Source organism: Achromobacter sp. KK8 (genome assembly GCF_054188005.1).
Genome location: NZ_CM135178.1, coordinates 4,658,127 through 4,883,607, shown reverse-complemented (window position 1 = coordinate 4,883,607; position 225,481 = coordinate 4,658,127). Strand labels below are relative to the sequence as shown.

At 68.8% G+C, this 225,481-nt stretch carries 195 protein-coding genes and 3 pseudogenes (2 of these 198 only partly in view); 98 read left to right on the top strand and 100 right to left on the bottom strand.

Going from position 1 to position 225,481, the window contains the following annotated elements; genetic code table 11:
* The 6 genes from ACVN9Z_RS22620 to ACVN9Z_RS22595 form a co-directional block, all read left to right on the top strand.
* A protein-coding gene (locus ACVN9Z_RS22620) for an ABC transporter permease (RefSeq protein ID WP_458212659.1) crosses the window boundary here: on the top strand, nt 1-666 show its 3' portion. 237 nt of this gene lie to the left of the window's left edge; only the last 666 of its 903 coding nucleotides appear in the window; its start codon lies off the left edge, out of view; it ends in the stop codon at nt 664-666.
* Nucleotides 666-2,297, top strand: a complete 1,632-nt coding sequence (locus ACVN9Z_RS22615; RefSeq protein ID WP_054517772.1) for a dipeptide ABC transporter ATP-binding protein — start codon at nt 666-668, stop codon at nt 2,295-2,297. The genes ACVN9Z_RS22620 and ACVN9Z_RS22615 overlap by 1 nt, the downstream gene beginning before the upstream one ends.
* Nucleotides 2,290-3,966, top strand: coding sequence for an amidohydrolase (locus tag ACVN9Z_RS22610; RefSeq protein ID WP_458212658.1), 1,677 nt, complete (start codon nt 2,290-2,292; stop codon nt 3,964-3,966). The genes ACVN9Z_RS22615 and ACVN9Z_RS22610 overlap by 8 nt, the downstream gene beginning before the upstream one ends.
* Nucleotide 3,967: 1 nt before the next feature.
* The gene (locus ACVN9Z_RS22605) at nt 3,968-4,960 is read left to right on the top strand and encodes a CobW family GTP-binding protein (protein ID WP_458212657.1); all 993 of its coding nucleotides are present in this window, start codon (nt 3,968-3,970) and stop codon (nt 4,958-4,960) included.
* 148 nt (nt 4,961-5,108) lie between these two features.
* Nucleotides 5,109-5,501 (top strand): nuclear transport factor 2 family protein, encoded by a 393-nt coding sequence (locus ACVN9Z_RS22600; protein WP_150100489.1) that lies wholly within the window; start codon nt 5,109-5,111, stop codon nt 5,499-5,501.
* A 90-nt stretch (nt 5,502-5,591) separates the two neighbouring features.
* Complete coding sequence (locus tag ACVN9Z_RS22595; protein WP_035182932.1) at nt 5,592-6,983, top strand: NAD(P)/FAD-dependent oxidoreductase; 1,392 nt, start codon at nt 5,592-5,594, stop codon at nt 6,981-6,983.
* A gap of 63 nt (nt 6,984-7,046) precedes the next feature.
* On the opposite strand, the gene ACVN9Z_RS22590 is transcribed toward ACVN9Z_RS22595, so the two are convergent.
* The 4 genes from ACVN9Z_RS22590 to pdxR form a co-directional block, all read right to left on the bottom strand.
* The gene (locus tag ACVN9Z_RS22590) at nt 7,047-7,766 is read right to left on the bottom strand and encodes a class II aldolase/adducin family protein (protein ID WP_082387804.1); all 720 of its coding nucleotides are present in this window, start codon (nt 7,764-7,766) and stop codon (nt 7,047-7,049) included.
* Between the two features lie 28 nt (nt 7,767-7,794).
* Nucleotides 7,795-8,790 (bottom strand): tripartite tricarboxylate transporter substrate binding protein, encoded by a 996-nt coding sequence (locus tag ACVN9Z_RS22585; RefSeq protein ID WP_458212656.1) that lies wholly within the window; start codon nt 8,788-8,790, stop codon nt 7,795-7,797.
* Nucleotides 8,791-8,959: 169 nt separating this feature from the next.
* On the bottom strand, nt 8,960-14,344 hold the full coding sequence (locus ACVN9Z_RS22580) for a S6 family peptidase (RefSeq protein ID WP_458212655.1): 5,385 nt from the start codon (nt 14,342-14,344) through the stop codon (nt 8,960-8,962).
* A 233-nt stretch (nt 14,345-14,577) separates the two neighbouring features.
* The gene (gene pdxR, locus ACVN9Z_RS22575; RefSeq protein WP_409142364.1) at nt 14,578-16,101 is read right to left on the bottom strand and encodes a MocR-like pyridoxine biosynthesis transcription factor PdxR; all 1,524 of its coding nucleotides are present in this window, start codon (nt 16,099-16,101) and stop codon (nt 14,578-14,580) included.
* Between the two features lie 572 nt (nt 16,102-16,673).
* Here pdxR and ACVN9Z_RS22570 point away from each other — a divergent pair.
* The 3 genes from ACVN9Z_RS22570 to ACVN9Z_RS22560 all read left to right on the top strand — a co-directional run bounded on the left by ACVN9Z_RS22570 (nt 16,674) and on the right by ACVN9Z_RS22560 (nt 18,500).
* Nucleotides 16,674-17,222, top strand: a complete 549-nt coding sequence (locus tag ACVN9Z_RS22570) for a hypothetical protein (RefSeq protein WP_458212654.1) — start codon at nt 16,674-16,676, stop codon at nt 17,220-17,222.
* A gap of 74 nt (nt 17,223-17,296) precedes the next feature.
* Nucleotides 17,297-17,902 carry a hypothetical protein gene (locus tag ACVN9Z_RS22565; RefSeq protein WP_458212653.1) on the top strand — a complete coding sequence of 202 codons (606 nt, stop codon included), beginning with the start codon at nt 17,297-17,299 and terminating at the stop codon, nt 17,900-17,902.
* A gap of 49 nt (nt 17,903-17,951) precedes the next feature.
* Entirely contained in the window at nt 17,952-18,500 is a 549-nt protein-coding gene (locus ACVN9Z_RS22560; protein WP_458212652.1) for a hypothetical protein, read from the top strand.
* Nucleotides 18,501-18,507: 7 nt separating this feature from the next.
* Here the strand turns inward: ACVN9Z_RS22560 and ACVN9Z_RS22555 are convergent, their stop codons facing one another.
* From ACVN9Z_RS22555 to ACVN9Z_RS22540, 4 genes are all read right to left on the bottom strand, one after another.
* The gene (locus ACVN9Z_RS22555) at nt 18,508-19,335 is read right to left on the bottom strand and encodes an ABC transporter permease subunit (protein ID WP_020927893.1); all 828 of its coding nucleotides are present in this window, start codon (nt 19,333-19,335) and stop codon (nt 18,508-18,510) included.
* Nucleotides 19,328-20,164, bottom strand: coding sequence for a taurine ABC transporter ATP-binding protein (locus ACVN9Z_RS22550; RefSeq protein ID WP_020927892.1), 837 nt, complete (start codon nt 20,162-20,164; stop codon nt 19,328-19,330). Before ACVN9Z_RS22550 ends, ACVN9Z_RS22555 begins: the two co-directional genes overlap by 8 nt.
* 94 nt (nt 20,165-20,258) lie before the next feature.
* Complete coding sequence (gene tauA / locus ACVN9Z_RS22545) at nt 20,259-21,287, bottom strand: taurine ABC transporter substrate-binding protein (protein ID WP_006387208.1); 1,029 nt, start codon at nt 21,285-21,287, stop codon at nt 20,259-20,261.
* Between the two features lie 259 nt (nt 21,288-21,546).
* On the bottom strand, nt 21,547-22,398 hold the full coding sequence (locus ACVN9Z_RS22540) for a LysR family transcriptional regulator (protein ID WP_026383763.1): 852 nt from the start codon (nt 22,396-22,398) through the stop codon (nt 21,547-21,549).
* A 90-nt stretch (nt 22,399-22,488) separates the two neighbouring features.
* Here ACVN9Z_RS22540 and ACVN9Z_RS22535 point away from each other — a divergent pair, with 90 nt between their 5' ends.
* Nucleotides 22,489-23,436 carry a DMT family transporter gene (locus ACVN9Z_RS22535; RefSeq protein ID WP_232254227.1) on the top strand — a complete coding sequence of 316 codons (948 nt, stop codon included), beginning with the start codon at nt 22,489-22,491 and terminating at the stop codon, nt 23,434-23,436.
* Nucleotides 23,437-23,509: 73 nt separating this feature from the next.
* On the opposite strand, the gene folE is transcribed toward ACVN9Z_RS22535, so the two are convergent.
* The 3 genes from folE to ACVN9Z_RS22520 all read right to left on the bottom strand — a co-directional run bounded on the left by folE (nt 23,510) and on the right by ACVN9Z_RS22520 (nt 26,226).
* The gene (folE, locus tag ACVN9Z_RS22530; protein WP_026383761.1) at nt 23,510-24,055 is read right to left on the bottom strand and encodes a GTP cyclohydrolase I FolE; all 546 of its coding nucleotides are present in this window, start codon (nt 24,053-24,055) and stop codon (nt 23,510-23,512) included.
* A gap of 99 nt (nt 24,056-24,154) precedes the next feature.
* Nucleotides 24,155-24,811 (bottom strand): response regulator, encoded by a 657-nt coding sequence (locus tag ACVN9Z_RS22525; RefSeq protein ID WP_006387204.1) that lies wholly within the window; start codon nt 24,809-24,811, stop codon nt 24,155-24,157.
* The gene (locus ACVN9Z_RS22520) at nt 24,808-26,226 is read right to left on the bottom strand and encodes a cache domain-containing protein (protein WP_024069007.1); all 1,419 of its coding nucleotides are present in this window, start codon (nt 26,224-26,226) and stop codon (nt 24,808-24,810) included. The genes ACVN9Z_RS22525 and ACVN9Z_RS22520 overlap by 4 nt, the downstream gene beginning before the upstream one ends.
* Before the next feature lie 316 nt (nt 26,227-26,542).
* On the opposite strand from ACVN9Z_RS22520, the gene ACVN9Z_RS22515 reads away from it, so the two are divergent.
* Together ACVN9Z_RS22515 and ACVN9Z_RS22510 are read left to right on the top strand one after the other, a co-directional pair.
* Entirely contained in the window at nt 26,543-28,630 is a 2,088-nt protein-coding gene (locus ACVN9Z_RS22515; protein ID WP_020927887.1) for a carbon starvation CstA family protein, read from the top strand.
* Nucleotides 28,631-28,647: 17 nt separating this feature from the next.
* Complete coding sequence (locus ACVN9Z_RS22510; protein WP_006387201.1) at nt 28,648-28,860, top strand: YbdD/YjiX family protein; 213 nt, start codon at nt 28,648-28,650, stop codon at nt 28,858-28,860.
* 185 nt (nt 28,861-29,045) lie between these two features.
* Here ACVN9Z_RS22510 and ACVN9Z_RS22505 read toward each other — a convergent pair whose 3' ends face one another.
* Nucleotides 29,046-29,909: a DMT family transporter gene (locus tag ACVN9Z_RS22505; RefSeq protein ID WP_006387200.1), complete on the bottom strand. Its 864-nt coding sequence runs from the start codon at nt 29,907-29,909 to the stop codon at nt 29,046-29,048.
* A 118-nt stretch (nt 29,910-30,027) separates the two neighbouring features.
* Here ACVN9Z_RS22505 and ACVN9Z_RS22500 point away from each other — a divergent pair, with 118 nt between their 5' ends.
* Nucleotides 30,028-31,422 (top strand): aminotransferase-like domain-containing protein, encoded by a 1,395-nt coding sequence (locus tag ACVN9Z_RS22500; RefSeq protein WP_006387199.1) that lies wholly within the window; start codon nt 30,028-30,030, stop codon nt 31,420-31,422.
* Nucleotides 31,423-31,470: 48 nt separating this feature from the next.
* Here ACVN9Z_RS22500 and ACVN9Z_RS22495 read toward each other — a convergent pair whose 3' ends face one another.
* Both ACVN9Z_RS22495 and ACVN9Z_RS22490 read right to left on the bottom strand, forming a co-directional pair.
* Nucleotides 31,471-32,643 (bottom strand): MFS transporter, encoded by a 1,173-nt coding sequence (locus tag ACVN9Z_RS22495; protein WP_054484055.1) that lies wholly within the window; start codon nt 32,641-32,643, stop codon nt 31,471-31,473.
* 105 nt (nt 32,644-32,748) lie between these two features.
* Nucleotides 32,749-33,450, bottom strand: coding sequence for a DAPG hydrolase family protein (locus ACVN9Z_RS22490; protein WP_024069005.1), 702 nt, complete (start codon nt 33,448-33,450; stop codon nt 32,749-32,751).
* A gap of 114 nt (nt 33,451-33,564) precedes the next feature.
* On the opposite strand from ACVN9Z_RS22490, the gene ACVN9Z_RS22485 reads away from it, so the two are divergent.
* Complete coding sequence (locus ACVN9Z_RS22485; RefSeq protein ID WP_020927882.1) at nt 33,565-34,233, top strand: TetR/AcrR family transcriptional regulator; 669 nt, start codon at nt 33,565-33,567, stop codon at nt 34,231-34,233.
* Here the strand turns inward: ACVN9Z_RS22485 and ACVN9Z_RS22480 are convergent.
* Nucleotides 34,230-34,877, bottom strand: a complete 648-nt coding sequence (locus tag ACVN9Z_RS22480; protein WP_006387195.1) for a CerR family C-terminal domain-containing protein — start codon at nt 34,875-34,877, stop codon at nt 34,230-34,232. The two genes, ACVN9Z_RS22485 and ACVN9Z_RS22480, sit on opposite strands and share 4 nt — an antisense overlap.
* A gap of 111 nt (nt 34,878-34,988) precedes the next feature.
* Nucleotides 34,989-36,245 (bottom strand): M24 family metallopeptidase, encoded by a 1,257-nt coding sequence (locus ACVN9Z_RS22475; RefSeq protein ID WP_458212651.1) that lies wholly within the window; start codon nt 36,243-36,245, stop codon nt 34,989-34,991.
* 208 nt (nt 36,246-36,453) lie between these two features.
* On the opposite strand from ACVN9Z_RS22475, the gene ACVN9Z_RS22470 reads away from it, so the two are divergent.
* Nucleotides 36,454-37,005 (top strand): Dps family protein, encoded by a 552-nt coding sequence (locus ACVN9Z_RS22470; RefSeq protein ID WP_006387193.1) that lies wholly within the window; start codon nt 36,454-36,456, stop codon nt 37,003-37,005.
* 66 nt (nt 37,006-37,071) lie between these two features.
* On the opposite strand, the gene ACVN9Z_RS22465 is transcribed toward ACVN9Z_RS22470, so the two are convergent.
* Both ACVN9Z_RS22465 and ACVN9Z_RS22460 read right to left on the bottom strand, forming a co-directional pair.
* A complete protein-coding gene (locus ACVN9Z_RS22465) occupies nt 37,072-37,572 on the bottom strand; it encodes a hypothetical protein (RefSeq protein ID WP_006387192.1) in 501 nt (166 codons plus the stop codon).
* Nucleotides 37,573-37,735: 163 nt separating this feature from the next.
* The gene (locus tag ACVN9Z_RS22460; RefSeq protein ID WP_458212650.1) at nt 37,736-40,540 is read right to left on the bottom strand and encodes an autotransporter domain-containing protein; all 2,805 of its coding nucleotides are present in this window, start codon (nt 40,538-40,540) and stop codon (nt 37,736-37,738) included.
* Between the two features lie 195 nt (nt 40,541-40,735).
* On the opposite strand from ACVN9Z_RS22460, the gene ACVN9Z_RS22455 reads away from it, so the two are divergent.
* The gene (locus tag ACVN9Z_RS22455; protein ID WP_257791609.1) at nt 40,736-40,858 is read left to right on the top strand and encodes a hypothetical protein; all 123 of its coding nucleotides are present in this window, start codon (nt 40,736-40,738) and stop codon (nt 40,856-40,858) included.
* A gap of 149 nt (nt 40,859-41,007) precedes the next feature.
* Here ACVN9Z_RS22455 and msrA read toward each other — a convergent pair whose 3' ends face one another.
* Nucleotides 41,008-41,694, bottom strand: coding sequence for a peptide-methionine (S)-S-oxide reductase MsrA (msrA, locus tag ACVN9Z_RS22450; protein ID WP_020927877.1), 687 nt, complete (start codon nt 41,692-41,694; stop codon nt 41,008-41,010).
* Nucleotides 41,695-41,727: 33 nt separating this feature from the next.
* Nucleotides 41,728-42,225: a peptide-methionine (R)-S-oxide reductase MsrB gene (gene msrB, locus ACVN9Z_RS22445; RefSeq protein WP_038503644.1), complete on the bottom strand. Its 498-nt coding sequence runs from the start codon at nt 42,223-42,225 to the stop codon at nt 41,728-41,730.
* Here msrB and ACVN9Z_RS22440 point away from each other — a divergent pair.
* A pseudogene (locus ACVN9Z_RS22440) lies at nt 42,224-42,523 on the top strand (hypothetical protein); the annotation flags it as partial. The gene msrB and the pseudogene ACVN9Z_RS22440 overlap by 2 nt on opposite strands.
* Here the strand turns inward: ACVN9Z_RS22440 and ACVN9Z_RS22435 are convergent.
* The 3 genes and pseudogenes from ACVN9Z_RS22435 to ACVN9Z_RS22425 all read right to left on the bottom strand — a co-directional run.
* Nucleotides 42,497-42,664 (bottom strand): annotated as a pseudogene (locus ACVN9Z_RS22435) (pentapeptide MXKDX repeat protein); the annotation flags it as partial. The pseudogenes ACVN9Z_RS22440 and ACVN9Z_RS22435 overlap by 27 nt on opposite strands.
* Before the next feature lie 42 nt (nt 42,665-42,706).
* The gene (locus tag ACVN9Z_RS22430; protein WP_006387187.1) at nt 42,707-43,498 is read right to left on the bottom strand and encodes a molybdopterin-dependent oxidoreductase; all 792 of its coding nucleotides are present in this window, start codon (nt 43,496-43,498) and stop codon (nt 42,707-42,709) included.
* A 10-nt stretch (nt 43,499-43,508) separates the two neighbouring features.
* On the bottom strand, nt 43,509-44,147 hold the full coding sequence (locus ACVN9Z_RS22425; RefSeq protein ID WP_006387186.1) for a cytochrome b/b6 domain-containing protein: 639 nt from the start codon (nt 44,145-44,147) through the stop codon (nt 43,509-43,511).
* A 196-nt stretch (nt 44,148-44,343) separates the two neighbouring features.
* Here ACVN9Z_RS22425 and ACVN9Z_RS22420 point away from each other — a divergent pair, with 196 nt between their 5' ends.
* Nucleotides 44,344-45,075 (top strand): response regulator transcription factor, encoded by a 732-nt coding sequence (locus ACVN9Z_RS22420; protein WP_006387185.1) that lies wholly within the window; start codon nt 44,344-44,346, stop codon nt 45,073-45,075.
* Nucleotides 45,072-46,544 carry a sensor histidine kinase gene (locus ACVN9Z_RS22415; protein WP_112957620.1) on the top strand — a complete coding sequence of 491 codons (1,473 nt, stop codon included), beginning with the start codon at nt 45,072-45,074 and terminating at the stop codon, nt 46,542-46,544. The genes ACVN9Z_RS22420 and ACVN9Z_RS22415 overlap by 4 nt, the downstream gene beginning before the upstream one ends.
* A 27-nt stretch (nt 46,545-46,571) precedes the next feature.
* Here the strand turns inward: ACVN9Z_RS22415 and ACVN9Z_RS22410 are convergent, their stop codons facing one another.
* The 6 genes from ACVN9Z_RS22410 to ACVN9Z_RS22385 form a co-directional block, all read right to left on the bottom strand.
* Nucleotides 46,572-49,169, bottom strand: coding sequence for a PEP/pyruvate-binding domain-containing protein (locus ACVN9Z_RS22410; RefSeq protein WP_458212649.1), 2,598 nt, complete (start codon nt 49,167-49,169; stop codon nt 46,572-46,574).
* Nucleotides 49,166-49,807: a TetR/AcrR family transcriptional regulator gene (locus ACVN9Z_RS22405; RefSeq protein WP_020927871.1), complete on the bottom strand. Its 642-nt coding sequence runs from the start codon at nt 49,805-49,807 to the stop codon at nt 49,166-49,168. The genes ACVN9Z_RS22410 and ACVN9Z_RS22405 overlap by 4 nt, the downstream gene beginning before the upstream one ends.
* A 92-nt stretch (nt 49,808-49,899) precedes the next feature.
* The gene (locus ACVN9Z_RS22400) at nt 49,900-51,057 is read right to left on the bottom strand and encodes an NAD(P)H-dependent flavin oxidoreductase (RefSeq protein ID WP_054496974.1); all 1,158 of its coding nucleotides are present in this window, start codon (nt 51,055-51,057) and stop codon (nt 49,900-49,902) included.
* 183 nt (nt 51,058-51,240) lie between these two features.
* Nucleotides 51,241-52,629 (bottom strand): tripartite tricarboxylate transporter permease, encoded by a 1,389-nt coding sequence (locus ACVN9Z_RS22395; protein WP_020927869.1) that lies wholly within the window; start codon nt 52,627-52,629, stop codon nt 51,241-51,243.
* Nucleotides 52,626-53,099 (bottom strand): hypothetical protein, encoded by a 474-nt coding sequence (locus ACVN9Z_RS22390; RefSeq protein WP_047990889.1) that lies wholly within the window; start codon nt 53,097-53,099, stop codon nt 52,626-52,628. Before ACVN9Z_RS22390 ends, ACVN9Z_RS22395 begins: the two co-directional genes overlap by 4 nt.
* 94 nt (nt 53,100-53,193) lie before the next feature.
* On the bottom strand, nt 53,194-54,483 hold the full coding sequence (locus ACVN9Z_RS22385; RefSeq protein ID WP_458212648.1) for a hydroxymethylglutaryl-CoA reductase, degradative: 1,290 nt from the start codon (nt 54,481-54,483) through the stop codon (nt 53,194-53,196).
* Nucleotides 54,484-54,623: 140 nt separating this feature from the next.
* On the opposite strand from ACVN9Z_RS22385, the gene ACVN9Z_RS22380 reads away from it, so the two are divergent.
* Nucleotides 54,624-56,054 carry an aminotransferase-like domain-containing protein gene (locus ACVN9Z_RS22380; protein WP_006384247.1) on the top strand — a complete coding sequence of 477 codons (1,431 nt, stop codon included), beginning with the start codon at nt 54,624-54,626 and terminating at the stop codon, nt 56,052-56,054.
* On the opposite strand, the gene ACVN9Z_RS22375 is transcribed toward ACVN9Z_RS22380, so the two are convergent.
* The 7 genes from ACVN9Z_RS22375 to ACVN9Z_RS22345 all read right to left on the bottom strand — a co-directional run bounded on the left by ACVN9Z_RS22375 (nt 56,045) and on the right by ACVN9Z_RS22345 (nt 63,758).
* Nucleotides 56,045-56,836 (bottom strand): anaerobic ribonucleoside-triphosphate reductase activating protein, encoded by a 792-nt coding sequence (locus ACVN9Z_RS22375; RefSeq protein ID WP_020927865.1) that lies wholly within the window; start codon nt 56,834-56,836, stop codon nt 56,045-56,047. The genes ACVN9Z_RS22380 and ACVN9Z_RS22375 overlap by 10 nt on opposite strands.
* Complete coding sequence (nrdD, locus tag ACVN9Z_RS22370) at nt 56,802-56,984, bottom strand: anaerobic ribonucleoside-triphosphate reductase (RefSeq protein ID WP_006395259.1); 183 nt, start codon at nt 56,982-56,984, stop codon at nt 56,802-56,804. Before nrdD ends, ACVN9Z_RS22375 begins: the two co-directional genes overlap by 35 nt.
* Before the next feature lie 64 nt (nt 56,985-57,048).
* Nucleotides 57,049-59,049, bottom strand: a complete 2,001-nt coding sequence (locus ACVN9Z_RS22365; protein WP_026384258.1) for a ribonucleoside triphosphate reductase — start codon at nt 59,047-59,049, stop codon at nt 57,049-57,051.
* Nucleotides 59,050-59,188: 139 nt separating this feature from the next.
* Nucleotides 59,189-59,539: a DUF3325 domain-containing protein gene (locus tag ACVN9Z_RS22360; RefSeq protein WP_020927863.1), complete on the bottom strand. Its 351-nt coding sequence runs from the start codon at nt 59,537-59,539 to the stop codon at nt 59,189-59,191.
* A complete protein-coding gene (locus ACVN9Z_RS22355) occupies nt 59,536-61,146 on the bottom strand; it encodes a PepSY-associated TM helix domain-containing protein (protein WP_458212647.1) in 1,611 nt (536 codons plus the stop codon). Before ACVN9Z_RS22355 ends, ACVN9Z_RS22360 begins: the two co-directional genes overlap by 4 nt.
* Nucleotides 61,147-61,331: 185 nt before the next feature.
* Nucleotides 61,332-62,324, bottom strand: a complete 993-nt coding sequence (locus ACVN9Z_RS22350) for a Bug family tripartite tricarboxylate transporter substrate binding protein (protein WP_458212646.1) — start codon at nt 62,322-62,324, stop codon at nt 61,332-61,334.
* Nucleotides 62,325-62,336: 12 nt separating this feature from the next.
* Complete coding sequence (locus tag ACVN9Z_RS22345; protein WP_458212645.1) at nt 62,337-63,758, bottom strand: M20 family metallopeptidase; 1,422 nt, start codon at nt 63,756-63,758, stop codon at nt 62,337-62,339.
* Nucleotides 63,759-63,872: 114 nt separating this feature from the next.
* On the opposite strand from ACVN9Z_RS22345, the gene ACVN9Z_RS22340 reads away from it, so the two are divergent.
* Complete coding sequence (locus ACVN9Z_RS22340) at nt 63,873-64,778, top strand: LysR family transcriptional regulator (RefSeq protein ID WP_054507455.1); 906 nt, start codon at nt 63,873-63,875, stop codon at nt 64,776-64,778.
* A gap of 57 nt (nt 64,779-64,835) precedes the next feature.
* Here ACVN9Z_RS22340 and ACVN9Z_RS22335 read toward each other — a convergent pair whose 3' ends face one another.
* The 5 genes from ACVN9Z_RS22335 to ACVN9Z_RS22315 all read right to left on the bottom strand — a co-directional run bounded on the left by ACVN9Z_RS22335 (nt 64,836) and on the right by ACVN9Z_RS22315 (nt 74,149).
* Nucleotides 64,836-65,621, bottom strand: coding sequence for an 8-oxoguanine DNA glycosylase OGG fold protein (locus tag ACVN9Z_RS22335; protein WP_458212644.1), 786 nt, complete (start codon nt 65,619-65,621; stop codon nt 64,836-64,838).
* Nucleotides 65,622-65,802: 181 nt separating this feature from the next.
* Nucleotides 65,803-68,871: an efflux RND transporter permease subunit gene (locus ACVN9Z_RS22330; RefSeq protein ID WP_458212643.1), complete on the bottom strand. Its 3,069-nt coding sequence runs from the start codon at nt 68,869-68,871 to the stop codon at nt 65,803-65,805.
* The gene (locus ACVN9Z_RS22325) at nt 68,868-71,945 is read right to left on the bottom strand and encodes a multidrug efflux RND transporter permease subunit (RefSeq protein ID WP_458212642.1); all 3,078 of its coding nucleotides are present in this window, start codon (nt 71,943-71,945) and stop codon (nt 68,868-68,870) included. The genes ACVN9Z_RS22330 and ACVN9Z_RS22325 overlap by 4 nt, the downstream gene beginning before the upstream one ends.
* On the bottom strand, nt 71,942-73,114 hold the full coding sequence (locus ACVN9Z_RS22320) for an efflux RND transporter periplasmic adaptor subunit (RefSeq protein ID WP_054504676.1): 1,173 nt from the start codon (nt 73,112-73,114) through the stop codon (nt 71,942-71,944). Before ACVN9Z_RS22320 ends, ACVN9Z_RS22325 begins: the two co-directional genes overlap by 4 nt.
* A 90-nt stretch (nt 73,115-73,204) precedes the next feature.
* A complete protein-coding gene (locus ACVN9Z_RS22315; RefSeq protein WP_458212641.1) occupies nt 73,205-74,149 on the bottom strand; it encodes a LysR family transcriptional regulator in 945 nt (314 codons plus the stop codon).
* Between the two features lie 126 nt (nt 74,150-74,275).
* Between ACVN9Z_RS22315 and ACVN9Z_RS22310 the strand changes: the two genes are divergently transcribed.
* On the top strand, nt 74,276-75,457 hold the full coding sequence (locus ACVN9Z_RS22310; RefSeq protein ID WP_054443325.1) for an FAD-dependent oxidoreductase: 1,182 nt from the start codon (nt 74,276-74,278) through the stop codon (nt 75,455-75,457).
* A 61-nt stretch (nt 75,458-75,518) separates the two neighbouring features.
* Nucleotides 75,519-76,373: a hypothetical protein gene (locus ACVN9Z_RS22305; RefSeq protein WP_045953163.1), complete on the top strand. Its 855-nt coding sequence runs from the start codon at nt 75,519-75,521 to the stop codon at nt 76,371-76,373.
* Nucleotides 76,374-76,392: 19 nt separating this feature from the next.
* On the opposite strand, the gene ACVN9Z_RS22300 is transcribed toward ACVN9Z_RS22305, so the two are convergent.
* A complete protein-coding gene (locus ACVN9Z_RS22300) occupies nt 76,393-77,643 on the bottom strand; it encodes an NnrS family protein (RefSeq protein ID WP_054443530.1) in 1,251 nt (416 codons plus the stop codon).
* A gap of 241 nt (nt 77,644-77,884) precedes the next feature.
* Between ACVN9Z_RS22300 and ACVN9Z_RS22295 the strand changes: the two genes are divergently transcribed.
* The 15 genes from ACVN9Z_RS22295 to ubiT all read left to right on the top strand — a co-directional run bounded on the left by ACVN9Z_RS22295 (nt 77,885) and on the right by ubiT (nt 95,505).
* On the top strand, nt 77,885-79,144 hold the full coding sequence (locus tag ACVN9Z_RS22295) for an MFS transporter (protein ID WP_020927849.1): 1,260 nt from the start codon (nt 77,885-77,887) through the stop codon (nt 79,142-79,144).
* A 19-nt stretch (nt 79,145-79,163) separates the two neighbouring features.
* Entirely contained in the window at nt 79,164-80,549 is a 1,386-nt protein-coding gene (locus ACVN9Z_RS22290; RefSeq protein WP_020927848.1) for a NarK family nitrate/nitrite MFS transporter, read from the top strand.
* A gap of 149 nt (nt 80,550-80,698) precedes the next feature.
* Complete coding sequence (locus ACVN9Z_RS22285; protein ID WP_458212640.1) at nt 80,699-84,454, top strand: nitrate reductase subunit alpha; 3,756 nt, start codon at nt 80,699-80,701, stop codon at nt 84,452-84,454.
* Nucleotides 84,451-86,013 (top strand): nitrate reductase subunit beta, encoded by a 1,563-nt coding sequence (gene narH / locus ACVN9Z_RS22280; RefSeq protein ID WP_458212639.1) that lies wholly within the window; start codon nt 84,451-84,453, stop codon nt 86,011-86,013. Before ACVN9Z_RS22285 ends, narH begins: the two co-directional genes overlap by 4 nt.
* A gap of 14 nt (nt 86,014-86,027) precedes the next feature.
* A complete protein-coding gene (gene narJ / locus ACVN9Z_RS22275; RefSeq protein ID WP_054481492.1) occupies nt 86,028-86,675 on the top strand; it encodes a nitrate reductase molybdenum cofactor assembly chaperone in 648 nt (215 codons plus the stop codon).
* 17 nt (nt 86,676-86,692) lie between these two features.
* Nucleotides 86,693-87,376 carry a respiratory nitrate reductase subunit gamma gene (gene narI, locus ACVN9Z_RS22270; RefSeq protein ID WP_020927843.1) on the top strand — a complete coding sequence of 228 codons (684 nt, stop codon included), beginning with the start codon at nt 86,693-86,695 and terminating at the stop codon, nt 87,374-87,376.
* A gap of 17 nt (nt 87,377-87,393) precedes the next feature.
* Nucleotides 87,394-88,164, top strand: a complete 771-nt coding sequence (locus ACVN9Z_RS22265) for a peptidylprolyl isomerase (RefSeq protein ID WP_458212638.1) — start codon at nt 87,394-87,396, stop codon at nt 88,162-88,164.
* Nucleotides 88,161-89,207, top strand: a complete 1,047-nt coding sequence (gene moaA, locus ACVN9Z_RS22260; protein WP_458212637.1) for a GTP 3',8-cyclase MoaA — start codon at nt 88,161-88,163, stop codon at nt 89,205-89,207. The genes ACVN9Z_RS22265 and moaA overlap by 4 nt, the downstream gene beginning before the upstream one ends.
* A 3-nt stretch (nt 89,208-89,210) precedes the next feature.
* Nucleotides 89,211-89,870, top strand: coding sequence for a carbonic anhydrase (locus ACVN9Z_RS22255; RefSeq protein ID WP_020927840.1), 660 nt, complete (start codon nt 89,211-89,213; stop codon nt 89,868-89,870).
* On the top strand, nt 89,867-90,364 hold the full coding sequence (gene mobB / locus ACVN9Z_RS22250) for a molybdopterin-guanine dinucleotide biosynthesis protein B (RefSeq protein WP_026384272.1): 498 nt from the start codon (nt 89,867-89,869) through the stop codon (nt 90,362-90,364). The genes ACVN9Z_RS22255 and mobB overlap by 4 nt, the downstream gene beginning before the upstream one ends.
* A 100-nt stretch (nt 90,365-90,464) precedes the next feature.
* The gene (locus tag ACVN9Z_RS22245) at nt 90,465-92,402 is read left to right on the top strand and encodes a type IV pili methyl-accepting chemotaxis transducer N-terminal domain-containing protein (protein ID WP_070781574.1); all 1,938 of its coding nucleotides are present in this window, start codon (nt 90,465-90,467) and stop codon (nt 92,400-92,402) included.
* A gap of 13 nt (nt 92,403-92,415) precedes the next feature.
* The gene (locus ACVN9Z_RS22240) at nt 92,416-93,087 is read left to right on the top strand and encodes a response regulator (RefSeq protein ID WP_006386087.1); all 672 of its coding nucleotides are present in this window, start codon (nt 92,416-92,418) and stop codon (nt 93,085-93,087) included.
* 83 nt (nt 93,088-93,170) lie between these two features.
* Nucleotides 93,171-94,187, top strand: coding sequence for a ubiquinone anaerobic biosynthesis protein UbiU (gene ubiU / locus ACVN9Z_RS22235; RefSeq protein ID WP_024068969.1), 1,017 nt, complete (start codon nt 93,171-93,173; stop codon nt 94,185-94,187).
* The gene (locus tag ACVN9Z_RS22230; RefSeq protein WP_054438285.1) at nt 94,184-95,074 is read left to right on the top strand and encodes a U32 family peptidase; all 891 of its coding nucleotides are present in this window, start codon (nt 94,184-94,186) and stop codon (nt 95,072-95,074) included. Before ubiU ends, ACVN9Z_RS22230 begins: the two co-directional genes overlap by 4 nt.
* On the top strand, nt 95,071-95,505 hold the full coding sequence (ubiT, locus tag ACVN9Z_RS22225; RefSeq protein ID WP_053499256.1) for a ubiquinone anaerobic biosynthesis accessory factor UbiT: 435 nt from the start codon (nt 95,071-95,073) through the stop codon (nt 95,503-95,505). Before ACVN9Z_RS22230 ends, ubiT begins: the two co-directional genes overlap by 4 nt.
* A 41-nt stretch (nt 95,506-95,546) precedes the next feature.
* Here ubiT and ACVN9Z_RS22220 read toward each other — a convergent pair whose 3' ends face one another.
* Both ACVN9Z_RS22220 and ACVN9Z_RS22215 read right to left on the bottom strand, forming a co-directional pair.
* A complete protein-coding gene (locus ACVN9Z_RS22220; RefSeq protein WP_458212636.1) occupies nt 95,547-97,700 on the bottom strand; it encodes an ABC transporter permease subunit in 2,154 nt (717 codons plus the stop codon).
* Between the two features lie 95 nt (nt 97,701-97,795).
* Complete coding sequence (locus tag ACVN9Z_RS22215) at nt 97,796-98,821, bottom strand: amino acid ABC transporter substrate-binding protein (RefSeq protein WP_006386082.1); 1,026 nt, start codon at nt 98,819-98,821, stop codon at nt 97,796-97,798.
* Nucleotides 98,822-98,990: 169 nt separating this feature from the next.
* On the opposite strand from ACVN9Z_RS22215, the gene ACVN9Z_RS22210 reads away from it, so the two are divergent.
* Genes ACVN9Z_RS22210 through ACVN9Z_RS22200 form a run of 3 tightly spaced genes read left to right on the top strand, consistent with a single transcriptional unit; the run spans nt 98,991 to nt 102,321 of the window.
* Nucleotides 98,991-100,130, top strand: coding sequence for an aminotransferase class V-fold PLP-dependent enzyme (locus ACVN9Z_RS22210; protein WP_241116132.1), 1,140 nt, complete (start codon nt 98,991-98,993; stop codon nt 100,128-100,130).
* Nucleotides 100,131-100,165: 35 nt separating this feature from the next.
* Nucleotides 100,166-101,461 (top strand): O-acetylhomoserine aminocarboxypropyltransferase/cysteine synthase family protein, encoded by a 1,296-nt coding sequence (locus ACVN9Z_RS22205; RefSeq protein WP_049051112.1) that lies wholly within the window; start codon nt 100,166-100,168, stop codon nt 101,459-101,461.
* 5 nt (nt 101,462-101,466) lie between these two features.
* A complete protein-coding gene (locus ACVN9Z_RS22200; RefSeq protein WP_020927832.1) occupies nt 101,467-102,321 on the top strand; it encodes an alpha/beta fold hydrolase in 855 nt (284 codons plus the stop codon).
* 51 nt (nt 102,322-102,372) lie between these two features.
* On the opposite strand, the gene ACVN9Z_RS22195 is transcribed toward ACVN9Z_RS22200, so the two are convergent.
* Nucleotides 102,373-103,314, bottom strand: coding sequence for an AraC family transcriptional regulator (locus ACVN9Z_RS22195; protein WP_054438015.1), 942 nt, complete (start codon nt 103,312-103,314; stop codon nt 102,373-102,375).
* Nucleotides 103,315-103,517: 203 nt separating this feature from the next.
* Between ACVN9Z_RS22195 and ACVN9Z_RS22190 the strand changes: the two genes are divergently transcribed.
* From ACVN9Z_RS22190 to ACVN9Z_RS22170, 5 genes are read left to right on the top strand one after another with little or no spacing between them, the layout of a single operon-like run.
* Nucleotides 103,518-104,075: a carboxymuconolactone decarboxylase family protein gene (locus tag ACVN9Z_RS22190; protein WP_110135020.1), complete on the top strand. Its 558-nt coding sequence runs from the start codon at nt 103,518-103,520 to the stop codon at nt 104,073-104,075.
* Entirely contained in the window at nt 104,072-105,184 is a 1,113-nt protein-coding gene (locus ACVN9Z_RS22185) for an acyl-CoA dehydrogenase family protein (protein ID WP_020927829.1), read from the top strand. Before ACVN9Z_RS22190 ends, ACVN9Z_RS22185 begins: the two co-directional genes overlap by 4 nt.
* Complete coding sequence (locus ACVN9Z_RS22180) at nt 105,181-105,993, top strand: ABC transporter ATP-binding protein (protein WP_006385334.1); 813 nt, start codon at nt 105,181-105,183, stop codon at nt 105,991-105,993. Before ACVN9Z_RS22185 ends, ACVN9Z_RS22180 begins: the two co-directional genes overlap by 4 nt.
* Nucleotides 105,983-107,173: an ABC transporter substrate-binding protein gene (locus ACVN9Z_RS22175; RefSeq protein WP_006385335.1), complete on the top strand. Its 1,191-nt coding sequence runs from the start codon at nt 105,983-105,985 to the stop codon at nt 107,171-107,173. Before ACVN9Z_RS22180 ends, ACVN9Z_RS22175 begins: the two co-directional genes overlap by 11 nt.
* Nucleotides 107,170-107,994: an ABC transporter permease gene (locus ACVN9Z_RS22170; protein ID WP_081398483.1), complete on the top strand. Its 825-nt coding sequence runs from the start codon at nt 107,170-107,172 to the stop codon at nt 107,992-107,994. Before ACVN9Z_RS22175 ends, ACVN9Z_RS22170 begins: the two co-directional genes overlap by 4 nt.
* A 77-nt stretch (nt 107,995-108,071) precedes the next feature.
* Here ACVN9Z_RS22170 and ACVN9Z_RS22165 read toward each other — a convergent pair whose 3' ends face one another.
* Entirely contained in the window at nt 108,072-108,659 is a 588-nt protein-coding gene (locus ACVN9Z_RS22165; protein ID WP_024068959.1) for a surface-adhesin E family protein, read from the bottom strand.
* 168 nt (nt 108,660-108,827) lie between these two features.
* Between ACVN9Z_RS22165 and ACVN9Z_RS22160 the strand changes: the two genes are divergently transcribed.
* Complete coding sequence (locus tag ACVN9Z_RS22160) at nt 108,828-110,201, top strand: hypothetical protein (RefSeq protein WP_024068958.1); 1,374 nt, start codon at nt 108,828-108,830, stop codon at nt 110,199-110,201.
* Here ACVN9Z_RS22160 and ACVN9Z_RS22155 read toward each other — a convergent pair.
* Complete coding sequence (locus ACVN9Z_RS22155; RefSeq protein WP_006385337.1) at nt 110,186-110,887, bottom strand: GntR family transcriptional regulator; 702 nt, start codon at nt 110,885-110,887, stop codon at nt 110,186-110,188. The genes ACVN9Z_RS22160 and ACVN9Z_RS22155 overlap by 16 nt on opposite strands.
* A 194-nt stretch (nt 110,888-111,081) precedes the next feature.
* On the opposite strand from ACVN9Z_RS22155, the gene araD reads away from it, so the two are divergent.
* The 3 genes from araD to ACVN9Z_RS22140 all read left to right on the top strand — a co-directional run bounded on the left by araD (nt 111,082) and on the right by ACVN9Z_RS22140 (nt 114,624).
* A complete protein-coding gene (araD, locus tag ACVN9Z_RS22150; protein WP_006385339.1) occupies nt 111,082-112,812 on the top strand; it encodes an L-arabinonate dehydratase in 1,731 nt (576 codons plus the stop codon).
* 47 nt (nt 112,813-112,859) lie between these two features.
* Entirely contained in the window at nt 112,860-113,570 is a 711-nt protein-coding gene (locus ACVN9Z_RS22145; protein WP_054472352.1) for a ribonuclease activity regulator RraA, read from the top strand.
* 64 nt (nt 113,571-113,634) lie between these two features.
* Nucleotides 113,635-114,624, top strand: a complete 990-nt coding sequence (locus ACVN9Z_RS22140; protein WP_024068956.1) for a Bug family tripartite tricarboxylate transporter substrate binding protein — start codon at nt 113,635-113,637, stop codon at nt 114,622-114,624.
* Nucleotides 114,625-114,725: 101 nt separating this feature from the next.
* On the opposite strand, the gene ACVN9Z_RS22135 is transcribed toward ACVN9Z_RS22140, so the two are convergent.
* Entirely contained in the window at nt 114,726-115,700 is a 975-nt protein-coding gene (locus ACVN9Z_RS22135; protein WP_024068955.1) for a tripartite tricarboxylate transporter substrate binding protein, read from the bottom strand.
* Nucleotides 115,701-115,713: 13 nt separating this feature from the next.
* Nucleotides 115,714-116,616 (bottom strand): dihydrodipicolinate synthase family protein, encoded by a 903-nt coding sequence (locus tag ACVN9Z_RS22130; RefSeq protein WP_006385344.1) that lies wholly within the window; start codon nt 116,614-116,616, stop codon nt 115,714-115,716.
* 278 nt (nt 116,617-116,894) lie between these two features.
* On the opposite strand from ACVN9Z_RS22130, the gene ACVN9Z_RS22125 reads away from it, so the two are divergent.
* On the top strand, nt 116,895-117,617 hold the full coding sequence (locus ACVN9Z_RS22125; protein WP_006385345.1) for a GntR family transcriptional regulator: 723 nt from the start codon (nt 116,895-116,897) through the stop codon (nt 117,615-117,617).
* A 93-nt stretch (nt 117,618-117,710) separates the two neighbouring features.
* Here the strand turns inward: ACVN9Z_RS22125 and ACVN9Z_RS22120 are convergent, their stop codons facing one another.
* Both ACVN9Z_RS22120 and ACVN9Z_RS22115 read right to left on the bottom strand, forming a co-directional pair.
* Entirely contained in the window at nt 117,711-118,697 is a 987-nt protein-coding gene (locus tag ACVN9Z_RS22120) for a Bug family tripartite tricarboxylate transporter substrate binding protein (protein ID WP_054505884.1), read from the bottom strand.
* Between the two features lie 83 nt (nt 118,698-118,780).
* A complete protein-coding gene (locus ACVN9Z_RS22115; RefSeq protein ID WP_054438002.1) occupies nt 118,781-119,905 on the bottom strand; it encodes a muconate/chloromuconate family cycloisomerase in 1,125 nt (374 codons plus the stop codon).
* A 106-nt stretch (nt 119,906-120,011) separates the two neighbouring features.
* On the opposite strand from ACVN9Z_RS22115, the gene ACVN9Z_RS22110 reads away from it, so the two are divergent.
* Together ACVN9Z_RS22110 and ACVN9Z_RS22105 are read left to right on the top strand one after the other, a co-directional pair.
* Entirely contained in the window at nt 120,012-120,896 is an 885-nt protein-coding gene (locus ACVN9Z_RS22110) for a LysR family transcriptional regulator (protein ID WP_006385348.1), read from the top strand.
* 99 nt (nt 120,897-120,995) lie between these two features.
* The gene (locus tag ACVN9Z_RS22105) at nt 120,996-121,493 is read left to right on the top strand and encodes a hypothetical protein (RefSeq protein WP_458212635.1); all 498 of its coding nucleotides are present in this window, start codon (nt 120,996-120,998) and stop codon (nt 121,491-121,493) included.
* A 19-nt stretch (nt 121,494-121,512) separates the two neighbouring features.
* On the opposite strand, the gene ACVN9Z_RS22100 is transcribed toward ACVN9Z_RS22105, so the two are convergent.
* A complete protein-coding gene (locus ACVN9Z_RS22100) occupies nt 121,513-122,181 on the bottom strand; it encodes a class I SAM-dependent methyltransferase (RefSeq protein WP_458212634.1) in 669 nt (222 codons plus the stop codon).
* Between the two features lie 101 nt (nt 122,182-122,282).
* Nucleotides 122,283-123,440: a hypothetical protein gene (locus ACVN9Z_RS22095; protein WP_458212633.1), complete on the bottom strand. Its 1,158-nt coding sequence runs from the start codon at nt 123,438-123,440 to the stop codon at nt 122,283-122,285.
* 302 nt (nt 123,441-123,742) lie between these two features.
* Here ACVN9Z_RS22095 and ACVN9Z_RS22090 point away from each other — a divergent pair, with 302 nt between their 5' ends.
* The gene (locus ACVN9Z_RS22090; protein ID WP_458212632.1) at nt 123,743-124,351 is read left to right on the top strand and encodes a class I SAM-dependent DNA methyltransferase; all 609 of its coding nucleotides are present in this window, start codon (nt 123,743-123,745) and stop codon (nt 124,349-124,351) included.
* A 26-nt stretch (nt 124,352-124,377) separates the two neighbouring features.
* Here the strand turns inward: ACVN9Z_RS22090 and ACVN9Z_RS22085 are convergent, their stop codons facing one another.
* Entirely contained in the window at nt 124,378-124,953 is a 576-nt protein-coding gene (locus tag ACVN9Z_RS22085) for a hypothetical protein (RefSeq protein ID WP_024068950.1), read from the bottom strand.
* Nucleotides 124,954-125,202: 249 nt separating this feature from the next.
* On the opposite strand from ACVN9Z_RS22085, the gene ACVN9Z_RS22080 reads away from it, so the two are divergent.
* Nucleotides 125,203-125,847 carry a hypothetical protein gene (locus ACVN9Z_RS22080; RefSeq protein WP_241122781.1) on the top strand — a complete coding sequence of 215 codons (645 nt, stop codon included), beginning with the start codon at nt 125,203-125,205 and terminating at the stop codon, nt 125,845-125,847.
* A gap of 29 nt (nt 125,848-125,876) precedes the next feature.
* On the opposite strand, the gene ACVN9Z_RS22075 is transcribed toward ACVN9Z_RS22080, so the two are convergent.
* Nucleotides 125,877-126,815: a LysR substrate-binding domain-containing protein gene (locus ACVN9Z_RS22075; RefSeq protein WP_458212631.1), complete on the bottom strand. Its 939-nt coding sequence runs from the start codon at nt 126,813-126,815 to the stop codon at nt 125,877-125,879.
* 139 nt (nt 126,816-126,954) lie between these two features.
* Here ACVN9Z_RS22075 and ACVN9Z_RS22070 point away from each other — a divergent pair, with 139 nt between their 5' ends.
* A complete protein-coding gene (locus ACVN9Z_RS22070) occupies nt 126,955-127,353 on the top strand; it encodes a RidA family protein (protein ID WP_026383106.1) in 399 nt (132 codons plus the stop codon).
* Nucleotides 127,354-127,434: 81 nt separating this feature from the next.
* Here ACVN9Z_RS22070 and ACVN9Z_RS22065 read toward each other — a convergent pair whose 3' ends face one another.
* Both ACVN9Z_RS22065 and ACVN9Z_RS22060 read right to left on the bottom strand, forming a co-directional pair.
* On the bottom strand, nt 127,435-128,976 hold the full coding sequence (locus ACVN9Z_RS22065) for a hypothetical protein (RefSeq protein WP_054443343.1): 1,542 nt from the start codon (nt 128,974-128,976) through the stop codon (nt 127,435-127,437).
* Between the two features lie 249 nt (nt 128,977-129,225).
* Nucleotides 129,226-129,792, bottom strand: coding sequence for a hypothetical protein (locus tag ACVN9Z_RS22060; RefSeq protein ID WP_395500522.1), 567 nt, complete (start codon nt 129,790-129,792; stop codon nt 129,226-129,228).
* A 304-nt stretch (nt 129,793-130,096) separates the two neighbouring features.
* Between ACVN9Z_RS22060 and ACVN9Z_RS22055 the strand changes: the two genes are divergently transcribed.
* Nucleotides 130,097-130,930 carry a DUF4189 domain-containing protein gene (locus tag ACVN9Z_RS22055; RefSeq protein ID WP_054447524.1) on the top strand — a complete coding sequence of 278 codons (834 nt, stop codon included), beginning with the start codon at nt 130,097-130,099 and terminating at the stop codon, nt 130,928-130,930.
* 82 nt (nt 130,931-131,012) lie between these two features.
* Here ACVN9Z_RS22055 and ACVN9Z_RS22050 read toward each other — a convergent pair whose 3' ends face one another.
* Nucleotides 131,013-131,939 (bottom strand): LysR family transcriptional regulator, encoded by a 927-nt coding sequence (locus tag ACVN9Z_RS22050; protein ID WP_054447525.1) that lies wholly within the window; start codon nt 131,937-131,939, stop codon nt 131,013-131,015.
* Nucleotides 131,940-132,032: 93 nt separating this feature from the next.
* Between ACVN9Z_RS22050 and pcp the strand changes: the two genes are divergently transcribed.
* The 14 genes from pcp to ACVN9Z_RS21980 all read left to right on the top strand — a co-directional run bounded on the left by pcp (nt 132,033) and on the right by ACVN9Z_RS21980 (nt 145,923).
* Nucleotides 132,033-132,680: a pyroglutamyl-peptidase I gene (gene pcp, locus ACVN9Z_RS22045; protein WP_024068945.1), complete on the top strand. Its 648-nt coding sequence runs from the start codon at nt 132,033-132,035 to the stop codon at nt 132,678-132,680.
* A 13-nt stretch (nt 132,681-132,693) separates the two neighbouring features.
* The gene (locus tag ACVN9Z_RS22040; RefSeq protein ID WP_458212630.1) at nt 132,694-133,581 is read left to right on the top strand and encodes an alpha/beta fold hydrolase; all 888 of its coding nucleotides are present in this window, start codon (nt 132,694-132,696) and stop codon (nt 133,579-133,581) included.
* 150 nt (nt 133,582-133,731) lie between these two features.
* Nucleotides 133,732-134,757 carry a Bug family tripartite tricarboxylate transporter substrate binding protein gene (locus tag ACVN9Z_RS22035; RefSeq protein WP_006385362.1) on the top strand — a complete coding sequence of 342 codons (1,026 nt, stop codon included), beginning with the start codon at nt 133,732-133,734 and terminating at the stop codon, nt 134,755-134,757.
* A 105-nt stretch (nt 134,758-134,862) separates the two neighbouring features.
* On the top strand, nt 134,863-135,702 hold the full coding sequence (locus ACVN9Z_RS22030) for a transporter substrate-binding domain-containing protein (RefSeq protein WP_458212629.1): 840 nt from the start codon (nt 134,863-134,865) through the stop codon (nt 135,700-135,702).
* 31 nt (nt 135,703-135,733) lie between these two features.
* A complete protein-coding gene (locus ACVN9Z_RS22025; RefSeq protein ID WP_006385364.1) occupies nt 135,734-136,594 on the top strand; it encodes a transporter substrate-binding domain-containing protein in 861 nt (286 codons plus the stop codon).
* Between the two features lie 61 nt (nt 136,595-136,655).
* Nucleotides 136,656-137,900 (top strand): aminotransferase class I/II-fold pyridoxal phosphate-dependent enzyme, encoded by a 1,245-nt coding sequence (locus tag ACVN9Z_RS22020; RefSeq protein WP_150100455.1) that lies wholly within the window; start codon nt 136,656-136,658, stop codon nt 137,898-137,900.
* Entirely contained in the window at nt 137,897-138,634 is a 738-nt protein-coding gene (locus ACVN9Z_RS22015) for an amino acid ABC transporter permease (protein WP_053499380.1), read from the top strand. The genes ACVN9Z_RS22020 and ACVN9Z_RS22015 overlap by 4 nt, the downstream gene beginning before the upstream one ends.
* Nucleotides 138,624-139,442, top strand: a complete 819-nt coding sequence (locus ACVN9Z_RS22010; RefSeq protein WP_006385367.1) for an amino acid ABC transporter permease — start codon at nt 138,624-138,626, stop codon at nt 139,440-139,442. Before ACVN9Z_RS22015 ends, ACVN9Z_RS22010 begins: the two co-directional genes overlap by 11 nt.
* On the top strand, nt 139,429-140,277 hold the full coding sequence (locus ACVN9Z_RS22005; RefSeq protein WP_054517814.1) for an amino acid ABC transporter ATP-binding protein: 849 nt from the start codon (nt 139,429-139,431) through the stop codon (nt 140,275-140,277). The genes ACVN9Z_RS22010 and ACVN9Z_RS22005 overlap by 14 nt, the downstream gene beginning before the upstream one ends.
* A gap of 26 nt (nt 140,278-140,303) precedes the next feature.
* The gene (locus ACVN9Z_RS22000) at nt 140,304-140,930 is read left to right on the top strand and encodes a cysteine dioxygenase (protein ID WP_458212628.1); all 627 of its coding nucleotides are present in this window, start codon (nt 140,304-140,306) and stop codon (nt 140,928-140,930) included.
* A complete protein-coding gene (gene metC / locus ACVN9Z_RS21995) occupies nt 140,927-142,132 on the top strand; it encodes a cystathionine beta-lyase (protein WP_458212627.1) in 1,206 nt (401 codons plus the stop codon). Before ACVN9Z_RS22000 ends, metC begins: the two co-directional genes overlap by 4 nt.
* A 122-nt stretch (nt 142,133-142,254) precedes the next feature.
* Nucleotides 142,255-142,602, top strand: a complete 348-nt coding sequence (locus ACVN9Z_RS21990; protein ID WP_006385371.1) for a VOC family protein — start codon at nt 142,255-142,257, stop codon at nt 142,600-142,602.
* Between the two features lie 13 nt (nt 142,603-142,615).
* Nucleotides 142,616-143,545: a CysB family HTH-type transcriptional regulator gene (locus tag ACVN9Z_RS21985; protein ID WP_006385372.1), complete on the top strand. Its 930-nt coding sequence runs from the start codon at nt 142,616-142,618 to the stop codon at nt 143,543-143,545.
* 170 nt (nt 143,546-143,715) lie between these two features.
* Entirely contained in the window at nt 143,716-145,923 is a 2,208-nt protein-coding gene (locus ACVN9Z_RS21980) for a rhodanese-like domain-containing protein (RefSeq protein WP_458212626.1), read from the top strand.
* Nucleotides 145,924-146,144: 221 nt separating this feature from the next.
* Here ACVN9Z_RS21980 and ACVN9Z_RS21975 read toward each other — a convergent pair whose 3' ends face one another.
* Both ACVN9Z_RS21975 and ACVN9Z_RS21970 read right to left on the bottom strand, forming a co-directional pair.
* Nucleotides 146,145-147,299 carry a hypothetical protein gene (locus ACVN9Z_RS21975; RefSeq protein WP_437263177.1) on the bottom strand — a complete coding sequence of 385 codons (1,155 nt, stop codon included), beginning with the start codon at nt 147,297-147,299 and terminating at the stop codon, nt 146,145-146,147.
* A 25-nt stretch (nt 147,300-147,324) separates the two neighbouring features.
* Nucleotides 147,325-148,515, bottom strand: a complete 1,191-nt coding sequence (locus ACVN9Z_RS21970) for a hypothetical protein (protein WP_458212625.1) — start codon at nt 148,513-148,515, stop codon at nt 147,325-147,327.
* Between the two features lie 179 nt (nt 148,516-148,694).
* Here ACVN9Z_RS21970 and ACVN9Z_RS21965 point away from each other — a divergent pair, with 179 nt between their 5' ends.
* From ACVN9Z_RS21965 to ACVN9Z_RS21955, 3 genes are all read left to right on the top strand, one after another.
* Entirely contained in the window at nt 148,695-149,969 is a 1,275-nt protein-coding gene (locus ACVN9Z_RS21965; protein ID WP_458212624.1) for a hypothetical protein, read from the top strand.
* Nucleotides 149,970-149,985: 16 nt separating this feature from the next.
* Nucleotides 149,986-151,170 carry a TolB-like translocation protein gene (locus ACVN9Z_RS21960; RefSeq protein WP_155865946.1) on the top strand — a complete coding sequence of 395 codons (1,185 nt, stop codon included), beginning with the start codon at nt 149,986-149,988 and terminating at the stop codon, nt 151,168-151,170.
* Nucleotides 151,171-151,418: 248 nt separating this feature from the next.
* Nucleotides 151,419-152,663 carry a hypothetical protein gene (locus tag ACVN9Z_RS21955; protein ID WP_458212623.1) on the top strand — a complete coding sequence of 415 codons (1,245 nt, stop codon included), beginning with the start codon at nt 151,419-151,421 and terminating at the stop codon, nt 152,661-152,663.
* Nucleotides 152,664-152,682: 19 nt separating this feature from the next.
* Here ACVN9Z_RS21955 and ACVN9Z_RS21950 read toward each other — a convergent pair whose 3' ends face one another.
* The 5 genes from ACVN9Z_RS21950 to ACVN9Z_RS21930 all read right to left on the bottom strand — a co-directional run bounded on the left by ACVN9Z_RS21950 (nt 152,683) and on the right by ACVN9Z_RS21930 (nt 157,138).
* A complete protein-coding gene (locus ACVN9Z_RS21950) occupies nt 152,683-153,171 on the bottom strand; it encodes a GlcG/HbpS family heme-binding protein (RefSeq protein WP_458212622.1) in 489 nt (162 codons plus the stop codon).
* Nucleotides 153,172-153,293: 122 nt separating this feature from the next.
* Entirely contained in the window at nt 153,294-153,908 is a 615-nt protein-coding gene (locus ACVN9Z_RS21945; protein ID WP_020927790.1) for a response regulator transcription factor, read from the bottom strand.
* Entirely contained in the window at nt 153,905-155,344 is a 1,440-nt protein-coding gene (locus tag ACVN9Z_RS21940; protein ID WP_458212621.1) for a sensor histidine kinase, read from the bottom strand. The genes ACVN9Z_RS21945 and ACVN9Z_RS21940 overlap by 4 nt, the downstream gene beginning before the upstream one ends.
* 68 nt (nt 155,345-155,412) lie before the next feature.
* A complete protein-coding gene (locus ACVN9Z_RS21935; protein ID WP_020927788.1) occupies nt 155,413-156,579 on the bottom strand; it encodes an HPP family protein in 1,167 nt (388 codons plus the stop codon).
* A 106-nt stretch (nt 156,580-156,685) separates the two neighbouring features.
* Nucleotides 156,686-157,138, bottom strand: coding sequence for a MarR family winged helix-turn-helix transcriptional regulator (locus ACVN9Z_RS21930; protein ID WP_006385383.1), 453 nt, complete (start codon nt 157,136-157,138; stop codon nt 156,686-156,688).
* A gap of 97 nt (nt 157,139-157,235) precedes the next feature.
* Between ACVN9Z_RS21930 and ACVN9Z_RS21925 the strand changes: the two genes are divergently transcribed.
* A complete protein-coding gene (locus ACVN9Z_RS21925) occupies nt 157,236-159,020 on the top strand; it encodes a chloride channel protein (RefSeq protein WP_458212620.1) in 1,785 nt (594 codons plus the stop codon).
* Between the two features lie 73 nt (nt 159,021-159,093).
* On the opposite strand, the gene ACVN9Z_RS21920 is transcribed toward ACVN9Z_RS21925, so the two are convergent.
* Nucleotides 159,094-159,990 carry a LysR family transcriptional regulator gene (locus ACVN9Z_RS21920; protein ID WP_020927786.1) on the bottom strand — a complete coding sequence of 299 codons (897 nt, stop codon included), beginning with the start codon at nt 159,988-159,990 and terminating at the stop codon, nt 159,094-159,096.
* 133 nt (nt 159,991-160,123) lie between these two features.
* On the opposite strand from ACVN9Z_RS21920, the gene argC reads away from it, so the two are divergent.
* Nucleotides 160,124-161,068 carry an N-acetyl-gamma-glutamyl-phosphate reductase gene (gene argC, locus ACVN9Z_RS21915; protein WP_054497178.1) on the top strand — a complete coding sequence of 315 codons (945 nt, stop codon included), beginning with the start codon at nt 160,124-160,126 and terminating at the stop codon, nt 161,066-161,068.
* A 75-nt stretch (nt 161,069-161,143) separates the two neighbouring features.
* Here argC and ACVN9Z_RS21910 read toward each other — a convergent pair whose 3' ends face one another.
* Together ACVN9Z_RS21910 and ACVN9Z_RS21905 are read right to left on the bottom strand one after the other, a co-directional pair.
* Nucleotides 161,144-162,025 (bottom strand): MBL fold metallo-hydrolase, encoded by an 882-nt coding sequence (locus tag ACVN9Z_RS21910; protein WP_458212619.1) that lies wholly within the window; start codon nt 162,023-162,025, stop codon nt 161,144-161,146.
* 96 nt (nt 162,026-162,121) lie between these two features.
* Nucleotides 162,122-163,045, bottom strand: coding sequence for a LysR family transcriptional regulator (locus tag ACVN9Z_RS21905; RefSeq protein ID WP_054484347.1), 924 nt, complete (start codon nt 163,043-163,045; stop codon nt 162,122-162,124).
* Between the two features lie 138 nt (nt 163,046-163,183).
* On the opposite strand from ACVN9Z_RS21905, the gene ACVN9Z_RS21900 reads away from it, so the two are divergent.
* The 4 genes from ACVN9Z_RS21900 to ACVN9Z_RS21885 are packed head-to-tail and all read left to right on the top strand — an operon-like array spanning nt 163,184 to nt 167,591.
* Complete coding sequence (locus ACVN9Z_RS21900) at nt 163,184-164,767, top strand: ATP-dependent acyl-CoA ligase (protein ID WP_458212618.1); 1,584 nt, start codon at nt 163,184-163,186, stop codon at nt 164,765-164,767.
* A gap of 33 nt (nt 164,768-164,800) precedes the next feature.
* Nucleotides 164,801-166,114 (top strand): MFS transporter, encoded by a 1,314-nt coding sequence (locus ACVN9Z_RS21895; protein WP_458212617.1) that lies wholly within the window; start codon nt 164,801-164,803, stop codon nt 166,112-166,114.
* Nucleotides 166,111-167,253 carry a thiolase family protein gene (locus ACVN9Z_RS21890; protein WP_024068927.1) on the top strand — a complete coding sequence of 381 codons (1,143 nt, stop codon included), beginning with the start codon at nt 166,111-166,113 and terminating at the stop codon, nt 167,251-167,253. The genes ACVN9Z_RS21895 and ACVN9Z_RS21890 overlap by 4 nt, the downstream gene beginning before the upstream one ends.
* Entirely contained in the window at nt 167,250-167,591 is a 342-nt protein-coding gene (locus ACVN9Z_RS21885; RefSeq protein WP_458212616.1) for a hypothetical protein, read from the top strand. The genes ACVN9Z_RS21890 and ACVN9Z_RS21885 overlap by 4 nt, the downstream gene beginning before the upstream one ends.
* Before the next feature lie 51 nt (nt 167,592-167,642).
* On the opposite strand, the gene ACVN9Z_RS21880 is transcribed toward ACVN9Z_RS21885, so the two are convergent.
* Nucleotides 167,643-168,467: a TlpA family protein disulfide reductase gene (locus tag ACVN9Z_RS21880; RefSeq protein WP_458212615.1), complete on the bottom strand. Its 825-nt coding sequence runs from the start codon at nt 168,465-168,467 to the stop codon at nt 167,643-167,645.
* Nucleotides 168,468-168,609: 142 nt separating this feature from the next.
* On the opposite strand from ACVN9Z_RS21880, the gene ACVN9Z_RS21875 reads away from it, so the two are divergent.
* From ACVN9Z_RS21875 to ACVN9Z_RS21860, 4 genes are all read left to right on the top strand, one after another.
* The gene (locus ACVN9Z_RS21875) at nt 168,610-169,683 is read left to right on the top strand and encodes an NAD(P)H-dependent flavin oxidoreductase (protein WP_458212614.1); all 1,074 of its coding nucleotides are present in this window, start codon (nt 168,610-168,612) and stop codon (nt 169,681-169,683) included.
* 383 nt (nt 169,684-170,066) lie between these two features.
* Nucleotides 170,067-170,858 carry an amino acid ABC transporter substrate-binding protein gene (locus tag ACVN9Z_RS21870; RefSeq protein ID WP_006384525.1) on the top strand — a complete coding sequence of 264 codons (792 nt, stop codon included), beginning with the start codon at nt 170,067-170,069 and terminating at the stop codon, nt 170,856-170,858.
* Between the two features lie 116 nt (nt 170,859-170,974).
* Nucleotides 170,975-171,628 (top strand): amino acid ABC transporter permease, encoded by a 654-nt coding sequence (locus ACVN9Z_RS21865; protein ID WP_006384524.1) that lies wholly within the window; start codon nt 170,975-170,977, stop codon nt 171,626-171,628.
* A 25-nt stretch (nt 171,629-171,653) separates the two neighbouring features.
* Nucleotides 171,654-172,406: an amino acid ABC transporter ATP-binding protein gene (locus tag ACVN9Z_RS21860; RefSeq protein ID WP_457956817.1), complete on the top strand. Its 753-nt coding sequence runs from the start codon at nt 171,654-171,656 to the stop codon at nt 172,404-172,406.
* Nucleotides 172,407-172,485: 79 nt separating this feature from the next.
* On the opposite strand, the gene ACVN9Z_RS21855 is transcribed toward ACVN9Z_RS21860, so the two are convergent.
* From ACVN9Z_RS21855 to ACVN9Z_RS21800, 12 genes are all read right to left on the bottom strand, one after another.
* Complete coding sequence (locus tag ACVN9Z_RS21855) at nt 172,486-173,304, bottom strand: ABC transporter ATP-binding protein (RefSeq protein ID WP_458212613.1); 819 nt, start codon at nt 173,302-173,304, stop codon at nt 172,486-172,488.
* Nucleotides 173,283-174,338, bottom strand: coding sequence for a FecCD family ABC transporter permease (locus ACVN9Z_RS21850; protein ID WP_052102877.1), 1,056 nt, complete (start codon nt 174,336-174,338; stop codon nt 173,283-173,285). Before ACVN9Z_RS21850 ends, ACVN9Z_RS21855 begins: the two co-directional genes overlap by 22 nt.
* Complete coding sequence (locus ACVN9Z_RS21845; protein WP_054470310.1) at nt 174,335-175,375, bottom strand: FecCD family ABC transporter permease; 1,041 nt, start codon at nt 175,373-175,375, stop codon at nt 174,335-174,337. Before ACVN9Z_RS21845 ends, ACVN9Z_RS21850 begins: the two co-directional genes overlap by 4 nt.
* On the bottom strand, nt 175,375-176,499 hold the full coding sequence (locus ACVN9Z_RS21840; protein WP_458212612.1) for an iron-siderophore ABC transporter substrate-binding protein: 1,125 nt from the start codon (nt 176,497-176,499) through the stop codon (nt 175,375-175,377). Before ACVN9Z_RS21840 ends, ACVN9Z_RS21845 begins: the two co-directional genes overlap by 1 nt.
* Before the next feature lie 43 nt (nt 176,500-176,542).
* Nucleotides 176,543-178,747, bottom strand: a complete 2,205-nt coding sequence (fauA, locus tag ACVN9Z_RS21835) for a TonB-dependent alcaligin siderophore receptor FauA (RefSeq protein ID WP_054438273.1) — start codon at nt 178,745-178,747, stop codon at nt 176,543-176,545.
* A gap of 167 nt (nt 178,748-178,914) precedes the next feature.
* A complete protein-coding gene (locus ACVN9Z_RS21830; protein WP_325100428.1) occupies nt 178,915-180,144 on the bottom strand; it encodes a multidrug effflux MFS transporter in 1,230 nt (409 codons plus the stop codon).
* A gap of 130 nt (nt 180,145-180,274) precedes the next feature.
* Complete coding sequence (locus tag ACVN9Z_RS21825) at nt 180,275-181,189, bottom strand: helix-turn-helix transcriptional regulator (protein ID WP_020927768.1); 915 nt, start codon at nt 181,187-181,189, stop codon at nt 180,275-180,277.
* A gap of 203 nt (nt 181,190-181,392) precedes the next feature.
* The gene (locus ACVN9Z_RS21820; RefSeq protein WP_006384176.1) at nt 181,393-182,559 is read right to left on the bottom strand and encodes an aromatic ring-hydroxylating oxygenase subunit alpha; all 1,167 of its coding nucleotides are present in this window, start codon (nt 182,557-182,559) and stop codon (nt 181,393-181,395) included.
* A 39-nt stretch (nt 182,560-182,598) separates the two neighbouring features.
* Nucleotides 182,599-183,348: a siderophore ferric iron reductase gene (locus ACVN9Z_RS21815; RefSeq protein WP_006384177.1), complete on the bottom strand. Its 750-nt coding sequence runs from the start codon at nt 183,346-183,348 to the stop codon at nt 182,599-182,601.
* A complete protein-coding gene (locus ACVN9Z_RS21810; RefSeq protein WP_054497021.1) occupies nt 183,345-185,192 on the bottom strand; it encodes an IucA/IucC family protein in 1,848 nt (615 codons plus the stop codon). The genes ACVN9Z_RS21815 and ACVN9Z_RS21810 overlap by 4 nt, the downstream gene beginning before the upstream one ends.
* Nucleotides 185,189-185,794, bottom strand: coding sequence for a GNAT family N-acetyltransferase (locus ACVN9Z_RS21805; protein WP_024068913.1), 606 nt, complete (start codon nt 185,792-185,794; stop codon nt 185,189-185,191). Before ACVN9Z_RS21805 ends, ACVN9Z_RS21810 begins: the two co-directional genes overlap by 4 nt.
* Nucleotides 185,795-185,811: 17 nt before the next feature.
* On the bottom strand, nt 185,812-187,209 hold the full coding sequence (locus ACVN9Z_RS21800) for a lysine N(6)-hydroxylase/L-ornithine N(5)-oxygenase family protein (RefSeq protein WP_054472373.1): 1,398 nt from the start codon (nt 187,207-187,209) through the stop codon (nt 185,812-185,814).
* A gap of 392 nt (nt 187,210-187,601) precedes the next feature.
* On the opposite strand from ACVN9Z_RS21800, the gene ACVN9Z_RS21795 reads away from it, so the two are divergent.
* The 3 genes from ACVN9Z_RS21795 to ACVN9Z_RS21785 all read left to right on the top strand — a co-directional run bounded on the left by ACVN9Z_RS21795 (nt 187,602) and on the right by ACVN9Z_RS21785 (nt 189,794).
* Nucleotides 187,602-188,216, top strand: coding sequence for an ABC transporter ATP-binding protein (locus tag ACVN9Z_RS21795; protein ID WP_223821407.1), 615 nt, complete (start codon nt 187,602-187,604; stop codon nt 188,214-188,216).
* Nucleotides 188,207-189,007, top strand: a complete 801-nt coding sequence (locus ACVN9Z_RS21790; protein ID WP_006384182.1) for an ABC transporter permease — start codon at nt 188,207-188,209, stop codon at nt 189,005-189,007. Before ACVN9Z_RS21795 ends, ACVN9Z_RS21790 begins: the two co-directional genes overlap by 10 nt.
* Nucleotides 189,008-189,152: 145 nt before the next feature.
* Nucleotides 189,153-189,794 (top strand): VTT domain-containing protein, encoded by a 642-nt coding sequence (locus tag ACVN9Z_RS21785; protein ID WP_054497025.1) that lies wholly within the window; start codon nt 189,153-189,155, stop codon nt 189,792-189,794.
* Nucleotides 189,795-189,946: 152 nt separating this feature from the next.
* Here ACVN9Z_RS21785 and ACVN9Z_RS21780 read toward each other — a convergent pair whose 3' ends face one another.
* Nucleotides 189,947-192,175 carry an NADP-dependent isocitrate dehydrogenase gene (locus ACVN9Z_RS21780; RefSeq protein WP_020927763.1) on the bottom strand — a complete coding sequence of 743 codons (2,229 nt, stop codon included), beginning with the start codon at nt 192,173-192,175 and terminating at the stop codon, nt 189,947-189,949.
* 445 nt (nt 192,176-192,620) lie between these two features.
* On the opposite strand from ACVN9Z_RS21780, the gene ACVN9Z_RS21775 reads away from it, so the two are divergent.
* Both ACVN9Z_RS21775 and ilvA read left to right on the top strand, forming a co-directional pair.
* Nucleotides 192,621-194,162, top strand: a complete 1,542-nt coding sequence (locus tag ACVN9Z_RS21775) for a winged helix-turn-helix domain-containing protein (protein ID WP_054497026.1) — start codon at nt 192,621-192,623, stop codon at nt 194,160-194,162.
* A 195-nt stretch (nt 194,163-194,357) separates the two neighbouring features.
* Nucleotides 194,358-195,935: a threonine ammonia-lyase, biosynthetic gene (gene ilvA, locus ACVN9Z_RS21770; RefSeq protein WP_020927761.1), complete on the top strand. Its 1,578-nt coding sequence runs from the start codon at nt 194,358-194,360 to the stop codon at nt 195,933-195,935.
* Here ilvA and ACVN9Z_RS21765 read toward each other — a convergent pair.
* Genes ACVN9Z_RS21765 through ACVN9Z_RS21750 form a run of 4 tightly spaced genes read right to left on the bottom strand, consistent with a single transcriptional unit; the run spans nt 195,932 to nt 199,461 of the window.
* Nucleotides 195,932-196,759: an ABC transporter ATP-binding protein gene (locus ACVN9Z_RS21765; protein WP_053498097.1), complete on the bottom strand. Its 828-nt coding sequence runs from the start codon at nt 196,757-196,759 to the stop codon at nt 195,932-195,934. The genes ilvA and ACVN9Z_RS21765 overlap by 4 nt on opposite strands.
* 4 nt (nt 196,760-196,763) lie before the next feature.
* Nucleotides 196,764-197,222 carry an azurin gene (azu, locus tag ACVN9Z_RS21760; protein ID WP_458212611.1) on the bottom strand — a complete coding sequence of 153 codons (459 nt, stop codon included), beginning with the start codon at nt 197,220-197,222 and terminating at the stop codon, nt 196,764-196,766.
* Between the two features lie 28 nt (nt 197,223-197,250).
* Nucleotides 197,251-198,327 (bottom strand): FecCD family ABC transporter permease, encoded by a 1,077-nt coding sequence (locus ACVN9Z_RS21755; protein ID WP_458212610.1) that lies wholly within the window; start codon nt 198,325-198,327, stop codon nt 197,251-197,253.
* A gap of 12 nt (nt 198,328-198,339) precedes the next feature.
* Nucleotides 198,340-199,461 carry an ABC transporter substrate-binding protein gene (locus tag ACVN9Z_RS21750; RefSeq protein WP_458212609.1) on the bottom strand — a complete coding sequence of 374 codons (1,122 nt, stop codon included), beginning with the start codon at nt 199,459-199,461 and terminating at the stop codon, nt 198,340-198,342.
* A 193-nt stretch (nt 199,462-199,654) separates the two neighbouring features.
* On the opposite strand from ACVN9Z_RS21750, the gene ACVN9Z_RS21745 reads away from it, so the two are divergent.
* Together ACVN9Z_RS21745 and ACVN9Z_RS21740 are read left to right on the top strand one after the other, a co-directional pair.
* On the top strand, nt 199,655-200,338 hold the full coding sequence (locus tag ACVN9Z_RS21745; protein WP_458212608.1) for a response regulator transcription factor: 684 nt from the start codon (nt 199,655-199,657) through the stop codon (nt 200,336-200,338).
* Nucleotides 200,331-201,701 (top strand): sensor histidine kinase, encoded by a 1,371-nt coding sequence (locus ACVN9Z_RS21740; RefSeq protein WP_458212607.1) that lies wholly within the window; start codon nt 200,331-200,333, stop codon nt 201,699-201,701. The genes ACVN9Z_RS21745 and ACVN9Z_RS21740 overlap by 8 nt, the downstream gene beginning before the upstream one ends.
* A 60-nt stretch (nt 201,702-201,761) precedes the next feature.
* Here ACVN9Z_RS21740 and ACVN9Z_RS21735 read toward each other — a convergent pair whose 3' ends face one another.
* Both ACVN9Z_RS21735 and kdgD read right to left on the bottom strand, forming a co-directional pair.
* Nucleotides 201,762-203,342, bottom strand: a complete 1,581-nt coding sequence (locus ACVN9Z_RS21735; protein ID WP_173011026.1) for an aldehyde dehydrogenase (NADP(+)) — start codon at nt 203,340-203,342, stop codon at nt 201,762-201,764.
* Between the two features lie 59 nt (nt 203,343-203,401).
* Nucleotides 203,402-204,316 carry a 5-dehydro-4-deoxyglucarate dehydratase gene (gene kdgD, locus ACVN9Z_RS21730; protein ID WP_054439881.1) on the bottom strand — a complete coding sequence of 305 codons (915 nt, stop codon included), beginning with the start codon at nt 204,314-204,316 and terminating at the stop codon, nt 203,402-203,404.
* 250 nt (nt 204,317-204,566) lie between these two features.
* Here kdgD and garD point away from each other — a divergent pair, with 250 nt between their 5' ends.
* From garD to ACVN9Z_RS21715, 3 genes are read left to right on the top strand one after another with little or no spacing between them, the layout of a single operon-like run.
* A complete protein-coding gene (garD, locus tag ACVN9Z_RS21725) occupies nt 204,567-206,141 on the top strand; it encodes a galactarate dehydratase (RefSeq protein ID WP_458212606.1) in 1,575 nt (524 codons plus the stop codon).
* Nucleotides 206,142-206,199: 58 nt separating this feature from the next.
* On the top strand, nt 206,200-207,246 hold the full coding sequence (locus tag ACVN9Z_RS21720; RefSeq protein WP_353631223.1) for an SMP-30/gluconolactonase/LRE family protein: 1,047 nt from the start codon (nt 206,200-206,202) through the stop codon (nt 207,244-207,246).
* A gap of 24 nt (nt 207,247-207,270) precedes the next feature.
* Nucleotides 207,271-208,248 carry a Bug family tripartite tricarboxylate transporter substrate binding protein gene (locus ACVN9Z_RS21715; RefSeq protein WP_006384885.1) on the top strand — a complete coding sequence of 326 codons (978 nt, stop codon included), beginning with the start codon at nt 207,271-207,273 and terminating at the stop codon, nt 208,246-208,248.
* Between the two features lie 89 nt (nt 208,249-208,337).
* On the opposite strand, the gene ACVN9Z_RS21710 is transcribed toward ACVN9Z_RS21715, so the two are convergent.
* Nucleotides 208,338-209,039 carry a ProQ/FinO family protein gene (locus ACVN9Z_RS21710; RefSeq protein ID WP_172965915.1) on the bottom strand — a complete coding sequence of 234 codons (702 nt, stop codon included), beginning with the start codon at nt 209,037-209,039 and terminating at the stop codon, nt 208,338-208,340.
* Nucleotides 209,040-209,148: 109 nt separating this feature from the next.
* On the opposite strand from ACVN9Z_RS21710, the gene ACVN9Z_RS21705 reads away from it, so the two are divergent.
* The 3 genes from ACVN9Z_RS21705 (at nt 209,149) to copD (ending at nt 211,019) form a co-directional block, all read left to right on the top strand.
* Nucleotides 209,149-209,607, top strand: a complete 459-nt coding sequence (locus tag ACVN9Z_RS21705) for a DUF2946 family protein (protein ID WP_173011024.1) — start codon at nt 209,149-209,151, stop codon at nt 209,605-209,607.
* Between the two features lie 166 nt (nt 209,608-209,773).
* Nucleotides 209,774-210,130: a copper homeostasis periplasmic binding protein CopC gene (gene copC, locus ACVN9Z_RS21700; RefSeq protein ID WP_024068896.1), complete on the top strand. Its 357-nt coding sequence runs from the start codon at nt 209,774-209,776 to the stop codon at nt 210,128-210,130.
* 1 nt (nt 210,131) lies between these two features.
* Complete coding sequence (copD, locus tag ACVN9Z_RS21695) at nt 210,132-211,019, top strand: copper homeostasis membrane protein CopD (RefSeq protein WP_458212605.1); 888 nt, start codon at nt 210,132-210,134, stop codon at nt 211,017-211,019.
* A gap of 57 nt (nt 211,020-211,076) precedes the next feature.
* Here the strand turns inward: copD and ACVN9Z_RS21690 are convergent, their stop codons facing one another.
* From ACVN9Z_RS21690 to ACVN9Z_RS21640, 11 genes and pseudogenes are all read right to left on the bottom strand, one after another.
* Nucleotides 211,077-212,552, bottom strand: coding sequence for a hypothetical protein (locus tag ACVN9Z_RS21690; protein ID WP_458212604.1), 1,476 nt, complete (start codon nt 212,550-212,552; stop codon nt 211,077-211,079).
* A 68-nt stretch (nt 212,553-212,620) separates the two neighbouring features.
* Nucleotides 212,621-213,304: a glutamine amidotransferase gene (locus ACVN9Z_RS21685; protein WP_232066874.1), complete on the bottom strand. Its 684-nt coding sequence runs from the start codon at nt 213,302-213,304 to the stop codon at nt 212,621-212,623.
* 215 nt (nt 213,305-213,519) lie between these two features.
* Nucleotides 213,520-214,895 (bottom strand): annotated as a pseudogene (locus ACVN9Z_RS21680) (LLM class flavin-dependent oxidoreductase).
* Nucleotides 214,896-214,953: 58 nt separating this feature from the next.
* Complete coding sequence (locus tag ACVN9Z_RS21675; protein ID WP_458212603.1) at nt 214,954-215,820, bottom strand: ABC transporter ATP-binding protein; 867 nt, start codon at nt 215,818-215,820, stop codon at nt 214,954-214,956.
* A gap of 18 nt (nt 215,821-215,838) precedes the next feature.
* On the bottom strand, nt 215,839-216,663 hold the full coding sequence (locus ACVN9Z_RS21670; protein WP_458212602.1) for an ABC transporter permease: 825 nt from the start codon (nt 216,661-216,663) through the stop codon (nt 215,839-215,841).
* Nucleotides 216,660-217,490 (bottom strand): ABC transporter permease, encoded by an 831-nt coding sequence (locus ACVN9Z_RS21665; RefSeq protein WP_020927740.1) that lies wholly within the window; start codon nt 217,488-217,490, stop codon nt 216,660-216,662. The genes ACVN9Z_RS21670 and ACVN9Z_RS21665 overlap by 4 nt, the downstream gene beginning before the upstream one ends.
* A 13-nt stretch (nt 217,491-217,503) precedes the next feature.
* Nucleotides 217,504-218,598 carry an ABC transporter substrate-binding protein gene (locus ACVN9Z_RS21660; RefSeq protein WP_020927739.1) on the bottom strand — a complete coding sequence of 365 codons (1,095 nt, stop codon included), beginning with the start codon at nt 218,596-218,598 and terminating at the stop codon, nt 217,504-217,506.
* Nucleotides 218,599-218,679: 81 nt separating this feature from the next.
* A complete protein-coding gene (locus tag ACVN9Z_RS21655) occupies nt 218,680-220,200 on the bottom strand; it encodes an amidohydrolase family protein (RefSeq protein WP_020927738.1) in 1,521 nt (506 codons plus the stop codon).
* Nucleotides 220,201-220,342: 142 nt separating this feature from the next.
* On the bottom strand, nt 220,343-222,484 hold the full coding sequence (locus ACVN9Z_RS21650; protein ID WP_458212601.1) for a LamG-like jellyroll fold domain-containing protein: 2,142 nt from the start codon (nt 222,482-222,484) through the stop codon (nt 220,343-220,345).
* Nucleotides 222,485-222,604: 120 nt separating this feature from the next.
* The gene (locus ACVN9Z_RS21645; protein WP_006384344.1) at nt 222,605-223,285 is read right to left on the bottom strand and encodes a hydrolase; all 681 of its coding nucleotides are present in this window, start codon (nt 223,283-223,285) and stop codon (nt 222,605-222,607) included.
* A gap of 130 nt (nt 223,286-223,415) precedes the next feature.
* Nucleotides 223,416-224,360: a LysR family transcriptional regulator gene (locus ACVN9Z_RS21640; protein ID WP_006384343.1), complete on the bottom strand. Its 945-nt coding sequence runs from the start codon at nt 224,358-224,360 to the stop codon at nt 223,416-223,418.
* Between the two features lie 181 nt (nt 224,361-224,541).
* On the opposite strand from ACVN9Z_RS21640, the gene ACVN9Z_RS21635 reads away from it, so the two are divergent.
* Nucleotides 224,542-225,481, top strand: the 5' portion of a protein-coding gene (locus tag ACVN9Z_RS21635; protein WP_006384342.1) for an aminotransferase class V-fold PLP-dependent enzyme. Its footprint extends 266 nt past the window's final position; the window shows 940 of its 1,206 coding nt (coding positions 1-940); its start codon is at nt 224,542-224,544; its stop codon lies off the right edge, out of view.

The following is a 225,481-nucleotide window of genomic DNA, read 5'->3' as shown; positions in this document are numbered from 1 at the left end:
TCGGACTACCTGGGCCGCGACGTGCTGACCGGCATGATCTATGGCGGCCGCGCCACCTTGCTGGTCGGCGTGGTGGCGGCGGTGCTGTCGATGGCCATCGGCATCACCGTGGGCGCGCTGGCCGGCTACTACGGCGGCTGGGTCGATGAAACGCTGATGCGCATCACCGAGTTCTTCCAGGTGCTGCCGGCGCTGTTGTTCGCGATGGTGCTGGTGACGCTGTTTTCGCCGTCGCTCGGCACCATCGCCGTGGCCATCGGCGTGGTCAGCTGGACCGCCACCGCGCGCCTGGCGCGCGGGGAATTCCTGAGCCTGAAGCGGCGCGAATACGTGCTGGCCGAAAGGGTGATCGGCTCCAGCAACGCGCGCATCATCTGGCGCGTGATCCTGCCCAACGCGCTGGCGCCGCTGATCGTCTCGGCCACGCTGGCCATCGGCACCGCCATCCTGTTCGAGGCCGGCCTGTCGTTCCTGGGGCTGGGCGATCCCAACGTGATGAGCTGGGGCCTGATGATCGGCAGCAACCGGCCCTACATCCTGACCGCCTGGTGGGCGGTGACCTTGCCGGGCGCGGCCATTTTCCTGACGGTGCTGGCGGTCAGCCTGATCGGCGACGGCCTGAACGATGCCCTCAATCCCAAGCTGGCCAGCAAACGGAGAAGCTGATGAGCGCCTTGCTTGAAGTCCGCGATCTCGGCGTGTCCGCCGCCCACGGCGGCCCGGCGGTGGTGCGGGGCGTGTCCTACACCGTCAACCGCAACGAAATCCTGTGCGTGGTGGGGGAATCGGGATCGGGCAAGTCGGTCACCGCGCAGGCCATCATGGGCCTGCTGCCGCCGGATCAGTTGCGCGTGACCCAGGGCCGTATCCTGTACGACGGGCGTGACCTGGTGGGCCTGTCGGCGGCCGAATGGCAGGGGCTGCGCGGCCGCAAGTTCGGCATGGTGTTCCAGGAGCCCATGACGGCGCTCAATCCCGTCATGCGCGTGGGCCGGCAGGTGGAGGAGGTGCTGGCCTGGCACACGGACATGGACGCCGACGCGCGCAGGCAGCGGGTGCTGGAGCTGTTCGGTCAGGTGCTGCTGCCCGATCCCCGGGCCATGTACGCGGCCTTTCCGTTCCAGTTGTCCGGCGGCCAGCGCCAGCGCGTGGTGATCGCGATGGCGCTGGCGCTGGAGCCGGACGTGTTGATCGCCGATGAGCCCACCACCGCGCTGGACGTCACCACGCAAGCGCAGATCCTGGCGCTGATCAAGGACATCCAGCGGCGCATGGGGATCGGCGTCATTTTCATTACCCATGATTTCGGCGTGGTGGCCGACATTGCCGACCGCATCGTGGTGATGCGCCACGGCGCGGTGGTGGAGGCGGGCGCGGCCGCCGAGATCCTGAACCGGCCGCAACATCCCTACACCCGTCAATTGATCGCGGCGGTGCCGCACAAGCCCGAGGGCAAGGACGAGGCCGCCGCCACGCCGCCGCTGATGACGGTGGCCAAGCTGTGCAAGACCTACGTCACCGGCGGCCGCCGGGTCGAGGCATTGCGGGATATTTCGCTGGAGATCCGCCAGGGCGAAACCCTGGGACTGGTCGGCGAATCGGGCTCGGGCAAGTCCACGCTGGGCAGCGCGCTGATCGGCCTGGTGGCGCCCGATAGCGGCAGCGTGCGCCTGGACGGCCGCGAACTGGTCGGCATGGCGCCAAGGGATTTCCGGCCCTACCGGCGTCAGATCCAGATGGTGTTCCAGGACCCTTACGCTTCGCTCAACCCGCGCCAGCGCGTGGTCGATTCGGTCGCGCAGGGCCCCATCGGCTTTGGCGAGAGCCGCCAGACCGCGCTGCGCGAGGCCCGCGAACTGCTGGCCCTGGTGGGACTGGGTGGCGACGCGGGCGAGCGCTATCCGCACCAGTTTTCGGGCGGGCAGCGCCAGCGGGTCGGCATCGCCCGCGCGCTGGCGCTCAAGCCGCGGCTGCTGGTGGCCGACGAGGCCGTTTCGGCGCTGGATGTGTCGATCCAGGCGCAGGTGCTGGATCTGCTCAAGACCATCAGCGGCCAGTTCGACCTGTCGGTGCTATTCATCACGCACGACCTGCGCGTCGCGGCGCAGATCTGCGACCGCATCGCCGTGATGCGGCACGGGCAACTGGTGGAGCTGGACCGCGCCGCCACGATTTTCTACCACCCGCGACACGAATACACGCGCCGTCTGATCGATTCGGTGCCGGGCAAGGCCTGGGACAAGCCCGACCTTCAGGCGCTGTCGGACATCACGACCAGGAGCAAGCAGCATGCATGACACCCCGCATCCGGCACAGGCGCAAGCCGCCGGCACCACCATTTTTGCCGCCCGCGCCATCCTGACGATGAACCCGGCCCAGCCGCGCGCCACGCACGTGGCGGTGCGCGATGGCCGCATCCTGGGCGTGGGCAGCCGCGAAGACCTGGCCGGCTGGGGACCGGCCGAACTGGACGAGCGCTACGCCGACCACATCCTGATGCCGGGGCTGGTGGAGGGCCACTGCCATCTGCCGGAAGGCGGCATGTGGCAGTTCGCCTACGTCGGCTACTACGACCGGCGTGGGCCCGACGGCCGTATGTGGCCGGGCCTGCAAAGCTTCGAGGCGGTGGCGGCGCGCCTGCGTGAATTCGCCGCCGGCCTGGCGCCGGGGCAGACGCTGATCGGCTGGGGCTTCGATCCCATCTTCTTCGGCGGCCAGCGCATGAGCGTGCGCGACCTGGACGCGGTGTCGGCCGACCGGCCGGTGGTGGTGATGCACGCCAGCATGCACCTCATGAATGTGAACACGCCGATGCTGGCCCGCGCCGGCATCGACCGCGATACGGATATCGAAGGCATCAGCCGTTTCGCCGACGGCCAGCCCAGCGGCGAGCTGTGCGAGTTCGCCGCCATGTTTCCGGTGATGCGGTTGATCGGCAATCCGTTCCGCACCGTGGGCCTGTCGGAAAGCGGCCTGCGCATGTTCGGCAATGTGGCGCAGTGGGCCGGCGTCACCACCGCCACGGATCTCGTCAACGAGCTGGGCGACGAGGGCCTGGCGACGCTGGCGCGGGTCACGGCCGAGCCCGACTATCCGGTGCGCATCGTGCCGGCGGCGTCGGCGCTGACCTACGCCGGCGACCCGGCCGCCTGCCTGGCGAAGCTGCGCGAGGCGGGCCGGCTCAATCATGACAAGCTGCGCCTGGGCATGGTCAAGCTGGTGGTGGACGGCTCCATCCAGGGCTTCACCGCCAGGGTGCGCTGGCCGGGCTATTACAACGGGGCGCCCAACGGCATCTGGGTCATCGCGCCGGGCGAGCTGGACGCCATGGTGCAGGCCTATCACGACGCGGGCGCGCAGCTGCATATCCACACCAATGGCGACGAGGCCACCGAACTGGCCCTCGACGCCATCGACCGCGCGCTGCGCCGCAGCCCGCGACGCGATCACCGCCACACCCTGCAGCATTGCCAGATGGCGGACGCGGCGCAGTTTCGCCGCATGGCCAGCCTGGGCATGTGCGTGAACCTGTTCGCCAACCACATTTTCTACTGGGGCGACGCCCATTACGCGCTGACCATGGGACCGGATCGCGCCAACCGCATGGATGCCTGCGCCTCGGCCGCGCGCGCGGGCGTGCCGTTCGCCATTCACTCGGATGCGCCCATCACGCCGCTGGGGCCGCTGTTCACCGCCTGGTGCGCGGTCAACCGCCAGACCGCCTCCGGCCGCGTGCTGGGCGAGTCCGAGCGCATCAGCGTCGAAGCAGCGTTGCATGCCATCACCCTGGGGGCCGCCTACACGCTCCACATGGACCATCTGGTCGGCTCGATCGAGGTCGGCAAGCACGCCGATTTCTGCGTGCTGCGCGACGATCCGCTGGACGTGCCGCCGTCACGGCTCAAGGACATCGAGGTGCTGGGCACCGTCATCGGCGGCCGACCGCTGGCGCCCCAAGCAGCCTGACATGGCGCGCATTCCGCTGACCGTGGTGGGCGGCTTCCTGGGCGCGGGCAAGACCACCTTGCTGAACCACGTGCTGGCGCACGGCGCCCGCCGCGCCGCGGTTCTGGTCAACGATTTCGGGCCGGTCGATATCGACGCCGGCCTGCTGGCCGAGCGCGCCGACAACGTGATCCGGCTGGCCAACGGTTGCGTCTGTTGTTCGATGGCGGGCGGCCTGGACGACGCGCTGGCGCGGGTGCTGGCGCTGGATCCGGCGCCCGAATGGATCGTGATCGAGGCCAGCGGCGTTTCCGACCCCGGGCGCATCGCGCAGGTGGGCCTGTCGGATCCGCTGCTGCAACTGGAGGCGGTGGTGGTGCTGGTGGACGCGGGCGCCATCCGCGAGACGCTTGCCGATCCGCTGCTGGCCGACACGGCGCAACGCCAATTGCGCGCCGCCAACCTGCTGGTGCTGAACAAGACGGACCTGTTGCCCGCCGCCGCGTTGCCGGCGCTGCGCGACTGGCTGCGGACGCAGGCGGGCGGGGCGCCGGTCGTAACGACGCGCGAGGCGCGGGTGGACCTGGGCGCCTTGCTCGGCGCGGGCGATCGCGGCCATGAAACCTGCGCGGCGCATTGCTGCGATCCGGCGCGCCGCCACGCGGCGGCCGGACCGGCGCACGCCATGGACGCCGACGAGCCGCAACATCCGTTCCAGAGCTGGCTCTGGCCCGCGCCCGCCATGCTGCATGCCGACCGCCTGGCCGATGCGCTGCGGCAGTTGCCGCGCCATTGGCTGCGGGCCAAGGGCTGGGTGCGCACCGAACGCCATGGCTGGGTGTTGGTGCAGCTGGCCGGACGCCGGGTGCGCTTCGATACGCGGGCGGCGCGCCCCGCCGGGGTGCGTTCGCCGTCGCTGGTCTTCATCGGCATGCGCGGCACGGCGCAAGGCGATGAATTGGGCGCGCGGCTGGCGCCCGCCGCCGAGTCAGGCGCCACGTCAGGCGCTACGTGAGGCGTCGTGAAGGCAGGCGCCGCGCCGGCGGGGCCGTTCTGGTGCAAGCGATTTGCCGCGTCTGGTTCTAGACCCTGCCCAGGCCCCCGCGTACCTTGGGCATGGAGCCTGGGCGCACGTCGCGCCCGGCGATCGAGGAGGGTAGGCAATGCAAAAGACCGTCACCGTGGACATGCTGGCCGAGTTCGCGGCCGCCTGGAACCGCCACGATATCGACGCCCTGATGTCTTTCATGAGCGAGGACTGCGTCTTCGAAACGGTGGGCGGCCCCGAGCGCTGGGGCGCCCGGCACAGCGGCCGCGAGGCGGTCCGCGCCGCCTTCGAGGCGGCCTGGAAGAACTTCCCGGATGCGCAGTGGAACAACGGCCGCCACTGGGTGGCGGGCGAGCGCGGCGTGTCGGAAAGCACCTTTACCGGCACGGCCGCGGACGGCTCGCGGGTCGAGGCCGACATGGTCGACGTCTTCACGTTCCAGGACGGCAAGATCCACGTCAAGAACGCCTTCCGCAAGCAACGCCCGGCCTTGCCGGCCCGCGCCTGAGCCGACGCCGCCACCGGACACCGCCCCATGGATGCCGCTATGTCTTCCGATCCGTCGAATACCGCCGGTACCCTCATCGACCCCGCCGGCATGCCGGCCGCGCCGGCGGCCGCCAGCCCGGCCGTCAGCGCCTACGACCCGCTCTACGATCCGCTGGTGTCGGCGCCGGGACGCGGGCAGGAGTACGCGCCGACCTACTGGGTCGCCACGGCCGGGCCGCCGCCCGCGGACGACGGACCGATCCAGGGCGACATCGAGGCCGACGTGGTCATCGTCGGCTCGGGGTTCACGGGCCTGTCGGCGGCGTTGGCGCTGGCGCGCGACTACGGCGTGCGCGCGGTGGTGCTGGAGGCCAACCGCGCCGTATGGGGCTGCACCAGCCGCAATGGCGGGCAAGGGCAGAACGCGTCGGGACGCCTGTACCGCTCGCAATGGATCGAACGTTGGGGGCTGGACACCGCGCGGCGCCTGGATGCCGAGATCCACGAAGGCTTCGACTACTGGAAGAGCCTGGTGGCGCAGATCGACTGCGACGCGCAACCCGGCGGCCATCTGTACACCGCGCATCGCGAGAAGAAGATGGCGTTCCTGCGCAACGAAGCGCGGGTCATGCGCGAGCTGTTCGGCTACGACACACGCATGCTGACCAAGGAGGAACTGCGCGAGCGCTACGTCGATGACCACGAGGCGGTCGGCGCCCTGCACGAGCCGGACGGCATCGGCGTGCATCCCTTGAAGCTCGCCTACGGCTACATGCGCCAGGCCCGGGCGCTGGGCGCGCGCCTGCATCCGGGCAGCCCGGTGCTGGGCTGGACCGAGGAGGGCGGTGGCTATCGCCTGCAAACGCCCGGCGGCACGGTGCGCGCCAAGCGGGTTGGCTTTGCCACCGGCGGTTATACCGCGCAGGGTGTGAACCGATTGCTGGACAACCGCATCATGCCGATCCTGTCCAATTCCATGGTGACGCGCGTGTTGACGCCGGACGAACGCGCCCGCGCCGGCATCAAGAGCACGGTATTCATCACCGACACGCGCACCCTTAGGTTCTACTACCGGCTGCTGCCGGATGGCCGCATGCAGATCGGCAGCCGCAGCGCCTTGCGCGGCGCCGACGCGCAGCACCCGCGCCACCTGGCGCTGTTGCGCGAAGGCCTGGCGCGCAAGTTCCCGTCGCTGCGCGGCATCGAGCTGGACTATGCATGGACGGGCTGGGTCGACGTCAGCCACGACATGATGCCGCGCATCACCCAGCCGGACCCGGCGCGGCAGGTGTACTACGCCTTCGGCTATGGCGGCAATGGCGTGTCGTTCTCGGCCCATGCCGGCCGCCGCCTGGCGCAGCGCATGATGGGCCAGGACGGCCTGTCGTGGAACCTGCCGATCTACGACTCGCCGCTGCCCGGCCATCTGTTCGCGCCATTCCGCCGGCTGGGACAGGCGCTGCTGTATCGCTGGTACTACCTGCGCGACGAAGTGCTGTAGCGGTGGCGGCGAAGGGCCGGCGCGCGGGCTCCGCGCCGCCGGCGAGCCCGTCGCCAGGGGCGATCACGCCTGCGCGGATACCTGCTTCTTCCACAGCTCCCAGGGACGGTTCATGACGCCCGCCATCATGTCGTCGGCCATGGCGGCTTCCTCGTCCGACAGATATGTGACTTCGCCGTTCAGGCCGATGGCTTTCTGCTGGAGCGCGGCGTTCATCTCCGTGTAGATGGCGCGGTAGACCGCGACCGGAATATCGCCGCCGACCGCGACAAAACCATGTCCGCGCATCAGCGAGACCTTGCTCTGCCCCAGCGTTTGCGCCAGTTCGCGGCCATGGTCGCGGTTCCTGACGAGCATGTCGGTGTGGCCGAAGCAGCAACGGATGTCGAACACCGGCGCGCCGGCGCCAAGGAATCCGGCCATGTGGTAGATCGGGCGCAGCCGCACATTCGATCCGGCATAGGGGATGACCGACGGCGAATGGCTGTGGACGATCGCCTGCACGTCGGGGCGCGCGCGGTAGATCTCGCCGTGGATGTAGCGTTCCAGATAGGGCTTGCGCGCGTCCGCGTTGGCGGGTTCGGAGGATTCGTCGAATTCCATGATGTCCTGCGCGGTCACCAGTTCCGGCGCGAGCGAGCGCGACAGCAGGAAGTGCGCGGGATTGCCCGGGTGGCGGACGCTGACATGGCCGAAGCCGTCGAGAACGCCGAAACGCGCCAGGATGCGGTTGGCGGTGACCAGGTCGTCGATGACCTGTTGGTGCTGGATGGGGGTGCTCACGAGATTCTTCCCTTGTGTTGTGTGATGGCTACTGCTGGTCCAGCGAGATGCCCGATTTGCTGGCCAGCGCGCTGTACAGGCCGAGATCGCCGTCAAGCTGCCGCGCCATCGCGGCCGGGCCGGTCTGGACCACCTCGTAGTAGCGGTCGCGGAATTCCTGTTGCACCGCGGGATTCTTCATCGTCTCGGCAACGGCCTGCTCGAACTTCGCTTTCACGTCCGCCGGCAGATCGCGCGGGCCGAGGATGCCGAACCAGACGGAGATGTCGAGGTCGCCGAAAGGCGCGGTCTCGGCGATGGCGGGCACGTTCGGCAGGAACGAGACCCGCTGCCTGGACGCCACCGCGATCATCCGCAGCTTGCCGGCGTCCGCGTGCGGCGCCAGGTTGGGAATGGTGCTGAACAGAACCGGCACCTGGTTGCCCAGCCCGTCGTTGATGGCGGGCGCGCAACCCTTGTAGGGCACGTGGACGATGTCCAGCTTCGCCATCTGCTTGACCGATTCGCCCACGAAATGCTGGGGCGTGCCGTTGCCGCAGGACGAATAGCTCAGCTTGTCCTTGTTCTGCTGAATATAGGCGACCAGATCCGGCACCGTCCTGGCGGGAATGGCCGGGTTCACGCCCAGCGCGACGGGCGCCGAGACCAGCAGCGAAATCGGCGCCAGGCTCTTCTTCACGTCCGGCGTGCCGCGCATCTGCAGGGCGGCGTTGATCGACAGGGTGCTGTTGGTCAACAGGAAGGTATAGCCGTCAGGCGCCGCGCGCGCCACCTGCTGCGCGCCGATGTTGCCCGAGGCGCCCGGCTTGTTGTCGACGATGACGGATTGGCCGCCCAGCTGCTGCGGCAATTTCGCCGCTACCAGGCGGGCCACGACGTCCGCGCCGCCGCCCGCGGCGAAGGGGACGACCAGCGTGATGGGTTTGGCGGGATAGGGGGCCTGGGCCCAGGCAGGGGAAAAGCCCAGGGCGAGTGCGATGGCGGCGCCCAGCCGCAAGCGCCTCGCCATGCATGGCTTGGTCATCTTGATGTCTCCGTATGGTTTTTTTATGTGGAGCCATTATCTGGACCCGGCCATGCGAGTTCCAATGAAAAAATATTATTTTCCATACGATGTCTCGTATGGCCGGGCCGGAGGCATTGGCCACGGCATGATGCCGCGCATCACGCCGTCCGACCCGGCGCGACCGCGCTCAGAACTGATAGCGCACACCGACCTGGCCGCTGTAATCGTGCTTGAGCTTTCCGGCGAAGCTGCTTTCGACCTGGCCGTACAGACGCCAGTTGGAAGACAGCCTGGCGTTGAGCGACAGGTTGACCAGATAGCGGCTGTCGTCGCTCATCGGCGTGCTCAACATGTCCCCGGGCACACTGTTGTTGAGAATATCGACACTGCCGCCGCGCCGCAGGTTCTGCAGCCGGAACAGCCCCACGGACAGGGCCAAGCCGTGTTGTTCATCCGACTGCTGGCTCAAGCCGGCGGCGGCGCCGATCTTGGCATAGACCGGCGTGCTGGCGTTGACCCGGACATCGATGCTGTTTTTATCGCCGTGCAAGGTGTAGGCGCTGGTGTGGCCGGTGGCTACTTCGATCGACGGTTCGATGAATGCGCGGCCATCGAACAGATTTTGCCGCCATCCGGCCTGCACGCTGGCCAGCAGCGACGTGGATCGCACACCCTGCGCGTCGATGTTCAGGTTGGCGGGCAGATGGTAGGTCTGGTTGGTTCTCAAGTACTTGGCGATCACGTCGATGAAGGGGCCGTCCTCATGGATCCAGGCATAGTAGAGGCCGACGCCGCCCGTGGTGTGCTTTTCCGAAAGACTGCCTTCCCCCTGCGCGGAGCCTCGGGTATGGCTTCCCATGATGCCGTACAGCTGCCTGCCAAGCTTGCGGTCAAGACCGAACTGCAGCGTGGTGTGCTTCAGGCGTAGTTGGTCGTAGTCCGCCTGACCGTGGTCGGTCTTGAACCATACCCCGGCGTCCTCGTTCAACTGGCGCACATCTCCCAGCCGCTTGTTGAGCTGGTTGGTTTCGAGCACGAAGGCCACGCGCGGCAGGCTGGCGAGCGCGCTGGTGCGGACGATCTGGTTCCGCACCGCGGCAATGTGGTTGACGGTGTCGTCGTCCGCGGCGATCCCGGACTGCGCCAGCCGGTCGATGATTCCCTTGCGCGACTGCAGGGCGTCCAGGTCGGACAGTCTCAATGAGAATGGCGTGAATGGCGAAAGGCCGTCAGCGCCGTGCCCAGGAGCACCGGTGTCCGGTGGCGCGGCCGGCGCGGGGGCCGGGGCAGGCGCCGTCTCGGACGGGGGAGCGGCGGGGTCGGCGGGACCCGTGTCAGCGGGGGGAACGACAGGGGCGATGGGACCCGCGTCAGCAGGGGGGACGACGGGGGCGGTGGGACCCGAGTCAGCCGGGGGGACGACGGGGGCAGTAGGTCCCGTGTCAGCGGGAGGCGCGGCATTGTCGGTCGGCCCGGTGTCCGTGGCGTTGCCGGGCTGGTCTGGCGAGCCGCTGTCATGGCCGGCATCCGGGGTATCCGTCGATCCGGAATCCAGCGGGGGATGAGGCTTGCCGTCGGCGCCGGCATCACCCGGCGATGGCGTCGCCGGCGCGCCGTCGGGCGCCTCGCCAGGCGGCAACGCCTCTGGAAGCTTCTTGTACGTCAATTGCCATTTTTTCTGCGTGCCGGTGCTGACGATTTCCAGGTTGGGGGAGTAGACGGTCAGCCCTTGCGTGATGGAGCCGGGCTTGAAATAGCTGTCCGCCGTGGGCAAGGGCGCGGTCGCCAACAGCAGAGCGCCGGCACTGTCCAGCGCCACGGGCTCGTGCAACAGGAGCGTGAGGTCCAGACTGTTGTCGTCGCCCTGGGCCAGGGTGGTGATAAGGATGCTGTCGCTTTCCCCGCTTTGAGGTCGCGCGTTCAGGGCGAAATGCACGCCGCTGGCGATCATGGTGTCGGTTTTCAGCGTGTGCGGCGTCCAGTCCGCTTCGGGCTGAGACAACTCCACGCGTCCCGCCGTTGGCAGATGCAGCAAGTCAAACTGGCGATCTTGCGTCACGCGCCAGGGCGCATCGCTGCGCATGCTGAGCAGCCACCATTGCCGCCGGTCCGCGTCCCGGCTTACCGCAAGGCCGCCCAACCAGGGATCGCCTTGCGCCGGTGTGGCGTCGTCGTGGCTGCTTGCGAAAGCCTGATCCAACGTGAACAGGTTTGCCGGGGTGGAGGAAGGGGCGCTGAGCAGCAGGCTTTCCCTGGCCTGCACGGAAGCGGTGGTTTGAGGGAGGCCGAAATCCGCGATACGCAAGCGGTTGCCGCTGCCGTCCAACCGGGTGGCGACCGTCAACCGGTCATGTGCGCCGCTGTACGGGTCGACGCGAAAGGCAAACACGCTGTCAGATGCGGTAACGGTGTCGGCCGCCAGGGCATAGGCGATTTTTGGCGACCCGGCCTGGGGCGGATCCAGTGGCGGCATGGAACCGGAACCTGCCTGTGTCAGGAACGTTTGGCGCGTCGCGTTCTTGTCGTCGAAACCCAGGATCGCATTGTTGGCCCGTAGCGAGTTCAGCGTTGAATCGCCCGTGATGATCCAGCGGGAATCGTGATGGATCTGCATCCCGGCCTGGGCAGCGGTCACGGCGCCGGCGTACACGGTTTGCGGCGAGGCGGTCGCCCCCGCGTTGCCCAAAGTGATGACGCTTGCCGCCAGGCCGGAGACATCGCTGAATGAATGACTGCCCGGCGCCAGGTGCACGCTGGCATTGGCGCCGCCCAGATTGATGCCATTGGTGAAGTAATGGGCCGGGTGAATTTCTGTCGTGGACAGGCTCGTGGTGTTGCCGGAGAGCGTCAGTGCCGCGCCGTCGGCTACCGTGATGGCGCTGTCTCCATACCAGCCGGCAGTCCCCTGCAAATGCGCGCCGGCGTGCAGCGTCAATGCGCTGGCGGTGAAGCGGCTGTAGCCCGTCAGCGCCGCCTGATCGGAAAAAACGTTGATGGCGCTGTCGCGCGCGTCAACGGCGCCTGCAAATTTTTCATGGATGTCCAGCGTTGAATGATCGCTCAAGGCCACCGTTCCCTGATAGCGGCTCTTGTCGGCGTCCGTGTTGGCGATGGAGGTGCCCTTGACCGGTTCCTGGGGCAATTCTCCGCCATCGTTCCTGTTCAGGTACAGCAGCGGGCTGCCCAGGACCACCCTTGCGCGTTCTGCAACGATGTCGCCCAGCAACGTGGCGTTGCGTGACAAGCGGAAGGTGGTGTCCGACAGTGCGAGCTTCTTGATGGCGAATTTGCGCGATTCCCAATCCGGCTGGTCGAACGACACCGATTGCGTCCTGACGGAATCATCACCCAGGTCTAACAGTTTCCGTGCCTCGTCGGGGGTGTTGATCGCATGGATCACCGGGTGTCCCTGCAACACCAGTTCGCCTTGCCGCTGGGTGAATGTGTTCTCGCCGAGGTCCATGCCGCCATCGGCGATGAAAACCGTTTTCGACGGGCTGGCGACGCCGACGTCGATATTGCCCCGCACGGTTCCCGAGAAGATGAATTCGGTCTGCCCGGGGAAGTACTCCCGCTTGCGCTCGTTCGCCTTCTCCAGCGCGGGGGCGAGGGATTGCCCCGCGTATTCCCAGTAGTCGTCGCTGGCCTGGGATCCGTAGACCGGGACGGCGCCAAAGCTGTCCTGCTTCAGGACAAAATAGCTGAGCCCCTGTTTGTAAAGGTCGCCCCGTTGCCCGGTGCCCGCTCTGACCGGCATCCGTATGGAATCGCTTACCGTTGGGGGCGGCACGGGCGTGAGGTTGATCGTCATGGCCGCTGTTTTCGTCGCGGTATTGGTGATGGCGGCGCCATGGTCTTTTGCGTTGGCATGCAGCCGGTTGAACGTGATGTCATTGCCATTGAGGTTCAACACCCCGCCGCGCGCTCCCCATTTGATATGGTCGGGATCGACCTGCCTGCCGTCGTCGAGCACGACTTCGGCGCGGCCGCTGGACAGGGTGATGCCGTCGAACGCCTGGACGTGGCCGTCGTCGTCGGGCCGCTGCGACAGAATCACCTGGCCGTCGCCCACCTTCAGGCCGCCCGGATTGACGCCCTTTCCTTCAATGGTCAGGGTGCCGGGGCCGATCTTGTGCAGGTTGTCCCCGGCCACGCCGTTGACGCGCCAGACCACGGTGGCGCCTTCCCTGACGTCGATGCCGCCGCCCATCCAGGTCTGGTCGGTTTCGGGGGAAACGACGTAGCTGTTGTGGAAGGTCAGCGAACCGGCGCCCTGGTTGACGGAGTCCTGCAAGGTGATCTGGCCCACGCCCTTGCCGCCTTCGCTGCGCAAGGACAAGTTCCTGCCCGCGTCAAGACCGGCGAAGTCGAGCGCGCCATTGCCGCCCGCATAGGCCAGGCCTGGCGTCTTCTTGTAGCCATGCATCACGAACTGGTGGCCCTGCTGCGTCAGGTGGCCGGCGCCCTGTGCGCTGTCGAATGCCCATCGCAAGGGGCCGTTGCCTTCAGTGAAAACCACTTCGGGGTCGTTATCCTTGTCGAAAACGCTGTCGAGAAAGTCCGCGGGCAGGTGCGACCAATAGACGTAGCCGGCCTCGCCGGGGGGGATTTCGAGATCCGCCGCCACGCCGGCCAGGACCCAGCGCCTGTGTTCCGCATCCCAGGCAAACAGGGGGGAACCGCTATCGCCGTGCTGCACGAATGAGGGCAGCAGGCCGTTGTCCCCCCGCGCTATGACGAACGTCTCGTTCGACCAGGTCGGCGTGACGATGCCGCCCGTCGCCCATTTGTAGGCGTAGCCGAGCTCGTGCAGGCCGGGTTCGAGCGCGCCCGTCATGGGATTGTGGCCGTGTTCGGGATGGTCGCCGACGAACTGGATACCCATCCCGACCCGATAGAACAGGGGAAATTTCTTTTTCTCTTCCTCTGTCCAGAGATCCGGATCGCCGAGGGAAAGCAGCGGCGTCGAGGTGCGCGGCACCGGAAACGTGGCGATCGGGGCCGCGTCGGTCACCAGCTTGCCCAGGCGGGTGACGTCGAAATCCCACTCCTGGGTCCAATCCCGTTCCCGATGGTAATCCGGGTGCACGTCTCTCCGGATCTGGGAGTAGGTGGCGCCGGCAAGGCGGGTGCTGTCATGAGGACCGTTGTGCGCCACGCCAACGGTATATTGCGGCGCGACCAGCGTTCCGATCGCGTTGTTGTCGCTGACGCTGGAGAAATCAATGAAGGGGATGACGTCGCTCAAGGTGCCGCGCAGACTGCCGGACTTGTCATAAATCGGAATGCCCAGCGCGCCGGGCCGGAACGCCCCTTTGTTTTCGGCGAAGTCCCGATACGTCTGGTAGGGAATCTCGATGCTGGCGTAGCCTGCGCGGGCGGTGCCGGGGAGCGCGGCGGCAATCAACAGGGGCAGGGCGGTCGATAGCTTGCGGATCGGCGATCCCTGGCGGGGCGGCCGGGCCCCGGCTGTCGTCGAGCCGGGCTGGAGTCTGCCGCATGATCTGGATACCGCGATCAACGGGCGCTGGGGGTTGTGCTTGGGCTGCTTGGGCGTGTGAATCTTGTTCATGATGGGACATGCGCCCAAGGGACGCCCATCGGATTCAGGCGGCTGGGCATTGCTTCAATCGCAGCGGGCGGCGTTCGCCGGGCTGCTCGTGGGGGGGATACAGCAAGCGCGCAAGCAGGATTTCCAAGGGAATCCCGCTTGCGCGCGCTTGCTGAAATCTGATTGAAGTCGAGTTTGGTGAGCCCGGCGTTAAATCAGCCGATAAATGGGACTGATCTCGTCTCGGCGCCTTTTCAAGCCGCCGCTCGCAAACGGAAACGGCGCACCACCTGGGCCAGTTTCTCTATGCCCGGGCCGATATGCTCGGCGCGGATCGAGGTGAAGCCGACGCGCAGGAAGTTGCGCGGCGCGCCGCTGGCGTCCATGAAGAACACCTGGCCCGGTTCGATCACCACGCCTTCGGCCAGCGCGGCCTGCGCCAGCTCGGTGGCGTCCAGCCATGCCGGGCCTTCGAGCCAGCAGGAGGACGAGCCCGTGATGGGCACCGCGGTGAAGTCGGGCAGCGAGCGCGCCAGCGCCTGCGCCAGTTCCGCGCCGCGCTTTTGATAGGCCTGTGATTGCCGCCGCAGCAGCGAATGGTGGTGGCCCAGCGAGATGAACAGCGAGAACGCGCGCTGGATGTAGGCGGACGGATGGCGCAGCATCAGGCGGCGCAGCGCACGCAGCTCGGCGGTGAGTTCGCGCGGCGCGACGATATAGCCGATGCGCAGGCCGGGCGCGAACGACTTGGCCAGGCTGCCGACGTAGATCACGCGGCCGTCGCGGTCCAGGCTCTTGAGCGCCGGGATGGCGCCGTCGCCCCAGCGGCTTTCGCTTTCGAAATCGTCTTCGATGATCAGGCTGTCGGCCTGGCGCGCCAGCGTCAGCAGTTCCTCGCGCCGCGCCGGCGACAGGGTTACGGTGGTGGGGCACTGGTGGCCGGGCGTGACGAACACGTAGTCGCAGCCCAGCAGGTGAGTGCCGGTGCGCAGGCCCTGGTCGTCCACGGGCAGCGGCAGCAGGTGGCGCGTATGGCTGGCGAAGATGTTGCGCGCGTCGGGATAGCCGGGGTCTTCCATGCCGACCACGGTGTCCTCGTTGACCAGCAGGTCGGCCAGCAGATAGAGCGCGTGCTGGGCGCCGACGGTGATGACGATTTCCTCGGCATCGGCCCAGACGCCGCGGCGCGGCAGCACCTGGGTGCGGATCTGCTCGATCAGCGCGGGGTCGTCATGCGTGATGAGGTCGGGCGCCCAGCTGCGGATATCCAGCACCGACAGGGCCTTGATGCAGCATTCGCGCCATTCGGCGGTGGGGAACAGGTCCTGGTCGAACTGGCCGTAGACGAAGGGGTAGGGCTGTTTCTGCCAGTCGCGCGGCTTGACGATGTTGCGCTGGCGGCTGGGGCGAAAGCGCAGCCGCTCGTCCCAGCGCACGTGGTCGGCGGATGGCGCCGCATCCGCTTGCGCCGCGGGCGGCGCGGCGCGTCCTTCCAGCACGCCGTCATGGACAAAATGGCCGCTGCGCTCGCGCGATTCCAGGTAACCCTCGCTGACCAGCTGCTGGTAGGCGAACACGACGGTGTTGCGGGCGATGCGCAACTGGTCCGCCAGATAGCGGCTGGACGGCACCGGCGCGCCCGGCGGCAGGTGACCGCTGAGGATCGCCGACACCAGCATCTGCCGCACCCGGCCCTGCAGGCTGAGGTTGGGGGCGCTTTCCCGTTCGAACAGGCGTTCCCACAACACAGGCTTGAGCATCGAGGCCTGGCTGGACATGGCGGCTCCTTGTAGTGGCGGCGCGTCCCGGCCGGCGCGGGCGCGAAGGCCGGGGCGACACCAGGGACAGAGTCCCAGGATAGAGGAGCGGCGGCGGCCGAAGGAATGCGGGATTGCCCTGCCGGCGCACGCCATTGGCGCGCGGCAGGCAGGAAATGGAACGGTTTGCCGTGGGTGTCGGACGGTTTTCGCCGGGACGGAATGCGGGCGCGGCGTCGTTGCCAAGGTTTCGTCACCGCGCCTTAAATACCGGGAATCGTTCACATTCATTCCAAACCGGCCAGGCCAAGCTGCGGGCTTGATCGGCTGCGGGAAAGATCTGAATAGGCATCGTGCCGATATCTAGCTAGATAATCTGCGAGACGGACGTTGGGTGAGAGCCGCAGTGTGCCAAGCACACCAGCTTTTTCGCATGTGATCGTGCCAAGTTCGTAATGCGCGCGAGTTGTCCGATTGTGACAGCGTTTTCCTTGTCACGTTGGATCTTGTCATTATTCCTTCAATTGCCTTTCGTATCCTCTCCGACCTTACGCGCTGGCTTGTGCGTGTTAGCGATTGCGAGAGGCGACGCGTTGCCAAGACTGAAAAAAATTCCAAAGAGAATCGGCGGCAGGAATGGCTTGCGGCTGATGTTTCTTTTCGGATATCTCTTCGCCTTTGGCATCCCTTTCGGATATTCCTATTTTGGCAAGCCCCCGAGCCACGAGCAAGTGCTTGAGTCGGAAGGGGTGGCACATTTTCAATACCGGATGAAGCATGGTTACATGCTTCTGATAAATGGAGATGACTACACCTGCGGCGGGCTGTATCTAAATGCGGATCCCAGTTGTTTTCATCTCGCCGAAGGCGTCGAAAGGCGCGAATTTCTGGAAGGGAAGATAGTCACTGTTCTCTGGTTCCACCAGCCCGCTCATTTGTTTGACTCCGTTAGAAGAGTGGTTGACATACGGTACGAAGGGGCCAGTCAATTGCCAGCCGGATATTTGGAGAAAAGGCTTCAATCGGAAAGGGAGAGCGCAAAGAACGACGCGCTATTTGCGTCCGTTCTGATGCTGTTCGGACTCCTGTTTTGCGAGTGGGTAGATAGGGTGAGGAGAAGAAATGGGAGCGGACCCGATTAGAGTCGCCGTGAAGGCCGTGGGTTCGTTCCTGGCCCGCTTCACCACGCCATTCCCATGCCAACTGCACAAGTTTCTTGATCCGCATTCATTTGTCCTCCAATGCCGTGAAAAAAAGGGAAATAGTGCAGAAAATTTGGCGTGTGGTTCTGCGAACGTACAGACGGAACGCGGTATTCCTCTGGATGGCCCTGCTATATACCGCATTTGTCGCATTGCCCAGCGGCTATGCCTATTTTGTCAAATTCCCTGCCGCAGCCGATCTGCATCTTTCTGAAGGCTTGGTCCAATTCAAATACGACCTTGGAAGGGGCCATGAGTTGGTGCTGAATGGTGAGGTCTATACATGCGGTGGTCCGTTTCTCAAAGCCAACACTGATTGTTTACAGATTCGGGAAGACCGCAATCGCCTTGAGGGAAAGCTGGTTTCGGTAACATGGTTTTATCAGGCCATGTACCCATTCATTGAAAGCAGAAGGATCGTCGATATCGCTTACGACGGAAAATTGCTGTTGCCGGGAGATTGTCTCGGCAAGCAGCTACGGAAAGATAGGGAAAGATCCAAACGTCTGATGCTGCTTGGTTTTGTCGTGTTTTTTTGGCGGTATTTATGCGGAATGGGTAAGGAGAAAGGAGAAAGAAAATTAGCACCCACGCAGTTAGGGAGTTATTGCGGGTATTGACGCGACAGGCGGGAAAAATAATCCCTGAACGATTGCGCGAGGCGAAGCGTTGCAGGGGCTGAAAAAAATCCTCAAGAAAATCGGCAGCAGAAACGGCGTGCGGCTGATGTTTCTCCTGGGATATCTCGTCGCTTTTGGCATTCCACTTGCTTATTCCTATCTGGCCAAGTCTCCGGGGGAGGGTGATATGCGTGTCTCGGAAGGGACGGCGCATTTTCAGTATCGGATGAAGCAGGGATACATGCTCGTTGTGGACGGGAATCATTACACCTGCGGAGGGGTATATCTCAACGCCGACCCGAGTTGTTTCAACCTGAAAGAGTGGCCTGTAAAGCGCGCCCTCTTGGAGGGGAAGCTGATTCAGGTCATCTGGTTCCGGCAAGCTGCCCATATTTTCGGCTCTGTCCGGCGGGTCGCGGATATACGGTACGACGGTGTCAGTCAGTTTTCGGCGGATTATTTGGAACAAAGGCTTCAATATGAGAGAGAAAGCTCAAAGGTCAGCGCGGCGGTCACTTTTTTCGTGATGTTGCTCGTGCTGCTTTTTTATGAGTGGATGGATAGGATAAGGATCAGAAACGAGCGCAGATTCGGTTAGGACCGCCCTAAATCCGCCCCTTCCACGGAATCGCGAATTTCTCCAGATATCGCACCAGCAGATCAAAGGCAAAAGCGAACACGCCGATCACGATGATGCCCATGATGACCGTGTCGCTGGCCAGGAACTGCGCAGCGTTCAGCACCATGAAGCCCAGGCCGCGATCCGCTGCCACCATCTCGGCGGCGACCAGCGTGGTCCAGCCCACGCCGATGCCGATGCGCATGCCGGTGAAGATCTCGGGCATGGCGGCCTTCAGGATCACGTGCCAGACGATCTGCATGCGGCTGCCGCCCATGGCGTAGGCGGCGTGGATCTGCTCGATCGACACCGAGCGCACGCCGGCGCGCGCGGCGATCGCCATGGGCGCGAAGATGGCCAGGTAGATCAACAGGATCTTGGGGAATTCGCCGATGCCGAACCAGATGATGATGAGCGGCAGATAGGCCAGCGGCGGCAGCGGGCGGTAGAACTCGATCGGCGGATCGAAGATGCCCCGGGCGTAGCGGTTCACGCCCATCAGGATGCCAACCGGAATGGCGGTGGCGCAGGCCAGGAAGAAGGCCGAGAACACCCGCGTCAGGCTGGCCATGGCGTGCTCGGCCAGGGTCGAGTTGGCCACGCCCTCGGTCATGGCCGACACGAACTTGCCGTACACCGCCTGCGGCGATGGCAGGAACAGCGGCTTGACCCAGCCGGCGTTGGTGGCCAAAAACCACAGCGCCAGCAGTGCGATGCTGGTCAGCAGGCTGATGTGGCCGCTGTAGCCGGCGCCCGGCGCGCCATACACCTTGCCCGGCGCGGCGGGCCGGCGGCCGCCCAGGCCGCTAGGCATGGACGGCCTGCGCGTCGGAGGCGGCAAGCTCGTCGCCATAGATGATGCCGAGGACTTGCTCGCGCATCGCGATGAAGTCGGGACTTGATTTGATGCCGCGGCCATCGCGCGTCTCCAGGTAGCGCCGGTTGAAGTCCGGCTGGAAGGTGTGGGTGATGCGTCCCGGGCGCGGCGACATGACGATCAGCCGCGAGCCCAGGAACAGCGCCTCTTCCACGCTATGGGTGATGAAGAAGAACATCTTGCCGGTCTGGCGCCAGATATCCAGCAGCAGCTCCTGGATGGTCTCGCGCGTGAGCGCGTCGAGCGCCGCCATCGGCTCGTCCATCAGCAGCATGGCCGGATCGCAGGTCAGGGCGCGGGCGATGCCCACGCGCTGCTGCATGCCGCCGGACAGCTGGTAGATCATGTGGCGGTGAAAGTCCTTCAGGCCCACCAGCTCCAGGTTGCGGCGCGCGCGGGCGCGGCGCGTCTCCTTGTCCACGCCCTGCAGCTTGAGGCCGAATTCGGTGTTCTCCAGCACGTTCAGCCAGGGCAGTAGCGCATGCTTCTGGAACACCACGCCGCGGTCGGCGCCAGGGCCGATGATGGGGCGTCCGCCCAGCGTGATCTCGCCGTCGGTGGGCGACAGGAAACCGGCCAGCAGGCTCAGCAGCGTGGTCTTGCCGCAGCCCGAGGCCCCCAGCGCGACGACGAATTCGCCGGGCTCGATGGTCAGGTTGACGTCCTGCAGCGCGATCACCGGTCCGCTGTCGTGCAGGCCGGGGTAGGTGACGCTGACGTGGTCCGCGCGCAGGGCCTGCGCGGCGGGCGTGGCGGGAGAGGTCATGCGAGGTCCCCTTGCATGGTGCGGCGCCCGCGGGCCAGGCGGGGGCGCCGGGACCGGACGCGGCTTGCGGCGCGCGTCCGGCGCGTGGCCGCGGCTATTTGGCGGCCGCTTTGGCGTATTGGTCGGTGACGTGGGCGCTGTAGTCGGCCAGCGCCTTGTCGATCTGCTTCTGGTCCTTCAGGAATTTCGCGCTGGCGGCGAAGGCGCGCGCCGCGCCCGATTCCTTGCCGCCGCCCAGCCATTCGGGCGAGGCCTGTTCCTGGGCGGTGGGGAAGGTCAGCAGCTTGAGCGCGGTGGCGACGTCGTCGGGCTTGCCGCCGATCAGCTTGACGATGCTCTTGACCTGCGCCGAGTCGGCGGTCCAGGCGGCGGGGTTGGCGCGATAGGCGGCGTACGACTTGGCCAGCACGGCGGTGAAGGCGGCCATGAACTTGGGGTTCTTGGCGGCCCAGGCGCGGTCGACCACCAGGCCGTCGAAGGTCGGCACGCTGGCGTGGCCGATGGCTTCGGAGTCGGCGATGACCTTGCCCGTCTTCTCGATCTCGGTCAACGCGGGCGGCCAGACGTAGGCGGCGTCGATGTCGCCGCGCTGCCAGGCGGCCACGATCTGCGGCGGCTGCATGTTCAGGATGCGCACGTCGCGCGGGTTGATCTTCCAGACCTGTTCCAGCCCCACCAGCAGGTGGAAGTGCGAGGTCGACACGAACGGCGTGGCGACGCGCTTGCCCTTCAGGTCGGCGGTGCCGTTGATGCCCGAGCCGTTGCGCGCCACCAGCGCTTCCGACTTGCCGATGTTGTCCAGGATCCAGAACAGTTGCAGGTCGACGCCGCGGGTGGCGGCCGAGGTGATGCCGGTGGAACCGAGCACGCCGACCGGCACGTTGCCCGAGGCCAGCGCGGTGGAAATGTCGCCGCCGGAGGTGAACTGGCGCCAGTCGACCTGGTAGCCGGCGTCTTTCAGGGCGGCATCGAAGCTGCCGTCGGCGATGGCGGTCAGGAAGGGGCCGACGATGAGCTGGTAGCCCACGGTCAGGCGGGTCTGGGCGTGGGCGGGCGCGGCCAGCAGGGTGGCGGCCAGGCCGGCCAGGATGCCGCGGCGGATGAGGCGGTATAACGCGTTCATGGTGATCTCCGGGAGAGAATGGGCCGCGCCCCGACGCGACCGGCTTGTGCCGGTGCGGCCTGTGGTGCCAGTTTGCCCGGATGGGGCCACAGCGCTAGGGCCAGATGCCGTATTCGATAGGAGCCAAGGGGGCTGCCCCGCCTTGGGGCGGCGGCCCGGGCGTCCTACGTCTTTCGGGGGAGAGCGGGCGGAAAAGGGTGCGAGCCGGGCGGACCCTTGCCGGCAGGTCTCGCCGTGGCCGGCGATCCCGCTCGTCGCGCTAGAGCCTGAAATGCCGCCGCAGGGTCTGTTCCAGCAGGTCGGTGGCCGGGGCGGTTTGCGCCGAGGCCGCGCGCAGCAGAACGATCTCATGCGCGGCAATGGCCGGCAGCGTGTCCAGCACCCGCATGGCGCTTGTCACCCGCGAGCGATCGATCAGGCTGACGGCCAGGCCCGACTCGACGCAGGCTTCGACCGCCTGGCTCGACGGACTGCTCAAGACCGTCCGCCAGGCCAGGCCCGCGCGATCCAGGCTGGTGGTCATTGCCTCCCGGTAGGGGCAGTGCGCCGCGTGCAGGGCCAAGGGCAGGGGATCGGGCAATGGCGTCCCCAGCCTGGCGCTTCCCGCCCACACCGGCGTGGTCCAGGCCAGTGAATGCGGGTCCGGCCGCCGGGCCATCGCTTGCGCCGCCAGCGCCAGATGCAGGCGACCGCGGCCGACCTGGTCGCGCAGCGCCAGGCTGGGCGCCGTCGTCACTTCCAGCACGACGCCCGGCCAGTCCGCGGCGAACAGTGGCAGGATGTCGCGGATGACGTGGGCCGCGTACTCGTCGGGCAGGCCCAGCTTGATACGCCCGGCAAGCGCCGTCCCCTGGATGCCGCCCAGTACCCGGTCGTGCACGCGCAGCAGCTCGGCCGTGCCGCCCAGTACGCGCTGGCCCAGGGGCGTCAGCGTCACCGACTGGTTGTCGCGCTCCAGCAGCCGGCCGCCGACCACGGCCTCCAGCCGCTGGATGTGGACGCTGACCGCCGCCGGACTGCGGTGGACGTGCTCGGCCGCGGCGCGGAATTGTCCCAGCCGGGCCACGGCATGGAACGTGCGCAGCAGGTCGATATCCAGTGATTGGTTCATGATTTCGATTTTGTGAACGAGGCGGCAAATATATTTTGATTTATTTGATTATGGCCTGGCCTTAAGGTCAAGGTCATGAGAAAACCATCGATGCCCCACCTTGCCATGCCCCGCGGGGATGCCTGCAACGCCGCCTCCGCGCCAATCGCGGTTCGGCGGACCGCCCCGGCCGCCGTGCCGCTGTTGGCGCTGGAGGCCGCGTTGGTCGTGACCTGGAGCTCGGGGTTCGTCGGCACGCGCTTTTCCATCGACCACGGCTCGGCCTTCCTGGTCGTGTTCTGGCGCTGCGTGTTGGTCGCGCTGGCGCTGTTGCCCTGGGTGGCGGGTCCGTTGCGGCGCACGCCGGCGGCGCTGCTGTTGCGCCACGCCGGCATCGGCCTGCTGGCGATGGCCGGCTACCTGGCGGGCGTCGCCAAGGGTATCGAATACGGCGTGCCGGCGGGGTTGGCCGCGCTGATCGCCGACCTCTTGCCGATCGGCACGGCGCTGCTGGGAGCCGGGCTGCTCGGCCAGCGCCTGAACAGGCGCGCCTGGCTGGGCTTGCTGCTGGGATTGCTGGGCGTGATCCTGGTCACGCGCGATGCCCTGGCCTGGGGCGGGACGCCGCTATGGACCTACGGCCTGCCGTTGCTGGGCATGCTGTCGCTGGCGCTGGCCACCCTGTGGCAGAAGCAGGCCGATTCCCCCGCGTCCATGGGGCTGCTGTCCAATCTGTGGGTGCAATGCGCGATTTCGGCGGTGGCCTTCGCCGCGCTGGCGGGCAGGGAAGGCAGCCTGCTGCCGGTTGCCAGCGCCGGGTTCGCGCTCAGCGTGCTGTGGACAGCGGCGCTGTCGACGCTGGGCGGCTACGGCCTGTATTGGATCTGCCTGCGGCGCTCGTCTCCCACCCGTGTCGCCAGCGTGCTGTACCTGAGCCCGGCGGTTACCCTGGTGTGGGCCTGGGCCATGTTCGGCGAGCCGCTGTCCTGGCTGATGCTGGTGGGCACGGCCGTGTCGGCGTGCGGCATCTGGATGGTCGTGCGGAACGAACCGCGCTAGCGCTTGCTTCGCGCGCCGACAAAAAAGCCGGCCCCGGAGGGGCCGGCCATTCCCGGGCGGCGCCAGGCGCGCTTCAGCGGATCAGGCTGAGGAACTCGGCGCGGGTCGACGGGTTGTCGTGGAATTCGCCCAGCATCACCGACGTGACCATGGACGAATTCTGCTTTTCGACGCCGCGCATCATCATGCACATGTGCTGGGCTTCGATGACCACGGCCACGCCGGCGGCGCCGGTGACGGACTGCACCGCCTCGGCCACCTGGCGGCTGAGGTTTTCCTGGATCTGCAGGCGGCGGGCGTACATCTCGACGATGCGCGCCACCTTGGACAGGCCCAGCACCTTGCCGTTGGGCAGGTAGGCCACATGCGCCTTGCCGATGAAGGGCAGCATGTGGTGCTCACAGAGCGAATACAGCTCGATGTTCTTGACCAGCACGATCTCGCGCGTGTCGGAGGTGAACAGGGCGCCGTTGACGATCTCTTCCAGGTTCTGGTTGTAGCCGCGGCACAGGTGGCGCATGGCCTTGGCCGCGCGCGCCGGCGTGTCCGCGAGGCCTTCGCGGGATGGGTCTTCCCCCAGTGCTTCGAGAATGGCGGTGTAGTGACTTTCCAATGACATGGGAACTCCTGGGGGCTGCGCGCCGGCGATGGCGATGAACACGCAAGTCTACTCCAGCGCGGGCCGGCTTCGCAGCCGGAAACCCGACGGATGGAGGGGTTATACGCCGCGGTTCTCGACCGCGTACTTGATCAGTTCGGCCTGGCCGTCGATGCCCAGCTTGCGCTTGATGTTCAGGCGATGGGTTTCGACGGTGCGCACCGACAGGCCCAGCGCCTGGGCGATCTGCTTGTTGGCGTGGCCGCTGGCGATGTGGCGCAGCACGTCGCGCTCGCGCTGGGTCAGCAGGGTGGCCGGCGCGCTGGCCTGCGACAGGCGCAGCGACACGGCGGCGCTGAAGTAGGTGCGGCCGGTCATGACAGCGTCGATGGCCGCCAGGATCTCCTGGGCCGGCTCGTCCTTGAGCAGGTAGCCGCGGGCACCGGCGCGCACCGCCTGCACCATGTATTCGGCGTTGTCGTGCATCGACAGCACCAGCACCGCGATCTGCGGATAGCGTTCATGCAGTTGCGCGGTCAGTTCCAGCCCGCCCACGCCCGGCATGTTCAGGTCCATCAGCACCAATTGCGGCAGGGTGCCGCCCAGCGGGTCCTCCGCCAGGCAGGCCTGCAGGAAGGCCAGGGCGGCGGCGGCGTTGCCGGCTTCGCCCACCACTTGCAGGTGCGGCACGGTCTCAAGGCGCAGGCGCAGGCCGTCGCGCACCAGCGGGTGGTCGTCGATCAGCAGCAGTCGGATGGGGGAGCCAGGGTCGGTCATGCGGGTCTGGAAACGTCGGGGGTGGGCGGCGGCAAGGGCAGCCAGGCCTGCAGGGTGGTGCCCTGGTCGGAGGTATGGAAACTGAGGCTGCCGGACAGCGCGGTCATGCGTTCGCGCATGTTGCGCAGGCCGATGCCGCGGCGCGGATCCTGCTGCACTTCGGCGTAGTCGAAGCCGCGGCCGTCGTCATGGATGGTCAGGCGCAGGTCGCGTTCGGTGTATGCCAGCGTCAGGTCGGCGCGGCGGGCGCCGGCGTGGCGCACGACGTTGGTCAGGGCCTCCTGGGTAACGCGGAACAGGGCGGTGGCGTAGGCGTCGGGCAGCTTGACGGGGCGGCCCTGCGTGGCCAGCCGCACCGTCAGGGGCGCCGCGCCATCCTGGCTGGCGCCGGCGAATTCCCGGCCCAGGTGCTCCAGCGCGGCCGGCAGGCCCAGGTCATCCAGCAGGGTCGGGCGCAGGTTGTGCGAGATGCGCCGCACTTCGCCCACCGCGGTATTGAGGCGATCGAGCGCGCTGCCCAATGGCGTGTCGATGTGCGCCAGCGCGCGCGGCTCGGCCCCCAGGGCCTGGCGTACCCGTTCGCGCGCGGCTTCCAGCGCCAGCTTGATCGACACCAGCACCTGGCTGATGCCATCGTGCAGCTCGCGCGACAGGCGGGCGCGTTCGTCTTCCTGCGACCGCACCAGCTGCTGCGCCATCAGCCGCAGCTTGGCGTCGGACTGACGGTGGTCGCTGATATTGAGCGCCAGGCCGCAGGCGGCCACGCCCAGGATCGAGACGGCGGCGATGCCGGCGACCCAGGCGAACATGTTGCGGATGTTGGACTGGGCGGCGGCGTCGATGTGCGCCAGGGTCTGTTCGACGTCGTCCAGGTAGATGCCGGTGCCCAGCATCCAGCCCCAGCGTTCCAGCACCACCACGTAGCCGAGCTTTTCCACCATCTGGTGGGTCGAGGGCTTTTCCCACTGGTAGTGCACCGCCTCGCCCTGGCTGCCGCCGCGGCGGGCGGCCGTCAGCAGGTTCTGGATCACCGGCTGGCCGTGGGTGTCGCGCAGGTTCCAGAGGTCGCGGCCGACCAGTTCGGGCTGGCGCGGGTGCATCAGGTTCCGCCCTTGCAGGTCGTAGACGAAGAAATAGCCGTCGTGGCCGAATTCCATCTGCGCCAGCAGCGCCAGCGCGCGCTCGCGGGCGGCGTCGCCGTCGCTGGCGTCCTGCAGCGGGGCGATGGCGCTGTAGGCCAGGCTGACATAGTGGCGCAGCTCGCTTTCCTTGCTGCCCAGCCAGGCGCTTTCCACCACCTCTTTTTCGCGCTGCGCCAGTTGCAGGCCCTGCACGTAGACGGCCACGGCAATGGCCGCCAGCGCCACCAGCAGGGGGACGGCGGCCAGCAGCAGGATTTTCAGACGCAGCTTCATCAGGGGATTTGTATCAGCGCGGATTGCGCGTGTTGCGGTGCATCAAGAGAATGGGGCCACGCAACTCATGCGGGTTTGCGGTCGATTTTACGATCGCGGCGGCAAATATGCTGCGGCGCATTCGGTAGTAATACGTAGAGGGCTTGCGTAGTTTCGCGCTTGTTGCGGCCAGGCCAAACCGAAATACTAACGCCCGCGTCGACCGGACGCCGCGCGGACGCCTGCGTCCGCCACCCTACAACAACGAGTCTGCCCACCCGCGGGACGAAAAAAGCGTTGCACGCCAAAAGCATGGCGGGAGGCAAGAGGAGCACTTATGCATACCAGCAGTAAGGGACTGGGTCAGCACCTGGTCTGGCTGGCGGTTGCGGTATTGGGCGCGTTCGCGCTCGGCACCGTGGCGCTGGCCAGGGGTGAGACCATCAACGCGCTATGGGTGGTGATCGCCGCCGTCTGCGTGTACTTGATCGCATACCGCTATTACAGCCGCTTCATCGCCAACAAGGTGTTCAGCCTTGACCCGACGCGCATGACGCCGGCCTGGAAGTACAACGACGGCCTGGACTACGTTCCGACCAACAAGCACGTGCTGTTCGGCCACCACTTCGCCGCCATCGCCGGCGCCGGCCCGCTGGTCGGCCCCGTGCTGGCCGCGCAGATGGGCTACCTGCCGGGCATGCTGTGGATCCTGGCCGGCGTGGTGTTCGCCGGCGCCGTGCAGGATTTCACCATCCTGTTCATCTCGACGCGCCGCGACGGCCGTTCGCTGGGCGACCTGGTCAAGTCCGAGCTGGGCAAGGTCCCGGGCGTGATCGCGCTGTTCGGCGCCTTCATGATCATGGTCATCATCCTGGCGGTGCTGGCGCTGATCGTGGTCAAGGCGCTGACGCACTCGCCGTGGGGCACCTTCACGGTGGCCGCCACCATTCCCATCGCGCTCTTCATGGGCGTGTACCTGCGCTACATCCGTCCGGGCAAGATCGGCGAGGTCTCCATCATCGGCTTCGTCGGCCTGATGGCGGCAATCACCTTCGGCCAGGACGTGGCCGCGCATCCGGTCATCGGCCCGATGTTCGACTTCGACGGCAAGGGCCTGACCTGGATCCTGATCATCTACGGTTTCATCGCCTCGGTGCTGCCGGTGTGGCTGCTGCTGGCCCCGCGCGACTACCTGTCGACCTTCCTGAAGATCGGCACCATCGTCGGCCTGGCCATCGGCATCGTGGTGGTCGCGCCCGAGCTGAAAATGCCGGCGCTGACGCAGTTCGTGGACGGCTCCGGTCCGGTGTGGTCGGGCAACCTGTTCCCGTTCCTGTTCATCACCATCGCCTGCGGCGCGGTGTCGGGCTTCCATGCCCTGATCTCCTCGGGCACCACGCCCAAGCTGATCGAGAACGAAACCCAGGCCCGCTACATCGGTTACGGCGGCATGCTGATGGAATCGTTCGTCGCCATCATGGCGCTGGTGGCCGCCTGCGTCATCGAGCCGGGCATCTACTACGCCATGAACAGCCCGGCCGCCGTCATCGGCACCACGCCCGACCAGGTCGCCCAGGTGGTGTCCAGCTGGGGCTTCGTGATCACCCCGGCCGACCTGGTGCAGACCGCCAAGGACGTCGGCGAAAGCACCATCATCTCGCGCGCCGGCGGCGCGCCGACGCTGGCCGTGGGCATGGCGCACATCCTGCACCAGGCCATCGGCGGCCCCAGCATGATGGCGTTCTGGTACCACTTCGCCATCCTGTTCGAGGCGCTGTTCATCCTGACGGCCGTGGACGCCGGCACCCGCGCGGGCCGCTTCATGCTGCAGGACCTGCTGGGCACCTTCGCGCCGTCGCTCAAGCGCACCGAGTCGCTGCCCGCCAACCTGATCGCCACCGGCCTGTGCGTGGCGGCCTGGGGCTATTTCCTGTACCAGGGCGTGGTCGACCCGCTGGGCGGCATCAACACGCTGTGGCCGCTGTTCGGCATCGCCAACCAGATGCTGGCCGCGATCGCGCTGACGCTGGGCACCGTGGTGCTGTTCAAGATGAAGCGCGACCGCTACGCCTGGGTCACCGTGCTGCCGACGCTGTGGCTGCTGGCGTGCACCCTGACCGCAGGCTGGCAGAAGGTGTTCCACGCCGACCCCAAGGTCAGTTTCCTGTCGCACGCGGCCAAGTACAACGCCGCCATCGCCGAAGGCAAGGTGCTGGCGCCGGCCAAGTCGCTGGCGGAAATGTCGCGCGTCGTGATGAACGACTACATCAACGCCGGCCTGTGCGCGATCTTCATGTTCGTGGTGATCAGCACGGTGCTGTTCGGCATCCGGTCGGTCATGCGCGCCCGCGCCGAGAACCAGCCGACCGCGCGCGAGACGCCCTACGAAACCCTGCCGGCCGCCGCGGCCGCCGGCGCGGACTGAGCCCGGGAGGCGCCGCCATGCTGTTTTCCAACATGACCTCGGCGGCCGGCGCCGCCGGCCGCTACCTCGGCCAGACGCTGCGCTTGATGGTCGGCGTGCCCGACTACGAGAACTACGTCGAGCACATGCGGCGCACCCACCCCGACCAGGAGCCGATGAGCTACGAGGCGTTCTTCCGCGAGCGCCAGGATGCCCGCTACGGCGGCAAGAAGCGCATCGGCTGCTGCTGAGGGGACGCGCGCCGCTTGCGGCCGCCATGCAAAAGGCGCCGGCTTTGTCCGGCGCCTTTTTCTTTGGCCAAGTGTGTCTGCCGCCCCTGTCTGCCGCCCAGGTTCCGCCGACCGCGTCTTGCCGGCAGTGGCCGCGGGCGCGGCTGCCACTGGCGAGTCGTGGCCGCCGGGGGCGGCGCCAGCGGCTAGCGCGCGTGCTTCTTGGCTCCGGCCACGCAGATCACGGCGGCCAGCGTCACCAGCAACATGCTCCAGCTGACCTGTTCGTGCAGCAGCAGCGCCGCCAGGCCCAGGCCCATGAACGGCTGGAACAACTGCAGCTGGCCCACCGCGGCGATGCCGCCCTGGGCCAGCCCGCGGTACCAGAACACGAAGCCGATCAGCATGCTGAACAGCGACACGTAGGCCAGGCTGATCCAGCCGGCCGCGCTGACATGGGCGAAGGAGGGCGGCAGGGTGAACAGCGCCAGCGGCAGCATCACCGGCAAGGACAGCACCAGGGCCCAGCTGATGACCTGCCAGCCGCCCAGCGTGCGCGACAGCTTGGCGCCTTCGGCGTAGCCCATGCCGCAGACCACGATGGCCGCCAGCATCAGCAGGTCGCCCTTGAGCGAAACAGCCAGGCCGCCCATCAAGGCGTAGCCGACCACGAAGGCCGCGCCCGCCACCGAGAACATCCAGAACGCCGGCCGCGGGCGTTCACCGCCGCGCAGCACCGCGAAAATGGCGGTGGACAGCGGCAGCAGCCCCAGGAACACGATTGAATGGGCCGAGGTGACGTGCTGCAGCGCCAGCGCCGTCAATAGCGGAAAGCCCAGCACCACGCCCAACGCCGTCAGGGCCAGCGCGGGCAATTGGGCGCGCCCAGGCCGCGGCTGGCGCAGCAGCCACAGCAGGGTCCAGCCCAGCACGGCGGCAATGGCGGCGCGGGCGCAGGTCAGGAAGATGGGGTCCAGTTCCGCTACCGCCACCCGCGTCGCGGGCAGCGAGCCCGCGAAGATCGCCACGCCGATGAAACCATTGATCCAGCCGCTTGTTGCCTTGTCCATGTACCGCTCCGGTCAAAACGCCAGTGAAGCATTTCCTGCCCGTTTTCCCTAGAGACAGTCCAGTACAATTCAAAATAACTGTTATGCAATACGGTCCAGTACGGTGGAAGGGGAAGTCATGAAACAAGGCGGCACGCGGATCGAGGCGGTCATGGCGCAGGTGCGCTCGCGCATCGCGGCGCGCGCCTATCTGCCGGGCGCGCGCCTGCCGTCGGTGCGGGCGCAGGCGGGCGCCATGGGGGTGTCGGTATCGACGGTGGTCGAGGCGTATGAACGCCTGGCGGCGGAAGGCAGCATCACGTCGCGGCCCGGCTCGGGCTTTTACGTCGCCGGCCCGGTGGCGCCGCTGGCGCTGACCGAGATCGGCCCGCGGCTCGACCGCGAGATCGATCCGCTGTGGGTGTCGCGGCAGTCGCTGGAGGCCGCGCCCGACGCGCTGCGGCCCGGCTGCGGCTGGCTGCCGAGCGCCTGGATGTACGAGGCGGGCATCCGCCGCGCATTGCGCGCCCTGGCCAAGGCCGATTCCCTGGCGCTGACCGAGTACGCCACGCCCCTGGGCCATCCGGGCCTGCGCCAGGTGCTGTCGCGGCGCCTGGCCGCCGCCGGCATCGAGACCACGCCCGAACAGGTCATGCTGGCCGAGTCCGGGACCCAGGCCATCGACCTGATCTGCCGCTTCCTGCTGGAGCCGGGCGATACCGTGCTGGTGGACGATCCCTGCTATTTCAACTTCCATGCCTTGCTCAAGGCGCACCGCGCCCGCGTGGTCAGCGTGCCCTATACGGCGCAAGGCCCTGACGTGGCGCGCTTCGAGGCGGCGCTGCGCGAGCATGCCCCGCGCCTGTACATCACCAACTCGGGCATCCACAACCCCACCGGCGCGACGCTGTCGCCGCTGGTGGCGCACCGCTTGCTCAAGGCGGCCGACGGCGCCGGGCTGGTGATCGTGGAAGACGACATCTTCGCCGACTTCGAGAACGCGCCCGCGCCACGGCTGGCGGCCTTCGATGGCCTGTCGCGCGTGATCCAGATCGGCAGTTTCTCCAAGACGGTGTCGGCTTCGCTGCGCTGCGGCTTCATCGCGGCGCGGGCCGACTGGATCGACAGCCTGGCCGACCTGAAGATCGCCACCACCTTCGGTGGCGGGCGCCTGGCGGCCGACGTGGTGTTCCGCACGCTGACCGACAGCGGCTACCGCAAGCACATGGAATGGGTGCGCCAGCGGCTGGCCGAGGAACGCGAACGGACCACCGCGCGCCTGGCAGCCCTGGGCATCGTGCCGTGGCTCGCGCCCAAGGCCGGCATGTTCCTGTGGTGCCGCCTGCCGGCCGGCGTCGACGCGGCGACGGTGGCGCGCGCCTGCCTGCGCGAAGGCGTGGTGCTGGCGCCGGGCAACGCCTTCAGCGTGTCGCTGAGCGCCGGGGACTGCCTGCGGTTCAACGTCGCGCAGTCCGGCGATCCGCGCGTGTTCGAGACGCTGGCGCGGGCGCTGGAGGGCAGCCGGGCGGGCTGAGCGGTCCGGGCGGCTCGCGCCGCGCGGCTGCCCGACGCGGGCCCGGCCTCAGGCCGCCCGCGCGCGCTTTTCCGCCGCCAGCACCAGCGGAATGGCGCAGGCCGCGCACAGCGCCATCACCAGGAAACCGCCCGGCGCGTAGGCGCGATACAGCGCGCCGCCCAGCTGGATGCTGCCGAACATGAACACGCCGCCCGACAGCAGCGCGTACAGCGCAATGGCCGAGGTCTTGCAGGCCGCCGGCACGCGGCGCGCGATGTACCACATGATGGCGGCGTTGTTGCCCGCCAGCGTGAAGCATTGCAGCAGCTGCAGCGCGGCGATCCAGGCCGGGTCGGTGGTGGCCGACAGGCCGGCCCAGCGCAGCGCCGTCATGGCGGCCGAAACCAGGATCAGCCACTGCGCGCCGACCCGCGCCAGCACCTTGGGCGCGAGGAAGAAAAACAGCACTTCGCTGGCCACGCCCACCGCCCACAGCATCGAGATCAGCGCCGTCGACAGGCCGCGATCGGTCCAGTAGAGCGTGGAATACGAATACAGGAAGCCGTTGCTGGCCTGCACCAGCGAGGCGGCGCCGATGCACAGCAGCAGCGGCCGGTCGCGCAGGATCTCGCGCATCGGCAGCCGCGCGCGCTCGGCGGGCGCCTCGTCGGCGGCGGGACGGGCCGCCCGGGGCAGCAGGCGCACGCAGGCCAGGCAGGCCACGATCAGCAGCATCGACAGCCACATCACCCAGTCGGCGCCGAAGGTCTTGATGAGGTAGCCGCCGGCCACCGTCACCAACGCGAAGCCGAGCGAGCCGCAGGCGCGGATGATGGTGTAGGAGTTGCCCTGGCCGCGGCCGCTGGCGATCGCCATGCGGTCCAGCAGGGGTAGCACCGCCGGGAACACGGCGTTCAGCAACAGCGTGACGCCGAACAGCCAGGCGGGCGCCTGGCTGAACGGATAGCAGATGAATAGCGCCAGCGAGGCGGCCAGCGCGGCGAAGATCAGGCCATGCGCGCCGCCGCGCTGGTCGGCGACGTGCGCCACCACCGGGGTGGACAGGATCTTGGGCAGGAACGAGGTCGCCACGATCAGGCCGATCAGCGCCGGATCGAGTCCGCGGCCGGCGAACCACAGCGGAAGAAAGGGAATGCTGACGCCCTGCAAGCCGTAGTACAGGAAGTAGAACCCATGCAGGGCGATAGCGCCTTGCCGGGCGTCGGGGTTGCCGCGCATAGCGATGTGACGGGAGTGTGGCCGTTGTGAAGCGCCGTAGCATACTCCTTCCGCCGGGCCGGCTCGGCGGCGCCAGCGATCCCTCCCGCCCGGGGCGCGGCGGCGCTACCAGGGCAGGGGCGCCGCCTCGCCGTTGGCGTGCTCGCCGTAATAGAGCGACGGCAGGAAGCGCGACAGGAAGGTGAACTCCGTATAACAGTGGCGCAGCAGGTTCAGCCCCAGCGCGTCCGGCACCGCCTGTTCCGGCCGTTCGCCCGACAGCCCCAGGTAGAAACGGCTGCGCAGCACGCAGCCGAACGGCGTGTCGCGCGTCAGGTGGATCATCTGGCCGTCCATCGGATCGCCGTCCGGGTCGAGCTGGACGTGGTCGCCAAAGCCAATGCGCGCATAGACGGCCGCCGACACGTCCTGGCTGTCCTGCGCCGCGCGCAAGCGCTCGGCGTCGAAGGCCTCTGCGGGCGCGTGGAACTTCAGCCTGGCCGCCACCGGCGGCAGGTCGGCCAGCGACTCGACCGCGTGGATCGAGGCGCCGATGTAGTTTTCACCCCGGCGCCAGGCGCTGTCCCAGCCGCGGTGCTCGACGTGGTCCTGCGGATGCCACCACTTGATGTGCTGGGTGGTCTGGAAGAATTTGAACCACCAGTCGAACATGCGGCCCTTGCAGCCGTGCAGGTCGGTGCGCGCGGCCACCACCAGGCCGCCGCCGGGCAGACGGGTGATGCCGGTCTCGAGCCTGAGCGGCGCGGGGTCGAGCAGACTGTCCATGTCGGCGCGGATGTGCGCCGCGTCGGGATGCGGGGAGGTCATTGCGTAGGCTCCGAGAGGGGGGAAGGCGGATTCTACAATAAAGAAACGTTATTCGTTTCCAAAATAAGCGTAGCGTGTAAGATCGCACTTCATTCACAGGAGCTCCTCCCGACCATGGCATCGTCCCCCTCGCCGCGGCCGCGCGGCCGTCCCGCCCGGCCCGACGCCGAATTGCGCGCGGCCGCGCTGGAGGCCGCCACCTGGCTATTGCTGAACCAGGGCTACGCCGCGGCCACGCTGGAAGCGGTGGCCAAGCGGGCCGGCATGGCCAAGAAAACCGTCTACCGCTTCGCGGCCAATCGCGAGGACCTGGTGGCGCAAGTGGTGCGCGGCTGGACCGACACATTCGAGCCGGTGATGGCGCAGGATGTCGGCAGCGCCGCCGATGTGCTGCCGGCCCTGGCGCGGGTGCTGCAGGCGATCGCCGATCGCGCCCTATCGGCCGACGCCGTCGGCATGTTCCGATTGCTGACCGCCGACTTTCCGGCGCGCGCGGCGCTGTTGGCGGTCTACCAGGAAAATGGCATCGAGCGCGGCACCGCGATGCTGGCCGCGTGGTTCGAGAAGCTCGCCGCGCGGGGTTTCATCCGCATCAGGCAGCCGCGCGAGACGGCCGGCCTGCTGCTGGCCATGACCATCGCCGAGCCATTGCGGCAGATGGCGCTGGGCCTGGCCCAGCCGCTGCCCCAGGGCTCCATCGCGGATCGCATCCAGGCTTGCGTGGCGTTGTTTGCCGGCCAGGGCGAAGTGTTCGCGGTCAGGTCCGGCGCGGCCGTGGACTAGTCGCGAGCGGCCGCCACCGCCGTGGCGCCGACCATGGCGGCGATCTCGGCGACCATGGCGCGGGTCAGGCGGCCGGTTCCCAGGCGCCGCAACAGCGCTTCGCGCGCCACGGCAAAGACAATGGCCTGTCCCAGAATGGCGTGGGCGCGCAGGATGCAGCCGCGGCTGTCGGGCGCTTCCCCCCGGATGACGGCGACGCGCCGCGTCACCGCTTCGTGCAGGGGCATGAACAGCACGGCGTGGATGGCTTCGAATTTGGGAGTGGGTTGCAGCTGTTCGCGCGCCAGCAGCAGGCTGCGGGCGGCGGACGCCTCGGAATCCAGCAACGCGGCCGCGAAGCCGCGCATGATCGCTTCCAGTTGCAGCGCCGCGTCGGCTGCTGTGCGGGGCGCGGCATCCGGCCAGTCCAGCCGTTCGGCGATGGCTTGCGCCGTCTGCTCCAGTACGGCTGCATAGACGCCTTCCTTGCCGCCGAAATGATACGGAATGGCGGATTGGTTGACGCCGGCGGCCTGCGCCAGCTGGCGCGTGCGCACGCCTTCGAGGCCCAGCTGGCTGAACAGGGCCAGTCCGGCCCGCAGCAGCCGGTCGCGCGTGTCGGCGGCGCGCTCGGTGGCAGGGGATTCAGTCGTCGATGTACTCATGTGCGTTCTTGCTTCGCGTGTCTTCGGCCTGGGCCGGCACGGGGAAGGCCCCCCGGCCGCGCGCCAGGATAGCAGGGCCTGGGTCCGCGCCGGCGATCCTGGCGGCGAAGGCTAGCCGTCGGCGAGCATCAGCCGGGTCGAATTCCGGTTCAGGGCGATGCCGCCATTTTCACCCACGATCACCGTGCCGCCGATGTTGGCCAGATGGCGCCCGAAGCCGCAGTTGGGCTCGAACGCGAAGCACATGCCGGCTTGCAGCGGAAGATCCCGGCCCACGGTCGGCAGGGGCCGCAGTTGCGGATAGCGCGCGGCCTCGGGCAGGGATTCTATCCCCGGCGCGGTGCCGAAGCCCACCGGACCGTAGGGGTTTATGCTGTGGACCAGGGGATGCACGTGCCAGCCGCCGGATTCCAGCAAAGGCGCCTCCATGGCGTCGACCAGATCGCCAAACGTATTGCCCACGCGCAGCGCCGCCAGGCCGCTTTCATAGCAGGCGCGGGCGACGTCGGCGGAGCGATGGATGTCCGGGTGGACCTCGCCGATCGCCACCGCCGCCTGGTGCTGCGTTTCCATCAAGCCATAGAGCGCGAAGATCTCCGACAGCACGATGTCGCCCTCGCGCAGCAGCCGGGGCCGCTGCGACCGGTACTGCCACGCGGGCGGTCCCCAGCCGACATACTCCGGGCCGGTTCCCAGCAGCACTTCGGCGGTGTAGCCGCCCATGGCGAAGCAGGTGGCGGTGACGGCGGCCACCAGGTCGGCTTCGCTGACCCCCGGCCGGGCCGTGGCGCGCAGTGTTTCGCTCATGGCCTCGCCGATATGGGCGGCGTAGCGGACCAGGCCGAGTTCTTCCTCGCTCTTGACCGATGCCAGCCGGAAGAAGGCTTTGTACACGGGGACGAGTTCCGCCTTGGGCAAGGCCTGCGCCAGGCCCTGCAGGGTGCGCGCGGGCAGGGCGCCGTCGAAATAGAAGGGCGGATAGGGTTCCAGCCCGATGATGCCGACGCGGCTGCCGTCCAGCCCGCGTTCAGCCAGCCAGGCGCCGACGTCGCGGCCCGTCTTGCCCACGTACAGCTGTTCCGGCGCGATCCATTGCAGGTCGCCGCGCAGCGCCGACTGGATGTGGTCGGCGATCATCAGCGAGGCGAAGGTATAGACCCTGGGCGCTTCGTCGCCGATGAAGACCACCAGCGATCCGGGGCGGTCGTTGCTGAAGTAGCAATCGGGCGAAAAACCGGCGGGCGCGGCCGCTTCGCGGTCGCCATAGACGACCAGCGCCTGCAGGCCTTCGGCCCGCATGAGGTCGCGGGCCAGGTTCCAGCGCCGGTTTCTTTCCGCCAGCGACAGCGGGGCGGGAGGGGTGTTCATGCGTGTTCCTTGGTTTGGGTCGGAATGCGCAGATTAATTCATTCAAATGAATGAATCAAGGCGACTATCAGGCCCGGTGCGACGGCGAGCAGCCGGTTTGCGTTTGTCCCATTGGCAAAGCGCCCGTACGGGATTACCCTGGGGTGTGGCGGCGCGATCGATCGCGCCGCGCGCGTGTTTTCCGAATCATTTCCAGGAGCTGCGATTCATGGCCAAGAAACTGAATGAGAAGACCACCAAGGCGGCAAAGACGCTGCGCAAGCGTCCGCTGGCGACCCCCACAGACCTGGCCGCCGCCGCCACCCGCGACATCTCCGCGGTGCTGAACCAGGTGCTGGCCGACGTGTTCGCGCTGTACCTGAAGACCAAGAATTTCCATTGGCACGTCAGCGGGCCGCATTTTCGCGACTACCATCTGCTGCTCGATGAACAGGGCGACCAACTGTTCGCCATGACCGATCCGATCGCCGAGCGCATCCGCAAGATCGGCGGCACCACGCTGCGTTCCATCGGCCATATCTCGCGCAGCCAGCGCATCGCCGACAACGACGCCGACTACGTGCAGCCGCTCGACATGCTGGCCGAGCTGCGCGAAGACAACAAGACCCTGGCGGCCACGCTGCGCGAGGCCCACAACGTTACCGACGAACATCGCGACATCGCCAGCTCCAGCCTGATCGAGAACTGGATCGACGAGACCGAGCGGCGTACCTGGTTCCTGTTCGAGGCCAGCCGGCAGGGCGACAGCACCGGCCATTGAGCGGCGCTTGCGAGAGCCCGGGGGCGCTCGCGCCGCCCGGCGCCCTTCATGTGGCGGGGCCCGGCGTCAGCCGTCCCGCCCAAAACCGCCGCTGGCCCATTCCTGGGCGCGCCGCACGTTCAGCTTGTACGTCGGCGCAACCTGGATCCGGGCCAATTCGTCGCCCGATTCATCGTAGGCGCTGAGCACGGCGTAGGGCTCGTCTTCGTCCGGAACGATGTCCAGCTTGATCGTCAGGCGGCCGTTGGCGCCGTCGATCTTTACGCTCTTGTGCAGCGTGGCGTGCAACTGCTGTTCGTGGCGGCGCAGGACTTCGTTGGCGGTCTTGACCAGGGTGGAGAATGCGGGGCCGTCCAGCGGCTTGGGGTTCTTCTTGTCGCGGCCCATGGTCCAGGGCCCCACCAGCGCCGGTTCGGCCTGCCCGTCCAGGGTCATCTCGACGGCCCAGCCGTCGTCGTCCTCGTTCTTGATGATGCGCGCGGTCCAGCCGTCGTCGCGCCACAGCGTGGCGGTCTGTTCCTTGCGGTATTCGGACACGTCGGTGTCCGGCGTGGGGGAGTCATTCACTGCGGTGCTTTTCCTGGATGCATGGATTCAAGGCCGCGGCAGTCATGGATGCCCGCGGCACCCCCGCACTGTAGCGCAATGGCGGCGCCGTTTGCCCGCGCCCGGCGCCGCGGCGTGCCGCGGACGTCACGATCGCGACGCCCGCGGCCTGGCCGGCGCTGGCCTAGAAGCGCATGGCCAGCTTGAACAGGCCCGACTGCTGCCGGTTGCCGCCGCCGAACTGCGCGTCGTAGGCAACGCCCGCGGTGGTGTTGCGCGTGATGGCCATTTCGGCGCCCAGCCCGACCACGGCGGCGTTCTGCGCGATCGGCACGCCCCGCACCGAGAACGTGCTGCCGCCGTCGAAGGCCAGCTCCTGGCGCGGCTTCACGTCGCCCATGGCGTGGCGCCAGCCCAGCGATGCGGTCAGGCGGCCCGGCGCGCCGTGCGAATCGAAGCGCCATGAGCCGCGCATTCCCAGCGTGGTGCTGGTAACGTCGTCCGAGCCGCCCTTGCCGCGCAGCGCGGCGCTGCCGCCCGATTCCTCGAAATCGCGCGTGCGCAGCTGGTTCCAGGCCAGGCCGGCAAAGGGTTCGATGGCGTAGGCGTCATTGAGCGGCAGGTGGTAGCCGAGTTCGGTGAACACCTGGGTCGACGAGGCGCGATACGACGACTTGAGCTGCTGGTTCAGGCTGCCGGCGGCCACGTTGCGCTTGGTGTCGATGTCGTGCCAGGTGTAGGCCGCGCCCGCCATGAAGCGGACGTGGCCGGGGCCGGCCGCGAAGTTGCGCCCGCCGAACAGGGTCGCGGTGTAGCTGTCGACGTCGGTGCGCGATGCGGCATCGGCGATCGAGCTGTGGCTGCCCGTGTAGCCGAGCGCGCCGCCCAGGCGCCAGCCGCCGCCGACCGCGCCGTCGCCGCCGACGAAGAAGCCGCCGGCCGACTGCTTCACGCTCGATGCGTTGCCGTCGCCGCCGAGCGTGCTCCAGTTGCCGAAGGCCTGGGCCCAGAGCGGCGAGGCGCCGCTTTGCGGCAGGGCGTCGGCGGAAGGCGAGCCCAGCTGGGCGGTGGGCAGGCCGGCGCGCATGGGCGCGTCCAGGTTGCCGCGCAGGTGCTCCAGCGGCAGCGCGCGCACGGTGTCCGCCTGGCCTTGCAGCACCGAGGCTGTGCTCGCGTAGGCTTCACCCGCGAGCAGCTTGAGGGCCGATCGCGCTTCGTTCGCCGTCATCGACAGCACCGCCGTCGTCACCTGGCGCGCGCCGGAACCCTGGACCGACGCGTTGCCGCTGCCGATGACGGCCGATCCGCCACCCGGCGACGCGTCATTGCCGTTGGACGGCGAACCGTTGCCGTTGGACGACGAGCCAGTGCCGGCCACGGGCGGGTCTTCCTTGTCGAGGGCTTCGCCCACGCTGCTTTCGTTGCCGCCATTGCCGATGCTGCCGATCGGGACGTCATTGCGCGTCAGCGTCATGTAGGCGTTTTTCGTGTCGTAGCTGAGCGTGGGCGTAAGGAAGGCATAGGCGCTGGAGGCGCCCGTGAAGCGACCCTGGATGCCGCCGTCGGCGGTCAGGATGTTGTAGGTGGCGCGCGGCGCATAGTTGCCGGCCGGCCCGATGTGCGCCACGGTCCCGTCCAGGCTGGCGATGCCGGTGACGTGGATGCGATCGCTCGCGCTGCTGGCCGGGTCGGCGTGCACGCGATAGATCGTGTCCGCGCCGAAGGTCAGGTTGCCGTTGATTGTCAGCGTGCCGATGGGCGAGCCGTCATTGCCGGGCGCGATGACGGCGGTGGGGTAGAGCGTGGTGGCGCCGAGTTGGCCGACGCCCGCCAGCACGACTTCGCGGCCGATGTCGACGGGGCCGTTCAACTTGCCGTCGATTTCCAGGGCGCCGTCGGCGATCAGGATGGGGCCGCTCAGGCCGCTGCTGTCGGCGGTCAGGATCAGCGACCCCGGGCCGGTCTTGACGAAGCCTTGCGTGCCTTGCAGCGGGTTGTGGATGGTGTCGACGAACTGGCCGGAGGCATAGGTGCCGTCGCCAACCACCAGGGCCGGCGGATTGCCGCCGTTGCCGACCAGGGTGATGGGCGCGCCTTGCAGGGTGTAGCGGTCGGTGGCGAACTGGATGCCGGACACGCGCACGGGGCCGGCGCCGCCATCCACCGTGACGGTGCCGGTCGCGCCCGCGAATATGGCGTAGCCGCCGTCGGGCAGCGCGCCGGTGGCATTGGCCGGGCTGTTCCAGTTGGCGCTGGCGGCGCTCCAGGTGCCGTTGCCGCCGCCCGCGCGGGTCGCCGACGCCACGCCGTTGCCATTCCACAGATTGGTCGTGCTGGGGCCCAGGATGAGGTTGATCTGCTTGTCGCCGGTGAGCGACTGGATGGTCGCGGCCGGCAGCGAGTCGCCGCTGACCGTGCCCAGCGTCAGGCCGTTGCCGCTCAATGTGCCGCCGTACGACAGGATGCGGTAATAGCCGGCGTTGACGCCCAGGGTGTTGACCGACACGTTCAGCGTGGTGTTGTTCAGGGCGACGTTGCCGCCGACCGTGATGTTGTCGCCGGTGCCGGGTTGCGTGATCGGCAGGCCCGCGTAGCCGGTCTCGAAATCGAACACGGCGTTGTTCATCGACAGGTCGCCCTTGACGACGAGGTTGCCGTTGGACACGCCGGTCGGCGTGCCGACCGGGTACCCGGGCGCGACGCGCGCGCCCGTCACGTCGAGATTGCCGTCGATCGTGCCGAAGCCCGACACCGTGCCGTTCGACGCGGCGTTGACGTTGCCGGCAAGGGTGACGCCGGCGCCGCCGCCGTTGCCGCCCACCACCAGCGTGCCGCCGTTGACGTCAATGCCGCCCGGCAGGCTGGCCGAGCCGTCGAACACCTGGGTATTGCCGGACCTCACCGTCAGGTCGGCGGCCATGGCGGCGCCGCAGCAGGAGGTACTCAATGCGACCGTGGCCGTCAGCCACTTGTTCGTGCGGTAAGTCAAGACTGGGATCCTTTTTGTCGCGGCCCAGCGTGTGGAATCCATGCGTATCCGCCCGCGGAAATACGGTTTCCGTGCGCGGAAATATTTTGTATGGATTCGACTGGCCCGTAGAAAAAGGACGCAATTTATACCCGCTTTTTTGCAAAATAAAAAATTATCCCCGAGATACCATCCAAATCGAGGTAATCAATATGAATGGATACCAACCGCCTTGTTTTTATTGGAGTTTTGGATACCGGCCGAATTATCAAAATGGCGGGAATTGATACATTCGATATTATGTTTCAGGCACGAAAACTGCTGATTCCGGATTTTTGAAATCCATTCGTTTTTATTATTTATCCGGCTGGATTGGCCGGCTTGTCGAATTGCCGCGAGGCGGCAGCGGGCGGGCGCCGCCGGCCGGATGCGGCGGCGCCCGCCAGGCCGACATGCCGTCGCCAGGCGTGGCCAACGCCGCCGACCGTCTATGGATTCACCAGCACCGGCTTGTCGCGGTACGCCGCCGGGAAGGTCCGGGCCAGGTTCTCCACCTTGGGCACGTCGTTCACCATGATGTACATGCTGTACGGATGCCGCACCAGGTAGTCCTGGTGATAGCCCTCGGCGGGATAGAAGCCCTTGAGCGGCTCGACCGTGGTCGCCAGCGCCTTCGGGTAGACGCCCGACTTGTTCAGTTGCGCGATGTAGGCCTCGGCCACTTTGCGCTGGTCGTCATTGGCCGGGAACACCGTGGACCGGTACTGCGTGCCGCTGTCCGGACCCTGGCGGTTGAGCTGGGTGGGATCGTGCGCCACCGAGAAATAGATCTGCAGCAGCTGGCCATAGCTGACCTGGCTGGGGTCGTAGGTGATCTCGACGGATTCCGCGTGGCCGCTGCGGCCGCCGCTGACGGTGTCGTAGTCGGCGGTGGACGCCTGGCCGCCGGCGTAGCCGGAGACCGCCGAGGTGACGCCCTTGACGTGCTGGAACACCGCCTGCACTCCCCAGAAGCAGCCGCCGGCGATCACGGCCTTTTCCTGGGCCGCGCCGGCCGGGGCGTCGAGCGCGGGCGGCGGAATGACGAAGGCGGTTTCGGCGGCGCCGGCCGAGCCCAGGGCGAACAGGGCGCCGGCGGCGGCCAGCGTGGCGCGGGAGAGGGAAAGAAGGGGCATGATGCGCAATCCTCGAAAAAAAGGCGGCCCAGGTCAGGCCTGCGGGGTGAAGCTCATGGCCACGCCGTTCATGCAGTAGCGCAGTCCGGTCGGGCGCGGCCCGTCGTCGAAGACGTGGCCCAGATGGCCGCCGCAGTTGCTGCAATTGACGGCGGTGCGGGTCATGCCGAAGCTGCGGTCTTCCAGCGTGTCGACGGCGCGTTCCAGCGGCTGCCAGAAGCTGGGCCAGCCCGTGCCGCTGTCGAACTTGGTGGCCGACGAGAACAGCTTCTGGGCGCAGCCGGCGCAGGCGAACGTGCCGGCGCGGTGCTCGTCGTTGAGCGGGCTGGTGTAGGGCCGTTCGGTGCCTTCCTGGCGCAGCACGTCGTATTGCGCCTTGGTCAGCCGGGCGCGCCATTCGGCGTCGCTCAGGGCATAGGGATAGGCGCGGGGCTGCGCGGCACGGGCGCCACGCCCGGCCAGCAGCGGCGCCAGGCCGGCGGCGGCGAATACACCGCTCGCGCCCAGGAAATGCCTGCGTGTCAGTTTCATGGGAAGTTCCTCGGTGAATGGCTCATGGGGGCCGCGTGGCCGCGGGCCGGCCGTCGGCGCGGCCGGGCCGGCGCCGACGGGGCGGTCGGCAGGCCTACTTGCCCATGCTGTCCTTGCTCATGGAGCCGCCCTTGGACATGCCGTCCTTCGACATACCGCCCTTGGACATCCCGTCTTTCGACATGCCATCCTTGGCCATGCCGTCCTTCTTCATGCCGTCGTGCGACATGCCGTCCTTGGACATGGAGTTCTTCGACATGCCATCCTTGGCCATGCCGTCCTTCGACATGCCGTCCTTCGACATGCCGTCCTTCGACATGCCATCTTTCGACATGCCGCTCTTGGCCATGCCGTCCTTGGACATGTTGTCGGCCGCGTGCGCGGCAACCGCGCCAAAAGCCAGGCACAGCGAAAATGCGGCGGTGGTGAGTGTCTTCATGATGCGTTCCTCTGGTGTTTCGTGGTGGAAAGAAAAAAGCACCTAGCTGCCGCCGAACCAGTTGTAGCCCTGGTCCTCCCAGTAACCGCCCGGGTAGGTGTTGGTGACGAAAATCGCCTGGATGTGCTTGGGGTTCTTGTAGCCAAGCTTGGTGGGCATCCGCAGCTTCATCGGGAAGCCGTACTCCGGCGGCAGCGTCTGGCCGTCGTAGGTCAGCGCCAGGATCGTCTGCGGATGCAATGCGGTGGGCATGTCGATGCTGGTGTAGTAGTCGTCGGCGCACTTGAAGCCGACGTACTTCGCCGTCAGGTCGGCGCCCACGCGCTTCAGGAAGGCCGAGAACGGCACGCCGCCCCATTTGCCGATGGCGCTCCAGCCTTCGACGCAGATGTGGCGCGTGACCTGGTCGATCTGCGCCATGGCGCGCAGCTCGTCCAGCCGCCAGCGGCGCTTGTCCGCCACCAGGCCGGTGACCTCCAGCCGGAAGCTCTCTTCCTCGACCTGCCGCACCTCGTCGATGCCGTAATAGGCATTGAACGGGAACGGGCGGGTGATCATCGATTCCGGGTAGGTGGGTGCCAGCTTGTTCGGGTCGAAGATCCAGCCCTGCACGCGATCGTTGAAGCGCGACACCGCGGTCAGCGCCTTTTCGACGTTTTCGTCGTCGGACAGCGTGCAGCCGGACAGCATCGCCAGCCCGCCCAGCGTCAGGCCGCGGCGCAGGAAGGCCCGGCGCGAGGGCGCCTCGACCCGCTTGTCCAGGATCTTCACGGCTTCCTTGAGGATGGCGGGGCCGTCCAGGCCCAGCAGCGACAGGCGTCGTTTTGCGCTCACGAGAGTCTCCTTATTTGCCGCGGATCATGGCGATGAGGCTGCGCGGCACCAGCGCCACCATGACCAGGTGCACCGCCACGAACGCCACCAGCAGCGCCATGGCGAAGAAATGGATGCGGCGCGCGAATTCATAGCCGCCCAGCAGCGTGCGCAGCGTGTCGAACTGCACCGACTTCCACAGCACCAGGCCCGACAGGACCAGCACCGTGATATCCGCGATGACGAACAGATAGGCCAGCCGCTGCACCTGGTTGTAGTGGCGCGGGTCGGCATGCGACAGCTTGCCGCGCAGGGCCGCGGCCAGGTCGCGGGCGACGCCGCGCGGGCCGACCGGGAAGAACTTGCGCCACAGGCGGCCGGTGGTCAGGTTCAGCCCCAGGTAGAGCAGGCCGTTGACCAGCAGCAGCCACATGCCGGCGAAGTGCCATTGCAGCGCGCCGCCCAGCCAGCCGCCCAGGGTGGCGCCGTTGGGAAAGGTGAAGTCGAAGAACGGCGCGGCGTTGTAAATGCGCCAGCCGCTGGTCACCATGATGACCACGGCCAGCGCATTGAGCCAATGCATGATGCGCAGCCAGCCGGGATGGACCGGGCCGCGGCTGTCGGGCGCCGGGGCGGCGGGGGCGTCTGGGGTGGCGGGCGTGGCCATCATGGCGGGGCTCCTCGGGGAGGCGGTTGTTGTCGTTGGAGCCATTCTTCCCCGGCGCCGATATCGAAGTCCTCACGCAAACTTAAAATAAATGTGATAACTCGCCGGCCATGGATTGGCGACAATAGCGCTGCCGGGGCGGATCGCCCGCGCCCGGCGTTGTCCGCGGCCCCGGCCGCCACCCTTGCACCGAGCCCCTATGGATACGCCCCGCCGCGTCCTGATCGTCGAAGACGACGCCCACATCGCCGAATTGCTGCGCCTGCACCTGCGTGACGAGGGCTATGCCGTCGAGTACGCCGCCGACGGCAACGAAGGCATGCGCCGGCTCGAAGAGGGCGGCTGGGACGCGCTGGTGCTGGACCTGATGCTGCCCGGCATCGACGGCCTGGAAATCTGCAAGCGCGCCCGCGCCATGACACGCTACACCCCGATCATCATCACCAGCGCCCGCTCCAGCGAGGTGCACCGCATCCTCGGCCTGGAACTGGGCGCCGACGACTACCTGGCCAAGCCGTTCTCGATGCTGGAGCTGGTGGCGCGGGTGCGCGCGCTGCTGCGCCGCACCGAGGCGCTGGAGCGCAATGCCCGCATCGACGCCGGCAGCCTGCGCCAGCACGGCGTGGCCATCGACCCGATCGCCCGCACCGCCTCGGTCGACGAGCGCCGGCTGGAACTGACGCCGCGTGAATTCGACCTGCTGCATTTCTTCGCCCGCAACCCGGACAAGGTGTTCTCGCGGCTGGATCTGTTGAACCAGGTGTGGGGCTACCAGCACGAAGGCTACGAGCACACCGTCAACACCCACATCAACCGGTTGCGCACCAAGATCGAGGCCGATCCGTCCAATCCCCAGCGCATCCTGACGGTCTGGGGGCGTGGCTACAAGTTCGCGGCGGCGCCGGGCGCGCCGGCGGAGCCGACGCCATGAAGCGCCTGACGCTGACCCAGCGCCTGTCGGCGGTATTCGCCTTGCTGCTGCTGGCCTGCTGCGGCGCGTCGGCCTGGCTGCAGATCTCGGCCAACCTGCGCTACGAACAGGAAGTGGTGCAGCGGCTGTCCAGCGGCCTGGCGCAGCACATCGCCGGCACCAACGAGCTGATGGACGCCAATGGCTGGAAGCCGGAGGCGGTGCGCTCGCTGTTCTCGATGCTGATGATGGTGAATCCGGCGGTCGAGGTCTACCTGCTGGACAACGACGGCCGCATCGTCGGCGACGCGGCGCCGCCCGGGCAGATCAAGCGCGACCGCGTGGATCTGGCGCCGGTGCGCCGCTTCCTGGCGGGCGGGGCGCTGCCGATCGCGGGCGACGATCCGCGCCACCTGGATACCGCCAAGGTGTTCTCGGCCGCCCCGGTGCGCGTGGCGGGGCGCGAGCAGGGTTATGTCTATGTGGTGCTGCAAGGCCAGGCGCACGACGCGCTGGCCATGGCGGCCTCGCGCAGCGCGGTGCTGCGCACCACCCTGTGGTCGATCGCGCTGGTGGCCTTGCTGGGCCTGGTGGCGGGCCTGGCGGCATTCGGCCTGATCACGCGGCCGCTGCGGGGGCTGACGCGCGCGGTGCGCGCCTTCGGCGACGACGGCGGCCGCGCGCTGGCCGCGCTGGAAAAGCCGGCCGACGCCGGCGATACCAGCGGCGACGAGATTTCGCTGCTGCGCCGCAGCTTCGTGCAGATGGGACGGCGCATCTCCGAGCAGTGGCGCGAACTGACACGCCAGGACCAGCAGCGGCGCGACCTGGTGGCGAACATCTCGCACGACCTGCGCACGCCGCTGACCTCGCTGCACGGCTATCTGGAAACGCTGCGGCTCAAGGACGAAACGCTGGACGCGGCCGAGCGCCGCCGCTACCTGGATATCGCGCTGGCGCAGAGCCGCAAGGTCGGCCGGCTGGCGCAGGAATTGTTCGAGCTGGCGCGGCTGGAGTCCGGGCTGGTGCGGCTGGAGCCTGAAACGTTCTCGCTGCCCGAGCTGGCGCAGGACGTGATCCAGAAATTCGAGTTGGCCGCCGAGGCGCGCCAGCAGCGGCTTACCACCGCCATCGACCAGGAACTGCCGCCGGTGCGCGCCGACCTGGGCATGATCGAGCGGGTGCTGACCAATCTGCTGGACAATGCCATCCGCCACACGGCCCCGGGCGGGCGCATCGAGCTGCGCCTGGGCGCGGCGCGCGGCGGCGTGCAGGTGCGGGTCAGCGACAACGGCGCGGGCATTCCCGAAGCCTTGCGCGCCGGCCTGTTCACCCGCGCCTCGGTGCTGGCCAACGGGCCGCGCGATGGCGGCGGGCTGGGGCTGGTGATCGTGCACCGCATCCTGCAACTGCACCACAGCGACATCCGGTTGGTGGAGCGGCCCGAGCCCGGCGCGGTATTCGAGTTCGACCTGCCGGCGGCGCGCTGAGCCGACGCCGCCCGGCGGCGACCTCCGCTAAGGCTGCCGAGGCCGCGGCGGGCCGCCGTCGGGGGTTGCCGCGCCGGCGGGTGCCGGCAGGCGCCGCACCGTGCCTCGCGCGGCGTCGACCTCCAGCCAGTCGCCGCTGGCCACCTGGCGCAGGATGCCCTGCACGTTGACCACGGTCGGTATGCCGAACTCGCGCGCGACGATGGCGCCGTGCGACAGGTAGCCGCCGGCCTCCATGACCACTGCTCCGGCGCGCAGGAACAGCGGCGTCCAGGCCGGATCGGTGGAGGGCGCCACCAGGATGGCGCCGGCCGGCATCGCCAGCGCCGCGTGCGGATCCTGGGCGACGAAGGCGGGGCCCTGCGCCCGGCCGCTGGCGACCGGCGTGCCGCGCCAGGAGGCGTTGCCACCGACCGGCGCGGCGGGCGCGACCACCGGGGGCGCCTCGCCGTATTCGACGATCACGTCGCGATCGGGCGCTTCGGCCCACGCCGCCAGGCGCGCGCACCGGTCGGCGGCGCGGCGCGCGGCGGCCGCGGGGGCGAGACGGCCCGCGGCGAGCGCGAAGATCTCTTCGGCGGTCAGGTGGAAGATGTCGTCGGCGGCCCCCAGGCCGTCCGCGCCACGCATGCGCGTGCCCAGCTCCAGCGCGCTGCGGCGCGCCGCCGCCAGGTACGCCACCAGCACGCTGCGCGCGGCTTCGCGCTGGGCGCCTTCACGGCGCGCGGCCGCCAACAGCTTCGCGGCCAGCGGACGTTGCCACCAGGGCAGGGCGGCGCGCACGGCGTGCCATGCCTCGCGCGCGGCCCGTTCCTGGCGGGCGCGCAGCGCCGCGGGGTCGGCGCCGATCAGGTTCAGCACGCTGTCCAGCAGGTAGTCGGGCGCTTCGCGCCAGCGCGGATTGCGCAGATAGGTTTCGTACACCGCGCGATGGCCGTAGCGCCCCAGGAAATCCGCCAGCGCCTGGCGGAAGGCGCTGTCCGGCGGCAGGCGCCTGGCCCAGGCGGCGCCATCGCGGCCCGGCTCGCGTAGCCAGGCCAGGGTGTGCGGTTCGCGCGCCGCCCGTTGCGCCAGCGCCATCAGGTCATAGCTTTGGGACGCCGTCACGCTGGGTTCGCCGCCGGCCATCAGCGCTGCGGTCAGCGCATGGCCTTGGCCGGGACGGGCGCGTTCCACCCATTCCAGCAGTTTGGACAGGGCGCCGCCGCCCGAGCCTTGCAGGAAGAACAGGTCGTCGGCGGCGGCCACGGTGCGGAATTGCTCCAGCAGGCGCGCGCCCAGCGCCGCGCTGTCGGCCGGCGGCGTTTCATCCAGCCAGGCCCGCGCCCGCGCGAACTGGCGCGGCAGGTCGGCGTCGGCGCGGCGCCGCAGCGGCCCGGCCCGGCGCAGGTAGCGCAGCATGCGCAGTGCGTGGCGCCAGCGCTGCGCCAGGCCGGGCGCGGGCACCTGGATCTCGGGCTGCGGGCCGCCCAGCAGCGCGTTCATGGCGCTCGGGGCGATGCCGAGCGCATCGTGGCCGACCCACTGGATCACGGAGGCGTCCAGGTAGACGCGGCCGTCGAACATTGCCGCCAGGCGCGCGCCCGGCAGCGTGCGGTAGCCGCTCAGTTCGAAGCCGCGAGTCAGCATGCGCTCGGCCATCAGGCGGCCGCCGTCCCATTCCAGCGCGGACATGGGCAAAGGCAGCACTTCGCGGGTATTGCCGCGCGACCAGTAGGAAGGTTGCGATTGCAGGCCGGGGTAGGTGTGGCGCGCCATGGCGGTGACGGGCCGGGCCTGCACGATCCAGAAATCCTGGCCGTCGTGGACCCATTCCAGGTCGTAAGGGGCGCCGGAATAGTCCAGGGCGCGGGCGGCGTCGCGCGCCAGGGCGGCCAGCGCGTCCACCTGCGCGGGCCTCAGGACGGGCTGCGCTGCCCGCGCCGCCGACTGCTCCCCCAGTTGTGTGCCGCCGCCGGCAGCGGGCAGGGTGGCGCGGCGTTTGGCGCCGATGCGTTGGCGGGCCAGGAGCCAGGCCAATTGACGGGCATCCGCGTGCAAGTGGTATTCGTCACCCTCGGCCTGGCCGCCCACCAGGGATTCGCCCAGGCCCCAGTTGGCGTGGATCACCATGCGATCGAGGCGGCCGCCGAGCGGGTCGCAGGTGAAGGCGATGCCGGAGGACGTGGCGGGCAGCAGGGGCATGACCACCACGGCCATGGGGCGTTCTTCGGCTTGCAGGCCGAGGCGCTGGCGGTAGGCGTCCGCCTGCGGCGACCAGGCCGAGTCCCAGATGTGTCGCACGGCGTCGACGGCCGCCGCCGCGCCGCGCACGTTCAGGCACGACAGATGGATGCCGGCGAACGATGCGGTGCGCGCGTCTTCCTGGGGCGACGAGGAGCGCAGCGCCAGGGGCAGGTCGAGCCAGCCGCGCTGGCGCAGGGCCTCGTGCAGCGCCTGCGCCAGCGCGTCGGCCACGGGCTCGCCGGGGCGTCGCGCGAGGCTGGCGGACGCCGCCAGCACGAAGCCCGGCGGCACCGGAACCCCGAGTTGCGCCATGCGCGCCAACTGCCAGCCCTTGCCGCCCGCGCCCGCGACGCCAGCCTCGCGGGCGGCGGTCCAGTCCAGGATGGCCGCGGTGGTCACGCGGCGCTCCCGGATGGCGCCGCGCCTTGCAGGAACAATGAAAGCAGCGCATCGAATTCGCGCCGCAGGCTGGCGCCGGGCAGGTCGAGCCAGCGCAGCAGCGCGCCCAGGTGCAGGAACTGCAGTTGGTGCGTGAGCAGGTCGGCAGGCAGGTCGGCACGCAATTGGCCCGCCTGCTGCCCTTGCGTGATGAGGCTGTGGAACAGCGTCTGCAAGCCGCTGCGCGGCGAGCGGCCGTCGCCCTGGGCGTCGGGGCGCAGGGTCGACAGGCGGTAGCGCAGGTAGGGCCCGAGATAGGCGCGGTTGGCTTCGGACCAATGCGCGGAGGCGTGCAGGACACGCCTGAGCCGCGCGGCAAAGCCGGGCACCGCGCGCAGCCTGGGCAGCAGGTCCACCATGCTGGCGGCCAGCTCGGCGTGGAAGCGGTGCGCCAGCAGGGCTTCCTTGACCGGGAAATGGTTGTACAGCGTGCCCTTGGAAACATCCGCCTGGGCCGCGATCTGTTCCATGGTGACGACCTCGTAGCCCAGGGTCTCGAACAGGCGGTAGGCGGTCTGGGCCAGATGGTCCAGCGTCTGCTGGCGCTTGCGCTCGCGCAGGCCGGGGGCGGGGGAGTCGTGCGGATCGGCGAGGGACATGGGGCGGGAAATTATTGAACGAAAAATAAGATTATACGTCGTTCAATAATTTTCCCGACCCCGTATGAAGGGGGCAGCCACGGGCCGGCCGGTCAGGCCGCCGTCGGCATCCTGCCGTTCAGCAGGTAGTCCATCAGCTCGCGCACGCTGCGCATGGCGTCGCCGAACGGCAGCTTGGAGGCGCCCCGGAAGAACAGGCCGCGACTGACTTCGCCGCGCATGGCGGCGGCCAGCTTCAGGTCGATGCAGAACTGGCCGAAGCGCGCGATGCCGTCGCGCAGTCCGCACTGCGTCAGGCAGTCCATGCGCTGGCTGCAGCGGCGCGCGTCGCAGCGGGTGTTTTCCTGCAGCGTCTTTTCCTGGCGCAGGTAGCGCGTCAGCCAGGGCGTCGGCACGGCGCGGGCCGGCAGGCCGGCGACGCTGGTGAATTCGGCCAGATTGTCGGGATCGGCTTCCATCAGCACGCGCTTGAAATTCTCGTGCGCGTCGCCTTCCCGGGTCACGGCGAAGGCCGTGCCGACCTGCACGCCGTCGGCGCCGTTGCCGAGCCAGTGGCGTACCTGTTCATGGCTGCCGACGCCGCCGGCCACGATGAGGCGCGGGGCGTCGCGGCCCAGTTGCAGGTCCTGGAACAGCTGGCGGCATTCGGCCAGCACGCGCTTGAAGTCGAAGCGTTCATCGTGGATGTCGTCCAGGCGGGCCGCGCCCAGGTGGCCGCCAGCGTAGCCGGGGTGCTCGATGACCACGGCGTCGGCCATGCGGCCTTTCTTCATCCATTTCTTCAGCACCGCCGCCACGCCGCGCGCTTCGGACAGGATCGGCACCAGGGCCACCTTGGGATAGTCGGCGGTCATGTCGGGCAGGTCCAGCGGCAGGCCGGCGCCCATGACGATGGCCTGGGCGCCGCTTTCGCAGGCCTGGCGCACCAGCGCGGGATGGTCGCGCACCGCCTTCATGACGTTCACGGCCACCACGCCGCGCCCCTGCGCGGTGTCGAGCGCGGCGCGCACTTCACGGTCCAGGGCCACCAGGTTGGCGTTGTCGATCTGCTCGCGGTCGCGGCAGTCCTCGGTCTGCTCGATCAGGTCCGGATGGTGATGGCGCAAGTCCACACTGGCAATGGTGCCGACCGCGTTCTGGCTGGCGACCGCGCCGGCCAGGCGATGGGCGGATACGCCGACGCCCATGCCGCCCTGGACGATGGGCAGCAATTCGCGTCCGGCGAGTGTGAGGGATTTGAACCACGTCATGAAATGGGAGCCTTTATTGGGAACAGTGGCTCCGAGGCTAGAGCAAGGCATGCCGCGCCGCCTTGCGCGGGATCAAGCGGGCGGGGGAAAGCGGGGGGGATGAAGGCGCCGCGCCCGGACGCGGTCGCCGCGAAAGCAAAAAAGGGGCGGAGCACGGCGGCTCCGCCCCTTGCCGCCGGTGAATCACGCCACCAGCTTGACCAGCGCCGGCACCGTCAGCACGGCGGTGTAGTAGCCCATGAACTGCACGCCGGTGTTGAAGCCGAACAGGCGCGACAGCAGGCCGCCGAACAGGCCCATGGTCAGGATCACCAGCAGGCCCAGGAACTGGCCTTCCCACACGCTGATCACGATGATCAGGCCGACGAAGGTGGCGATGATGGCCTCGTGGCTGACCTTGCGCGACACGAACAGCGCGGCGCGGCGCGCGAAGTTCATGGCGAACGGATACGACACGATCGCCGCCAGCAGCACCGCCAGCATGCCGTAGCCCAGGAACTCCCAGTGGTTCAGCAGGTTGTGCAGGTTGTGGGTCTGGCCGCTGGCCGCGTCCACCGTGAAGCGCGGCGGGGCGTTGAACAGCGGCGCGGCCGGACCGGCGGCCACCGGGCTGAGCGGCAGGCCGAAAGCGATCAGCGGGATCAGGGCCTCGGCGATGTAGGTGGCCTCGGTGACGCCGTTGCGCGCGCTCAGCACCGTGGTCAGGCGGTGATAGGCATGCTTGACGCGCGAGCCCACCAGTTCGCCCAGCACCACCGTCATCGCCACCGGGCTGAACACGAAGGTGGCGCTGGAGATGGTGGCGGTGGCCAGGGTCCAGCGGGTCTGGATGCGATCCATCACCTTGAGCGGGTTGGGGAAGTAGCCCGACCAGCCCTTGACGTCCGGCGCCAGCGAGAACGTGCGCACCTTGTCGCGCATCATTTTGGCGCGGCCCTGCGGCGCGATCACGGTGAACAGGTCGGCGATCAGCGGGCCGATGGCGATGCCCAGGAAGTAGCTGATGCTGAGCTTGACGCCGTACTTGGCGGTCAGGCTCTGCAGCGCCACGATCACCACCACGAAAGGCACCAGCAGCGCCACCGCGGCCCAGCGGCCGGCCGAGAAATAGGCGATCAGCACCGCCGCGGCCAGGAAGATCCACGGCGCCGACTTGGTGATGGCGCCGCCGAACGGCGCCAGCAGCACGGCGAACAGCACCGCCAGCGGCACCGCCACGAAGGCGGCGACGATGGCGCCCGACACCATCTTGCGCAGCGCGATGTGCGGCACGCCCAGCTTGCGCAGCATGTTGGCGTCCTGCAGCAGCGGCGTGGCGAGCGTGTCGCCGGGAATGCCCAGCAGCGCCGTCGGCACCGCGTGGGTCATGTGCTTGGCCACCGCGCCGGCCAGGAAGAAGGTGAAGACGCCGGCCGGCGGCACGCCCAGCAGCACCACCAGCAGCGTCAGCGGCGCCAGCGTGGTGGTCTCGTCGGTGCCGGACACCAGGCCGATGGCGGCGAACACCACCGCGCCCAGAAGGCCCATGCCGGCGGCCACCATGATCTGTTCAAGCAACACGGGATCGCTCATGCCGGCACCTCTTCACGCACGTTGCGCGGTTGGGCCTGTGGCGCCGGCGCCGCGGCGGGCGCGGCGAACAGCTCGTACAGGTCCAGTTCCTTCAGCTCCTTGACCACCGCGGGCGGCAGGTCCGCCAGCGTGCCCAGGCCGCCCGGTTGCGCGGCCAGTTCGGCCAGCACCTCGGCGCGCCAGGCCGGATCGTGCGAGGCGCTGTGCTCGACCACTTCGCGCTTGGGCGGGAACAGGCGGGCGCAGATCACGCCCGCCAGCACGCAGCCGGCCAGGCCGGCCAGCATGGCGTAGGCGTGCGCCAGTTCGGGCGAGGCGACCTTGTCGCGCAGCCAGCCGCTGGCGGCGTAGAAGCCGGCCACGCTGACGGCGATGCCGATGGCGATGGCCCACGCCAGGTGGCGCAGGTCGACCGTGTCGTTCCATACTTCGGCCAGGCGTCCGGCGGACGCCTTGCTGTCTCTTTCCATGTCTGTCTCCTTGATGGACGGGCGGCGCGGGAGGTTCCCGGCGCCGCCTCTGTTCTTGTGCGGCCGGCGTGCCTGCGCCGGCCGTTCCGCGCCGTCAGGCCGGTTTCCGCAGTTCCTCCAGCAGCGCCAGCGCGCGGTCGGCGCGCACGTCCTTTTCCTCGGCCATGCGGCGGGCCAATTGGTCGACCTCGGCGCCCACCGCGCCCACCGTCAGCGCGATGTTGCGCGCGTGCAGCGCCATGTGGCCGCGCTGGATGCCCTCGGTGGCCAGCGCCCGCAGCGCGCCCAGGTTCTGCGCCAGGCCCACGGCCACGGCGATCTCGCCCAGTTCCTGGGCCGAGCGCACCGCCATGATCTTGAGCGCCAGCCGCGCCAGCGGATGGGTCTTGGTGGCGCCGCCCACCAGGCCCACCGGCATCGGCATTTCCAGCGTGCCGACCAGGGCGCCGCTGGCGTCCTTTTCCCAATGCGTCAGCGAGGTGTAGCGGCCGTCGCGGCAGGCGTAGGCATGGGCGCCGGCCTCGACCGCGCGCCAATCGTTGCCGGTGGCGACGATGACCGGGTCGATGCCGTTCATGATGCCCTTGTTGTGGGTGGCGGCGCGGTACGGGTCGGTGGCGGCGAACACGTAGGCGTCCAGCACGCCCTCGATGATCTCGGCGCCGCTGCGGTCCTTTGTGTCGAGCGTTTGCGGCGTCAGGCGCACGCGGGCCCGCGACAGGCGCAGGTCGGCCAGGTTGGACAGGATGCGCAGCCGCACCGTGCCGCCGGTGATCTCTCCGACCAGCGGCGCCACGGCCTCGGCCATGGTGTTGACGGTGTTGGCGCCCATGGCGTCGCGCACGTCGACGATCAGGTGCAGCACCAGCATCGGGCCGCGCGGCGTGTCGGCGAACACGTGCGCCTCGATGTCCTGGCAGCCGCCGCCCAGGCCGATCAGCACCTGGTCGCGGCTGTTGGCCAGCTTGACGATGCGCTCGCGTTCGCGCAGCAGGGCCACGCGCGCGCCGTGCGGATCGGTCAGGCCCAGCACCTGCACCTGGGCGCGCATCAGCGGCCGGGTGCTGGAGGTTTCGAAGCCGCCGTTCTCGCGCGCCAGCTTGGCCATGAACGAGGCGGCCGCCACCACCGACGGTTCTTCCACCGCCATCGGCACCAGCACGTCGCGGCCGTTGACCTGGAAGTTGCCGGCCACGCCCAGCGGCAGCTCGAAGGCGCCGATGACGTTCTCGATCATGCCGTCGGCGCGGTCCAGGCCCAGCGCGCCCGGTTCGGCCAGTTGCTGGCGTTCCTCGGGCGTCAGGCCGGCCGCGTCGGCGATGGCGGCGAGGCGTTGGGCGGGGGTGAGGGCGCGGAAGTTGGGCAGGCGTGAATCGGCCACCATGGCATGTGTCTCCATCGGAAATCTAAGAATTGGGTGGCCAGATTCTAGGTAAACTGTACCGGCATTCAGAGGTACAGTTTGGGCGAACAGTACCATCGCACTGCACCAATTTTCGACTTTTTCCCGCTGGAAACCACGCCGTGGACGCCGATAACTCCCCGGGCCGCGCCCCGCGCGCCGCGCCCATCGCCGAAAGCCTGGCGCGCCTGATCGGGCGCCAGATCGCCGAGGGCGTCTACCGCCCGGGCGATAAATTGCCATCGCTGCGCGAGCTGGCGCAATTGCACCGCTACGCCAAGAACACCGTGGTGGTGGCGTTCGAGATGCTGGTGGCGCGCGGGCTGGTGGAACCGCGCCGCGGCTCGGGCTTCTACGTGCTCGATACCGGTCCGGCGCGGCGCGCCGCCGACGAGGAGCCGGGCCAGTTGAGCCGCGCCATGGACATCGTCTGGCTGATGCGCGAGCAGCTCAAGACCCAACCAGACGCCATCGCCGCCGGCGACGGTTTCCCGCCGGTGGAATGGCTGGCCGACATGCGCATGGACCGCTATCACCAGAAGGTGGTGCGCACCGGCCTGGGCACGCTGTTCCGCTATGGCAGCCGTTTCGGCTACGCGCCGCTGCGCGAGAGCCTGGTGCGCAAGCTGGGCGACGTCGGCATCAGCGCGGCGCCGTCGCAACTGGTGTTGACGCACGGCGCCAACGAGGCCATGGACCTGGTGATCCGCTATTTCCTGCCGCCGGGCGCGGCGGCGCTGGTGGACGATCCGGGCTACTACCCGCTGTTCGGCAAGCTCAAGCTGGCGGGCGTGCGCATGCTGGGCGTGCCGCGCCTGGCGGACGGGCCTGACCTGGCGGCGCTGGAGGCCTTGTTGCAGCGCGAGAAGCCGCGCCTCTTTTTCACCCAGTCGCTGGCGCACAATCCCACCGGTTCGGACATCTCGCCGGCCAAGGCCTACAAGCTGCTGCAGCTGTCCGAGCGCTACAACCTGATCGTGGTGGAGAACGACCCGCTGGCCGACTTCAAGCCGACCTCGGCGGTGCGGCTGTCGGCGCTGGATCAGCTGGAACGCACGGTCTACATCGGCAGTTTCTCGAAGTCGTTCTCGGCGGCCTTGCGGGTCGGCTTCATCGCCTGCGGCGCGGGCCTGGCCAGCGATCTGGCGGACCTGAAGGCGCTGGTGCACGTCAGCAGTTCGGAATACTGCGAGCGCATGGTCGACGTGATGCTGCGCGACGGCCACTACGAACGCCATCTGGTGCGCCTGCGCCAGCGGCTGGAGGCGGCCACCGGCGACGCGCTGCGGGTGCTGGATTCGCTGGGCGCCGAGGTCTACGCGCGGCCCACCAGCTCGCTGTACCTGTGGTCGGCGTTTCCGGGCGTGGACAATTCGCTGGCGCTGGCCCAGGACCTGATGCCCGAGAAGGTCATCATGGCGCCGGGCCGGGTGTTCAGCGTCGACCCGACCGCCGTGTCGCCGTGGTCGCGCTGCAATGTGGGCGCGGTGGCGTCGCCGCGCTTTCACGCGGCGCTGGCGGCGCGCCTGGGACGCGCCAGCGCTCAGCGGTAGGCGAATTCCTCGAACCAGCCGCGCAGCAAAGCCTGTGCCTGCGTGCCCAGCAGCCGCGCCGGCGGCGTGCTGGGGCAGCTGCGCGCGCCCTGCACCGCGAAGCGCTTGACGCCGCGCCGCGCCAGTTCGCGCGCCAATCCCAGCAACCGGGTCTCGTCGAGCCAGTCGGGATGCCAGGTGATGCGGCATTCGAAATCCACGCCGGCCGTCAGCAACTGCGTCAGGCAGGCCTGCGCCGGGCGGTGCGAATCGCGCCGGCCGGTGATGTCGTCATAGCCCTGCGCGTCGGCCTTGATGTCCAGGCCGACCCAGTCCAGGTAGCGCAGCACGTCGGCCAGCCGCAGCGGATAGATGCCGGCCGTGTGCAGGCCGATGCGATAGCCCATGCGCCGCGCCTCGCGGATCATCGACGGCAGGCGCGGCTCGCTCAGCGGTTCGCCGCCGGAGAACACCACGGCGTCCAGCAGCCCCTGGCGGTTGTCGAGGAAGGCGCGCACGTCGCGCCAGTCGTAGCGCGCGTTGCGCGTCTGCAGTTCGGGGTTGTGGCAGTAGTGGCAGCGCCACGGACAGCCGGCGATGAAGATGACGGCGGCCAGCGTGCCGGGCCAGTCCACGGTGGAAAACGGCGTCAGCCCGCCCACCGCCGGGGAATGGCGCGGCAGCGGCTGGGCCGCCGGCCGCGGCGGCGCGGCATAGGCCATGCGCGGTGGGTGGCGGGCGGGGGCGGCCTTGCGGCCGCCGGCCGCTTCAGGCACGTTGTTCGACGAAGAAGCGGCGTTCATTGAATTCGCCTTGTTTGCCGGTATTGAAGGAAGACACGGGGCGGTGGTAGCCCATGACGCGGGTCCAGACTTCGCAGCGCACGCGCTGGCTGTCGTCCAGGCGCAGCGCCTGCGGGGCGGCGGCTTCGGGAGAGATCACGGTTTGCATAACGGCTCCTTGGGGAAAGGCCGGGCGGGGATCGCCCGGGGAAAAAAGCGGTCGACAGCGGCGGTCAGGCCGGCGCGCAGCAAGACGCCTGCCTGGCCAGCAATTCGGCGTCGCACTTCGGGCAGAACTCGTGGTGCCCGGCCAGATAGCCGTGGTTCGGGCAGATCGAGAACGTCGGCGTGACGGTGATGTACGGCAGCCGGAAATTCGACAGCGCGCGCCGCACCAGTTCCTTGCACGCGCTGGCCGACGACACGGCCTCGTTCATGTACAGATGCAGCACGGTGCCGCCGGTGTACTTGCCCTGCAGCGACTCCTGCAGGGCCAGCGCCTCGAACGGATCGTCGGTGTGGCCCACCGGCAGCTGGCTGGAGTTGGTGTAGTAGGGCTGGGCCTCGGTGCCCGCCTGCAGGATGCCGGGGTAGCGCTTGCGGTCTTCGCGGGCGAAGCGGTAGGTGGTGCCTTCGGCGGGCGTGGCCTCCAGGTTGTAGAGGTGCCCGGTCTCTTCCTGGAACTCGGTCATGCGCGCCCGCACCCGATCCAGCAGGCGCACCGCCAGCGCATGGCCGGCCGGCGTGGTGACGTCCTCGGCGTCGCCGCTGAAGTTGCGGATCATCTCGTTGATGCCGTTCACGCCCAGCGTGCTGAAGTGGTTGCGCAGCGTGCCGAGGTAGCGCCGCGTGTACGGGTACAGCCCCTGGTCGATGTAGCGCTGCACCACCTTGCGCTTGGTTTCCAGCACGTCGCGGCCCAGGCCCAGCAGGTGATCCAGGCGCGCCATCAGCGCTGCCTCGTCGCCGCGGCAGGTGTGGCCCAGGCGGGCGCAGTTGACGGTCACCACGCCCACCGAGCCGGTCTGCTCGGCCGAGCCGAACAGGCCGTTGCCGCGCTTGAGCAGCTCGCGCAGGTCCAGCTGCAGGCGGCAGCACATGGAGCGCACCATGTGCGGCTCCAGATCGGAATTGAGGAAGTTCTGGAAGTACGGCAGGCCGTAGCGCGCGGTCATCTCGAACAGGCGCTCGGTGTTGGGATGGTCCCAGTCGAAGTCAGGCGTGATGTTGTAGGTGGGAATCGGGAAGGTGAACACGCGCCCCTTGGCGTCGCCGGCCATCATCACCTCGATGTAGGCGCGGTTGATCATGTCCATCTCGGCCTGCAGGTCGCCATAGGCGAACGGCATTTCCTCGCCGCCGACGTAGGGGATCTGCTCCTTCAGGTCGGCCGGGCAGGTCCAGTCGAAGGTCAGGTTGGTGAACGGCGTCTGCGTGCCCCAGCGGCTCGGCACGTTCAGGTTGTAGATCAGTTCCTGCATGCTTTGCTTGACCTCGGCGTAGGTCATCGCGTCGCGCCGGATGAAGGGCGCCATGTAGGTGTCGAACGAGCTGAAGGCCTGGGCGCCGGCCCATTCGTTCTGCAGCGTGCCCAGGAAGTTGACGATCTGGCCGATGGCCGCCGACATGTGGCGCGGCGGCGTGGCCTCGATCTTGCCAGGGATGCCATTGAAGCCTTCGGTCAGCAGCTGGCGCAGCGACCAGCCGGCGCAATAGCCGCTGAGCATGTCCAGGTCGTGGATGTGGATGTCGCCGTCGCGGTGGGCCTGGCCGGCCTCGGGGGTGAAGACGTTGGACAGCCAGTAGTTGGCGGTGACCTTGCCGGCCACGTTCAGGATCAGCCCGCCCAGGCTGTAGCCCTGGTTGGCGTTGGCGTTGACGCGCCAGTCGCGCTGTTCCAGGTATTCCTCCATGGCGCTTTCCACGTCCACCAGGGTGTGGCGCAGCGCGCGCAGGCGGGCGTGTTGTTCGCGGTAGACGATGTAGGCGCGGGCGGTGCGCCAGTAGCCGGCCTTGACCAGCGTTTCCTCGACCTGGTTCTGGATGGTCTCCACGCCGGGGCAGACGTTGCCTTCGGCGGCCAGCGCCTCGATCACCGCGCCGGTCAGCGCCTGCGCGACGTCGGCGTCCAGTTCTCCGGTGCCGCGGCCGGCGGCGGCGATGGCCGCGGCGATCTTGTCGCGGTCGAATGCGACGACCCGGCCGTCGCGCTTGAGGATGTGTTGGAGTTGCATCGCTGACACCATATGTTGTGGGGTAGGAAAACTCTACCACCACCTATGGTGTCGAAAGCCCGGCTATCGAGGCGTTTGTCGGCTTGTCTTGATGCCGGTCAAACGGCGCCGGCCGGGCCGGCGCGGACGCAATGCGGCCCTAGAAACCCAAGCCGACCCCGGCCAGCGAGATCACCAGCGCCAGGGCGGCGGTGCCCATGGCCGGGCGCGGCGACCACGACAGCATGCCGACCCACAGCAACGCGCCGGCCGACAGCCAGCCCAGCCAGGCCACCACGCCCACGGTGTTGCCCCACAGGCCGACGCAGGGCAGCAGCGCCAGCAGCAACAGCAGGATGCCCGCGCCGCGCAGCACGCGGGAATGGCCGGCCGAGGGATCGCGGCCCCAGACCTGGTCGTAATGGCGCGGCATCGCCAGGCTCAGGCAGGCCATGCCGGAATAGGTCAGCAGCAGCGCCATGGCGATGCCGAAGGCGTCGTTGAGATTCATGCCGTGGCCTCCCGCGAAGCGCGCGTATCGCGCGGCGGCGGCGCCGACAGCGGTTTGCGGCCCAGCCGCAGCGCGGCCCAGCCGGCCGCCACGCCTATGGCCACGGCCGTCAGTTCGACCCCGGCGCTTTCCCAGTCGCCGCGCGCGATCTGCGCCAGCGGATGGTCGCCCAGCGTCATCAGGGACAGCAGCGGCAGCAGCAGGCACAGCGCCGACAGCAGGCCCAGCTGCCACAGCCAGGCGCGCCGCGGACTGCACAGCCAGGCATGGGCCAGCGTCAGCGCCCAGACGATGAAGAAGGCGCGCAGTTCCCAGCCGGCGCGCTGCGGCAGCGACACCGGCAACAGCCGGTTGGCCCACAGGTAGGCGACGCAGGCGATCGCCAGGCCGGCCAGCGCGGCCACGTTCAGGCCTTCGATCAGGCGGTAGACGCGCGCGGTGGCGGCGCCGAATTCGTCGCCCATCCGGTTGCGGCGCTTGACCATGAACAAGACCGCGCCGGTGCCCATCATGGCGCTGCCGGCCAGGCCGCACACGAAGTACAGCCATTTCATCGCCAGTCCGCCGAACTTGACCATGTGCAGGTCGGACATCACCTGGCGCGTCAACGGCGCGGCGCCGCCCTCGACGCCGCCGGGGGCGCGCAGGCGCAGCAATTGACCGGTGGCGGCGGAGAATTCCGCCATGCCGGTGGTGCTGCTGATATGGACGTTCTGGTCGGCCTCCTCGTTCCAGCCATAGACCGCGATCCGCATCGAGCCGTCTTCGGGGTTGTTGATGACGATGGCGCGCGCGGTCTGCCCGATCAACCGTTCGGCGCGCGCGACCAGCGGTTCCAGGGCCGGCACGGCGAGCGCGGTGCCGGTCAGCGGGGGCTGGTCTTCGCGCGCCAGTTCGGCCAGGTACAGGCGGGCGGCCTCGGCGCCGGGGCCATAGGTCGCCGCGATGGGCGCTGGCATCAGCGTGAAGGCCGAGATCACGATGCCGGTATAGGCAATCATGAACTGGAAGGGCAGGGTCAGCACCGCGGTGGCGTTGTGCGCGTCCAGCCACGAACGTTGGCCCTTGCTGGCGCGGAAGGTGAAGAAGTCCTTGAAGATGCGCTTGTGCGTCACCACGCCGGAAACCATCGCCACCAGCATCGCCATGGCGGCGAAGGCCACGATCCACAGGCCCAGGGGCTGCGCGTGCAGGTTGTAGTGGAAGTCGACGAAGTGGTCGCCGCCGAAGGTGGCGCGGCCTGCCTCGTGGCGGTCCTCGTCCAGTTCGCGGCCGGTCTCGGGGTCGAGTTCGGCGTCGGCATATGCGCCGTTCGAGTCGAACCAGTAGGCCACCAGGCCGTTGTCGTGGTGGCGGTTGACCGGCCAGATCTCCCACATGCCGGCGCCGGCGTGATGCCGCGCCATGTACTGCACCGCCAGATCGAGCCGGCGCGCGCGATCCACCTTCACGGGCTCGCGCGCCGCCGCCTCGGCCTCGGCCGCATGGTGCTCCGGCGTCATCCAGTGGGTGATGGGTTCGGCGAACACCGCCAGCGTCCCGGTCAGGAAGACGGCGAACAGCAGCCAGGAAAACCACAGGCCGACCCAGGTGTGGAGCCAGGCCATGGACAAACGGAAACTGGGTTTCAGAACGCGCCTCTTTCTTCTATCGACGCCGCCGCGAGCCCTGCCGCGGGTCTTTTATTGAGAATGGTTCCGATTCTAGTCGAAATGGGGTCGGAATAGGACGATTCCCGACGCCATCGTGCCGGCGGATCGTGGCCCGCCGGCGCCCGCGCGGGGCGGGCGCTTCAGTCCAGCTTGATGTCGGCGCGCCGGCCCACTTCGCCGAAGGTCTTGAGTTCCTGTTCCATGCGCGCGGTGAAGGCGGGGCCGTCCAGGTAGACCGGCTCCAGCGCCAGGTCGGCGATGGCGCGGCGTACCTGCGGGTCGGCCATGATGTCCGCGACCGCGCGGTTCAACGTGTCCAGCACCGGCGGCTGCGTGCGAGCCGGCGCCACCAGCCCGTACCAGCCCACCATCGAGACGCCGGGCAGGCCGCTTTCGATGAAGGTCGGCACGTCCGGCAACTGCGGCACGCGGTGTTCGCCGGTGACGGCCAGCGCGCGCACCTTGCCCGCCTTGACCTGCGGCGCGGCCGACGACACGGTGTCCACGCCCAGCGCGATTTCGCCGCCGATCAGCGCGGTGATGAACTGCGCGCTGCCCTTGTAGGGCACCGGCGTCATTTTGGCGCCCGCGGCCTCGGCGAACATTTCACCCACCAGGTGCGGCGCCGACCCTGGACCGAAGGTGCCGTACATCAGGCCGCCGCCGGCGGTCTTGTCGCGCGCCAGCTCGGCGGCCTGTTGCGCGGTCTTGGCCGGCAGGCTGTTCTGCGCCAGCAGCACCACCGGCGCCAGGGCCACGATGGCGATGTGCTCGAAGCTGCGGCGCGGATCGTAGGGCAGGTCGCGCTTGAGCGCCGGCAGCACGGTGTAGGTGGTGCTACCCGACAGCATCAGCGTGTAGCCGTCGGGCTGGGCCTGCGCCACGGCGTTGGCGCCGATGACGGTCGAGGCGCCGGGCCGGTTCTCGACGATCACGGCCTGGCCCAGCTTGCCCGACAGCCGGTTGGCCAGCAGCCGGGCCACGGCGTCGGTGGCGCCGCCGGGCGTGAACGGCACCACCAGCTTGATGGCCTGTTCGGGATAGGCGGCGTGCGCGGCGGGGGCGGCCAGGGTGGCTTGCAGGGCAAGGGCCGAAAGGCAGGCCAGCGCGGCGGCGCGGAGTCGGGCGATCATGGAAGAGTCCGGTCAGGAGGGAGAGGAATCGGTTTCGGCGGCGGCCTGGCGCAGCGCGGCGCCCTGGTCGCCCAGGTCCCAGAACAGGCCCGCCATGATGGCCAGGCCCTCGCGCGCCACGCTGCCCAGCAGATGCTCGTTGGGCGCGTGCTGGGCGCAGGCGGGGTAGGAATGCGGCACCCACAGCGTGGGCAGGCCGAGCAGGTCGGCGAAGATGTCGTTGGGCAGCGAGCCCCCCAGGTTGGGCAGCAGCGCCGGGCGCTGGCCGGTGCTGCGCTCGATCGAGGCGGCGGCCCAGCGTACCCAGGGGTTGTCGGGCGACAGGCGGGTGGCGCCGGCCTGCATGCCGACGCGGACCCGCACGTCGGCAAAGCCGGCCGCGTCCAGATGGGCGCGCACGTGCTGCTCGAGCGCGCGCCAGTCGGTGCCGACCACGAAACGCAACTGGCACCAGGCCGTGGCGACGGGCGGAATGGCATTGACCGGCTTGGCCGGATCGCCGGCGCCGAAGGTCAGCACGTCCAGGCTGTTCCAGCCGAACACCTGCTCCGAGGGCGACAGGCCGGGCTCGCCCCAGTCGTGGTCGATCGCGGGATCGTCGGCGCCGCCACCTACTTCCAGGTCCGCCAGCGCCGCCACCACCGGCGCCGGGATGGGCGGCGGCCGCAGGCCCGGCACCAGGATGCGGCCACGCGCGTCCACCAGGGAGGCGATGGCGTGCGACAGGACGATGGCGGGATTGGCCAGCAGCCCGCCCCAGTTGCCCGAGTGGTAGCCGCGTTCGCGGGCGCGCAGGCTCAATTCGAAGTTCACCGCGCCGCGCGAGCCCATGAACAGGGTGGGGCGGGCGGCGGCCAGGCGCGGGCCGTCGCTGGCAATGAAAACGTCGGCGGCCAGCGCGTCGCGCTGCGCTTCGCAGAAGGCGGCCAGGCCGGGCGAGCCCGCTTCCTCGCCGGTCTCGATCAGCCAGGTGGCGTTGAAGCCCAGTTTGCCGTCGCGCGCCCGCAGCACCTGGCGCAGCGCGGCCAGGTTGATGGTGTGTTGCCCCTTGTTGTCGGCGGTGCCGCGCCCGTACCAGCGGTCGCCCTCGACCCGCAGGCGCCATGGATCGCGGCCGGCTTCCCACTTGGCCGCATTGCCGCGCACCACGTCGCCATGGCCGTACAGCAGCACGCCCGGCAGCGCCGGCGCTTCGATGCGCCGCGCCACCAGGATCGGCAGGTCGACGCCCGCCGGGTTGGGGTGCACATGACAGGTGAAGCCCAGCTGTTCCAGCTGCGGCGCCAGTTCGTCGTTCAGGTAGGCGTGCTGGCAGGCGGCCTGGCCGGGCTCCTCGCTTTCGGTCTGGTAGGCGACGCGGCGGGCCAGTTCGGCCTGCAAGGTGCCGTCGTCATAGGCTTGGGTGGCGTGGAGGATGGCTTGTTCGCGGATCACTGCGGTCTCGGGGTAGCGGCACAGGCACAAAGTTATTACGCTTATGCGCATGCCACAATTAGATAATTCGCATTTGATCGTTGCCATTTAGGCAATGGCTTGGGGAAGCTTGCCATGATTTCGCTGGGCCTGAGGTATTTCCTGGAGGTGGCGCGCTGCGGCTCCATCGCCGGCGCCGCCGCCGCGCAGCACGTGGCGGCCTCCGCCGTGAGCCGCCAGATCGCCAAGCTGGAGGACGAGCTGGGCATTGCGCTGTTCGAGCGCCAGGCGCGCGGCATGGCATTGAGCGAGGCCGGCCGCCAGCTGGCGGCATACGCCAACGCCGCCGCGCTGGAGGCCGAGCGCGTCACCACCGGCATCCGCCAGCGCAGCGCGCTGGGCGACGTGACCATCCGGCTGGCCTGCACCGAAGGCTTTGCCCATCGCTTCCTGCCGCAGTGCATGGCCGACTTCAAGCGTATCCGCCCCGAGGCGCGCTTCCACCTGCTGGTGGAGCGGCCGGAGGAGGTCAACCGACTGGTGCTGGAAGGGTTGTCGCAGCTGGCGCTGCGCTACACGGTGGCGCCGGACGAGCGCCTCAAGACCGAATTGCAATGCCGCGCGCCGGTCTACGCCATCATGTGCCGACGCCATCCGCTGGCCGCGCGCCGCAGCGTCGGCGTGCGCGACCTGGCGCAGGCGCCGCTGTCGCTGGGCGACCCCGGCACCACGGTGCGCGACCTGTTCGACGCGGCCTGCGCCAATGCCGGCGTGCATATCGAGCCTGCCTACGTCTCGAACCATTCGGCGGCCTTCCTGCCGATGCTGCCGGGCAGCCAGATCGTGGCGTTGACGGGCTACCTGACAGTGATCGGCCTGCTCGCCAGCGCCGGCCTGGTGGCGGTGCCGTTCAGCAATCCCGAAATGCGCCAGCGCAGCATCCAGGTCGTGACCTTGCGCGGCGCCAATCTGCCGCCGCTGGCGCGGGCCTTTCTGGCGCTGTTGGCCGAACGCCTGACCGTGGCGCCACGCCCGGAGTAAGCGGGCGGTGATGCAAAAGATGAGTGCTAGAACATATGCATGCGGGATGATGCATCGTTAGAGTATGCGAGCTAGTATGCGACCGTGGTTATAACGATGCAGTGGCCGCTCGGTGGGCCATTTTGCGTGGACGTGTTTTCTCCATGGGCCTCTATCCTTTCCTCGTTGGGCCCCTTGGCAGAACAGCATACGCTCGATATGTTCATTCAATAGGGGCGCTTGAGGATGTTGACGGTTGGCAACTGCACCTAAGGCCTCTACTTCACGACAGAACACTTCATAATTCTCGGATCTGTTCGACGGTGTGGCGCTTTCACCTTGAATCCGCACGATATGTTCGCCAGTGAGTAGATTTATGGCTTTCCCGGTCCACGTATCCATAATGTAGCGATCGGCGCCCTGAGGGGCTTCCGGCGCGTAGAAATAAAGAATTTTTGTAAAGTATGAAGGGCCGAGTTGTGCGATGGGATTGCGAGTGGCGAATAGTTCGAATGCTTCGGCTCGGCTCATCTGACCTGCTCGTAATGTATTGATGTTCTGTTGTATGCGTGTTTGTCCGTCCCTCCATGCCGCGATCGCCTTCTTGCCAGTCTTTCCGACACCTTGCATCCCCCACGCCATAATGGTGAGGTAGCCGTCGAGCGCATCATCTCCGTTTAAGCAGATTGCGCGTACTTGAGCACGGTTCAATGGTTGCCGTGCGAGAGATTGTCGGTCTATGCCGAGAGTACGCTGCGCCCATTCATATGGAGATTGAGGATTGAATGGCTCTTGTTCCTTATACCTAGTGTTCAGGAATACGCGGAGATGTTGCGGAACAAAGCGATCAGTGGCATCGGGCATTCTTATGGCTCCTGCGAGGCTAGGGATTGCGATTCTATTGCGTACCCTACCAAACCACGCAAGAGGAATTTATGGAGGATTAAGTTGCAATAGGCATGTTTATCTTGGAAGCGGTCAATGGTGTATTTGGATATGCGAAAGTGCCCCTGCTAAAAACGCATTGGCCGGGTGGCGCTAAGGGTTAATTGTCCTTCGCCCGCCAGCCCGCCATCTTCAGCCGCAGCCGTTCCAGCGCCAGATACACGATCGGCGTGGTGTATAGCGTCAGGAACTGGCTGATCATCAATCCGCCGACGATGGTCACGCCCAGCGGCCGGCGCAGTTCCGAACCTTCGCCCATGCCCAGCACCAGCGGCAGCGCGCCCAGCAGGCCGGCCAGGTTGGTCATGACGATGGGCCGCAGGCGCAGCATGGCGGCGCGGTGGATGGCCTGTTCCGGCGTCAGGCCCTCGCGCCGCTCCAGGCCGAGGGCGAAGTCGATCATCAGGATGGCGTTCTTCATCACCACCCCCACCAGCAGGAACAGGCCGAGCAGGGCGATCAGGCTGAACTCGATATCGGCCAGCCGCAGCGCCAGCAGCGCGCCGACGCCGGCCGAGGGCAGGGTCGACAGGATGGTCAGCGGATGCAGCGGGCTTTCGTACAGGATGCCCAGCACCAGGTAGATCGCCACCAGCACGCCCAGGATCAGCCAGGGCTGGTCCTGCAGGCTTTGCTGGAAGCTGCGGGCGTCGCCGCCCAGCCGCGTCTGGATGTGGGCGGGCACCATCAGCCGCGCCATGGCGGCGTCGATGGCGGCCAGGCCCTGCTGCAGCGAGACGCCCTCGGCCAGCGAGAAGCCGACGCCGACGGCGGCGAACAGCCCGTCGTGGAAGACGCGGTCGTTGACCAGGCCGTGCTCGTAGGTGGAGAACGCCGACAGCGGCACGCGGTTGCCGTCGGCCGCCACCACCTGCACCCGTTCCAGCACCTCGGGGTCCTCGGTGTAGCGCGGGTCCAGCTCCAGCACCACGCGGTACTGGTTCATGGGGTCGTACAGCGTCGCCACCTGGCGCTGGCTGAAGGAATTGCCGAGCACGCTGGCGATGGTGCGCATGTCCACGCCCAGGCGCCGGGCGGCGGCGCGGTCGATGTTGATGACCACCTGCTGGGTGGCGGCATCGCCCACCGCATCGACGTCGCGCAGCTCGGGAATGTCCTGCATCGCGCGCGAGATCCTGCGTGACCATTGCCGCAGCGCCGGCACGTCGCTGGCCATGATGGCGAGCTCGTGGTCGCCGGAATTGCCGAAGCCGCCCGGCATGCGCAGGTCCTGGTCGACGTTCAGGAAGAACATGCCGCCCGGCACCGGCGGGGCGTTGGCGCGCAGCCAGTCGATCACCTGGGCCGAGGATTCGCGCCGCTCGGAAGCGGGTTTCAGGCGGATCAGGAACAGCGAATTGCTGATGCCCAGGCTGCCGCCGTTGTAGCCGATCACGTCCTGCACCGCGGGGTGCTTGAGCACCAGCTGGCGGTAGACGTCGATCTTGGGCTGCATCACCTGGAACGAGAAGCCGTCGTCGCCGCGCACGAACCCCATCAGCTGGCCGGTGTCCTGCTGCGGCAGAAACCCCTTGGGCGCTTGCGCATACAGATAGGCGTTCAGCGCCACCACGGCGGCCAGCAGCAGCAGGGTCAGGCGCGCGTGACCCAGCACCCGCGCCAGCGACGCGCCATACCATTGGTGGACGCGGGCGAACACGGCGCGCAGCCGCGAGGGCCGCGTTTGCGCCTCGGCTGGCGGCCGCAGCCAGCGCGCGCAAAGGCTGGGAATGATGGCGACCGACACCACCAGCGAAATCAGGATGGCGGCCACCAGCGTGATCGAGAACTCGCGGAACAGCCGTTCCACCAGCCCGCCCATGAACAGGATCGACACGAACACCACCGACAGCGCCAGCGTCATCGCCACCAGCGTGAAGCCGACCTCGCGCACGCCGCGCAGGGCCGCCTGGCGCGGCCCCAGCCCGCGTTCCAGGTGGCGCGAGATGTTCTCCAGCACCACGATGGCGTCGTCCACCACCAGGCCCGCGGCCACGATCAGCGCCATCAGCGACAGGTTGTTGAGCGAGAAGCCCCACAGGTACATGACGGCGAAGGTGGCCACCAGGCAGACCGGAATCGCCACGCTGGGAATGGCGGCGGCGCGGGCGCTGCCCAGGAACAGCCACACCACCAGGATCACCAGCCCGACCGCCAGCCCCAGCGTGACGTGGGCCTCGCGCAGCGTGGCGTGGATGCCGGGCGAGCGGTCCAGCACCACGGTCAGGTCGACGTCGGCCGGCATCAGCGCGCGCAGGCCGGGCAGGGCCTGGTTGATGGCGGCGATGGTCTCGATGATGTTGGCGCCCGGCTGGCGGCTGATGGTCAGCACCACCGCCGGGTCGTGGTTGTGAAAGCCGCTGCTGTAGCGGTTCTCGACCGAGTCGCTGACGCGCGCGATCTGCGCCAGCCGGATGGTGGCGCCATCCTGGTGGCGCACGATCAGGCCGTTGTAGTCGTCGGCCGTGCGCGGCTGGCCGGGCGTGCCGACCTCCCAGCGCTGGCCGGCCGAGTCCAGCTGGCCCTGCGGACCCATCGGGGCGGCGTCGGCGATGGACTGGCGCAGGTCGTCCAGCGCCACGCCATAGTGCGCCAGCGCGTTCGGGTTGACCTGCACCCGCACCGCCGGCAGCGAGCTGCCGCCCAGCGTCACTTCGCCGACGCCGACGATCTGCGACAGTTTCTGCGCCAGCACCGTGGCGCCCAGGTCGTAGAGCCGGCCGGCCGGCCGCGTCGGCGAGCTGAGCGCCAGCGCCATGATGGGCGCCTGCGACGGGTTGACCTTGCGGTAGGTGGGGTTGCCGGGCATGCCGGAAGGCAGCTCGGCGCGGGCGGCGTTGATGGCGGCCTGCACGTCGCGCGCGGCCGCGTTGATGTCTCGGTCCAGCGCGAACTGCAGCAGCACGCGGGTGGCGCCCTGGTTGCTGGACGAGCTCATGGCGCTGACGCCGGCGATGCCGCCCAGCGCGCGCTCCAGCGGCGCGGCCACCGTGCTGGCCATGCTCTCGGGGCTGGCGCCGGGCAGTTCGGCGCGCACCTCGATGGTGGGGAAGTCCACCTGCGGCAGGGGCGCCACCGGCAGCAGGCGCCAGGCCACCGCGCCCAGCAGCGTCAGGGCCAGCGCCAGGAAGATGCAGGCGATGGGCCGGTGCAGCAGCGCGCGGATCATGGCGCCGGCCGGTCCGCGGGCGCGGGCAGGGCCTTGCGGCGGCCCGCGCCCAGCCGGTGGAAGAACAGGTAGACGGCGGGCGTGGTGAACAGCGTCAGCACCTGGCTGACCAGCAGGCCGCCCACCATCACCCAGCCCAGCGGCTGGCGCAGCTCGGCGCCGGAGCCGGTGGCCAGCATCAGCGGCAGGGCGCCGAACAGCGCCGCCAGCGTGGTCATCAGGATCGGCCGCAGCCGCAGCAGCGCGGCTTCGCGGATCGCCTCGCGCGGCGCCAGGCCGCGGCTGCGTTCGGCTTCCAGCGCGAAGTCGACCATCATGATGCCGTTCTTCTTGACCAGGCCGATCAGCAGGATGATGCCGATCACGGCGATCAGGTCCAGCGGCCGGCCGGTGAGCAGCAGCGCCAGCAGCGCGCCCACCGTGGCCGACGGCAGGGTCGACAGGATGGTGACGGGATGGATCGCGCTTTCATAAAGCATGCCCAGCACCAGGTACATGGTGACCACCGCCGCCAGCATCAACCACAGGGTATTGGACAACGACGCTTCGAAGGCCGCCGCCGCGCCCTGCAGGCGCAGTTCGACGCTGGGCGGCATGGCGATGTCCTGGCGCGCCGCCTCGATGGCGGCGATGGCCGCGCCCAGCGAGCCGCCCGGCGGCAGGTTGAACGAGAAATTGACGGCCGGGAACTGGGACAGGTGGTTCACCGCCAGCGGCACGGCGCGCTCGCTGACCGTGGCCAGCGCCGCCAGCGGAATCGGCTGGCCGTCCGCGGTTTTCAGGTGGATGCGCTCCAGCGCCTCGGGGCTGGCGGCCAGGCGCGGGTCCACTTCCAGCACCACGCGATACTGGTTCGACTGCGTGAACAGGGTGGCCACCTGGCGCTGGCCGAAGGCGTTGTAGAGCGCCTGGGCCACGTCGTCCATGGTCAGGCCGAGCCGCGCGGCGGCGTCGCGCGAGACCTCCAGGTAGGCCTGGCGGCCGCCGCCCTGCAGGTCCGACGAAATATCGGCCAGCTGCGGCGCGGCGTCCAGGCGCTGGGCCAGCGCGCGGCTCCAGCGCGCCAGCAGGGCGGCGTCGGGCGAGGTCAGGGTGAACTGGTACTGGCCGCGGCTGACGCGGTCTTCGATGTTCAATTCCTGCACTGGTTGCAGGTACAGCGAGATGCCCCGCACCTGGCGGGCGCGGGCATCGAGCCGCGCCATGATGTCGGCCAGCGGCGCGCCGCGTTCGCTCCAGGGCTTGAGGTTGACCAGCAGGCGGCCGGTATTCAACGTGGCGTTCATGCCGTCGATGCCGATGAAGGACGACAGGCTGGTGACGTCGGGATCTTGCAGCAGGCTTTGCGCCAGCGCCTGCTGGCGTTGCGACATGGCCTCGAACGAGGTGCTCTGCGCCGACTGGGTCACGCCCTGCAGCACGCCGCCGTCCTGCGCCGGGAAGAAGCCCTTGGGCACCGCCAGGTACAGCAGCGCGGTCAGCGCCACGGTGGCCAGCATCGCCAGCAGTGTCAGGCGCTGGTGGCGCAGGGTCACGTCGAGCCAGCCGGCGTAGCGCGCCTGCAGGCGGTCGAGCAGGCCGGGCGGGCGCTCGGCGTGCGGCGGCAGCAGGCGCGCGCACATCATGGGGGTGAGCGTCAGCGACACCGCCAGCGAGATCAGGATGGCCACCGCCAGCGTGATGGCGAATTCGCGGAACAGCCGGCCGACCACGTCTTCCATGAACAGCAGCGGGATCAGCACGGCGATCAGCGACAGCGTCAGCGACACCAGGGTGAAGCCGATCTGCCCGGCGCCCTTGAGCGCGGCCGCCATCGGGCTGTGGCCCTGTTCGCGGTAGCGGGCGATGTTCTCCAGCATGACGATGGCGTCGTCGACCACGAAGCCGGCGCCGATGGTCAGCGCCATCAGCGTCAGGTTGTTGGTCGAAAAGCCCGCCAGGTGCATCACGCCGAAGGTGCCGATCAAGGACAGCGGCACCGCCAGGCTGGGAATCAGCGTGGCCGGCAGGTTGCGCAGGAACAGGAAGGTCACCAGCACCACCAGCCCGACCGCGAAGGCCAGTTCCCATTGCACGCCGCGCACCGAAGCGCGGATGCTTTCGGTGCGGTCGGTCAGCACGCGCACCTGCACCGCCGCCGGCAGGCTGGCGGTCAGCTGCGGCAGCAGCGCCTTGACCTGGTCGGCCACGGCGATGACGTTGGCGCCGGGCTGGCGCTGGATGTTCACCAGCACCGCCGGCTGGCGGTCGACCCAGGCGGCCAGGTAGCGGTCCTCGGCGCCGTCCTCCACCGTGGCGACCTCGCCCAGCCGCACCGGCGCGCCATTGCGCCAGGCCACGATCAGGTCGCGGTATTCCTGCGCGCTCTGCAACTGGTCGTTGGCGTCCATGATGACCGAGCGCACCGGGCCGTCGAAGCTGCCCTTGGGCTGGTTGGAGTTGGCCTTGGCGATGGCCTCCTGCAGGTCGGACAGTTGCAGTCCGCGCGCCGCCAGCGCCATGGGGTTGGCCTGCACCCGCACCGCGGGGCGCTGGCCGCCGGCCAGGCTTACCATGCCCACGCCCGACAGCTGCGCCAGGCGCTGTGTCATGCGGGTGTCGACCAGGTCGTAGACCTGCGGCAGCGGCAACGAATCCGAGGTGACGGCCAGCGTCAGGATCGGCACGTCGGCCGGGTTGACCTTGCGGTACACCGGCGGCGTCGGCAGGTCGGACGGCAGCAGCGAGCCGCTGGCGCTGATGGCGGCCTGCACCTCCTGCTCGGCCACCCCCAGCGAGACGTCGAGCGAGAACTGCAGCGTGATCACCGAGATGCCGCTGCCGCTGGAGGACGACATCTGCTTGAGCCCCGGGATCTGGCCGAAGCGGCGCTCCAGCGGCGCGGTCACGGCGCGCGCGGTGACATCGGGGCTGGCGCCCGGATAGGGCGTGGTGACCTGGATGATGGGGTAGTCGACCTGCGGCAGCGCCGCCACCGGCAGCATGCGCCAGGCGAGGATGCCCGACAGCAGCAGCGCCAGCATCAGGAACGAGGTGGCGACCGGCCGCAGGATGAAGGGACGTGACAGGCTCATTGGGTTTCCACGATCAGCACGTCGCGGCCGTCATGCAGGCGGTCCACGCCCTCGACCACCACGCGCTCGGCCGCGGCCAGGCCCGAGCGGACTTCGACGCGGCCGGCGTTGGCGCGGCCCAGCGTCAGTTCGCGCCGGGTGGCGCGCTGGTCGTCGCCGATGACGAAGACGAAGGCGCCGTCGGCGCCGTACTGCACCGCCGCCGTGGGAATCGACAGCACGTCTTCCTGGCGCGCCAGCGCCAGGCGGATATTGACGAACTGGTTCGGGAACAGCGCCTCGTCGGCATTCTCGAACAGGGCGCGCAGCTTGACCGTGCCGCTGGCGGCGTGGATCTGGTTGTCCAACGCCTGCAGGGTGCCCAGCGCGAGCAGGCGGCGTTCGTCGGCGTCCCAGGCCTGCACCTGCAGGGCGCCGTCGCCGGCCTGCGCCTGGCGCAGCAGGTCCAGGCGGGTTTCGGCAAGCGTGAACAGCGCCGAGATCGGCCGCGTCTGCACCAGCGTGGCCAGGCCGTCGGCGTCGCCGGCGCGCACGTGATTGCCGGCGTCCACGCGGCGCAGGCCGATGCGGCCATCGTGCGGCGCGACGATGCGCGTCAGCGCCAGCAGCCGCCGGGCGTCGGCCACGGCCGCCGCCAGCCGCTGGCGCTGGGCCGCGTAGCTGCGCGCCTGGGCCTCGGCGGTGTCCAGCTGCTGGCCCGCCACCGCTTCCTGGCGCGCCAGTTGCCGGTAGCGGCGCAGGTCGATCTCGGCGTTGCCGAGCAGCGCCTCGACGCGCGCCAGTTCGCCTTCGGCCGCCGCCAGCGCCGCCTGGTAGGGGCGTGGATCGATCTCGGCCAGCAATTGCCCGCGCCGCACGGCCTGGCCCTCGGTGTAGTGCAGGCGTTGCAGCTGGCCATCGACCTGGCTGCGCAGCACCACGCGGGCCAACGGTGTGATGGTGCCCAGCGCATGCAGGTCGCGCGGCAAGGGGCCGCTGCGCGCGGCGGCAACGCTGACCGCCACCGGCTGTTGGGCGTAGCTGGGAATGGCGGCGGGGGCGGGGCCTGGCAGGGCGTAGCGCCATACGGCCCATCCGGCCCAGGCGGCCAGCATGGCGACGGCCACAAGGCCGGCGAGCGCCAGACGCCGGCGCACGTTGGCGGGGCCAGCGGAGAAAGGCAGGGGCATCTCGGTACTGCCAGGGGATAAGTTGGGGACAGTGCGGATTCTATCTGAATAATAATTATTAGCGTTTTGGAATCAGCTTGTAGTCAGGTTTTATGCGGCTTCTTCCGACGCGGTTCCGGGCGGCGTTCCCAGGCCCATTTCGGCCAGGCGCGCCTGGATCAGTTCGAGCAATGCCCGGGCGCGCGCGCTGACGGAATGCCGATGGCTGTACACCCCCAGCAATTGCAGGGGCGCGGGGCGCAGGTCCAGCGGCACCTCGCGCAGTCGCCCGCTGGCCAGGTCATCCTGGCACGAGCAGGCCGCCAGGATCGCGAAACCGATGCCCTGGCGCGCGCCCATCAGCGCCAGTTCGCCGCTGTTGACGCGGTAGCGGCTGCGCACCGGCACCTTGACGATCTGGCCGGCGGCATCCTCGAATTGCCAGGGCATGCCCTTCAATGCGCTCAGGGTGGTGATGCAGGGCAGGGCCCTAAGCTGGCGCGCCTGGCGCGGCACGCCGACACGCGCCAGCAGCGCCGGCGCGGCGACCACGATGCTGGGCAGCGTGGCCAGTTCGCGCGTGATGAGGCTGCTGTCGTCCTGGCGGCCCCGATGAAAGACGATCGACAGATCGACGTCCTCGCGCAGCGCGTCGATGCCGTCGAGGCGGGTGTCGCAGGCCAGCTCGATGCCCGGATGGCGGTCGCAGAATTCCGCCAGGATCGGCGCCAGCAGCCGCGGCGCTTCGCCTGGCATGCACAGCGTCAGCGGCCCGCGCAGTTCCCGCCGGACCGCGCCCAGTTCCTCTTCGGTGGCGGCAAGCGTGTCCAGCAGCGGCTTGGCCCGCTGGTACAGCAACTGGCCGGCCTCGGTCATGCGCAAATGGCGGGTGCTGCGCTCCAGCAAGCGCGCGCCCAGCCGCCGTTCCAGTCCGGCGACATGGCGGCTGACGTTCGACGACGGCATCGCCAGCAGCCGCGCGGCGCCGGCGAAGCTCTGTTCATCCACGACGGCGGCGTAGACGCGCACGCTGTTCAGATCCAGGGCTTGGCCCATGATTATCCCGATCCAGATATGAAACAAACCCATTTTTTCACACTAGTTATCGGATCCGGTGGAATCTACGATGCGGTTCCCGGTTCCGGCGTGGGACCGGCGCGGGGTTTGATGGAAGGAATCAGCATGGATATCGGAATACTGGGCGGCGGCATCGCCGGCCTGAGCGTGGCGCTGGCATTGCATCGGACCGGCCATCGGCCGCGGGTCTACGAACGCGGGGCCGCGCCGGCCACCATGGGCGCCGGCGTGACGTTATGGCCCAACGCCGGCTTCGTGCTGGACGCGCTCGGCCTGTTGCCGGACGTCGCGGCAGCGGGTGGGCGGCCGCGGGCGATGCGCCGCTACGACAACGCGGGCCATGCCCTGGGCAGCCTCGACATCTCCGCGCTCGACCGATTGATGGGATATCCGACCCACACGATCCTGCGCCGCGACCTGCTGGCCGTGTTGCTGGCGCACGCGGCGCGGGCCGGCATCCCGGTCGAGTACGGCCATCGCGCCGTGGCGATCGAACCCGACGCCGACGGCCGCGCCGCCGCCAGGTTCGAGAATGGCGCCGTGGTGCGCGCGGACCTGCTCGTCGGCGCGGACGGCCGCATGGATTCGGTGGCGCGGCGGTTCGTCGTCGGCGACAACACCCCGGTCTACCAGGGCTTTGTGAACTGGATCGGCATCGCCTCCGGTCCCGGCCTGGCCGAGGACATGGCCATCCAGGACTATTGGGGCGTCGGCGAGCGTTTCGGCTGCGTCGCGGTGCGGCCCGACCTGGTCTATTGGGCGGGGGCCGAGGCCCGGTCGCTGGCCGCCGCGGTCCAGGGACCCGACCCGCGCGCGGAGGTCGCGGACCGGTTCGCCGGCTGGGCCGACCCGATCGCGCGCCTCATCCAGGCCACGCCCGCCGACGCGGTGCGCCTGATCGCCGTGCACGACCTGGATACCCCGGCGGCCTGGCACCGCGCCAATGTGCTGCTGGTGGGGGATGCCGCGCACGCGCCGCTGCCGACCTCGGGCCAGGGCGCCTGCCAGGCGCTGGAGGACGCCTGGCACCTGGCGCGTTGCCTGGCGGGCGCGCCGCGCGACCTGGACGCGGCCCTGAGCGCCTTCACCGCGCTGCGCCAGCCCAAGACGGCGGCCCTGACCGAGCAGGCCCGGGTGTACGCGCGCGGCCTGTTCGAGCGGGATCCGCAGGCCTGCCGCCTGCGCGACCAGCAGATCAAGGCTGTCGATGCCGGAGCGGCGCTGCGGGCGATGGCGAGCGCCTGGGGGCAGGGATTGGCATGCGGCGGGGGCGGCGAACGGGGATAATGCGGTTTTCCGACCAGGTTCCGGCGCGCTTCGCGCCGGGCCGCTCGATAGGGTTTCATCCATGCAAGAGAACACGTCCGCCGCGTCCCGACCGCCGGCGCCGGGCTCATCGTCGCCCCGCCAGACCTGCGCCGCGCTGATCGACGCGCTGCGCACCGACCGCGCCGCGTTGCAGTTGTGGCAAACCGTGGCGCGCCAATACCAGGACAAGCATGCCGAGGTGCTGGCGCCGCTGGAGGTCACCGAGATCGAGCTCAAGGCCAAGTTGGTGTTCTGCTTCGACCATGCCGCCAAGCAGAAGGAGCTGACCAAGGCGGAACGCCAGCTGGTGTCCGAGATTGCCGCGCAATTGGGGCAGGAGACGCTGTTCTCGATCCTGCTGGACGGCACGCCGGCCGAATGCGACGTGGAGCGCCTGAAGGCGGTCTACCGCAAGCACAGCGATTCCGACATCGACGCCGAAGTGGCCGAGGAACGCGAGGCCGAGGCGGCCGACAGGGCTGCCTCGGCGCAGGCGCCGGCAGACGAACCGGCCACCGCCGTGACGTTCGCGCCTGACGCGCTGGCGCAGGCCGAGGCCTTGCTGGCCCTGGGGCCGGACGGGTTGGACGGCGTCGCCGAAGACAAGCTGGCGCTGGCCATCCCGGTGCTGCAGGAACGACTGGCCGCCTTGAACCGCGAGCTGGCCGCGTTCGAGCGCGATTTCAAGGCCGAATACCGCTTCGACCCGGAACAGCCGATCGACCCGGCCGACCTGATGGAAGACCTGGATGCCGAAATCGCCGACGTCCAGGACTACATCGGCGAACTGGAGTTCGAGCTGTCGCAGTTCGTCGACATGCAGCAGCTCAAGGCCTGGCTCAAGGCCATGAAGAAGCAGCTGGAAGCGACCCGCCGGCGCGAGGCGCGCGGCTGAGGCCGGGGCCGCCTGTATTTCAGGGCGCCCGGCGCGGTCCGGCGGGCACGATCTTCATCATCGGCGCGGCGGGCTTGGCCACGGCGTCCGCGCGCGGCCGGATCATCCACGGGAAGAAGCGCCACAGGTACAGGCCGAATCCCAGCGCCCAGGCGCCGGCCGAGGCATGCAGCAGGCCCAGCGTGGCACTGGTGGGCAGCAGGGCGGCCAGGCGCAGCAGCGCCGCCAGGATCACCAGCGCATAGCTCAACACCATGCTGCGGTCGGCGCGCAGCGGCCGGCCCAGGTGGCCCATGGCGGTGCGCGTGGCCATGCCGATGATCAGCACCGAGAACCCGGCTATGCCGATGACGTGCGCCGGCCAGGCGGGCCGCGCCACGTAGCCGGTCAGTTGCGCCGCGCCCACCAGCAGGCCGAGGCCCAGGCCCAGATAACCCGCATACAGGATCCACAGCAGAGGCACGCGGCGCGCGGCCCACGGCTTCCAGGCCAGCCACTGCACCAGCGCCAGGACGCCGGTCACCGCGAGCAGCAGCGCCGCGGCGCGAGGCGCGCCGGCCAGCAGGCAGGCGATGGCCAGCACGCCGGCGCCCAGCTGCCAATGGCCGCTGCGGGTGTGGGGCGGAATCTCCAGGCCGGCGACGGCGCGCTTGGCGAAGAACGGCAGCACGCGGCGCGCGATCAGCAGCGTCAGCACCGCCATGGCCAGCAGGCCGGTGTTGAAGTAGCGCATCAGCGCCAGGTAGTCGCCGGTCAGGGCGGCGCGCAGGTACAACGCATGGGCCGCGGCCAGCGCCAGCAGCAGCAGCGGCACGCCGTAGTTGCGGCGGTTGCGCGTGATCCAGACGGCGCGGGCCAGCGCGGCGGCGGCCCAAACGAAGAACAGCAGGTCGGCGGCCGCGGCGATGGCGAACGCCGTCATGCCGGGCGCCAGGTAGGCGCCGCGCGCCACCAGCCAGACCACACACAGCGCCGCCAGGGGAGCGCCGCGCAACGGATTGCGGCCGGTCCAGTTGGCGCCGGCGGTCATCAGGAAACCGACCGCGATGGTGGCCACGAAGCCCCACAGCATCTCGTGCGCGTGCCAGGGCATGGCGCTCAGCACGCCCGTCAGCCGGGCTGGCGCGAACACCCACAGCAGCACCGAGGCCAGCGCCCAGAAACAGCCGGCCAGGTAGAGGGGGCGAAAGCCCATTTCGGTGAAGGCGCGCCAGTTCGGCCGCGCGGCGCCGTCGGCGGCGGGTTCTTCCAGGGTGAGCAGGGTGGACATGTTGGCCTTTGCGCGGATGGCCGGCGGAGCGGCCTTGAATGTGTATTTGAAATACATATTAACGCCGCCGGACGCTTTCGGCCCATCGCGCGGATTTGATCCCGCGCAAACGCGGCGGCTTTTCCGGGGTGACTAGTCACATCGGCGGCGCCGATATGGTCGGCCGGCGAATGGTGGCGGCGGGCGCGGATGCCTAGGCTTGGGGCTGTCGTATTCCGTGTGTAAAAAAGCGAGAACCACCATGGCATCAACCCACCCCTCGGCCAGCGCGCCCATGCGGGTCCTGGTATCCAGCACCTTCGCCTTCACCATCTGCTTCGCGGTATGGATGATCTTCGCGGTGCTGGGCATTCCCATCAAGACGCAGCTCGGCCTGTCCGAGACCGAATTCGGCCTGCTGGCCGCCATGCCGGTGCTGACCGGCTCCCTGGTGCGCGTGCCGCTGGGCATCTGGACCGACCGCTACGGCGGCCGGCCGGTGTTCTTCGTGCTGATGCTGCTGGCGGTGGTGCCGATCTGGCTGCTGTCCTACGCCACCGAGTACTGGCAATTCCTGGTGCTGGCGCTGTTCGTGGGCCTGACCGGCGGCTCGTTCTCGGTCGGCACGCCCTACGTGGCGCGCTGGTTCCCGCGCAACAAGCAGGGCCTGGCCATGGGCGTGTTCGGCGCCGGCAATTCGGGTTCGGCCATCACCAAGTTCGTGGCGCCGGCGCTGATCGCCGCCGCCGGCGGCGCCTGGGTGATCGTGCCGCAGGTGTACGCGGTGGCGCTCCTGGTGACGGCGATCCTGTTCTGGCTGTTCTCGGCCTCGGATCCGTCGCACCGGGTGGCCGGCGGCGCCAGCCTGAAGGCGCAATTCGCGATGCTGAAGGACCCGCGCGTGTGGCGCTACTGCCAGTACTACTCGGTGGTGTTCGGCGGCTACGTGGCGCTGGCGCTCTGGATGACCAAGTACTACATCGGCGAATACGGCTTCGACATGAAGCTGGCGGCGCTGCTGGCCGCGTGCTTCTCGCTGCCGGGCGGCGTGCTGCGCGCCGTGGGCGGCTGGATCTCGGACCGCTACGGCGCCTACAAGACCACCTGGTGGGTGATGTGGGTGTGCTGGGTGGCGTTCTTCATCCTCAGCTATCCGCAGACGCACTTCACCGTCCTGACCACCGGCGGCCCGCGCCAGTTCGACATCGCCCTGGGGCCGGTCAGCTTCACCATCCTGCTGTTCATCGTCGGCATCGCCATGGCGATTGGCAAGGCCTCGGTCTTCAAGTTCATCTCGGATGAATTCGGCCAGAACATCGGCGCGGTCTCGGGCATCGTCGGCCTGGCCGGCGGCCTGGGCGGCTTCATCCTGCCGATCCTGTTCGGCGTGCTGCTGGACCTGACCGGCGTGCGTTCCAGCGCCTTCATGCTGCTGTACGGCACGGTCTGCGTCTCGCTCATCTTCATGCATTTCAGTTTCCGGCCCGAAAGCGCCGCCACCGCGCGGCGCCAAGCCGCCTGACCCCAACCGGAGAACACCTATGACTTCCCATGTCCTGGCGCGCTGGGAGCCGGAAAACCCCGGCTTCTGGAAACAGACCGGCGCCCGCATCGCCAACCGCAACCTGTGGATTTCCATTCCCGCGCTGATGCTGGCGTTCAGCATCTGGATGCTGTGGAGCGTGGTGGTGGTCAACCTCGACCGCGCCGGCTTCATGCTGTCCAAGAACCAGATGTTCTGGCTGACCGCGCTGCCGGCCCTGTCGGGCGCCACGCTGCGCATCTTCTATTCGTTCCTGGTGCCGGTGTTCGGCGGCCGCAAGTGGACCGCGATCTCGACCGCCTCGCTGCTGATCCCGGCGCTGGGCATGGGCTTTGCGTTGCGCGACCCGACCACCTCGTTCCCGACGCTGCTGATCCTGGCGCTGCTGTGCGGCCTGGGCGGCGGCAACTTCAGCTCCAGCATGGCCAACATCAGCTTCTTCTTTCCCAAGGACAAGAAAGGCCTGGCCACGGGCCTTAATGCCGGCATCGGCAACCTGGGCGTGTCGCTGGTGCAGTTCGTGGTGCCGGTGGTGATCTCGATGGGCGTGTTCGGCGCCCTCGGCGGCGAGCCGCAGACGATTACCGCCGGCGACGCACAGCGCAGCCTGTGGCTGCAGAACGCCGGCTTCATCTGGGTCGTTCCCATCGCGCTGGCCTCGCTCGCGGCATGGTTCGGCATGAACGACATCGCCGATGCGCGCGCCTCGTTCGCCGACCAGGCGGTGATCTTCAAGCGCAAGCACAACTGGCTGATGTGCTGGCTGTATGTCGGCACCTTCGGCTCGTTCATCGGCTTTTCGGCCGGCTTCGCCATGCTGACCAAGACGCTGTTCCCGCAGGTCGATCCGACCACCTACGCCTTCCTGGGGCCGCTGGTCGGCTCGCTGACGCGGCCGGTGGGCGGCTGGGTCTCGGACAAGCTGGGCGGGGCGCGCGTCACGCTGTTCACCTTCATCGGCATGATCGCCGCGGTGCTGGGCGTGGTGATGTTCCTGCCGCTGAACGGGCAGGGCGGCGACTTCAACGGCTTCCTGGCCATGTTCATCGTGCTGTTCGCGCTGACCGGCGTGGGCAACGGCTCGACCTTCCGCATGATTCCGGTGATCTTCCTGCGCGAGCGCACCCAGGCCGCGCGCGGCAAGGGCGAGGCCGCGCAGAAGCAGGCCCTGACCGACGCGGCGCGCGAATCGGCCGCGGTGCTGGGCTTTTCCGGCGCGATCGGCGCCTATGGCGGCTTTTTCATCCCGCGCAGCTTCGGCACCTCGCTGGAGCTGACCGGCAGCGCCCAGGCGGCCCTGTATTGCTTCATCGGCTTCTACGCCACCTGCGTGCTGATCACCTGGTGGTACTACGCGCGCCGCAACGCGCCCGTGCCCTGCTGACGGCAGGGTTGGCCGGGGTGACTAGTCACTCTGCCGCGCCCGCCCTGTGCCACCGGCGAATGGTCGGCGGGGCGGGCGACCACTAAAGTGATTTTGACAGCACAGATTGCAGTACGCGCCGGCCGGGCCGGCGCTCTTGGAGAAACGCAATGAGTCATTTTCTGGACCGGTTGAAGTTCATGTCGCGGGTGAAATCCACCTACGCGGACGGTCACGGCGAAGTGGTCAATGAAGACCGCAAGTGGGAAAACGCCTATCGCGCCCGCTGGCAGCACGACAAGGTGGTGCGCTCGACCCACGGGGTCAACTGCACCGGCTCTTGCTCGTGGAAGGTGTACGTCAAGAACGGCCTGATCACCTGGGAAACCCAGCAGACCGACTACCCGCGCACCCGCCCGGACCTGCCCAACCACGAGCCGCGCGGCTGTCCGCGTGGCGCGTCCTACAGCTGGTACGTCTATTCGGCGCAGCGCGTGAAGTACCCGATGATGCGCGGCCGCCTGATGGAAATGTGGCGCGAGGCGCGCAAGACCATGGACCCGATCGCGGCCTGGGAATGGATCAGCCAGGATCCGGCGCGCGCCAGGCGCTACAAGTCGGTGCGCGGCCTGGGCGGCTTCGTGCGCACGGACTGGGACACGGCGACCGAGATGATCGCCGCCGCCAACGCCTACACCATCAAGAAGTTCGGCCCCGACCGCCTCATCGGCTTTTCGCCGATTCCCGCCATGTCGATGGTCAGCTACGCCGCCGGCGCCCGCTACCTGAGCCTGCTGGGCGGCGCCTGCCTGAGCTTCTACGACTGGTACTGCGACCTGCCGCCGGCCAGCCCGCAGATCTGGGGCGAACAGACCGACGTGCCGGAATCGGCCGACTGGTACAACTCGACCTATCTGATGGTGTGGGGCTCGAACGTGCCCCAGACCCGCACCCCGGACGCCCACTTCTACACCGAGGTCCGCTACAAGGGCACCAAGACGGTGGCCGTGTCCAGCGACTTCGGCGAAATGGTCAAGTTCGGCGACATCTGGCTGGCGCCCAAGCAGGGCACCGACGCCGCGCTGGCGATGGCCATGGGCCACGTCATCCTCAAGGAATTCCACCTGTCGGGCGCCTCGGCCTATTTCCGCGACTACGTGCGGCGCTACACCGACATGCCTATGCTGGTGCTGCTCAAGGAGCGCGACGGCTTTTACGCGCCCGACCACTTCCTGCGCGCCTCGCAGCTGGACGGCGCGCTGGGCGAACAGAACAACCCCGACTGGAAGACGCTGGTGTTCGACGAAACCAGCGGCGACCTGGTGGCGCCCAACGGCAGCATCGGCTTTCGCTGGGGCGAGGGCGCGGTCAACGGCGGCGAGAAGGTCGGCCGCTGGAACCTGGAAGCGCGCGACGGCGGCAGCGGCCGCGCGATCGAGCCGCGCCTGAGCCTGGCGGACGGCGCCGATGCCGTGGTCGGCGTGGGTTTCCCGTACTTCGGCGCCGAGCACGATGAAGTGCTGGTGCGCAACGTGCCGGTGCGCCGCATCCGCCTGGCCGACGGCAGCGAGGCCCTGGCGGCCACGGTGTACGACCTGCAGATGGCCAACTACGGCCTGGATCGCGGCCTGGGCGGCGGCAACGTGGCCACGTCCTATGACGACGACGTGCCCTATACCCCGGCCTGGCAGGAAAAGCACACCGGCGTGCCGCGCGCGCAGGTGATCCAGGTGGCGCGCGAGTTCGCCCAGAACGCCCACGATACCGAAGGCAAGTCGATGGTCATCGTCGGCGCCGGCCTGAACCACTGGTATCACATGGACATGATCTACCGCGGCATCATCAACATGCTGATGATGTGCGGCTGCGTCGGCAAGAGCGGCGGCGGCTGGGCCCATTACGTGGGCCAGGAAAAGCTGCGTCCGCAGTTCGGCTGGGCGCCGCTGGCGTTCGCTTCCGACTGGGTGCGTCCGCCGCGCCAGATGAACGGCACCTCGTTCTTCTACGCCCATACCAGCCAGTGGCGCCATGAAAAGCTGAACGTGCAGGAAGTGCTGGGCCCGACCGCCGACCGCGGCCGCTATGGCGACCTCAGCATGATCGACCTGAACGCCCGCGCCGAGCGCATGGGCTGGCTGCCGTCGGCGCCGCAGCTGCGCACCAATCCGCTGGACCTGACCGCGCAGGCCGAAGCCGCCGGCAAGGACCCGGTGGCCCACGCCGTCGAGCAGCTCAAGTCCGGCGAATTGCGCATGTCCTGCGAAGACCCGGACGATCCCGCCAACTTCCCGCGCAACATGTTCGTGTGGCGCTCCAACATCCTGGGCTCCAGCGGCAAGGGCCACGAGTATTTCCTGAAGTACCTGCTGGGCACGCAGAACGCGGTGTTCGGCGACGAGGCCGACGCCATCAAGCCGGTCGAAGTCAACTACCAGGAAGACGCGGCCGAGGGCAAGCTCGACCTGCTGACGGTGCTGGATTTCCGCATGAGCACCACCTGCCTGTACGGTGACATCGTGCTGCCGACGGCCACCTGGTACGAGAAGGACGACCTCAACACGTCCGACATGCACCCCTTCATCCATCCCTTGAGCGAAGCCGTGCAGCCGCTCTGGGAAAGCAAGACCGACTGGGAGATCTACAAGCTGCTGGCCAGGAAGTTCAGCGACATCGGCGGCCCCTACCTGGGCAAGCGCCGCGACCTGGTGCTGACGCCGCTGATGCACGACACCCCGGGGGAACTGGGGCAGGCCTTCGAGCCCAAGGACTGGAAGCTGGGCGAATGCGACCTGGTGCCGGGCAAGACCGCGCCCAACATGACCGTGGTCGAGCGCGACTACAACGACATCTACCGCAAGTTCACCTCGGTCGGTCCGCTGCTGGACAAGCTGGGCAACGGCGGCAAGGGCATCAACTGGAACACCGAGCACGAAGTGGGCGAACTGGCCGGCATCAACGAGCGCGTCGACGAACCCGGCGTGAGCCAGGGCCGGCCGCGGCTGGACACCGCCATCGACGCCGCCGAAATGATCCTGACCTTCGCGCCCGAGACCAATGGCCACGTGTCGGTCAAGGCCTGGGAAGCGCTGGGCAAGATCACGGGCCGTGACCACACCCACCTGGCGGTGGGCCGCGAGCACGACAAGATCCGCTTCCGCGACATCCAGGCGCAGCCGCGCAAGATCATCTCGGCGCCGACCTGGTCGGGCCTGGAAAGCGAAGAGGTCAGCTACAACGCCGGCTACACCAACGTGCACGAGCTGATCCCGTGGCGCACCCTGACCGGCCGCCAGCAGTTCTACCAGGACCACCGCTGGATGCTGGACTTCGGCGAGGGTTCGTGCGTCTACAAACCGGCCATCGACACCAAGACCGTGGCGCCGATGCTGGGCCGCTATCCCAACGGCGAAAAGGAACTGGTGCTGAACTGGATCACGCCGCACCAGAAGTGGGGCATCCACAGCACCTATTCCGACAACCTGCGCATGCTGACCCTGAGCCGCGGCGGTCCCCACGTGTGGATCTCCGAGGCCGAGGCCAGGCAGGCCGGGCTGGTCGACAACGACTGGGTCGAGGTGTTCAACGTCAACGGCACGCTGACCGCGCGCGTCGTGGTGAGCCAGCGCGTGCCGGTCGGCATGTGCCTGATGTACCACGCCCAGGAAAAGATCGTGAACGTGCCGGGCGCGGAGACCAGCGGCAAGCGCGGCGGCATCCACAACTCGGTGACGCGCACCGTGCTCAAGCCGACCCACATGATCGGCGGCTACGCCCAGCAGGCCTACGGCTTCAACTACTACGGCACCGTGGGCGCCAACCGCGACGAATTCGTGGTGCTGCGCAAGATGAAGAAAGTGGACTGGCTGGAAGGCCCGCTGGTCGAAGATCCCGCCGTCCAAACGCAACAGGAAGAGAAGCAATCATGAGGATACGCGCCCAAATCGGCATGGTGCTGAATCTGGACAAGTGCATCGGCTGCCACACTTGCTCGGTCACCTGCAAGAACGTCTGGACCAGCCGCGACGGCGTCGAGTACGCCTGGTTCAACAACGTCGAGACCAAGCCCGGCATCGGCTATCCCAAGGAATGGGAGAACCAGGAGAAGTGGAAGGGCGGCTGGCGCCGCACGGCGGCCGGCAAGCTGGAACCGCGCCAGGGCGGCAAGCTGCGCATCCTGGCCAACCTGTTCGCCAACCCCAACCTGCCGCAGATCGACGACTACTACGAGCCGTTCACCTTCGACTACGAGCACCTGAAGAACGCGCCGCTGTCGCAGACGCCGCCCACCGCGCGCCCGGTGTCGGTGCTGACCGGCAAGAAGATGGACAAGATCGAATGGGGCCCCAACTGGGAAGACGACCTGGGCGGCGAATTCGCCGCGCGCAGCCGCGACGCCCTGTTCGAGGGCGTGCAGAAGGAGATGTACTCGACCTTCGAGAACACCTTCATGATGTACCTGCCGCGCCTGTGCGAACACTGCCTGAACCCGGCCTGTGTCGCCAGCTGCCCGTCGGGCTCGATCTACAAGCGCGAGGACGACGGCATCGTGCTGGTCGACCAGGACAAGTGCCGCGGCTGGCGCATGTGCATCTCGGGCTGCCCGTACAAGAAGATCTACTACAACTGGCACAGCGGCAAGGCCGAGAAGTGCACCTTCTGCTATCCGCGCATCGAGGCCGGCCAGCCGACCGTGTGCTCGGAAACCTGCGTCGGCCGCATCCGCTACCTGGGCGTCATGCTGTACGACGCCGACCAGATCGAGCGCGCCGCCGCCGTCGGCAACGAGCAGGACCTGTACGAATCGCAGCTGGACCTGTTCCTGGATCCGCACTCGCCCGAGGTGATCGCCGCGGCGCGCGAGCAGGGCATCCCGGAATCCTGGCTGGAAGCCGCGCGCCAGTCGCCGGTCTACAAGATGGCGGTGCAATGGCGCGTCGCCTTCCCGCTGCATCCGGAATACCGCACGCTACCGATGGTCTGGTACATCCCGCCGCTGTCGCCGATCCAGACCGCGGCCGAGGCCGGCAAGATGCCGCAGCGCACGCTCGGCACCAGCGCCATGATCCCGGACGTGGCCAGCCTGCGCATCCCGGTGCGCTACCTGGCCAACCTGCTGACCGCGGGCAAGGAAGCCCCGGTGCTGCAGGCGCTGGAGCGGATGCTGGCGATGCGCGCCTACAAGCGCGCCGAGACCGTGCACCGCGAGCACGACACGGCCCTGCTGGAACAGGTCGGCCTGTCGGAAGAAACCGTGCAGGACATGTACCGCATCATGGCCATCGCCAACTACGAGGACCGCTTCGTGGTGCCCAGCAGCCACAAGGAAATCGTCGAGGACAGCTTCAACGAGAAGGGCAGCTGCGGCTTCACCTTCGGCAACGGCTGCTCGGGCGGCGTCTCGGAAGGCACGCTGTTCGGCCGCAAGCCGCAGGGCAGCGAGATCTTCATCGACATGCCGAAGTCGCGCAAGAAGGCCGCGGCCTGAGACCGGAGAACATCATGAGCCTTTATCGACTGCTTTCCGCGCTGCTCTGCTACCCCGAACAGGAGCTGCTCGACGCCCTGACCGAGGTCGAGGCCGTCCTGGCCGCCCATCCCGAGGCCGAGGAAACCCTGCAACCGCTGATCGGCCACCTGGCCAGCCAGGACCTGATCGCGCTGCAGGAAGCCTACGTCGCCACCTTCGACCGCAACCGCGCCCATTCGCTGCACCTGTTCGAGCACGTGCATGGCGAAAGCCGCGACCGTGGCCAGGCCATGGTCGACCTGCTCGAGACCTACCGCCAGCACGGCTTCGAGCCGGTGGTGTCGGAACTGCCGGACCACGTGCCGCTGTTCCTGGAGTTCCTGGGCGTGATCGACCCGGCCGTGGCGCGGGACCTGCTGGACGACGCCATCCACGTGCTGGCCGCCATCGGCTCGCGCCTGGCGCGCAACGAGAGCCCCTACGCCAGCGTCTTCGTCGTGCTGCGCGGCCTGTCGCGGGTCACGCCGCGCGAACAGACCGCGCCGCCGGTGCGCGACATGGACGAGGCCATGGAGACCTTCGGCGCCGGCGCCGACGGCGTCGAGCCGCTGCTGCGCCCGTTCTCGGGCGACGGCGCGCAGGCCGTGCGCTTCTATCCCCGCGCGCCGGCGACCCGCTAATTTCCAGGACACGCATCATGAATTCCCTGAACCAGTTCTTCTTCGGCATCTACCCCTACATTGCCCTGACGGTGTTCCTGCTGGGCAGCCTGGCGCGCTTCGAGCGCGAGCAGTACACCTGGAAGACCGACAGCTCGCAGCTGCTGCATCGCGGTCAGCTGCGGCTGGGCAACATCCTGTTCCACGTCGGCATCCTGGGGCTGTTCTTCGGCCACTTGGCGGGCCTGTTGACCCCGGTGGTGGTGTGGGACACGCTCGGCGTGTCGCACACGCTCAAGCAGACCGTCGCCATGGTGGCCGGCGGCGTCATGGGCGGGCTGTGCCTGATCGGCCTGCTGATCCTGATCCACCGCCGCCTGAGCGACCCGCGCATCCGCAAGACCACCCGGCCCGGCGACAAGCTGTTGCTGCTGTGGATCCTGGTGACGCTGCTGCTGGGCCTGTCGACCATCGCGCTGTCGGCCGGCCACATGGATGGCGAGATGATGGTGCGCCTGATGAACTGGGCGCAGCACATCGTGACCTTCCGCGGCGACGCCGCCAGCTTCGTGGCCGACGTGCCGCCGCTGTTCAAGGCGCACCTGTTCATGGGCCTGACCCTGTTCGTGATCTTCCCGTTCACGCGCCTGGTGCACGTGTGGAGCGGCTTCGCGTCGCTGGGTTACCTGGGCCGCGCCTGGCAACTGGTGCGCCCGCGCTGAGCGGCAAGGAGGCCGACATGCCTGTGACCATCAATGGCGTCGAACTGACCGACGCCGACATGGAACGAGAACTGCCGCTGCATGCGGACGCGCCCAACCCGATGCGCGCCGCCACCACGGCGCTGGTGCTGCGGCGGGTGCTGCTGGACGAGGCGGCGCGGCTGGGGCTGGGGTCGGAATCGGAGCCCTTGTCCGAAGACGACGCCATCGGGGCCTTGCTGGCCCGCCAGGCCCAGGCGCCCGAGGCCGACGAGGCGGCCTGCCGCCGCTACTACCAGGCCAATCCGCAGCGGTTCATCGTGGGCGAGCTGATCGAGGCCGACCACATCCTTTTCCAGGTCACCCCCGGGGTCAACCTGGATATGCTGCGGGCCCACGCCGGCGCGGTGCTGGCCGACCTGCTGGCCGATCCGTCCGGTTTCGCCGAGGTCGCGCGGCGGCAGTCGAACTGCCCGTCGGCGACGGTGGGCGGCAACCTGGGGCAGTTGGGGCGCGGCGACACCGTGCCGGAATTCGAGAAGGCCGTGTTCGCCCTGCCGGCCGGCGGCCTGCTGCCGCAGGTGCTGGAAACCCGTCACGGGCTGCACATCGTGCGGGTGACGCGGCGCATCGAAGGACGCCTGCTGCCGTTCGAGCAGGTGCGCGAATCGATCGCCTCGGCCCTGGCCGCCGCCAGCCGCGACACCGCCTGGCGCCAGTACGCCAGGCTGCTGGTGGATCGCGCCGACGTGCGCGGCATCGACCTGGGCGGCGCCGAGGACGACCGGGTGTTCGGGAGCCCGTCATGAACCCCGCGCCGGCCCTGGCGTTTGCCCCGGCGGCCCCGGTCGCCACCCTGGCGCCGGCCGAGGCGCGGGGGCTGATCGACGGCTTCGGCCGCCGCATCGACTATCTGCGGGTGTCGGTCACCGACCGCTGCGACCTGCGCTGCGGCTATTGCATGCCCAAGGGCTTCAAGGGCTTCGAGGAGCCCGCCAACTGGTTGCACCATGACGAAATGGCGCGCCTGGCGGGCCTGTTCGCCGGCCTGGGCGTGCGCCGCTTGCGGCTGACCGGCGGCGAGCCGCTGCTGCGCCGCGGCGTGGCCGGCCTGGCCGCCGCCATCGCGGCGCTGCCGGGGGTGGACGACCTGTCGCTGTCGACCAACGGCACCCAGCTGGCGCGCCATGCCGCCGCCTTGCGGGCGGCGGGCGTGCACCGCCTGAACATCAGCCTGGACACCCTGGACGCGGCCGAGTTCGGTCGCATCACCGGACGCGATTGCCTGGATGCCGTGCTGGCCGGGCTGCGGGCCGCGCGCGAGGCCGGTTTCGCGCCGATCAAGCTCAACAGCGTGGTGCATGCCGCCACGCCCGAGGCCGACGTGCGCCGGCTGCTGGACTACGCGCTGGCGCAAGGCTTCATCCTGCGCCTGATCGAGCCGATGCCGGTGGGCGATTGCGGCCGCCGCTATGCCCATGCCGACCTCGGCGAGCTGGGCGCGCGGCTGGCGGCCGACGCCGGCCTGGTGCCGGCGCTGGCGGGGCAGGGCGCGGGCCCGGCGCGCTACTGGAGCAGCGGCGGCGGCGCGCCGGTGCTGGGCGTCATCACGCCCATGTCGCGCCATTTCTGCGCCGCCTGCAACCGCGTGCGGCTGGGCGTGGACGGCACCCTCTACCTGTGCCTGGGCCAGGAAGACCAGGTGCCGCTGGGGCGGCTGCTGCGCGAGGGCGCCAGCGACGCCGACCTGGAACGAGCGATCCGCGCCGGCATCGCCGCCAAGCCGGAACGCCACGAATTCACCACCCGGCCCGAGCGCATCGTGCGTTTCATGTCGCAGACCGGAGGCTGAACCATGCGCGACATCGAACGGCTGGTGGATGGCTTCCAGCGCTTCCAGCATCAATACTACGAAGAGGCGCCGTCGCTGTACCGCAACCTGCGCGACGGCCAGCACCCCAGCACGCTGCTGGTGGGCTGCTGCGATTCGCGGGTCGATCCGGCCATGCTGCTGGGCTGCGATCCGGGCGACATCTTCACCGTGCGCAACGTCGCCAACCTGGTGCCGCCGCCCGACCGCGACCAGGGCCACCACGGCGTGCTGGCCGCTATCCAGTTCGCGGTCGAGCAGCTCAAGGTCAGCCGCATCATCGTGCTGGGCCATGCCCAGTGCGGCGGCATCCGCGCGCTGATGGAGCGGCCGGCGCGCGGCGGCGGCGAGCCGGACTACCTGGACCGCTGGATGGATATCGCCGAGCCGGCGCGCCTGCGCGTGTTGAGCGAGATGCCGACGGCGTCGCTGGCGGAACACCGGCGCGCCTGCGAGCAGGCCTCCATCCTGATCTCGCTGCGCAACCTGGAGCGCCTGCCGTGCGTGCAGCGGCGCCTGCAGGCCGGCGACCTGACCCTGCACGGCTGGTACTTCGACCTGGTGGCGGGCGCTTTGCTGGCATACTCGGCCCGGGCGGACGCGTTCCTGCCCATTGTCTGTCCCTTGTTCACGGAGCCCGCATGACCCCCGTTTTCGGCATTGCCGGCCGCTCAGGCAGCGGCAAGACCACCCTGATCGAGGCCATGCTGCCGCTGCTGCGCGCGCGCGGCCTGAAGGTCAGCGTCATCAAGCACAGCCACCACGACTTCGAGATGGAGCCGCCCGGCAAGGACAGCGCGCGTTTCCGCCAGGCCGGGGCGCAGGAGGTGATGGTGGCGTCGCCGTTCCGCTATGCCATCGTGCACGAGCTGCGCGGGGCGCCGGAGCCGTCGCTGCAAGAGCAGTTGCTGCGCCTGGCGCCGGCCGACCTGGTGCTGGTGGAGGGTTTCAAGCAGGCGGCCATTCCCCGCATCGAGGTCTACCGTCCGGCGCTGGGCAAGCCGCCGCTGCATGCCGAGGACGCCGGCTTCCTGGCGATCGTGACCGACGCGGCGCTGGCCACGGACCTGCCTTGCCTGCCCCTGAACGACCCGGCCGCGGTGGCCGATTTCATCATCCGGGCGGTGCGGCAGGGTTGAGCGGAACGACTACACTGGAGTCTGCTAGCCGCGCGGCGTGCGCCTCACGGCTGGCAACCGCCCAACCCGCTTCAGGCACGCCCGCGCGCAAGCCCAGTCCATGACCACACCCGATTCCCCCTCCGACGCCCAGGGCCTGCCGTCGCCACGCCACCGGCTGTCGACGCGCATCGTCGCCAGTTCGCTGCTGGCGTTGATCGTGGTGCTCGGCATGATCGGCCTGACGCTGTGGCTGTCGTGGCAGCTGGAAGGCGCGGGCGCGGCCATCAACGACACCGGCAGCCTGCGCATGCGCGCCAACCGGGTCGCGGTGGAGCTGATGCGGCCTGAGGCCGGGCGCCAGGCGCGCACCGAAGAGCAGGTGCAGTTGATGGACGACACCATCGCCCGCCTGGCGCGCGGCAATCCGGCCCGGCCGCTGTTCATTCCCAACGATCCGACCATCCGCCAGCATTGGCTGGGCGTGGCCGACTACTGGCGCGACATCATGCGGCCGGCGGCAATGCGCGCCATCGCCCGCGAGGACGCGGCCGAATACCTGGAGACGCTGCCCGATTTCGTCGCCAAGGCCGACGGCCTCGTGCGCATGATCGAACAGGACAACGCCGGCAAGACCACCTCGCTGCGGCTGTCGCAGGGCGTGCTGGCGGCCATCGCCAGCGCCGGCACCCTGGCCATGATCTACCTGCTGTACCTGTGGATCATCGCGCCCGTGCTGCGCCTGCGCGACGGCCTGCAGCGCATGGCGGCGCGCGAATTCAGCACCCGCCTGCCGGTCGAGAGCCAGGATGAATTCGGCGTGCTGGCGCGCGGTTTCAACCGCATGGCCGACGAATTGCAGAGCCTGTACACCGGCCTGGAACAGCGGGTGGGCGAAAAGACCGCCCAGCTCGCGGCGCAGAACCGCGACATCGGCGCGCTGTACGACATGGCGGCCTTCCTGAACCAGCCCAACGAGATCGAGGCAATGTGCCAGGGCTTCCTGCGCCGCGTCATGTTGCAGTTCGATGCCGAGGGCGGCAGCATCCGCGCGCTCGATCCCGACAACGAAAAGCTCAACCTGGTGGTGTCGGTGGGGCTGTCCGAGGAATTGGTCGAGTCCGAGCATTGCATGCGTGTCGACGACTGCTATTGCGGCGTGGCCACGCGCCAGGCTGGCGTGGTCGTGATCCAGGATTTTCGCCAGGCGCCGCCGCAGATGGACCTGAACTGCCAGCGCGACGGCTTCGCCAGTGTGGCGGTGTTTCGCATCGTCACGCGCGACGAGGTGCTGGGCTCGTACTCGCTGCATTTTCGCAGCCAGCGCAAGCTGGCGCCGTCCGACTCGCAACTGCTGGAAACCCTGGGGCAGCACCTGGGCGTGGCGCTGGACAACCGCCGCCTGGGCGCCCAGGCGCGCCAGCTGGCGGTGGTGCAGGAGCGCGGCCTGGTGGCGCAGGGGCTGCACGACAGCCTGGCGCAGGGCTTGAACTTCCTGAACCTGCAATTGCAGCTGCTGGACGCGGCCGTCAGGCGCGGCGACCAGGCCGAGGTCGAGGAAATCCTGCCGCTGCTGCGTACCGGCGTGGACGAAAGCTACAAGGACGTGCGCGAGCTGCTCACCAACTTCCGCGACAAGCTGGGCCAGGGCGACCTGAAGGCCGCCATCCAGGACACGGTCGAACGTTTCCGCCGCCAGACCGGCATGGCCACCGAGCTGGCCTTCAGCCAGGGCGTGGGCGCGCCGCTGGCGCCCGAGCAGCAATTGCAGGTGCTGTTCATCCTGCAGGAAGCGCTGTCGAACGTGCGCAAGCATTCCGAGGCGGACCGGGTCGACGTGGTGGTGCGCAACGACCGCGATTTCAACCTGCTGATCGCCGACAACGGCCAGGGCTACGATCCGGACGAAGTGGCGCAGCGCGGCGAGGCCCACGTCGGCCTGCACATCATGCGCGAACGCGCCGCCCGGATGCATGCCTTGATTACAATGAAATCCCGGCCCGGCGGCGGCACGCGCATTGCCTTGACGTTGCCCGACGCCGAACGCCAGGCCGCCTGACCCTTTCAAGACCATGCCCATCCGTATCCTGCTCGTCGATGACCACACCCTGTTCCGTTCGGGCATGCGCCTGCTGTTGCAGCGCCAGCCCGATTTCGAGATCGTGGCCGAGGCCGGCGATGGCGTCGAAGGCCTGAAGCGCGCCAAGGAACTCAAGCCCGACGTGGTGCTGCTGGATCTGAACATGCCGGGCCTGTCGGGGCTGGAGACGCTGCAACTGCTGACGCAGGATCTGCCTTCCTGTGCGGTGATCATCCTCACCGTGTCGGAAGAAGCCGACGAGCTGGGCCAGGCGCTGCGCGACGGCGCCCGCGGCTATCTGCTCAAGAACATCGACGCCGAGGCCCTGACGTCGGCCATCCGCCGCGCCGCGGCCGGCGAACCCGTCATCGCCGAGAGCATGACGGCCAAGCTGGTCGAACAATTCCGCGGCCAGGCCAGCCTGGCCGCGCAGGCGCCGGCCGGCCAGGCCGAGCGTCATCGCCTGACGGCGCGCGAACGCCAGATCGTGCAGTGCCTGGCGCGCGGCGCCAGCAACAAGGTCATCGCGCGCGAACTCGACGTCAGCGAAAGCACGGTCAAGATCCACGTGCAGAACGTGTTGAAGAAGCTGAACCTCACCAGCCGCGTGCAGGTCGCGGTCTACGCCGTCGAGCACGGCCTGCACGGCGACGATCCGGCCTGAAATCGCGCGGCGTGGCGCGCCGCCGCGGGACGGTTTGATCTGCGACAAGGCCACCCGCCTCGCCGGCCCCTAGACTGGCCGGCATGCAAACCCGAACCTCCCCCCTGGAACTCGTGGCGCCGGCCGGCAGCCTGGCCGCGCTGAAGGCGGCGATCGAGGCAGGCGCAGACACCGTCTACCTGGGCCTGAAGAACGCCACCAACGCCCGCAACTTCGCCGGGCTCAATTTCACCGAAAGCGACATCCGTGCCGGCGTCGAACTGGCGCACAGCCGGCAACGCAAGGTGCTGTTCGCCATCAACACCTTCGTGCAGGCCGGCCGCGGCCATGAATGGCGCGAGGCGGTCGATGCCGCGCACGGGCTGGGCGCGGATGCGGTCATCATGGCCGATGCCGGCCTGCTGGCGTATGCCCGCGACCGCTATCCCGACCTGCGCCTGCACCTGTCGGTGCAGGGCTCGGCCACCCACACTGACGCCATCGAACTCATGAAGGAGCAATTCGGCATCCACCGGGTGGTGCTGCCGCGCGTGCTGACGCTGGCCGAGATCGCCCGCATCTGCGCCAACGTCAGCGTCGAGGTCGAGGTGTTCGGCTTCGGCAGCCTGTGCGTCATGGCCGAAGGGCGCTGCCTGTTGTCGTCGTACGCCACGGGCGATTCGCCCAACAACAAGGGCGTCTGTTCGCCCGCCAGCGCGGTGCGCTGGGTCGAGCAGGACGGCCGCCTGGATGCGCGCCTGAACGGTATCCTGATCGACCGCTATGGGCCTGGCGAGGCCGCCGCCTATCCGACGCTGTGCAAGGGGCGCTTCGAGGTCGACGGCCATGCCGACCATGCGCTGGAGGAACCGACCAGCCTGAACGCCATCGGCCTCTTGCCCAAACTGGCCGAGATGGGCGTGGCGGCGATCAAGATAGAAGGGCGCCAGCGCAGCCCGGCCTACGTCACGCAGGTGGTGTCCACGCTGCGCGCCGCGCTCGACAGCGCGCACGCCGATCCCAACCGCTACTCCCCACGTCCCGAATGGAACGCCATGCTGGCGCGCCATGCCGAGGGATCCCAAGTCACGCAAGGCGCATTCGAACGTCCATGGAAATGAAACCCAAGGCTTTCCGCATCTCGGTCGGACCGTTGCTGTACTACTGGCCGCGCCAGCGCACGCTGGAGTTCTACGCGGCGCTGGCCGACTGCCCGGCCGACATCCTCTACATCGGCGAAACCGTCTGTAGCCGGCGCCATGAACTGCGCGCCGACGACTGGCTCGACCTGGCGCGCGACCTCGCCGCGACCGGCAAGGAAGTGGTGTTGTCCGGCCGCACCCTGATCGAGACCGGCGCCGAGGCTTCGGCGCTGAGACGCCTGTGCGAGCAGCAGGATTTCATGGTCGAGGCCGGCGAGGCCGGCGCCATGCGCCACCTGGGCGGCCGCCCGTTCGTGGCAGGTCCGCACATGAATGCCTACCACGGCGGCACGCTGGAATGGCTGGCCGCGCGCGGCGCGACCCGCTTCGTGGCGCCGCTGGAAATGCACGTCAATGCGCTGGCGCGGTTGCTGGCCGAGCGGCCGGCCGGGTTGCAGGCCGAGATCATGGTGTGGGGCCGCATGGCGCTGGCGTTCTCGGCGCGCTGCTTCACCGCGCGCCACTTCCGGTTGAAGAAGGACGAGTGCGGCTTCCGCTGCATCGAGCATCCCGATGGGCTGGACATGCGCACGCGTGAATCGCGGGAGTTCCTGGCGATCAACGGCATCCAGGTGCAGTCGGCCGCCTGTCTCGACCTGCTGGACCAGGCCGCGTACCTGGCCGACATGGGCGCCGACGTGCTGCGCGTCAGCCCGCAGTCGGCCGGCACGCTCGAAGCCATCGCGGCGCTGGACGCCGCGCGCGGCGGCCGCGCGCCGGAAACGGTGCAGCCGCCGGCCGGCATCGGCCGCTGCAATGGCTATTTCCATGGCCAGTCGGGGATCGCCTGGCAGGAGGGGCTATGAGCGACAGCCGATTCGCCGTGCCGGGCCTGGTCGCGCGCCTGGGGCGGCGGTTGCCCGCGCCGCTGGTGTCGCTGCACTTCGTCGCCGGGCTGGAGTTGGCGCGGCGCCTGAACTGGCTCAGCCCGCCACCGGAACTGGAGGGCCGCAGCTTCGCCATCACCATCGAGGACCTGGGCCTGTGCAGCCGCTTCACCGTGCGCGGCGGCGTCTTTCGCCCGATGTGGAACCGCGAGGCCTGCGAACTGGAGCTGGGCGCGGGCGTGGTGGAACTGCTGGCCCTGATGCGCGGCGAGACTGATGCGGACACTTTGTTCTTCCAGCGTCGGCTGCGTATCTCCGGCGACACCGAACTGGGGTTGATCGTCAAGAACTGGCTGGATGCGGCGCCGCGTCCGGCGTGGCTGGAACGGCTGGGCGCAGGGGGCCAATAGGCTTGGCCGCGAAGGCGGCACCGCGCGCGTCGGCGAGGATATCAGGAAACCGCTCCTTCCATGCGCCGCGCCACGCGCGCCAACGCCAGGCTGGCGCTGAAGTACAGCAGCGCCACCGCCAGGTAGACCTCGACATGGTAGGCACGCCAGTCAGTGCCGGCGACCACCGCCTTGGCCGCGCCCAGCACGTCGAACACGCCGATGATGCTGACCAGCGAGGTGTCCTTGACCGCGCCGACGAACACGCCCAGCGCGGCCGGCGCCGCGATGCGGCGCGCCTGCGGCCAGATCACCGTCCAGTAGGCGACGGCGGGGCGCATGCCGAGCGCGCGCGCCGCCATCATTTGGCCAGGCGGAATTGCCTGCAGCGCGCCGCGCAGCACTTCGGCCAGCAGGCAGGCGGTGTGCAGCGTCAGCGCGGCCAGGGCCATGCCGAACTTGGACACGCCGCCGCCCAGCAGCAGCGGCAGCACGAACGACGCGAACAGCAATTGCGTCACCAGCGGCACGCCGCGCACGGCCTCGATCAGCGCTGCGGCGGCGAGCGACCCGCCGGGGCTGGCGGAACGGCGCAACAGCGCCAGGCCGAAGGCCATCGGCAGCGCGGCCAGTAGCGCGGAGATCGCCAGGATCAGCGTCACCAACAGGCCGCTCCAGCGCAACGGGCCGACGGCGCCGCCACCCCAGGGCCAACCGGCCAGCGCGGCCAGCGTGACGGCAATCATCAGCGCGATCCACGCCAGGCGTGGCCGCGCCGCGAGCCGACCCACCCCCAGCGCGACCGCCACGCCGGCGAGCAGGGCGGCGCAGGCGACCAGCGCCTGCGCGCGGTCGGCGGGCGCCATGGCGCCGAACAGCAGCAATGGCAGGTTCTCGCCCACGGCGGCCCAGCAGGCGCCCGCGGCGGCGCAGGCGGCGGGGCTGCCGCTCCAGACGGCGCGCAGCAGCGCCCAATCGAGCAAGGCCCAGCCGGCGGCGCCCAGCAGCAATGCCATCAGCGCCGATCCGAACCAGCCGCCGATGCCGCGCTTGTCGTCGTCCAGCAGGCGCAACGCGGGGCGCTCGCCCAGGCGGGCGCCGTGGCTGTCGCCGGGGCCGTGGCGGGCATGGCGCGCGTTCCAGGCGGACAGCGCGCCGCCCAGCGCCAACGCCAGCCCCAGGTAGACGGCCACGGCCAGGGTGATGCCTTCCAGCGCCAGCCCGGTCTGGGTGATGGCGGTATTGATGACGGCCATCAGTTCCTGGTAGCCGATGGCGATGGCCAGGGTGCTGTTCTTGACCAGTGCCAGGCACTGGTTGGCATACGGCGGCAGCGCCACGCGCGCGGCGTAGGGCGCGACGACGTGGCGCAGCACGCCCCAGGGGGTCAATGCCATGGCCTGGCCGGCTTCCACCAGGCCCACCGGCACCGCCCGCACGGCGGCGCGCACGATGTCGGCGATGTAGGCCGCATGGAACACCACCAGCCCGATCACCAGCGCGGCGAATTCGATGCTGGGCTGCCAGCCGCCTTGCAGGCCCAAGCCGCGCTTGACGGGCAGATCAATGGTGACGCCGGGCAACAACGCCCAGGCCAGCGCCGTGGCCGCCAGCGCGGCCCAGGGCGCGGCGCGGCCGAGGCGATGACGCAGGCGCCAGCCGAGCAGCAGGGCGCCCGCCGCCGCCAGCGCATAGGGCAGCCAGCCGTGCAGCGCCGGCAATGCCAACCCGCGGTTCGACAGCAGCACGGACGGCAGCGGCGACCACGCCAGGCGCGCGTCCGGCAGGCGCAGCAAGAGGCCGTACCAGACGAACAATTGCAGCAGTACCGGGGTATTGCGCAAGGGCGCGATGACGAGCGCGGCGGCGCGCGATGCCAGCGGCCGCGACGACAGCCGCAGCAGGCCCAGGCCGATGCCCAGCAGGGTGGCGAGCGGAATCGCCACCAGCGCGACCGTCAGCGTGTTCACCAGCCCGGCGGCGAGCGACATCCAGTAGGGATCGTCGGGCGTCACCGGCAGCAGGCTTTCCGAAATGCGGAAGCCCGCCGGCTGGAACAGGAAGCCGAAGCCGCCGCGGATGCCGCGGGCCGCCTGCGTGGCTTCGATGTGCAGCAGCAGTAGCGCCGCCAGGGCGGCAAGCCCCAGGGTCCAGGCGGCGGCTGGCCACCAGCGCCGCAGCGCGGCGTTCCAGGGCGAGGAGTGAAGGGCGATCATGTCTGTCCTGGCCTGCGCCGGAAGGGGCCGGCGGCTTCCCAAAAAGCGCGCAGGCGGGCCGTTGGCCCGCCTGCCGGCAGCGCGTGCGTGAAGGTTTATTGGAACGGCGGCGAATACAGCAGGCCGCCCTGGTTCCATTGCCGGTTCAGGCCGCGATCGAGCTTGAGCGGCGTGGCCGCGCCCAGGTTGCGGTCCCACACCTCGCCATAGTTGCCGACGGCCCTGATCACGTTGCGGGCCCAGCCTTCGTCCAGCCCGAAGCCCTTGCCGATGCCGGGGTCCAGACCCAATAGGCGGCGCACCTGGGCGTCGCTGCTTTGCGCCTGGCTGTCCACGTTCCTGGAGGTGATGCCCAGTTCCTCGGCGGCCACCAGCGCGTTGACGGTCCAGCGCACGATGGCGGTCCAGTTGGGATCGTCCTGGCGCACGAAGGGGCCGAGCGGCGACTTGTTGATGCGTTCGGGCAGGATGACGAAGTCGTCCGGATTGGCGGCGCGCGCGGCGCGGCTGGCGGCCAGCGTCGAGGCATCCGACAGGTAGACGTCGCAGCGCCCGGCGTAGAAGGCCTGTTCCAGCTCGACCAGGTTCTCGATCACCACCGGCCGATAGTTGAGCTTGTGCTTCTTGAAGTAATCGACCAGGTTCTGTTCGTTGACGGTGCCGGGCTGCACGCAGACCTGCGCGCCGTCCAGTTCGGTGGCGCTTTTCACGCCCAGCTTCTTCGGCACCAGGAAGCCCTGGCCGTCGTAGAACACGATGCCGGCCGAGACGATGCCCAGGCCCGCGTCGCGGCTGGAGGTGATGGTGGTGTTGCGGTTGAGCACGTCGATCTCGCCGCCTTGCAGGGCGGGAAAGCGCTGCTGCGAACTGAGCGGCACGAAGCGCGTCTTCTCGGGATCGCCCAGCACGGCGGCCGCCAGCGCGCGGCACAGGTCGGCGTCCAGGCCGGTCCAGCGGCCCTGTTTGTCGGCGATCGACAGCCCGGCGGAGCCCTGGCTCACGCCGCACACCAATTCGCCGCGCTTCTTGATGGCGTCGACCGTGACGCCCGCCATGGACGCGCCAGCGCAAGCCAGCGCCGCCGCCGCCCCGGCGGCCTTGAGTAGAGAGATCAACCGCATGCCGTTCCCGTATTCGATGTATGCAAGAAAGGCATGAATTCTATGGTCGCGCGCCGCAATCGTGAGCGACTGTATCGTCATATGGTTATGAGAACTTAGCCTTATCCAAATTCGCGTCATATACCTAGAATCCGTCCATACCAAGTTGCATGATTGAAGAAGGTTGCGCATGAGCTGGCAGGACGAATTCCGGGAATGGTTTCCCATCACTCGCGACAAGGCATACGCCAACATCGCTTACACCAGCCCGCTGGCGCCCAAGGTGGCCGATGGCGTGGCCGCCTTCTTCGACGGCATCACCCATGCCCGCAGCGACAAGCCGCAATGGCTGCGCGATGCCGGCGCGCTGCGCGCGCGGCTGGCCCGGCTGATCGGCGGCGACGCGCGCCGGCTGGCCTTCACCAAGAACACCACCGAGGGCCTGAACACCGTGGCGCAGGGCCTGGCCTGGCAGGAAGGCGACAACCTGGTGGTCGACGACCAGGAACATCCCACCAACGCCTTGCCCTGGCTCAACCTGCGCCGTCGCGGCGTGCAGGTGCGGGTGCCGTCGGCACGCGCGCACCGCTATACGGTCGATGACCTGTGGCAGCACGTCGACGCGCGCACGCGGCTGATCGCGGTGTCGTGGGTGCAATACGGCACGGGCCTGCGCACCGACATCGCCGAGCTGGGCCGGCGCTGCGCCGAGCGCGGCATCTGGCTGGTGGTCGATGGCATCCAGGGCGCGGGCCTGTTGCGCGCCGAGGTCGATGCGTGGGGCGTGGACGCTTTCGCCTGCGGCGCCCACAAGGGCATGCTGGGGCCGCTGGGCGTGGGCCTGCTGCACGTGTCGCCGCGCCTGCTCGACGCGCTGGATCCGCTGTACGTCGGCCCGTCGGAAATCACCACGCTCGACAAGACCGGCCTGCAATGGCAGGTGGGGGTGTCCGACGCGGGCGACGCCCGCCGCCTGGAAACCGGCAACCTGAACTATCCCGGCATCGCCGGCTGGGCCGCGGCGCTGGACCTGATCGATTGGGCACGGCCCGAACGCATCGAGCCATGGGTACTGGAGCTATCCGCTGCATTGAGCGACGGTTTGCGCGCCCAGGGCCTGCAGGTGGTATCGCCGGCCGACGCGGCGCTGCGCAGCACCACCACCGCATTGCGCGTGGCCGATCCGGCCGCGGCGCTGGCGCACCTGGCCCGCGAAGGCGTGGTGGCCAGCATCGTGGAGTATGGTTACGTGCGCCTGTCCGTCGGCGCCTATAACAATCATGGGGACGTCGACCGCATCCTGCGCGCCGCGCGCGGGTTCGCCGCCTGATCCTATTACCGATAACGCATTTCGAGGAGCACCACATGACCGAACCGAAGAAGCCCGAGTGGCGGCTGGAAACCATTGCCGTGCATGGCGGCTACAAGCCCGACCCGACCACGCGCGCCGTGGCCGTGCCGATCTACCAGACCGTGGCCTACGCCTTTGACGACACCCAGCACGGCGCCGACCTGTTCGACCTGAAAGTGGCGGGCAACATCTACACCCGCATCATGAACCCGACCACCGACGTGCTGGAACAGCGCGTGGCGGCGCTGGAAGGCGGCATCGCCGCGCTGGCGCTGGCTTCGGGCCAGGCCGCGGTGACCTACGCCATCCTGACGATTGCCGAGGCGGGCGACAACATCGTCTCGTCCAGCACGCTGTACGGCGGCACCTACAACCTGTTCGCCCACACGCTGCCGCAATACGGTATCACCACGCGCTTCGCCAACCCGAGCGACCTGGCCGCCTTCGAGGCGCAGATCGACGAGCGCACCAAGGCCATCTTCGCCGAGTCGGTCGGCAACCCGCTGGGCAACATCACCGACATCGCCGCGCTGGCCGAGCTGGCCCACCGCCACGGCCTGCCGCTGATCGTCGACAACACCGTGCCCTCGCCGTACCTGCTGCGCCCGATCGAGCACGGCGCCGACATCGTGGTGCAGTCGCTGACCAAGTACCTGGGCGGCCACGGCACCAGCCTGGGCGGCGCCATCATCGACTCGGGCAGGTTCCCCTGGGCCGAGCACAAGGCCCGCTTCAAGCGCCTGAACGAACCCGACGTCAGCTACCACGGCGTGGTCTACACCGAAGCCTTCGGCCCGGCCGCCTACATCGGCCGCGCCCGCGTGGTGCCGCTGCGCAACACCGGCGCGGCGATCTCGCCGTTCAATGCGTTCCAGATCCTGCAGGGCATCGAGACGCTGGCGCTGCGCGTGGACCGCATCGTCGAGAACGCGGTCAAGGTGGCCGGCTACCTGCGCGAGCACCCCAAGGTCGAGTGGGTCAATTACGCGGGCCTGCCGGATCACCCCGACCACGCGCTGGTGCGCAAGTACCTGGGCGGCAAGGCGCCCGGCCTGTTCACCTTCGGCGTGAAGGGCGGCCGCGAAGCCGGCGCGCGCTTCCAGGATGCGCTGCAACTGTTCACGCGACTGGTCAACATCGGCGATGCCAAGTCGCTGGCCACGCATCCGGCGTCCACCACCCATCGCCAGCTCAATCCCGAAGAGCTGCAGAAGGCGGGCGTGCGCGAGGAAACGGTGCGCCTGTCGATCGGCATCGAGCATATCGACGATCTGCTGGCCGACCTGGACCAGGCCCTGGCACAGGTGTAAGCGGCATGAGCATGATTTCCCGCAGGACCTTGTTGCAACTGGCGGCGGGGCTGCCCGCCCTGGCGGCTGCGCCGGCCGGCGTGGCGCGGCCCGCCTCGGAATCCGCAGCCCAAGTTACAGCCCAACCCGCGTCCGGCCGCGCCAAGACCTACGTGCTGGCGCACGGCTCGTGGCACGGCGGCTGGTGCTGGCGTCCGGTGGCCGAGCGGCTGCGCGCGGCCGGCCATCGCGTCCACGCGCCCAGCTTCACCGGCATGGGCGACCGCGCCCACCTGCTGCACAAGGGCATCACCATCGACACCTTCGTCGAGGACCTGGTGCAGGTGATCGAGAGCGAAGAACTGAACGACGTGATCCTGGTGGGCCACAGCTTCGGCGGCATCCCGATCTCGGGCGTGGCCGACCGCATTCCCGAAAGACTGGCGCACCTCGTGTACTTCGATTCGATCGTGCTGCAAAGCGGCCAGAACGCGTTTTCGGTGTACCCGAAGGCCGAGGCCGACGCGCGCATCGCCGCGGCTTCCAAGGCCACCAACGGCCTGGCCGTGCCGATTCCCGAGCCCTTGCCGGCGGCCTGGGGATTCAAGCCCGGCAGCGCCGACGAGGCCTGGGTCAAGCGTCGCCTGACGCGGCATCCGCTGGCCAGCTACACCACGCCGCTCACCCTCCGGCATCCCGTGGGCAACGGCCGCCCGCGCACCTACATCCATTGCACCCAGCCGGAACTGGAAGTGCTGGAGGCCTCGCGCCAATGGGTGAAGTCGCAATCGGGCTGGAACTGGGTCGACATCGCCGCGCCGCACGAGGCGCACATCACCCACCCGCAGTTGCTGGCGGAACTGTTGCTGGGGCTGTCGTAAGGCGCCGCGAGCCGGGACGCGAGGGGTCGCAAGGCAGGGGCGCGGCGGCCTTCAGCCGGGCGCGCCCGGCAAAGGCGAGCCCTTGCGCCAGGCCGAAGGCGCCACGCCCTCGGTGCGCTGGAACACGCGGCTGAAGGCGGCTTGCGAGCGGTAGCCGACCTGTTCGGCGGCCTCGGCGATGGCCAGGCCTTGCGCGAGCAGGCGCCGCGCCACGCGCATGCGCAGCAGTTGCAGCAGTTGCGCGGGCGTGGTGCCGCTTTGCAGCGTGAAGCGGCGGTGGAAGGTGGCCTTGGACATGTGCACGTGGCGCGCCATGTCGTCCATGCTCCAGGGGTCCGCCGGCCGCGCCAGGATCGCCTGCAGCAGGCCCGCCATGGCCGGGTCGCGCGCCAGCACGAACAGGCCGTGGGCCTGGCGGTCGTGGATCGCCAGGTGGCGCAGCATGAAAAAGACCAGCATGTCGGTGAGCCGTTCCAGCACCACCGTCGAGGCGCCGCCGTCGCGCCGGGTTTCGCCCAGGATCAGGTCGAACACGCCGCGCGCGCTGGCGTAGCGGGCATCGTCGGCGCGCAGCACCAGCACGTCGGGCAGCGTATCGGCCAGCAGATCGGCCAGGCCGGGACGGAACTGGAAGAAGCCGCAGGCCAGCCCGGTGCCGTCGGGCTGGCGCGGCAGGAGCGGCCGCATCTCGCGACACACCGGCGCGGCCGATCCGGGCGCGTCCAGCGGCGTCAGCGCGTGCGGCAGGTCGCGCAGGAAGAACACGCCGTCGCCGGCCGCCAGCGTCAGCGGCGCCTGGCCCGGCCCCAGGTCGACGCGGCAACGGCCGTGCAGGATCAGGTGGAAACTGGCGCGGGCCCGGCCGCTGGTGCTGGCCGACCAATTGCCGCAGTACTGCCCCAGGTGATACAAGCTGGACTGCACCTCCAGGCTCGACAACAGCAGGGCGTCGACGGCGGCTTGATCGGCGTTCGGGGCGGGCGAGGGCGGCATGGCAAGGGCAGGCGAGTGGCGGCCGCGCTGGTATGGCGGAACGACCGGATCAGTTTGGCGCGATGATGGCGATCGCGCCTGGTTATAAGCGCATAGCTGAAAGTCGATAGGATCGAGCATCAGCTTGCGACCCCCGTGCATTGTCGCCCGGGGCGGGGCGCCCGCACAATCGAGTTTTCGTTGACAGTCTTCTGGAGACCTTCATGGCCCGTCTGCCCGTCCATACCGCGCAAAGCGCCCCCGAACCCACCCGCGCCGCGCTGGCCGCCGCCGAACAGGGCGCGGGCTACCTGTCCAACCTGCTGGGCGTGCTGGCCAACGCGCCGGTGGCGCTGGAAGCGTACCAGACGCTGTCGCAGATCAACGCGCGCGCCGGGCTGACGCTGCGGGAACGCGAGGTGGTGCAACTGGTGGCCGGCACCCGCCACGGCTGCACCTTCTGCGTGGCCGGCCACACCGCGCTGGCGCGCAACAAGGCCAAGCTCTCGCCCGAAGTGGTGGATGCGCTGCGCGCGCAAGGCACGCTGCCCGACGCCCGCCTGCAGGCGCTGGCCGCGTTCACCGAAGCCGTGATCCGTACCCGCGGCCGCGTCAGCGACGCCGAGCTGCAAGCCTTGCGCGAGGCCGGCTACAGCGACGGCAACGCGCTCGAAGTGATCGTCGGCGTGGGGTTGGCGACCATCTGCAATTTCGGCAACAACCTGGCGCAGACGCCACTGAACGAGCAGTTGGGCGCCTACGCCTGGAGCGGCGCGCAATGACGGCGCGGCAACCGGACCCGCGCCTGTCGCCCGGGCTGGCCGCCTGGCTCGACGCCCATGCCGGCGCGCTGGACGACGGCAGCCATGACGCCGCCGAGGTCCTGCCGCGATTGGCCGAGGCGGGCGTGTTCCGCCTGGGCGTGCCGGCCGAGCAGGGCGGCGCGCCGGGCACCGATATCGGCGACGCCATCGAGGCGGTGTCGCAGGTGGCCGAGCATTCCGTGGCCGCGGCCTTCGTGGCCTGGGGCCAGCGCGTTTTCATCGAATACCTGCTGCGCAGCCCCAACGCGGCCTTGTCGCGGGCGTGGCTGGCGCCCTTGCTGGCGGGCGAAACGGCCGGCGCCACGGCGCTGTCGAACGCCATGAAGTTCCTCAGCGGCATCGAATCGCTGCAGATCGGCGCGCGCCAGGACGGCACGGATTGGCGGCTGGACGGCCGCATGCCGTGGGTGACCAACCTGCGCAAGCAGGGCTTCCTGGTGGCCGCGGCCGTCTCGTCGCCGGACGGCACGCCGGCAGTGGTGGCCTTGCCGCACGACATCGACGGACTGACGCGCAGCGCCGACCTGAACCTGCTGGCGCTGCAGTCCAGCAACACGGCGGCGCTGGACGTGCGCGATGTACGCATCGGGCCCGAATGGCTGATCCATCCGGACGCGCGCCAGTATCTGCCGCGAGCGCGGCCGGCCTTCGCCGGGCTGCAGTGCGGCCTGTCCATCGGCCTGGCGCGGCGCGCCTTGCGCGCGGCTGGCGAGGCCGGGCAGGGCCAGGCGTCGCGCGGCATCCTCGCCGAACCCCTGCAGGCGCTGGCGCGGCAGCTCGACGAAGTGACCGCGCGCCTGGTGGCCGGCGTGCGCAGCGAACGCTTCGTGGCCGAACCGTGGCTGCTGTTCGAGAGCCGCATCGCCCTGGCCGAGATCGCCAGCCAGGCAGTGCAGCTGGAACTGCAGGCCAGCGGCGGCGCGGCCTACCTGAGACCGGCTGGCGACGGTTTTGCGCGCCGCTGGCGCGAGGCAGCCTTCCTGCCCATCGTCACCCCCAGCCTGGTGCAGCTCAAGACCGAGCTGGCCAAGCGCCAGGCCCGGCTCGCGGCCGAGGGCGCCGCATGAGCGCGCCGCCGCGCCCCGTGTTGCAGGCCAGCGCGCTGGCGCTGCGCTACCCCGGCGCGTCCATGGACGTGTTCCGGGACGTGGACCTGGCGCTGGATCGGGGCGAGGTGGTGGCGGTGCTGGGCGCCAGCGGCGCCGGCAAGTCCAGCCTGTTGCGGGTGCTGGCGGGGTTGCAGCCGGCCAGCGCCGGCACGCTGTTGATGGAGGGCGCGCCGTTGACCGGCGTGCATCCGCGCGTGGCGGTGGCGTTCCAGGATCCCAGCCTGTTGCCGTGGCTGTCGCTGGAGCGCAATGTCGCGTTCGGCCTGGATTTCGTCCACCAGCCCGTGCTGGACGCGGCCGAACGGCGCCTGCGGATCGACCAGGCCATCGACGAGGTCGGCCTGTCGCATGCGCGCCACCTGCGGCCGGCGCAACTGTCCGGTGGCATGGCGCAGCGCACCGCGCTGGCGCGCTGCCTGGCGCGCCAGCCGGCGGTGCTGCTGCTGGACGAACCCTTCGGCGCGCTCGACGAGGTCACGCGCGGCGACATGCAGGCGTTGCTGCGCAAGGTGGTGGCCGACTTCCATACCGCCGCCGTCCTCATCACCCACGATATCGACGAAGCGCTGCTGCTGGCCGACCGCATCGTGCTGCTGGGCGGCGCGCCCGGACGCATCCTGGGCGTGTGGTCGGTGGACCTGCCGCAGCCGCGCGCCGATCTCTTGCCTGAAATGGGCGCGCTGCGCCTGGAAATCCTGACCCGCCTGCGCGATGCGCTGCGGGTCGCACGCGGCCAAGCCGCCAAGGAGTCTATCGATGTGCCTTGAACACATGTCGCGTCGCGACTGGTTGAAACTCTCGGCCCTGCTGACGGTGGGCGGCGCCGCGCCGCTGCTGTCGGCGTTCAACGCGCGGGCGCAGAGCGAGCCCGACGCCCCGGTGCGCATCGGCTACCTGCCGATCACCGACGCGGCGCCATTGCTGGTGGCGCATAACAACGGCCTGTTCGACAAGGCCGGGGTGAAGGCCGAAAAGCCGACGCTGCTGCGCAGTTGGGCGCAGGTGATCGAGGCGTTCATTTCGGGGCAGGTCAACGTGGTGCACCTGCTGTCGCCGATGACGGTGTGGGCGCGCTTCGGCAGCCAGGTGCCGGCCAAGGTGGTGGCCTGGAACCACGTCGGCGGCTCGGGCCTGACGGTGGCGCCGGCCATCAACGACGTCAAGCAGCTGGGCGGCAAGACCGTGGCGATCCCGTTCTGGTATTCCATCCACAACGTGGTGCTGCAATACCTGCTGCGCGAGAACGGCCTGGAGCCCGTGTCGCGCAAGGACGGCGCGCCGGCCGCCAACGAAGTCAACCTGGTGGTGATGGCGCCGGCCGACATGCCGCCGGCGCTGGCGCAAAACCGCATCGCAGGCTACATCGTGGCCGAACCCTTCAATGCCGTGGCCGAGACGCTGGGCGTGGGCAAGGTGCTGCGCTTTACCGGCGACGTCTGGCGCAACCACGCCTGCTGCGTGGTGTTCATGCACGAGCGCGACCTGCAGCAGCGCCCCGAGTGGTCGCAGAAGGTGGTCGACGCCATCGTCCAGGCGCAGCTGTGGATCCGCGACAACCGCGAAGAGACCGCCAGGCTGCTGTCCAAGGAAGGCATCAACCGCTACACCCCGCACGGCCTGCCGGCCTTGAGCAAGGTGCTGGCGCCGCCGCCGTCCGACCGCGAGCAATACCTGGCCAGCGGCGCGATCCGCCACGCCGACTGGGATGAGCGCCGCATCGACTTCCAGCCATACCCGTTCCCCAGCTATACCGAGGAACTGGTGCGGCGCCTGCGCGACACCGTGATCGAGGCCGATCGCGGCTTTCTGGTGAACCTGGATCCGGCGCGGGCGGCCGCCGAGCTGGTCGACGACCGCTACGTCAGGCGCGCCATCGAGGCGGCGGGCGGATTGGGACGCTTCGGCTTTCCCGAGTCGTACAGCCGGGCCGAGATGGTGCGGGCGTGACGGCGCGTCAGTCGCTGGCCGCGGGCGGCGCGCAGCCCGTCGCCGTGCCTGCGCGCACCCGCGCGCGGCGCGACGGCCCGGCCGCGCGCGCCGTGCTTGGGCTGGCCGGCCTGGCGGCGCTGCTGGCGCTGTGGTGGCTGGGTACCGAGGTACTGGCGCCCGCCGGCGGCATGGCGCGGCGCTTTGCGCCCGCCGCCACCTTCGCCAGCCTGTGGCAACTGCTGACCGGCTCGGATCTGCCGCTGCACGTGCTGGTGAGCCTGCGGCGCGTGGCCGTTGGCCTGGGGCTGGCGCTGGCCATCGGCGTGCCGCTCGGGCTGGCCATCGGCAGCTACCGGCGCCTGGAGGCGGCGTTGTCGCCGGCCATGCAGTTCCTGCGCATGATCTCGCCGCTGTCGTGGATGCCGATAGCGGTGATGGTGTTCGGCGTGGGCGACGACCCGGTGTATTTCCTGCTGGCCTTTGCCGCGGTGTGGCCCATCGTGCTGAATACGGCCGCAGGCGTGCAGCAGCTGGACGCGCGCTGGCTGCAGCTGGCGCAAAGCATGGCCGCGACCCGCTGGGAAACCCTGCGCCACGTGATCCTGCCTGGCGTCCTGGGCCATATCCTGACCGGGGTGCGGCTGGCCATCGGCATTCTCTGGATCGTGCTGGTGCCGTGCGAAATGCTGGGCGTATCGGCGGGGATGGGCTATTTCATCCTGGACACGCGCGACCGGCTGGCCTATTCGGAGCTGATGGCCATGGTGCTGCTGATCGGGGCGCTCGGCTTCGCGCTGGACGCCGCGGCGCGCGCGCTCTACCGCTATTGGCGCGGCTAGGCCCTGTCCATGCAACAGGCGCCTCGCATGGACATCCGGACGCGTGACCAGGACGCGCGGCGCGGTCGCGGCAGGCCCTAGTCCTTGCCCGCCGCCGTGCCCTGGGGCGGCGCGCGGCGGCCGTCGGCCGGGCAGATCACGGTGCGCAGCGAGCGTTGCACCGGGTCGCGCACCACCGGCGCGCTCGACATGCCCGCCACGGGCAGCGATTCCACCAGGCTGCCGGTGGCGTTGGGGCCGGCGTAATGCTGGGTCTCGGTGACGGTGTAGGTATTGTTGCTGCAGTTCATGATCACGGCCTGCGTCACCGACCCATAGGGCTGGCCATTGGTTTCGGAGACCCGTGGCTGGGCGTAGAACCAGGCCACCGTGGCCAGCATCACCACCGGCCGTTCGGACAGCTGCGTGATGGAGGCGCCGTCATAGAACACCCCCGGCATGCTTTGCGGGGCCAGCGGCTGCCAGTCCGAGCCAGGGCTTGGCGCCAGACCGGTATTGTCCGCCTCGCGCGGCACGCTGGCGCCCGCGCAGGCGTCGGCCTGCGCGGCTTTGCCGCCACGCTGCGCCGCGGCGCAGGCGTCCGCCGCCGTGGCGGCCGGCTCGGCCCAGGCCGATCCCGCCAGCATGGCCAGGATCAGTATGTGTAGCGCTTGCCTTGCTGTCATGAGGGCGTTTCCCGAGCGGCGTCCGTGTGAGTGGCCCCAGTATAGAGAAAGATCCGGTCACAGCCGGAGCGCGGCGCGGTGTGCGGCGCGGAGGTATAGTCTCGTCCGTCCGGATGGCGCCCATGGCGACGTCTGGCGCTGTCCCGCATCGCAGGAGTGACGAGCACGATGAATATCAGGGGGTTCGCGGGTGTGGCCGCGATTGCCGCGACCGGCCTGCTGGCCTATGGCCTGCACCAGCTGGTGCCGGAAGGCCAGCCGTTGACGCGCAGCGAGGTCATCGGCGAACTCGACGGCCCGCCGCTGGCCGGCTATTCGCGCACGCGCCTGTACCGCTATGGCGATCACCAGTACCTGACCGGTCAATTGATCTCGGGCGAGCGCGACCTGGCCGGGTTGGGCCGCGCGCCGGTGCTGGACGCGCTGCTGCCCGCCGTGGCCGAGCGCCATGAACCCCGGCGCGCGTCGGCGCAGGGGACCGCGCCGGCATTGGCCGCCGGTCAGGCCGACCTGGCGCTGGATCTGTTGCGCGCTGGCGCGGCCTCGCGCGAGGTCCGCAACCTGGTCTATGGCGGCCGCGACAACGGCCGCTACGCGCTGCTGGGTTCGATTGGCGGCGACACCGGCGTGACGCTCATCGGCACGCCGGGCCAGACTCTGTATCTGGTGACCAGCACCTTGCGCCGTCCGGGCGACGGCGACCAACCGGCCGCGCGGGACGTCCTGCGTTCCGACGACCAGGGCGCCACGTGGCGCTACGATCCGGAGGTCGCGCTGGGCGCGCCGCAACGGCACACCATGTTCCTGAGCGAGGCGCGCGCCGTGGCGCTGGAGGACGGCGCGGACGGCGAGCGCCTTTTGGTGAGCGAAGACGGCGCCCGGCGCTGGTCGGCGCTGCGGTTGCGCGAACAGGTCTGGCCCGATGCCGGCAGCTACGCCAAGGCCTTTCATGAGCAGGCGGGCGCGGGCGAGCAACTGGCCTACGGCTGGTCGCTGTACCCGGCGGCGGCCGACCGCGCGGTGGGCTGGAGCTGGCGCGAAGGCGTCACCGCCGATGGCGGCGCGCGGCGCATCGAGACGCGGCGCTTCGAGGTGCGGTTCCAGAGCGGCGCGTCGCCGGCATTCCGCATCACCCATGACGTGGCGCCGGTGCCGGCGCAGGACCCGCTGTCGCGCCCGGTGCTGGGCCAGCCGGTGTATGCCACCCATGGCAACCGCATCTTTCGCCTGGAGCCGGACCAGGGCAACTGGCACGAACTGGCCGCCACACCCGACGTGCGGGGCCGGCCCACCTGGATCGGGCAGGCCTGGTTCGGCCGCAACGGCTGGGTGATCCAGACCTACGCCGACCACCTGTTTTCGTTTGGCGAATACACCCGCACGTATTTCCACACCCGCGACCAGGGGCGCAGTTGGCGGCCGTTCCAGCTGTCGCCCGACCAGGAGCGCGGGCTGCTCGGGCTGGACGCGGCGGGCGAGGGCCTGCTGGTGCATGCCGATCGCGACGGCAGGACCCTCATCGTGCGTTATGCGTTGGAGTAGGGCGCCAGCACGTAGTCCGGATAGCGCTTGCAGATCTCGGCCACCTGGCTGAGGGTGCCCGACAGGTGCTCGCGCAGCGCCTGCTGCGCCCGCGGCGCATCGCCGGCGGCGATGGCGTCCAGCACCCGCTGGTGGTCGTCCATGATGCGTTCGGCCTTGCCGGCTTCCGGCAGGTGCAGGCGGCGCAGGCGGTCGACGTGGCCGCTGTAGCGCTGCTCCATGTCCCACAGCGCCGTGACGCCGGCGGCCGTGTGCATGTCGCGATGGAAGGCCTGGTCGGCTTCCATGAACTGCTGGTATTGGCCGGCGGCGTGGCAGACGCGCTGGCGGTCGATGCTGGCCTGCAGACGCTGGACCAGCAGGGGATCGGGTTTCTGCGCCAAAAGGTGCACGATTTCCAGTTCGATCGAACGCCGCAGGAAATGCGCCTGGCGCGCCGCGGCGATGTCGATGCGGCTGACCACGGTGGTGTGCTGCGGATAGATCTCGACCAGCGCTTCCTCTGCCAGCTTCATGAGCGCGTCGCGGATCGGCGTCTGGCTCAGGCCGTAGGCCTCGGCCAGCTCCACGCGCGACAGCGGCGCGCCCGGCGCCAGCGCCAGCGACATGATCTGTTCGCGCAGATGTTCGAAGACCTGGGGCGCGGCGTGCCGCGAGCGGTCCAGTCTGAGCTTGGGGCTGGGCATCGGAGCGGAATCCGGGAAATTTTCGGTAGGTCGGTCGGAAGCGTCGGTCGTCAAGGTCGATCGCAAGGGGCAGTCGTGGAAGCGGAGTGTAGCGGGTTTTCACCTAGCTGACGCACTAATGTATTAGTGTTTAAATGGTCCGGTCAACGATTTCTTCTCTTTCTCTTTTCGCATCCCTGGACCCGCACCCGCCTATGAAACGCACCTACGAAAGCCTGCGCAGCGCCGCCTGGATGGCCAAGGACGACCTGCGCTCGTTTGGCCACCGCTCGCGCATGATGCAGATGGGCTATGGCCCCGACGACTGGGCCGGCCGCCCCATCATCGCCATCATCAATACGTGGTCCGACCTGAACCCCTGCCACAGCCACTTCAAGCAGCGCGTCGAGGATGTCAAGCGCGGCGTGTTCCAGGCCGGCGGCTTCCCGGTGGAACTGCCGGCCATCTCGGTGTCCGAATCGTTCGTCAAGCCCACCACCATGCTGTACCGGAACATGCTGGCGATGGAGGCCGAGGAACTGCTGCGCAGCCACCCGGTGGACGGCGCGGTGCTGCTGGGCGGCTGCGACAAGACCACGCCGGGCCTCTTGATGGGCGCCATCAGCGCCGGGCTGCCCTGTGTCTACGTGCCCGCCGGCCCGATGCTGCGCGGCAACTGGAAGGGCAAGATCCTGGGCTCCGGCTCGGATGCCTGGAAGCTGTGGGACGAGCGCCGCGCCGGCAAGATCACGCAGGAACAATGGACCGAGGTCGAAGGCGGCATCGCCCGCAGCTACGGCACCTGCATGACGATGGGCACGGCCAGCACCATGACCGCCATCGCCGAGGCCATCGGCATGACGCTGCCGGGGGCCTCGTCGATCCCGGCGGCCGACGTCAACCACATGCGCATGTCGGCCGAATGCGGCCGCCGCGTGGTCGAGATGGTGTGGGACGACCTGACGCCGCAGCGCATCCTGACGCTGGCCTCGTTCAAGAACGCCATCAACGTGGCCATGGCCATGGGCTGCTCCACCAACGCCATCATCCACCTGGTGGCCATGTCGCGCCGCGCCGGCCATCCGGTGGGCCTGGACGACTTCGACGCCGCCAGCCGCAAGGTGCCGGTCATCGCCAACATCCGGCCCAGCGGCGACAAGTACCTGATGGAAGACTTCTTCTACGCCGGCGGCCTGCCGGCACTGATGTCGCGCCTGGAAGGGCACCTGGACCTGTCGGCCATGACCGTCACCGGCAAGACGCTGGGCGAGAACATCGCCGGCGCCGAGGTCTACAACGACGACGTCATCCGCAAGCTCGACACCGCCATCTACGACGAGGGCGCGCTGGCGGTCCTGCGCGGCAACATCGCGCCGGACGGCTGCGTCATCAAGCCCAGCGCCTGCGCCCCGCAGTACCTGCGACACACCGGCCCGGCGCTGGTGTTCGACGACTATCCCAGCATGAAAGCCGCGGTCGACGACGAGAACCTGGACGTCACCGCCGACCACATCATGATCCTGCGCAACGCCGGCCCGCAAGGCGGCCCCGGCATGCCGGAATGGGGCATGCTGCCGATCCCCACCAAGCTGGTCAAGCAGGGCGTGCGCGACATGCTGCGCCTGTCCGACGCCCGCATGAGCGGCACCAGCTACGGCGCCTGCATCCTGCACGCGGCGCCCGAAGCCTACATCGGCGGTCCGCTGGCGCTGGTCAAGACCGGCGACCTGATCACCGTCGACGTGCCGGCCCGCAGCATCCACCTGAACGTCAGCGACGAGGAGCTGGCCGCGCGCCGCGCCGCCTGGACGCCGCCGCCCAAGCGCTACGAGCGCGGCTACGGCTGGATGTACTCGCAACACATCCTGCAGGCCGACGAGGGCTGCGACTTCGACTTCCTCGAGACCAGCTTCGGCGCGCCCGTGCCGGAACCGGAAATCTTCTGAACCCGCCATCCCCTGAATCGCTTTCCCTGGAGTTTTCCGTGTCAGACATGAATCCCGCCACCCGCGCCAAGCTGGCCGGCATCAGCACCGCCACGCTGTGCACCGCCTTGTTCAAGCGCGGCCTGCGCAACCAGTTCATCCAGGACGTGCGGCCGCTGAACGCGACGCTGCCCAACATGGTCGGCCCGGCCTTCACGCTGCGCTACATCCCGGCGCGCGAGGACCTGAACACCATCAAGGTGTTCGAGGACCGCGCCCATCCGCAGCGCGCCGCGGTCGAGACCTGCCCGCCCGGCGCGGTGCTGGTGATGGACAGCCGCAAGGACCCGCGCGCCGCCTCGGCCGGTTCGATCCTGGTGACCCGCCTGATGAAGCGCGGCGTGGCCGGCGTGGTCACCGACGGCGGTTTTCGCGACTCGCCCGAGATCGCCGAACTCGGCTATCCCGCGTACCACAACCGGCCGTCCGCGCCGACCAACCTGACGCTGCACCAGGCGCTGGATATCAATGCGCCCATCGGCTGCGGCGACGTGGCCGTGTTTCCCGGCGACATCGTGGTGGGCGACCGCGAGGGCGTGGTGGTGATCCCGGCGCACCTGGCCGACGAGATCGCCGCCGAAGCGGTGGAAATGACCGCGTTCGAGGACTTCGTCACCAGCCAGGTGCAGGCCGGCGCCTCGATCCTGGGCCTGTATCCGCCCACCGACCCGGCCACCAAGGACAAATTCGCCGCGTGGCGCAAAGAACAGGGCCGTTGAGCCCTGGCGCCGGCCGTCCGGCCGGCGACCCATGCCTATAAAACACAGAGGGCAGGAGACAAGCATGAACAAGCAACGTCGCAGCGCGCTGGCCGCGCTGCTGGCAGGACCGCTGCTGGGCGCGTGGGCGCTGCCGGCCACGGCCGCCGAGTGGCCGGCGCAGAAGCCGATTTCCTACGTGGTGCCGTTCACCGTGGGCGGCTCCACCGACGTGGTCGGCCGCGTGCTGGCGCAGAAGCTGGGCGACCGGCTGCACCAGAACGTCATCGTCGAGAACAAGCCCGGCGCCGCCGGCGGCATCGGCGCCACCTACGTGGCCAAGGCCGCGCCCGACGGCTACACGCTGTTCGGCGGCACCATCAGCACTCACGCCATCAACGCCAGCCTCTACAAGAACCTGAAGTACGACCCGGTCAAGGACTTCGAGCCGGTCTCGCTGATCGCCTATCTGCCGAACGTGCTGCTGGTCGACCCGAACCTGGGCGTGAACTCGGTGGCCGACCTGATCGCGCTGCTCAAGAAGGATCCGTCCAAGCGCACCTTCGCGTCGTCCGGCGCCGGCACCTCCACCCACCTGGCCGGCGAACTGTTCTCCGGCATGATCGGCGTGCCGCTCACGCACGTGCCCTACAAGGGCACGCCGCCCGCCATGGTCGATGTGTCCTCGGGCGCGGTCACCTTCATGTTCGACCAGATGACCGCCGCCTTGCCGCTCTTGCAGACCGGCAAGCTCAAGCTGCTGGCCGTCACCACCAAGGACCGCATCTCGCTGGCCCCGGACGTGCCGACCATGCAGGAGGCCGGCGTGCCCGGCTTCCAGATGGCGTCGTGGCAGGCGGTGTATGCGCCCAAGGGCACGCCCAAGCCCATCCTCGACAAGCTCGCCGCCGAGATCGCCGTGATCCTGAAGGAACCCGACGTGCAGGAAAAGCTCGGCAAGACCATGGGCATGGAGCTGGTCGGCAGCACGCCCGATGAACTGCGCGCCCTGATGGCCACGGAGATCCCGCGCTGGGCGGAGGTGGTGAAGAAATCGGGGGCGACGGTGGAGTGATGGCTGCCAATGGGCGCAAGCCTACGCCCCATCATGTAAGACCTGATTCCCACCCCGGCCTGGAGCCGGGGTTTTTGTTTTCCACGTCCGGATTCGCCGCGTCAGGGTTTCAGGTTCAGCTTCGGCACCAGCGCGTTGAAGGCCTGTTCCTGCCGCGCCACGTCGGCCGCGAATTGCGGTTGGTCGGCGTATGACGGCGTCAGGTTCTGCTTGCGCATCAGCGCCTGGAAGTCCTGCGACTGCGCCACCTGGCGCGCGGCGTTGCGCCATTTCTCGATGGCGTCGGCCGGGGCCGACTTCGGCAGGCCGATGCCGCGCCAGACGCTGAACTGCAGGTCGGCGCCGCGTTCCTTCATGGTCGGCACGTCCGGCAGGTTGTCGAGCCGTTTCGGCGCCATCACGGCCAGGGTGCGCAGCTTGCCGGTGTCCACGTGCTGCTGCAGTTCGGCATAGGCCACCGTGGTGGCCTGCACGTCGCCCGCCAGCAGGCCCATGATGGCCGGCGCCGAACCCTGGTAGGGCACGTGCACGAACTTCACGCCGGTCTGCTCGCCCAGCGCCGCGGCCGCCATGTGCGGCACGGTGCCGATGCCGGCGTTGGACACCGCCACCCGCTCGGGATTCTTTCGGGCGTAGTCCAGGAATTCCTCCACCGTCTTCCACGGCGCGTCGGCGCGCACCGTGACCGACGACGGATCATCGGTGAAGCGGGCGATGGGCTGGAAGTCCTTGACCGTGGTCTTGCCGATGCCCATCAGCGGCACCACCAGCATCTCGGGCGTCATCAGCACCAGCCTGTAGCCGTCGGGCTGCGCGTTGGCCACATACGACCAGCCGATCGAACCGCTGGCGCCGGGCTTGTTGATCACCACGGTGGGCTGCGCCAGCAGCGGCGGGCGCACCGCTTCGGCGATGGCGCGGGCGGTGTTGTCGCTGCCGCCGCCGGGCTGGTAGGCGACCACCAGTTCCATCGAGCGGCTGGGATAGTCGGCCGCCATCGCGGCGGGAGCGGCGGTGGCGCAGGCCAGGAAGGACAGGGCGCTGAAGGCCAGCGCGGGCAGGCGGGTGCGGGTCATGGTGGCTCCGGTATCAGTAGCCCAGGGCTGAAAGATCCGCCAATGTCTGGCGGGTGATGGCGAGGGTGCGTTCGCGTTCGGCGCCGGCCAGGTCCAGGCGCGGCGGCTTGACGGTTTCGGCGCTGCCGGTGATCAGGTGCTCGGCCAGCTTGATGTGCTGCACCAGCTTGACCACGGTGTCCAGGTGGAACAGCGGCGTGAGCGCCGCGTACAGCGTGCGGGCACGCTTGAAGTCGCCTTCGACCGCCAGCCGCAGCAGGTCCACCGACGCTTTCGGCACGGCGTTGGCCATGCCCGAGACCCAGGCGGTCACGCCCAGCGCGGCGCTTTCCAGCACCAGGTCGTCGACGCCGCAGACCACCGCCAGGCGGTCGCCGAAGCGCGTGATCAGGTCGGTCACGCGGGTGGTGTCGTAGGATTCCTCCTTGATGGCGACGATGGTCGGTTCCTCCAGCAACTGCGCCACCAGGTCCGGCGTCAGGTCGACGCCGTAGCCGCGCGGGTTGTTGTACAGCAGGATGGGCAGGGGACTGGCCTGCGCCACGCCGCGGTAGAACGCCACCGTTTCGCGCTCGTCCGACTTGTACGTCAGGCCGGGAAACACCATCAGCCCATCGACGCCGATCTGCGCCGCCTGGCGCGCGAATGCCGCCGCGCGCGCGGTGCCGGTCTCGGCCACGCCCGACACCACCGGCACGCGGCCGCGCACGGTCTCGACCGCGATGCGCAGCACCTCCAGCTTTTCCTCGGGCGCGAGCTGGGCGTTTTCGCCCACCATGCCCATCATCACCACGCCGCCCACGCCATTGGCGATCAGGCGCTCCAGGCCCTGGCGGATGGCGTCCGCGTCCAGCGAGAAATCGGGCTTCAGTTTGGTGGTGACCGCGGGGAATACGCCTTGCCATTGAATGCTCATGCTGCCGCTCCTGTTGCGTGATCCGCCCGGTTTGTACTGTCGGGCTATTGATTGGATATTGGATCCAAAATAAAAGAGCCAGAAAAACGAGGCGCGAAGGCCCCGAACCAGCGCCCCGGGAAGGGCGCCGATTTCTGCTGGATCATGGATCCAATATACTCACATTAAACGGGTTCCGGACACCGGCTGTCTCTCGGGGTTTTCCTGGGCGTGGGGCAGGTTGAGCGGATCCGCTGCCGTCCGGCGTCCGCCGGGCGGAATCTTCCACCGGATGTGACGTGTCCCAGAATTCCTCTCCCGCCAGCGCCACCCAACCCCGCGTCGCCGCCGGATCCGCCGGTCGCCTGGTGCGCAAGACCGCCGTCGACCTGGTGGTCGACGAACTGCGCGACCGCATCCTGTCTGGCGCGATCGCGCCGGGCTCCGCCCTGCGCCAGGAACTGCTGGCCGAGGAACTGGGGGTGAGCCGGCTGCCGGTGCGCGAGGCGATCCGCCAGCTCAGCGCCGAAGGGTTGGTGGACATGATCGCGCACCGCGGCGCCTACGTCTCGATGCTGTCGCGCGCCGAAGTGCAGGAATTCTTCGACATCCGCCTGCGGCTCGAACCCTGGCTGCTGCGCCTGGCGGTGTCGCAGCACACGCCCGAGGAACTGGACGAGGCGGCGCGCATCGTGGCGCGGATGGACAGCGCCGAACCGCAGCAGTGGGGCCGCTTGAATTGGCAACTGCACGAACTGCTGTACCGCGCCGCGCAGCGGCCGGCGGCGCTGGCCATGGTGCGCGCGCTGCATGAAAAATCCGAACGCTACTTCCGCTTCCAGATCGTCAACGCGCCGATCCGCCAGCAGGCCCACGACGAGCACAGCGCCCTGATCGCGTTCTGTCGCCAGGGCCGCGCCGGCGAGGCCGAGGCGGCGCTGGAACACCACATTGCCGAGGCCGCCGAGCAGATCCTGGCGATTGTCGATCACTTGCTCGATACGACCGCGGCGCCGGCGTAGCGGCACAGCCGACGCAAAAACGCCGGCCGGGGAAACTCCCTCGGCCGGCGCACAGCGGGCGCGTGTCGCGCCCGCGCCGAGTCCGCGCGTGACTCAGTTGATCTTGATGTTGCGTTCCTTCACCAGCACCTTCCACTGCGCGGTTTCCTTGGCCAGGTAGTCGCGCAGTTCGTCGGGCGTGCCGCCGATGGATTCGGCGCCGATCGAATCCAGCGTCGCCTTGACCTTGGGCTCGTTCAGGGCCTGGCGCATGGCGGCGTTCAGTTTGGCCACGACCTCGGGCGGCGTGCCGGCCGGCGCGAAGGCGGCGAACCACGGCATCAGTTCGTAGCCGGGCAGGCCGCTTTCGGCCACGGTGGGCACGTTGGGCAGCGCGGCCGAGCGCTTGGCGGTGGTCACCGCCAGCGCGCGCAGCTTGCCGGCCTCGATGTGCGGCTTGGCCGACGTTACGCTGTCGAACATGTAGTCCACCTGGCCGCCCAGCAGGTCGGCGATGGCCGGGCCGCTGCCCTTGTAGGGCACGTGCAGCATGTCGATCTTGGCCATGGAGACGAACAGCTCGCCCGCCAGGTGGATCGAGGTGCCGACGCCGGCCGAGGCGTAGGTGTAGTGGTTGGGCTGCGCCTTGGCCTTGGCTATCACTTCGTCCACGCTCTTCACATCGTTGCGCGCGGGGTTGGTGACCAGCACGTTCGGCACCACCGCCAGCAGCGAGATCGGCGCGAAGTCCTTGATCGGGTCGTAGTTCAGGTCGGCGTACAGCGCCGGGTTCACGGCCATGCCGTTGGCCACGATCAGGATGGTGTAGCCGTCCGGCTTGGAACGCGCCACGCTGGCCGCGCCGATGTTGCCGCCGGCGCCGGCGCGGTTCTCGACGATGAACGAGGTGTTGAGCTGCTTGCCCATCGATTCCCCCAACGTGCGGGCGATGCTGTCCATCGCGCCGCCCGGCGGGAACGGCACGATCCACTTGACCGGCCGGTCGGGGTAGTTATCGGCCAGGGCGGTGCCGGCGGCGCCGAGCAGGGCCAGGCCCATGCAGGCCCGGGCGAGGTGTTTGAAGGCGTGGCGCAAAACCATGTCGTGTCTCCGTGTGCTTGAATTATTTTTCCGCGCGCCGATGCGTGGCCGGCGCGCGGGAACAGCCGTGGGGGCAGGGCGCGTCAGCGGTCCCTGCGGTAGAAAGCCAGTTTGTCTTCGTCCAGTTCCAGGCCCAGGCCCGGACCGGTGGGGACCTCCATCGCGAAATCGGCGTAGCGCGGCGGGTTGGCGACGATGTCGTCCTTGAGCAGCAGCGGGCCGAACAGTTCGGTGCCCCACGACAGCCGCGGCAGGCAGGCAAAACCGTGGGCCGAGGCGATCGAGCCGACCGAGCCTTCCAGCATGGTGCCGCCGTACAGCGACATGCCGGCGGCGTCGCCGACCGCGGCGGTGCGTAGCATTTCGTGGATGCCGCCCGACTTGGCGATCTTCAGCGCCAGCACGTCGGCCGCGCCCAGGCGGGCGATGGCCAGCGCGTCCTCGGGGCCATTGATGGCTTCGTCGGCCATGATGGGCACCACGAAGCGCGCCGCCAGCCGCGCCATGCCGGCCAGGTTGGCGCGCGGGATGGGTTGTTCGATCAGGTCGACGCCGGCCGCTTCCAGGCGCGCGATGGCGCCGGCCGCGTCGGCCTCGTTCCAGGCCTGGTTGACGTCCACTGTGACGCGGGCGCGCTCGCCCAGCGCCTGCTTGATGCGCGACACGTGGGCCACATCGTCGGCCACGGCGCGGCGGCCGACCTTGAGCTTGAAGGTGTTGTGGCGGCGGCTGGCGAGCAGCGACTCGGCTTCCTCGATGTCGCGCGCGGTGTCGCCGCTGGCCAGGGTCCACAGCACCGGCAGGCTGGCGCGCACGGCGCCGCCCAGCAGGGTCGAGACCGACACGCCCAGGCGCTTGCCCTGGGCATCGAGCAGCGCGCTTTCCAGCGCCGACTTGGCGAAGCGGTTGCCGCGCGCCACGGTTTCCAGGCGCCGCATGGCGGCGTGGATGTTGGCCGCGTCCAGGCCGGCCAGCGCCGGCGCCAGGTAGGTGTCGATGGCCAGCTTGATGCCTTCCGGGCTTTCCTCGCCATACGACAGGCCGCCGATGGTGGTGGCTTCGCCGATGCCCTCGATGCCGTCGCTGCAGCGCAGGCGCACGATCACCAGCGTCTGGCGCTGCATCACGGCCATGGCCAGCTGGTGGGCGCGGATGGTCGGCAGATCCACCAGGATCGCCTCGACCGAGTTTATCGTTACTGGATTCATACTTTCCAAAGCAGGTTCTTCAGGGCAAGCGCAGTATCGCTTGCGTTACACGGCCAAGTCCAAGACTATATGGGTCTCCATTTATACCTATAGGGTTTGGATAGCCATGGAACTCAGGCACCTGCGCTACTTCCAGGCGGTGGCGCGCGAGGGCAGCTTCACCCGCGCCGCCGAAGCGCTGCACATGGCGCAGCCGCCGCTCAGCCGCCAGATCCGCCAGATGGAAGAGGAACTGGGCGTGGCGCTGTTCGAGCGCACCACCCGCGCGCTGCGCCTGACCGAGGCCGGGCGGTTCCTGCTGGAGCAGTCGCGCCTGCTGACCGCAAGGCTGGACGAAGTGCTGGAGGGCACGCGCCGGCTGGGCCAGGCGCGGCGCCGCTGGTTCGGCATCGGCTTCGTGCCGTCGACGCTGTATGGCTTCGTGCCCGAGCTGATCCGGCAATTGCGCGGCGCTGACGCGCAGGTCGAGGTCGGCTTGCTGGAGATGACCACGCTGCCGCAACTGGAGGCGCTCAAGGCCGGCCGCATCGACCTGGGCATCGGCCGCATCCTGCTGGACGACCCGGCGATCGAGCGCCGCGTGCTGATGACCGAGCCGCTGATGGCCGCCGTGCCGCTGCGCCATCCGCTGGCCGGCTGCGACAGCGTGTCGGTCGACCGGCTGGCGCAGGAGCCGTTCCTGCTGTATCCGGCCCGGCCGCGGCCCAACTTCGCCGACCATGTGCTGGACCTGTTCCGCGCCGCTGGCCATGCGCCGCAGGTGGCGCAGGAGGCCAACGAATTGCAGACCGCCATCGGCCTGGTGGCGGCCGGCCTGGGCGTGACGGTGGTGCCGGCCTCGGTGCAGCGCCTGCAACGGCGCGACGTGGCCCACGTGCGCATCGACGCCGAGGCCTTCGTGTCGCCGGTGATCGCCAGTTATCGCAAGGACGACGCCTCGCCGTTCCTGGCGCAGGCGCTGGCCCTGGCGCAGCAATTGGCCAAGGGGTAACAAAGCGTAGGCGCGGCGGTTGCGGCGGGTCGGCTTGCGGCACACTACGCGCTTGCCAATCCCGTGCTTCCAATAACAACCGTCATAGGGACCCTAGCAATGCTGATCGTCAACATCCAGAACAAGGCCAAATGGCTGTTTTCCCAGCTTGGGCAACTGGTCATCGCCGTGGGCCTGTTGTCGCTGGTATTCAATTACGCCTACCGCTACACCGTCGATCGTGATATCAACTCGCCGGGCTTCTACCTGGCCACCGTGGCGCTGGCGCTGGTCGTGTTCCTGGCGGTCCGCAAGGACTACGTGCTCGTGAACCGCTATGCCTTCAGCGAAACCGAGATCGTGGTCAGCACGTTGCTGGGTGTGAAAAAGACCTACCCCACGTCGCAATATGAATTCGTGCCGTCGCTGCACAAGGCGGTGAACGTGCCCGAGCAAAAGGCCTCGCTGTCTTTCTACGTGCGCGATGCGCAGAGCAAGAAGAACATCCGCAACTACTCCTGGGCCGGCTTCTCGCTCGAGGATTTCCAGGCGGTTTCACGCCTGTATGGCTATCGCGGCGATACCGATTTCAAGCAGAAGGATTTCGGCCGCGGCTGATCCGGCGCCGCGCGTGCCGTCAGGCCTTGCGGCAGACCCAGCCCTTGAACGTCAGCGCGGCGTAGAACAGCTCGATATCGGTAAAGCCGGCGTCGCGCAGGATGGCCTCGTCTGCCTGCGGATCCAGCACGGGCAGCTTGTCGCGCATCGCTTGCATGCCGTCGCGCGCCTGCGCGGCCGGCACGCCGGCGGCGGTGATGAAGGCGGCATTGCGCGTCAGCCACGCATCGCGCCGTTGCAGCGGAAAACTGTGGTGGGCGACGATGAACGGGGCGCCGGGGCGCAGGCGGCGGCTCACTTCACGCACCGTGCGCAGGCGTTCCTGGGGCCCCAGGAAGTGCAGCGTCAGCAGGCAGGTCGCGCCGTCGTAGGGGCCTTCGGGGGCATCGTCGATATAGCCTTGACGCAAAGTGGCGCGCGGCGCCAGCTCGCCCAGCGTGGCGCGGGCCTGGCGCAGCATGTCCGTGGAGGGATCGACGCCGTCCAGGCGCCAGCGCGGGCCGCTTTCGGCCAGTGCTTTCAGTTCCAGGCCGCCGCCTGCGCCCAGCACCAGGAGATGGCCGTCGGCGGGCGTCTGCTCGGCCATCAGCACGCCGATCATGCGGTGCAGGTCGCGCAGGCCCGGCACATGGCGGGCGACGCGGTCGGCATAGTCGTCCGAGGCGCCGGGGGTTTGGGCAAAGGTCATGGGCGGCTCCACGAGGACACTCGGAACAGTGTGTGCTTCATGAAACATATGATGTTTCATGAAACGCCGCGCGTCAAGCGATGCGCCGGCGTGATGCGGGGTCAGGCCGCGAAGGACCGTGACACCGCGGGGCGGGGAAAGTCGGGCAGCACGATATCGCTGTGGCCAGGACGCACCCAGCGCACCCGTTCGCGGGTGGCGTCGATGCAGCCGCCCTCGGCGTAGACGCCCTGCGGATCGCGGATCCGCATCATGCGCGCCAGGACGGCAGCGGTGGCCTCGGGGTCGGCCAGCGTCCGGTGCACATGTTCCTTGACGATGGCTTCGTCGATGAAGGGCTTGCCGGCCGCGTCGGCGCGCAGGCCATGGCGCCAGTGGAAGATCTCGACGCACTTGGAGGCCAGCGTGTAGGGCGCGCCGCGTTCCCAGAAATTGTTGAACAGGCCCCTGCCCAGGTAGAACACCCAGGAGCCTTCGTAGCCCTCGACGTCGGAGGACGCGGCGTCGGGATTGCGGAACCAGAGCCGGTCGCCCGGCACGTAGAAGCGCTGCGGCAGCGGCGCGTCCAGCGCGCCGTATTCCTGCAGGAAGGTCTCGTGAAAGCTGCCGGACATGACCGCGCGCGTTTCCCACTGGCGTTGCAGGCGCTGGCCCAATTCGGGATTGGCATCGCGCAGTTCCTGCGCGATGCCGAGCACGGTGACGTATTCGGTGGCGCGATAGCACGAGAAGGCGTACAGCTGGCCCGAGGCCTCGGGTTGCGTGGCCTTGCGCAGGCCGTCGATCAGCGGGCGGCCCGGCAGCACCGTGAAGCCGCGCGCCTCGTCGTAGGTCCAGTAGTCTTCGGGCCGCTCGGCGTGTTCAGTGTCGAAGGCCAGCGCCGTTTTGGCGGCGGCGCGCACGATGTAGCGGCGGATGCGCACGGCCGATTCCAGTTCCGCGACCGTGGGAAAGGCGAAGGCGACCGGGCTGGCCAGCATCGCCAGCACGATCTCGCGATCGAGGTCGGCGTCGTTGGCGTCGGTGCGCAGGCTCAGTGCCCGCGCCACGCCCGTGGTGTCGTGCCCGGGCAGGTAGCTGGCGGCGAAACCCGGGGTGAGCGCGGCATGCGCGCCGGCGGCGCCGGGTTGCGCCTGGCAGTGGGCGGCGGCGCGCAGGCCCAGGTCGGACAGGAAATGTTGCGCCATCGCCAGCGCGCCGCTGGCGTGAATGACGATTCCGCCCGGATCGGGAAGGTGCAGCTGCGGGGTAGACGGCATGGGATACGAACCGGAAGGCAACGGACAGGATATGGATAGGCGCAAGCGGGGCCGGGTTCCCGCCGGGCGGCAAACGCGCGTGAACATCTGTTTCAGGCCGTGCACTCGCGTGGGGGCCGGCCCGTCGGTCTGAATCGATTGTAGGGGCGATGCCTTAATATCAGCTGTATGAATGCCGCACGCCGGGGGCATGATCGTCATGCCGCTGTCATGCGCGGGCGGGAGCCTCCGGCGCGTGGCATGATGGGCAAGGGCCGGCAGGTGCCGGTGCCAGACCTGATCGACGCCAGGAGACGACGCACATGGCCCATCCCTTGTCCGCCGGTGTGATGGCCTTGTACCAGGCGCATGCGGCGGCGTTCGAGCGCGACCGCGGCAACACACTGATCGAGCGCGCGTGGCTGGCGGATTTCCTGGCGGCGCTGCCGGCGGCCGCGCCGCGAGTGCTGGACATCGGTTGCGGCACCGGCATGCCGATCGCCGGCCACCTGATCGAGCACGGTTGCCGGATTACCGGCGTCGATAGTTCGACCGCGTTGCTGGCGCGCGCCGCCGCGCGCTTTCCCGAGCAGGCCTGGATCGCCGCCGACATGCGCCAGCTGCCTTGCGCCGGGCCGTTCGACGGCCTGATCGCGTGGCACAGCTTCTTCCATCTGTCGCCCGAGGACCAGCGGCCCATGTTCGCGCAGTTCCGGCGCCTGGCCGCGCCGGGCGCGGCGCTGATGTTCACCAGCGGTACGACGCTGGGCGAGGCCATTGGCCAGCTCGACGGCCAGCCGCTTTATCACGGCAGCCTGGACAGCGCCGAATACCGCGAGCTGCTCGAAGCCAACGGCTTCGAGGTATTGCGCCACGTCGAATGGGACGCCGCTTGCGGCAACGCGACGGTGTGGCTGGCCAGGCGGACCTGAGCCAGGCGGGGCGACGGGCCGTCAGGTCATAGATGCGGATCGCGCAGGATCGCCCGGATCCTGAGGAAGGCGTAGGCGGCGCAGCCCAGCGCGATCAGCACCACGAGCCAGGCATACGCCTTCTTGCGCTGCTTGTTGGACCAGGCGCTATCGTAGGTGGCCACCGGATCCCACAACACCTTGCCGTCCATCTGGCGCACCCCATGAACCCTGATGGGCACGTGCACGCTGAACATCTGGCCCTCGTAGACGTTCTTCAGGTCGTTCGGCTCGCGGTCGGTCAGCAGTTCCAAGGTCCGTGGCAGGACGAGGCCGGTCACAACGGCGCCCGCCTCGAACGCCACGTCGGGATAGTCGTTCGAGAAATAGCAAAGGGGCCTGTAGCCGCTGTTCTGCCGGGAACTGGCGGTCCGCGAGTAGGGGCATACGGCCAACCTGTCCACGCGCACGGCGATGGCGTGCAGCGTGGCGGGATCGGGCGGCAGGTACGCCTTGGCCGCGGCGTCGAAGAGATCGCGGGACAAAATCAGCAGCATCAGGCAGAGGAACAGCGCATTCAGCGGGCGCTTGAAGCGCGCCTTGATCTCGCTCCATTCGCTCATTGGCGTGGCCTCGCGGCGCGCGGCGCCAGCGCCGCCGGGGCGGGGCGGGACTTGGCGCGGCTGCGCATGCGGATGGCGTGTGTGTCCAGGTTCATGGCCCCTCGGTTCCCGGTATTGTTGCTGGCGGGTGAATGCTAGCGAATTTCCGAGGGCGCGGCGGGGCAAGGTTAAACATAACGTTGGTCGATGTTTCAAATTGCCTGGCGGCGGGCTACGATTTGCGGCCCGAAGCCATCGCTACAGGTTGCCATGCCACGAATCGACGCCCATCCCCGCCGCGCGCTCGTTGCCGTGGCGCTGCTGGTCCTGCTGCTGGCGGCGATCACGCCGCCCGGCGCCTGGGCGCCCGGGCAGTACGGACTGGTCATGCGAGTCGGCGCGCTGGTGCTGTTGGCCGGGTTGCTGTGGCGATATCACCGCTCGGCGCCACGCGCCGCCGCGGCCTCGGCCTTGTGGGCGGATGTCGAGCGCCGCCGCGTGGCGCGCATGGGCCTGCACGTCCGCGAAGCGCTGGCGCAGGCCCGCAACCGTCATCTGGCGCAGCAGGCCGAGACACAGGCCCGCTGGCCGGTGCGGGGACAGGCGCCGGTGCCTGCCGTGCGCTACACCGCGGCCGATATCACGCTGGAGGACGCCGTACGGTCGGGAGACCGCATTCTCTACTTCCGAGCGCGGTGGCGCGATGACGGGCCGGGGCAGTTCGAAGGGCGCTATACCGAGCATGGCGATTGCGCCTATGACGGCCGCGAGGTCGATCCTGCGACGGCCAGGCGGGCGCGGCTGGCATCGCTGGGCCTGGCGCTGCGGGAGCGCGCCACCTATGGATTGCTGGTCCCTTATGCGTTGGCCCTGTTGGCCATGGCCGCCTGCGCGCGGGGCCTGTTTGCCGCCTGATCCTGGCTGGATTGCGGCCGGAAACAGTATCAACCAGCAGCGCCCGCTCGGCCCGCGCCGCTCACCGGCGCATGCGCCGCCATCAGTTCCGCCACCCAGTCAATGAACACCCGCAGCTTGGCGCTGACGTGCCGGTTGGGCGGGAAGGCGATGTACAGCGGCATCGAATCAAGCCGCCAGTCCTCGAACAGCGGCACCAGTTCGCCGCGCGCCGCGTGGTCGCGGGCCATGTAGTCCGGCAGCCACAGAATGCCCATGCCGGCCAGCCCCGCCGCCAGGTAGGCGTTGCCGTCGTCCACCGCGACCACATAGCGTCCGTGCGCATGGATGCTTTCGTCGCCGCGATGCATGGCGTAGGGCAGGGGCTTGCCGCTGCGCGACCAGAGGAAGCCGACGATGCGGTGGTGGCTGTCCTCGAGATCGCGCGGATGGCCGGGCGCGCCGGCCCGTTGCAGGTAGGCGGGCGCGGCATAGACGCGCAATTGCAGGTCGCCGACGCGCCGCGCCATCAGTGACTGGTCGGTCAGCTCGCCCCCGCGCACCACGCAGTCGACGTTCTCGCCGATCACGTCGACGATGCGGTCGCTCACGCCCATGTCGAGCTGGATGTCCGGGTAGCGCGCGTGGAAGGCGGGCAGGGCGGGCACCAGGATCATGCGCGCCAGCGGACTGGGCACGTCGACCCGCAGCCGGCCGCGCGGCACGGCGGCGGCGCTGGACAGGCTGGTCTCGGCGTCGTCCATGTCGGCCAGCAGGCGCAGCACGCGTTCGTAGTACACGGCGCCGTCGGCGGTGACGTTGACCTTGCGCGTGGTGCGATTGAGCAGCCGCACGCGCAGGCGGGCCTCGAGCTGCTGCACCAGCTGGGTGACGCTGGTCTTGCTCATGTGCAGGGTGTCGGCCGCCTTGGTGAAGCTGCCGGTCTCCACCACGCGGGCGAAGGCCTGCATTGCGTCGAAACGGTCCATCGCCACTCCAGGGGATCAGGGAATTGTTTGCATTTTACAAACAGTGATGGACACGCTTGCCCGTTTATCGGCGGCCGCGCCGTCCGTACAGTGCCTGCATCATCAATACGGGCTTAAGGCCCGGGACAGGAGGATGAGTATGGCAACGCGTGATGTGGTTTTTCCGGCCGGGCGCCAGGCGCTGTATGAACGCAACCGCTATTCGCCGGCGGTGCGGTCGAATGGCTTTCTGTTCGTGTCGGGCCAGGTGGGCAGCCGCGAGGACGGGTCGCCCGAACCCGACCTGCAGGCGCAGGTGCGGCAGGCGTTCGACAACCTGAACGCGATCCTGAAGGCGGCGGGCGCCAGCTTCGAGGACGTAGTCGACGTGACGGTGTTCATGGTGGATCCGGCGTCCCGCTTCGAGACCATCTGGCAGGTGGTGCCCGAATACTGGGGCCAGGCGCCGCATCCGACGCTGACGGCGGTGGGCGTGACCTGGCTGTACGGTTTCGATTTCGAGATCAAGGTGATCGCGAAGCTGCCGCGTGAGGCCTAGCCGCCGGGGGCGGCGGGGCAAAAGCGACGGGGCAGGCCGGCGCAATCGCCGGGCCTGCCCCGTTTCGGGTGCGTCGCCGTATCAGCCGCGCAGACGCGCCACGGCTTGCGCCAGGTCTTCCTGCTTGCGGATCAGGGCGGCCTCGACCTGGTCGCGCGGGGTGCGGGTGTCGTCGCGGTGGCTGGTCAGATCGGCCGCGCGCAGCAGACCCATCAGGTCCTGGGTGCGGGTCTGGGTGGTGGGCGTGATGCGGCTCTGGTCGACCAGCTTGCCCTTGACGAACTTGCTCACCAGGGTCGACATCGTGCTGGACTCGGTGAACGAGGCCTTGGCCAGTTCGCCGTCTTCGTAGGCGATGTCGGTGCGGTTGCTGTAATCGTCGCGGATCTGGTGGAACGCGTAGTTCTGCGACTCGGGGTCCTTGGTCAGGTTCAGCTTCTGATCGGGCGAGAGCGCGCGGTGGAAGCTGGCGTTCAGCGACGATTGCTGCTGTTGCGTGATCGCCAGGTCGAGCTGGGGCCGGCCGCTGGAGGTGGTGTTCTGCGAGGTCTCGTAGGAGAAGGTGTCGAATTCGCGCGGCTGCAGCGGATTGGACGCGACCGGCGCCTGGTTGATCGAGGCGGAGAAGTCGGCCAGGCCGGACAGCATGGTGCGATGCACTTCGGCCGGCATGCCCAGGCGCGTCGTGGCGGTGCCTTGCGGCGCCCAGTCGCCGTAGCTCTTGTGCAGGTCCGCGAAACCCGACTTGAACAGGGCCATCAGCGTGGCATCGCCTTCGCCGCGCTTCTGGGCGCTGTCGAACTTGCTCAGGTAGTTGTTGATGGCGGTCGTCTGCTGCTGGGCGCTGCCGAACTGGCTGGGCTGGCTGGCGTCGACGTTGATCTGGGCCGAGCCGGCCACGGTCTTGACCGTCAGCGAGCGTTGACCCGCATCGGCCTGGAAATTGAAGCTGACGCGGTCGGGGCCCTCGGCGCCGACCGTGGCTTCCAGCGACACCGACGACAGCACGCTGGTGTTGAACTTGGCCAGCGCGCCCAGCGCCAGCTTGGGCGGCACCGAGGCCAGGCCATCGACGGCGTCCTGGAACGATTTGGACAGGCCGGCGATGGCGCTGCGTTCTTCTTCGGTGAGCTTGGCATCGCCCACGTCGATCTGTATGCCCAGGCCCTTTTCATTGCTTTCCAGGGTCACCGTGACCTTGGCGCCGCTGGCAGTGGTGATGCGTAGCGCGACCGAGTTGTCGGCCACGGCCGCGCCCTGGGGCGCGGCGATGCCGTCCACCGGGGCGGCGGCGCGGGCCGAGGGGATCGTCAGCGCGTAGTTGCCGCCATCGTTCTGCATGCGGCCCAGCAGGGCCGCGGCCAGGCCCTTGAACTGACCGGTCAGCGAGGCGGCGCGGACGTTGTCGGACATCAGCGAGGAGAGCGCGTCGGGTTCCTGCACCTGCCCGGCGGCGACCGATTCGGGAGAATAGGTCAGCACGTTGGCCGGCTGGCCCAGCGTCACCGAGGTGGACGCGGGGATGTCGGGGCTGCGGTTGACGGTGGTGACACGGGACACCCCGGTCGCCGGCGCCTGCGGGGCGATGACGAGCGGCGGGGTGTAGCTGGAGATCGTGGTCATGTCAGTGGTAGTCCTGGCGGGCAACAACTGCCCAATGAGGCTTGCCGGGGAGTATCAACATGACTAACGGCGGGCGTGGCGGAAAATTAATCTGCCGGTGATATTTATTTTTGCTTTTTTGAAGGCATTTATATTCAGTTAAGTGACAGCTTTGGGGGGATTCCCAAAATAATGTCGACAAAACAAATGCCGCGCATCGCGAGATAATCGATTCCCACGGGCGACGGCTGTCATGCGCCGCCGCGGGCCTTATTTCACGACATAATTCTTCGCTTCATTTTCACCGGCCCATTTACGCAGCGCGGCGATGAATTCCGGGCAGACATTGCCGTCGACGGTGGAATCGACAATCACGCTGTCCTTCATGCGCATCAGCACCTTGCATTCATAAATGCGGGTGCGGCCCTGGTAATAACCACTGCTGCTTTGCTGGAATACCGGCGTCGCGGCGGTCGTGTTGGTGGCCGGGATCATGCCGACGACCTGCTGGGTGGTGCCGGTCGTCACCCATTCCTGGTAAGGCGCGGCCTGGTAGTCGGACCACTCCAGTTCCATGGTGTTGCCGACGGCGCGTTTCCGGGACGGCTCGCCCAGCGCCGCGATGGCGTCGTTGATCGAGCGGCCCTGCATGTTGCGGGCGACGTTGACGCTGGGAGAGAACGACAGGCCTTCCGAGAAGACCCGGCTGAGCGAGGGCAACGAGGAACTGCCGCCGGAGGGCATCGGGGCGCATCCGGCCAGGCTGGCGGCGGCGATCAGGCTGGCGGCCAGGCGCAGCGTCGGACGGCGGGCTGAAAGGGGCAGGGGGAAAATCATGGCTTGCGGTCGGCGCTCCGTGTCGGTCGGCGCGGCGGCTGCGATTGCGAACCTGGCGCCAGACGTTTTGTTTCTCTTCGTGACAGGCCGGGGCGGCCAGCCCTGCGACGGGAGAATGATTGCAGACTGACAGCCTGCTTACGAAATGTCCGCCATTTTTACCGATAAACGGGGCCACCTTCCTTGCGCCAATGGTGAAATTTGTTACTCAATATGCCCGCGTCGTATCGGCAAAGGGGACGGACCGACCGATCCGCTTTGCTAAGATCGTGGCCGCTGAATCCACCCGATCCGGACACCGACCATGCTATTTGCCCGATTTTCCCCGACTATCCGCGCGGCGCTCGGCGCGCTGGCGTTGATGGCCGGCCTGTTCGCGCCGCAGGCGCATGCCGACAAACTGTATGGCGGCATTGCGACGGATGGCAAGCACGCCAAGATCTATTGGGCGCTGCCGGAGGACTCGGAAAAGGCGGCCGAAGCGGCGGCGTTGGCGGCCTGCCGCAAGGGCGGCGGCAAGGACTGCAAATCGCTGAGCTGGTTTTCGGACAGTTGCATGACTTATGCCCGCAATACCTCGAACGACCTGTTCCCCGGCAACAGCGTGTCGCCGGAAATGGCGGCAAAGAAGGCGATCCGACGCTGCACCGCAGGCAGCCCCAACGGCAAATGCTGGTTGACCACGATGCCGCTGTGCGTCGGGCCGGGCTACAGCGCGCAGGACATGGAGGCGGCCAGAAGGGCCACGCCCGCTGAGTTGGAAGCCCTGTCCGCCAAGCTCAACGACCGCGAATACTGGGGCGCCGTCGCCGAGAAAGACTCGGGCGACCTGACGTACTCGGACGGCTACCCCAATGAGAAGGACGCCATCAACCAACTGCTGGAGTGGGATGAATGCACCGGCTGCACCAAGGTGCTGACCTACCGCGACACCTGCGTCGGCATGGCCTGGGCCAAGGGCGTGAAGGGGCGCGGCACCAGCTACACCGCGCTCGATCCGGATCCGAAGACGGCGCGCGATGCGGCGCGCAACACCTGCAGCACCAAGAGCGGCCTGCCCAATTGCGTGGCGATGGTGCGCTGCTCGGGCCGCCCCTACATCAGCGGCTATGCCGGCGAGGACGAAAAAGCCAATTGAGATCGCCATGAGGCGGCAGCGCGCCGCCCGGCACGGCAAGCCGGCTCCCGTACAGGGGCCGGCTTTTTTCATGGGCGCCCGGTCAATCCGCCAGCCGCGCGGCGGCGTCGCGGACCACCTGTTGCAGCCACGCCAGCGCCGCGTCGCCGGGCGCGCGCCGGCTGCACACCATGTCGATATCGAAAGGGCCGGGGTCGACCTCGGGCGGCAGCGGCCGCAGGGTCAGGCCGGGGCCGGCCAGCCGCAAGGCGGCGCGCCGCGCCAGCGTGGCCAGCAGGTCGGTGCCTTGCACCGCGTGCGGCAGCGCGACGATATGGGCGAAGGTGCAGGCCACCCGGCGCCGCTGGCCCAGCCGCGCCAGGCTGGCGTCCACCACCCCGCGCGCCGAGCCGTCGTCGCTGGGCGTGAACAGCGCGTGCGGCAGCGCCACGTAGCGCGCCAGGTCCAGCTTGCGGCCGCGCAGCGCCGGATGCTGCCTGTCGGCGATGCAGACGAAGTGTTCCTGGTACAGCCGTTCGCGCAGCATGCGCTTGGGCGGCGCCAGATGGCCGCCGATGGCCAGGTCGACGCTGCCGTTGTCCAGTTGCTCGTAGAGGGCGGCGCGGTCGAGCCGCGCGATGCGCAGGTCGATGCCGGGCGCGTCGCGCCGCAGCGCCGCGACGAGGTGCGGCACGATCACCACGTCGGCGTAGTCGCTGGCCGCCACGGTGAAGCGGCGGCCGGCAGCGGCCTGGGGATCGAAGCCGGCGCCTTGCGTCAGCGCCTGGCGGATCTGGTCCAGCGCCGCGCTCACGGCCGGCATCAGCGCGACGGCCTTGGGCGTGGGCTGCATGCCGTCGGCGGTGCGCAGGAACAGCTCGTCCTGGAACAGCAGGCGCAGGCGCCCCAGCGCGCTGCTGACCGAGGGCTGCGCGCGGTTGATGCGCTGGCCGGCCAGGGTCACGTTGCGGGTGTCGTAGAGCGCCTCGAAGGCGACCAGCAGGTTCAGGTCGACGGCGGAAAGATTCATGACATCAATAGTACGAATAGCGATTATGGATTTCAACAATTCCAGGGCGCGGTCCTACCATGGCGGACAGCAATTGAATCGAAGGACTGCGCAATGACGACCGTACTGATTACCGGCATCGAACCGTTCGATGGCGAAACCCTGAATCCCTCCTGGGAAGCCGCGCGGCGGCTCGATGGCGCGCAAGTGGCCGGTGCCACCCTGGTGGCGCGCCAACTGCCGTGCGTGATCGGCAAAGTGGTGGGCGTGCTGCGCCAGGCCATCGAGGACACGCAACCGGACCTGGTGATCTGCCTGGGCCAGGCGGGCGGCCGCAGCGACGTGTCGATCGAGCGCGTCGCGATCAACGTGGTGGACGCGCGCATCCCCGACAACGAAGGCCGCCAGCCGATCGACGAACCGGTGGTGGCGGGCGGCCCGGCGGCCTATTTCTCGACCTTGCCGATCAAGGCCATCGTGCGCGACCTGCGGCGCGCGGGCGTGCCGGCGTCGGTGTCGTCGACGGCGGGCACCTACAACTGCAACACCATCTTCTACGGCCTGTCGCACTACATCGCCACCGAGCGTCCGGCGTTGCGCGGCGGCTTCGTGCACGTGCCGTACCTGCCCGAGATGGCGGCCCATCATCCCGGCCAGCCCAGCCTGGCGCTGGAGACGCTGATCGAAGGCGTGAAGGTGATGGTGGCGACTTCGCTGGCCGTCACGGCGGACGTCAAGGAAGGCGGCGGCGCGCTGCATTGAACGGAGACGGACGATGGATACCTTCAAGGACGCCGACGCCTTCGCGCTGGACGGCGTGCCGTTTCGCCACCGCCAGGTGCGCGTGGACGGCCTGGGCTATCACGTGGTGGAGGGCGGCGCCGGGCCGGCGCTGATCCTGCTGGCCGGCTTTCCGCAGAGCTGGTACGCCTGGCGCCGGGTGATGCCGCTGCTGGCGCCGCATTTCCGCCTGTACGCGATCGACCTGCCGGGCCAGGGCGATTCGGACAAGCCGCTCGATGGCTATGACACCCGCAGCGCCGGCGAGCGCCTGCGGGCGCTGTTCCACACGCTGGGCCTGACGCGCTACGCGCTGGCCGGGCACGACATCGGCGCCTGGATCGCCTATCCCTACGCGGCGCGCCACGCCGACGAGGTCGAGCGCCTGGTGCTGCTGGACGCCAACATCCCCGGCGTGACGCTGCCCGCCAGCTTCGAGCTGGGACCGGACAACTGGAAGCGCTGGCATTTCCTATTCAACACCGTGCCCGATCTGCCCGAAGCGCTGCTGCAGGGACGCGAGCGGGTGCTGATCGAGTGGTTCTTCAGCCGCAAGACCGCCAACAAGCCGGGCGTGTTCAGCCGCGCCGATCTGGATGAGTACGAGCGCGTCTACCAGACGCTGGGCGGCTTGCGCGGCATGCTGGGCTATTACCGCGCGGCGCACCAGTCGGCCGAGCAGAACCGGGCGCTGCGCGAGACGCCGTTGACGCTGCCGGTGCTGGCGCTGGGCGGCGAGCATGGCAGCGCGCCCGATCTGTACGAGGCGCTGGGGCCGCTGGCGCGCGACCTGCGCGGCGGGGTGCTGGCCGATTGCGGCCACTATCTGCCGGAGGAGCAGCCGCGCGAACTGGCGCGGCGCATGCTGGCGTTCCTGGCGTAGCCGGGCGCGAGCGTCCCGGCGAAGGGCCGCCCCGGCAAGGGGCCACCCCGGCAAAGGGCCGCCCCGGCATTTCCACATTGCGCATTGGTATTTGTCCGGCGCGCGGCGCGCTCCTATCCTGGCCTGCTCGGAATTTCCGCAGGGAGCAGGATGATGGGCAATCGACGCAGATCCGTACTGAAGGCCGCGCTCGGCCTGGCCGGGGGCGTGGTGGTGGGCGCGGGCTTGTTGAGCAACATGACCGGCGCCGCGCCGGCCGCCACCGACGACGCCACGCGGTATCCGAGCCGGCCGGTCAAGCTGATCGTGCCGATCGCGGCCGGCGGCAGCGCCGACAAGCTGGCGCGCACCGTGGCGCAGAAGCTGAGCGAGAAGTGGGGGCAGAGCGTGGTGGTGGAGAACCAGCCCGGCGCCAGCAGCGCCATCGGCAATGCCGCGGTGGCGCATGCGCGCGGCGATGGCTACACGCTGCTGCTGGGCGGCGACGCCTTGTCGCTGAACGCGCTGCAACCCGGCAAGCCGTTGTACGACCCGTTGCGCGATCTGCGCGGCGTGACCAAGGCGGTGGTCAATCCGCAGTTGCTGGTGGTGCGCCCGGGCCTGGGCGTGAAGACCTTCCAGGAATTCGTGGCGCTGGTGCGCAGCCGGCCCGGCGAGATCTCGCTGGCGCTGCCCGGCGGCAACGGCAGCCTGCAGCACTTGGCGGTGGAACTGCTCAACGAACGCATCGGCGCCAAGACCAACCAGATTCCCTATCCGGGCGGCGGGCCGGCCACGCTGGATGTGCTGGGCGGCCACGTGGACGCCATGCTGATCACGCTGGCCGCCGCCACCGAGAACGTGCGCTCGGGCAAGCTGGTGGCGCTGGCGGTGACCACGCCGTACCGCTCCAAGGCGCTGCCCGAGGTGCCGACCATGCAGGAGGCGGGGCTGGCCGACTACGCGGTCGAGAGCTGGCAGGGCTTCGTGGTGCCGGCCTCGACCCCGGCGGCGTTGGTCGAGCGCATCCATCGCGACGTGGTGGCCGTGCTGCGCGAACCGGAGACCGCCACGCTGCTGGAGAACCTGGGCTTCGCCATCGCCGCCAGCACGCCGGAAGCCGTGGACCAGACCGTGCGCGACGACATCGCCACCTATCGCCGCGTGATTGCCACGGCCGACGTCAAGCTCCAGTAGGCGCGCCGCAACAGCGGTTTCATATTCATATCTGAAAGTCTTCTTTGTGTTGTGCGGCGCCGGACCGCAGCATAGAACTTCGTTCAATGCCCACGACACAACAACATGAAGACTCGCAATATCTCCGGCCGTATCCTGCAGGCGGCCGTCGCGCTGGCCCTGGCGGCCGGCGCCACCGGCGCCCATGCCGACGCCACGCTGGACAAGATCAAGGAACGCGGCACCGTCACCATCGGCGTATTGGCCAACGGCGGCGTGTTCGGCTCGATCGATCCCGCCACCCAGCAACTGGTGGGATGGAACCCGGAACTGGCGCGCGAACTGGCCAAGGGCCTGGGCGTGAAGGCCGAGCTGGTGCAGGTGCAGACGGCCACCCGCACGCAGTTCCTGATCTCGGGCAAGGTCGACCTGCTGATCGCATCGATGGAGCTGAACCCCGAACGCGCCGAGATCCTCGGCTACGCGCCGACGCCGTTCTTCCGAGTGGGCGGCGCCGCCGCCACGCGCAAGGACAGCGGCATCGCCAAGTGGGAAGACCTGCGCGGCAAGCCGGTCTGCGTGTCGCAGGGCAGCAGTTTTGCGCGTCCCCTGCAGGCCGACTACGGCGCCGTGGTCAAGGGCTACAAGAGTTCTTCGGACTCGCTGCTGGCGCTGCGCGGCGGCCAGTGCGTGGCGGCGGTGCACGATTCGACCCTGATCCATCCGCTGCTGCGCACCAATCCCGAATGGGCCGACTACCAGGCGCCCATCGCCACGGAAGTGCTGCCGGCCAATTCGGTGGTGTGGACCCGCAAGGGCGAGGCCGACACCATCGCCGCCGTCGACAAGGTGATCCAGGGCTGGCACCGCAGCGGCTGGCTGATCGCCACCGAGAAGCGCCTGGACATCCAGCCGGCGCAGCCGCTGCTGCAGGAACTGCACGACAAGTACAAGCAGGGCAGCTGAGCCTCGCGCCCGCCCGTGTTGGAAAAGACCGATGAATAGACAAGCAATCAAGTGGGCCGCCGCGCTGGCGCTGGCGTCCCTGGCGACGGCGGCGCACGCCGACGCCACCCTGGACCGCGTCAAGCAACGCGGCAAGCTGGTGGTGGGCGTGGACGGCGCCAGTCCGCCGTTCGGCCTGCTCGATCCGGCCACCGGCAAGGTCGGCGGCTTCCAGACCGAGCTGGGCCGCGATATCGCCACCCGGCTCGGCGTCACGCTGGAGACGGTGCCGGTGACGGCCGCGACCCGGGTGCAGTTCCTGCAGGCGGGCAAGGTCGATCTGCTGATCGCCAACATCCAGTGGACCCAGGAACGCAGCGAGATCCTGAGCTATGCGCCGACCCCGTACAACCTCGTGGGCGGGGCGGCCATGGTGTCCAAGCGCAGCGGCATCAAGCGCTGGGAAGACCTGAAGGGCAAGGTGGCCTGCGTGTCGCAAGGCAGCAATTTCGCCAAGCCGCTGCAGGAAACCTATGGGGCGGTGGTCAAAGGCCTGCGCAACATCCCTGAATCGCTGCTGGCGCTCAAGGGCGGCAGCTGCGATGCGTCGGTGCACATCCAGCCGGCGCTGTACGAGACGCTGCACGGTCCCAACGGCAAGGAATGGGACGGCTTCGAGCTGGCCACGCCGGACCAGCTGATCCCGTCGCCCACCGTGATCTGGACCCGCCGCAACGAGGCCGACACGCGCGCCTTCGTCGATGGCGTGATCCGCGACTGGCACAAGTCCGGCCTGCTGGTGAAAGAGGCCGACAGGTTCGGCGTGCCGGCCGATTACCTCAAGCAGGCCAACGCCGACGCGCAGGCCGGCAAGTTCGACAGCGCTCCCCCCGAGGCCCAGGCCAAGCCATGACGACGGCCGCCAGGGACACGCTCGATCCCCTGAACCTGATGAATCCCGGAAAGGTCCTGTCATGACTGAATCCCTGTTTCCCGGCGTGTTCGCGCGCCGCGTCCGCGGCGTGGAACTGTCGCCGATTGCCGCGGCCGGCGCGCGCGCCGCGCGGCTGGCGGCCGAGGGCCGCTCGATCGTGGCGCTGACCTCGGGCGAGCCCGACTTCGACACGCCCCAGGCCATCAAGGACGCCGCCGCGCTGGCGCTGGCGCAAGGCCAGACCAAGTACACGCCGACGGCCGGCACCGCCCCGCTGCGGCGTGCCGTGGCCGATGGCTACCGCCAGCGTCACGGCCTGCCGACCGAGTCGGCCAACGTCATCATTTCCAACGGCGGCAAGCAGGTGATCTACCTGGCTCTGGCCGCCACGCTCGACGAGGGCGACGAGGTGATCGTGCCGACGCCGTACTGGCCCACCTTCCTGGATTCGGTGCGAGTCAACGGCGGCACGCCGGTGCTGGCGCCGACCGCCCAGGCCGATGGCTTCAAGCTCACGCCGCAGGGCCTGCGCCAGGCGCTGACGCCGCGCACCAAGTGGCTGATCCTGAATTCGCCCGGCAATCCGTCAGGCGCGGTCTACAGCGAGGCCGAACTGGCGGCGTTGGCCGCGGTGCTGCGCGAACATCCGTCGGTGCTGGTGCTGTGGGACGAGATGTACGAACAGATCTGGTTCGACGAGGCGCCCGCGCACCTGCTGCGCGCCGCGCCGGACCTGGCGGGGCGCACGCTGGCGGTCAACGGCGTGTCCAAGGCCTACGCCATGACCGGCTGGCGCATCGGCTGGGGCGTGGGGCCGGCGGCGCTGATCGGCGTGCTGGAGGCGGTGCAGTCGCAGGTGTCATCGGGCCCCAGTTCGCTGGGCCAGGCCGCCGCGCTGGTGGCGTTGCAGGGCGTGGCCGATGACTTCGTCGAGAACGCGCGCCTGGCCTATGCGCGCCGGGCGCGCGTGATCGTCGACGGCCTGCGCGCGGTGCCGGGCCTGAGCGTGGCGGCGCCGCGCGGCTCGTTCTTCGCCTGGATCGGGGTGGCCGGCCTGATCGGCCAGGTCAGGCCCGATCGCGCCGTCATCGCCGACGATGGCGACGTGGCCGACTGGCTGCTGGAGGCCGAGGGCGTGGCGGTGGTGCGGGGCGCGGCCTATGGCTTGTCGCCGTACCTGCGGCTGTCGTTCGCCGCCTCGGACGCCAAGGTGGCGGAGGCCGTCGCGCGCATCGCCCGCGCGGTCGCGGCGCTGCGGCCGGCGGCGCTGGAGGCGGCCGCATGATCGAACAGGCATTGCAGGCCTGGGTGCATTTCTTCAAGCCCCTGGGCCTGAACTACGGCTTCGTGCTGGATCCGGGCGAGTTGTCCGCCTTCGGCCACGGTCTGCTGGTGACGCTGCAATTGTGCGCCTGGACTATTCCCGTCAGCCTGCTGTTCGGCGTGCTGATCGCGGCCGGGCTCACCAGCGGCCGGCCCTGGCTGGCGCGGCCGCTGCAGGCCTTCGTCGAACTGACCCGCAATACGCCGACGCTGGTGCAGCTGTATTGCGCCTTCCTGGTGCTGAACATGCTGATCACGCAGAAGCTGGGCGGCGGCAGCCCGATCACGCCGTTCATGTGGGTGGTGATCGTGGTGGCGCTGCACAAGGGCGTGTTCCATGCCGAGGCGCTGCGCGCCGGCATCGAGGCGGTGCCGGCGGTGACGCTGGAGGCGGCGCGTTCGCTGGCCTTCTCGCGCCGCCAGATCCTGGCGCAGGTGCAGCTGCCGCTGGCGCTGCGCTTCGCGCTGCCGGCGCTGGTCAACAATCTGGTGGACCTGGTGAAGATGACCGCGATCGCCTCGGCCATTGCGGTGGGCGACGTGACCTACGAGTCCATCATGATCTGGTCGCACCGCGACAACGTGCTGGAACTGCTGCTGCTGATCCTGCTGTATTTCGGCCTGCTGACCTGGCTGGTGAGTGTCGCCGGACGCTGGCTCGAAGCGCGCCTGAGGATGCCTGGCTATGGCCAATGAACTGGTATTGAATGCGGCCGCGGCGCGCCGGGCGGGTGGCGGATGGCTGGCATGGCTGCGCGATCCGTGGGTGGTGCTGCTGCTGGCCCTGGTGATCCTGGGCGTCGCCTGGGCGCTGACCGATACCGCCCCGCCCGCGGTGCGGCACCTGTGGCACTGGTCGCCGGCGCTGCTGCGCGGGCTGGGCATGAACGTGCAGATCAGCGTGCTGGCGATGGCGCTGGGCACGGCGCTGGGGTTGGTGGTGGGCGCGCTGTCGCTGTCGCCGTCCAGGCCGCTGCGGCGCCTGACGCGCGCCTATGTGCTGGCGTTCCGCAACGCGCCGATCCTGGTGCTGGTGTATTTCACCACCTACGTGTTCCCGTTCGAGCTGAACCTGGGCGGCTGGAACCTGCCGTTCCCGGACTGGATCAAGGTGGTGATCGGGCTGGGCCTGCCGGCCAGCGCCAATGTCGCCGAGATCTTCCGCGGCGCCATCCAGTCGATCCCCGAAGCCCAGTGGGAGGCGGCGCAATCGCTGGCGTTCCGGCGCGCGCAGATCTTCCGCATGATCGTGCTGCCGCAGTGCGTGCGGCGCATGCTGCCGTCGTGGATGAACCTGTACGCCAGCATCACCATGAGTACCTCGCTGGCCTCGCTGGTCGGCGTGCACGACCTGGTCGACACGGCCACGGTGGCCAGCAACACGGTGGCGCGCAGCGACTTCACCGTGCTGGTCTATTTCACGCTATTGGCGCTGTTCTTCGCCTATTGCTATCCCATCGCGCGCTGGACGCGCCATCTGGAACGACGCTATGCGCATCATTGACAACGGCGCCCGCGCCGCCGGGCTCCCGCTGGTCAGCCTGCGGGACGTGCACCTGGCCTTCGGGCAGACCGAGGTGCTCAAGGGGATCGACGTCGAGGTCCGTCCGGGCCAGGCTGTCTCCATCATCGGCCCATCGGGCTCGGGCAAGTCCACCATCCTGCGCTGCATCACCGGCCTGCTGCGGCCGCAGCGCGGCGCGATCGAGGTCGGCGGCGTGCGCGTCGATGCGCTCAAGACCGAGTCCGAGCTGATCGCCCTGCGCAAGCGCGTGGGCTTCGTGTTCCAGCAATACAACCTGTTCCCGCACCTGAGCGTGCTGGAGAACCTGGTGATCTCGCCCATCAAGGTCAACGGCCAGCCGCGTGCCCAGGCCCAGGCGCTGGCGCGCGAGCTGCTGGCCAAGGTGCGCATGGACCACAAGGAAAACGCCTATCCGGGCGAACTGTCCGGCGGCCAGCAACAGCGCGTGGCCATTGCCCGCGCGCTCGCCCTGCGGCCCGAACTGATCCTGTTCGACGAAGTGACCTCGGCGCTGGACCCGGAAATGGTGGGCGAAGTGCTGACCGTGATCCGCGACCTGGTGCAGGACGGCCTGACCTGCGTGCTGGTGACGCACGAAATGCGCTTCGCCCAGGAGGTGAGCGACACGGTGTACTTCACCGAGGCCGGCCGCATCGTCGAGCACGGGCCGCCGGCCCGCATCTTCGGCCGGCCCGACAGCGAGCGCACCCGCGCCTTCCTGCAACGCGCCTCGGCCGAGCCGCCGGTGCGGCGCGCCCAGGCCGATCCGATCGACGCCTACCTGACCTTTGACCCGCTGCGTCTTGCAGTGTGACGCTTTTCCGAACCTCCGGAGCCGATATGACCGCCGCTAATTCCGTTACCCTTGAACGCCGCCAGCGCGTGCAGGACACCCTGGCCGACATTCGCGGCCTGCTGGCCGCCGCGCCGCTGACCCGCGACCTGCTGGCACAGATCACCGGCCGCCTCGAACAGCTGGCGCAGCAGCGCGCGCTGTTTCCCGCCGCCGAGTTCCCGCCGCCGGCGCCGGGGCAGGGCGTGGGCGCTTCGACCCGCTACCGCCTCAATCCCGACGCCGCCGCGGGCGAACCGGCGCTTTACCTGAACTCGATCAACCCCGGCAAGACCACCTTGCCGCACAATCACACCACCTGGGCGGTGATCGTGGCGCTGTCGGGCCAGGAACTGAACCGCGTCTACCGTCGCAGCGACGATGGTTCGCGGCCCGGCCGCGCGACCCTGGAACAGGTGCGCGAGGTGGTGGTGCAGCCGGGGCAACCGGTGTCGTTCCTGCCGGACGACATCCACAGCATCCATGTCACCGGCGACGAGCCGACGCTGCATTTCCACCTTTACGGCCAGCCGCTGGAAACGTTATCGGGCCGCATCGGCATCGACCTGGCCACCGTCGAGATCGTCAACTACAACGCCACCCAGATGAAGCCCGGCCAGGAGCAGCGCGCATGAGCCTCGACCACGCCCGTGTCCAGACCCGGCTGGTGCATGCCGGCAGCCCCGACCTGAAGCAGGGCGCCGGCCCGGTCAACGTGCCGGTGGTGCGCACCAGCACCGTGCGCTTTGCCGACACCGCCACCCATGCCGCGCTGAACGCGCAGCGCGCCGCCGGCGAGCGCGTCGCCACCTATGGCCGCCATGGACTGGACACGCACCAGGCGCTGGAAGCGGCGGTCGCGTCGCTGGAAGGCGGCCACCGCAGCATCCTGGCGCCGTCCGGCCTGTCGGCCATCGTGCTGGTGCTGCTGGCCACCCTGGCGCCGGGCGAGCATGCGCTGGTGTCCGACAGCGTCTATTCGCCGGTGCGGCGCGTCGACAAGGCGCTGCTGCAGCGCTACGGCATCGAGGTCGAATACTTCTCGCCCGGCCGCGACGATCTGGCTGAACGCTTCCGCCCCAACACGCGGCTGCTGTACCTGGAGTCGCCCAGCTCGCTGCTGTTCGAGGTGCTGGACCTGCCGGCGCTGGCCGCCCAGGCGCGCAGCCGCGGCGTGCTGGTGGCCACCGACAACACCTGGAGCGGCGGCCTTTACTACCAGCCGCTGGCGCTGGGCGCCAACATCTCGATCCAGGCCGCCACCAAGTACCTGGCCGGCCATTCCGACGTGATGATGGGCGTGGTCACGGTCGACAGCCCCGAGCTGGCGCGGCAGGTCGGCGCCACCTACGACGCGCTCGGCTTGGCGGTGGGCGCGGACGATGCCTACCTGACGCTGCGCGGCCTGCGCACGCTGGACGTGCGGCTGGCGCGCCACCACCAGAACGCGCTGAGCGTGGCCGAATACCTGTCGCGCCATGGCGATGTGGAACGGGTCTTTTACCCGGCGTTGCCGCAGGATCCAGGCCACGCGCTGTGGCGGCGCGATTTCAGCGGCGCCAGCGGCCTGGTGTCGTTCGCATTGCGGGCCGAGCAGCCGGGCGCGGCGGCGCGCTTCATCGACGCGCTGCGCCATTTCTCCATCGGCGCGTCCTGGGGCGGCTACGAAAGCCTGGCGCTGGAAGCGGCGCCGGAAAGGCTGGCCGAGCACAGCGTGTGGCAGGGCGGCCATGAAGTGGTGCGGCTGCACATCGGCCTGGAGCATCCGCTGGACCTGGTCGAGGACCTCGACCGGGCCTTCGGCGCGGTCCGCGACGGCCTGCGCCGCAGCGCCTGACGCATATGCAAATGACCACATTTCCTTAGGGATTCTGATTATGTAGAAGCAATTACAACGTCTTTTTCCGGTTGGACCTTCGGGGTCTAGAATTTGCCTTGTTCCAAGGTTGGCGGCAGGGCATGTCCTCTATTTCTTCGATCGGATCGGTACAGCTTTCCTTCGCGGCGCGGCAGCTGGATGCCGTGCGCGAGTTCTACCGCGGCACCCTCGGGCTGGATGAAATGCCGGTCCCGGAGGGGCGCCTGCTGTTCGCGCTGGGCGACGCGACCCTGTCGCTGTCGCCGGTGGCCGAGGTCAGCCGCGAGCTCAGGGCCGACTACCTGGCCATCCGCACCCGCGCCTACGACGATATCCTGCTGCGGCTGCGCGACGCCGGCTTTCACCCGGTCTGTTCGCTGCCCGACGCCTCGCCGCGCGTCATGTACGTCAAGGACCCCAGCGGCAATCAACTGGCATTTCTCGGCTAGGCGGCGGCATCCCATGAACTTCCAGCAACTGCGTTCCGTGCGCGAGGCCGTGCGCCGCGATTTCAACCTGACCGATGTGTCCGAAAGCCTGCATACCTCGCAGCCCGGCGTCAGCCGCCAGATCCGCGAGCTGGAGGAGGAGGTCGGCGTCGACATCTTCGTGCGCTCGGGCAAGCGCCTGATCGGCCTGACGCCGCCGGGCGAGCAGATCCTGCCGCTGGTCGAGCAGATCCTGCAATGCGCCGACAACATCCGTCATGCCGGCGCTGAGTACGCCGACAGCCGCAAGGGCGTGCTGTCGATCGCGGCCACGCATTCGCAGGCGCGCTACGCCTTGCCGCCGGTGATCAAGGAATTCCGCCAGCGCTATCCCGAGGTGGTGCTGCACCTGCACCAGGGCTCGCCCAAGCAGGTCTCCGAGATGTTGCTGGAAGGCGAGGCCGATATCGGCGTGGCGACCGAGGCGGTGGCCGACTATCCCGGCCTGCTGAACCTGCCGTGCTACCGCTGGAGCCACAGCATCATCGTGCCCAAGGGCCATCCGCTCGCCGCGATGGACGGCGGCATCAGCCTGTCGCAGCTGTCGCGCTATCCCATCATCACCTACGGGCGCGGCTACACCGGCCGCGCCCACATCGACGAGGCCTTCGCCCGCGCCGGCATCACGCCCGACATCGTCATGACCGCGATGGACGCCGACGTCATCAAGACCTATGTCGAGCTGGAACTGGGCGTGGGCATCGTGGCCGCGGTGGCCTGGGACGCCGAGCGCGATACGCGGCTGTGCGCCATCGACGCGCGCCACCTGTTCGAGATCAACCTGACGCGCCTGGCGATCCGCCGCGGGGCGTGGCTGCGCGGGTATGCCTTCCACTTCATCGAGATGTTCGTGCCGACATTGACGCGCGCGGTGGTGGACCAGGCGCTCAAGGGCGAAGCCTGAGACCAGGCGCGGCTGCGTGGCCTGCGCGCCTGGCGCGATGCCGCGCCGTGCCGGCCGGCGGGCATGCGCGCATCGCCGCCCGCATAACCATAGACGCATTTCTACGTTGTCCGAGCCCGATCGCGGACGTAGGCTGATCCGGTTCTTCAACCCCAGGAATGCCGGATCCCATGAGCACCCATCCCCACGCGGCCGCAGCCGCTTTCCGCCACGATACCGAACGGGCCCGCGCCGTGCGCGACTTCATCGCGCAGGTCAAGGCGCTGGTGCCGGACCCCGCGCGCGCCACGCCCGAACAACTGGCGCCGGTGGCCCGCCTGCTCGAAGCGCTCGGACGCCGCGCGGAATTGTTTCCCGCCGAGGCCTTTGCCGTCGTGCCCGGACGGCCCACCTCGATCTACCGCCTGGCCGAGGACGCCGACGGCGGCTACGCGTTGTACCTGTCGCTGGGCGAGCCCGGCAAGGCGCAGCCGCCGCACGACCACACCACCTGGGCCATCATCGCCGGCGTGGCGGGCAACGAGCGCAACGAGGTCTATGCGCGCAGTGCCGGCAATGAGCCGGGGCGCGACGTGCTGACCCACGTACGGCGGGTGGACGTGGCGGTGGGCGATTCCATCGTGCTGGGACCGGCCGACGTGCACACCATCGAACTGGTGGGCGACGCGCCCGGCGCGCACCTGCATTTCTACGGCCTGGCGCTCGACCGCCTGCACGGCCGCGTGGTGTTCGAGAGCACCGCCGGCGGCGCCTATCGCACCTTTTCGCCGCCCGCCGCGATCTACCATGCGCGCCTGTCGCCCGCCGGGTTGCAGGAGGCTTTGCGCGGCGAGGCCGAGATCGCCGTGCTGGACGTGCGCGAAGCAGGCCGCTACGCCCGCCGCCATCTGCTGTACGCGGTGCCGGCGCCGCTGTGGCGCCTGGAGGTGCTGGCCGACCGCCTGGTGCCGCGCCGCGACACCCGCATCGTGCTGGTGGACGACGACGAGACCCTGGCGCACCAGGCCGCCGCCAAGCTGACGCGCCTGGGCTGGACCGACATCTCGGTGCTGGCCGGCGGCACCGACGGCTGGGAGCGGGAAGGGCGCGAACTGTTCTCTGGCACCAACGTGCCCAGCAAGGCGTTCGGCGAAGTCATCGAACACGAAAAGCACACGCCGTGGATCGACGTCGACGAACTGCACGAGCGGGTCGCGCGCGGCGACGACATCGTGGTGGTCGACAGCCGCACGCCGGAGGAATTCCACAACTTCACGCTGCCGTTCTCGCACAGCCTGCCGGGCGCCGAGTTGGTCTACCGCATCCGCGAACTGGCGCCGGATCCCAGCACCTTCGTGGTGGTGAACTGCGCCGGCCGCACGCGCAGCATTGTCGGCGCGCAGACGCTGATCGACGCCGGCATCCCCAACCGGGTGGCGTCGCTGCGCAACGGCACCATGGAATGGCTGCTGTCCGGCCGCGAGCTGGCCTATGGCCGCCAGGCGGCGCTGCCCGAACCGTCGGCCGACAGCGCCGCCGCCGCGCGCGAGCAGGCGCGCGGCGTGGCGCAGCGTGCCGGCATCGGCCATATCGACGCGGCCACGTTGCGCGCCTTCGAGGCCGAGCAGGGCACGCGCACGCTGTACAAGTTCGACGTGCGCACCCGCGAGGAATACGAGACCGGCCACCTGCCGGGCTGGCGCTGGGCCCCTGGCGGCCAGCTGGTGCAGGCCACCGACGAGTACCTGGCCACCCGCCGCGCGCGCGTGGTGCTGGCCGACTGGGACGGCGTGCGCGCCCAGACCACCGGCGCCTGGCTGGCGCAACTGGGCGCGGTCGAGGTCTACCTGTACCAGCCGCCGGCGCTGGTGCCGTTGGAACGCGGCGCCGAACCGCGGCGGGTGCTGCGGCACCGGCCCGACGTGCCGGCGCTGCGGCCGCAGGCCTTGCAGGCGGCTATCGACGCGGGTTCGGCGGAGGTCTTCGACATCGAATCGCGCTTGGCCTACGAGCGCGGCCACGTGCCGGGCGCGCGCTACGCCGCGCCGGATCGCCTGCATGAGTTCCTGCCGGCCGACACGCAGCGCACGATCGTGCTGACCTCGCCCGACGGCGTGCTTGCCGCCGTGGCGGCGGCCGAACTGGCCTGGCGCACCGGCCGCCCGGTGCGCTACCTGCTGGGCGGCACCCGCGCCTGGCAGGCGCAGGGCCTGCCGCTGGCGCAAGGCGCCGATGGCGTGCTGACGGGCGACGACGACCAGAGCATCAGTCCGTACCTGTTCGACGATCTCTCGGCGCGCGACCAGGGCTTTCGCGACTACCTCGATTGGGAATTGGGGTTGGTCGCGCAGCTGGAGCGGGATGGCAGCGAGGATATCCGGCTGATTGCGGCGGCTTGAAGCCGACTCGACCACCTGTTTTCACGTTATCACGAGATATACGCGGGCAGCGAAATCTATCGGATACATCGGAGGAGTGAAGTGGCGCCGACGCCGAATGTGTTCAGCGGAATAAGCATGCCCGGACGCCATATCAGGTTGCGAAAAGCGAATCGCTTAGTTGCGCCATGACACTGTACTGCCCGTGCTCGCCGGATATCTTGATCGCAAGGGGATTTGTATCAGAGAAGGCTATCGCAAAAATCTGCCATATATTTGTCCAAGCCCGGTCTGTCACAATAGAACGAATCCCATGTTGCATTGATCCACTCGTCCACGGGGTCCCCCTCGACCACGATAGACGGCGATGGCGACCCCATCAAGTCACCTGGACCCACGGGTTCTACTACCGTGGCAAAATAGTGGGGACTGGAGGCGTCGCCCCACGGATCCATCGCCTCTGTCGGAAAATCAGGGCCATCCACCAGGCCGAAGTCCCCCGGAAATATTGGCCATTCATCTCCGACCCACGGCGCGATACTATCGGCCGAAGCGGGAGGCATTTTGTCCGTAAACTCGGACGGCGGCAGAGCGTCAGCAGCCCAGGGTGGCATCGTGACTGGGGCGGATGCTCCAACTTGCACGAATACTGAACCATCTTCGAGGGTTGTAGTTATCGTTTCGCTCCCAGCAATGGCCGCCCCGTCGTGCAGAGAAGTAATGCTGTGGATCGCTGGATGAGCATCCTTGTAGTAAGTAACGGACATGCCCTGCCGGTTGGTTCCGGCGAGGGTCAGAGTGAACAACACATACGACATGGACTCGACATTTCCCTCACGATCAAGGCCCGTCACATTGCCGTGATAACTTGAACCACTCATGGTCGTCCCGAACCGATCTGTGTAGATAAGGCCGTCGATACCTCCGAATCCCATTTCGATGGATGCCATCAGCTCGCCAAATGCGCTCTTCACCAATTGGTAGCCAAGGGCGGGAAGATCGAAATTCCAGATTTTTTCGGCGAAGGCGAAGACCATGAACTTGCTATAGGTCCGCTCAACCTCTGGCAGACTTTCCTGTTCCAGCTGAGAGAGCTTCGTCAAAAGATCGACGTCGGCCTTGAGCTTTTGCATGGCTTCATCCGGCCGGCCTTTGGCATCAAAATAGGCCAGATCGTGATCCTTGCACATCGCATCCAGCGGGCTGTCCTCCGTGATTCCATCGACTCCCGGGCGTTTGAGCACGGCTCCTCGAACAAGCTCGTCCCGACTCAGTTCTCCACCGCGCTGCCCCGCCGACCAATCGGGTCCGCACCAGTTGCCATATATAGGAACAAGACTGGCCAGCTCATCCCAATGCGGGTTGAGCAGCCTGATGTCGCCGTATTCGGAAGCCATCTTCGTTCACTCCAATCGTCAAGAACTACGGTTTCACTTCGCTATTGCCCAATGCAGATGAAGCTGCCACGGGGATGATCTCCGCATCTGCCCACGGGGGCAGGCGGATGGCGGACCATGTTGCGGTAGCGATATCCAGCAGAGCCATTCCTCCGAGCCTGTTGCCCCGCGTGGAGGGCTGATCCATGTAGATAGCCGCGATATAGTCGCCGTCGGGCGCGCATAGCAATTCGCGAGGCTCAAATACCGACCCTGAATTCCCATGCATTAACTGCCACCCTTGCCGCACGCCTTGCGAGGACAGGCGGATCACACTCAATCCATGGCGACGCGTTTGTCCCTGGAGGCAAAGATGGCCAGCCCGGTCCTGGGACGGCAGTTCGGCATGCAAGATTCCATCAAAGGCACATGGGACCGGCACCCTGTCGTCTCCACGTCTCATTCGATAAATCTCGCTACGCCCATAGCGATCGTGGTAATCGGTGAAGAGCCCGGACGGGCCGTAGGACTGGAAGAGAATTTCGTCGTCCGAAACGTATTGCGCCTGTCCCCCTTCGACAAACTTGAACAAACCCGAGAAAGGGCGTTCCGTGCCGCGCGAGAGGTCAAACTCCCACAGATCGAACTCCAGAAGGCGCACGCGCCGACCTGGTGGCAACAGGCGCGCACTGCGCCAGAATGCGATCCTCGTCTCGTCCAGAGACATGAAGGGGGATAACTTGTTTCCTCGCGCCGCCGGAATGGTCGCCAGCACACCGCCTTCGCTGGGCATCAGCGCAATTTCAGATTCATCCAGCGAGCGGCGCTCCTCGTCTTCGGAGTCACCGGGAATCTTCCGACGAGACATTACGATGTAGCGCCCTTGCGGCGAATAGTGCGCGTACGTGTAGCGAAAGCCTTCAGGCAATCCGTAGCGATACAAACGGCCTGTCTTCAACTGGTAACGCATCACGTCACAGCGCTGATGAATCCGCTCAACGCACTCGACGAACAACCAGTCGCTGCCATTCGGATGAATGCTCAGCGAACGGATCTCACGGCCGCCATTGGGCGGCGAGAAGCGCGTCTGCGCGGTGGGCGTCGCCACCTCGGCCGCGGCCCTCGCTTTCACTTCGGTAGTCGAGGGTGGTGAGGCGAGGAAAGACCACCACAATGGCAAGACGCAAGCCGCCGTCAAAGCCGCGGCGAAGGTCCACCCTCGATTTCGTTTCATCATTGCGTCCGCTTGCCTTCAGACGCCCGCAGGACAGCGGGACGATGCCCAACAACGTATATCGATCGTCAAGGTGACGGAAGCGCCGATTCGGCTAAAGCGGACCAACCTCCGTCAAGCCGCCGTTGTCGTCGACGGGCGCCCGAACTCACGCGAGGCGCTATTAATAGGAATTGTTCCTATTGTGGCCGTTCGAGTCTGGAGTTGTAGCGGGCATCGAGATACGTTGCCGAGGATTGTTCCGCCGCTTTGGCGGGCTTCTGACCTGTGCGAAGACGATGACGAAGCGACATCGAGCGTGGATTTTCGCGGCAGGCGCGACGGTGGTCTGCGTGCTGCCCCCTGTGGTGGTCGCTCTGGACTTCGGCTTCCCTGGGCGCGCACGAGAAAAAGACACCTCTCGTGATGACGGACACACCGACCCCGCGCACGCCGTTCTCGCCGCCGAACGGGGCAGGGACATCCGCTCCCTGAGTGTGCATCCGAACGGCGTGGATTGGCTGTTTGTCGAGTGCGCCCAAAGCGGCGACAACCGTTGCGACGTCATGCGTTACCAACTCGATTCCGGCCGGCTGTATCGCTACGCGCTGCCGCCCGCCTATTCCTATACCTATGCGCGCTATTCGCCCAAAGGCAACTACATGGTGATGTCGCGCAGGCCTGTCTATGGAGAGACCGAAGAGAACCTGCGCCGTTCGCTCAATGACAGCGAGATCGTGTTGATGCGCCCGGATGGCCGTGCGCTGGAGGTCATCCCGACAGCACTCGGCAACAAACTGTGGCCGTTCATGTCTCTGGACGAGACGCGCATCGCGTACTGGAGAGTTGCTCGTCTGGTGCCGCCTGGCAAGCGCATACGTCTGTTCGATTTCGATATCTGGGAATTTGATCGGCGCGGCATGGCCGAACGGCCCTTTGCCAGCGTCTTCCATTTTGTCGATGGCGGCCAGGCGCAATACATATCGGACGATGAGATCTTGTTTGAATCCTATGGGCCGATAGATCATTTTTCGGAATACCACCGTCGATATGACGGCAATGAAATCTACCGAGTGCGGCGGGAAGCCGACAAGGTGCCGACTCCGGATGTGTTCGACGGCATGGAACATATCAGGATGCCTTCCATGGATCGCGCAGGCAGTCTGTACCTGTGGGGGCAGACGCCTGGTTACGGGCTGACGGTCATCCGTATTGCGGCTGACGGTCAGCGCAGTGGATGGCTGCAAGAAGGAGCCGTTGGACCATCGTTCGAGCCAAGGCAATTGGTCTGCGATCCGAACGGTAGATACGTCGCGGCCATCTACCGGGATCATCCCATACGTTTTGGTGCAGGAGCAGGGGGACTCGCCATGCTCGACATCGTTGCCAACAAATGGTCCGCAGTGCCGTTGCCGCAACGGCAGGAAGCGGAGGAGATTTCTGTCGCGGCCTCCAGGGAAAGTGACGCGGCGTTGTGAGTTCGCGGGAGCGACGATGAAAGGAAATCGCGTTTGGATTTTCGTGACAGCCCTGGCGTTGGTTTGCGTGGCGCCGCTGTGGTGGTCGATCTTGATATTGGTTCCTTCGGTTGCCAACCAGAAAAAAGCACCCGCCGCTGTGGTGGAAACGCCGACCACGCGGACACCGTTCTCGCCACCCAATGCTGGCAGGGATATCCGCTCCCTGAGTGTGCATCCAAACGGGGTGGATTGGCTGTTTGTCGAATGCGCCCAAAGCGGCGACAACCGCTGCGACGTCATGCGTTACCAACTCGATTCCGGCCGGCTGTATCGCTACGCGCTGCCGCCCGCTTATTCCTATACCTATGCGCGCTATTCGCCCAAAGGCAATTTCATTGTGATGTCGCGCATGCCCGTCTATGGAGATACCGAAGACGAGCTGCGCCGTTCGCTTCATGACCTGCAAATCGTACTGATGCGCGTGGACGGCAGCGCCTTCGAGGTTGTGCCGGTTGCGCCGGGCAATAAATTGTCGCCGTTCATGTCTCCCGACGAGTCGCGGATCGCATTCTGGCGCAGCGAGCGCCTGGTTCCTCCGGGCCGGCGAGTGCGGCTGCTGGAGTTCGATATCTGGGAGTTCGACCGGCGCGGCATGCATGAACAGCCGTTCGCGGGCATCTTCAAATTTGTGGAAGGTGGCCAGGCGCAGTACATCTCGGACGATGAAATCCTGCTCGAATCCTTTGGTCCGTCCGGCCTGTTTTCACGCTATCACGAGATATACGCGGGCAGCGCAATCTACCGGATGCGTCGGGGGAATGAGGTGGTGCCGATCCCCGTTGTGTTCGACGGAATAGAACATATCAGGATGCCTTCCATGGATCGCGCGGGAAATCTCTGCCTCTGGGGGCAGACGCCGCGCTATGGACTCACCGTCATCCGGATTTCCGCGGACGGGCGGCGCCAAGCCTGGCAAGAGGGGCCATCGCAGCTCGGGCCATCGTTCGAACCTCGGGAAATGGTTTGCGATCAGGCAGGAAAGCACATCGTGTCGATCTATAGGGATCATCCTGTACGCCCGGGCGGCGGAACAGGGGGCATGGCCATGCTCGACATCGCAACTGATACATGGTCCACGCTTCCGCTTCCCTCAGCGTGGGAAGCGGAAGAAATCCCGGTCATTGTCTCGCGCGAAGAGATACGTCGTGCTGGGCATTGATCCTTCCAGACAGAGGAAACGCAATGGCATCCAATGACGGCAGTATTAGATTTCAAGATACGAGTTCGAATCCGACCAGCTGGCTTCCGGTATACGGACGATGGTGCGGGCCGGATTGGTCCGCGGGGGAACGAGGTACAACGAAGAGTGTGGCCGAGCTTGGTAACGAACCTGTTTTCCGGCGTATAGGTCCCGCAGGAGGGCTGGAGGTCGACAGTCCATTGGATTGGCTTTGCAAGCAGCATGACTTGGCCTATCTCAAAGCCGAGAGAAAGCCAGGCCTGGAGGCAATGCAGAAACTCACCGCGGATATTGATTTGCTCGGAAAAGTTGCCGCGCTCGACGAAACTCTGCTCACGAAAAGCGAGAAAACCTACAGCAAGCTGATGGCGCTCGCTTTCGCCGAGAAAATCTTCAGCGTCGATGTCCCCGCTCTTGGATACGAGGTGGTCGTGACGGCGATGAAGGATCTGATGCTATCGCTCCATGGCCTCTTCGAAAAAATTGAGGGTCTCTCCTATATGGATCAGTTCGGCGCCATGATGTGGGGAGCGGTCGATGAAGGAGACCTCCACGGCGGGTTCGGTGATCAGGAATTCTGGGATATCCCGTTCACACGGTTCACGCTGACCGCGACCGATACGGCGGGGCGCAGTGCGCTAATTTCGTATTACGCGGATCCGTATCGGCAAGCTCACGGTATCGCTGCTGTTGTCGCTGGCGAAATAGTCGAAGGATCGGCCCGAACGATAACAATCTATGACGATGGCTTTGTCACTGCGCAAGCCGGTGTGCAGGACCCTGTCGTGCTGGCGGAGCCAGTGACCATGGCCTGGCCTGGGCTGTATCTCGACGATTTTCAGGTCTTCCCTGACGTGATCCCTGTCAGATCGCCCGCGGCGACATCGGAGCCTCCCGCAAGCGATCCGGATGTGGCGAATATGCCGATACCTTCGATCATCGACGTCGGGCCGATAACCTTATATCCATTGCCGTCGGTCCCTTTACCTTCGTTACCCGAACCAACCGCTCCTCCTGAGGGGCAATCGGCGCCGCCCGACAGAACTGATGGCGGTCCGTTTTACGCGGTGTTGGTAGACCCCCCGTTTCCTGACGACGGAACGGGTTTGAAGGGGCCGCCACCGCCACCCATTGTGGTCTACGGCAGCCCCAGCAATGACTGGTTCAACGCGACTTGGGACCTGTTCCAATGCGATAGCCCCGACTTTTTCACGAAGAGTTTCTGCGATGGCCTGCTGCGTGACGCTAATCCCTTGGCGACTGATCGGGCCGCCGACCTTCGGATAGGGCAGGACCTCGATCAGCTCGTTGCAGCCGATGCGCACCGGATGGAGATACAGGCGCAGCAAGACAAGCAATCCAGCGCGCCGCAATCCGATACGGACAATGCGTGGCCGTTCGACGGAAGCTGGGCGCTCGCGGACGCGAGTTGCGCCGTGGTGGGCAATAACGTCGATGATGTCGGCTGGTGATCCGGCGCGCGCGCACCGCTTACTTGAACAACGCCGCGTTCTCTTCCAGCACCATGTCCGCGCATTGCGCGTCCAGGTTGCCGCCCGGCGCGCCGGCCACGCCGATGGCGCCGATGACGTTGTTGCCGGCCTTGATGGGCACGCCGCCGCCCAGCAGCAGGTAGCCGGGGATGTCGGTCAGGTTGGCGGCGCCGGGGTTCTTCTGCGCGTTCTCCATGATGGCCAGGGTCGGCGCCTTGGCGGAGGCCGAGGTGAAGGCCTTGGCGCGGCTGGCTTCGATGGTGTGCGGGCCGGCGTTGTCGGCGCGCACGAAGGCTTTGAGCAGGCCGGCGCGGTCGACCACCGAGGCGCTGACGTTGTAGCCCTTGGCCTGGCAGGCGGCGACGGCGGCGCTGGCCAGCTTCTGGGCGTCGGCGGTCGAGATATTGCTTTCGGTGAGCACGGCGGCTTGGGCGGCGCCGCTGACGGCGAGCGTGGCAACCAGGGCGGCGAGCGGGTGGCGGGTCATGGTCTGCGTCCTTTTTTCGTGTGGGGATCAGGAGCAGTCAGTGTGGCCAAAAGGGCGGCGGCGCGGTATACGCCCGATTACCCACGCGCCTCCGTAGCGCTACGGAGGCGGCGGGGCGGGCTTCAGTCCAGCAGCGTGGCGTACTGGCGGATCAGCTGCGCCAGCGAGTCGGCTTCGAGCTTGGCGAAGACGTTGGCGCGATAGGTTTCGACGGTACGCGGCGACAGGTCGAACTCGCGCGCGATTTCCTTGTTGCTCATGCCCTGCACGATGCGCTCGAGCACTGCGTGCTCGCGCGTCGACAGGCGCGCCAGGCGGTCGGCGGCGGCCTGGGTCACGGCCAGCCGCTCGCGGCGGGCGATGTGGCCGCGCACAGCGGCCTGCACGGCGTCCAGGAACACGTCGTCGTCCACCGGCTTTTGCAGGAATTCCATGGCGCCACCCTTGAAGGCGCGGCGGCACAGGTCGACATTGGCGTGGCCGGTCAGCATCACCACCGGCAGGTCGGACGTATCGGCCAGCCGCGCCAGCACGTCGAGCCCGCTGATGCCGGGCATGCGGATGTCCAGCACCACGCAGCCGATGGCCTGCGGCGCCAGCTGCGCCAGGAATTGCTGCGGGTCGGCATGGCTTTCGCTGCGCAGGCCGACGGTGCGCAGCAGCAGCGCCAGCGCGTCGCGCACGGCGTCGTCGTCATCGACCAGGTAGACCAGCGGCGATTGGGCGGACAGGTTCATGCGGCGTCTCCGGCCAGCGGCAGCGCCAGGGTGAAGCAGGCGCCCGCGGGTTGCAGGTTGCGCGCCGCGAGGCGGCCGTCCATGGCGCCGGCCAGCGTTTCGCAAAGCGCCAGGCCCAGTCCCATGCCCTGGGCGCGGGTGGTGTAGAACGGCGTGAACAGCCGGGGCAAGGCGTCGACGGCGATGCCGGGGCCGTTGTCGCTGACGCTGAAGACGTAGGTGGCGCCGTCGGCGCGGCCTTCGAGCGCGATGTGGCGGGCGCCGGAGGCGCTGGCCAGCGCGTCGGCGGCATTCTGCACCAGGTTGTGCAGGATCTGTTCCAGCGCCACCCGGTCGGCCAGCGGCCGGGCCTGGGGACTGGCGTTGCGCCAGCTCAGCTGGATGCCCTGGCGCGCCAGCTCGGGTTCACGCAGGAAACGCAGCGAGGCCACCAGCGCGTCCGGGTCCAGCGCTTCGCGCCGGCCCGGCGCGCTGGGCTGCACCAGGGCGCGCATGCGAGTGATGATGTCGGCGGCGCGCTTGGCCTGTTCGGCGCTGGCCAGCAAGGCGCGGCGCACCGTGGGGCGTTCCTCGTCGTCGTCCAGCAGGCGTTGCGCGGCGCGCGTCTGCGCCAGGATCGCGGTCAGTGGCTGGTTCAGCTCGTGGGCGATGCCGGCCGCCATTTCGCCCAGGGTACTCAGGCGCGCCATCGCGGCCACGCGCGCCTGCTCCTGCTGGCGCCTGGCCTCGGCGCGCGAGCGTCGGCTGGCCGCCACGCCCGCCACCAGCAGCGCGCTGGTCAGGGCCCACAGCAGCCACGGCAGCCAGGGCCAGGTGGCCGGCGTCAGCGTGCGCGCGCTGTGCAGCATGAAAGGCTGGCTGGCCGCGCCCAGCGGTTTGGCCAGCGCCAGCGGCCAGCCGGACGGGGCGGGTTCGGGCTGGCGTTGCAGCAACGCCAGCGGCTGCGGGCCGATGGCAAGCGTCAGGTTGGCCAGGCCGGCGGGAAAGTCGGCCGCGGCGAGCAGGTCGCGCGCGTCCACCAGCAGGCTCCAGCTGGATGGCGACACCAGCCAGTAGCGGGCGGCGTCCAGCGGCAACGTGACGGGGCGGCCCAGGCCGCGGGCCTGCGCCACGGCGGCGCGCAGGCCGGGCGGCTCCGGGGCGCTGCCGGCCCAGGCGCCGTCCGGCAGGTAGCCGAGCGCGCGCAATTGCGGCATGGCCGGACGCAGGCTGGGAAACAGCCGTTCGGGCGCGGGCGGATGCGACAGCGCGGCCAGCGTGGCCAGCACGGCTTCGTGCTGCACGGTCTTCTGGCTCAGCATGCGTTGCGCCACGCTGGTGTCCTGGAAAAAACGGTCGTACTGGTCGACGTAGTGCTGGCGGCCGATCCAGAGGGCGCCAAGGCAGAACAGGACCAGCCAGTAGAGGAGGGCGCGGTGGCGCAAGGGGGGCTTCACGCTGGAATTATGCCCTGCGGGCCGCCCGCCCCGGAATCCGTAGGGCTACGGAGGCGGGCGCCGCCGCTTCAAGCGGCCAGGCGGTCGCTGTCGTCGGTGTCGGGCGCGGTCTGGGAAGCGGCCGACAGCGCCATCTGGTGCAGCGCGGCCACCAGGTCGGATTGGGTCACCAGGCCGACCAGCACGCGGTCCTCGCCCAGCACCGGCACGCAGTGCAGGCTGTCGGACATGGGGCGGGCCAGTTCGATCGCGGGCAGGTCGGGGTGGGCGAACGGCACTTCCGAGCGCATGCAGTCGGCCACCAGCAGGTCGGCGGGCGCGCCGCCGGCCGCGGCCACCTGGGCCGGCCGGCTCTTGCGCGCCAGCACGTCGCCCTGGGCCAGCATGCCGGCGTAGTGGCCGGCGGAATCAAGCACTGGCAGCCATTGCAGCCGGTGCTTGTCGAACAGGCGCACGGCGTAGTCCAGCGGATCCTGCTGCTGCACCGAGACCACGTCGCGCGACATGATGTCGGCGCAGCGCACGTCGCCAAAGCGGCGGCGGCTGGCGCGCAACTCGGCCGCCAGCACGATTTCCTCGAGGTCTTCCTTGCTGATGTCGAGCAGCTCGCCGCGCTGCGCCAGGGCCTGGTCGAGATCGGCGCGCGAGAAACCGAGCCGCGCGCTGGGCGCCGGATCGCGGGTCTGGTGATTGGTGGCCGGTTCGGCGTGGCGGCGCGGGTAGTTGCGCTTGAGCAGACCGTTGAAGACCACGGCGATGCTGAGCAGGATGGCGGAATTCAAGGCCACCGGCCACAACGCGAAGCCATAGCCCAGCGCCGCCACCTGCGGTCCGCCCAGCACCGCGGTCAGGGCCACGGCGCCGCTGGGCGGGTGCAGGCAGCGCAGCCAGAACATGGTGGCGATCGCCAACGCGGCGGCGGTAGCCGCGGCCACGCCGGGGTCGGCGATCGATTGGGCGCAGAACACGCCGATCAGGGCCGAGACGAAATTGCCCGCCATGATCGACCAGGGCTGGGCCAGCGGGCTGGCGGGCGCGGCGAACAGCAGCACGGCGGAAGCGCCCATGGGTGCGATGAACCACGGATTGGCGCTGCCCAGCGCATGGTGTCCGACCCATTCGGTGCAGAACAGCCCGACCAGCGCGCCTACCGCGCCATAGAGCTTCTCGCGTGTATTGACGCCGACCGGCGCTGGCGCGAACGCACCCAGCCAGCGCTTGATTGCCACACCCAAAACCTTCTCCTCGCCGTTCCAGATATATCGGGGGACGACAATTTATCACGCGGCGCGCCGGGCGGCGGCATGAGCTTATGCCTGCAAGTGATAAGAAACGCGGGAATCAGCGGTCGGCGGGATCGTCGCCGATGCGCGCCAGCAGCCGTGTCAGCAGCGGGCGCATGGCGCGCAATTCTTCCAGGTGGGAAGCCGACAGGCTGGCCAGGATGCGCTCGGCCTTGTCGGTCAGCACCACTTCGACGCGGCGGCCATCGGCGGCATCGGGTTCGCGGCTGACCAGGTCGAGCCGCTCCAGCCGGTTGACCAGTTCGGCGGCGGTGTGCGGTCGCACCAGCAGGCGTTCGGCGATCTCGCCCACGTACAGGCCGCGTCGGCCAGGCGCGCCGGGGCGGCTGCCCTTGATGGCCAGCAGCGCCTGGTGCTGCTGCGGCATCAGTTCAAGGCCGGCGGCGGCGTTTTCGCTGAAGGCGGCGAACTTGCGCAGCGCGTAGCGGAAATCGGCCAGCAGTTCGTAGTCCGAGGCGGAGGGCAGGGCGGGGGGCTTGGAACGTTTCACGGGCCGATTCTAATATATGTCGTGATACGATATATTTGATCTTTCGCAAATCTCCCTCCCGCCCGGCTTGCCGTTTTCTTCCCTTTCCCCTCGAATCATGCCTCCCGTTTCTTCTTCCGCCCGCGCCTTGCGGCTGGGCGACTTCACCACCGACAAACGTGTCGTGCTGCTGATGGCGCTGGCCGTGCCGACCGGCCTGGCCAGCGTGGCCGCGGCCTGGGCCCTGCTGCGCCTGATCGCGCTGTGCACCAACCTGGCCTACCACGGCCTGTTTTCGTTCGCCGACCTGCCCATCACCACCGGCCGGCTCGGGCCGGCGTCGGTGCTGATTCCCGTCGTCGGCTGCCTCATCATCGGCCTGATGGCCCGCTATGGATCCGAGAAGATCCGCGGCCACGGCATTCCCGAGGCGATGGAAGCCATCCTGATAGGCAAGAGCCGCATCGCGCCCAAGGTCGCGGTGCTCAAGCCGGTGTCGTCGGCCATTTCCATCGGCACCGGCGGCCCGTTCGGCGCCGAGGGGCCCATCATCATGACCGGCGGCGCCATCGGCTCGCTGCTGGCGCAGACCATCCACTTGAATGATGGCGAGCGCAAGACGCTGCTGGTGGCGGGCGCGGCCGCGGGCATGACGGCGATCTTCGCCACGCCGCTGGCCGCGGTGCTGCTGGCGGTGGAGCTGCTGCTGTTCGAATGGAAGCCGCGCAGCTTCCTGCCCGTGGCCACCGCCGCGCTGGTGGCCGCCGCCGCGCGCGCCTTCGTGCTGGATGCCGGGCCGGTCTTCAGCTACGCCGGCGCCATGTCGTTCACGCCGTGGCACTTGCTGGCGTGCGCCGCCGTGGGGGTGTTGGCGGGGCTGGGCTCGGGCGTGCTGACGTCGCTGGTGTACGCGGCCGAGGACCTGTTCGAGAAACTGCCGCTGCACTGGATGTGGTGGCCGGCCCTGGGCGGCCTGGCCATCGGCATCGGCGGCCTGATCGACCCGGCCGCGCTGGGCGTGGGCTATGACAACATCCGCCACCTGCTGGCCGGCGACCTGGCGCTGCAGGCGGTGTTGCTGCTGCTGGTGGTGAAAGTGGCGATCTGGTCGATCGCGCTGGGTTCGGGCACCTCGGGCGGGGTGCTGGCGCCCTTGCTGATCTTCGGCGGCGCCCTGGGCGCGTTGGCCACGCCGTGGCTGCCGCAGGCGGCGCCGGGCTTCTGGGCGCTGGTGGGCATGGCAGCGATGATGGGCGGCACCATGCGCGCGCCGCTGACGGCCACGCTGTTCGCGGTCGAGCTGACCGGCAACCTGGGCGCGTTGCTGCCGGTGCTGGCCGCCTGCGTGTTCGCCTACGGCGTCACGGTATTGCTGCTGCGCCGTTCCATCCTGACCGAGAAAATCGCGCGCCGCGGCCACCACATCAGCCGCGAATACCGGGTCGATCCGTTCGACCTGCTGCGCGCCAGCCAGGTCATGACCACGCCGGTGCAGACCCTGCCGGACGCCTTGACGGTGGCGCAGGCGATCGCGCATTTCACGACCGCGCAGCCGGTGCACACGAGCTATCCCGTCATCGATGCCGAGGGCGTGGCGGTGGGCGAGGTGACCCGCGCAGACAGCCTGGCCTGGGCGCTGGAGCCGGCGCGGCAAGAGCAGACCCTGGCGCAGGCGCTGCAAGGGCGCGAACTGGTCTACGGTTATCCCGAGGAACTGGCCAGCCAAATTGCCGACCGCATGGCGCTGTCCGGCGCCAGCCGCGTGCCGATCCTGGAGCGCGGCACCGGCCGGGTGTTGGGCATCGTCGGCCGCAAGGACCTGTTCCGCAGCCGCGCCCGGCGCCTGCGCGAGGAAAGCGAGCGCGCGGCATTCCTGCGGCGGGCGCCATCTTCCGGAGCCTGATGCGCCTGGCTCGCCAGCGGCCACTGCGCGAATCGCGAAGGCCGGTGCGCGACGCCGCCCCCGACTGGCTGGATCATTGGTGGCCGCCGGCGGCGCGCAACAGCCACAACGCATCGAGCACGTGCTGCGTGGCGCGCTCGACCTGGCCATCGCGATGCGCGATGCCCAGCGGCCGCCACAGTGCCGGACGCAAGGGCCGCATGACGATGCGCGGATCGGGTTGCGGCGCGGTGGCTTCGTGCGGCAGCAGGGTCGCGCCGTATCCGGCCGCCACCAGGCTCTTGATGGCGTCGTTGTAGTTCAGCTGGATGCGCGGGCGCGGGTTCAGGCCGGCGCCGGCGAACCATTCGCCGGTCTGGCGCGACAGCCGGGTGCTGGCGTCGTTCAGGATCAGCGGCCGTTCGCCGAGCCACGCGGGCGTGACGCGCGCCGGCGCGTCCCAGGCGGCGGGCAGGAAGGCCATGATGGGATCGCGCCGCCACGGGCGCAGCACCAGGCCGGGCACGGGCGGCTGCGGCAGCGCCACCAGGCCCACGTCGAGCGTGCCGTCGCGCAATTGCTGCAGCGTTTCCTGCGAGGTCAGCACCGCCACCTGCACGTCGATGCCGGGATGTTCGCGCCCCAGGGTTTCCAGCGCGCGCGGCAGCAGATGGGCGATGGCGCCGGTGGACGCGCCCAGCCGCACCCGGCCGCCCAGGCCCTGCACCTGCCGCTGCACGTCGTCGAGCGCCTGGTCGGCGTCGGCCAGCAGGCGGCGGGCGCGTTCCAGCAGGGTGTCGCCGATGGGCGTGGGCCGCACCTGGCCGCGGGTGCGCGTGAGTAGCGGCGCGCCGATGCGGGCTTCCAGGTCGGCCACGTGCAGGCTGACGGTGGGCGGCGCCAGGTGCAGCGCGCGGGCGGCCTCGGCGAACGAGCCCAGGTCGGCGATGGCGACCAGGGTGCGCAGGCGGTCAAGGTTGATTTCACGCATGGCGGTATCGTTCAGGAAATATGAATTCAATCGTCATGATATTCGACTTTTCCTATGCTTTGCATTGCGCAATGATGGCATCCATCCCCGCAATCCTCCGGCAGCGCGCCGGTTCTTCCGCAAAGGCACGCACATGACGCATCCTCTTGTATTCATCGATGGCGACCAGGGCACCACCGGCCTGCAGATCCACGAACGGCTGCGCGGCCGCGCCGACCTGCGCCTGCTGACCTTGCCCGAGGCCGACCGCAAGGATGCGCGGCGCCGCGCCGAGGCCATCAATGCCGCCGACATCGCCATCCTGTGCCTGCCCGACGAACCGGCGCGCCAGGCGGTGGCGTCCATCGCCAACCCCGAGGTGCGGGTGATCGACGCCAGCTCGGCGCATCGCACCACGCCCGGCTGGGTCTATGGCTTCCCCGAAATGGAGTCGGCGCAGGCGCGGCGCATCGCCGAAGCCAAGCGGGTCAGCAACCCGGGCTGCTATCCCACCGGCGCCATCGCCTTGCTGCGGCCGCTGGTGCGGGCCGGCCTGGTGCCGGCCGACTATCCGCTGGCGATCCACGCCGTGTCCGGCTATTCGGGCGGCGGGCGCGCCAGCGTCGACGCCTACGAGGCGCCGGGCGCCACGGGCGGGCTGGCCTTCCAGGTCTACGGATTGGGCCTGGCGCACAAGCACACGCCCGAAATCGAGCGCCACGCCGGTCTGTCGCAACGGCCGGTGTTCGTGCCGTCGTACGGCGCGTTCCGGCAGGGCATCGTGCTGACCGTGCCCTTGCAACTGCGCCTGCTGCCGGCCGGCGTCACGGCCGCGCAATTGCACCAATGCCTGGCCCGGCACTATGACGGCAGCCGCCACGTGCAGGTGGCGGCGCCGCAGGAGGCCGCCGCGCAGACCCATCTGGATCCGCAGGCGCTCAATGGCACCAACGACCTGCGGCTGGCGGTGCATGGCAATGAAGCGCATGGCCAGGTGCTGCTGAGCGCCGTGTTCGACAACCTGGGCAAGGGCGCGTCGGGCGCGGCGGTGCAGAACCTGGACCTGATGCTGGAGGCGCTGGCGCCGGCCGAGGCCTGAACGCAATTGGGGCGCGCCATCGGACGCGCCCCTTGGCCGGCCAGCACGGCCGGCGCCGTTTCCCCTTTCAGTGCTTCACCACTTCATTTCGCCCTTGGCCACCTTGGCGCTGATCTCCAGCGAAGCGGCGGCGCCGGCTTGCGGGTAGCGCGCGCGCATCGCCTGGATCAGCGCGGCGCCGTCCTTGGCCTGGGCCGCTTCGGCCTCGAAGGCGCGCAGGTAGCCCTGGGTGTAGTGCACCGAATCCAGCGTCAACGGCGCGCCGGGAGCGTAATGGCCCGGCACCACGGTGGTGGGCCTGAGGCCCTCGATGCGGGCCAGCGTTGCCAGCCAATCGGCGCGCGATTGCGGCGTCTGCGTGTCGGCGGTCCACACGTGCAGGTTGCCGAACACCACGACGCCGCCCACCACCGCCTTGCGCGACGGGATCCAGACGAAGCTGCGGTCGGGCTGCGGGCCGTCCAGCCCGGTGATCCGCAGCGTTTCGCCTTCCAGTGTCAGGGAGTCGCCTTCCAACACTTGCGGAATGACCGCCTTGCGCGGCGCGTCGGCGCCCAGCTTCAGACCCCAGAACGCCAGCTTGGCGTCCACGGTGTCGCGGATATGGCGCACGGTGCGGGCGGTGGCCACGACCTTGGCCTGCGGGAACGCCGCCAGGACGGTGTCGAGCCCGAAGTAGAAGTCCGGGTCGCCGTGGCTGATGTAGATGGTGGTCAGCGTCTTGCCGCTGGCGCGCACCAGCGCCACCAACTGTTCGGCCTGCGACTTGCCGAACTGGGCATCGATCAGGATTGCCTCGCGTTGGCCGCTGACGAGCACGGACGAAACCTGGAAGATGGCGTCGTTGCCGGGGTTGTAGGGCGTGAGGGTCAGTTCGGTGGCGGCGGCCAGGCCGGGGGTGGACAGGGCCAGCGCCAGGGCGGGCAGCAGGCGGCGCAGGGTGGGCAGGGGAGACATGGCGGTTTCCTGGAAAGAGAGGGAATGACGGCAGTCTAGTTGCGCCATTCGGTCAGATAAACCGCGATGCCTGCGCGAGTCTGTTGCGTTGATCGGTCAAATAGTGGCGGGCGGGGCGTCGCCGGCCGGATCCGCCAGGGTCTGCACCACCAGCGTGCGCAGCCAGCGCGTGCCGGGGTCGCTTTCGAAGCGCGCGTGCCAGTGCACGGTGACGCTCAGGGGCGGCAGCGCCAGCGGCAGCGGCCGGATCTCGAAGGCGCCGTCGCGGTTGAACCATACCGCCGCGCGATGCGGCAGCGTGACCGTCAGGTCGGTGCGCCGCACGATTTCGGCGGCGGCCGAGAAATGCGGCAGTGTCAGGTAGGGCTGGCGGTGCAGCCCGGCCTCGCCGAGCACGTCGTCCAGCAGGCGGTGGGCGCTGGCGCGCGAGGCCACCAGGATGTGGTCCAGGCGCTTGAACTGGCCGCGGGTCAGGCCGGCCGCCAGCACGGGATGGCCGCGACGGCCCATGCAGGCGTAGCGCTCGCTGAACAGGTCGGCATGGCGCGTGTGGCGGCCCAGGCCGGCCAGGTTGCCGATGGCCAGGTCGATTTCGCCGTCCTTGAGCGCCTGCGGCAGTTGTTCCAGCGGCACCTCCACCACCTCGACCTGCAGGCGCGGCGCCAGGGCGTGCACGCGCTCCATCAGGCTGGGCAGGAACACCATTTCGCCGATGTCCGACATCGACAGACGAAAGCGCCGCGTGCTGCTGCCAGGCTCGAAATGCTGCCGCAGGCTGACGGCCTCGGCAAAGCTGTGCATGCCGCGTTCGATCGGATCTGCCAGGGCGAAGGCCACCGGCGTGGGCCGCATGCCGGCGGGCGTGCGCACGAACAGCGGATCGTCGAATTTCTCGCGCAGCCGCGCCAGGGCATAACTGACCGCGGGCTGCGTCAGCTGCAGGCGCTGGGCCGCGCGCGTGACGCTGCGTTCGTGCATCACGGTCAGGAAAACCCGCATGAGATTCAAGTCGAAGTCCACGCCCGCCCTTGTTATCAGTCAGTCTTATGCAATGAATAATACCCATAAATTTGACACATAAATAGTTGATTCCTAGACTAATTTTCACGAGCCGCGGCACCGACCGCCGGCCGCCGACAACAAGGGGAAAAGCACGCCATGCAAGCGTTGACATTGCCGTCGCTGTTGCGCGACCAGGCCGCCCGCCAGGGCCGGCGTCCATGGGTCCAGGCGCCGGGTGGGGCGTTGAGCTATGCCGAGGCGCCGCAGCACGCCGCGCGCTGGGCAGCGCTGCTGGCCGCGGCCGGAGTGGCGCGCGGCGACCGCGTCGGGCTGATGGCGGGCAACCGCATCGAGTTCCTGTCGGTGGTGCTGGGCTGCGGCTGGCTGGGCGCGGTGGTCGTGCCCATCAACACCGCGTCGCGCGGCATGCAGTTGCAGCACATCCTGGCCAACAGCGGCTGTGTGCTGCTGGTGGCGGACACGGCCTCCTGTCCGGCGCTGGCCGGGCTGGACGCGGCGGGCCTGGCGTTGCGGCGCATCTGGCTGCTGGACGACGTCCCGCCCAGAGAAGCCGGCGCCGACGCCGGCCTGCCGGCGCCCGCCACCCCCGTGCCGCCGTTGCCCGATGCGCCCATCCCGGCGGCCGAACTGGGGCCAGGCGACACGCTGGCGATCCTCTACACCTCCGGCACGTCGGGCCTGTCCAAAGGCGTGTGCTGCCCGCATGCCCAGTTCCATTGGTGGGGCGTCATCGCCGCCCGCAACCTCGGGATCGGCGTCGACGACGTGCTCTACACCAGCCTGCCGCTGTTCCACACCAACGCGCTCAACGCCTGCTTCCAGGCGCTGGCGACGGGCGCCGCCATCGTCTGCGACGAGCGCTTCTCGGTCAGCCGTTATTTCGAGCGGCTGGCGGCCACCGGCGCGACCGTGACCTATCTGCTGGGCGCCATGGTGCCAATGCTGCTGGCACGCGAACCGTCCGCCGCCGAAAGCGGCCACCGCGCCCGCATCGCGCTGGCGCCGGGCGTGCCGGAACGCTTCCATGCCACCTTCACGGGCCGCACCGGCATCGCGCTGCTGGAAGGCTATGGCTCCACCGAGACCAATTTCGCGCTGGGCGGCACGCTGGCCGAGCAGCGTCCCGGCACCATGGGGCGCGTGGCGCCCGAGTTCGAGGCCATCGTGGCCGATGAGCACGACGCGCCGCTGTCCGATGGCCAGGCCGGCGAACTGCTGCTGCGCGCGCGCCCGCCGTTCGCCATCGCCACCGGCTACTTCGGCATGGCCGACAAGACGGTCGAGGCCTGGCGCAACCTGTGGTTCCACACCGGCGACCGCGTGGTGCGCGACGCCGATGGTTATTTCCGTTTCCTGGACCGCATGAAGGACGCGATCCGCCGGCGCGGCGAGAACATCTCGTCGTACGAGGTCGAGCAGGTGCTGCTGGCGCATCCGTCGGTGGCGGTGGCGGCGGTCTACGCCGTGCGCTCGGAGCTGGCCGAGGACGAGGTCATGGCGGCGCTGGTCTGCAAGCCGGGCTGCGCGCTCACGCCCGAGGCGCTGCTGGATTTCTGCCAGCCGCGCATGCCGTATTTCGCCGTGCCGCGCTATCTGCGCGTGCTGGACGACCTGCCGCGCACCGAGAACGGCAAGGTTCGCAAGTTCCAGTTGCGCGATGAGGGCGTGACGGGCGACACCTGGGACCGCGACGCCGCCGGCTACCGCGTGGCGCGCTGAATCCCGTCCATATATAGAACAAGGGGCAAGAGCATGACGTTGGCATACCAGGGCGCGGCGCAGAGCGCCGACGAGCAGGCCCGCAGGAAGCGCACGCGGCGGGTGGTGATGGCGTCCGTCGCCGGCAACGCGATGGAGTGGTACGACTTTTTCATCTATGGCACCGCGGCGGCGCTGGTGTTCGGCGAGCTGTTCTTTCCCAAGGGCACCGACCCGCTGCTGGGCACCATGGGCGCCTTCGCCGGCTTTGCCGTGGGCTTCCTGGCGCGGCCGCTGGGCGGCGTGGTGTTCGGCCACATCGGCGACCGCTACGGCCGCAAGCTGGCGCTGGAATGGACGCTGGGCATCATGGGCGCGGCCACTTTCCTGATCGGGCTGTTGCCCACCTACGAACAGGTCGGCATCTGGGCGCCGGTGGCGATGGTGGTGCTGCGCGTGTTGCAGGGCGCGGCGGCCGGCGGCGAATGGGGTGGCGGCGTGCTGCTCATCAGCGAGGCGGTGGGCGGCAGGCGCCGCGGCTATTTCTCGTCGTTCAGCCAGTTGGGCGTGGCCGGCGGCTTCGTGCTGTCATCGGGCGTCTTCATGCTGGCGCAGCAGCTGCCGCAGGACGCCTTCATGAGCTGGGGCTGGCGCCTGCCGTTCCTGTTGAGCGTGCTGATCTTCGGCATCGGCCTCTACATCCGCAAGCACATCCCGGAAAGCGACGAGTTCGTGCAGGCCAAGAAGACCGCCAAGCGCGGCATGCCGGCGGTGGAAGTGTTCCGCCGCTATCCGCGCCAGGTGTTCACCGCCATGGGGCTGCGGGTGGCGGAGAACGGCGGCTCATACATCTTCCTGGCGTTCGCGCTGGCCTACGGCAAGTTCCTGGGGATTCCCAACGACGTGATGCTGGGCGGGGTGCTGGCGTCCATGTTCATCGAACTGGGCACGCTGGTGTGGTTCGGCCACCTGTCGGACCGGATCGGCCGGCGCACCGTCTACCTGATCGGCTCGGCCGGGCTGATGCTGGCGGCGTTTCCGTTCTTCTGGCTGGTGCAGACCAGGGAGCCGGTGTGGATCTTCCTGGCGTTCTTCCTGGGCAACACGGTCTGCCACGCCGCCATGATCGGCACCCAGCCGGCGTACTTCGCCGAGTTGTTCCCGCCCGAGGTGCGCTACACGGGCCTGGCGCTGGGCCACGAACTGGCCTCGGTGTTCGCCGGCGGCCTGTCGCCGCTGATCGCCATGGCGCTGCTGCGCGAGTATGAATCGGCCACGCCGGTGGCGTGGTTCCTGGTGGGCATGGCGGCAATCACGGTCATCACGCTGTTGCTGACGCGCGAGCCCGCACGGCAGGAATCGGCATGAACGCCGGCCCGGGCATCGTCGGCGTGGGCGAGACGCCCGCGCTGCGCAATCCCGAGCCCGGCTGCGACACGGCCACGCTGATCGCGCAGGCGCTGCGCCTGGCGCTGGACGATGCCGGGCTGCGCCCGGCCGACGTCGACGGCCTGGGGCTGGCCTCGTTCACGCTGCGCCCCGATCGCGCTATCGACATGGCGTGGCGGCTGGGCCTGACGCTGAACTGGTGCATGCAGGACGAGATGGGCGGCGCCAGCGCCATCAACATGCTGCGGCATGCCTGGCTGGCGCTGCGGGCCGGGCAGGCGCGCACCATCGTGCTGGTGGCTGGCGACCATTTCAGCGGCGCGGATTTCGCCGAACTGGTGGGGCGCTACAACCGCAGCGCGCAGGATTACCTGAGCCCGCTGGGCTGCGCCGGGCCGAATCCCTTGTTCGCCATGCTGACGCAGCGGCAGATGGCGCAAACCGGCCTGCGGCGCGAGGACTATGGCGCGCTGTGCGTGGCGCAGCGCGCCTGGGCGGCGGGCAATCCCAACGCCGCCTATCGCCAGCCGCTGACGCTGGCGCAGTACCTGGAGGCGCCGATGGTGGCCGAGCCGCTGGGCCGGCTCGATTGCGTGCCGGTGGTCAGCGGCGCCTGCGCGCTGGTGCTGCAAGCGCGGCCGCAGGGCGTGCGCGTCACGCTGCGGGCCAGCGGCGCGCGCTACAACGCCGACCAGCAGGAGGGCGACGGCCTGGTGACAGGCATTGCCGGGTTCGCGCCCGCGCTGTGGGCCGAGGCCGGCCTGGGGCCGGACGAGATGGACGTGATCGGCGTGTACGACGATTATCCGGCGATGGCCGTGGCCCAGCTGTGCGACCTGGGCCTGGCGCCGGCGGATGACCTGCCGGGCTTCATCGCGCGCCGCATCGCCACGCGGGACCTGCCCGTGAACACCGCGGGCGGGCAGCTGTCGGCGGGGCAGGCGGGCACGGCCGGGGGCATGCATGGGTTGGCGGAAGTGGCGCGCCAGTTGCTGGGCCGGGCCGGCGCGCGCCAGGTGGCGGGCGCGCGCCATGGCGTGGCGACCGGCTACGGCATGGTGCAGTTGCGCTACGGCATGTGCGCCAACGCGGCGGTGCTGGCCAGGGAGGACGCATGAGTTTCAGCGTGATGGAATGCGGGCAATGCGGGCACCGGGTCTACCCGGCGCGGCTGTGGTGCCCGGCCTGCGGGCACGACCGGGCCCGCGAGGTGGCGGTGGAGCAAGCCGAGCTGCTGGCGTGGACGCGCGTGTCCGGCAAGGCGGGCGAGGATGGCGGCGTCTTCGCCACTGTCAATGCGCTGCCGCGCGGGCCGCTGCTGGTGGTGCGCCTGCCGCAGGCGCCGCGGCACGGCGCGGGCCAACGCCTGCGCCTCTTTGGGCGAACCGAGCAGGGAGTGGCGCTGCCCTGGGCACAGGCGTTGCCCGGGATCGAAGCCGCCCCGGGCAAGGACTGACGTCCCGGGAAGCTGCTGGCGGGGCCGGCTGGAACCTGCCGGCCCCGCGGCTCACTGGCCGGGGTCGGCCGCCCGGATCGCTTCCAGCCGCTGCGCCAGCGTGGCGTTCGACAGTTCGCCGACGCGCAGGTCCATCAGCCGGCCCTGGGCGTCGAGGAACAGCGTCGCGGGCAAGCCGCGGTTGCTCATCTGGCGCGAGGCTTCGCCGGCCGGGTCGAGCAGGGCGTTGGCCAGGGACGGCGCGTGTTCGTCCAGGTACTGGCGCACGGTGCTTGCCGCTTCGCCCTGATTCAGAAAGACGAAATGGATGTCGGGGTTGGCCGCCTGGGCCTGCTCGAAGGCCGGCATCTCGCGGCGGCATGGCGGGCACCAGCTGGCCCACAGGTTCACGACCGTGGGCTTGCCCTGGAAGGCGGCCAGCGTAGCGGGCTTGCCGTCGAGCTGTTGCAGCGACAGGGCCGCCAGTTGGGGCTGCGGCTGCGCCGACGGCGCCAGCAGGCGGCCGCCGCCCAGCCAGACGGCCGCGCCCAGCGCCATCGCGGCCAGCACGGCGCGGCGCGGGGCGCGGTCGCGCAGCACGGCGTAGGCGCCATAGAGCAGCGCCGCGGCCAGGCCGGCCGGGCCGGTCCAGCCGCCGTCGCGCAGGTCCAGGATCTTGATTGGATCCTGCAGGAAGTGATCGAGGTATTGCCAGACGAAGGCCAGCCGGGCCACCAGCAGGCCCAGCAGCAGGCAGCGCCACAATGCGCGGCCGGCGTCCTCGGCGCGCGCGCCGGCCAGCAGGCGGCCGGCGACCAGGCCGACGACGACGGCGGCCGCCAGCAGCGCCAGTTCGATGGGAAATACCAGGGGGCCAAGACGGAGGGCGGGACTCATGCGGCGCGCTCCCGGCGCGCGGCCAGGGCGGGGCGGCCGTTGCTGCGAAATTCCATGGCGTGATGCGAGTAGGGGGAAGGCCCAAGCCTAGCATGTCGTTGCGATATGCTCTGACGTCCTCCATTGCCGTCGTGTGCCCCAGATGAAACCGCTGCCTTCGCTGTTGCCCCTGATCCAAGCGCCGATGGTCGGCTCCTTCAGCCCGCTGGCGATTGCCGCCTGCCGCGCCGGCGCGCTCGGGTCGCTGGCCTGTGCCGCGCTCGGTCCGTACGCGCTGCGCGAGCAGATCGCCGCCATCCGCGCCGAGACCGACGCGCCGTTCAACCTGAATTTCTTCAGCCACACCCCGCCGGCCACCGACGAGGCGGCCCAGGCCCGCTGGCGCGAGACGCTGGCGCCGTACTACCGCGAGGCCGGGCTGGAGCTGTCGGCCGCCGGCAGCGGCCCGGGCCGCGCGCCGTTCGACGAGGCCATGTGCCAGGTGGTCGAGGAACTGCGGCCAGCGGTGGTCAGCTTCCATTTCGGCTTGCCGGACGAGGCGCTGCTCGAGCGGGTGCGGCGCGCCGGGGCCATGGTGCTGTCGTCCGCCACCACGGTCGAAGAGGCGCGCTGGCTCGACGCCCGTGGCGTGGATGCCATCATCGCCCAGGGCGTGGAGGCCGGCGGCCATCGCGGCATGTTCCTGACCGACGACATCGGCGCCCAGCCGGGCCTGTACGCCTTGCTGCCCCAGGTGGTGGACGCTGTCGGCGTGCCGGTGATCGCGGCCGGCGGCATCGCCGATGGGCGCGGGATCGCCGCGGCCTTCGCGCTCGGCGCGGCGGCGGCGCAGCTGGGCACCGCCTATCTGCTGACGCCGCAGGCGGGCCGCTCGGCCATCCACCGCCAGGCGGTGCGCGCGGCGCGCGACGACGCCACGCGCCTGACCAATCTGTACACCGGCCGCCCGGCGCGCGGGCTGTTGACGCGCTTCATGCGCGAACAGGGGCCGATGAGCGCGGTGGCGCCCGCGTTTCCGCTGGCGACCGGGGCGGTCGATCCGCTGCGGGCGGCGGTGGAAAAGCGCGGCAGCGGCGATTTCTCGCTGCTCTGGTCGGGCGAAGCCGCCGCGCTGGCGCGCGAGACCGACGCCGAGGCCCTGACCCGCCAGTTGTGGGACGACGCGCTCGACTGCGCCGCCGGCCTGCGCGCGGGCATGGCGGCGCGGGCGGGCTAGTGTGCTGTCCCGTAGATGCGTCCGCATGACGAAATTCATCCCTTGGCGTCAGGGCTAGGCGCAAACCGCAGTGCTACCCGTAGGTATCGCGAGGATTTGCAACGACGCCATGGCGTCAAGGGGTGGATTTCGCGCGGGCGTATCTGCGGGACAGCACACCGGGTCGTCAAGGTGTAGCCCGGACGCCGGCCCCGGGCGCGGGGCCGCGCCGGTGTCGGCGGGCCGGTCGCGCCGCCTTTCGCCCGGCTCTTCGACCCTGGCGCTTGGCCCTATATACGGCCGAGATGAAACACATATTTCCAGGAACGCTAAAATAACCGGCTCGCGGCTTTCGTCGAGCCCTCCGGCCTTCTTCATTCCTGCGCCTCGCGCCCTCGATAAACATGAAAAAACTGACTGCTGTTCTTCTCGTGTCCGCCACCACGATGCTGACCGCTTGCGGCCCATCCGACAACGCCCCGGCCGCCAGCGCGCAGGCCCCGGCCGCCGCCCGCAAGGTCGTCGTCGGCCTGGACGACAACTTCCCGCCCATGGGTTTCCGCGACGCCAACAACCAGATCGTCGGCTTTGACGTGGACATGGCCAAGGAAGCCAGCAAGCGCCTGGGCCTGGAAGTCGAATTCAAGCCGATCGACTGGAGCGCCAAGGAAGCCGAACTGAACGGCAAGCGCGTCGACGTGCTCTGGAACGGCCTGACCATCACCGAAGAGCGCAAGAAGAACATCAGCTTCACCGCGCCCTACATGGCCAACCACCAGATCATCATCGTCGGCAACGCCTCGCCGGTGAAGGCCAAGGCCGATCTGGCCGGCAAGGTGGTCGGCGCCCAGGACGGCAGCAGCGCCACCGACGCTATCGCCAAGGACCCGGTCGCCGGCAGCATCAAGGAAGTCAAGAAGTTCGGCGACAACGTCACCGCGCTGATGGACCTGGCCGCCGGCCGCCTCGACGCCATCGTGGTCGACGAAGTCGTGGGCCGCTACCTGATCAGCAAGCGCGCCGGCGAATACCGCGTGCTGGACGACAACTTCGGCACCGAAGACTACGGCGTCGGCGTGCGCAAGGACGACACCGAACTGCTGGGCAAGCTCGACAAGACCCTGGATTCGATGAAGCAGGACGGCACCGCCGGCCGCATCGCGACCCAATGGTTCGGCGCCAACATCGTCAAGTAATCTCCCGGGAAACGCCCGGACCGCGCCGCGGTCCGGGCGTTTTTCAGTCCGGCGTTTCCCCGCGCCGCCTCTCCCGCTCCTGATTCCTCCCGCCGGCAAGGCGCCCACCCATCCGCATGGACTACGTACTCTCCCTCCTGGGACCCCTGGCGCAAGGCGCGAAAGTGACCTTGACGCTGTTCTTCATCACGCTGGCGCTGGCCGTGCCGCTGGGCCTGGTGCTGGCGTTGCTGCGGATCTCCAAATGGGGCTTCGTCAGCCAGCTGGTCAACGGCTACATCTGGCTGATGCGCGGCACGCCGCTGATGCTGCAGATGCTGTTCATCTACTTCGCGCTGCCGTTCGTGCCGGTGGTGGGGGTGCGCCTGCCCGACTTCCCGGCGGCGGTGGTGGCGTTCGCGCTGAACTACGCGGCGTATTTCGCCGAGATCTTCCGCGCCGGCATCCAGTCGGTCGATCGCGGCCAGTACGAAGGCAGCAAGGTGCTGGGCATGACCTACCTGCAGACGCTGCGCCGCATCGTGCTGCCGCAGATGGTGCAGCGGGTGCTGCCGCCCATGAGCAACGAGACCATCACGCTGGTCAAGGACACCTCCCTGATCTACGTGCTGGCGCTCAACGACATCCTGCGCACCGCGCGCGGCATCGTGCAGCGCGACTTCACGACCACGCCGTTCCTGGTCGCGGCGGCCTTCTATCTCATCATGACGCTGGTGTTGACGTGGTTCTTCCAGCGTATGGAAAAGCGCTATGCCAAATACGACCAGTAATCCGTCCGCCGGCGGTCGCGGCGCCATGATCTCGGCGCGCGGCATCGTCAAGTCGTTCGGCGCCAACCGGGTGCTGGACCAGGTCTCGCTGGAACTGGGCAAGGGCGAGGTGGTGGCGGTGATCGGCCCGTCGGGCTCGGGCAAGAGCACCTTCCTGCGCTGCCTGAACCACCTGGAGACCATCGACGACGGCACCATCGAGATCGAGGGCGAGGCCCTGGCCACGGCGGTGCCGGGCGGCCACAGCCGCTACGCCAGCGATGGCGACGTGCGCCGCATCTGCCGCAAGATGGGCATGGTGTTCCAGTCGTTCAACCTGTTCCCGCACATGACCGTGCTGCAGAACATCATCGAAGCGCCCATGATCGTCAAGGGCATGCCGCGCGCCGCCATCGTGCCCAAGGCCGAGGAACTGCTGCGCAAGGTCGGCTTGCTGAACAAGCGCGACAACTATCCCACGCGCCTGTCCGGCGGCCAGAAGCAGCGCGTGGCCATCGCCCGCGCGCTGGCGATGGAGCCGGACATCATGCTGTTCGACGAGCCGACCTCGGCGCTCGACCCCGAGCTGACGGGCGAAGTGCTGCGCACCATGCGCCAGCTGGCCGACGAGCACATGACCATGCTGGTGGTGACCCACGAAATGGGCTTCGCCCGCGAAGTGGCGCACCGCGTTATCTTCATGGACGAAGGCCGCATTGTCGAAGAGGCGCCCTCGGCCGACTTCTTCCGCGCCCCGCAGCATCCGCGCAGCCGCGAGTTCCTGGCGCACATGCTGTAAGGGCGGTACCGGCTTCGTTCCCCCGGCCATCCCGCCGCCAGCGCACCGGCCTTGAGGCGGCGCGCGGCCGGATTCAGCGCTAGCCGCCGCGCCGCGGCACGACCATCGGGCTGCCGGTCTCCGGATCCGGCAGCACCCGGCAATCCAGGTCGAACACCCGCCGCATGGCGTCCTCCGTCACCACCTGGCGCACCTCGCCCTGCGCCGCGATGGCGCCGGCCCGCATCATGACGACGCGATCGGCGTAGCGGAACGCCAGGTTCAGGTCGTGCAACACCACCACCAGCGTGCGCCCGGCCCGGTGCAGGCGCGCGCACAGCTCCAGCAGGTCGATCTGGTGGCGGATGTCGAGGAAGGTGGTGGGCTCGTCCAGCAGCATGATGCCGGCGTCCTGCGCCAGCACCAGCGCCAGCCAGGCGCGCTGCCGCTGGCCGCCGGACAGCGTGTGCACGGGATGGTCGGCCAGCTCGGCCAGGTCGGTGTCGGCCAGCGCCGCGTCAACCGCCCGGGCGTCCTCCGCCGACCACTGCCGCAGCAGGGTCTGGTGCGGATAGCGGCCGCGCGCCACCAGGTCGCGCACGGTGATCATTTCAGGGGCCACCGGGTTCTGCGGCAGGTAGGCCAGGCGCCGCGCCACCGCCTTGCGCCGCAGGCTGGCCAGATTGGCGCCGTCCAGGAACGCCTCGCCCTGGCTGGGCGCCAACGCGCCGCCCAGCACGCGCAACAGCGTGGACTTGCCGCAGCCGTTGGGGCCGATCACCGCCGTGAAGGCGCCGGGGGCCACCGCCAGCGACAGGTCTCGCAGCACAGGGGTATCGCCATAGGATAGGCCGACCTGCCGCAGTTGCAGGGCGGACATGCCGCTGGCCGGATCGTTCAGGTGGAGGTCTTGCGCCATTCGAGTACCAGCAGAAATGCGAGATAGACGCCGCCGATGCCGGCGGTCAGGACGCCCACCGGCAGGCCATTGGGGCCAGCCGCGCGGGTCAGCAGGTCGGCGGCGGCCAGCAGCACGGCGCCGGTCAGGGCCGCCAGCAGGGGCTGCGGGCCGCTGGCGCGCACGCAGCGGCGCGCGATCTGCGGCGCGGACAGAGCGATGAAGGCGACGGGGCCGGCCACGGTGACCGCGGCGGCCGCGGCCAGCACCGCCACCAGCGTGGCGGCGAGGCGACTGCGCGACGCGGTGGCGCCAAGCGCCTGGGCCAGGTCGTCGCCCATTTCAAGCAGCCGCAGGCGGGCGCACAGCGCCAGCGCCAGCGGCAGCAACACGGCGCAGGCCCCCGCGATCAGAGAGACATCGGTCCACGTTCTGCCGGCCAGGCTGCCATTGAGCCAGGCGGCCGCCAGATAGGCCTGTTCACGCCGCAGGTTGGAGAGGCCATACTGCACGAAGGCGAAGGCGATCGCGCCCACCGCGATGCCGGCGATCACCATGCGCTGGGGCGCGGCGAAGCCGGCGCCGGAACCGAACCAGACGCCGGCCGTGGCCAGCAGCGCGCCGGCCGCCGCGCCCCAGGCCACCGGCATCAGCCCGGGCCAGACCATCGCCACGGCCACGGCGCCGGCCGAGGCGCCGGCGGTCAGGCCGATCACGTCCGGGCTGCCCAGCGGATTGCGGGTCAGGCTCTGGAACAGCGCGCCCGACAGGCCCAGCGCGGCGCCCGCGCCCAGTGCGGTCAGGACGCGCGGCAGGCGCACGGTATGCACCAGCCACCGATCCACGGCGCCCCCGGCGCCCAGCAGCGTCTGCCCCAGCGCCTGCCAGGACAGCGCCGGCTCGCCGGTCAGCAGGGCGGTGACCAGCAGAGCGCAGGCCAGGACCAGCAGCAGCGCTGCCCAGGCCAGCGCGCGGGGCGCGACGGGCCAGGCCAGCCAGGCGCCTGCGCGCAACACGCGCGCCGACGAGATGACGGAATGCGCGCGATGCTTCATGCCAGGCTCCGCGCGCGCTTGCGCAAGGCGGCCAGCAGGAATGGCGCGCCGATGAAAGCCACCACCACGCCCGTCAGCAGTTCCGCTGGCGCCCGCAACAGCCGCGCCAGGATGTCGGCGACCAGCATCAGCAACGGGCCGAGCACCACGCAATAGGCGAGCAGCCAGCGCAGGTCGGGACCGGCGTAGCGGCGGGCGATGTGCGGCACGGCCAGGCCGACGAAGGCGATCGGGCCCGCGGCCGCGGTGGCGGCCGCCGCCAGTATCGCCACGCATAGCAGGCCCAGCAGCCGGTACAGGCTGGTGCGCAGTCCCAGCGCCTGGGCCAGCGCCTGGCCCAGGGCCAGCAGATTGAGCGGCCGCGCCAGCATCGCGGCCAGCAGCAGGCCGGTGCCGATGTATGGCGCCGCGCGCAAGGCGACGTCCAGCGATTGCCCCGCCAGCGAGCCCACGGCCCAGAACCGGTAGGCGTCGAAGATATCGTCGCGCAGCAGCGCCACGGCCTGCACGTAGGCAAACAGCACCGCGTTGACGGCGGCGCCGGCGAGGATCAGCCGTACCGGCTGCAGGCCCCGGCCGCCCGCGCCGATCAGGTAGACCGCCGCCGCCGCGCCCAGCGCGCCGGGCAAGGCAGCCCAGAACGGATGGGCGGGCAGGCCGCCCAGCAGCAATGCCGCCGTCACGATGGAGGCGGCCGCGCCGGCGTTCACGCCGAGCAGGCCGGGGTCGGCCAGCGGGTTGCGGGTCAGCGCCTGGATCAGCGCCCCGGACACGGCCAGGGCGGCACCGGTCAGCAACGCCAACAGGGTGCGGGGGATGCGGGAGGCGACGACCAGCGCGGCATGGCTGTCGTCCGGTTGCAGCAATACGCGCCACACGGTGGCCGCCGACAGGCCGCGCGAGCCGAGCCAGAGACTGGCGACCGCGGCGCCAGCCAGCAGCGTACAGGCCGCCAGCAACAGCGGCGCCCGCAGCCGGCGCGCGCCCGGGAGCGGTTGGTCGCTGCGCGCGGCGGGCGGTGGGGAATGCGACGGCATCAGGAGCCGGCTCCGTTACCCCCGGCGTGGCGCGCGGCCTCGGCCAGGCGGGGCGCCAGCCGGTCCAGCATCCACGCCACCGCCAGCGGCGTGCCGGAGGACGAGGCCATCACCAGCGCCGGGTCGCTCAATGCCACGTAGGCGCCGCGGCGCACGGCCGGGATCGATGCATACAGCGGCATGGCCGCGGTGCGGTCGCGTTCCTGCGGCGTGTAGAACCAGGACACGAGGATGTCGGCATCGCCCAGCGCGTCGGCATGCTCGAAGCCCAGGTAATGGGCGAAGTGGCCGGCGCTGGCGCGCAGGCCGCGCACCGAGGGCGCCAGCGTCAGGCCCATGGCGCTGAGCGTATCGACGCGCGGGTCGCCGGCAACGTAGGCGGCGAAGTTGCCCGAGCCGAGATCGGCGCGCACGTAGGCGAAGGTCTTGCCGGACAGTTCGGGATAGCGGCGCGCGGCTTGCGCCAGCGCATCGTGGATGCGGGCCTTGAGGGGCGCGGCGGCCTCGCGCGTGCCCAGGGCGGCGGCAATGAGGTCGATCTGCGTGTCAACCGGGGTCAGGAAAGGCTGCTCCGGATAGCCCACGACCGGCACCAGCCGCGACAGTTGCGCGTAGGCCTCGGGACTGACGCCGGAGAAGGGGGCCAGCACCACGTCAGGCCGCAGCGCGATGATCTTCTCGATATCCAGTTCGGGATAGACGGTGATGCGCTCGGGCAGTGGCTGCCCCCGCGCCTCGATCGCGGCGCGGACCCAGGGCCAGTAATGGTCAGAGTCGCCGCCCCAGTCGGCGCGGCCCACGCCCACCGGCACCACGCCCAGCGACAGCACCAGGTCGTCCGCGCCCAGGCCGAGCGCGACGACGCGCTTGGGCGGGGCGGGGATCACCGCAGGGCCCAGGGCGGTCTCCAGCGTGACGGGAAAGCCCGCGACGGTGCTGGCCGTCACGGGTGGGGCGGCGGCCGGCTTGCCTGCCGCGGAGGGCGCAGGGGCGTTGCCTGCCGCAGGCTCGGGAATGGCAGGCGCGCGGTCGCATGCGGCCAGGGCGGCGGCCAGGGCCAGCGCCGCCAGGCCGGCCAGTGCGCGGCGGCCTGCCCGCGCCGCGATCGCCAGATTCAAATGCATTGTGCCGCTGTACTCCTTGGCTTGCAGCCGTGTGACGCCATCTTCAATACTGCGCGCGCACGGTCAGCATGACGTTGCGCGGCGCGCCATACCAGCCCTGGCTGAAGAAGCCAATCTGGTCGTAGTACTTGCGGTCGAAGACGTTGTTCAGGTTGAGGGTGGCCGAGACCTGCTTGCTGAAATCGAAGCGGGCCATCAGATTGACCAGCGCATAGCTGCCTTGCTCGACATCCACGTTGCCGCGCGGGCTGGCCGCGGACTGGTACATGCGGCTCTGCCAGTCGACGCCACCGCCCACCGTCAGGCGGTGAAGGTCGCCCGGCAGGCGGTAGGTGGTGTACACCTTGAACAGGCTGCGCGGATGGCTGGTGTTGATCGGCTTGCCGTCGGCGTCCTTGGCGGTGAAATGGGTGTAGCTGGCGCCGATGTTCCAGCCGGGCGTGAGCTGGCCGCTGGTTTCCAGTTCGAAGCCCTCGACCTTGGCGCCCGAGGCGGCGCGATAGGCCTGCGTGCCCGGCATGCCGCTGACCGATTCGCCCGGGATGGCCTGCGCCAGATTGTTCTGGCGCGTCTGGTAGATCGACGCGGAGGCGTTCAGCAGGCCGTCCAGGTAGGCCGCCTTCAGGCCGATTTCGTAGCTCTTGCCGTCGATCGGCGGCAGGATCGAGCCGCTGGGCGTGCGCGCGTTCTGCGGCTGGAAGATCTCGGTGTAGCTGGCGTAGGCCGTGTAGGTGCTGTTGATGTCGTACAGCAGGCCGGCGTAGGGTGTGAACTGGTCGTTGATCTTGTAGGCGCGCTTGCTGCCGAAGTAGGTCTGGTTGGTTTCCCAGTTGCTCCAGCGTCCGCCCAGGATCAGGTGCAGCGGGTCGGCCAGCGAAAAGCGCCCGACCGCGTACGCGCCGGTCTGCTTGACGCGCAGGTCGTCCGCGGGCGTCTTGGTGCCGGACCAGGTCGGTTCGGCGATGTGGTCCTGGCGCCAGTCGAAAAAGCTGCCGATGGCAGGCTTGGCGCCGGTCATCAGGTACTGGCCAATGTTGCTGTGGTCGTTCACGCTCATCCAGCCCAGCGCCAGTTCGTGCTTGCGGCCCAGCAACTGGAACGGACCCGACACGGTCAGGTGGATGTCGTCGCGCGAACGGTCGCCATCGTAGTTGTTGAACGAGCTGGTCATGCCGGCGCCCGTGACGCGATCGGGGTAGCCGCCACGATAGAGCTGCTTCATGCGGTAGTCGCCGTCGGTGTGGCTGTAGGCGGCGCGCACCTTCCAGTCGTTGGCGAAACGGTGCGTTAGGTCGACGAAGGTGGTGGTGGACTCGGTGTCGATGCGGGCCCAGCGGGTGTTGTTGGCGACGGAGCGGTTGAAGTCGGTGCGCGAGCCGTCGCTGTAGAACAGCGGAAAGCCGCTGCCGAAGCCGTTGCTCTGGTTGCGGAAGTACTCGACGCTGGCGGTCAGCACGGTGTCCGGCGTCAGGTCGGCACTGACCACACCATAGAAGGTGCGCTTGCGTGAATCCAGGAACGTCACGTAATCGTCGCCCTGATTGTAGGCCGCCACGAAGCGGGAACGGATACGGCCGTTTTCGGTGATCGGCACCGACAGGTCGACATCGCCGCCGACGTAGTCCCAACTGCCGGCGCTGGCGCTGCCGGACAGGGCGAATTCGCGCAGCGGCTTCTTGCGGATGAAGTTGACCGCCGCCGACGGATTGCCGGAACCTGTCATCAGGCCGGTGGCGCCGCGCACGATCTCGACCCGATCGTAGATGGCCGCGTCGATGTCCGTGGCGCCGTAGTTCCATTGGCTCAGAATGGGCGAGTTCAGGCCATCGAACTGGAAGTTGTCGATGGCAAACCCGCGCGAAGAGAACGACAAGCGGTTGCTGTCGCTGCGCGTGACCGAAATGCCCGGCGCGCTCGCCAGGATCGAACCGGTGTCGCGCAGGCCCTGGTCCTCGATCTGCTGGCGCGTGACCACGCTGACGGACTGCGGCGTCTCGCGCGGCGACAGCGTCAATCCCGTGGCCGTGTTCATGGCGTCGGTGGTATAGGAGCGGGTGCCTTCCGTGGTGCCGGGGATGCCCGCGCCGCTGACGGTGACGGCGGGCAATTGCGCCACCTCGCCGGCTTCGGCGCCGGCGGCGTCCTGGGCGAAGGCCTGCTGGTGGGTCAGGGCAGAGCAGAACAGGGCCGTCTGGATCGCGTAGACAAGAGGGCGCACCCGGCGCGATTGCGCGGCGGGCGGGGGCAGGACGGACGGCATGAGGACAAGCTCCAACGGAAAAATTTGGTAATGAGAATTATTGATTTTTACCGTTGGGCTGATGTATGCCGGACGACGCAATGCATATGGAAAACGCCGCCGGGCTGCCGCGCTGTCGCGCGCATGTGCCCGCACCAAACCCATGGGGTGGCACGCTACCCCAGCCCGGCCTCGGTCTTGGCCACGGGCGCGGCGCAGCGATGCAGCCAGGCCCAACCGGCGGCGCTGGCCGCCACGCAGGCCAGCATGGCCACGGCCAGCCGCAGTGGCTGGCCGTAGACCAGCGGCACGCCCCAGCCGCTGGCCACGGAGAACGTCAGCATCTGCATGAAGCCCAGCACGGACGCGGCGGTGCCCGACAGGTCCGGCACGTGCCCCAGGATGCGCAGCGTCATGGCCGGCACGCCCATGGCCAGTCCGCAGGTGAACAGGCCCGGCAGCAGCACCGCCCAGGGCAGGCGCGGCGGCTCGGCGGCGGCCATGTACAGCACGTAGGCCAGGCAGCTGCCTCCCATCAGCAGGTAGGCCAGCAACGTGATGCGCCCGTCCGACCAGCGGCCGGCCTTGCGCGCCGCCAGCAGCGCGCCGGCCATGGCGCCCATCACCAGCGGCACGAACAGGTAGGCGAAATCGGTTTCCGGCAACCCCAGCACATTGGTGATGAAGTCGGGCGCGGCCCCGATCAGGAACCCCTGCGCGGCGAACAGCAGGCTGAACGCCAGGCCCAGCGCGGCGTAGCGCCGGTTGCCCAGCACGCGCGCGTAGTTGCCGCCCAGTGTGCGCCAGGCCAGCGGCTGGCGTCGATCGGGCGGCAGCGTTTCGGGCAGGCGCCGCGCGCACAGCAGCCAGGCCGCGGCGGCCAGCGCGGTCAGCAGCAGGAATATGGACCGCCAGCCCTGGTGCGCGGCCAGGTAGCCGCCCAGGATCGGCGCCAGCGCCGGCGACAGATTGAACACCAGGATCAGGTATGACATGGCGCGACGCGCCACGGCGCCGTCGTAGCAATCGCGGATGATGGCCTGGCCGACCACGATGCCGGCGCCCGCCGACAGGCCTTGCACCGCGCGTCCGGCCAGCAGCCAGCCGAAGCCGGGCGCCAGCGCCGCCATCAGCGCGCCGCACACGTACACCCCCAGCGCAGCCAGCACCACGCGACGCCGCCCCAGCGAGTCGGACAGCGTGCCATGCAGCAGCAGCATGGAGGCATAGCAGGCCATGTAGACGCCCAGCGTCAGTTGCACGGTTTCCTGCGGCACGGCGAATTCCCGGCCCAGCGCGCCGAAGGCGGGCAGGTAGGCGTCGATGGTGGCGGGGGCGACACAGGACAGCAGGCCCAGCATCAGCACCATCATGGGAAAGGAAGGCAGGGGTTCGCGGCGTGACACGACGGCATCCATGGCGGGGGCTTCCCGGGCTGGGAAGCGCAACCGCATGGTCGCCTGTCATCGTGGGTTGCAGGAATGGTGAACGCCGCAAGAGCAATGGGCGCCGCCGTAAGCCGTGCACGGCCGGCGCTCAGTTCAGTTCGCTGGGAGCGATGCCGTAGCGCTCGCGGAACGCCGTGGCGAAGTTGGTGGCGTGGCGGTAACCGACGAAATGCGCCGCCTGTTGCACGCTGCACCCCTGGGCCAGTTGTTCGCGCGCCACTTCCAGCCGCCGTTCGCGCAGCCAGCTGAAGACCGAGCGCTGGTAGGTCGCCTGGAATTTGGCGCGCAGCGTGCTCGGGCTCATGCAAGCCAGCCGCGCCAGCTCGTCCAGCGTGTGTTCCTCGCCCGGCGCGCTGTACAGGCGTTCGCGCACCCGTTCCAGCAACTGGCGGTCGCGTTCCGAAACCGTGCTGTCGGCCGGCGCGCGCTGTTCCAGTGTCGCCAACGCATGCGCCAGCAACTGCGTCCCCACGCCTTCGCGCAGCATGGCCTGCAGCGGGCCGTCCCAACCGCAGTCGAGCAGGTGCTCGATGGCCTGCAGCAGATGGCCCTGGACCTGCCAGCGGCGCAGCCGCAGCGACGGCGAACGCAGCGCCTTCCAGATCATCTCGCTGGTCTGGTCGTCGCCGGCGCCGTCGGGGTCGGACAGCGACAGGTTGATGCTGCGCAGGCGTTGGCCCGGCGCGTGGATGCCGGTCATGGCGACGGTGTCGCCGTAAAGCGCGCTGACGCCGCTGTGCGCGGCCAGCCTGACGTCGTCGTGGCGATCGATGCGGGTCTGGGCGTGGCCCTGCAGCATGACGATGGCGGAAAAGCGCGGCGACATCATCGAGGTGGCCTCGTAGTGCTGGTGCACGCGCACGTCGGACAGCACCAGGGTCAGGCCCGGTCGGATCGCGTGGGTCTCGACGCGGCCTTCGGCGATGCAGAGGGTCTCGGGGTCGCCGCGCAACGCGCCGTTCAATTGCGGCAGGCGGTAGCGGAAACCGCTCTGGCTGCCCATGCGGTTGAAGTCGGCGACGGTGAATTGGGCGGGGGAGGGTGCTGGGTTCAAGATCGTCACTCGCGATACGGGTTGAGCCCCTGTAGCGGTGTTCGGCACACCGTCAAATGTGAGAATGAGAATAGCATATGTTCGCATTGTTGCAGCTATTCTCACCGCTCCGGCACCGTTTTAATTGCGGCGCGCCCGGCCCCTGCGTCCCCCTACGGCGCGGCGCAGTCGCCCAGTTCCTCGCCCATGATGTCGCGATACCACTCGTGGAAATGCTGCATGCCATCCTCCATCGGCGACTGGTATGGGCCGCTTTCGGAGGTGCCGCGGCGCAGCAGCGCCAGCCGGCCGGCGTCCATGCGCTCGCCGATCTCGTCGTCCTCGACCGCGGTTTCCATGTAGGCCGCGCGCTGCGCCTCGACGAATTCGCGCTCGAACAGCGCGATTTCCTCGGGGTAGTAGAACTCGGCGATGTTGATGGTTTCCTGCGGGCTCTTGGGGTAGAGCGTGGAGAGCACCAGCACGTGCGGGTACAGCTCGATCATGTGGGTGGGGAAGTAGGTCACCCAGATCGCGCCGAAGTCGGGCGCCGAGCCGCCGCGATAGCGCATCAGCGTGTCGTGCCAGTCGCGGTAGACGTCGGAACCGGGCTTTTCCAGCGAGTCATGCACGCCCACGCGTTGCAGGCTGTGGTGGCGGCCGAACTCCCAGCTCAGGTCCTCGCAGGTGACGAACCGGCCCAGGCCGGGGTGGAAGGGCCCCACGTGGTAGTCCTCCAGATAGACTTCGATGAAGGTCTTCCAGTTGTAGTTGCACTGGTGCACCTCGACGTGGTCGAGCACGTAGTCGGAGAAGTCGAACTCGGGCCGCTCGAACAGATGGCCCAGGTCGGCGCGCGGATCGCGCGGGCCCTCGAACAGCAGGCCATGGCAATTCTTCAGCGGAAAACGCGGCAGGTTCAGGCAGGGCGTGCTGGGGAACTGCGGCGCGCCCAGGATCTGGCCGCGGTTGTCGTAGGTCCAGCGGTGCAGCGGGCAGACGATGTTGCCGCCGCTGGCCGACAGGTTGCCGGCGGGGTTGCCGGGTCCGGTCACCGCGCCCGTCTCGCCGCCCAGGATCAGCGCCTGCCGGTGGCGGCAGACGTTGGAGACGAGCTCGACGCCATGGGCGTTGCGCACCAGCACCCGGCCGCCGTCCTCGTGCGGCAGGCGGCGCCAGTCGCCTGGTTCGGGCACGACTTTCTCGTGGCCCACGTAGATGGGCGATTGCTTGAATATCCGTTCCTGTTCGCGTTCGAACAGGGCTTGGTCGAAATAGGCCCGAACGTGCAGCGGGCTCAAGGCCTCGCGCACGTGCTCGAGGCGGCCAATGTCCGTCATTTCCGACTCCTTGTGCCGTCCCGCAAGGCCCGGCCGCCTTCAGGCGGGCACGGCGCTCTCGGCGTCGATCCGGGTCATGCGTTCGGCAAGATCCAATTTGGGGCAGGTGCTGCAGTAGTCGCCGTCGCGCCTGCGGAAGTAGTGGCAGCAGACCTGCCGATCGACGGCGATGACCGGCAGGTCCGCGCGCCGCCAGGTCAGGTAGCCGCTGCGCCCGCGCAGGCCGAGCAGGTCCATCCATTCGATGGCCTGCCGCTGGGCCCAGTCGTTGGCGGCGGCGCCGTCGTCGTGACGCGCGGCCAGCAGGGCATACAGCACGCAATCGGCCTGCATGCTCTCGGCGGCGCGCGGACTCACCCGCAGCACCTGGGTCAGTTCGCGGTAGAAGGTGGCGCAGATATTGCGCAGTTGCGCGGCGGCGGCCTGCATGCGGTGGCGCAGGCCGCCGCGCAAGGGTTCATGGCGCTCCAGGGTGTAGCCGATGATGAAACCGTCGTCCGGCACCGGCTGGATCATGCCCGACAGGTCGGGCACGATCGCGCTGCGATGCGCGGCGATCACGCTCAGGTAGACGGGCTGCCAGATCAGCAACCCCCAGCAGCGCAAAGCCAGGTAGTGTGGCCCGGCCTCCGGATAGCGCTGCCCCCAGACATCGCGCAGCCGCGCGATGGCCTGGGCGTTGTCGGCGCCCGGGCGGATGCCCGGCCCGGGCGCCGCCGCGACCTGGCCCGACAGCCCGGGCACCAGGCGGCCGGTCAGCGCCAGCAGATCGTCCAGGTCGCGGTTCACGCAAGCGCCTGCGCGGTGTCGGCCTGGCCCAGCCACTGGGGCCGGTGGCGGGCAATCGGGTTGGCCAGGTTGGGCGCCATCTGGAAGCTGCCGATGGGGTCGGCCAGGTTGACCATCTGCAGGTTGTTGGCCAGCTGCAGGCGGTTCAGGCACGAATGGATCATCTCCGGCGCGAACAGGTCGTACTGGCGGTACTTTTCCAGGCGTTCGGGATGGGCCTCCTGATAGGCGATGATGCGGCCGGCCACCAGTTTCCAGAAAGCGTCCTCGTCCATCACGCCGTTGTCGACCAGCACCTGGGACAGATGGCGGAAGTAGCCTTCGAACACGTCCACGAAGATGGTCAGCAGCTTGTATTCCTCGGGCACGTCGGCGGCCAGGCGGCGGGCGTTCTCGGGCAGGGCGGCGTTGGGGTCGAGGATCGACGATTCCTCGGCGATGTCCTTCATGAAGGCGCGCACCGGCACGTGGTCCTGGACCACCAGGATGACGTTCTCGCCATGTGGCATGAACACCAGGTCGTGGGCATAGAAGCAGTGCACCAGCGGCGTAAGGTAGGCGTCGACGTAGCGCTCCAGCCATGCGGCGGCATCCAGCCCCGAGGCGCGGATCAGTTCCGGCAGCAGCGCGCGGCCCTGCGGATCGACGTGCAGCAGCGCGGCCATGGTCATCAGGCGCTGGTTGGCGCCGATCAGCGCGGTGGGGTTCTCGCGCCACAGCGCCGAGAACATCTTCTTGTAGGGCGTGTCGACCGAGATGGCCGCTTCGTAGTAGTAGTTGCGGAACCCCAGCGAGGCCGCTTCGCGCAGGATGGTGAAGCCGTTCTCCCGCAGCCACGGATCGGCGTTGATCAGGCCGTGGATGTACTCGTTGATCGCCGGCGTGCCGGACATGTAGTAAGGCGACAGTCCGCGCATGAAGCCCATGTTCAGGATCGACAGCGAGGTCTTCACGTAGTGCTTGCCCGGCTGGCTGATGTTGTAGAAGGTGCGGATCGACTGCTGCGCCAGGTAGTCATCGTCGCCGTAGCCCAGGCACACGATCTTGCGCGAGGCCACGTAGGGCGCGAACGCCAGCGACAATTTGTTGAACCACTGCCACGGGTGCGACGGCATGAGGAAGTAGTCCGCCGGGTCCAGCCCCTGATCGCGCAGGGTCTGGGTGTGGCGGGCGACGGTGTCGGCGCCCAGCTCGTCGCGCAGCAGGCTGTCGTAGTCCATGGTCGACAGGCAGGCGAAGTGGGCATTGTCCTTGTGCACCGCGAGCCACATCACGCGGATCGGGCTGGCGCATTCCGGGGCGTAGACGTGGTAGTCCTCGGCGTTGAAGCCCAGGCGGCCGTTGTTGGCCACGAAGCTGGGGTGGCCCTCGATCATCGAGGTCTCGATGGTCTGGTAATCGGCCAGCGCCAATTCGGCGGCCGCGGGCGCGGCGCGGGTGTGCTTGTAGGCGCTGCCGTGCAGCGTGCTGGTGATCTCGTCCAGGTAGATCGGCAGGCGGTCCTCGGGCATGCCGAGCTTGTCGCGGATCTCGATGACGAACTGCAGCGCGTCCAGCGGCGCGGGCGTGCCGGCCATGGTCTTGCTGATGGACTCGGGCGGGATGCGCCAGTGGCGCATGGCCATCAGCTGCGCGTCGAACTGGTATTCGGCATGGCCGTCGGCCAGCACCAAGCGGTAGCGGTCAAAGCCGGGCGCCTCGGCGGGGCCGAGCCGTTCGGGCTCCAGCAGCCATTCGTGGGCATATTCCGAGATGGCCTTCTTCACCAGCAGGCGGTTCACTTTGTCCCAGACCTCGGGAGCGAGGTGGCTGGCGATCTGGGCGGGATGGGGCTGGGTGCTCATAGGGAAGACTCCTGGAGTTGGGCCTGTTCAAATTGCTGCCGGGTGCAGAAGGCGATGCTGGCGGTCTTCTCGCGAAAACGCGCCTGGCCGGCGTAGACAAAACCCATGGCCAGGTTGAGCGCATGGATCTTGCTATTGTTGCTGTCGGGTTCCACCACCACGCGCCGGGCCTGGAGGCGGTCGAACATGAAGCGCATCACGAAGGCCAGCACGTTGCGGCTGAAATTCGGGATGCGCACGCGCGGCGGGCCGATGAAGATGTGCATGCCGAGGTCGCCGGGGCGCACCGGGTAGTGCTCGCCGACCTGGTCGTGGGCGGGGTCGTAGCACTCGACCAGGAAAGCGGGGCGGCCGTCGTGGCTGCCCAGCCAGGCGCCGGCGTGGCCGCTGTCGGTCAGCGCTTCGTAGAACTCGCGCACCTGCGCTTCGGTGAAGGTCTGCATCGACCAGAAACGGGCGTAGTCCATCGCGAACCACTGGCGCAGCAGCGCGGCATCGGCGGCGGGATCGAGCGGCCGCAGCGCCAGGCCCGCGCCCTCGTCATAGTGGCTGCGCGCCTGGCGGTCGATCTCGCCCAGGAAGGCGGCGGTCATGGTGATCATGGCGGGCTCCCGGGGTATCAGACCGTGGCGGCGCGATGGCCGTCCAGCAGGGGCATCAGTTCCGGCGCCACGCCGCCGCGGCACGCCGGCGCCGCTTGCGCCGCGCGATGCGCCAGCACGCCGCCGGCCGGCGGACGGAAATCCTGCAAGGCGGTGCGCGGTTCGATGGCGTAATGCTCGTGGCCGGTCAGTTCGCGCAGGATCTGCGAGTTGCGGTAGCAGCAGAAGCCCAGGTCCGGATTGGTGACGCCATGGCTGAGCAGGCCGCTGTTCTGCACAAAGATCTCGTTGCCGCCATGGTCGATGGTGTAGTTGCGCGCGATGCGGTAGCCGCCATCGTCGGCCCAGGCGATGCGGTCGTGGATGGGATTGACGCAGCTGGGGATGCTGCGCGCATAGCCGGTGGCCAGCACCAGGCCATCGGTCGAATGCGAGAACGGCTGGCCGGTATCGACGTGGCGGAATTCCAGCTGGTAGCGGCCGGTGCCGCGGTCATGGCGGCTGGCGCGCAATTCGGCATTGGTCAGCAGCGTGTAGCGGTTGTCGCCGTTGTGGATCCTTTCATCGAGCAGGTCGTAGATCTGGTTGATCAGCGACGCGTTGATGCCCTTGTACAGGCTGCTCTGCTCGGCCAGGATCTGGCGGCGGCGAGCCTCGGGCAGGTCGTAGAAATAATTGGTGTAGTCGGGGGAAATCAGTTCCAGCGTGAGCTTGGTGTTCTCCATCTGGAAAAAGCGCGGCGAACGGGTGATCCAGGCCAGGCTGTAGTCGTGTTCGTCGCTGTCGCGCAGCAGGTCGTGGAACACCTCGGCCGCGCTCTGGCCGCTACCCACGATGGTGATCGACGTCCGTCGTTGCAGCTGTTCCTTGTGCCGCAGATAGTCGGCGCTGTGGATGTAGGGCGCTTCGCGCCGGTCGCAGCAGGCCGGCAGCACCGGCTGCGAGCCCAGGCCCAGCACCAGCTTGCGGCAGCGGACCATGAAGCGTTCGCCATTGACGCTGTGCTGGCCGGTGACCAGGTAGGTGTCGGTCTCGGGGTCATGCAGCACGCTCTGCACGTCGCTGTTGAAGCGCAGGTTCGGCAGGCGCGCGGCCACCCATTTGCAATAGCGGTTGTACTCGGCGCGTGTCAGGTAGTGGTTCTCGCGCATGTAGTACGAGTAGATGCGGCCGGTCTGCTTGCAGTAGTTCAGGTAGCTGTATTCGCTGCGCGGATCGGCTAGGCTGACCAGGTCCGCCAGGAACGGGTTCTGCAGCGTGGAGGCCTCGATCAGCATGCCCGGATGCCAGTCGAAGCCGGGTTTCTTGTCGAGGAACAGGGCGCGCACGCCGGGCAAGGGCGCCGACAGGCAGGCCAGGCTGAGGTTGAAAGGGCCTAGGCCGATCGCGACGAAGTCATAGATTTCACGGTTCATGATGGTTACGCCTTTTGCGGAGTCTCTCGTTGCACGGACGATGCCCGGGGCAGGGCATACTCGGAACAGGGCCGGCTAGTCAGGCGGAACGGGACGCGAGCGGCTCGTCGGTCCGTCGGTCCACTGCAACAACAAAGAATTTCCATCGCCGGTATTGCATGAATTGAACATCTGTGTAGGTATGATTTTCATTTGCAATACAGACACTCTAGCAAATGGTTTTTTGCGGCGAAGCATTGCCACAGCCACCGAGGCGGCGCCCATATGCAGGGTGGCAAAGCGCATAGGGACATGGCCGAAACGCATAAGCTCATGCATGGACCCGAGAGGGCATCGAGGGCGCGCCGCGGCGCCGCGCATATGCCTGGCGCGCGCGGGTTATGCTTGCCGCCATGTCACAGAAACCTCCCGTGCTCAGGCTGCGCGGCGTCTACAGCGAACGCCTGGCGCCCGTCAGCCTGGATCTGGCGGCGGGCGAATGCGCCGCCATCACCGGCCCTTCGGGGTCGGGCAAGTCGCTGCTGTTGCGCCAGGTCGCCGATCTCGATCCGGGCCATGGCGAAGTCGAATTGGACGGCGCGCCGCGTTCCGGCATGCGCGGTTGGCAATGGCGCCGCCAGGTGACCTATTGCCAGGCCGAGGCCGGCTGGTGGGACGACCGCGTCGCGCGGCATTTCGCCGACCGGACCCTGGCCACCGAACTGTTGCAACGCCTGGGCCTGGCGCCGGAAAAAATGGACGCCCTGGTGCAGGAGCTGTCCACCGGCGAACGGCAGCGCGCCGCCCTGGCGCGGGCCTTGGCGCAGGCGCCGCGGGCTTTGCTGCTGGACGAGCCCACGGCGGCGCTGGATCCCGAGGCCACGGCGCGCGTCGAGGCCGAACTGCGCCGCTATTTGGAGGGTGGCGCGGCCATCCTCATGGTCACCCACAATCCCGAGCAGGCGCGCCGCATGGGAAGGCGCGGCTGGCGCATGGAGCAGGGCAAGCTGGAGCCGCAATGGACGTGATCAAGCTGGAGACGCTGGACTTGGTCATCGCCTCGCTGCTGGTGCTGCTGTCGGCCGGCATTTCGTTCGCGTTGCGCTTGAACCTGCAGCGCCAGGTGCTGTGGGCGGCGCTGCGCACCGTGGTGCAGCTGCTGCTGGTCGGCCATATCCTGCGTATCGTGTTCGCGCACGCGGCGCCCTGGCTGACCGCGCTGGTGGTGGCGGTGATGATGGCGCTGGCGGCGCGCGAGGTCGCGGCCCGGCCCAAGGGGCGGCTGGCCGGCCACGGCAACGGGCACGTGGGCACGATGGCGGTGGTGGCCACCACGGTGGTCACCGCGCTGTTCATCCTCAGTACCGCGCTGCGCCCGGAACCCTGGTACGACCCGCGCTATACCATTGCGCTGGTCGGCATCGTGCTGGGCAGCGTGCTCAATGCCGCCAGCCTGGCGCTGGACGGGGTGCTGTCGGGCGTGCGCCGCGACAAGCTGGCGATCGAGGCGCGCCTGTCGCTGGGCGCGACCGCGCACCAGGCCTTCGCGGCGTTGCTGCGCGAGTCGGTGCGGCGCGGCATCGTGCCCAGCATCAACCAGATGTCGGCGGCCGGCATCATCACGCTGCCTGGCATCATGACCGGCCAGATCATCGCCGGCATGGACCCGATCGATGCGGCCAAGTACCAGATCCTGCTGATGTTCCTGCTGTGCGGCGCCAGCGGCATGGCGGCGATGGGCGCGGCCTATGGCGCCATGCGGCGGCTGACGGACGAGCGCGGCCGGCTGCGGCTCGATCGGTTGATGGCCGAGCGCTGAGCGGCGCCCGCCGCGAGGCCCGCGGCTGTCTCGTCGGCGGCGCCCGGATTTGATGAAATATCGACGCGGCCCGCTGCATACTGCGACCCTTCATCCATGACGCGGCCGGCGCCACCGGCCATGAAAAAAGAAGGGCGGGATCCGTATGAGCATTACCGAGATGTTTGCGTGGTTGACCAGCGAGCAGGGCCTGATGGCGCTGCTGGCGCAGAACTGGGTGCTGGGCACCTGCATCATCGCCGCCATCGTGTTTATCGAGACCGGCTTGGTGGTGATGCCGTTCCTGCCGGGCGATTCGCTGCTGTTCGCGGCCGGCGCGTTCCTGGGGCTGGCGGGCATCGACCCGCTGGCGTCGTTGGCGGCCATCACGGCGGCCGCCATTGCCGGCGACGCGCTCAACTATGCCATTGCCTCGTCGCGCTGGGGCCAGAAGCTGGCGCATAGCCGCTGGGTCAAGCCGGATCACCTGAAACGGGCGCGCGATTATTTCGCCCGCTACGGCGCCATGACCATCACGGTGGCGCGCTTCGTGCCCATCGTGCGCACCCTGGCGCCATTCGTGGCGGGGCTGTCGCAGATGCCGCGCCGCACGTTCTTCATCTACAACGTGGTCGGCGCCATTGCCTGGTGCGGCTCGATGCTGCTGGCGGGCTACTGGCTCGGCTCCATCGCCTGGGTGCGCGCCAACCTGCATTGGGTGTCGGTCATCATCATCGGGCTGTCGCTGGTTCCCGTGGCGCTGCAGTGGTTGCAGATACGACGGATGCGCAGGGTGTCGCAGACCTGAGCAGCGCGCGGCGGGGCACGGGTCGAGAGCGGGATGCCGGGACGGGCCCCGCCTGCGGCCCGGCATCCCGCAACAAAGAAAAAGCCGGTGGCTCCTTGCGGAACCGCCGGCTTTTTTTGCGCCACCGGGCCAGGCGGCCCGGGGCGGGGGGCTTAGCCGATGTTGGCCAGCACCTGGTTCAGCGTGGCGCTGGGGCGCATGGCGCGGCTGGCCTTGTCTTCGTTCGGCTGGTAGTAGCCGCCGATGTCGACCGGCTTGCCCTGGGCGGCCTTGAGCTCTTCCAGGATCTTGGCTTCGCCTTGCGCGAACGCGGCGGCGGCCGGGGCGAACAGCGCGGCCAGCGCGCGGTCGTCGGTCTGCTCGGCCAGGGCCTGGGCCCAGTACATCGCCAGGTAGAAGTGGCTGCCGCGGTTGTCCAGGCCGCCGACCTTGCGGTCGGGCGACTTGTTCTCGTCCAGGAACTTGGCGGTGGCCAGGTCCAGCGTCTTGGCCAGCACTTGCGCGCGGGCATTGTCGTAGGCGCGGCCCAGGTGATCCAGCGAAGCGGCCAGGGCCATGAATTCGCCCAGCGAGTCCCAGCGCAGGAAGCCTTCTTCCAGGAACTGCTGCACGTGCTTGGGCGCCGAACCGCCGGCGCCGGTTTCGAACAGGCCGCCGCCGGCGACCAGCGGCACGATCGACAGCATCTTGGCGCTGGTGCCCAGCTCCATGATGGGGAACAGGTCGGTCAGGTAGTCGCGCAGTACGTTGCCGGTGACGGAGATGGTGTCCAGGCCTTCGCGGATGCGCTTGAGCGAGAACTTGGTGGCCTCGACCGGTGCCAGGATGCGCAGATCCAGGCCGTTGGTGTCGTGGTCGTTCAGGTACTGCTTGACCTTGGCGATGACCTGGGCGTCGTGGGCGCGCTTTTCGTCCAGCCAGAACACGGCCGGCGTCTGGCTGACGCGGGCGCGGGTGACGGCCAGCTTGACCCAGTCCTGGATGGCGGCGTCCTTGGTCTGGCACATGCGCCAGAGGTCGCCGGCCTCGACGGCCTGCTCCAGCAGCACCTTGCCCGAGGCGTCGGTGACGCGCACGGTGCCGGCGGCGGGGATGACGAAGGTCTTGTTGTGCGAGCCGTATTCCTCGGCGGCCTGGGCCATCAGGCCGACGTTGGGCACGCTGCCCATCGTGACCGGATTGAAGGCGCCGTGCTGCTTGCAGTCGTCGATGACGGCCTGGTAGACGCCGGCGTAGCAACGGTCGGGGATGACGGCCTTGGCGTCCTGCAGCTTGCCTTCGGCGTTCCACATCTTGCCCGAGTCGCGGATCATGGCGGGCATGGAGGCGTCGACGATGACGTCGCTGGGCACGTGCAGGTTGGTGATGCCCTTGTCGGAGTTCACCATGGCCAGCTGCGGCAGCGTCTTGTAGGCGGCGTCGATGTCGGCGGTGATCGCGGCCTGCTGGTCGGCGGGCAGCGATTGGATCTTGGCGTACAGGTCGCCGATGCCGTTGTTGGGATCGAAGCCGGCCTGCTTGAGGACGGCGGCGTGCTTGGCCAGCACGTCCTTGTAGAACACGGACACCACGTGGCCGAAGATGACGGGGTCGGAGACCTTCATCATGGTGGCCTTCAGGTGCACCGAGAACAGCACGCCCTGGGCGCGCGCGTCGTCGATCTGGGCCTGCAGGAAGGTCTTGAGCTTGGCGGTCGACAGCACGGCGGCGTCGATGATCTCGCCGGCCTTGACCGGGGTCTTTTCCTTCAGCACGGTCTTGGTGCCGTCGGCGGCGGTCAGCTCGATCTTGACGTCGCCGGCTTCGGCGATCAGGGCCGACTTTTCGGTGCCGTAGAAGTCGCCGCTGTCCATGTGCGCGACGTGCGACTTGGAGTCAGCCGTCCAGGCGCCCATCTTGTGCGGGTGCTTGCGGGCGTAGTTCTTGACCGACAGCGGCGCGCGGCGGTCGGAGTTGCCTTCGCGCAGCACGGGGTTGACGGCGCTGCCCTTGACCTTATCGTAGCGCGCCTTGACGTCGCGCTCGGTGTCGTTGGCCGGGGCGTCAGGGTAGTCGGGCAGCTTGTAGCCCTGGTCTTGCAGTTCCTTGATGGCGGCCTTGAGCTGCGGCATCGAGGCGCTGATGTTGGGCAGCTTGATGATGTTGGCTTCGGGTTGGACCGCCAGGGCGCCCAGTTCGGACAGGGCATCGCCCAGCTTCTGGCTGTCGTCGAGGTAGTCGGGGAACAGGGCGATGATGCGGCCCGCCAGGGAGATGTCGCGGGTTTCGACGGTAATGCCAGCGGACTTCGCGAAGGTCTGGACGATCGGCAGCAGGGAACGGGTTGCAAGCGCCGGAGCTTCGTCGGTGAGGGTGTAGATAATCTTCGGAGTAAGAGACATGATCCTTGAATCTGTTCGGCGGTGGCGCTAGGCGCAAACCCGAACATGCTATGCGGCGTCAGCCGGTAGATGTTGTCGAGAGTGGGTTCGTTTGAACCGACACAGGCGGGCCCGGGTCGGCTCAACATGGCGCCGCCCGCCCTTTATTTGCTGGTCCAAAAGCCCGACCGCCTGGAAGGTGCGACTGCCACGAATCGAACATTGTAATACCGTGACCCGCGCGGCGTGCGCGGAAATGGGCGCCAATCGTCCGCCGGGCGTGCGCCAGTGGCCGGATGGGCGGTTTTTTGCGTCCAGGAATGGCGCCAAAGATCGACAACCTCTGGTAACGGCGTGCAAGTATTGGCTAATATGCCGCAACTGTCGCGCCAAAGCGCGCGGGCGGGTGAGAGCGGGGCGCCGGATGACGATGGGCGTTGTGAGAGGCCCGGCGCGGAGAGAGGCAATGCGGTTTGGCAATCTGTTGTTCGATCCGAAGTTCCGCTATGCCAGCGGTACCGATGGCAGGACGGTGCACTTCACGCCCGTCGAAAGTGCCGCGCTGGCCTTGTTGACCGGACACGTGGGCCAGATCCTGCCGCGCCAGCGCCTGCTGGACGTGACCCAGCGCGGTGACGGCGACGCCCTCGAGCGCAGCGTCGACCTGTTGATCAATCGCCTGCGCGCCAAGCTCGGCGATTCCGCGCGCGCGCCCCGTTTCATCGCCACCAGCTACGGCGAAGGCTACAGCTGGATCGCCGCGGCCGAGCCGGGGCCGGGCGGCGACGTCTATGTCGCCATCGGGCCGGCGGCCGGCCCCGAGGCCTTGCGCGCCGAGCCGCGGGTGCGAGCCTTCCTGACGGACCTGGCCGCGGCATTGCGGGCGCGCCTGCCGAGCGAGCGGGGCGTCAGCCTGTTGTCGCTGGCGGCCGCCGCCGAAGCGCGCGCGCCATTCCGGGTGGAGGTTGGTTTGCGCCAGGACGAGGCCGGCGTGCATTGCGCGGTGGTTTTGCGCGAAGCGGCCAGCGGGGCGGCGTTGCGCGCCGAGCGCTGGACCATCGCGCCCGGGGACGGTCCCGACGTCGGCCGGACCGCCGCCGCGACTTTCGCGGCTTGCCTGAAAAGCGAAATCTGGCGCAGCCTGGCACGGGCTCGCGGCGACGTGGCCGGCCCCTCCGACGAGCCGATCGAGTTGCGCTTGCACAGTGCCGCGGTGCTGCTGTCGCGCACCCCGCAAAGCTGGCTGGAGTCGGAGGCCGAACTGGAGAAACTGCGCGCCGAGAATCCCGACGATCCGCAGACCGCGCTGATGTGGGCCTCGCACCTGTACGCGCGGCTGGTGCTGGACCTGTCCAGCGTCCCGGCCGAGCTCGAGCCGCAGATCGAGGCGCTGGTGTTCCAGGCGCTGCCGCACGTGCGGGCCAATCCGATGCTGGCGCTGGCGGCGGCCAAGCTGCTGTGCTTCGTCAGCCACGGCCACCTGGCGCTGGCCGAGGCGTTGGCCGAAGAGGCCTTCGCGCGCAGCACCGCGTTCGCGTCCGCTTTTGCGGTGCTGGGCCAGTTGCGATTGAACCGCGGCCGCCTGTGGGAAGCCATCGAGCATTTCGACCAGGGCATCGGCCTGGCCGAACCCGGTTCCGAATTCCAGGTGTTCCTGATGGTCTTGAAATGCACCACCTTGCTGGCCCTGGATGATCGCCAGGCATGCCTGGCGGCCAGCGAGGCCCTGTACCGCGCCAAGCCCTTGACGCGCATGCAGATGGGCCTGTTCCTGTGCTCGCCCGACGAGGTGCTGCCCGACGACCTGCGCCAGATCCTGCTGGCGCTGGACGCCGACATGCTGCGCCGCTTGCTGGCGCATTTCGAATACCTGTTCGTGCGGCGGGTGCCCGACGCCGCGGGCAGGAGGAACATGTTCCGCGGCGTGCTGGCGCAGTTGGCGCGGCACCGGCCGCTGGACGAGCTGCCGGCGCCCGTGCGGCCCTATGCCCAAGGCGGGCCGATTTGACAAACCGCCGCGCTTGCGGGAAGCTACGCCCCATGACTTCCCGCGCCGTCCGCATTTCGCTGATTATTACCATCATTCCTGGAATGGTGGGTTAACGCGCGACCGCAGTCAGTCAAACAAACCCGCCCCACGAGGCGGGTTTGTTGTTGCCGCCTCTGCCGGGCCCAGCCCCCGAAAAAGCCGCAGAGAGTTCCCATGCAACAACCGCAAGCCACCCCCACCGACACCGATGCATTCACCGCGGGCCGCGCCGCGCCCATGGAATACCTGCGCCAGATCCTGACCGCGCGCGTCTACGACATCGCCCGCGAAACCGAACTGGACCCGGCCCACGGCCTGTCGCGCCGGCTGGGCAACCGCGTGCATCTCAAGCGCGAGGACAACCAGCCGGTGTTCTCGTTCAAGGTGCGCGGCGCCTACAACAAGATGCGCAACACGCCGCAGGCGGCGCTGGAGCGCGGCGTGATCACCGCGTCGGCCGGCAACCACGCCCAGGGCGTGGCGATCTCCGCCGCCCGGCTCGGCGTGCGCGCCACCATCGTGGTGCCGCAGACCGCGCCGCAGGTGAAGGTAGACGCGGTGCGCGCCTTCGGCGGGCCGACGGTGCAGGTGGTGCTGGCGGGCGACTCCTACAGCGATGCCTACGCCTACGCGCAGACGCTGGCGCGCGATCAGGATCTGACTTTCATTCCGGCGTTCGACGATCCCTACGTGATCGCCGGGCAGGGCACGGTCGGCATGGAGATCCTGCGCCAGCATCCGGGGCGGCTGGACGCGGTGTTCGTGCCGATCGGCGGCGGCAGCCTGGCGGCGGGCGTGTCGGTGTACATGAAGGCGGTGGATCCGTCCGTCAAGGTGATCGGGGTGCAGACGGTCGATTCCAGCGCCATGGCGCAGTCGATCCAGGTGGGCGAGCGCGTCAGCCTGGCCGAGGTGGGGCTGTTCTCGGATGGCACCGCGGTCAAGCTGGTGGGCGAAGAGACCTTCCGCCTGTGCCGCCAGTTCCTCGACGAAGTGATCCTGGTGGACACCGACGCGGTCTGCGCGGCGATCAAGGACGTTTTCCTGGACACGCGCAGCGTGCTGGAGCCGGCGGGCGCGCTGGCGCTGGCCGGACTCAAGCAATACGTGGAGCGCGAGGGCGTGAGCGGCCAGTCGCTGGTGGCGATCACCTCGGGCGCCAACATGAACTTCGACCGCATGCGCTTCGTTGCCGACCGCGCCGAGGTGGGCGAGGCGCGCGAGGCGGTGTTCGCCGTCACCTTGCCCGAGGAGCGCGGCAGCTTCCGCCGCTTCTGCGCGGTGATGGGCCAGCGCAGCGTGACCGAATTCAACTACCGCATCGCCGACGCCCGCACCGCCCGCATCTTCGTCAGCGTGCAGATCGCGCGGCGCGGCGAGGGCGCGGACATCATGCGCGGCTTGCAGGAGCAGGGCTTCGCGGTCAGCGACCTGACGCACAACGAGGTATCCAAGCAGCACATCCGCTACATGGTCGGCGGGCGTTCGCCGCTGGCGGGCGGCGAACGCCTGTTCCGCTTCGAATTTCCGGAACGTCCGGGCGCGCTGATGAAGTTCCTGACCGCCATGGCGCCGAACTGGAACATCAGCCTGTTCCACTACCGCAACCAGGGCGCCGACTTCAGTTCGGTGCTGGTGGGCATCCAGGCGCCGGTGGCCGACGACGCGGCGCTCGACCGCTTCCTGGCGCAGCTGGGCTACGCCCATTCGGAAGAGACGGCGAACGAGGCCTACCGGCAGTTCCTGATCTAGGCGATATGGGCCAATCCGATATGGGCCAATCCGTCCACATGCACTTGCGGTTGGCCCTGCGGACACCGTTCGACCCGGGCCAGCACGCCATAGGCGCGGCGCAGCGTATCGCGCGTGACCACCTCGCGCGGCGGGCCTTCGGCCAGCAGCGCGCCGCCGTGCAGCAGCAGGGCATGGTCGGCGTGGCGCAGGGCGATGTTCAGGTCGTGCAGCACCACCAGCGTGATGAGGCGATGGCTTGCGGTCTGCCGGCGCAGCACGTCCATGACGTGGAACTGGTAATTCAGGTCCAGCGCCGACAGCGGCTCGTCCAGCAACAGCAGGCGCGGCCGCCGCACCAGGGCCTGGGCCAGCGAGGCCAACTGCTTCTGGCCGCCGGACAGCTCATCCAGGCAACGGCTGGCGAGGGCGCCGATGCCCAGTTCGGACAGCACCCGCATGGCCTCGCCCATGAGCACGTCGCCGGGCTGGCGCGCGCGGCCGGAGCGGGCCGCCACCAGCACCGATTCCAGCACCGTCATGTGCACGCCCCTGGGCAGGGCCTGCGGCATGTACATCGCATGTTGCGCGCGCCGCGCCGGCGGCAGCCGGCCGAAATCGGCGCCGTCCAGCCGCAGTTCGCCGGCCTGCATGGGGTTCAGGCCGGCCAGGGTCTTGAGTAGCGTCGATTTGCCGCTGCCGTTCGGACCCAATAGCGCGGTCAGCGTGCCTTCGCGCAGCGGGCCCGCCCGCAGGCCCCGCAGCACCGGGCGCGCGCCATAGCCGGCATCGAGCGCGCGGATCTCCAGCGCGGCCGGGGTGTCGGGGCTCTGCCGCGAGGCCATGGCGTCAGGGCCGCTGCAGGGCCAGCGTGCCGCGCATGTGCTGGGCGTGCGCCGGGAACGAGCAATAGAAGGTGTACGACTGCCCGGCCGCCAGGCGGCTGACGGGGAAGGTGACGCTGGCGGTCTCGCCGCCGCCCAGCATCGGCGTGCGGGCCAGGATGCGGCCATCGCCCGGGGCCAGGAAATCATGCGCCGCGCCCGCCTTCATGCCGTCGACCATCACCGCGTCGATGTCTTCGGTCCGGGTCAGCACCCAGTTGTGGCCGGCCTTTTCCTTGCTGTTCTTGCCGGTATGGATCAGGCGCACCGTGAAGTCCCGGCAGGTGGCGGGCACCACGATGTGGGCGGGCGCGAACTTTTTGCCGGGCTGGCCTTCGACGTCGATGCTGCAGGCGGGCGCGGCGGCGTGGACGGCGCCGGCGGCCAGCAGGGCGGCGAGGGCGAACGGGTAGCGGGTGTGCATGGGAAGGCGTCTCCGGTGAAGGTAGGAGTCAGCTGCGCTTGAGGGCGCGGATGACGATGGTGAGAAAGAAGGGAATGCCGACCAGCGAGGTCACGATGCCGACCGGCACCAGCGCGCCGGGCAGCACGGTCTTGGAGGCGACGGAGGCCAGCGACAGGATCAGCGCGCCGGCCAGCGCGCTGCCGGGCAGGTAGTGGCGATGGTCCTCGCCCAGCAGCAGCCGGGCGATGTGAGGCGCCACCAGGCCGACGAAACCGATGGTGCCGACGAACGACACCGCCAGGGCCGCCAGCGCGCTGACGCGCAGCAGGCTCACCAGCCGCAGGCGCTTGACGTCGATGCCGAAGCTGGCGGCGCGTTCCTCGCCCAGCCGCAGCGCCGTCAGCTTCCAGGCGTCGCGCAGGGAATAGGGGAGCGCCAGGGCCAGCGCCACGGCCATCGCGCCGACGCTGGTCCAGTTGGCGCGCGCCAGGCTGCCCATGGTCCAGAAGACGATGCCTTGCAGCGCTTCCTCGCTGGCGATGAATTGCAGCAGCATCACCAGGGCCTGGAAGGCATACACCAAGGCAATGCCGAACAGCACCACGCCCAGCGTCGACCCGCCGCGCCAGCGCGCCACGCGTTCCAGCACCAGCACCGACACCAGCGTGCTGGCGAAGGCGGACAACGACACCACCATGCCCGGCGGCAAAGCCGGCAGGTGCCAGTCCAGCGTGATCGCCAGCGAGGCGCCGAACGCGGCGGCGGCCGACACGCCAAGCGTGTAGGGACTGGCCAGCGGGTTGTCGAGCATGGTCTGCATCTCGGCGCCGCCCAGCCCCAGCGCCACGCCCACCAGCAATGCCATCAGCGCGTAGGGCAGGCGGAACTGCCAGACGATGACGCGGGTGCCGGCGTCGGCGCCGTCGGGATGCAGCAGTGTGCGCAGCAGATCGGCCGGCGCCAGGCCGGCCGGGCCGGTGGCGAGGTCGGCCAGCAGGCTGGCGACGATGAGCACGGCCAGCGCCAGCGCCAGCAGCAGGCGCCGCCTGCGGGTGCGGCGATAGTGGGCGACGGGATCGTCCGGCATGCCGTCGGCGGCCAGGATGGTGGCGGGGGTCTGCATGGGAAGAGCCGGTCAACGGGCGGCGGGCGCGGTCCAGTAGGTGCCGGCGCCGTCCAGGTCGAGGAAGTCGCGGTACAGCGTGTCGAGCGTGGCGCGCGGATCGAGCGCGGCGGCGCGTGCCGGATACAGCCACTTGGCCATGGCTTCCACCGCCGCCACGTTGTAGGGCGAGTTGTAGAACGCGTGCCAGATGCCGAAGGCGCGGCCGCGCTTGACCGCCTCCAGGTCGCGGATGCCGTCGCGTTGCAGCAAGGCGGACAGGCTGGCGGCCGAGACATCGGCGGCAGCGCCCGGTCCGACCAGCAGGCCCGGGCGGCCGGGTTCGGAGCGGCTGCCGGTGGCGATGTAGACCCGCGGCTGTGACTGCAGCAGGAATTCCATGCTGACGTCGCCGATCGCGCCCGGCAGCACCGGCGCCGCCACGTTCACGCCGCCGGCGGCCTGCAGCAGGTCGCCGAAGCTGCCGTTGCCGGTGGTGTGGCAGCACGCCGGCCAGACGCCGGCCAGCATTTCCACGAACACGCGCGGCCGCTCGGCCTGCGGCACGGGTTGCACCAGGTCGCGCACCTTGGCCATGTGCGATTCATAGAATGCAATGTAGCGCTCGGCCTGTTCCTGGCGGTCGAGCGCCTGGCCCAGGATGCGCAGGCTGGGAACGGTGTTTTGCACCGGATGCTGGCGGAAGTCGATGAAGACGATGGGAATGCCGGCCTGCTGCAACGACGCGATCATGGGATTGTTGCGGCCCGGGCCGTGGCCGCTCAGGCTGAATACCGCCACGTCGGGCCTGAGCGCGACGATTTTTTCGGGACTGACGCTGGCTTCCGAGGTGGTGCCGATCAGCGGCACCTGGGCAGCCTTCGGGAAGCGCTTGACCAGTTGTTGCCAGGAGTAGGGGTCCTGCTGCTTGAGTTCGCCCTGCCAGCCGACCACGCGGGCCACCGGATCGGCGCGGTCCAGCAAGGCCATGGCGAAGACGAAGCGGCCTTCGCCCAGCAGCACCCGCCGCGGATGGTCGGGCACGGTCACGACGCGCCCGGCCAGGTCGGTCACCTGGCGGGCCTGGGCGCCGGCGACGGCGCAGAGCAGGGCGGCGCCAGCCAGCGCCGCGCGGAACACGAATTTCAAACGCATGGAGAATCCCGATCCAGTGACCCTGGACGCGCCCGCGGGCTTGCGGGTAACGCGAACCATTCACATCGGCGGACAGTCTCCGCCATCGGGGTTCAAGATTTCGTTAAGACGCGGCGGCCCGTGGCCGCGGCCGCTGCCGGGCGCCGGCCGCGCTTACAATCTGAGATTGATTTCCATTCCCGCCCGATCCGACATGCGCGTTCTTGTCATCGAAGACGATCCCGATATCCTGGCCAACATCACGCATCACCTGACGCGCCGCGGCTATATCGTCGATTGCGCGGAGGACGGGCTGCGCGGCTATGCGATGGCCGCTGAAGGCGGCTTCGACCTGATCGTGCTCGACCTGATGCTGCCGCGGCTGGACGGCTACGACCTGTGCCGCCAACTGCGCGCCGAAGCCGGCTGCGGCACGCCGATCATCATGGTCACCGCGCGCGACACGCTCGACAACCGCTTGGCCGGCTTCGACGCGGGCGCCGACGACTACCTGGTCAAGCCCTTCGCGCTGGCCGAACTGGCGGCGCGCGTCAAGGCGCTGCTGCACCGCGCCAGCGGCGCCGGCGCGGCGCGCGTGTTGCGGGTGGGCGACCTGACGCTGGATACCGGCACCCTGGCGCTGGCGCGCGCCAGGCAGGCGCTGCGCCTGCCGCCGTCGCCACTGCAGCTGTTGATGCTGTTGATGCGCGCCAGCCCCGCGGTGGTCCATCGTGGCCGGCTCGAAGAGGCCCTGTGGCGCGATTCCCCGCCCGATAGCGACAGCCTGCGCACCCATATCCACCAGATCCGCCAGGTGGTCGACAAGCCGTTCGACGCGCCGCTGCTGCACACGGTGCACGGCATCGGCTACCAATTGCGGGCGGCCGGCGATGCGTAGCGCGCGGCGCGGCCTGGCGCGCTACCTGGTGCGCACCTACCTGTTGCTGGCGCTGCTGGTCGGCGGCGTGCTGACCTGGGTGTCGATCTGGAGCGTGAACACGCTCGAAGTCCACTTGCAGCGCATCGACATGGGCATGGCGGTGGAACGGGTGCGCGGCGACTTCCTGGCGGGCATCGACCCGGGCCGGCCGCATCGGTTCTTCCATGGCGAACCGGGCGGATCGGCGTTCCCGCAATGGTTGCGGGGCCTGGCGCCGGGCTTCCACAAGATCGAGCGCGAGGGCCGAATCTGGCACGTCATGGTGGACGACAAGGACGGCCAGCGCTACATGCTGCTGCGCGACTACACCGAGTACGAACACAACCAGTCCGCGTCGCACTGGACCGTGGTCAGCGGCCTGGCCGGCGGGCTGGCGCTGGCCTTCGTGCTGGGCACCCTGGCCACGCGGCGCATGCTGCGGCCCTTGGCCAGGCTGGCGGCGCAGGTCACGGCGCGCGGCGCGCAGCCGCCGCAGACCCGCCTGGCCGAGGACTACCCCCCTGACGAGATCGGCCGGTTGGCGGCCGCCTTCGACGCCACCTACAACCAGCTCGAGCAGGCGCTGCGGCGCGAACAGCTGTTCACCGCCGACGTTGGCCACGAATTGCGCACGCCGCTGATGGTGATTTCCAGTTCCTGCGAACTGCTGTTGGAAGAGCCGGGACTGGATGCCGACGGCAATGCGCGCTTGCGGCGCATCGCGGCGGCCGCGGCCGACATGGGAGAACGGCTCGATACCTACCTGATGCTGGCGCGCGGGGGCGACGACGCGGGCCAGTTCGCACGCGCCAGCGCCGATGAGGCCGCGCGCGAGCAACTCGCGGCCTGGAGCGCGGTGGCGCGGCGGCGCGGCATGTCGCTGACGCTGCAGGCCGCGGCGGGGCCGAGCCCGTCGAACGCGGCGGCCGGCGCGCCCGCCGATGTCTTCGACAGGGGCGCCGCCCCGGGCCCGAGCGGCGCCGACGGGATGACGCCGGCAATGGACCCGCCGCGCTTTCCGGCGCCGTTGCTGCGCGCGTTGCTGTCCAACCTGATCCGCAATTCGCTGCAATACGCCGGACCCGGCGCGCGCGTCACGATCAGCGCCGGCGCCCAATACCTGCAGGTGGCCGACGACGGTCCGGGCATTCCGGCGGAGCGGCAGCAGGCGGTCTTCAGCCCCTTTGTGCGCGGCACGCAGCCTGCCGCCGGCAACCTCGGGCTGGGCCTGTCCCTGGTGCAGCGCATCTGCGAGCACCAGGGTTGGCGGGTCTCGCTGCAATCGGCGCCGGGGCGGGGCAGCGTGTTCCGCGTCGACCTTGGCACCACGGCTCGCTCCTGAAGATCACGGCGCGGCCCGCGGCCGGACGGCGTGGCAATGTCCGGCCGGGCGGGTGTGGCGTCAGGCGCCGAGCACGCCGTCGGTCATGCGCGGCAGCCCTAGCGGATTACCGCGCTTGAGACCATCGGGCAGCAGCGCGTCCGGCAGGTCCTGGTAGCAGACCGGACGCAGGAAGCGGCGGATGGCGGTGGCGCCGACCGAGGTCGAGGCGGGGCGCGAGGTGGCCGGGAAGGGGCCGCCGTGCACCATCGCGTGGCTCACCTCGACGCCGGTGGGATAGCCGTTGGCCAGGATCCGGCCGGCCTTGCGCTCCAGCACCGGCAGTAGGGCGCGCGCGGCTTCGATGTCGGCCTCGTCCACGAACAGGGTCGCGGTCAACTGGCCTTCCAGGTGTTCGGCCACCTGGCGCATCTGCGCGGCGTCGCGGCACGCCACCACCAGCGAGGCCGGGCCGAAGACTTCGGCCTCCAGTTCGGGCGAGGCCAGAAAGCGCGCGGCATCGGTGCCGAACACGGCGGGGCCGGCGGCATTGGCGGCCGGCCGCGAGGCTTCGCCGCGTCCCAGCGTGGCGACGCTGGCGTGGCCGGCCAGCGCCTGCTCGCCCTGCGAATAGGCGGCGAAGATGCCGGGGGTCAGCATGGTGGCGGCGCCCTTGGCCTGCACCGCCTGGCCGGCGGCCTGGCGGAAGCGTTCCAGCGCCGGGCCTTCGATGCCGACCACCAGGCCGGGATTGGTGCAGAACTGGCCCACGCCCAGCACCAGCGATTCGACGAAGCCCTTGGCGATGGTCTCGGCGCGCGCTTCCAGGGCGGCGGGCAGCAGGAACACCGGATTGATGCTGGACATCTCGGCATACACCGGGATCGGCACCGGCCTGGCGTTGGCGGCGGCCACCAGCGCCAGGCCGCCCCGGCGCGAACCGGTGAACCCGATCGCGGTGATGGCGGGGTGGGTCGCCAGCGCCGTGCCGATCTCGTTTCCGGCGCCGAACAGCAGCGAGAACACGCCTTCGGGCAGGCCGTGCCTGGCCACCGCCTGCTGGATCACGCGGCCCACCATTTCGGCGGTGCCGGGGTGGGCGTTGTGGGCCTTGACGATGACCGGGCAGCCCGCCGCCAGCGCCGAGGCGGTATCGCCGCCCGCCACCGAGAACGCCAGCGGGAAGTTGCTGGCGCCGAACACGGCCACCGGCCCCAGCGGCACCTGGGCCAGGCGCAGGTCGGCGCGCGGCAGCGGCTGGCGCTCGGGCTGGGCGGGGTCGATGGTGGCGTCCAGGAAGTAGCCGTCGCGCACCACCCGCGCGAACAGGCGCAATTGGCCCACGGTGCGGCCGCGCTCGCCTTGCAGGCGGGCCAGCGGCAGGCCGGTTTCGAGATGGGTGCGCTCGATCAGCGCGTCGCCGAGCGCCAGGATGCCTTCGGCGATGCTCTCCAGGAATTGCGCGCGGGTTTCGAGCGGCGCGGCGCGGTAGGGGTCGAACGCGGCGGCGGCCAGTTCGGCGGCGCGCGCCACGTCCTCGGCGTCGCCGGCGTGGAACGCCGGTTGCAGCGGTTCGCCGCGGGCCGGGTCGATGGCGTGCAGCGGCGCGCCCGCGCCTTTTACGGCCTGGGCGCCGATCAACATGTTGCCGGTCAAAGTCATGCAGTGTCTCCGAATGAAAACGCCCCCAGCGGGGGCGGGCAGGCGGCGCCGCGCCTGGTCTATTGGGGGCCCAGCTTGCGGATCAGCGCGTCGAGCATGGCCATTTCGTCGGGATGCAGGTCGGTCAGCGGCGCGCGCACCGGGCCCGCATCGTGGCCGACCAGCCTGGCGCCGGCCTTGACGATGCTGACCGCATAGCCGGCGCAGCGGTTGCGGATCTCGAGATACGGCAGGAAGAACTCGTCCAGCAGGCGGTTGGTGGTGTCGTGGTCGTGCGCGGCGACGGCGCGGTAGAACTGCATCGCGGTCCTGGGCACGAAGTTGAAGACGGCCGACGAGTAGACCGGCACGCCCAGCGCCTTGTAGGCCGCGGCGTAGACCTCGGCGGTGGGCAGGCCGCCCAGGTACGAGAAGCGGTCGCCGAGCTTGCGGCGGATGCGCACCATGGCCTCGATATCGCCGACGCCGTCCTTGAAGCCGACCAGGTTGGGGCAGCGCTCGGCCAGTTGGGCCAGGCTGTCGGCCGACAGGCGCGATTGGGCGCGGTTGTAGACAATGACGCCGATCTTGACGGCCTTGCAGACCTGCTCGACGTGGTCGGCGATGCCCTGTTGCGAGGCCTCGGTCAGGTAGTGGGGCAGCAGCAGCACGCCCTTGGCGCCGAGGCGCTCGGCCTCGCGGGCATAGGCGATGGCGACGCGGGTGGGGCCGCCTGCGCCGGCCAGGATCGGCACCTTGCCGGCGCAGGTGTCCACGGCGGTGCGGATGACATCCGAGTATTCGTCCGGCGCCAGCGAGAAGAACTCGCCGGTGCCGCCGGCGGCGAACAGGGCGGTGGCGCCGTAGGGCGCGAGCCATTCCAGCCGCTCGGCATAAGAGCGGGCGTTGAAATTGCCTTGCGCGTCGAAGTCGGTCACGGGGAAGGAGAGCAGGCCTTCCGAAACGATGGCCTTGAGTTCCTGCGGCGTGGTCATGGGCGGTATCCGTTGGTGGCGGACGCGCGGCAGAGGGGCTGCCGGGCTGTCATGTGTTGAATAGGTACGTCATCGTACAACATGATTTTCTCCGGCTCAAGCAAGATAAGACGGAATCGCTGAGGGCAGTGGCGGCGGATACCTGGGGAAATCCGCAATGCGTGCCGCCATCAGTCCATGGATAATCTCTCTAGTTGTACGATAACGTATAGGATGCCGCAGCCCGCGGCATCGTTTTCGAGGATGCTCCATGTCGTTCGCGCCCGCCCCAGCGCCCGTGCTGATCAAGATTCACCCGCAGGACAACGTCGCCATCGTCGCCAACGACGGCGGGCTGCCGGCGGGCACGGCGCTGCCGGACGGCTTGGTGCTGGCCGAAGCCGTGCCGCAGGGCCACAAGGTGGCGCTGCGCGACCTGGCGCCTGGCGAGCCGGTGCGCCGCTATGACGTCGTGGTCGGCTACGCGGCCCGGCACCTGCCGCGCGGCAGCTGGGTCAACGAACGGGTGACCACCATGCCCGCGGCCCGCGCGCTCGACGACCTGCCGGTGGGCACGCGCAGGATCGCGCCGCCGGCGCCGCTCGAGGGCTACACCTTCGAGGGCTACCGCAACGCCGACGGCACGGTGGGCACGCGCAACATCCTGGCCATCAGCACCACCGTGCAATGCGTGCAGGGCGTGGTGGAACACGCGGTCGAGCGCATCCGCCGCGAGCTGCTGCCGCGTTATCCCAATGTCGACGGGGTGGTGGGTATCGAGCACACCTACGGCTGCGGCGTCGCCATCGACGCGCCGGGCGCGGCGGTGCCGGTGCGCACGCTGCACAACATTGCCCGCAATCCCAATTTCGGCGGCACCGCCATGGTGGTCAGCCTGGGCTGCGAGAAGCTGCAGCCCGAGCGCCTGTTGGCGCCGGGCGCGATCCCGATCCGCGCCGGGCGGGGGATGGCTGGCGGCGAAGGCGTCGACACCATCGTGCTGCAGGACGACGAACACGTCGGCTTCGAGTCCATGATCGCCAACATCATGCGCACCGCCGAGCGCCACCTGGAAAAGTTGGACCGCCGCCGCCGCGAGACCTGTCCCGTCTCCGATCTGGTGGTGGGCGTGCAGTGCGGCGGCAGCGACGCTTTCTCGGGCGTCACGGCCAATCCCGCGGTGGGCTTTGCGGCGGACCTGCTGGTGCGTGCCGGAGGCACCGTCATGTTCTCGGAAAACACCGAAGTGCGCGATGGCATCGACCAGTTGACCGCGCGCGCCGCCACCCCCGAAGTGGCCGAGGCGCTGGTGCGCGAGATGGCCTGGTACGACGATTACCTGCGGCGCGGCGGCGCCGACCGCAGCGCCAACACCAGCCCCGGCAACAAGAAGGGCGGCCTGTCCAACATCGTAGAAAAGGCCATGGGCTCGATCGTCAAGTCCGGCACCTGCAACATCGACGGCGTGCTGGCGCCGGGCGAGCGGTTGACCCGCAAGGGGCTGATCTTCGCGGCGACCCCGGCCAGCGACTTCATCTGCGGCACGCTGCAACTGGCGGCCGGCATGAACCTGCACATCTTCACCACCGGCCGCGGCACGCCCTACGGGCTGGCGCAGGTGCCGGTGATCAAGGTCGCCACCCGCAGCGACCTGGCGCGGCGCTGGCACGACCTGATGGACGTGGACGCCGGCCGCATCGCCACCGGCCAGGCCAGCATCGAAGAGGTGGGCTGGGAACTGTTCCGGCTGATGCTCGACGTGGCCAGCGGACGGCGCCAGAGCTGCGCGGAAAAACTCAAGCTGCACAACGCATTGACGCTGTTCAATCCCGGTCCCGTGACCTGATTGCCGTCGCCGCTTTCAACGCAAGGCCATCGCCGAACATACCAAGAGGAGACCATCGATGGACCACAGCCCCCTGATGCAGGCCGGCCGGCGCCGGCTGCTGGGCGCCCTGGCGCTGGCGCCCGCCGGCCTGGCGCAGGCGCAATCCTTCGCCTTCACGCCGCAGCAACGCTACCCCGACCCGTCGGTGCGCATCCTGGACCCGGAGTTCTCGAAGTACCGCATCTACAGCAGCAGCGTGGAGCAGCTGGCCACCGGCTTTCGCTGGCTGGAGGGACCGGTGTGGGTGGGGGACGGGCGCTATCTGCTGTGTTCGGACATCCCCAATGACCGCATCATCCGCTGGGACGAGACCACCGGCGCCACCAGCGTGTTCCGCCAGCCCGCCAATTTCAGCAACGGGCTGGCGCGCGATCGCCAGGGGCGCCTGCTGGCCTGCGAGCACCTGACGCGCCGCGTCACGCGCACCGAGTACGACGGCGGCATCACGGTGCTGGCGGACCGCTACGCGGGCAAGCGCTTCAATTCGCCCAACGACATCGTGTGCCAGCGCAATGGCGCCATCTGGTTCACCGATCCGCCCTTCGGCATCGGCGGCCACTGGGAGGGCGACAAGGCCGAACCCGAACTGCCGCATTCGGTGTATCGCATCGACGCGGACAGCGGCCGCGTCGAGCTGGCGCTGGACGACCTGGCCGGGCCCAACGGCCTGTGCTTTTCGCCGGACGAGCGCGTGCTCTACATCGTCGAATCGCGCCACCAGCCGGCGCGCGTGGTGTGGGCGTATGACGTCGGCGCGGACGGCAAGCTGTCGGGCAAGCGCAAGTTCATCGACGCGCAAGGTCCCGGCGCCATCGACGGCATCAAGTGCGACGAGCACGGCAACCTGTGGTGCGGCTGGGGCAGCAATGGCGCCGCCGACGCCAAGCCCGAGGAACTCGATGGCGTGATGGTCTTCAATCCGGGCGGCAAGCCGATCGGCCACATCCGCCTGCCCGAGCGCTGCGCCAACCTGTGCTTCGGCGGCGCCAAGCGCAACCGGCTGTTCATGGCGAGCAGCCATTCGCTCTACGCGCTCTACGTCGAGACGCGCGGGGTCCTCTGACACAAATACCACAACGGAGACAACATGGATTCGAACCGAAGGCAGTTATTGCTGGGCGCGGCGGCGCTGGGCGCGGCGCACTGGGCGCCGGCCTGGGCCCAGGCCGACGCATGGCCGACCCGGCCCGTGCGCATCGTGGTGCCATACCCGCCGGGCGGCTCGTCGGACATCATCGCGCGCGTGATTGCGCCGCGCCTGGCCGAGGCGCTCAGGCAGACGGTGGTGGTCGAGAACAAGCCGGGCGCCAACGGCAACCTGGGCGCGGGCATCGTGGTGCAATCGGCGCAGGAAGGCCATACGGTGCTGTTGTGCGACGTAGGCGCGCTGGCGATCAGCCCGTCGGTCTACACCAAGCTGTCGTTCGATCCGTCCAAGGACCTGCGCGCGGTCGGCATGCTGGCGTATTCGCCGCACGTGCTGGCGGTGCATCCCGACGTGCCCGCCAGGACCGTGCCGGAGCTGGTGGCGCTGTCGAAGAAACAGCGCCTGAATTTCGCCGTCACCGCGATCGGCAGCGCGCCGCACCTGGCGGCCGTGGCGGTGCAGCAGGCCACCGGCGCGCAATGGGAGTACGTGCCCTACAAGGGCGGTTCGCAGGCGGTCACCGACACCATAGGCGGCCAGACCCAGGTCATCATGAACGGGCTGCTGGCGACGCTGCCGCACATCAAGGGCGGCAAGCTGCGCGCGATCGCGATCTCCAAGAAGGAACGCATGCAGCTGGTGGCCGACATTCCGACCATCTCCGAGCAAGGCGTGGCCGGCTTCGAATCCGGAACCTGGCAGGGCGTGATGGCCCCCGCCGCCACGACCGACAAGACGGCCAACCTGCTGGCGACGCTGATGGGCCAGATCGTCAATCAGCCCGACGTGAAGTCACAGCTGAACGAGCAGGGCGCCGAGATCGTGGTGCGCGATCCGGCGCAACTGGCGCAGTTCTTCAACAGCGAGCGGGCGCGCTGGGCCAAGGTGGTGCAGAGCGCCGACATCCGGCTGGATTGATCTGGGCGGCCGGCGTGGCTGGCCCCCAAAAGACCGCGGACCGTGCGGCGCCTGGCGCCGCACGGTCCGCTTTTTTCCTGGCGGGAAGTTCAGTCGGCGCTCTGGGTGTCCGACGGCGCCTGGGCCGGCGTGTCCACCGACGTATCGACTGAGGTGTCCACCGGCGTGTCCACGGCCGCATCGGCGGGCGCGGCAGCCTCCGCCTGCGCCGGCTTGGCGCCTTCGGCGGCCGGCTTGCCCTTGGCGGCATTGCTCTTGCCGCCACGGCCACCGCCCGCCTTGGCGTGACGGCGCGAGGCCATGCGCTTGGCGTGCTGCGCTTCGTTGGCGGTCACGGCGCCGTTGGGTTCGCCGTTCAGGTCGACGCGCGCGGCGGATTCGACCATGCAATCCCAGTAGCGGCGGCCGTCACACCAGGTCTTGACGGCCTGCTTGATCTCGTCGGCGCTGAGCTGCAGGGTCTGGGCGTGTTGCACCAGGTCCTCCAGCACCCCCAGCTTGAGCGGCACCTTGGGCGCCGGCTTCTTGGGAAAGGCCTTGGGAAATTGCCGCTGCAGTCGCGAAATGGCGATCAGCACCGGATCGACCGCCGGCGCTTCGCGTCGGTCGCCGGCCGGCGCGCGCGCGGGTTTCTTCCGGGCGGCAGCCGCATCGCCGGACGGACGCGCGGAGGGCTTGCGCGACCCCGCTTCGTTGGCGGCCGGACGGGCGGGTTTCTTCTTGGAAGCCGCCTCTTCGGGAGCCTGCTTCAACAGCAGTTCTCGGATTGCGGCGAGCTGTTCTAGACCCATGGTGTGCTGCGAATTCAAATGTTGAAACCGTGGAGCATAACAGTTGTGGCGTGTCGGATTGAAGTTGCGGGCGTCCGGCGGCCGTCGTAAGCTCGTCGGCACCATGGGGATGCACACGCCGGTTACGTTTACGCGCAGGTCTGCCGCCACCCGCCGCGCGCTGGTGTGGCTGGCGGCGGGGCTGCTGGTTTTCCAGTCGCTGGTGGCCGCCACGGCGCTCGGCGCGGCCCTGCCGGCGGCAGCCGGGCAGGGGGCCTCGTCTGTCATCCTCTGCACCGCCAGCGGCCCACGGGTGGTGGCGCTGGACGACGTGGACGCCGTAGCGGCCACGCCGGTCCAGGCCGCTGGCCACGTCTCCAACCACGCCGCCGGCGGCACCTTGCCGCACTGCTGTGCCGCCAGTTGCGCCATGCTTGCCGGCGCCGGCCCGCCCGCGTTCGCGGGGCTGGCCTGGCGCCTGCCGCTGGAGCCGCCGGCCCTGCCGCGCGCCGCGCAAGCCGGGCCGTGCCCGCGGGGCGCCACGGCCTGGCTGCCGCAGCAATCGCGCGCGCCGCCGCGCGCGGCCTGATCCTTTGCGCCGGTCCCCGCGCACGCCCATTCCTGTGGCGCGCGACGCGGGCGCGCACCGGTCGTCGATACCCAAACCGTTCGTTTCGCGCGCGTCCGATCCGCTTTCGGCGCCCGCGCCATTCTTTTCGCGCGGCCGCGCGCCGCCGTCACTTTGGAGTCCGATCATGTTCAAACCCGCATTCATCGCCGCCACGCTCGTGCTCGCCCCGCAATGGGCCTGGGCCCACGCCCACCTGCAACGCGCCACGCCGGCCGACAAGGCCGAGGTGGCCGCGCCGTCTTCGGTGACGGCCACTTTCTCCGAAGGGTTGGAGCCCGCCTTTTCGTCGCTGACCGTGCTGGACACGGCCGGCAAGCAGGCCGTCGCGGCCAAGGCCGCGCCGGCGCCGGGTGATGACAAGACGCTGGTGTTGCCCGTGGCCACACCCTTGCCGGCGGGCGCCTACACCGTGAAATGGCAGGCCTTGTCCAAGGACGGCCACAAAACCAACGGTGCCTGGACGTTCACGGTCAAGCCCTGAAATGGACGCCTTGTGGGTCGTGTTCGCGCTGTGCCGGGCCGTCAGCGCCGGCGCGGCGGCGGTGCTGTTCGGCGCCAGCGCGATGCTGGTGCTGGGCGGCTCGCCGCGCCTGGGGGTGGCCGCCGAGACCGCGCTGCGGCCGGCCCTGCTGCGCATCGGCGCGGCGGGACTGGTGGCCACACTGTGCCTGTTGCCGTTGCAGGCCGCCAGCATCGCCGGCGACTGGCGGGCGATGCTGGACGGCGAGATGCTGGACACGGTCACCCTGCAGACCGGCTACGGCCAGGCCTGGGTGGCGCGCGCCCTGTGCGCGGCCGCCGTGCTGGGCGTGGCGCTGGGGCTGCGGCCGGGCCGGCCATCTTGGCTGGCGGGGCCGGCGGCCGTGGCATTGGCGCCGCTGGCATTCAGCGGCCACGCCGCGATGCACGAAGGCGGCTGGGGCCTGGCGCACACGGCCAGCGACTATCTGCACCTGTTGGCGGCCGCGTTCTGGCTGGGATCGCTGCCGGTGTTCCTGTCATGGCTGGCGGCCTGGCAACGTCCGCGGGATCGCGCCGAGGCCGCCCGCGCGCTGCTGCGCTTTTCCGCCTGGGGGCATGTCGCCGTGGCGGCCTTGCTGCTCAGCGGCGTGGCCAATGCGGCGTTGATCCTGGGGCCGGCATTGCCGGACGCGGGGTGGGACTATGTGCGCGTGCTGTTGCTCAAGATCGCGCTGGCGCTGGCGATGACCGGGCTGGCGCTGGCCAATCGCTATCGCTGGATCGCGCGCATCCGGGCCGAGCCGGCCCTGGCCCTGCATGCCATCCGGCGCAATACGATCTGGGAAATGCTGCTGGGCGCCGCGGTGCTGGTCATCGTGGGCGGGTTGGGGTTGATGTCGCCGTCGTAGAGGGTGTCGTGAAAGGCGTCTTGAAGGCGTCTTGAAGGCCGTTCGCGCTGGCCGCCGTCATCCCGCCAGCACCAGCAACAGCGCCAGCGCCAGCAGCAGGGCGAAGGCGGCCAGCGCGAACGGCAGCAGCTGCACGTACACGGGCCGCTCCTGGCCATGGCCGCGTGCCAGGCCGGCGGCGATGGACATGCGCACCGGCGAGAAGAACCCCATCGACGTGCCGGATACGTGCAGCAGCGCCGCCGCCGCGGGCAGGCTCAGGCCGGCGTGCAGCGCCAGCGACAGCTGCGATGGCATGAAGAGGCTGTTGGGCGCGTTGCCGCTGTTGGCCAGGATGCCGAACGCGCCGGCCATGAGCGGCGTGATCAGCAGGGTCCAGTCGCCGAGGGCGCGGAACAGGCCGTCGGCGTAGGCCTGTGAAATGCCGGCGCCCGCCAGCACTTCGGCCATCATCGCGAACAGGAATACCGAAAGCACCGCATGCCTGCCGGTGCGCCAGGCATGGCGCGCGTTGGCGGCCAGCAGGCCCGGCCGGCGGCGCATGGCCGCCATCAGCAGCGCGCCGCCGATCAGCCAACTGCCGGCATGCAGGAACGGCGCCCAGGCGGGCAGGTCGGCGTAGGGACTGAAACGCGCCAGCGAGGCCAGGCCCTGGTTCAGCGCCGGCACCAGGCGCGTGGCGACCAGGCAGGCGATCAGCACGATATACGGCAGCGCGCCGCGGGCGGCGGCCCGCAATTGCGCGCGGCCGGGCCGCCGGTCCAGCGCGAAGCGCAGCACGATCAGGGGGCCATAGGCGGCCAGCAAGGCGGTCTCGGGGCCCAGCAGCGCGGTGGCGGCCGTCAGCAGGGCCAGGCTGGCCAGCATCCAGGCCGTCTCGCGCCCGCATTCGACCATCGTCGCCGGCAGGCCGGCGCGCCGCGCCGTGGTCCAGAACAGCGCCAACCACACGCCCATCAGCAGGGCCACGGGCACCATGCCGTACAGGGCCAGCTGGGCCGGCGGCACGCGCGCATAGGCGGAGGCCAGCAGCGTGCCGCTGCCCATCGCGCCCCAGGGAATCAGGGTCTGGCTCAGCAGCGCGAAGACCATCAGTTCGCGCGGCTTGAAACCGAGCGGACGGATCAGCAGCACGGTGCCCAGCATGCCGACGCCGAAGCCGGTGGCCGATTCGGCGAACGGCCCCACCAGGAAACAGGCAAAGAACAGCAGGCGGCGGCGCGCCAGGGGATCGGCCGGCGCGCCGGCCGCGTCGGCGCCGGATGCGGCGCCAGCGGGCGTGGCGTCCCGCGCCGCCATCTGCCAGAACAGCAGGCCGCCCAGGATGTAGGGCGTGATGACCCCGCCGATCCAGAGGCCGCGCGACAGGGCCTGGCCCAGCGCGCCCGCGCCGAAGGCGCCGGGGGCCGCGAACAGCGCCACCGCAATGGCCGCCAGCAGCCCCAGCACGGCGGCCAGGGTGGTGTTGAGGCGGCCGCTGGCGATGGCGCCAATGACCACCAGCGCAGGCAGGGACCACAGCAGGTACATCATGGCGCGAGGCCCGCCTGGTCGGATGCGCGGCGGGCGCGGCGCGAGCCGGTTGCGTTGCGCGCCACGGCTCAGCAGGCCGCCGCGAAAGCGCGCAGGATGCCCAGCGCGTGCGGCGTGGGCGCCAGGGCGGCGCGCAGCGCGGTCACGTCATGGCCTTCGGCCGCCAGGAAGTCCTGGCGCCGCGCCAGGCACGCGTCCATCAGCCCGGCGGTGAATTCCGGATGGAACTGCACCGACAGCGCGCGCGGGCCGTAGCGCAGGATCTGGTGCGGATCGTGGGCGGTGCCGGCGAGCACGGTGGCGCCGGCTGGCGGCCGCAGCACGCTCTGCTCGTGCGTGAGATGGGCGGGAAAGCGCTCGGGCAACCCCGCCAGCAGCGGATCGGCCGCGGCGGCGGGCAGGCGCGCAACGGCGTGCAGCCCGATCTCGCGGCCACGCGGGTGGTAATCGACCTCGCCGCCGAAAGCGTGAGCCATGAGCTGGTGGCCGTAGCAGATGCCCAGCAGCGGCAACTGCGCCGCCATGGCATCGCGCAGCCATTGCGCGGTGCGCTCGCTCCAGGGCTCGCGGTCGGTGACCATGGCCCACGAGCCCGTCAGCACCGCGCCGCGCAGCGTGGCCGGATCGGGCAGGGCCTCGCCGGCGGCCGGATGGATGACCGCCAGCGGCGTGCCGACGCCCGCCAGGGCCGCCGTGATCCAGTCGGCCTGTTCGCCATGGATGGCGCGCAGGTCTTCGGGCGGTCGGCCCATTTGCAGGATGGCTAGCGGTCGGTGAGGCATGGCGGTGGCGGAATCGGCGGCGCCCGGGTGGGGCCCCGCGCAATGATGAGGCCGCCGCGCCCATTCATCAATAGCCCGGGCCGGCTATCTGCTATGAGCGGGAATGATATCGGCCCGGGGCTGGCTGCCGCACGCCGGGCCATGGACGCGGCCGTGGCCCTGTCCCGCATGGCCGGCCCGTCGTCTCACAGCGTGGCGGCCTCGCGCTCGCGGCGGGATGCGGACGCCGCCGCCACGGCGCGGTGCGCCGGCCGCGCCAGGCCCAGATGCTGGCGCAGCGTGGCGCCACTGTATTCGGTGCGGAACAGGCCGCGGCGGCGCAGTTCCGGCAGCGCCAGCTCGATGAAGTCGTCCAGCCCGCCGGGCAGCCACGGCGACATGATGTTGAAGCCGTCCGCGCCGTCTTCCTCGAACCATTGCTGCAACTGATCGGCCACGCTTTGCGGCGTGCCGACCACCTGCTGGTGGCCGCGCGCCCCGGCGATGCGCAGGTAGAGCTGGCGGATCGTCAGGTTGTCGCGCCGCGCCAGGTCGATCAGCAATTGCTGGCGGCTCTTGCCGCCGTTGGTCTCCGGAATGTCGGGCAGGGGGCCGTCTACCGGATACCCCGACAGGTCGAAGCCGCCGATCATGTTGGACAGCAACTGCACCCCGACGACCGGATGGATCAGGTCCTGCAGGCGCGCGAACTTGTCCTCGGCTTCGGCCTGGCTGCGGCCGATCACGGGGAAGATGCCGGGCATGATCTTGATGTCGTCGGGATCGCGGCCGTATTCAACGGCGCGGCCCTTGATGTCGCGGTAGAAGGCGCGGGCCTCGTCGAAGGTCTGGTGCGCCACGAAGATGACCTCGGCGGTGCGCGCCGCCAGGTCGCGCCCGGCGGGCGAGGCGCCAGCCTGCACCACCACCGGGCGGCCCTGCGGCGAACGCGACACGTTCAACGGCCCGCGCACCGAGAAATGCTCGCCGCGATGGCGCAGCGGATGCAGCTTGGCGGGGTCGAAATACTGGCCGCTGTGCTTGTCGCGCAGGAAGGCGTCGTCCTCCCAGCTGTCCCACAGGCCCAGCACCACGTCGTGGAACTCGGCGGCGCGGGCATAGCGGCGGGCGTGCTCGACGTGCTCGTCCAGGTTGAAGTTCTGCGCCTCGCCCTGGCCGCTGGAAGTGACCAGGTTCCAGCCCGAGCGGCCGCCGCTGATGTGGTCGAGCGAGGCGAACTTGCGCGCCACGTGGTACGGCTCGTTGTAGGTGGTCGAAACCGTGGCGATCAGGCCGATTTTCTCGGTCACGGCGGCCAGCGCCACAGCAGCGTCAGCGGCTCGAAGTGGTCGCTGCGCGCGGTGCGCGACAGCGACGCCAGGTCGGTGTTGCGCACGCCGACCGAGTCGGCCAGGAAGATGGCGTCGAACTTGGCGGCCTCGGCGCGACGCGCCAGCTCGGCGTAATGGCGGAAATTGACCGGCGCGTCGGCCTGGGCGTCGGGATGGCGCCAGGCGGCGATGTGATGGCCGGTCTGCATCAGGAAGGCGCCAAGCTTGATCTGGCGCGGGGAACGGGTCATGGGGATGACTCCAGCAATGGGGTGGACGGCAACGTTGCCGGGAAGCGGAACGGGGATCTCACCAGGCCATGCGCAGCGAGGCCAGCGACGGCAGCGCGGGCACGCCGGCGGCCGCGTCGACGCCCAGCGGCGGGCTGTCGTCGGCCGGCGCGCCGTCCGGCTCCAGGAAGTCGGACAGCACGTCGTCGCGCAGGCGGATGAAGCGCGGGTCGCTGCGGTTGCGGGCTTGCGGCAGCGGCACGTCGACGACGCGGCGGATGCGCCCCGGCCGCGGCTGCATGATGACCACCCGGTCTCCCAGGTAGACCGCTTCCTCGACGTCGTGCGTCACCAGGATCATGGTGATGCGCTCTTTCTGCCAGATGCGCTGCAGCTCGGTCTGCAGCCGGGCGCGGGTCAGCGCGTCGAGCGCGCCAAAGGGTTCGTCCAGCAGCAGCACGCGCGGCCGGTTGACCAGGCCGCGGGCGATCGCCACGCGCTGCGCCATGCCGCCGGAGATCTGGTGCGGGTACGACTGCTCGAAGCCCTCCAGTCCCACCAGGGCAACGTGTTCGGCCACGCGGTCGCGCTTTTCGCTGGTCGAGATGGCGGCGTTGCGCAGCCCCACGGCGATGTTCTGCGCCACCGTCAGCCAGGGGAACAGGCGGTGGTCCTGGAACACGATGCCGCGTTCCGGGCCGGTGCCGCGCACCGGTTCGCCGCCCAGGGTGATGGCGCCCTCATAGGTGTCGTCCAGCCCCAGGATCAGGCGCAGCAGGGTGGACTTGCCGCAGCCGCTGGCGCCGACGATGGAAACGAACTGGCCGGCGGGGATGTCCAGGTCCACGCCCGTGAGCACCTGCAGCACGCCGCCTTCGGCCTGGGCGCTGGGATAGCGCTTGCCGACCGCCTGTAGCGACAGGTCCAGCGAAGTATGTTGAGTCATGCCTGAGTCTTCCTGCGGTTATTGGTCCTGCCCGCGCAAGCGCGCGAGCCGGCGTTCGGCCACGCGGGCCAGGGCGTTCATGAGCCAGCCGATCACCCCGACCACGAACATGCCGAAGATCACCAGGTCCATCTGGAAATGTTCGCTGCCCTCGATCAGCAGGTTGCCGATGCCGACGCCCGCCACCAGCAGGTATTCGGCGCCGATGGTGGCCAGCCAGGAGTAGATCAGCGCCAGGTAGACGCCGGTGAAGATGGCGGGCGCGGCGGCCGGCAGCACCACCTGGGCGAAGGTCTGCCAGCGGTTGTAGCCGTACACCCGCGCCACCTCCAGCAGCTTGGGCGGGGTGTTGCGCACGCCGTCGCAGGTGTTGACCACCACCGGCACCAGCGCCGCCAGCGACAGGAACACCACCTTGGCGGTGTCGCCCAGCCCGAACCACACCGAGATCAGCGGGATCCAGGCGAACAGCGAGATCTGCTTGAAGGTGTTGAAGCTGGGGCCGACCAGCCGGTTGAAGGCGGGCGACAGGCCCAGCAGCACGCCCAGCAGCAGGCCCGCGACCGTGCCGATGGCAAAGCCGGTCAGCTCGCGGCCCAGGCTGGCGCCGAGCGCGCGCCACAGCTTGCCGCCCAGGATCTGGTCGGCGGCAGTGGCCAGCACTTTTTCGGGCGACACCAGCAGGGCCGAATTCACCAGGTCGATGCGCGCCAGCAACCACCACAACGCGATGGCGGCCAGCGGCAGCACCAGGCCGCGCCAGCGGCCGCCGGCGCGCACGGCCAGCGGTTGCGACAGCGCCAGCTCGGCGGCATCGCGGGAGGCGGAAGTGGCGGCGTTCATGGGCGTGCCTGCGCGGTGAGGGTGGGGCGGCCCTGGATCAGGCGCGTCTCGGCCCAGTCCAGCAGCCGGTCGATGGCATAGCCGATGGCGCCCACCACGATCACCGCGGCCATCACCAGGTCCAGCTGGAACAACTGCCGGCCATAGACGATCAGGTAGCCCAGGCCTTCGCTGGACGCCACCAGCTCCACCACCACCAGCGACAGCCAGGCCTTGGTGAAGCCCAGCCGCAGCCCGGTGAAGAGCGTCGGCAGCGCCAGCGGCACGACCACCTCCAGCACCTCCTGGCGCCGGCTATAGCCATAAACCCGCGCCACTTCGCGCAGCGCCGGGCTGGCCTGGCGAAAGCCCTGCAAGGTATTGAGCGTGACCGGCACCAGCGCCGCCTTGGCGATCAGGATGTACTTGAGCGGTTCGCCGATGCCGACGATCAGCAGCACGAACGGCAGCCAGGCCAGCACCGGGATCTGCACCAGCGCGTTGAAGGTCGGCAGCACGTAGGCCTCGAGCCGGCGAGACAAGCCCATCGCCGTGCCCAGCAGCAGCCCCAGCAGGCTGCCCAGGGCAAAGCCGACCAGCACCCGTTGCAGGCTGGCGCGGGTGTTCAGCCACAGGTCGCCGCTGGTCGCCAGGTCGCGCAGGGTGTCCCAGACGAAGGCGGGCGGCGGCAGCACCTGCGGCGAGATCCAGCCCTGGCTGGCGCCGGTCTGCCACAGCGTCAGCAGCGCCAGCGGCAGCAGCCACGGCGCGGCGGTCCAGGCCGCCTGGCGCGCCCAGGCTGGCGCCGGGGCCGGGCGCGGCAGGGCAATAGGGGAAAGCGAGGACATGGCGGCGCTCCGGTCAGCGTGCCGCGGCCTGCGCCGGGCCGGACACCGGCTTGCCGGCGGCGTCGAACGCGGTCCAGTAGCGCTCCAGCCCCTGGGCCTTGAGCGCATTCTGCAGGTAGCGCGGATCGAACCAGCCGTCCAGCGAGACCTCGCGGCGGATCAGCTTGAGCTTGACGGCGTCGGCCACCACCGCCTTGTAGCGGGCGATGATGAAGTCGTCGATCAGCGGCGAGTTGCGCGCGGCCAGGTCCTGCTTGTCGAATTCGGCCTGCCACGAGGCGTAGGGCACGCCGCTCTTTTCCCAGATCTTGAAGAGGGCGTCGCGGTTCTTCTCGTCGGACGACCACTGCGCGGCGCGCACGAACACGTCCACCACCTTCTGCACCTGGGCGGGATTCTCGCGCTCGAAGTCCTCGCGCACCAGCAGCGAGGCCTGGCGGGTGTAGGCCGGGTCCTGGCCCTGGGTGCTGTAGATGACCTTGGCCAGGCCCTGGTCGCGCACCTTGAACCATTCGTAGCCGCCAAAGGCCGCGTCCACGCCGTTGGACACCAGCGCCGCCTGGGCGCTGCCGGCATCCAGGTTGACGCCCTTGATGTCGCGCTCGGCCAGGCCATGCGCGGCCAGCACGTTGATTGCCACCAGGTGGCCGTTGGTGCCGCGGAAGATCGACACCTTGCGGTCCTTCAGGTCCTCGATGGACTTGAGCGGGGAATTCGGCGGCGCCACCAGGTACAGGTTGTTGCGCGCGCCGCTGACCAGCAGCAGCTTGGTCTTCAGGCCGTTCGCGCGGCCCACCACCTGCGGCAGGTCGCCCTGGTAGGCGAAGTCGATCTGCTTGTTGGACAGCGCTTCGTTGACGGCCGGGCCGGCGCCCTTGAAGAACAGCCACTCGACCTTGACGCCGTCCGCGGCGAAGGCCTGTTCCAGCCATTGGTTGACGCGCACCACGCCGCCGGGCGAACCGCCCCAGGTGATCGGATCGCCGCCGCCGGCGGTGGCCACGCCGACGCGGATGACGTCGGCTGCCCGGGCGCTGCCGCCCCACGCCGCCAGGGCCGCCAGGCCCAGCGCGGCGATGCGTTTACTCAGGATCATCAATGACTTCATGGAATGACTCGTTCAGGAAAGGATCGGGCAGCCGGCCGGCATCACGCCGTCCGGCGGTCAGGCAGACAACGGCGGGCGGGGTCAGGCGGCCGCGCGCGCTGGCGCGGCCAGCTTGCGCTCGATGGCGGTGCCCTGGAAGAAGGCCGGATTGGCCTCGGTATAGAAGCGGTAGGGGTTGCCGAACACCAGCGCCTTGAAGTCCTGCGCGCTGATCACGCCCTGTTCGACCAGGTCCCAGCTTTCGGCCAGCGGCGCGGTCAGGTCGGGCACGTCCCAGTGGCCGATATCCGAGGACCAGATGGCGTTGATCTTCACGCCCAGCGGGTTGACCTTGTCGTTGAAGGCCGCCGCCACGGTGCGGTCGTCGGATTCCGAGCCGAAGTAGAAGCTGTCGACCCAGCGCTTGCGGATGTCCTCGACCGATTCGATGCCGGCGGCGGCGAAGTCGTCCAGCTCGTCCGGGTGCGGGTCGCGGCTGTGCGGCAGGGCCGAGATGCCCAGGCTGTCGCGCAGCAGCTGCTGCGGGTCGATGTCGCGGCCGCGGATGAAGTCGGCGCCGTAGCGCTGGAACAGTTCGTGCAGCAGCGCCACGTCGGCGTTGGCCGGGTTGTAGTTCTGCACCGCGGCGCGGTTGCGCTTTTCCCAGCGGTCCACCAGGTGCGTGTAGACGTGCGAGCCCCAGTCGGCGCCGCCTTCCAGCAGCGCCACGCGCAGGTTCGGGAAGCGCCGCGTGACGCCGCCGAAGAACAGCGCCTTGGCGAAGGCCTGCGAGCCATCGGCGAAGTGGCCGATGTGGTTGAACATGTAGTTGCTGATGGAATGGCGCCCGGTCCAGCCCTGGCTGCCGTAGTGCGTGGTGACCGGCACGCCCAGCTCGACCACCTTGGCCCAGAACGGGTCGTAGTCGTACTCGCTGTCGATGCCGTAGAAGTCGATGTAGCTGGCGTGCCGGGCGATCTCGGGATGGTCGGCGGCGGGATACTTGCGCGCGATCGCCTTGATCGGCCGCTTGACGCCGCCGGCGATGTTGATGACCTTCAGCCCCAGCGTCTTGACCGCGAATTCCAGTTCCTCGATGCCTTCCTGCGGCGTGTTCAGCGGAATGCCGGCCACCGGCGTCAGGCGGTCGCTGTACTTGCGGTACTGGTCGGCATGGAAGTGGTTGATGGCGCGGTGCAGCGGCTGGCGGAACTCATCGCCGGCGCCCAGCGGCGCCAGCACGTCGTTGGGAAACAGCACGGAATAGTCCGCGCCTTGCTCGGCCAGGCGTTCGTTGAGCAGCTCCGGCAGGGTGTAGGTGGCCAGGTCCAGCGTGTTGCGCGTGACCCGCGCCCACCAGGGCGAGCGCAGGGTGCGGTTGTCCTGGCGCTCGGCCGGGGTCTGCTGGTACCAGTCCTTGCCGCCGCTCCTGGTGGCAAAGCGCGAACCGAGGGCCTTGCGCAAGGCATCCACCAGCTTGCCGCCGCCGTAGTGCTGGACGTAGTCCTCCAGGACCGGCGCGTAGTCGTTGACGTGCACGTCGGTGTCGATCACCGGGTAGTCCAGCGTCGCCTTGACGGCGGCGGATCGTGACGCTTGGCTCGGGTGCAAAGGCTGGTTCATGCTGGCGCTCTCCGTAGTTCATGTCGCGAGGCGCAGGGGAATTCCCTGCTTGCCTGGCAAACATTACGGGAGCGCCGCGCGGCGCCCAACGAAGGATTGGTTGTTTAGTTGTGCGTCATGACTAAATAACCAGGCCGCCCGATCAGCCGCCGCGGCGCGCCGTCAGCCACTGCGCGGGCTTGAGCGCCTGGTTGACGATGCGGATTTCGCCGATGCTGCCGAAGAAGCCGTCGGCGCGCGCGCCGTCCCACGACCCGGCGCCGATGATCCACGGCATGTTGGCGGCCAGCGTCGCCAGGCCCGGGGCGTCGGCCACGTTGCGCAGCACCGGGGCGCCTTCGACGTACAGGATGGTCTCGTGCGTGGCGCCGTCGTTGACGATGGCCATGTGCATCCATTTGTCGGCGATGATCTCGCCGGACCAGTTGGCCTTGGCTTCGCGCGCGCCGCTGCGCTCGGGCACCACCTCCCATTGCACTTCGCGCAGGCTGGAGATGGCGAACAACAGGGGCGGCGATTCCGGGTCGCCGCCGCTGTAGCCGGGCAGGTCGCCGCGCTTGCCGTCGCGCGTCATGATGTTCATCCAGGCATTTTTCTGCGAGGTCCAATCGCGGTCGATCTTGATGAAGGCTTCCACCGTGTAGCCGTTGGGCACGGTCTCGGCGTTCAGCACCGCCGAGGTGGCGGTGCTGAAATAGCTCATGCGGCCGGTGTTCTTGTCGGTGTTGAGAAAGCGCACCGAGCCAGGCGCCGCCGACAGGTAGTGATGGTCGCTGGACCACACCAGGTCGCCCAGCTGGGCGCCGGCCACGCCGTCGATGTTGAGCGCGGCGCGGCTGATGGGATTGAGGCCGGCCCGGTCCTGGATCACCTGGCCCACCGGCACCGGCTGGCCATCGGCGCCGCCGAAGAAGCGCCAGTGCGCCAGCGTGCCCGGCACCTGCGGGTAGTCGTCGCTGTCGACCGCGGGCTTCTGCGCGTTGGCGGCGGGGTCGGTGTAGTTGGCCAGGATCAGCGCGCGGGCCTGGTCCACCAGCGAGGTGTGCGTCGGCGCGGCGGCCTGGAACGTCTTGTTGAAGCCGCCAAAGCGCTTGGCGAAATCCATCTTGATGGTGAATTGCTCATTGGCGCCCGTCAGCACCGCCTGGTCGAAGGCGTTGAGCGTGTCCTTGGGCTTCTGCGGCACCCAGGGCGAGAACGACAGCACCCGGATCTCGTTGTTGCTCAGGTCGAATTCATACAGCCGCATCAGGCCGTTGCCACCCTGGTAGGCCATCTGGTAGTCCACCACCATTTCCTCGACCGCGTTGCCGAAGGCATTCATCTTGGTCAGGCGCGCGGCGCCATGGTAGTGGCCGTTCAGGGTCATGAAGATCTGGTCGTTGTCGCGGATCAGCTTGTCCCACAGCATCAGGCCGTACGGCACTTCGAGCGGGCTGACGCCGTCCTTGTCGATGTTGAGCAGTTGGTGGTTGACGAGGATCACCGGCAGCGTCGGATTGGCGCGGATGACCTGGTTGGCCCAGGCCAGGGCGCCATCGGAAATGCGCCATGACAGCGACAACACCATGAACTTCTGGCCCTCGGCCTCGAACACGTGGTACTCATGAAAGCCGCTGGGATCGCGGCCGCCGAAGGTGGCCTGCTTGCGGGCGCGGTCGGTGCCGAAGGTCTTCAGGTAGGGCTCGTTGGCCAGCGTGCGCTGCGCATCGGTGGCGCTGGCCTGGCTGCTGGGGTCCACGTAGTCGCGATCCAGGATCACATCATGATTGCCCGCCAGGATCGAATACGGCACCTTGGCGTCTTCCAGGATCTTCATGGCCGAGCTGGCCACGGTCCACTGGTCCGGCTTGCCCTGCTGGTCGACCACGTCGCCCAGGTGGATCAGGAAGGGGATGCCCAGCGACCTGGCATGGTCCGCGACCCACTGCGTCTGGGCCTTGTACGGCTCGCTGCCGTACTTGCGCATGAACTGCTGGTTCTCGGCGTCGGTGGCGTAGCGCGAGTAGAACTGCGTGTCCGGCAGCACGGCCACGGCGAAGCTGGAGATGTTCTTCGGTTGCGGCGCGGGCGTGGCGGTCGACGGGCTGTCCTCATCGTCGTCGTCATCGCTGGAGCAGGCCGAAAGCAGCAGCGAGCCGCCCACCGGCAGCAGCGTGGCGCCAAAGCCGGCTTTCAGCAGGCTGCGCCGGCGCGGATCGGCCGCCGTCGGCAGGTTGTTGGAAATCGTGGCAATGCCGTGCTTGCTGTCTTGCGTGTCGTGCGCCATCTGTGTGCTGCCCATTCAGAAAAAGTGGGAAGCTTAGGAACGCCGAATGACGAACGTGTTAAGCGCGCATGAATATTGTGCGCGGCAGGCCGACGACGGGCGCGGGCACGGCGCCCGGGCCCGCGCCGTTGCGCATCAGGCGCGTTGCGAGTCCAGCGCTTCCTGGTTGCGTTCGACGTCCTGCGCCTTGGCGTAGCTTTCGGCCAGCAACTGGTACGACGGGAAAATGCCGCCGTAGATTTCCGCCCATTGCGCCGCGTCGTCGCGGTGCCAGGTGCGTTGCAGTTCCGACGCCACCGCGGCGGTGTCCATCGGCACCACGCCGGCCTGGACCACGCGCGCCAGCGTGATTTCCTGCGCCATCTTCGAATAGGTGCCCGAGGCGTCGATCACGGCGAACACCTGGTAGCCGTCGGCCACCGCGGCAATGCTGGGAAAGGCCATGCAGACGCTGGTGATGGTGCCGGCGATGATCAGCTGCTTGCGGCCCGTGGCCTTGACCGCGGCAACGAAGTCGGGATTGTCCCAGGCGTTGATCTCGCCACGGCGCGCGACGTACTTGGCATGCGGCGCGTTCTGGTGGATCTCGGGGATCAGCGGACCATTGGGACCTTGCGGCACCGAGGCGGTGGTGATCACCGGCATCTTGGTCAGCGTGGCCATCCTGGCCAGCGCCGAGGCGTGGGCGCGCACGGTGGTGAAGGGCAGGTCGCCGATGGTCTGGAACAGGCCGCTCTGATGGTCGATCAGCAGCATCGCGGCCTGGTCCGGAACGATGACCGGACGGGCGCCATTGAAGTTCGCGGGTTGGCTCATGACGGGACTCCTTTGGGGGTGGGTAAGCAGAGTCATCACGATAATTTGCGGACGATGGCGGCGCTAGTAGGTCAAAATTGCCATCAGCGTTCCAAAAACAGGACGATAGCGCGGTCCGCGCGACAGCGCGCTAGGGAAAGGCCATCAACCCGTCCGCCTCGCCCGCGCCCGGATCGACCAGGTCGACCCGGTCCGGCGCCATCTCGCGCACCAGCCGCGTCAGCACGCGCGCGAACTCGCGCGCCTGTTCCGATGGCGCATAGGAACTGGGCAGCAGGAAGCCATACGGCATGGTCAGGCGTGGCTCGAAGTCGCGCAGCACGATGCCGGGCACGTTGGCCGCCAGGATCGGATCGGCCAGCGCGATGCCCATGCCCAGCGCCGCCAGTTGGCAGGCGGACTGGCCCGACGAGGTTTCCATCACCAGCCGCAGGCGCAGGCCGCGTTTTTCCATCAGGTCGTCGATGTGCTGGCGCAGCAGGGTGAAGGGACGCAGGGCGATGAAGGGTTCGTCCTCGATGTCGTCGACCGTGACGACGCGCCGGGCCGCCAGCCGGTGGCCTTCCGGCATGGCGATCACCAGGCGCACCTGGGCAAAGGTGCGCGAACGGATGCCGGGAAAGTCGATCGGCAGCGCGGCCACGCCCAGGTCGAACTGCTGCCCCGACATCCACAGGCCGACGTCCACGCGTGAGCGCACTTCCAGCGACACCCTGACCTTGGGATGGCTGCGCGCGAAATCGGCGATGGCGCGCGGCGTGACGCTGTAGGCGAAGTAGGGCTGGGTCAGGATGCGCAGCCAGGCGTCCTGCTGGGTGCGGATCGAGTCGGCGATGCGCGAGACTTCTTCGAAACCGGCCAGGATGTGGCGCGTGCCTTCATAGAAGCGCAGGCATTCCTGGGTCGGGATCAGGCCGCGCCCCTGGCGCAGGAACAGCGGAAAGCCGACTTCATCCTCGAGCGCCGAGATCAGGCGGCTGATCTGCGGCTGCGTGCGGTGGATGCGGTGCGAGGCTTCGGTGACGCTGCCGGTCTCGAGCACGGCGCGCAGCGCCTGCAGGCGGTTCAGGCGCATAGGGACAAACCCCGACAGGCGGCGCGAGGCGGGTGGGCACGGACCGGCGCCTGCCCCAGGGCAGGGCGGCCTGGCGGCGGCAACACATTACAAAAGCGCATGAATCAATACTCCAAACGAAATTGACGCATGAATTCACGCAATCTTAGGATCATCCCACCTTCAACGAAAGAGGCGCGGCGTGAATATCCTGGACAGACCGGTTTCCGTGGGCGGACCCGCGGCACTTTTTCCCGATGACCGCAATGGCATCGAGCAGCTCGACTGGAGCAATGTCGGCGACGCGTTCCCGATCAAGCAACGGCGGGCCTACCTGAACAACGCGTCGATCGGCGCGCTGAGCCTGCCGGTGGTGGCGGCCGTGAACCGCTTCATGGAGGACGTGCGCGACAACGGCCGCAACGCCTATCCCGAGTGGTGCCGCTACGCCGAGGAGACCATCAAGGCCCGCATCGGCCGTCTGATCGGCGCGCACCGCGACGAGATCGCCTACGTCAAGAACACCACCGAAGGCCTGGTGCACGTGGCCAACGGCTTTCCCTGGCGCGATGGCGACAACCTGATCCTGGCCGACATCGAATACCCGTCCAACGTGTATTGCTGGATGAAGCTGGCCGCGCGCGGGGTTACCATCCGCTGGGTGAAGAACCGCAACGGCCGCATCCTGGTGGACGATATCCGCAAGCTGATGGACGACCGCACCCGCCTGGTGTCGCTGAGCGCGGTGCAGTTCTCCAATGGCTTTCGCCAGGACCTGGAAGCCACCTCCAACCTGTGCCACGAACGCGGCGTGTACCTGAACCTGGACGCGATCCAGTGGGCCGGCGCGCTGGAGCTGGACGTGGAGCGGCTGGGCATCCACTTCCTGTCTGTGGGCGGCCACAAGTGGATGCTGGCGCCGATCGGCACCGGCTATTTCTATTGCCGCAAGAGCGTGCTGGGGCTGCTGGACCCGCCCAGCGTGGGCTATCACAGCGTCGACAGCACCGAAGACCACATGCATTACCTGCTGGAGTACCGGCCCAATGCCGGTCGCTTCGAAGAGGCGCTGGCCAACTTCACCGGCATCTGGGGGCTGGACGCGGCGGTGCGGGTGCAATTGGCGTTGACGCCGGCCCGCA

Coding starts and splice junctions, on each gene's coding strand:
- ACVN9Z_RS22510 (WP_006387201.1), top strand. CDS start 28,648: ATGCTGTTTTCCAACATGACCTCGGCGGCCGGCGCCGCCGGCCGCTAC.
- tauA (WP_006387208.1), bottom strand. CDS start 21,287: ATGAACGCGTTATACCGCCTCATCCGCCGCGGCATCCTGGCCGGCCTG.
- ACVN9Z_RS22455 (WP_257791609.1), top strand. CDS start 40,736: ATGGATACCAACCGCCTTGTTTTTATTGGAGTTTTGGATACCGGCCGA.
- ACVN9Z_RS22100 (WP_458212634.1), bottom strand. CDS start 122,181: ATGACCTTTGCCCAAACCCCCGGCGCCTCGGACGACTATGCCGACCGC.
- ACVN9Z_RS22300 (WP_054443530.1), bottom strand. CDS start 77,643: ATGTCCACCCTGCTCACCCTGGAAGAACCCGCCGCCGACGGCGCCGCG.
- copD (WP_458212605.1), top strand. CDS start 210,132: ATGGACGCCTTGTGGGTCGTGTTCGCGCTGTGCCGGGCCGTCAGCGCC.
- ACVN9Z_RS22095 (WP_458212633.1), bottom strand. CDS start 123,440: ATGCCGTCTACCCCGCAGCTGCACCTTCCCGATCCGGGCGGAATCGTC.
- pcp (WP_024068945.1), top strand. CDS start 132,033: ATGACGACCGTACTGATTACCGGCATCGAACCGTTCGATGGCGAAACC.
- ACVN9Z_RS21745 (WP_458212608.1), top strand. CDS start 199,655: ATGCGCGTTCTTGTCATCGAAGACGATCCCGATATCCTGGCCAACATC.
- ACVN9Z_RS22585 (WP_458212656.1), bottom strand. CDS start 8,790: ATGACCAAGCCATGCATGGCGAGGCGCTTGCGGCTGGGCGCCGCCATC.
- ACVN9Z_RS22240 (WP_006386087.1), top strand. CDS start 92,416: ATGCCCATCCGTATCCTGCTCGTCGATGACCACACCCTGTTCCGTTCG.
- ACVN9Z_RS22185 (WP_020927829.1), top strand. CDS start 104,072: ATGACGGCGCGGCAACCGGACCCGCGCCTGTCGCCCGGGCTGGCCGCC.
- ACVN9Z_RS21685 (WP_232066874.1), bottom strand. CDS start 213,304: ATGGGCCGACCGCCCGAAGACCTGCGCGCCATCCATGGCGAACAGGCC.
- garD (WP_458212606.1), top strand. CDS start 204,567: ATGTCGTTCGCGCCCGCCCCAGCGCCCGTGCTGATCAAGATTCACCCG.
- ACVN9Z_RS21960 (WP_155865946.1), top strand. CDS start 149,986: ATGAAAGGAAATCGCGTTTGGATTTTCGTGACAGCCCTGGCGTTGGTT.
- ACVN9Z_RS22070 (WP_026383106.1), top strand. CDS start 126,955: ATGGCAACGCGTGATGTGGTTTTTCCGGCCGGGCGCCAGGCGCTGTAT.
- ACVN9Z_RS21705 (WP_173011024.1), top strand. CDS start 209,149: ATGCACACGCCGGTTACGTTTACGCGCAGGTCTGCCGCCACCCGCCGC.
- ACVN9Z_RS22515 (WP_020927887.1), top strand. CDS start 26,543: ATGCATACCAGCAGTAAGGGACTGGGTCAGCACCTGGTCTGGCTGGCG.
- ACVN9Z_RS22130 (WP_006385344.1), bottom strand. CDS start 116,616: ATGAGCATTCAATGGCAAGGCGTATTCCCCGCGGTCACCACCAAACTG.
- nrdD (WP_006395259.1), bottom strand. CDS start 56,984: ATGCAAACCGTGATCTCTCCCGAAGCCGCCGCCCCGCAGGCGCTGCGC.
- narJ (WP_054481492.1), top strand. CDS start 86,028: ATGAGCCTTTATCGACTGCTTTCCGCGCTGCTCTGCTACCCCGAACAG.
- ACVN9Z_RS22020 (WP_150100455.1), top strand. CDS start 136,656: ATGACTGAATCCCTGTTTCCCGGCGTGTTCGCGCGCCGCGTCCGCGGC.
- ACVN9Z_RS22105 (WP_458212635.1), top strand. CDS start 120,996: ATGCTGATCGTCAACATCCAGAACAAGGCCAAATGGCTGTTTTCCCAG.
- ACVN9Z_RS22190 (WP_110135020.1), top strand. CDS start 103,518: ATGGCCCGTCTGCCCGTCCATACCGCGCAAAGCGCCCCCGAACCCACC.
- ACVN9Z_RS22420 (WP_006387185.1), top strand. CDS start 44,344: ATGGATACGCCCCGCCGCGTCCTGATCGTCGAAGACGACGCCCACATC.
- ACVN9Z_RS22175 (WP_006385335.1), top strand. CDS start 105,983: ATGTGCCTTGAACACATGTCGCGTCGCGACTGGTTGAAACTCTCGGCC.
- ACVN9Z_RS22325 (WP_458212642.1), bottom strand. CDS start 71,945: ATGAGCCTGTCACGTCCCTTCATCCTGCGGCCGGTCGCCACCTCGTTC.
- ACVN9Z_RS21755 (WP_458212610.1), bottom strand. CDS start 198,327: ATGCAGACCCCCGCCACCATCCTGGCCGCCGACGGCATGCCGGACGAT.
- ACVN9Z_RS22540 (WP_026383763.1), bottom strand. CDS start 22,398: ATGAACCAATCACTGGATATCGACCTGCTGCGCACGTTCCATGCCGTG.
- ACVN9Z_RS22140 (WP_024068956.1), top strand. CDS start 113,635: ATGAACAAGCAACGTCGCAGCGCGCTGGCCGCGCTGCTGGCAGGACCG.
- ubiT (WP_053499256.1), top strand. CDS start 95,071: ATGAGCGACAGCCGATTCGCCGTGCCGGGCCTGGTCGCGCGCCTGGGG.
- ACVN9Z_RS22245 (WP_070781574.1), top strand. CDS start 90,465: ATGACCACACCCGATTCCCCCTCCGACGCCCAGGGCCTGCCGTCGCCA.
- ACVN9Z_RS22415 (WP_112957620.1), top strand. CDS start 45,072: ATGAAGCGCCTGACGCTGACCCAGCGCCTGTCGGCGGTATTCGCCTTG.
- ACVN9Z_RS22555 (WP_020927893.1), bottom strand. CDS start 19,335: ATGCCTAGCGGCCTGGGCGGCCGCCGGCCCGCCGCGCCGGGCAAGGTG.
- ACVN9Z_RS22605 (WP_458212657.1), top strand. CDS start 3,968: ATGGCGCGCATTCCGCTGACCGTGGTGGGCGGCTTCCTGGGCGCGGGC.
- ACVN9Z_RS22400 (WP_054496974.1), bottom strand. CDS start 51,057: ATGACGTGGTTCAAATCCCTCACACTCGCCGGACGCGAATTGCTGCCC.
- ACVN9Z_RS22005 (WP_054517814.1), top strand. CDS start 139,429: ATGCGCATCATTGACAACGGCGCCCGCGCCGCCGGGCTCCCGCTGGTC.
- ACVN9Z_RS21875 (WP_458212614.1), top strand. CDS start 168,610: ATGAAACCGCTGCCTTCGCTGTTGCCCCTGATCCAAGCGCCGATGGTC.
- ACVN9Z_RS22340 (WP_054507455.1), top strand. CDS start 63,873: ATGATTTCGCTGGGCCTGAGGTATTTCCTGGAGGTGGCGCGCTGCGGC.
- ACVN9Z_RS21825 (WP_020927768.1), bottom strand. CDS start 181,189: ATGGGCAGCCAGAGCGGTTTCCGCTACCGCCTGCCGCAATTGAACGGC.
- ACVN9Z_RS21850 (WP_052102877.1), bottom strand. CDS start 174,338: ATGAAGCATCGCGCGCATTCCGTCATCTCGTCGGCGCGCGTGTTGCGC.
- ACVN9Z_RS22290 (WP_020927848.1), top strand. CDS start 79,164: ATGACTTCCCATGTCCTGGCGCGCTGGGAGCCGGAAAACCCCGGCTTC.
- ACVN9Z_RS22615 (WP_054517772.1), top strand. CDS start 666: ATGAGCGCCTTGCTTGAAGTCCGCGATCTCGGCGTGTCCGCCGCCCAC.
- ACVN9Z_RS22215 (WP_006386082.1), bottom strand. CDS start 98,821: ATGCGGTTGATCTCTCTACTCAAGGCCGCCGGGGCGGCGGCGGCGCTG.
- ACVN9Z_RS22600 (WP_150100489.1), top strand. CDS start 5,109: ATGCAAAAGACCGTCACCGTGGACATGCTGGCCGAGTTCGCGGCCGCC.
- ACVN9Z_RS21800 (WP_054472373.1), bottom strand. CDS start 187,209: ATGAACCGTGAAATCTATGACTTCGTCGCGATCGGCCTAGGCCCTTTC.
- ACVN9Z_RS22395 (WP_020927869.1), bottom strand. CDS start 52,629: ATGAGCGATCCCGTGTTGCTTGAACAGATCATGGTGGCCGCCGGCATG.
- ACVN9Z_RS21890 (WP_024068927.1), top strand. CDS start 166,111: ATGAACGCCGGCCCGGGCATCGTCGGCGTGGGCGAGACGCCCGCGCTG.
- ACVN9Z_RS22050 (WP_054447525.1), bottom strand. CDS start 131,939: ATGAATCTTTCCGCCGTCGACCTGAACCTGCTGGTCGCCTTCGAGGCG.
- ACVN9Z_RS22010 (WP_006385367.1), top strand. CDS start 138,624: ATGGCCAATGAACTGGTATTGAATGCGGCCGCGGCGCGCCGGGCGGGT.
- ACVN9Z_RS22055 (WP_054447524.1), top strand. CDS start 130,097: ATGCTATTTGCCCGATTTTCCCCGACTATCCGCGCGGCGCTCGGCGCG.
- ACVN9Z_RS22085 (WP_024068950.1), bottom strand. CDS start 124,953: ATGAGCGAATGGAGCGAGATCAAGGCGCGCTTCAAGCGCCCGCTGAAT.
- ACVN9Z_RS22305 (WP_045953163.1), top strand. CDS start 75,519: ATGCAAGAGAACACGTCCGCCGCGTCCCGACCGCCGGCGCCGGGCTCA.
- copC (WP_024068896.1), top strand. CDS start 209,774: ATGTTCAAACCCGCATTCATCGCCGCCACGCTCGTGCTCGCCCCGCAA.
- ACVN9Z_RS21950 (WP_458212622.1), bottom strand. CDS start 153,171: ATGACCCGCCACCCGCTCGCCGCCCTGGTTGCCACGCTCGCCGTCAGC.
- ACVN9Z_RS22310 (WP_054443325.1), top strand. CDS start 74,276: ATGGATATCGGAATACTGGGCGGCGGCATCGCCGGCCTGAGCGTGGCG.
- ACVN9Z_RS22230 (WP_054438285.1), top strand. CDS start 94,184: ATGAAACCCAAGGCTTTCCGCATCTCGGTCGGACCGTTGCTGTACTAC.
- ACVN9Z_RS21750 (WP_458212609.1), bottom strand. CDS start 199,461: ATGCGTTTGAAATTCGTGTTCCGCGCGGCGCTGGCTGGCGCCGCCCTG.
- ACVN9Z_RS22490 (WP_024069005.1), bottom strand. CDS start 33,450: ATGACCTCCCCGCATCCCGACGCGGCGCACATCCGCGCCGACATGGAC.
- ACVN9Z_RS21805 (WP_024068913.1), bottom strand. CDS start 185,794: ATGATCACCATGACCGCCGCCTTCCTGGGCGAGATCGACCGCCAGGCG.
- ACVN9Z_RS22155 (WP_006385337.1), bottom strand. CDS start 110,887: ATGCCCAGCCCCAAGCTCAGACTGGACCGCTCGCGGCACGCCGCGCCC.
- ACVN9Z_RS22505 (WP_006387200.1), bottom strand. CDS start 29,909: ATGGACAAGGCAACAAGCGGCTGGATCAATGGTTTCATCGGCGTGGCG.
- ACVN9Z_RS22320 (WP_054504676.1), bottom strand. CDS start 73,114: ATGCCCCTGCCTTTCTCCGCTGGCCCCGCCAACGTGCGCCGGCGTCTG.
- ACVN9Z_RS21985 (WP_006385372.1), top strand. CDS start 142,616: ATGAACTTCCAGCAACTGCGTTCCGTGCGCGAGGCCGTGCGCCGCGAT.
- ACVN9Z_RS21795 (WP_223821407.1), top strand. CDS start 187,602: ATGTCACAGAAACCTCCCGTGCTCAGGCTGCGCGGCGTCTACAGCGAA.
- ACVN9Z_RS21990 (WP_006385371.1), top strand. CDS start 142,255: ATGTCCTCTATTTCTTCGATCGGATCGGTACAGCTTTCCTTCGCGGCG.
- ACVN9Z_RS21810 (WP_054497021.1), bottom strand. CDS start 185,192: ATGAGCACCCAGCCCCATCCCGCCCAGATCGCCAGCCACCTCGCTCCC.
- ACVN9Z_RS21870 (WP_006384525.1), top strand. CDS start 170,067: ATGAAAAAACTGACTGCTGTTCTTCTCGTGTCCGCCACCACGATGCTG.
- ACVN9Z_RS21740 (WP_458212607.1), top strand. CDS start 200,331: ATGCGTAGCGCGCGGCGCGGCCTGGCGCGCTACCTGGTGCGCACCTAC.
- ACVN9Z_RS22135 (WP_024068955.1), bottom strand. CDS start 115,700: ATGACCCGCACCCGCCTGCCCGCGCTGGCCTTCAGCGCCCTGTCCTTC.
- ACVN9Z_RS22060 (WP_395500522.1), bottom strand. CDS start 129,792: ATGATTTTCCCCCTGCCCCTTTCAGCCCGCCGTCCGACGCTGCGCCTG.
- ACVN9Z_RS21650 (WP_458212601.1), bottom strand. CDS start 222,484: ATGGGCAGCACACAGATGGCGCACGACACGCAAGACAGCAAGCACGGC.
- ACVN9Z_RS21690 (WP_458212604.1), bottom strand. CDS start 212,552: ATGATGTACCTGCTGTGGTCCCTGCCTGCGCTGGTGGTCATTGGCGCC.
- araD (WP_006385339.1), top strand. CDS start 111,082: ATGAAACGCACCTACGAAAGCCTGCGCAGCGCCGCCTGGATGGCCAAG.
- ACVN9Z_RS21845 (WP_054470310.1), bottom strand. CDS start 175,375: ATGCCGTCGCATTCCCCACCGCCCGCCGCGCGCAGCGACCAACCGCTC.
- azu (WP_458212611.1), bottom strand. CDS start 197,222: ATGCACACCCGCTACCCGTTCGCCCTCGCCGCCCTGCTGGCCGCCGGC.
- ACVN9Z_RS22405 (WP_020927871.1), bottom strand. CDS start 49,807: ATGTCCCTCGCCGATCCGCACGACTCCCCCGCCCCCGGCCTGCGCGAG.
- ACVN9Z_RS21880 (WP_458212615.1), bottom strand. CDS start 168,467: ATGAGTCCCGCCCTCCGTCTTGGCCCCCTGGTATTTCCCATCGAACTG.
- msrB (WP_038503644.1), bottom strand. CDS start 42,225: ATGAAACTGACACGCAGGCATTTCCTGGGCGCGAGCGGTGTATTCGCC.
- ACVN9Z_RS21660 (WP_020927739.1), bottom strand. CDS start 218,598: ATGAAGTCATTGATGATCCTGAGTAAACGCATCGCCGCGCTGGGCCTG.
- narI (WP_020927843.1), top strand. CDS start 86,693: ATGAATTCCCTGAACCAGTTCTTCTTCGGCATCTACCCCTACATTGCC.
- ACVN9Z_RS22330 (WP_458212643.1), bottom strand. CDS start 68,871: ATGATCCGCGCGCTGCTGCACCGGCCCATCGCCTGCATCTTCCTGGCG.
- pdxR (WP_409142364.1), bottom strand. CDS start 16,101: ATGTCCAGCCAGGCCTCGATGCTCAAGCCTGTGTTGTGGGAACGCCTG.
- ACVN9Z_RS22205 (WP_049051112.1), top strand. CDS start 100,166: ATGACCGAACCGAAGAAGCCCGAGTGGCGGCTGGAAACCATTGCCGTG.
- ACVN9Z_RS21645 (WP_006384344.1), bottom strand. CDS start 223,285: ATGAGCCAACCCGCGAACTTCAATGGCGCCCGTCCGGTCATCGTTCCG.
- narH (WP_458212639.1), top strand. CDS start 84,451: ATGAGGATACGCGCCCAAATCGGCATGGTGCTGAATCTGGACAAGTGC.
- ACVN9Z_RS21970 (WP_458212625.1), bottom strand. CDS start 148,515: ATGATGAAACGAAATCGAGGGTGGACCTTCGCCGCGGCTTTGACGGCG.
- ACVN9Z_RS22425 (WP_006387186.1), bottom strand. CDS start 44,147: ATGATGGCCACGCCCGCCACCCCAGACGCCCCCGCCGCCCCGGCGCCC.
- ACVN9Z_RS21710 (WP_172965915.1), bottom strand. CDS start 209,039: ATGGGTCTAGAACAGCTCGCCGCAATCCGAGAACTGCTGTTGAAGCAG.
- ACVN9Z_RS22595 (WP_035182932.1), top strand. CDS start 5,592: ATGCCGGCCGCGCCGGCGGCCGCCAGCCCGGCCGTCAGCGCCTACGAC.
- ACVN9Z_RS21885 (WP_458212616.1), top strand. CDS start 167,250: ATGAGTTTCAGCGTGATGGAATGCGGGCAATGCGGGCACCGGGTCTAC.
- ACVN9Z_RS22200 (WP_020927832.1), top strand. CDS start 101,467: ATGAGCATGATTTCCCGCAGGACCTTGTTGCAACTGGCGGCGGGGCTG.
- kdgD (WP_054439881.1), bottom strand. CDS start 204,316: ATGACCACGCCGCAGGAACTCAAGGCCATCGTTTCGGAAGGCCTGCTC.
- ACVN9Z_RS22000 (WP_458212628.1), top strand. CDS start 140,304: ATGACCGCCGCTAATTCCGTTACCCTTGAACGCCGCCAGCGCGTGCAG.
- ACVN9Z_RS21925 (WP_458212620.1), top strand. CDS start 157,236: ATGCCTCCCGTTTCTTCTTCCGCCCGCGCCTTGCGGCTGGGCGACTTC.
- ACVN9Z_RS22500 (WP_006387199.1), top strand. CDS start 30,028: ATGAAACAAGGCGGCACGCGGATCGAGGCGGTCATGGCGCAGGTGCGC.
- argC (WP_054497178.1), top strand. CDS start 160,124: ATGACGCATCCTCTTGTATTCATCGATGGCGACCAGGGCACCACCGGC.
- ACVN9Z_RS22360 (WP_020927863.1), bottom strand. CDS start 59,539: ATGAATCTCAACGACGCCTTCGGCATCGCCATGGCGCTGCTGCTGACC.
- ACVN9Z_RS22065 (WP_054443343.1), bottom strand. CDS start 128,976: ATGACCACGATCTCCAGCTACACCCCGCCGCTCGTCATCGCCCCGCAG.
- ACVN9Z_RS22375 (WP_020927865.1), bottom strand. CDS start 56,836: ATGAACGCCGCTTCTTCGTCGAACAACGTGCCTGAAGCGGCCGGCGGC.
- ACVN9Z_RS22040 (WP_458212630.1), top strand. CDS start 132,694: ATGGATACCTTCAAGGACGCCGACGCCTTCGCGCTGGACGGCGTGCCG.
- ACVN9Z_RS22165 (WP_024068959.1), bottom strand. CDS start 108,659: ATGACAGCAAGGCAAGCGCTACACATACTGATCCTGGCCATGCTGGCG.
- ACVN9Z_RS21720 (WP_353631223.1), top strand. CDS start 206,200: ATGGACCACAGCCCCCTGATGCAGGCCGGCCGGCGCCGGCTGCTGGGC.
- ACVN9Z_RS22110 (WP_006385348.1), top strand. CDS start 120,012: ATGGAACTCAGGCACCTGCGCTACTTCCAGGCGGTGGCGCGCGAGGGC.
- ACVN9Z_RS21895 (WP_458212617.1), top strand. CDS start 164,801: ATGACGTTGGCATACCAGGGCGCGGCGCAGAGCGCCGACGAGCAGGCC.
- ACVN9Z_RS21715 (WP_006384885.1), top strand. CDS start 207,271: ATGGATTCGAACCGAAGGCAGTTATTGCTGGGCGCGGCGGCGCTGGGC.
- ACVN9Z_RS22295 (WP_020927849.1), top strand. CDS start 77,885: ATGGCATCAACCCACCCCTCGGCCAGCGCGCCCATGCGGGTCCTGGTA.
- ACVN9Z_RS21910 (WP_458212619.1), bottom strand. CDS start 162,025: ATGTCTCCCCTGCCCACCCTGCGCCGCCTGCTGCCCGCCCTGGCGCTG.
- ACVN9Z_RS22195 (WP_054438015.1), bottom strand. CDS start 103,314: ATGCCGCCCTCGCCCGCCCCGAACGCCGATCAAGCCGCCGTCGACGCC.
- ACVN9Z_RS21670 (WP_458212602.1), bottom strand. CDS start 216,663: ATGAACGCCGCCACTTCCGCCTCCCGCGATGCCGCCGAGCTGGCGCTG.
- ACVN9Z_RS21785 (WP_054497025.1), top strand. CDS start 189,153: ATGAGCATTACCGAGATGTTTGCGTGGTTGACCAGCGAGCAGGGCCTG.
- ACVN9Z_RS22210 (WP_241116132.1), top strand. CDS start 98,991: ATGAGCTGGCAGGACGAATTCCGGGAATGGTTTCCCATCACTCGCGAC.
- ACVN9Z_RS22495 (WP_054484055.1), bottom strand. CDS start 32,643: ATGCGCGGCAACCCCGACGCCCGGCAAGGCGCTATCGCCCTGCATGGG.
- ACVN9Z_RS22160 (WP_024068958.1), top strand. CDS start 108,828: ATGAATATCAGGGGGTTCGCGGGTGTGGCCGCGATTGCCGCGACCGGC.
- folE (WP_026383761.1), bottom strand. CDS start 24,055: ATGTCATTGGAAAGTCACTACACCGCCATTCTCGAAGCACTGGGGGAA.
- ACVN9Z_RS21765 (WP_053498097.1), bottom strand. CDS start 196,759: ATGGCCTCGCGGCAGAGCCCCGACACCCCGGCCGCGCTGGAGATCCGC.
- ACVN9Z_RS22035 (WP_006385362.1), top strand. CDS start 133,732: ATGATGGGCAATCGACGCAGATCCGTACTGAAGGCCGCGCTCGGCCTG.
- ACVN9Z_RS22485 (WP_020927882.1), top strand. CDS start 33,565: ATGGCATCGTCCCCCTCGCCGCGGCCGCGCGGCCGTCCCGCCCGGCCC.
- ACVN9Z_RS22220 (WP_458212636.1), bottom strand. CDS start 97,700: ATGATCGCCCTTCACTCCTCGCCCTGGAACGCCGCGCTGCGGCGCTGG.
- ACVN9Z_RS22520 (WP_024069007.1), bottom strand. CDS start 26,226: ATGAAGCTGCGTCTGAAAATCCTGCTGCTGGCCGCCGTCCCCCTGCTG.
- ACVN9Z_RS22285 (WP_458212640.1), top strand. CDS start 80,699: ATGAGTCATTTTCTGGACCGGTTGAAGTTCATGTCGCGGGTGAAATCC.
- ACVN9Z_RS22610 (WP_458212658.1), top strand. CDS start 2,290: ATGCATGACACCCCGCATCCGGCACAGGCGCAAGCCGCCGGCACCACC.
- ilvA (WP_020927761.1), top strand. CDS start 194,358: ATGCAACAACCGCAAGCCACCCCCACCGACACCGATGCATTCACCGCG.
- metC (WP_458212627.1), top strand. CDS start 140,927: ATGAGCCTCGACCACGCCCGTGTCCAGACCCGGCTGGTGCATGCCGGC.
- ACVN9Z_RS22120 (WP_054505884.1), bottom strand. CDS start 118,697: ATGGTTTTGCGCCACGCCTTCAAACACCTCGCCCGGGCCTGCATGGGC.
- ACVN9Z_RS22525 (WP_006387204.1), bottom strand. CDS start 24,811: ATGACCGACCCTGGCTCCCCCATCCGACTGCTGCTGATCGACGACCAC.
- ACVN9Z_RS21735 (WP_173011026.1), bottom strand. CDS start 203,342: ATGACTTTGACCGGCAACATGTTGATCGGCGCCCAGGCCGTAAAAGGC.
- ACVN9Z_RS22475 (WP_458212651.1), bottom strand. CDS start 36,245: ATGAACACCCCTCCCGCCCCGCTGTCGCTGGCGGAAAGAAACCGGCGC.
- ACVN9Z_RS21640 (WP_006384343.1), bottom strand. CDS start 224,360: ATGCGCCTGAACCGCCTGCAGGCGCTGCGCGCCGTGCTCGAGACCGGC.
- ACVN9Z_RS22180 (WP_006385334.1), top strand. CDS start 105,181: ATGAGCGCGCCGCCGCGCCCCGTGTTGCAGGCCAGCGCGCTGGCGCTG.
- ACVN9Z_RS21945 (WP_020927790.1), bottom strand. CDS start 153,908: ATGAACCTGTCCGCCCAATCGCCGCTGGTCTACCTGGTCGATGACGAC.
- ACVN9Z_RS22390 (WP_047990889.1), bottom strand. CDS start 53,099: ATGGAAAGAGACAGCAAGGCGTCCGCCGGACGCCTGGCCGAAGTATGG.
- ACVN9Z_RS22255 (WP_020927840.1), top strand. CDS start 89,211: ATGCGCGACATCGAACGGCTGGTGGATGGCTTCCAGCGCTTCCAGCAT.
- ACVN9Z_RS21780 (WP_020927763.1), bottom strand. CDS start 192,175: ATGTCTCTTACTCCGAAGATTATCTACACCCTCACCGACGAAGCTCCG.
- ACVN9Z_RS21975 (WP_437263177.1), bottom strand. CDS start 147,299: ATGGCTTCCGAATACGGCGACATCAGGCTGCTCAACCCGCATTGGGAT.
- ACVN9Z_RS22535 (WP_232254227.1), top strand. CDS start 22,489: ATGCCCCACCTTGCCATGCCCCGCGGGGATGCCTGCAACGCCGCCTCC.
- ACVN9Z_RS21855 (WP_458212613.1), bottom strand. CDS start 173,304: ATGGCGCAAGACCTCCACCTGAACGATCCGGCCAGCGGCATGTCCGCC.
- ACVN9Z_RS21820 (WP_006384176.1), bottom strand. CDS start 182,559: ATGACGGACATTGGCCGCCTCGAGCACGTGCGCGAGGCCTTGAGCCCG.
- ACVN9Z_RS22550 (WP_020927892.1), bottom strand. CDS start 20,164: ATGACCTCTCCCGCCACGCCCGCCGCGCAGGCCCTGCGCGCGGACCAC.
- ACVN9Z_RS22265 (WP_458212638.1), top strand. CDS start 87,394: ATGCCTGTGACCATCAATGGCGTCGAACTGACCGACGCCGACATGGAA.
- ACVN9Z_RS22090 (WP_458212632.1), top strand. CDS start 123,743: ATGGCCCATCCCTTGTCCGCCGGTGTGATGGCCTTGTACCAGGCGCAT.
- ACVN9Z_RS21840 (WP_458212612.1), bottom strand. CDS start 176,499: ATGCATTTGAATCTGGCGATCGCGGCGCGGGCAGGCCGCCGCGCACTG.
- ACVN9Z_RS22580 (WP_458212655.1), bottom strand. CDS start 14,344: ATGAACAAGATTCACACGCCCAAGCAGCCCAAGCACAACCCCCAGCGC.
- mobB (WP_026384272.1), top strand. CDS start 89,867: ATGACCCCCGTTTTCGGCATTGCCGGCCGCTCAGGCAGCGGCAAGACC.
- moaA (WP_458212637.1), top strand. CDS start 88,161: ATGAACCCCGCGCCGGCCCTGGCGTTTGCCCCGGCGGCCCCGGTCGCC.
- msrA (WP_020927877.1), bottom strand. CDS start 41,694: ATGCCCCTTCTTTCCCTCTCCCGCGCCACGCTGGCCGCCGCCGGCGCC.
- ACVN9Z_RS22145 (WP_054472352.1), top strand. CDS start 112,860: ATGAATCCCGCCACCCGCGCCAAGCTGGCCGGCATCAGCACCGCCACG.
- ACVN9Z_RS22030 (WP_458212629.1), top strand. CDS start 134,863: ATGAAGACTCGCAATATCTCCGGCCGTATCCTGCAGGCGGCCGTCGCG.
- ACVN9Z_RS22315 (WP_458212641.1), bottom strand. CDS start 74,149: ATGGGCCAAGCCCTGGATCTGAACAGCGTGCGCGTCTACGCCGCCGTC.
- ACVN9Z_RS21790 (WP_006384182.1), top strand. CDS start 188,207: ATGGACGTGATCAAGCTGGAGACGCTGGACTTGGTCATCGCCTCGCTG.
- ACVN9Z_RS22080 (WP_241122781.1), top strand. CDS start 125,203: ATGCCACGAATCGACGCCCATCCCCGCCGCGCGCTCGTTGCCGTGGCG.
- ACVN9Z_RS21775 (WP_054497026.1), top strand. CDS start 192,621: ATGCGGTTTGGCAATCTGTTGTTCGATCCGAAGTTCCGCTATGCCAGC.
- ACVN9Z_RS22075 (WP_458212631.1), bottom strand. CDS start 126,815: ATGGACCGTTTCGACGCAATGCAGGCCTTCGCCCGCGTGGTGGAGACC.
- ubiU (WP_024068969.1), top strand. CDS start 93,171: ATGCAAACCCGAACCTCCCCCCTGGAACTCGTGGCGCCGGCCGGCAGC.
- ACVN9Z_RS22025 (WP_006385364.1), top strand. CDS start 135,734: ATGAATAGACAAGCAATCAAGTGGGCCGCCGCGCTGGCGCTGGCGTCC.
- ACVN9Z_RS21920 (WP_020927786.1), bottom strand. CDS start 159,990: ATGCGTGAAATCAACCTTGACCGCCTGCGCACCCTGGTCGCCATCGCC.
- ACVN9Z_RS21860 (WP_457956817.1), top strand. CDS start 171,654: ATGATCTCGGCGCGCGGCATCGTCAAGTCGTTCGGCGCCAACCGGGTG.
- ACVN9Z_RS22355 (WP_458212647.1), bottom strand. CDS start 61,146: ATGGCCTGGCTCCACACCTGGGTCGGCCTGTGGTTTTCCTGGCTGCTG.
- ACVN9Z_RS22015 (WP_053499380.1), top strand. CDS start 137,897: ATGATCGAACAGGCATTGCAGGCCTGGGTGCATTTCTTCAAGCCCCTG.
- ACVN9Z_RS22385 (WP_458212648.1), bottom strand. CDS start 54,483: ATGGTGGCCGATTCACGCCTGCCCAACTTCCGCGCCCTCACCCCCGCC.
- ACVN9Z_RS22365 (WP_026384258.1), bottom strand. CDS start 59,049: ATGCAACTCCAACACATCCTCAAGCGCGACGGCCGGGTCGTCGCATTC.
- ACVN9Z_RS22480 (WP_006387195.1), bottom strand. CDS start 34,877: ATGAGTACATCGACGACTGAATCCCCTGCCACCGAGCGCGCCGCCGAC.
- ACVN9Z_RS22115 (WP_054438002.1), bottom strand. CDS start 119,905: ATGAATCCAGTAACGATAAACTCGGTCGAGGCGATCCTGGTGGATCTG.
- ACVN9Z_RS22470 (WP_006387193.1), top strand. CDS start 36,454: ATGGCCAAGAAACTGAATGAGAAGACCACCAAGGCGGCAAAGACGCTG.
- ACVN9Z_RS21900 (WP_458212618.1), top strand. CDS start 163,184: ATGCAAGCGTTGACATTGCCGTCGCTGTTGCGCGACCAGGCCGCCCGC.
- ACVN9Z_RS21665 (WP_020927740.1), bottom strand. CDS start 217,490: ATGTCCTCGCTTTCCCCTATTGCCCTGCCGCGCCCGGCCCCGGCGCCA.
- ACVN9Z_RS21675 (WP_458212603.1), bottom strand. CDS start 215,820: ATGACTCAACATACTTCGCTGGACCTGTCGCTACAGGCGGTCGGCAAG.
- ACVN9Z_RS21865 (WP_006384524.1), top strand. CDS start 170,975: ATGGACTACGTACTCTCCCTCCTGGGACCCCTGGCGCAAGGCGCGAAA.
- ACVN9Z_RS22350 (WP_458212646.1), bottom strand. CDS start 62,324: ATGATCGCCCGACTCCGCGCCGCCGCGCTGGCCTGCCTTTCGGCCCTT.
- ACVN9Z_RS22335 (WP_458212644.1), bottom strand. CDS start 65,621: ATGCCCGATGCCACTGATCGCTTTGTTCCGCAACATCTCCGCGTATTC.
- ACVN9Z_RS21980 (WP_458212626.1), top strand. CDS start 143,716: ATGAGCACCCATCCCCACGCGGCCGCAGCCGCTTTCCGCCACGATACC.
- ACVN9Z_RS21655 (WP_020927738.1), bottom strand. CDS start 220,200: ATGAACCAGCCTTTGCACCCGAGCCAAGCGTCACGATCCGCCGCCGTC.